This is a genomic window from uncultured Roseibium sp. (genome assembly GCF_963675095.2).
Classification (GTDB): Bacteria; Pseudomonadota; Alphaproteobacteria; order Rhizobiales; family Stappiaceae; genus Roseibium.
The window spans coordinates 1-230,686 of sequence record NZ_CAXXSJ010000055.1; the positions used below are offsets into that span (position 1 = coordinate 1).

Sequence of the window (230,686 nt, forward strand, 5' to 3'; positions counted from 1 at the left end):
CTCAAAGGTCCCGGTGCTCGGCTCCGGCAAGATCGACTTCGCCGGTGTGAAAACGCTGGTGGAGAAGGCGAGCCCGCCCGGGCGGCGTAATCCCGAACCGCAAAGCAAGCCTGCAGAACCCCGGCCTCGGCCGGGGTTTTCTGCATTGTCTTTGCCCTAGGAACCGGCGACCTCATAGGTAGCGGGAAGGTTTTCCGACGTCTTGAAGGATCGGCCTCAAACCGATCGAAGACGGATTTGTGGATCCAGGCCCATCCGGAATGGTCCTTTTCCGGCCAAGAGGTATGTACCAGCCGGCCTTCTCGTCTTCGGAAAGCAAGGAATACTTGCTGCGCTTGCGTGGGATGATTTCCAGAACGGACCAGCCCGCATTCATGGATTCATTCCGCTCTGCCTTGGCGTCCGGCGCCACGTACTTGCTTTTCTCTTTCTTCCCCAACACGATCTCGTTGACGGTGCGCGTCTTGTAGTGCAACCCGAGCGGCTTCGTCTCGTCGATCATCCAGCTGAGGGTGATCTTGGCCAGTTGACTGCCCTCCTCCGGATAGCCGCCGCCGATATCTCCATGAACGCCTGCGAACCAGACTTCCTTGACGTCCTGGGGAACGGCTCCTTTCTTCTGGAACCGGTTCGGCCGGAAGTCCTTTCCGGCCGGCCAAAGCTGCGGCTGAAACATGGTTCGGCGTTCGTGAATCGCCAACGCGTGGCGCACATGCTCCACAGATGAATTGGTGCGGCTGAAGGTGTGGGTTCGCAGGCGCGGCCCGTAGCGGCCCGATTCAATGACCGAACCGACCGTGTCAAACAGGCCGAGCAACCTGATCGATATATATTTCGGCTGAAGGATCCGCTCGTACAGCCTGATTTCGGCAAAGGCGGCACCGGGATCTCCGTCCTCCCCCTCCTCGTTGTCCCGATTCTGCCCGATGTCCTTGTAGGCCCGGTAGGCGTAGTCGAGAAGGTTCAGGTTTTCTTTCGGGATCAGGCCGACAGCCCGGATGAACCCAGCCAACACGCGCGCCGTATAGGCCCCCCGACTGAAACCGAACAGATACAGCCGGTCCCCATCCTCGCCTTTCTTGTCCGGATCATAATGGGAGGCGATGAAGCGATAGGCTTCCTTCACATTGACGTCGAGCCCCCAGCCGGTCGCAAGCCCCCAGATCTCGACTGCCTTGCGATAGTAATAGGAGACCGAATTCCCGGCGCCGAACGTTCCGACGCCCGGGTCGTAGTACACGACCTGGCGATCACTCTTTTCCAGCGTTCCGAACAGGCGCAGGATGTTGGTCCGATCTTTGGAAACCTCGTTTGAGGTTCCGTCGCACAGGATGACGATGTTCTTTCCCATGACGCCTCCGCCATCGCAGCTTGAGCAATTCCTGATTGCAACCTCGTCAGTTAAAGCCGCGCACGCCATCACTTCAAGGGCATTGCCCCGCCTCAACGCTTATTGGAAACGTGTCGTGCCTATTTCTTTTGCTTCCAGAGACCTTGTCACGCCTTCGCAAACGCGGCATAGCACGGGTTAACTGCCTCATCCGGGACGCTTCCCCTTGCTCAATGTCTTGACCATCAGCGGCACGATCTTCGCCCTGATCGCCGCCGGTTATTTCGCCGTCTGGAAAAAAGTTTTCGCCGCCCCGGAATTGCGGGTGCTCGGCAAATACGTGATCTATTTCGCCGTGCCCGCGCTGATTTTCCGCGCCGTTTCCAGCCGGTCTCCGGGTGAGGTTCTGAACGTCGGCTACCTGACCGCCTTCCTGATCACCTCGGTCGTCCTGTTTTTCTTCGGCTATCACCTTGCCAAGCGCGGTTTCCGTATGTCGCGGGCGGCGAGCACATTTCACGGTATGGGCATGTCCTGCTCCAACAGCGGGCTGATCGGCTATCCGATCGTGCTGATGGCGCTTCCCTCGATCGCCGGCACCGCGCTTGCGCTCAACATGATCATCGAGACCCTGGTCATGATCCCCCTGGTCCTGATCATGGCGGAACGCGCCAGCGGCGATGGGCATATTGGACGGGAAATGGCCCGCCAGATCGCGGTCAAGGTGCTCCTTAATCCGTTCATCATCGCCATTATCCTCGGCATGGTGGTATCCCTTTCCGGGTGGCAGTTGCCGGAGATCATTTCCAAGCCCGTCGGGCTGCTTGCCTCCTCCAGTGTCGCGGTGTCGCTGATCGTCATCGGCGGAACCCTGGCCGGGTTGCCGCTCGGCGCCATGAACCTGAAGATCGTGGCCGTGGTCCTCGGAAAGCTGATCCTCATGCCGGCTGTTCTTGCAGCCTCCCTTGCGGTTCTGGCCATGCTGGGCCTCGGCACCGGCAATCCCATGCTGGAAACCGCAGGCCTTTTGATGGTCGCCACGCCTGCCATGGCGACCTATCCGATCCTGGCGCAAAGCTACGGGCAGGAAAACACCGCAGCCCTTGCCATGTTCGCCATGACGATCCTGTCGTTCTTCACGCTCAGCGCGCTGATGTGGTTCCTGCAGATCGGGGCCAACTAGGACCGGCCACTGTCAGCGAGCGCTATTTCAGCGGCAGGAACACCTCTGCGACCGCCTGATGTTCCGGAACTTCCGGAAAGAATTTCAACCTCTGGCAATAAATCGGAAAGTCACGCACTTCCTCGCCACTGACCGGAAGCCAATCGCGATAGAGATAAAGTGCGGCCGGTTCCAGATTGTCGGTGTTGCCGACGACACGCAGCACCGCGCAGCGTCCGCCGGGGATCTCGCCCGACTCGATTTCCTCGCCACAGCTTTCGATCGGCCGGTCGGTCCCCGCACACAGGTCAACACTGTAATCGGCCGGCGATACAGGTCTCCGCTCCGAGCGCCACACATTGAAGGTCGGGCTTGTCCTGGGATGAAGGCCAACGGCCTTGCGCCAGGCGATAAAGCGCTGGATCGTGGCGCCGAGGGTTACCGGGTCACCCCGATGTTCGACGATCGCAACCGGCGTCGGCGGAACTTCACGGATTTCCACGTCTCCAAGGGTGAAGGTCTTCTGCATGAGCATGCTCCTGGCTGTGTCGAGAGGCCCGAAGGCCGCAAGCCACGGCTCCCAATCGGGAGACTTCCGAAACGACGACGGCGATTGCCCGAACCGTTGCCTGAAGGCGCGGGCGAAGGCCTCCGGTGCGTCGTAGCCGGCATCCATCGCTATTTCCGTGACGCGTTCGTCGTCCCTGTAGGCCAGCCTGTACGAAGCGCGCTTCATGCGGGCCAACTGGATATAGCGATGCACGGACAGCCCGAAGGTCGCCGTGAACTGCCGGTGGAAATGGAACTTCGAGAAGGCAGCGATGGCGCTCAGACCATCCAGATCCAGATCATCTTCCAGGTGCCGGTCTATGTGCTCCAGCACCCTTTGCATCCGGGCATGATAGGTTTGCAATGCTGCCTTCAAGTTTCCGTCCTCCGTGGCAGCAGTAAATAAGCGCACAATGGAGATGGTGCGCTCGACCGATCTTGCGGTTCTAGGGCAAAGCCTTAGTCGAAGCTTGCAACGACGTCGTACATCACCGGCTCGAAACTCTTGCACAACGCGCTGAGCCGGCGATTGCGGGCACGCATTTCGTCGGACCTGAGCATGGCCAGGAAATCTTCCCGCTTTTTCCACTGGGAGTAGTTCGCGATGCGCGTCTGGGCGTCATTGACATGGAGGCCCGCACCGATGAACCCCGGCTGATGGCGGATGAAGCTCTCGTAGGCGTCCTTCAGCTCTTCCAAGAGATCGTAACAGGTGCCCGGCGTCATCTCGAAGGTCGTGATCACGGTCTGGCAATCTGATTTCGCGGATATCTCCGGCATGGCTTCCTCCGTTGGTGGCTTTGCCCCTAGGGTCCGTACCCTGGCCCTCAGGAGATCACATCCGGAAGTGCTTGACCACCGGGTGCAGATACCTACAAAGGCTTTGTAAGTTTCTCTCCCCACCCATGCCAGGCGCACCCAAGGATAATGCAGATGGACAGTTCTAATCAGTCAGGCCCCTATTATGCGCCGACCGGGGGACATCCGCCGCAGACCCAGCTTCTGACCGATCGCGCGGTCTTCACCGAAGCCTATGCGGTGATCCCAAAGGGAACCATGCGCGACATCGTCACCAGCAACCTGCCCTTCTGGGACAAGACTCGGGCCTGGGTGATCTCGCGTCCTCTGTCCGGCTTCGCGGAAACCTTTTCCCAGTACATCATGGAAGTGCAGCCGGGCGGCGGCAGCACTCGTCCGGAAACCGACCCGGAAGCCGAGGCCGTCCTCTTCGTGGTCGACGGCATGCTGACACTGACGCTGTTCGGCAAGGTGTTCTCGATGGAGCCGGGCGGCTACGCCTATATTCCGCCGGCATCCGACTGGCAGGTCACCAACAACGGTGAGACCCCGGCCCGGTTCCACTGGGTCCGCAAAGCCTATGAAAAGGTCGAGGGCATCGACACACCGTCCGCCTTCGTCACCAACGAAAAGGACGTGACGCCGAACCCGATGCCGGGAACGGACGGCAAGTGGGCGACCTCGCGCTTCGTCGATCCCAACGACATGCGCCACGACATGCATGTCACCATCGTCACCTTCGAACCGGGCGCGGTCATCCCCTTTGCCGAAACCCACGTGATGGAACACGGGCTTTATGTGCTCGAAGGCAAGGCGGTCTACCGGCTGAACCAGGACTGGGTGGAAGTGGAAGCCGGCGACTACATGTGGCTGCGCGCCTTCTGCCCCCAGGCCTGCTATGCGGGCGGACCGGGCAAGTTCCGCTACCTGCTCTACAAGGACGTCAACCGGCACATGAAGCTGCGTTGAGGCCCCTCATGACCCAGACCATCAAAACCGAGCCATTGACAGCGGAAGCCTTCGCACCCTTCGGTGAAATCCTCGAAGCGGCCGGCGAACCGGACAAGCTTATCAACCAGGGTCTGTGCGGTCGTTACCACGACCTCGCGACGCTCGATTTCGCCGGCGACGATGCCCGTGCCGGCGTGAGCCTGTTCCTGTCGCAGAAACGCACCCTGCCCTACATGCTCGACATGGTGGAAAGGCATCCGCTGGGCAGCCAGGCCTTCGTGCCGATGACGCAGGAGCCGTTTCTTGTCATTGTCTGCCCGGACGAGAATGGCCGGCCCGGACAGCCCAGGGCCTTCATCACCCGACCCGGTCAGGGGATCAATTTCTTCCGCAACACCTGGCATGGCGTCCTGACACCCCTGTCGGACCCCGGCCTGTTCTGCGTCATCGACCGGATCGGCAGTGGCGAAAACCTGGAGGAAATCTGGTTCGAAACGCCTTACCGGATCGAACCCGCCTAAAGTTTCGATTCAGATTCAGAAAAACCTGTCAAGCAGCTGAATAGTTTATTGTATTCGAACGTTTGATAGCAGTTCTTTCGAGAATGTGGCTTGGTCTCCGGGCGCCGATCAAGCGGCGTCCATTGCCCCTTCCTCGGCGGATTTTTCCGCGGCATCAGCTTCCGCCTGGAGACGGGCCCGCTCGCGTTCTTCCTCTTCGATGCGCTCCGCGTAGGCGATGTATTCGGATGCCGGCATGGGGGCCGCGTAAAAATACCCCTGCGCTGCGGTCACGCCGAGTTCCAGAAGCCGTTCGATCTGCTCTTCGGTTTCCACCCCTTCGGCGATGATGCCCATGCCGAGATTATCCGCGAGCTCCACCATGGAATCGACGATGGTGGTGGAGTTGTCATCCAGGCCGATGGTGTCGATGAACATCTTGTCGATCTTGATGATGTCCACGCCAAGTTTCTGCAGATAGGCCATGCCGCCGTGACCGGTTCCCACGTCGTCGAGCGCGACGCGGACACCCAGAGCCTGCAACTCCGCAATGATCTTGCGTGCCCGGTCCATGTCGTCGAGCGGATGGCGCTCGGTGACCTCGACCACGATTTGCTGGTAGGCGATTTTGGATTTCTCGTAAATCTGCTGGATATCGGAGACGATCTGACGGTCCAGGAAGTGGCCTGCGAACAGGTTGATCGACAGTTTCAGGTCCGGGTTTTCGCTGTAGAGCTCGCCCACCTCTTCTGTCGTCTGCGCCATGATGTGGCGGGTCATGTCGAAGATATGGCCGGTGCTTTCGGCATAGGCCATGAATTGGCCGGGAGAGACGATCATGCCGTTCGGCCGCCGCCAGCGCATCAGCACCTCGCAGCCGCGCAGCTTTCCGGTCTCGATATCCATGACCGGCTGATAGTAGGGAATGAACTCGCCGTTGCGTATTGCCGCGATGAACTCGTCGTTGGCTTCGCTTTCCGGCCGCCAGGAAATCCAGACACCGATCGCCACAAGAAGCAAAGCAAGCCCAGCACAGGCTACGGCCGCCACGACCTTGAGCGGCTGGACGGCATGGATGGCCGCAGAGATGGGCGCGACAATTGTTGCATGCAACGGGTACTGCTTCGAAGCCACATTGACGACCAGCGTATCTTTCGGATCCGATCCTTCCGAATTATAGCCGCCGACGGAGAACCAGAGCAGATCGTTGCCGAGGCGGATTTCCGCCCGGCGGTAGGCACGCAGGAATTCGGGTCCCGGGTCGATCGCGATGGCGGCCGGGGTCACTTCGGCGAACAGACGATAGGAATTCTGAAGATCCCAGCTGATGACAGCCGCGCGCGCGCCCTGGAAGCTGCGATCCAGCATGCCGATACCGACAAGCGGGCCATCCTGGCGCAGGATCGGCAGGATCGCCTCTCCGGTCAGTTCCATATCGGGTACGACGCACATCCGCTTGCCGGACGCATCGACCAGACCGACGGCATCGATCACCCCTTCCGTCGAAACCACCTTCTGATAAAGCAGGCGGTCAGCCGCATCGCAAGTCTGGATATCATCCCGGTCCAGACGCTGCAGGGCGGTCACCGTGGAACTGATGGAAATCTCGGCCCGCTGCAGATAACGTGTTCCCATCGCCTCCATTTCGGAGCGCGCCTGACTTTCCGCGTACTGATTGAGGATCACGTTCGCAGCAAAAAGCGGCGCGGTCGCAATCACCAGCGCTATAACAACCGTTCGTACGAAATTTATATAGCGATGCGACAAAGACTGCGTCTGCTCCTTAACAAGTCCTTAGTACCTTGAAAGAGACTCGTAAACATCCACTGAATGGAAATCAGAATTCGCCGGAATTCAAGGCTTTACGGCATTTTCAGGCGCAGTGAACACTGAATTCTGAACCACCCGCGCAATCATGGAGTATTTCATGCAGGCATTGTTCATCGGCCAGGCCTATATCGACATCACGTTTTTGACCGACAGACTGCCGACGGGAGATGAGAAGACGCTCGCCAAGGACTACGCGGTGAGCTTTGGCGGCAATGCAGTGACGGCGGCCTTTTGCTGCGCCAAGCTCGGCGCTGAGGCGGAACTTGTCTGTTCCCTTGCCAACGACTGGCTGGCACGCATGTTCCTCGATATGGCCGCGAAGTACGGAATTTACGTCCACGGACGCAAGGTCCGGGAATCGTCCCTGTCGTTCATCATGCCGAATGACGGAAAGCGCGCGATTGTCCGCTGCCGCGACAATGATTTCCTGCATCCGTTCCCGACGCTGAACCTGGACGGGATGAAGGCGCTGCATCTGGACGGCCATATGCCGGACGCGGCTCTCCATTACGCAAAGGCCTGCCGGGAACGCAACATCCTGACATCCCTGGACGGTGGCGCCGTGCGCGAAAACACCGACGAAGTGCTCGAACATATCGATGCGGCGGTCATGTCCCTCAGGTTCTGCGAACAGATGGGCCTGACACCGGGTCAAACCCTGGACTACCTGCGCAAGAAAGGCTGCCCGCTCGGTGCGATCACGCTGGGCGAACACGGCACCGTCTGGTACGAGGCCGGCGGCCCCGACCGATTCCTGCCCGCCCTCGACGTGCCGAAAAAGAAAGTCATCGACACCAACGGCGCCGGTGACGTGTTCCATGGTGCCTATATCGCCTCCTATCTGCACGCGCCCTACCGGAGCTGGGAAGAGCACCTGCATTTTGCCCGCGGCGCTTCGGCACACGCGATCCAGTGCCTGGGCAACGAGGCGAGCCTTCCATCCCTTGAAGACATTACCGAGGCGATCCAGACCTTTCGGGAAAAGCAGGAAACCATGCCCGGACCGGAGGACCTCACCTGAACTTATTCCCCTTGCGTGAACCTGCCACTTATCCCAGTGTTGCCACGGGCAGGAGCGATAGAAGCTGAATTGTATTCGAGGAGCCCTCTATGAAAGACTTTTTCCGTTCCACCGCATGCCGGCTGGTGTTCGTGCTTTGCGCCAGCGCGCCGTTCGCGCCGCTTCCGGCAGCGGCGTTCACGCCGACCGGGAACGAGGTCGCCGATGCTTTCATGGCCGTTCTGGAAACCGATGACGGAATCGTCGACAGCTACGGCTCCGTCAGCGAAGGCGGAGAAACGGTTATCATCAAGGATCTGCATTTGAAGCGGAAGGACGATGACACGAAATCCGCAACGATCGCCACCACCACTTTGCGTGACGGCATGGTGCAATCCAACGGGCGCCTGAAACTCGGAAGCCTGTCGCTGTCGGACCTTTCGGCCAAGGCCGACGACGGTGGCCTGGATATCGGAAGCTTCAACGCGACAAACGTCGTCCTTCCCACGCCTGAGGAGCTGAACGCGAACGATGGCGATACCGTCGTCGGGCCGTCCTACGACACGCTGGAGGTCCTTGATGCGGCCGTCTCGGACGGCGACGGCAACAAGTTCGAGATCGGCCGGCTGTTCACCGCCATCGACGAAATGGATGGAGACCTGCCGACGGCCTTCCGCTTCGCGATCGATGACCTGAAAATCGAGGCTTCCAACCTCGACGGCGAGGCCCAGAAAACCCTGAGCGATCTCGGCTACGAAAAACTGACGCTCAGTGCGGAAGGCCAGGGCCGGTGGGATCCGGAAAAGGAAACGCTTGAGGTCAAGAACCTCAAACTGTCCGGTGCGGAGGCCGGTTCCTTTGCCCTCAATCTCAGCCTTGGCGGCGTCAGCCGCGACGTGATCACCAAACTCAGCGCGACGGAAGGCGATCCGGAGAGTGCCATGGGCCTTGTCCAGGGTATCAGCATTCAGAACATTTCCATCAGGCTGGACAACAGCTCGCTGGTCGAGCGGGTGCTGGACATGCAGGCGCGCGAAGCAGGTATGGATCGGGCAACCTTGGTCCAGCAATTGAGCGCCGGCCTGCCGATGATGGTCTCCATCCTTCAAAATCCGTCGTTCCAGGAGAAGGTCGTGACGGCTGCCACCACCTTCCTCAACGATCCGGTATCGCTGGAAGTGACCGTCGCCCCGGCCAATCCGGTGCCCTTCGCCCAGATCATGGGTCAGGCAATGATGGCGCCGCAGACCCTGCCCGAAGTCCTGGCGGTCGACGTAATCGCCAACAGCGCCAACTAGTCACCCGAAGCTGAAGTTCGTCTCTTTTCTCAGCGCATTCGGAACGAACTTCAGTTTCAAAGGGGTGACTAGCAAATATATGTTTCTAGTGTGGTTTTCGGATTTGAAATACGCTCCGGCATTTGTTGCGGAAATGAGGCGTCTTTCAAATCCACCACACTAGGCGGATACCCGGTGCCGGCGCAAAAGCCGGCACCGGACATAATAAAAGCGAAGCTCGGGAGGATCCGAAGTGGCACTGGTTTTTGCAGAGAAGTTCCGTTCAGGCGCAAAACTCCTGGCCCTGGGAATAGGCCTGTCGGGTTTTGCAGTTGCCTTGGGGCCGGCTCAGGCACAGCAAACCGTATCGACGGCCACAGCCATTGTCGAGGACTGGCTCGATACGCTGGACAGCTACGACACGGTCAGCACGAGCTACGGCGCCATCGAGCCGGGCGACAGCCCGCGGAGCACGACGGTGAAGGATGGCGTCATCACCATCGAGCTTCCCTCTGAGCAAACCTTTGAAGCGGGAGATGTGACGCTCCGGATCAGCTTCGACGCAATAGCCTTCACCGGGTTGACCCAGTCCGGGGACCAAATCAACGCGGACAGGATCGAAATTCCGGGTTCCATCGACATCAGCACGACGCTCTCGACCGAGGACGGAGCGGCTTCCAACTCCCTGGAACCAAAGCCCGACGACAGTGCATCGGCGATGCAGGAAACACCGGACAGCGCGAAAACTGTCGGCTCGCAATTCCACGCCAGCTACCAGGATATCCTGATCGAGGGGGTATCGGCCCCTCTTGAATTGCCCGGGCTGGACCTGGCCAAGACCGATCCGATGGCCTTCGCCCGCGCGATTTTCAACACCCTCCGCAAGGTGACGATCAAGCGCGCGTTCATCGCCACGGGGACCGCGACCAGCACCACTCCGGACGTCGGCTCCAGCGCGGCAACATACGAAGACCTGTCCCTGTTCGGTATGGCCGACGGGCGCATTGCCGAAGAATATGTCGCGGAAATCCATTCCACGGAAACGACGACGATCACCAACCCCGACGGCACTCCGCAGAAAATCGACGTCAAGATGGGTCCGATCGTCGCCCGCGGCGTGGACCTCGTCCCGCTTGCGCCGCTGTTCGGCGCACCGGCGGAAGCCGACCGAACCGTGCTTCTGGACCGGGAGGAAATCCTGAACCTGGAAATCTCCGGGGCCGGCGCCCAGGGCAAGATCGGCGGGATCATGCTGGAAAATATCTCCGTGCCAAAGCAGGAACCTCTGCGGCTGTTCGCGTTGCTCGAGATACAGAGCAAGGGAGAGACCGTTTCAGAGGAAGACCTCGGCATCGCCGCCATTGAGGCACTCGGCGCCTTTTCGCTTGGACGCATGGAGTTCAATGACCTTGAAGTAACCGCAGACCAGGGCAAGGCCAGCCTGCGCCGTTTCCTCCTGCGTGACCTGAGCGGCCAGGGATTGGGCGAATTTGCCCTCGACGATTTTTCCGCCTCCATGGCGGATCAGGGAGAAGCGGAATTCGATCATGCCGGTATTTCCGGGATCGACTTCCCGCCAATTGCCGCGCTGACCGCCCTTGAAGGCGTCGACAATCCGAGCCCGCAGCAGCTCCGGGACGCACTCCCGATCATCCGGAAGGTTATCGTGAGTTCGCTGGGCATAGCGATCCCCGCAGAAAACGTCAGTCTCGGGCTGGATCTGTTCGAAATGAGCCAGAGCGCTCATGTGGGCAAGATCCCGACGCGGACGTCCCTCATCGTTGACGGCCTCATCCTGCCCACCGATCAGATCACGGACGAAAACGTCAAGTCGCTGCTCCAGAGCCTGGATATCGAGGAATTCGCGATCAACCAGTCCCTGTCCGTCGCCTGGGACCCGAACACCAAGGACCTCAGCATCCGCGACCTGACCTGGGAAATGGTCGACGGTGGAACGGCCACCTTGACCCTGACGCTCGGCAATGTGCCCGAAACGCTGTTCACAAATCCGGAAATGGCGCAAGTCGCGCTCGCATCGGCGACTTTCAAGAAGGCGGACCTGCGCGTGAAAGGCGCCCAGATCGTCAACGCGTTTCTGGATCAGGAATCGGCCAAGAACCAGATACCGAAGGACATGCTGGCCGAAGGCCTGGTCGAAACCCTTCGGGGCGAACTCGGTCCCCTTGCCGGAACCAGCTTCAGCGAAGAGTTGCTCGGCGCTCTGCGCACCTTCCTCGACAATCCGGACGAGCTGGCTGTCACATTCGATCCTGTCACGCCGGTGCCGATGGCGGAAATCCTCGGCCTGGTGATGACAGGCCCGCAGGCCCTTCCCGAGCGCCTGGGGGCAAGAGCGGCTGCAAACGGACAATAGTTCCGTCTGCAATGCATGAGAGAACAGCAGCGAAGACCTGGCATCCGTGTCCGGTCTTCCGGAAGCCGGTCAGATCGGAACGGTTTGGGTCGCTCAACCGTCTGACCAAGCGGTTTGCCTGTTCAGTCTGCATCTCCTTCTGCAGAAGACAGAAACCGAATGCCGGCTCGTGTTCCGCTCACCCAGACAATTTCGCCCAGCTGTGTCCCCTTTTCCCCAAAGATCCGGATCGTTTTCCCTTCATCTTCAGGCTTCGCCCCGCTAATCCCCAATCCGCCGGATGAAACATCGACAACCGTCACGCCCCGGATCTCGTCGTCGATCTCAATCTGAATTCGGTCATTCACCAAGGTCCGAACGAAATTGCGCTTTTCGGCACCGGCCAGCTCGTTCTTGAACGCGTTCGACAGCGCATTGAGCTGCGCCAGGACCTCTTCACTTGCCTGGTCCAGCTCGATCAGGGCTTCGAACGCGCTTTCTCTTTGAGAGCCGCCCGCTTCTATCGCCCTGAGTGCGCGTTCTGCAGCTTCGTGTACTCTTCTGTGCGGTTCAGCAAGGGCAGCGAATGCCGGGTGGTCGCGAATGGGTTCGATTTCAATCTTGTCGTACCACTTCCCAAGCCTGCAGTTGTGATGATCCGGGATGTCGCTGGACTTCACCTCCGTATGCCCGGTGACCGCATCGACGATCTGTTTCTTGAACATGATGTGGTCGATCTTCGCCATTTCACACAGGGAGATCGGCGATTCAGGCGCAAACCAGTCCTGGGCAGACGTCGTGAATTCGTCGTTGCAGTTCTGCAGAATTTCACTGACATGAGTGAGCCGACTGTCGTTTTCGCTCGTCAGATGGGCCACATCACCAACCCGGACGGCTATCTCCTGGCTTGCTTCCATCTGCTGATTCAATATTTCGGAAATCTGTTGCATCCGGTCGGTGACCGCCGAGATTTGTCCGTCCATCTGTTCGATCAGGTCATTCGCCTTGCCGATCGATTCTTCCCCTTCGAGGACGGATTGGCGGGATTCATTCATCGTCGACTGGATCGCCGCAACACCGGATTTAAGCAGGGAAATCCTGTTTGAAATATCTTCAGTCGCGCGCGCCGATTGTTGGGCAAGACTCTTCACCTCGGATGCAACGACTGCAAACCCCTTACCAGCCTCACCTGCGCGGGCCGCTTCGATGGTGGCGTTGAGGGCCAGGAGGTTTGTCTGATCCGCAATGTTCTGGATCACCGACAGGAAATCGCCGATTTGCTCGGAGGCTTCGTTCAATTCACTCAGACTTCCGGCCGCCCCCTCCGATGTCGTGGAAATCTTTGCAATTGCGTCTGCCACCTCACGCATTGCCTGGAGGCCTGCCGCCGCCGATCCGCTGGTCTCTTCCGCATCCACCGCAGCATTGGTGCTTTTTTCGGATATCTCCTTGACCGAGGAAGCCAGTTGATCGATCGAGGCTGAAATGGTCTGCGCGCCATCCGCAGCCTTGGTCGTGTTCCGGCTGAGATGGGCCATGCTCATGGTGATTGCGTTGATCTGGTGGGTCGTGGACGCCAGATTGCCGAGATTGTTCAGGCTCAGCTCTTCCGTTTGTTTTCGCCGCTCATTTTCAAGGGTGCCGCGCTCGAAGGCCTCATTGGCATGTATCATGTCGATGAAAATACGCGAGATCAGGGTCTGTATTAGGGCCGTCATCCGTTTGGCAGAGAGCCGGTTCTTGCCGATGAGAACCGGGATCGCCTCATTCAACAAGCGGCCATAGGACGCGATGTACCAGCGCATCGGCAAGCCTACGCGGATGTGCGCCTCGCCAACACGAATGGCCCTGCCCTGAAACGCGAGATCCAGTTCGTTTTGAAACAGGAACTCCCAGTGTTTTATCTGGGCCGACTTTAAATCGTCGGAACGGCTTCCCGTTCGATCGAGGATTTTCTGCAGTTCCGGAGTTGCCGTAACGGACTCGTAAAATCGGGTCAGGATGTCCGGCATTTCCGATTTCAAAGCTGCCCAGACATCGCGCGTTGGCACGTCGCTTTGCGCATCCGGATTCATGAAGTCAAAAACGCTGCTTTGACCGCTCGCCCTGCTATGCTGTTTTGCGGTAGATCGCACCACAACCCCCTGTAGGTAGAATTTACAATACATGAGGGGCGCGATGGATAATATTCAGTTAACGCGTTTAACTTGATAAGTATTTTATTTCAAAGTTTTACTGATCCGAGATCATAATATTATATTGTGTATAGAATATATTTTTACACTGACATCTCCCTCGCAAATATGTCAGTGTTTATACTTATAAATACGAGACATACATTTCCGGATGGATGTACTCCGGGACAGGCTTAGACAGCAGCCGTATTACCGACCGCAATCGATTCTTCCGCCTCATCCGCCTTGCTGCTCCCATCCTGGAATTGCAGCTCGCAAAGGCGTCGATAAATGCCGTCTTCGGCATAAAGGCTGTCGTGGGTACCGCTTTCCACCAACCGGCCGCGATCCAGCACATGAATCGCATCCGCATGACGGACGGTTGCCAGCCGGTGGGCGATCACCAACGTTGTCCGGCCTTTCATCAGACGCGCCAAAGCGGCCTGGACCTTGGTTTCGGATTCCGCATCCAGCGCCGAGGTTGCCTCGTCGAGCAGCAGGATCGGCGCATCGCGCAGCATGGCGCGCGCGATGGCGACCCGCTGGCGCTGGCCGCCGGAGAGCCGTCCACCGCCCTCGCCCGCAAGGGCATCGTAGCCGCCCGGAATGTCCATGATGAAGTCGTGGGCATTCGCGTCGCGGGCCGCCTGCTCGATCTCGGCATCGCTTGCGCCCGGCCGGCCCAGCGCGATGTTGTCGCGAATGCTCATGTCGAACAGGAACGTATCCTGGGTGACCACGGCAATGTGCCCGCGCAAGGACGCGATGGTGACGTCCTTCGTATTCTGGCCGTCAATGAGGATATCGCCATCGTCGGGTTCGTAGAACCGCTCGATCAGGCTGAAGACCGTCGATTTGCCTGCTCCCGACGCCCCGACCAGGGCGGTGGTCCTGCCCGGCTCGGCGACCATCGTCAGCCCGTTGAGCGCCGCGCTCTCCCCATAGGAAAACCGGACATCGTCAAAACGGATCTCGCCGCCCTTGACCACCAGTTCGGCGGCACCGGGCCTGTCGGTCAGTTCCGGCACATCGTCGATCAGCTCGTACATCAGCCGAACGCCGACAAGGTTGTTGTTCAGGTTCACATGAAGCCGGGCCAATCGCTTGGCCGGTTCGTAGGCAAGCAGAAGGGCGGTGATGAAGGAAAAGAACGCGCCCGGATCCTGGTCGAGATTCACGACGCTGTAACCGCCGTAGAGGATGACGATCGCAATTGCGAAGCCGCCTAGCGTCTCCATCAAAGGCGATGTCCGCGCCGTCAGCGAAGCGATCTTGTTGGCGCGATGCTCGACCGCAGAGATCGCCTCGTTCATGGCGGCGCGCACATGATCTTCCATTCCGAACGCCTTGACGACCCGGATGCCGATCGTGGTCTCCTGCAGAGTGCCCAGGATACGTGCCGTGGACACGAACTGAGACTTCGCATGCTTGCGGACCCGACGCACCAGGACGGAGACGCCGAGGACCGCCGGAGGCATGATCAGAAGCGCGAAAGCGCTCATGGTCGGGTTTTGTCCGATCATCACCCCCACGAGCCCGATGATCGTCAGAACGTCGCGACCGACGCTGACGACCAGCATTTCCAAAACGCTGCGGGCGGCCTTCGTATTGTGCTGAACGCGGGCTGTCAGTTCGCCGGCCGGGGTGCGGTCGAAGTAGGACAGGTCCTGTTCGGTGATGCGCTGAAACATGCGCCGCTGACAGCCGGCCACGATTGAATTGCCGATCCGGCTGAGGATCACCATTTGACCGTAGGTCGCCGCGCCCTTGATCGTGAAGATCACCATGACTAAGCCGGCGATCACATAGATCATGAACTCGTTGCGGTTGATGAAGACCTGGTTGATGATGTCCTTCATGATCCAGGCGCTTGCCGCCGTGGATGCGGCGACCAATGCCATGCACAAGAAGGCAAGGACGTAACGTGACACGAATTGGCGAGCGTTTTCCATAACCAGACGCCGAATGAGCTGCATGGAGCCCTCCGGGTCCTTGAAAACCTGCCAGTTTGCAGGGTTAAGCACCGTTCGCTTGCCTTTCATGCCGAAAGGGCCGGTCATCCCGGCCCTCGTCCTGACGACCCGTCAGAAACTCAAGCTTCCGGCAAATTGAGCCGAATGTTGAGTTCACGCAAGTGCTGCATCTCCGGTTCGGACGGAGCATTCATCATCAGATCTTCGGCACGCTGGTTCATCGGGAACATGATGACCTCGCGGATATTGATCTCGTTTGCCAGCAGCATGACGATGCGGTCGATCCCGGCCGCACAGCCGCCGTGCGGCGGTGCGCCGTACTGGAACGCGGTCGCCATGCCGCCGAAACGACGATCGACTTCAGCATTGCTGTAGCCGGCGATTTCGAACGCCTTGTACATGATCTCGAGGCGATGGTTCCGGATCGCACCCGACAGCAGTTCGTGCCCGTTACAGGTCAGATCGTACTGATAGCCTCGGACATCGAGCGGATCGCCCTGAAGCGCTTCCATACCGCCCTGGGGCATGGAGAATGGGTTGTGCTCGAAGTCGATCTCGCCGGTGTCCTCGTCGCGCGCAAAGATCGGGAAATCCACGATCCAGGCGAACTCGAACTTGTCGAGATCGGAAAGACCCAGTTCCTCGCCGATGATGTTGCGCGCCTTGGCGGCAACACGCTCGAAGCTTGCCGGCTTGCCGCCGAGGAAGAAGGCGGCATCACCGACTTCCAGGCCGAGCTGGACGCGGATCGCCTCGGTGCGCTCCGGACCGATGTTCTTGGCAAGCGGACCGGCCGCTTCCATGGAGCCGTCCTCGGCCTTGCGCCAGAAGATGTAGCCCATGCCCGGAAGACCTTCTTCCTGGGCGAACTTGTTCATGCGGTCGCAGAACTTGCGGCTGCCACCCTTGGGCGCCGGGATCGCGCGGATTTCCGTGCCCGGCTGTTCCAGGAGCTTGGCGAAGATGGCGAAACCGGAACCGGCGAAATGCTCGGACACGATCTGCATCTTGATCGGGTTGCGCAGGTCCGGCTTGTCGGAGCCGTACCAGAGCATGGAGTCCTTGTAGGCGATCTGCTGCCAGCCGCGGTTGACAGGGCGCCCGCCGCCGAATTTCTCGAAGCAGCCGGCCAGAACCGGTTCCATGGTGTCGAACACGTCCTGCTGGGTGACGAAGGACATTTCCACGTCGAGCTGGTAGAAGTCCGTCGGCGAGCGATCTGCGCGCGGATCTTCATCGCGGAAGCACGGCGCGATCTGGAAGTACTTGTCGAAGCCCGACACCATGATCAGCTGCTTGAACTGCTGCGGAGCCTGCGGCAGGGCGTAGAACTTGCCCGGATGCAGGCGCGACGGCACCAGGAAGTCACGTGCGCCTTCCGGCGAGGAAGCGGTGATGATCGGGGTCTGGAATTCGTTGAAACCGATGTCCCACATGCGCTGGCGCAGGTCTGCGACCACCTGTGAGCGCAGGATGATGTTGTTATGAAGCTTTTCCCGGCGCAGATCCAGGTAACGGTGCTTCAGGCGGACTTCTTCCGGATATTCCAGATCGCCGAAGACCGGCAGCGGCAGTTCCTTGGCAGCGCCCAGGATTTCCATGTCGCGGATGAAGATTTCGACTTCACCGGTCGGCAGTTCCGGGTTGACGGTTTCCGCAGTGCGCTGCTTCACATCGCCGTCGATGCGGATGCACCATTCGGAGCGCACGGTTTCGGCCAGATTGAAGGCGGAGGAATCCGGATCGACCACGCATTGGGTGATGCCGTAGTGATCGCGCAGATCGATGAACAGCAGGCCCCCGTGATCGCGGACACGGTGAACCCATCCGGACAGGCGCGTCGTTTCGCCGACATGGGTTGCGCGCAGATCGCCGCAGGTGTGACTACGGTAGGGGTGCATGTATTCCTCGACTGGTTCGAAAACAAACAGAATTCGTTCGCGCCCTCCACAGAGAGGGCCACGCCGGCTGGAAAAGCCACGTCAGAGGCATAAAGTCAAGGGACGGCCCGCCACAGTGCCCCGGTTTCGAGGTCTCAGTTTTGATAAACGACTACCACGGAAGAAGAATGTGTCAGCCGCTCAATCGCCACACAAAAGGCATAAGTGAATACGATGCATGACCAATCCATTTTGTAAGTGGCGCAAAATTCAATGAATACAAGAAACTATACCGGCATTCTTGTCAGCGCCTTCGTGGTTGTAAACCCAGCGCCTGGATTGTCAGAGACCTGTCCGGTGCAACAGGTAACCAAGCTGGTGAACGAAGCCGCAAGCAAGGCAGGTACACACGAGTACGCATACACATTCGGAGGCGTTCCCCATTACTTCGCCGAAGTGCTCGACACCTTGAACCGCAATTTGGACCCAAGAGTTTCAGGCAATTGCAGCTTTGACGTTCGGACTAAGATTCGTGTGAGAGAAATTTATACCCTGCTCAGTAGCAAGATCCTTCAGGCCCAGTATCATTTTAAGTTCGCATACGATGACGAACTTCGGGAGATTTGCGTCGAAAACAGGAATGGTATCGGTGCCAGCCAACCTCCCATGCCGCTCAGGCGAAGGATTTGCGTCTCATATGAGTACTGAACACGCTTGAAGCGGCCATTTTGGTCAATCCACCGCCTGCAACAGTGGATGCCACTGGCCGCGGATTTCGTGGGACCTGGCATCGTGATAGTCGAACACCCCTGCCCCGGCGGCTGCGTGCTTGGCGTAAAGCACCCGGTCCGATATGCGACAAAGCACCGGATAGCCCTCGTCCGCCAGTTTCCGTTCCAGTTCCGCGACCTGAGTGGAGCGGCGGGTGACCCGGTTGGCGACCAGATGAATGTCCGCCTTGCCCTTTCGCACCCGCTTGATTTCGGAAATCCCGTTCAGAAAACGGATGGTGGCGTCCCAGTCGAACACCGAAGGCAGGACCGGCACGACGATGTCGGAGGCTTCGGAAATCAGCGTCTTGGCGTGCTCGCTGCGCAAACCGCCGGGACCGTCGATCACCACCGCATCGAGGTCCTTGAGCTTCTGGCCGATGGCTTCGGCCTTGGTCCAGTTCAGCCCCTCGATCGCAGCCAGCTCTTTCGGACGCCGTTTGCTCCAGGCCAGGCTCGACTTCTGCCTGTCGGCATCGGCGAGCGCCACGTCCTCACCCCGGGCGGCAAGGGCGACGGCGAGATTCGTGGCGACGGTCGTCTTGCCGCATCCCCCCTTCGAATTGACTACGAGAATCTTCCGCATCCCTGCCTCCCTTTACGTAAGGCGCCTGCCGCCGCGCCGATTGTTTTGCTTATCACTCTAGATAGGCGCACATATTGCGCCTTTTCAAGGGTAAGCTTTTGCAAACGCACCATTTCGTGGCGACAAAGCGGCAGGACTGAGGTATACGTCGTCGTCACCATGGAAGATGTGATTACAACGACAAAAGACCTCGCCGCTGCCTGCCAGCGCCTTTCGTCTCATGACTATGTGACCGTCGACACCGAATTTCTTCGGGAGACGACGTTTTGGCCCAAACTGTGTGTCATCCAGATGGCAGGACCGGGCATGGCCTTCATCGTCGACGCGCTGGCGGAAGGGCTGGACCTTGCGCCGTTCTTCGACCTGATGCGCAATGAAGACGTTACCAAGGTCTTCCATGCTGCCCGACAGGATATCGAGATCGTCTACCATCTGGGCGGGCTGATCCCCGCGCCGCTGTTCGACAGCCAGGTGGCCGCCATGGTCTGCGGCTTCGGTGATTCCATTTCCTACGACCAGCTGATCTACAAGGTGACCGGCGCGCATATCGACAAGTCGTCACGGTTCACCGACTGGGCCCGGCGCCCGCTCACCAAGAAACAGCTCGACTACGCTCTGGCGGACGTCACCCATCTGCGCGACGCCTATCAGTTCCTGAAGGCCAATCTGGCCGAACAGGACCGCAGTCACTGGGTTCAGGACGAGATGAAGGTTCTGACCTCCGAAGGCACCTACCGGACCGAGCCGGCCAATGCCTGGCAGCGCCTGAAGATGCGCGTGCGCAAGCCGGTCGAGCTCGCGGTGATGAAGGAAGTCGCCTCGTGGCGGGAAACCGAAGCGCAGACCCGTAACGTGCCCCGCAGCCGGGTCCTGAAGGACGATGCGATCTACGAAATCGCCGCCCAGCAGCCGCAGTCGTCTGAGGCGCTCGGCAGGCTCCGGACCATTCCGCGCGGTTTTGAGCGCTCCAAGTCCGCCGACGACATCCTAAAGGCGGTTCGGGCCGCGCTGGCCATTCCCCGAGATCAGTTACCGAGACTGCCCAAGGGCCGGGCAGCTCCAGATGGTTCGGCTGCAGCCGTCGACCTGCTCAAGGTTCTGCTCAAGCTCGTCAGCGAAGCCCACGGGGTGGCCGCGAAGGTGATTGCCACGGTCGACGACCTGGAAAAGATCGCAGCCGACGATAATGCGGATGTGGCCGCGCTCAAGGGCTGGCGCAAGGAACTGTTCGGCGATGTGGCTCTGAAGCTGAAACGCGGTGAAGTTGCGCTGGCGTTCCAGAACCGGCAGATCGTTGCCCTGGAGCAGTCGGGTTCCGAACAACCGGTTTCCTCCTCATCGACGCAGGCCGCCGAATAAGGGTGATCCTCCGGTCAGCCGACGGTGATCGAACAATTGCTCTTGAAAAGCCGGGCAAACTGTCTGAACCGTTTCATCAGGCGTTCCCCGTCGAGGGCGGCAAGCTTCGGCGGCAATGTCATCACCAGGTCGTCCGATGCCTTCGTGACCGTCACGTGCGGCAACACCCCGTCCATTGAAGCAGTCAGCAAAGACGCCACCCGCATGGCCGCTCCCAGGATCCGCGCCCGATCCCGCAGACGGTCCGTGAAAAGCTTGCGGATGACCGGCGAAAGCGCGCCCTCCCCAAGCCCCTGATGCCTGTAGAAGACGGATGCGGCCAGAAAGGCCCGGCCGGCGTGGTCGAGCCCGACGAAGGCCGCGTTGGAAATGATGTTCAGGCTCTGCTCGCCGCGATAGTCGGGATGCGCCCGCCAGCCGATATCCGATAGAAGGCAGGCGGCATGGCGCAACCGGCGTTCGCTCTCGGTTTCATCGATGCCCAGTTCGGCGAAGATTGCGTCGGTCCAGCCGATCAGTTCCTCGGCGAACTCCGGTGAACGCGCCCGCAAGGTGGCAAGTTCGCGGGCGGCTTCGATCAACGGATCCTGTTGCTGCAGGTCGGGCGAAAGCGCCTCGTGCAGGAGGCCTTCACGAACCCCGGTCGCGGACATGACCACTTTTTCCGCATTCATGGCCTGGAGGGCACGTTCCATGACGACCGCGCCGAACGGCACCAGCGGCCGGCGCTGTTTGGACACCACTTCCGCACGCGAGACATCTTCGAGATTGCGTTTCGAGATAGAGCGGCAAAAGGCAATCGCCTCTTCCGCCGGGATCTCGTAATTGTGCATCACGTGCAGGGGATAGTTGTTCTGGATCAGATGGAGCCGCGCCAGCGAGCGCCAGGTCCCGCCAACCGCGTAGAAGGTCCGCTCGCCGGGCTCCATGCGCGGCCATGCATATCCCTTCAGGCACTCGTCGGTGATCTTGCGCGCCTTCGAGATATCGCCTTCCGACATTTCCTGAAGGACGCAACCCGCCCAGGGGAAAAGTGCTTCCCACGCCGGGTTTGGCGTCGGAAACCTCGACAAGTTCGAGACTGCCGCCGCCCAGGTCTCCGACTATGCCTCTGGGCCGCCAGAACCCCGCGATCACGCCGAGGGCGGAATAATACGCTTCCTCGTTGCCGTTCAGGATGCGCACCTTGGCGCCGAGGATGTCCTCGACCCTGGCAACGAACCTGGAGCCGTTTTCCGCGTCCCGGACGGCCGCCGTCGCAACGATGTGGGTTTCCTGCACGCCCACATGATCGCACAGGGCGCGCAACCGGGAGAGTTCCTTGAGCGCCAGATCGACGGACTCGTCGGCCAGCCTGCCCGTTGCCGCAACACCCCGGCCGAGACCGGCCAGGATCTTTTCGTTGAACAGCATGGTCGGTGTGCGGGCTTTTCGTTCGTAGACCACAAGGCGGACGGAGTTCGATCCGATATCGATAACCGCAACCGGTCCGGTTCCGTTCAGCCGTCCGCGGACGGATTTGCTGGCAGCCATGTCAACCCCGCTGCGGGCGTTCCAGGAAGGGGCGCGGCCGGTCGCTTTTCAGCGACTTGCCTCGCCCGGACAGAGACGGATTCGTCATGAAATACTGGTGCGCGTTGAACGGCTGTTCATTGGGCGCGGGCACAACGCGCTCATGGCCGCCATCGGGCAGAATCCGCCAGCTTTGTTGATTGTCTTTCAGGTTCGCGACCATGATCTGGTCGAGAACCTGTTCATGGACCGTCGGCGTCAGCAAAGGCACCAGAACCTCCACGCGCCGGTCGATGTTGCGCGGCATCAGGTCGGCGGAGCCGATATAGACATGCGCCTGCGGCGACGGCAGGCCGTGGCCATTGCCGAAACAGTAGATGCGAGAATGCTCCAGGAAGCGGCCGACGATCGACTTCACCCGGATGTTTTCCGACAGGCCTTCGATGCCCGGCCGCAGACAGCAGATGCCGCGGATGACCAGATCGACCTGCACCCCGGCCTGGCTGGCCCGGTAAAGCGCGTCGATGATTTGCGGATCGACCAGTGAGTTCATCTTCATCCAGATCTGTGCCGGACGACCGGCTTCCGCATGGGCGATCTCGGCCTCGGTCAGTTCCAGCATGCGCTTGCGCAGGTTCACCGGAGACACCGCAAGGTAATCGAGTTCCGCCGGCTGGGCATAGCCGGTGATGTAGTTAAACACGCGCGCCGCGTCCTGGGCGATCCCCGGGTCGTCGGTAAAGAACGACAGATCCTCATAGATGCGGGCCGTGATCGGGTGGTAGTTGCCGGTGCCGATGTGGCAGTAGGTCTTCAACTGTCCGTGCTCGCGTCGGACCACCATGGACAGCTTGGAGTGGGTCTTCAGCTCGATGAAGCCGAAGACGACCTGCACCCCGGCCCGCTCCAGATCGCGCGCCCAGCGGATATTCGCTTCCTCGTCGAACCGGGCCTTCAGCTCCACAAGCGCGGTCACCGACTTGCCGGCCTCCGCCGCTTCGGCCAGCGCCTTGACGATCGGGCTGTCGTTGGAGGTGCGGTAGAGCGTCTGCTTGATCGCCACCACATCCGGATCCTGGGCCGCCTGGCGCAGGTACTGCACCACCACATCGAACGACTCGTAAGGATGATGGACGATGATGTCCTTCTGGTGGATCGCCGCCAGGCAGTCACCGCCATGTTCGCGGATCCTTTCCGGGAACCGGGCCGTATAGGGCTCGAATTTCAGGTCCTTGCGCTCCAGATCGACGATCTGGGACAGGTTGTTGAGCGCCAGAAGGCCATCGGCCAGAAAAATCTCGGAGTCGGAAACGTTAAGTGCATCGGCCACGAATTCGCGCAGGGCCGGTGGCGTGGTGTCCTGGATCTCCAGCCGGATCACCGACCCGCGCCGGCGGCGTTTCAGCGCGCTTTCGAACAGCCGGACGAGGTCTTCTGCCTCTTCCTCGATTTCAAGGTCGGAATCGCGAATGACCCGGAAGGCGCCCTTGCCGCGGATCTCGTATCCGGGAAACAGTCTGCCGATGAAAAGGCCAACGACCCGTTCGATCGCAATGAACCGCGCCACGCCGTTTTCGCCGTCCTCGAGCCGGACGAAACGCTCCACCTGTCCCGGGATACGCAGAAGCGCGATCATGCCGCGTCCGCCCGATACCGGCACCAGTTCGAACACGATAGAAAAACCGAGGTTCGGAATGAAGGGGAACGGATGGGCCGGGTCGATCGCAAGCGGTGTCAGGACCGGGAAGATGTAGGACAGGAAATGATCCTCGAGCCAGCTCTTCTCCTGTGCCGTCAGGTGCTCGCCGTTCAGGATCTCGACGTCGTTTTCGGCAATCACGCTGCGCAATTCGCGCCAGAGCGCCTGCTGGGAATCCTGCAGGTCGCGCACCGCTTCGGAAATTTTCTGTAGCTGCTCCGTCGGCGTCAGACCGTCATCGGAGGTATTGGTCACCTCGGCGCGTTGCTGGCCGCGCAGGCCGGCGACGCGCACCATGAAGAACTCGTCCAGATTGTTTGCCGATATAGACAGGAAGCGGACCCGCTCCAGAAGCGGATGGTTCGGGTTCATGGATTCTTCCAGAACACGCCGGTTGAACTGCAGCCAGGACAATTCCCGGTTCATGAAACGGGCGGGCGAGCCTGCCAGTTCGCCAGTCCCGTTTCCCTCGCTCCCCGGCTCGGCACCGGCAACCGGAGCCTGCACGGTCTGGGAAAGATCGACGGTCTCGTTCATCTCGCTTCCTTGTCCTGCCAGTTACACCATCCGGGCTTATCACCCGCGCCGCGCTCGCGGTACGCGGCGATCCGGCGCAGCGCCTATCACGGACATATGACGTTTCTAACGCGTCCGGCAGCACTTTGCCGCCTCACAAGCTACCCAAGCCTTACTTATGCACGTTTTCCAGGACGCGTCCGGCCAGGGGCTTGGTGATTTTCGCACGACCTGCCAGCGATTCCCGGTCGATTGCATCGACCACCTTCATGGCGACCCCCAGGGACCGCTCCATGCGCACCACAAGATAATCGACGACACCGAGATCGATGGCAATCTGCCGGTCGGCGAACAGCTTGACCAGCACCCGGCGCAGAAGGTCGTCGTCGGGCTCTTCGATTTCTATAGGAGCTGCGGCGCGCAAACGCGACATCAGGTCCGGCAGGGTGATCCCCCAGGCGGTCGGCCATGTCCGGCTTGTGATCAGCACCGGCACCCCGGCCTGCCGCGCGGCATTCAACAGATGGAACAGAGCCGTTTCATCAAGGCCGCGATGGGCATCCTCGACGACCACCGCCTCTCCGGTGACGAGACCGGCAACGGTCTCGCTCGCCAGCTCGCTCGCCTTGACGACAGCGGCGCCGGTTTCGGCATGGAACGCCTCGACCAGATGGGTTTTGCCCGATCCGACCGGCCCGGCGAGGATGACGACCGGCGCCGGCCAGTCCGGCCAGGCGCCAAGCAATTCGAATGCGGCCCGGTTGGATTTCCCCACCAGATAATCGTCACGGCCGAGTGCAGCTTCATGCGGCAGGACCAAAGGCAACTGGCGAGGAGTTTCCGCCATGGAGTACGCGCCTATTCTGGGTCGGCAGGCTCCGGGCCGCCGACACCCTTGTAAATCGGGCTTGCTAGGTACTGCCTCAGGGCGAACCGCGCAAGTACACCGATCATGGCCGCAGCCGGAACGGCAATCAACATCCCCACGAAACCAAACAGATATCCAAAGGCAAACAGGGCGAACATGAGGGTCACGGGATGAAGCCCCGTCTTGTCGCCGATCAGATTCGGCTGGAGGATGTTGCCTTCCAGGAACTGCCCGACCGCAAAGACCGCCGCGACCATCAGGATCATCGTCCAGTCCGGCCAGAACTGGACCAGGGCGACACCGAGCGACACGATCAGTCCGAGACTTGCGCCGACGAACGGAATGAAGCTCACCAGCCCGGCGCCCATTCCGATCAGCAGGCCGAAATTCAGCCCGGTGAGAGCAAGGCCGAGTGCGTAAAACGTCCCCAGAATGACACAGACGGACACCTGGCCGCGGACGAAGCCGGAAACAACGTCATCCATTTCCCGCGCCAGATTGCGGATTTCCTCAAGATGATCCCGCGGCAGCCAGCCGTCGATGCGGGCGACCATGTGGTCCCAGTCCCGCAACAGGTAGAAGGCGACCACCGGCGTGATCACGAACAGCGACAGGATCGACAGAAGCGCCTGTCCGCCGCTCCAGACCTGCTTGGCGAGGCCACCGAGCCAGGAGGCGCCCTGCCCCATCAATTTGCCGAAGGACGACTGAAGATCTTCCGGGTTTATGCCTGTGAGGGCAACAAGCCGCTCGCCGAAATTCTGGGAAACCAGCTCATGCAACGATCGCACCAGATCCGGCAATTTCTCCAGAAAACCGGCGAGCTGGTTTCCAAGGACCGGCACGAGCAGGACGAAGAACAGGACAAGGACGAAGATGAAGGCGAGCAGAATGGTCAAGGTCGCCCAGAGGCGGCTGAAGCCCAGCGTTTCCAGCCGATCGCAGACCGGGTCGAGCAGATAGGCGACCGCCATTCCGGCAACGAAAGGCAGAAGGATCTGCGAGAAAACCGCCAGGAAGGCGATAAACACAATGAGGGAGACAGTCCAGAACCCCAATTGTCGGCGCAATGTCATCTTGGTTCCCCGCTTCCGGACGAAATGCAATCCCGGGTGATTGGGTTCAAAGGCATGAGTGCACTTAGCCTCAGTTAAATCGGCAAAACAAGGGCATGACCGCGCCATGATCGGCCCATACCATCGCGTAACCCTTGTTTTCGCCCGCGCCAGCCTGTATGCGCGGCACAAAGATTTTCAAGCGCCGCAGCACCGGAGTGCCGTCATGAGCCAGGAAGAACAGCCCCAAGCGACCAATGGTTTGACCTATGCCCAGGCGGGTGTCGATATCGATGCCGGCAATGAGCTGGTCCGCCGGATCAAGCCGCTGGTGAAAGCCACATCGCGGTCGGGTGCGGACAGCGACATCGGCGGCTTCGGCGGCCTGTTCGACCTGAAGGGCGCGGGCTTCAAGGATCCGATCCTGGTGGCGGCCAACGACGGGGTCGGAACCAAGCTGAAAATCGCCATCGACACCGGCCAGCACCGCACGGTCGGCATCGATCTGGTCGCCATGTGCGTCAACGATCTTGTCGTTCAGGGCGCCGAACCGCTGTTCTTCCTCGATTACTTCGCCTGCGGGGCGCTGGACGTGGACCAGGCGACCGATGTGGTGGCAGGCATCGCCGACGGCTGCAAGATGGCAGGCGCGGCGCTGATCGGTGGCGAGACCGCGGAAATGCCGGGCATGTATTCTGAAGGCGACTACGATCTTGCCGGCTTTTCCGTCGGTGCGGTGGAACGCGGCGCGATCCTGCCGCGCCGGGATGTCGGCGAAGGCGACGTGCTCCTGGGGCTTGCCTCTTCGGGTGTTCATTCCAACGGCTATTCCATGGTCCGCAAGATCGTCGAATTGTCCGGTATGACCTGGTCCGACTATGCCCCTTTTGACAAAGCGCAGACGCTGGGCGAAGCGCTGATGGCTCCGACGAAAATCTACGTGAAGCCGCTTCTGGCCGCGCTGAAGGCGTCGAACGGCATCAAGGCGCTCGCCCATATCACCGGCGGCGGCCTGCCGGAAAACCTGCCTCGTGTGCTGCCTGACGAAACCTCCGCGCGCATCGACCTGTCCGCGATTTCCGTTCCTCCGGTGTTTGACTGGCTGGCCAAGGCTGGCGGCGTTGCGGAGAAGGAAATGCTCAGGACGTTCAACTGCGGTGTCGGTATGGTCGTGGTCGTGTCGGCTGACGAGGCGGATACGGTGACCTCCGTGCTGGAGCAGGAAGGCGAGACCGTCTTCAGGATCGGCACCATCCAGGCCGCAGGCGCTCAGCCGGTTCTGTTCGATAACGCCCTAGGGCTTGGGAAATGACCGAACGGAAGAAAATCGCCGTTCTGATTTCCGGCCGGGGCAGCAACATGGCCTCGCTGATATCGGCGTGCATGGATCCCGCCTACCCGGCCGAAATCACTCTGGTAATTTCGAACAGGCCCGGAGCCGCCGGCCTCGAACGGGCTGCCGAATTCGGTATCGAAACGGCCACCGTCGACCACACGGAGTTTTCCCGGGACCGCGAAGCTTTCGAGCGGGTGCTCGATGAGAAGCTGAAGCAGCACGGCATCGAGTTCGTCGCGCTCGCCGGTTTCATGCGTCTGCTTTCCCCCTGGTTCGTCACCCAGTGGCGCGATCGGCTGATCAACATCCATCCGGCGCTGCTTCCGAGTTTCAAGGGCCTTCACACCCATGAGCGGGCGCTGGAGGAAGGGGTCAAGCTGCACGGCGCGACCGTCCATTTCGTTTCCGCGGAAATGGACGACGGTCCGATCATCATTCAGGGCGCCGTGCCGGTCCTGGACGGCGACACGCCGGACACCCTGGGAGCGCGCGTGCTCGCGGTGGAACACCAGATCTATCCAAAGGCGTTGGAGCTGGTTGCTTCGGGGCGGGCAAAGGTCAAGGATCAGCGCGTCGCAATTTCCGGGGAAGATGCCGATCTGGCCGACAGGACACTGATTGTCCCCTGACACCGCTCCTCCTCCTGTTCTAGGCTGTAGTGACAATTTAAGGAATTGGAGATTCCCAAAGGTCGACAAATCAGATTCAACACTGGCTTTTGGAGGCTGGTGTGGAAGGCGAGATACTTCGGGACGATCAATGGGAGCGGCTTCGGGAATTTGTTCCGGGTGGCCGGCAGGGGCGGCGCGGTCCGCGCAGTGACGGACGTCGTTTCTTTAATGCGATCTTATGGCTCGCTCGCTCAGGCGCCCGCTGGAAAGATTTGCCAGAGGACAGGTTCGGTCCCTATCAGACAGCCAAACGGCGTTACTATCGCTGGATTGAAGCTGGTGTCTTTGAGCGCATATTCGAGGCGATCGCCCGTGAGCCGGACATGGAGTGGCTGGCAATCGACGCGACCGTCATAAGAGCACATGCCCAAGCCGCGGGCGGAGCGCGCAAAAGGGGGGATCTGAAGCCCAGGCCCTTGGACGCTCCCGGGGCGGCTTTGGAACGAAGATCCACGCAGTAGTGGACGCACTGGGCTTACCGGTTCGCTTCGATATCGGGCCGGGACAACAAAATGACATGGCTCCCGCGTGCCGTCTCATGAGCGGTCTGCATGCACAGCAGGTTCTTGCGGATCGCGCCTATGACGCTGACAGTCTACATGATCTTATTCTTGAACAAGGCGGCGAGCCCATCATTCCGCCACGCCGCCATCGCAAGCATCAGCATCACTACGACCAAATCGCATACAAGAACCGGTGGGGAATAGAAGGCTACTTCGCCAAACTCAAGCAATGGCGCCGTATCGCTACGCGATACGATAAGCTCGCTGCAAATTTCATCGGCTTCATCAAGCTCGCAAGCATTATGCTCTGGCTTAAATAATTAAATTGTCACCACAGCCTAGGCTGTAGTGACAATTTAAGGAATTGGGGATTCCCAAAGGTCGACAAATCAGATTCAACACTGGCTTTTGGAGGCTGGTGTGGAAGGCGAGATACTTCGGGACGATCAATGGGAGCGGCTTCGGGAATTTGTTCCGGGTGGCCGGCAGGGGCGGCGCGGTCCGCGCAGTGACGGACGTCGTTTCTTTAATGCGATCTTATGGCTCGCTCGCTCAGGCGCCCGCTGGAAAGATTTGCCAGAGGACAGGTTCGGTCCCTATCAGACAGCCAAACGGCGTTACTATCGCTGGATTGAAGCTGGTGTCTTTGAGCGCATATTCGAGGCGATCGCCCGTGAGCCGGACATGGAGTGGCTGGCAATCGACGCGACCGTCATAAGAGCACATGCCCAAGCCGCGGGCGGAGCGCGCAAAAGGGGGGATCTGAAGCCCAGGCCCTTGGACGCTCCCGGGGCGGCTTTGGAACGAAGATCCACGCAGTAGTGGACGCACTGGGCTTACCGGTTCGCTTCGATATCGGGCCGGGACAACAAAATGACATGGCTCCCGCGTGCCGTCTCATGAGCGGTCTGCATGCACAGCAGGTTCTTGCGGATCGCGCCTATGACGCTGACAGTCTACATGATCTTATTCTTGAACAAGGCGGCGAGCCCGTCATTCCGCCACGCCGCCATCGCAAGCATCAGCATCACTACGACCAAATCGCATACAAGAACCGGTGGGGAATAGAAGGCTACTTCGCCAAACTCAAGCAATGGCGCCGTATCGCTACGCGATACGATAAGCTCGCTGCAAACTTCATCGGCTTCATCAAGCTCGCAAGCATTATGCTCTGGCTTAAATAATTAAATTGTCACCACAGCCTAAAGCTTTTTAGGCAATTTCCACCTCGTCAGGCGGTTCGCCATTTTGCGGGTTTCAAGTTATAGGTTTCCATTCCAGCACATCTGTTTCCGCCGCTTGTTCCAATCGCGACAACATGCCCACCAGTCACTTCCGAGCAGATATCCAGGGACTGCGGGCCATTTCAGCCCTGATGGTCGTGCTGTTTCATTTCGGCTTTCCTGGGCTGTCCGGCGGTTTCCTCGGCGTGGACATTTTCTTTGTCATTTCGGGATTTCTGATTACCCAGATCCTGCATCGCTCGGATCATTCCCTGACCGATTTACTCGTATTCCTGAGAAAACGTGTCTGGCGCCTGGCGCCTGCCCAGACCGCCGTCATCCTCGCCAGCCTCGTCTATGGCTATCTGTACCTGTTACCGGATGACTTCGATGAACTGGGCCAGGAAAACCTGTCGTCTCTGACCTTCTGGGCAAACATCTATTTCAACAACGATTCCGGCTACTTCGCCCGAGATGCCATCTACAGGCCGCTGCTGCATTTCTGGTCCCTCGGCGTCGAAGGGCAGTTCTACGTTCTCGCCGCGATTGCGTTCCTGTTCATCAACGTCATGTCGCAAAAGACGAAAAAAATCGGGTTCTGGGTCGTAGTTATTTTGAGTCTCGTGCTCGCGCAGGTATTGGCGTTCACCGATCCGAAAACGGCCTTCTACAATCCCCTGACCCGGCTTTGGGAATTCATGATCGGGGGATTTGCGGCCGCTTATCTTGCCCGGGAACGGATTGAAACCGAAAACGGGATTTTTTCGAGGCACAGAACAGTCCGGAGCGCCGGAAGCTTGTTCGACGTCCTGGCGTTGGCCACGATCCTGCTATTGCCTTTCGTCTATTCCGAGGGGCTGTCCTGGCCCATGCCTTTCGCCCTGGTTCCTTGTCTGGCCGCCGGCTGGCTGCTTCTCAACGCCAACCGCCCGGGTCTTACGCGCGCAGTGTTGTCTCATCCGGCGATGATCTTTCTGGGCAATCTATCCTACGCGCTCTATCTGGTTCACTGGCCGCTTATCGTGTTTGCCCGCTTTCACTACGGGCCGGAGATACCGCTCTCGGTCCAGGCTGCCCTTTTTCTGCTGACCATCGCGTTGTCGGCGGCGGTCTATTATTTGATCGAAAGCCCGTGCCGCGCCTTCGGTCGTCGCAGGTCAGCCTTCCCGCATCTGATTGGCGCCGGCGTTCTGGCGTGCATTCTCGGCCTGGGCCTGTACGTTCACATTCAGGACGGGCTTCCCGACCGGTTCCCGAAATCCATTTTGGCGGAATTGGAGAAACCCGGTTTGCCCCCTCCCTCCCTGCGTGATATCTGCGATGAACCGAAGCTGGCTTTTGCCTGTCCGGAGCGGGTTCCCAGTCTCGCCGGCACGACGGTCGCGATTTGGGGCGATTCCCATGCAATGGCGCTTGATGGACCTTTGGCGCAGTGGCTTGAGGCAAACGCGGCCTCATTCGCTTCTTTCACCCACGACAGCTGCCCGCCCATGGCCGACGTCTATTTGAAAAGCAGCCTGCTTTCCCCCCCGAAGCAAAAATGCCTCCCCTATGGCCGTCCCACTCTTGAAAGGCTCTTGGGAGACGAGAGCGTCCAAATCGTCGTTCTGACCGCGAGATGGGCCAACTACATCACCGGGCATGTCTTCGATAAGGACGCTGCCGGAACCATCTATCTGGCCTCTTCTCCCTGGGAAGTCCCATCCCTCGATCGCAATCAGGCCCTTTTTCAAAACAGCCTTGAGAATACGATTTCTCAGTTGCAGGCTGCCGACAAGCAAGTCGTGCTGATCGGCTCGGTGCCGGAGTTGAACTTCGACGGCATCAGATGCTTTAACCGCTCGCGCCTGCAGGAAGCTGATGTAAGTGCTTGCGCCATCAGCAAAGACCGGGTGGATGCACGCCTGCAGTCGACCCGGCAAATCTTCGCCGGGCTTCAGGCAGAGTTCCCCGATCTGCTTGTGATCGACCCGGCGCCGTTATTCTGCTCGGGCTCCGCGTGCCGATCGGTGCTTGAGGGGCGGAATGTCTATCGGGACGACAATCATCTCAACGATCTCGGAGCATTTGCGGTCGTAAAGGACCTGTCTCAGGCACTGAACACACGGCAAGGCCGCGACTAGGCCATCAAGCGAAGCCTGGACGACCACGGATCAAACCTTCTGCACCCAAACGGCCGTGTCGTGGAAGGCGGCGCCGCCATAGGGTGCCGCCGGATCGGCGCCGGTGAGCGTGTTGATCCCCTTGCCGTCGGGAAAGGCCTCGTTCGGCCAGATGCCTTCGGAGATCACAGTGCCCGGCGTCAGGCCTTCCACATAGCGCGCGTGGAGCGTGACGATCCCCCGGTTGTTGCCCATCTCCACCAGATCGCCGTCATCGATGCCATGGTCTTCCGCATCGGCCTGCAACATCCAGACCTCAGGCCGCTTTTCCTTCTTCTGGGAGCTCTCAGTCTCGTTGAAGGTGGAATTCAGGAAAGACCGCGCGGGTGCGGTCACAAGCCGGAACGGATGACGTTCGCTGGCGTGTTCCAGGTATTCCCAGTGGTCGGGCAGTTCGGGCATGGTCGTCCAGGGGCCGAGCGGGCCGATCGGTGACTTGTTCGGCGACGGGGACCGGCCCCAGTCGGGCCGGAAATGGAACTTGCCGTCCGCATGGGCGAAGCCGTTTAGGTAATGGGCGCTTTCGAAATCCGGCTGCAGATCGATCCAGCGGTTTTCCTCCAACTCTTCAAGCGTGCCGTAACCGGAGTTCCGCAGCATCCAGTCGATGTGCTCGCGCGCCGTCATGTGGAAGCCCGGATGCTGATCGGCGCCGAGGCGTTTTGCGAGCTCGTTCAGGACAAACAGGTTTTCGCGCGGACCTTCCGGCCCCTCCGTGACCTTGGGACCGAGCATCAGATACTGGTGCCCGCCACCCTTGTAGATGTCGTCGTGTTCAAGGAACTGGGTCGCCGGCAGAACCACGTCGGCCATCTTCGCCGTCTCTGTCATGAACTGCTCGTGGACGCAGACAAACAGATCCTCGCGCGCGAAGCCCTTCTTGACCAGTTCCTGTTCCGGCGCGACGGAGACCGGATTGGTGTTCTGGATCAGCATGGCAGTGACCGGTGGTCCGTCGTGCAAGGCGTCCTCGTCTCCGGTCAGCACCCGGCCGATCAGGGACTGGTCCAGAAACCGGGTCTCCGGACGGCGCAGTTCGGGCGCCTCGATCATGGACTTGTTGAGTTCGTAGATCGCGCCGTTGTTGTGAAAGACGCCACCGCCTTCATATTGCCAGCAGCCGGTTACCGCTCCGATGGACGCAGCCGCATGCATGGAAACGGCACCGTTGCGCGCGCGGGTAAAGCCGTAGCCGAGCCGGAAATAGGTGCGTTTCACCTCGCCGATCAGCCGGGCGACCTCTTCGATCTGGGTTGCCTGCAGCCCGGTGATCCTGGCGGCCCATTCCGGGGTCTTGGTCTGGAGATGCGCCTCGAGGTCCGCCGGACAATCCGTGTATTTTTCCAGGTAGGCCCGATCCGCATGTCCGTCGCGAAAGAGCACATGCATGATCGCGCAGGCCAGGGCAGCATCGGTACCGGGATTCAGAACCAGGCCGACATCTGCCTGTTTCATGGTTTCGGTGTTGTAGACGTCGATGACGATGATCCGGGCACCGCGTTTCTTGCGGGCCGTGATCGCATGGGTCATGACATTGACCTGGGTCGCGACCGGATTGGTGCCCCAGATGACAACCTGATCGGAGACGGCCATTTCCCGCGGATCCGGACCGGCCAGCTTGCCCGTTCCGGCTACGATACCGCTCCAGGCATTGTTGGTGCAGATGGTATCGAACTGGAGCGAGTAGCCCTTGGCGTGGCGGAAGCGATGGATGGAATCGCGCTGTACCTGCCCCATGGTACCGGCATAGTGATAGGGCCAGACGGTTTGCGGCCCGTATTCGGCTTCCGCTGCCAGGAACTTTTCGGCAACCAGATCGAGCGCTTCGTCCCAGGAGATTTCCTCAAACCGGCCTTCGCCCTTGGCACCGACCCGGCGCAGCGGCTTCAACAACCGGTCCGGGTGGTAGAGACGCTCGGAATAGCGGGCGACCTTGGCGCAGATAACGCCGGCCGTATACGCGTTTCCGGACGCGCCGCGCAGACGTCCGATCCTGCCGTCATTCAGGACCTCCACATCAAGGGCGCAGGTTGACGGACAATCGTGCGGGCAGGCGGAAAACGCACCAGAAGGCTGGTGTTTGGTCATATCGGGTCTTTCTCGCAATCGCCGGTTTACAAACCGGACCCGCGAGTCTGATCAACAAAGGGGCGCTGTCAAGCGCCCCTCGCCATTGAATGGTTCTGACAACAGTTCCGGTCCTCAGGTCCCGCTACAGGGACTATGCCCCCCCGGGCCGCCGGCACGTGGCCCGCGACCGGAGCCTTGGCCGGGGCCGAAACCCGGGCCTTGTCCAGCGCCGGGCCGTTGCCCGAACAGGCCACCGCCCTGTGGCGGCGGACCGCCGGCCTGGGGTCCGGGCCGACCTCCCGGACCTCCCCTGCCCTTGAGGCGCATGAAGGACCTGTCGGGGGTTCCCATCCAACAGCGCGGAATGAAGGGAAAGGTATCCGTCAGGACATACTGGTAGGTGCCCTTCGGATATTCGGGGGTGACGGCAAAGCGGCCGTTGCAATGGTCGAGATCGCCGCGGCCTTCCGCGTAGGTCCAGTCCTGGGTGAACTTGCCGTCGTAGCTTCCGCCCGGACCGTCGGGACGGGTTCCGCTCCTGATCACATAACTGCTTTTCAGCTTTGTCATCGCGGAAGGACGTTTCGGGTCGCTGTAGCCATAGGGGCCGTAGATGGGAAAGCCGTCGGCGGCATAGCCAAGGAGTGCCGGAACGCTCTTGCCGCCTTCGGATGCCAGAACACCGGTTGGAATACCGTGATAGTGATAGGTGCCGTCCGGTTGGACATGGGCGTTGAATTTGTCCAGGCCCAGCCGGCAGGCGCCGCCCATTGCCTCGTAGTTCCAACCGGACCGGCGGTCGTTCTGCCAGAATTCCGCCGTGCCGGGATCCATCACGACGCCGTTGACGGCAATACCGAATACGGCAGGACCGGTCGGTGTGGCCCGGCCTGTCTTCTTCGGGTTTACCGGCACACGCAGCTGATAGTTTTTCTTGGAAATCCGGTTCGGATTACCGGAATTGGGAAACTGGCCCGGCGCCTTGATCGGGTATCCGTTGGCGTGGATATAGCGATAGGCTCCCTCGACTGTGATTGTCGCGGCGGCATCAGCCGGCGGGATCATCAGATCCCAGACGGACTCCGAAAGGGACTTTTCCTCGACAGGATGTTCTCCGGCAAGCTTGTGACTTCCGTCATGGGCCTGGGCCGCTGTTGTCAGAACCGTTCCCAGGACGGCAAGTGTCTTGCGCATAGGGTCTTCTCCCAAAATTTCTCCGAGCCCCCGACGCCTGCAACCGTGCCTTCTAACCCCTTGTAATCCTATCGAAAAACTGTCCGAAAGTGTATCAGAACGTAACAGGGCCGACCCTTTCGGGCCGGCCCTGCCAAATCGAAAATGACGGATCGCCGGTTAGCCGACGATGTCGCAGCCGGCGAACCAGAAGGCGATTTCTTCCGCTGCGGTTTCCGGTGCGTCGGAACCGTGAACCGAGTTTTCGCCGATGGAAAGGGCGAATTCCTTGCGGATGGTGCCTTCGGCTGCATCGGCCGGATTGGTGGCGCCCATCACTTCACGGTTCTTGGCGATCGCGTCTTCACCTTCCAGAACCTGAACGACGGTCGGGCCGGACGACATGAACTCGGTCAGTTCGCCGAAGAACGGACGCTCTTTATGAACCGCGTAGAAAGCTTCGGCCTGGCGCAGGGACATCCATACGCGGCGGGAAGCGACGACGCGCAGGCCGGCTTCTTCCAGCTTGGCGGTAATGGCGCCCGTCAGGTTGCGCTTGGTGGCATCCGGCTTGATCATCGAAAAGGTGCGTTCAATCGCCATGGGTTCGGTCTTTCTCGTTTGTCTGCTGCCACTGGCAGCTCTATCCGGCCTGCGCGGGATGGCGCAATGCACCGGCTGTGAAAATCGCGCTTCTAATAGCTTTGCGCCGTTTTCCATGCAAGGGGGCCAAGCGATGACATTTTCATGTCAGGCGACCGCATATCGATTTCGCCCCTGTCAGATGATCACGAAGTGGCAGATACCCCGGCATTCTATCCGTCACGGTATACTGATTTTTACCGGTAATGTTACTTTTACCCGCCGACTTTCAACTAACAGTAGATTATGCAAGACACGCACTTGCAAAATACGGTTGAATCCTCGTAAATCACACCACTGCGAACAATGCATACATTTCGTGATGCATAAGGGAGTGTGTTCGTGAAAGCCGTATTGAACATGATGATGGAATACAATCGCTGGGCAAACGAACGCCTTTTTGCCGATTGTGAACGGGTCACAGAAGAGATCTACCACCGCGATCTGAAAACCGAATACGGTTCGATCCACAAGACGCTTGACCACATTCTGCTGGTCGATCTGTTGTGGCTGGACCGTTTCGCCGGTGCAGGCGACAAGTACCCTTCGTTTGACCAAACGATCACCGACACTTTCAAAGAGCTCAAGGACCGCCGGCAAACGACCGATGAAGACCTGAGCCGGTTCTGCCAGGAAAGCACCGAGGTCGGACTGACCCGGATGGTTCAATTCAAAACCGTCCTCGATCCGGCGACGATAGAACAGCCGGTGGGTGGTGCCATCATTCTGCTGTTCCACCATCAAAGTCACTACCGGGCGCAGGCTCAGGCTCTTCTCAGCATGCAGGGTTACGAGCCGCAGATGCTCAACCTCATGTATTTCCAGCGGCAGACCGGCCTTGGACTGATGGGGTGAGATCAACGCGACGCCAGGCTTAAGCTTTTGATGGATATCGGCTTCCGGGCAGGCTAATTTATGCCCGCCTACAGCCGTTTCGGTCTGCGGGAGAGTCAGTCGGAGAGTGTGTCATGGCGGGTCGGCTCTGTTGGAGTGTCCGTTCGTCCCCATCATCGGATGCAGCACCGCGGAAGGGCTTCGAACGCCTGTCGCGTGCCATTCCATCTGCCGCAATTGCCGTCTGCGCCCTGATCTCCTGTTGTCTGGTCGCGATTGGTCCCGCGCAGGCAGCCGGCAATCTGGATTCCCGACTGGAACGTCTGCAAACCGACGACCTGGAGGATCTGTTCGGCTTCGTCGCCGGCAATGTGCTGTTCGCGCTCTATCATGAAGGCGGCCACATGCTGGTGTCCGAACTTGGTCTCCCGGTGCCGGATCAGGAAGAAGACGCGATCGACGATCTGGCGACCGTGACCATGCTTTCCGTGAAGGACGCGGACATGGACCTGTGGCTTTCCAATGCCATGATCGGCTGGTTCCTGATTGCCGACGGAAAGGCTGCTACGCTTCCTTTTTACACTGAACACAATCTCGACCTGCAGCGGGGTTATCGGATGCTCTGCCTCATGGTCGGCACCGACGAGGGCTCCTTCGGCCAGCTTGCAACCGACCTGGGGCTGCCGGCAGAAAGCAGGACGGGATGCACGAACGCATCCCAGGAAGCCTGGCAATCCTGGCAGCAGGCGATCGGCAGCCGTTTGCGCGACAGCAACAAGCCAGCGGGCAAGATTTCGATCTATTACCGCAGGGTTCCTCCCGATCTTGCATCCATGGAAATCTTCCTGAAGGAAAGCGGGCTCCTGGAACTGGTCGCCCAGAATTTCGACACGCTTTACGCCCTGCCCGACAAGGTGACCTTTACCGCCAGGCCCTGCGGCGAGGGAAATGCCTATTGGGATCCGGGCAAGCGCGAGTTGACCCTCTGCTACGAACTGATGGCCGGATTTACGGAAATCTATCTGGATCAGGTGGCAAACGACAGATAACGCGTGTGAGGGCTTGAAAGCACGGCCAAGCTCCGCCAAACATCGCTCCCATGTTACAGATTTCCGACCTTACCTACCGGATCGGCGGCCGGCTCCTGATCGACCAGGCCAGCGTCACCCTCCCCGCCCGTTCCAAGACCGGGCTCGTGGGGCGCAACGGCGCGGGCAAGTCGACGCTGTTCAAGCTGATCACCGGCGATTTGTCCTCCGAATCCGGATCGATCCATATCCCGAAATCGGCCCGCATCGGTCAGGTGGCGCAGGAAGCCCCCGGCACCGAGGACAGCCTGCTCGACGTTGTGCTGGCCGCCGACACGGAACGTACGCGCCTGCTCGCGGAAGCCGAAACGGAAACCGATCCGGCACGCATTGCCGATATACACACACGGCTTGCCGATATCGGCAGCCATACGGCGGAAGCGCGCGCGGGCGCGATCCTCTCCGGCCTTGGCTTCGATGCGGAGGCGCAGAAGCGCCCCTGCTCCGCCTTTTCCGGCGGCTGGCGCATGCGTGTCGCGCTCGCCGCGGTTCTCTTTTCCGAGCCGGATCTCCTGCTTCTCGACGAGCCGACCAACTATCTCGACCTGGAAGGGACGCTCTGGCTGGAGAACTACGTTTCCCGTTATCCACACCAGGTGGTACTGATCTCCCACGACCGCGACCTGCTCAACAATGCGGTCGACAGTATCGCCCATCTGGACCGGGGCAAGCTGACCTTCTACCGGGGGGGCTATGACAGCTTCGACCGCCAGCGGCGGGAAAAGATGATCCTGCAGCAGAAGGCGAAGGAAAAGCAGGACGAGCAGCGCAAGCACATGCAGGCGTTCGTCGACCGGTTTCGTGCCAAGGCGACCAAGGCACGTCAGGCGCAGTCGCGGCTGAAGATGTTGGAGAAGATGGAGCCGATTGCCGCGCTCACCGAAGAAAGCAGCTTTCCGATCCACTTCCCCGATCCGGAGGGCCGCCTGGCGCCGCCGATCCTGAAACTTGAAAACGTCTCCACCGGCTATGCCGGCAAGGAGATCCTGAGGCGGCTCACGCTTAATATCGATACCGACGACAGGATTGCCCTGCTCGGCGCCAACGGCAACGGCAAGTCGACCTTCGCCAAGCTCATCTCCGGACGCCTTGATGCCATGGGCGGCGAGATCACCAAGGCGACGAAACTCAAGATTGCCTTCTTTGCCCAGCACCAGCTCGACGAATTGCGCCCGGCGGAGAACGCCGTCGAACACGTCCGCCGCCTGATGTCTCAGGCTCCGGAAGCCCAGGTGCGCGCCCGGGTCGCCCGTTTCGGTCTGCCGACCGACCGGATGGACACGCCGGCGAAAGACCTCTCGGGCGGTGAAAAGGCGCGGCTTCTGCTCGGCCTTGCCACCTTCGACGGACCGAACCTGCTCATCCTCGACGAGCCGACCAACCATCTCGACATCGACAGCCGCGAAGCGCTTATCCTCGCACTCAACGAGTTCCAGGGCGCCGTCGTTCTGATTTCCCACGACCGCCACCTGGTGGAAGCCTGCGCCGACCGGCTCTGGCTCGTCGCCGACGGAGGCGTGGCACCCTACGACGGGGATATGGAAGATTACCGCCGCCTGATCCTGCAGGGACCGGACGCGGCGAAAAAGGCCCGCAAGGAAGAGGAAGACGACAAGGGGTCCGCCCAGGAGCGCCGCCGGGAAGCTGCCGAAAAACGTCACCTTCTGAAACCGCTTCGCCAGAAAATCGACGCGGCGGAAAAGGAAATGTCACGTCTCCAGGACAAGATCGTCAAACTGGATGAAGCCCTCGCCGATCCCGAATTCTTTGTCCGCGAACCGGACCGGGCCACCAAATTCGCCAAGGAACGGGCCTATTGCGAAAAGAAGCTCGTCAAGACGGAAGAGGAGTGGCTGGAGCTTTCCGCCGAGTACGAAGAAGCGAGCTGAACGGAGGTCTTTATGAGCGTCGTTTCGACACTGGACACGATCGGTTTCGATGCCGACGACACACTCTGGCACAATGAAACCGTCTTCAAGCTGACGGAGGACCGCTTTGCTGGGCTGCTCGCCGACTACGCCGACAAGTCGCACCTGGCAGAACGCCTGCTTGACGCCGAGCGACGCAACGTCACGCACTATGGCTACGGCATCAAGGGGTTCATGCTCTCGATGATCGAGACGGCGCTTGAGGTCACAGACCAAAAAGTGCCGGCCTCCGTCATCAACGAAATTCTGGACGCCGGCAAGGAGATGCTGTCCCATCCGGTGGAACCCCTGCCCCATGTTCGCGAAACGCTCGAAGCGGTCGCGGGCGACTACCGCCTGGTGCTGATCACCAAGGGCGATTTGTTTGACCAGGAGCGCAAGATCGCGGCTTCCGGTCTTGCGGATTATTTCAACGCCATCGAGGTGGTTAGCGAGAAGTCCGCCGACACGTATCAAACGCTGTTCTCGCGCCATGGCACAGGCGCCCGGAATGCCCTGATGATCGGCAATTCCCTGAAATCCGATATCCTGCCCGCGCTTGAAGCCGGCAGCATCGGCGTGCACGTGCCTTATCAGATCACCTGGGGGCTTGAGCACGCGGAGGAGCCCGCGCAGCACGACCGGTTTCATCGGATCGATCACATCGGCAAGCTGCTCCAGTTGCTGGAAAGGCTGGGCTAGGCTGCCGCCATATTGGGAGGAAACATGTCCGGAGAAACTCCTGTTCGTGTCGAAAAGAACGGACCGGTCACGACCGTCATCCTGTCCCGGCCCCACGCCCGCAATGCGGTCGACGATGACACGGCCAACCGCCTGTACGAGGCGTTTCTGGCGTTCGACAACGACCCGCAAGCCTCCGTCGCCGTCTTTTGGGGAGAAGGAGGCGCCTTTTGCGCGGGCTACGACCTGAAGGCGGCAACCGCGCTGACACAGGAAAAGCCGTTCGGGGACCTGGATATTCCCCGAAACTGGTCCGGTGGCCGGGGCGACGATATCGCCAAGGGACCGATGGGGCCGAGCCGGCTCTCCCTCTACAAGCCGGTCATCGCAGCCATCTCCGGCCCGGCCGTTGCCGGCGGAATGGAACTGGCGTTGTGGTGCGACATGCGCGTCATGGAGGAAAGCGCCTATATGGGCGTCTACTGCCGCCGCTGGGGTGTGCCGCTGGTGGATGGCGGCACCATCCGCCTGCCGAGGCTGGTCGGCATGGGACGGGCCATGGACCTGATCCTGACCGGCCGCAAGGTCGAGGCGGACGAGGCCCAGCGCATCGGCCTGTGTGAGCGTGTCGTCGCGAACGGCACCGCCCGGCAATCCGCGGAGGAACTCGCCGCAGAGATCGCCCGTTTTCCGCAAGGCTGCCTGCGCGCCGACCGGGCCTCGGCACTGGACGGCTTCGACCTGCCGCTCAACGAGGCCCTGATCCGGGAATGGCAAAACCGTGAGATCTTCGAACAGGAAGGCCTGGCCGGCGCGAGCCGGTTCTCCGGTGGCGCCGGACGGGGCGGAAAGCTCGAGGACTGCTAGTCCTTCCTCTCGACCGGCCCGCCCTTCTCCTCCCAGGTGGAAAAGCCTTCCTTGATGTGGGAACAGTCGAAACCCATTTCCTTCAGGGCAACCGCCGTCAGGGCGGAGCGCCAGCCGGAACCGCAATAAAGCACGAAGGTCTTGTCCTGGCCGAAAACCTCCTTGTAATAGGGGCTTTCCGGATCGACCCAGAATTCGGCCATGCCGCGCGGGCAGTGAAAGCTGCCGGGAATGAACCCGGTGCGCTGGCGTTCGCGGACATCCCGCAGATCGACCATGACCACGTCCGGGTTGCCGACCATTTCGATGGCATCCGGCGTTTCGATTTCCTCGACCTGGGTCCTTGCCCGCGCCACCAGATCCGCCGACGAGATTTTCAATTTCGCCATGATCGTTTCCTCCCCTCCCTGACTGTCGTTCGTCCAGTTTCTCTACGCCGGTTTCCGGAACAATGCCAATACATGCGGGATGGTCCGGTCCGGGCGCTCCACGTTGTAATAATCCTCACCGATCAGCGTCAGCCCATGTTCGGTAAAGCGGAGCCACTCCGACGGCATCAAGGGCCAGGGCGGCCCTTTGGCATCGCTTCCCTCGTCCCGGCTTCTCGAGATCATCAAAAAGCGCCCGCCAGGGGCGATCAGGTCGGCCAGAACGCCGATGGCATCATGGCGCATGGGGTCCTTCAGGGCCTGCAGTGTGTAGCACTCGTGAACCAGATCGAATTTGGCTTTCCAGGCATCCGGAAGCGCAAAAAGGTCGGCCGCCTGATAATCCACCGTGCTTTCGGGAAAGCGCGTCTTTGCCCAATCGATCGCCTCAGGCGCAAGATCGAAAGCGGTTGTGCGGTAACCGGCACTTGCCAGCGCTTCCGCGTTGTCGCCCAGACCACAGGCGATATCGAGGGCGTTCTCCCCGTTTCCGGGATTGCGGGCAAGCCAGTCGACCAGCGCCTTCTTGGGAGCAAGATCCGCCCAGGGAACGGCCGCCGGATCGCCGCCGGCTTCCCGGTAGACCGCCCGGAACCAGATCTGGCGATCTTGCGCATCGCCGCCGTCGGCGCCCGTCAGCCTGTCGAGCCGCTCACGCGCGGCATCACGCCGTGCCAGAAACTCCGCAGACTTCAACTCCGCAGACTTCGGGTCACCGATCTCACTCATGCCTTGCGCTCCCATCCGCCGGATGCGGTCTGCTGCCAGTAAGTTACTTCGAACCCCTCCGCTTTCGCCTCCTTCCAGCGCAGACGCGCCTCGGCGATCGCTTCCTGATCCCGTCCGTCGAACATATAGACAGCCCGCCTGTAACCTCCAAGTGACGGCGGATCGGCGCGATCCACAAGAAAACGGACATCCGCCTCATTCGGGTTGTCCTGAGTGGGTGTCAGGAAGATCGGCTGATGTTCCGCATACCCATCGTCAGCGGTTCCATGCGGCAGAAAGCTGTCGTCGGCAAACGTCCACAGATGGGCATCGAGCGCCCGGCAACGTTCCAGGGACCCGGTCTGCACCACAACCTTCCAGTCTCTTTCGAGGCACTTCAGCAACAGCTTCGGCAAGGCCTGCTCGAGGGGTTGCTCGGTCAGATGGTAGAACAGGACTTCAACACTCATTAGAACAGCACTCGCACCGTTTTTGCGGCTGTGGCCGTCGACAGGCTGATGCACTCCGGCAACACCTTGCCGTTAGTGTCGAGGTCATCCTGTCACGACCATGGACTTCCATTTCGACTCGTATCATTAACGCTTCGAAAATGTCGATTGGCTACTAATGTGGCCGGGAAGCCTTGGCTCCACATGATTTGGGGTAGGGACAGACCGGCACGGGGGCCGGATCTGACGCAACGGGGGATTTGATGCTAGGACGCGTCGTTGTATTTTTCGCACTCGTTTTCGCCATTGCCGGCGCGACAGCCGGCATGGGTTTGATCGTGACTGAACAGGCTACCGCCTGCCAGGCCTACAAGACCTGCTGAAGACGGACGGTTTCATTATTCAGCCCGCGAGGGCATCGTAACAAAAACCCGCCGATCCGGCGGGTTTTTGCACGTCTAGGGCCTATCGACATTCAGGTTTCGTAGAAGGACGATACCAGCCGGTCGAGCAGACGCACACCGTAGCCGGAGGCCCAGCCCTGGTTGATCTCGTTTTTCGGCGAACCGAACGCAGTGCCGGCAATGTCGAGGTGCGCCCAAGGCATGTCGTTGGCGAAACGCTGCAGAAACTGGGCGGCCGTGATCGAACCGGCCCACCGACCGCCCGTGTTCTTCACATCCGCGTTGGGGGTGTCGATCAGCTTGTCATAATCGGGGCTCAGGGGCATGCGCCACACCGCTTCGCCGGTCGCATCCGCCGCGGACTTCAGTTTGTCCGCCAGATCGTCATTGTTGGAATAAAGGCCGGCGTTATGATTGCCGAGCGCAACGATGACCGCGCCGGTGAGCGTTGCCAGATCGATCATGAAAGACGGTTTGAACCGGTCCTGCGTGTACCACATGGCATCCGCAAGGACGAGCCGGCCTTCCGCATCCGTGTTGAGGATCTCGATCGTAGTACCGGACATGGCCTTGACGATGTCGCCAGGGCGCTGCGCGTTGCCGTCGGGCATGTTTTCCACCAGACCGATCACGCCGACCACATTCGCCTTGGCCTTCCGGGCGGCCAATGCGTGCATCAGGCCGGTTACGGCGGCCGCACCGCCCATGTCCCCCTTCATCTCTTCCATGCCGGCGGCCGGCTTGATGGAAATACCGCCGGTATCGAAAACGACGCCCTTGCCGACGAAGGCGAGTGGTGCCTCGTTCTTCTTGCCGCCGTTCCACCGCATGATGACGAGACGCGGCGGCCGGGTCGCACCCTGGGACACGCCCAGGAGGGCTGCCATTTTCAGCTTCTTCATTTCCTTTTCGCCGAGGATCTCGATCTCGACCCCGAGCTTCTTCAGCGCCGCGGCCTTGTCGGCAAACTCCACCGGTCCAAGCGCATTCGGCGGTTCGTTGACCAGGTCACGGGCCAGATACACACCGTCTGAAATACCCTCCGCGGCCGCCCACGCCTTTTTCACCGGTTTGGGGTCGGATACGGCGATCTGCAGCTTCAGCACGGACGGTTCGCTGTCGTCGTCCGCCTTCTTGGTCTTGTAGGTGTCGAACTTGTAGGCGCGCAGCTTTGTCCCCATGGCGAAAGCCGCCGCTGCGTCCGCGGAAAGATCGCCCTCACCGGCAAGCTCCGCGAGAACCGTGGCATCGGATGCCTTTGCGCTATCGAGGGCGCCCATGACCGTGCCGCCAAGTTTCAGCCAGTCCTGTTCGCCGAGCTCCTCAGGCTTGCCGAGACCGACCACGATCAGACGGTCCACATCGAGACCTGCAGGCGCGATCAGGTCGAGCGTGGAGGATTTCTTGCCGGTAAACTTGGCAACGCCTGCAGCACGTTCGAGACCGGCGGTCATATTATTGAGGAATTCTGCCGTCATGGCTCCCAGGCCGAGCCCCTCGGTGGCGAAAACGACGGCAACACCGTTCTTGGGCGCTGCCAGTTTGATGAAGGATATTTTTGTTTGCTTGGTCATATGCCTATTCCGGTCAGGATCCTGAGGTCCGCTTGCCCGGAGGATATTCTCCGGTCCGCGAGAGTTGTGCGAATGATGGCGCGCGGCATCCCGCTCGACAAGCGGTGTGAAAAATTATTCTTCGTTAACCATTCTTGTTTGTGGGCTGTTCACCAAAAATCGTGCTATTCGATAGGGTGACGATGGTTAAGGTACCACCTCCCTCACCGCACCTGCCGTCGCCTGGAAGGATACACACCGTAAGCGTATGAAAATACTGGAAAAATATATCATACGGCGTGCCTTCTATGCCTTTGCCATGACCCTTATCGCCATGACCGGCGTGGTCTGGGCAACCCAGGCCCTCAGACAGCTCGACCTTGTGACATCCAAGGGACAGACCATTATCCAGTTCATATCGATCACGATGCTGGCCATGCCGTTCCTGATCGTGATCGTCGCACCGTTCGCCCTGATGATCGCGCTGATCCTGGTCCTGAACGCCCTTTCCGGCGACAGCGAACTGATCGTGATCGATGCGACCGGAGGCTCGCGGTTTCTCGTGCTGAAACCGGTGCTGATCTTCGCCGCGGCCATCATGGCGCTGGTAGCGTTCAACTCGCTTTATCTCTCCCCTATGGGATTGGCAAAGCTGCGCAGCGAAATCACCCGCGTCAGAGCCGATCTCGTTGCCAATATCGTCAAGCCCGGGCGCTTCATCTCCGTGGAAGACGGCCTGACCTTCCATATCCGGAACCGGTCGGGCAACGGAACTCTCGACGGGTTGCTCCTGCATGATACGCGTGATGCGGATACGGCCTTTACCTATCAGGCCGAGACGGGCGAGATCGTGGAAGCCGCAAACAAGACGCTGCTCGTCATGCGCAACGGCACGATCCAGCGCCGGCCCAAGAACCAGGGCGACATTTCGATCGTGCGTTTCGAATCCTACGCATTCGATCTGTCCAATCTCATTCCCGAGGCTTCGCAGCCGGTCTACAAGGCGAGCGAACGATCCACCGCGAACCTGATGGCCCCGGCGCGCAACGACGCCTATGCACTGCAAAACCCGGAGAAGCTGCAAACCGAACTCTATGATCGTTTCAGCCAACCTCTCTACAGCCTCGCCTTCGGTGTGATTGTGTTCGCCTTCCTCGGCAAGGCTCGGACAACCAGGCAAAACCGGAGTGTTTCGGTCCTCGGTGCGATCGCCGCATGTGTCGGCCTAAGAACGGCCGGATTTGGAGTTACTTCCATGGCCGACGGCAATATCGGTGTGCTGGCGCTGCTTTTCCTCGTGCCGTTGATGGGGATTGCCATCGCATCCTGGTTCATCTTCAGGGAACAGGCCGGGCCAGCACCGAAATGGCTGACCCATCGGACGGAACAGCTGTCCGCTCTCATCGAGCGCATCGCCGAACGTCTCAGCGGCCGCAATATGCGTGGAGCATCCTGATCCATGCTTCTCGGCCGCACCCTTGCCCTCTATTTTTCCGGGCGCTTCCTGAAAGCCATCGTGGGTCTGTTCCTGCTTGCGGCGGTTCTGATCTTTCTGTTCGACGTCCTGGAACTCGTCCGCCGGGGAAGCGACCGGGAGGGCTTCTCCGTGCTTCGCGTAAGCCTGATTTCCCTGTTGCGTGTCCCCCTGCTCCTGGAACAGGTTATCCCCTTCGCGGTCCTGTTCGGGTCGATCGCGGCCTTTGTCAGCCTGAGCCGGGCGCTCGAACTGGTCGTGACCCGGGCATCGGGCATATCCGTCTGGCAGTTTTCGATGCCTGCCCTGGTCGTCGGCATCGGGATCGGCATCTTTTCCGTCACCGTCTACAATCCTGCCGCCGTATGGCTGCAGCGGAAATCGGACGAGGTCGCGACCGGCCTGTTCGGCTCCGAGCAGAATTTCCTGATGCAAACCACCAACCAGGTGTGGATCCGCCAGGACGGTCTGGACGGAGAATCCGTGCTTCTGGCCAAACAACTGCTGGATGGCGGCACCCGTCTCCTGGGAGTGACGATCTTCGCCTTCGACCATCAGGGCACTTTCCAGGAGCGCGTGGAGGCCGATGAGGCGGAACTCGGCAAGCAAATCTGGTATCTGAAGAACGCGACCGTCTACACGACCGAGCGCGACCCCCAGCAATATGCCACCTTCCAGATCAGCACCTTCCTGAGCGCTACCCAGGTACGTGAGAGCATCGGCTCACCCGAATCGATATCCTTCTGGAACCTGCCTCAGTTCATCGACCTGGCGCAAAACGCCGGTTTGCCTGCCTATCGATATGCCTTGCAATATCAAACCCTTCTAGCCCGTCCCCTACTTTTGGCGGCCATGATTCTCATTGCGGCGGCGGTTTCTTTGCGTGTTTCTCGATTTGGCGGGCTGGGCGGACTGATTCTGGGTGGAATCATTGCCGGCTTCGTGCTTTACGTTCTATCGGAGCTTTCGAAGGACTTCGGCGGTGCAGGAATCGTACCGCCGGTCGTTGCTGCGTGGGCGCCTGGAATATTTGGAGTACTCATGGGACTGACGATCCTGTTGCATCAGGAAGATGGATGAAGTGCGCGTGACAGGTTCTTCATTCCTCCTGAAAACAGACGAGCGGGGCAACGTGCGTGGATTTAATTCCGCAGCGCGCGGTCTTCTGTTCTCTGTTGTTGCAGCTGTATCTTGCACCAGCCTGACCCTGCCGGCCCTCGGCCAGCAAAGCCTGGATTCCGAGCTGCAGGCGCAGATCAATCCCGATGCGGAAATGCTTCTGGAATCCGACCAGATCACCTACGATTTCGACCGTGACGTGATCGTCGCTTCAGGCGGCGTCCAGATTTTTTATGACGGCTACACGGTCGATGCCCAGCAGATCGTTTTCGACCGGCGCAAAGGCGAGCTGAAGGCACGCGGCGACGTGGTCATGACCGAACCGACCGGTAATGTGGTGAGGACGAACGAACTCACCTTGTCGGAGGACTTCGCCAACGGTTTCGCGAATGCCCTGCAGCTCGACACGCCGCAACGGACCCGCTTTATCGCGGACAAGGCGACCCGTGCCGACGGCAATGTCACGACGTTCGAGAACGGCCTCTATACGGTCTATACCCGTCCGGCGAATCCGCCGAACAAGCCGCCGCTCTGGCGGATCCGCGCCGCGAAGATCATTCACGACCAGAAAGAGCGCGTCATCTACTATGAAAACGCCTCGCTGGAATTCTTCGGCGCTCCGGTCGCGTATCTGCCTTACATGTCGATGCCCGATCCGACGGTCAAACGCAAAAGCGGCTTTCTCATCCCCACGGGGGTGGTGAACGACCGTCTCGGCTTCGGCGCCTCGGTGCCCTACTACTGGGCGCTCGACCCCCATTACGACCTGACCACCACCTTGACCCCGCTGACCAAGCAGGGCGTCGTTGGAGATTTCAAGTTCCGCCATCAGCTGGCCAACGGCGCCTACACGTTCTCCGCGGCCGGCCTGTTTCAGGCGCAGCCAAGCGCGTTTTCCGGCTCAAGCGGCGACCGGCGCTGGCGCGGCGCCATCAACACCACGGGTCAATTCAACCTGAACGAAAACTGGAAAGCAGGCTGGAACCTGACCTACAAGAGCGACCGCGCCTTCCTGCAGGACTATTCCTTCGTCAGCTTCAACGACAACGAAACATCCGAGCTTTATCTGAGCGGCAACACGCTGCGGAACGGGTTCAGCGTCAAGGGATACGCGTTTTCGATCAATCAGGAAGATTATACCAACCCGACCTATGACGCGCCGGGCTTCTCGCCGATTGGACAATCGCTGCAGGACAAGCAACCGTTCGTGGCTCCGGTCGTCGACTATGATTATGTCTTCGATGATCCGATCGGGGGCGGAGAGCTATCCTTCAACGGCAACTTCACGTCCCTCACCCGGGCCAAGACGGACGCATTCCGCGTGAACAATGTCGACCGTTTCCGCGGCGTGGACGGTACCTTCTCGCGAATGAGCATGCAGACCAACTGGCGCCGGACCTTTATCGATCCGATCGGCCAGTCGTTCACCCCGTTTGCCTATGTGCGGGGCGATCTGTTCTTCAATGCATCCGCCGACCCGAATGTGAACGCGCTCACCGGAGATGCCGTTGCCGGCCGGGCCATGCCGGCGGCCGGTCTGGAATACCGTTATCCCTTCATCGCGACTTTCCAGGGCGGCAACCAGATCCTCGAACCCGTCGCACAGGTGATCGTCCGCCCGAACGAACAGCGTATCGGCGAGCTTCCGAACGAAGATGCGCAGAGCATCGTGTTCGACTCCACAACGCTGTTCGAGTGGGACAAGTTTTCCGGATTTGACCGTGCCGAAGGCGGTTCCCGCCTGAACGTCGGGCTGAATTACAAGCTTCAGCTGGACGAGGGCTACTACATGAGTGCCCTGTTCGGCCGGTCCTACCAGCTGAGCGGCAAGAACTCATACTCCACGCCGGATATCCTCGGCGCGACACTGGATTCCGGCCTGGCCTCCAGCCAGTCGGATTATGTGAGCAGTCTGTACCTGAATACCAATCACGGGATCCGCGTCGGCGCGCAGGCCCGCCTGGACGAAGACGACCTCTCGTTCCGCCGCTTCCAGGCTCAGGCAACGGCGCGTTATGGCCCCCTGTCGTCCTCGCTCGCCTATGCCTTTCTCAGCGCGCAGCCGAACCTCGGAATTCCGGATCCACGCGAAGAAGTCCTGAGTTCGGCGAGCCTTCGGCTCGAGGACAATTGGCGGGTGTTCGGCCTGTTGCGCTACGACCTTGAAAATTCGGATGTCGTCCAGGACGGGATCGGGGCCGGCTATGATGACGAGGGCTTCTCGCTTTCACTTTCTTATGCGGAAGACCGCAGCCGTAACGATGGCGATAAGGTGAATCGGACCTTCTACATGCGTATCGGCCTAAGAACGATCGGCAACACCCAGATCTCGAGTGGTCTTTCAGACTAGGCCATTCTCCCGCAAGATATTCGAAAACGGTCATTTTAAGCCATTTTACCGCCACAACTGACGGGTTTACTTAGCAAACATCTTTCAAAACCGGGCGGTTTGTGCAAACTCGGGGCAGAAGCGATATTGGCCCCTTGGCAGTTCGTGAACCGACAAACAAAAGCAAACCCTCGGCCTGGACAGGACTTCAATGCGCATTCCCGCTTTCTCACTTTGCCTGCTGATGATTGGCCTTCTCCTGGGCCCGGTGCCTGCGGCGGCGCAGACCTCGATCGAAGTTATCGTGAACGATCAGCCCATCACCACCTATGACATCAAGCAGCGCGCGCGGCTCATACAGCTGACATCACGTAAGAATTCATCCGTGGCCCGCCACATGGCGGAACAGGAACTGATTGACGATGTCCTGAAAATGGACGAGGCCAAACGCGTCGGCATCGTTCCGAGCAGCAAAGAAATCGACAATGCTTTCGCTTCCATCGCGCGAAACGTCAAGATGTCGCCGTCACAGCTGTCCACCGCCCTTCGCAAGAACGGCGTCAATCCGGATACGCTCAAGGACAGGCTCAAGGTGCAGATCGCCTGGCAGAAAGTGGTCGGCTCCCGCTTTCGCAGCCAGATCAAGATCGAAGAATCCGAGGTTATCGCGGCCTTGAAGAAATCGGACATCAAGGACAAGAACACCTCGGTCGAATATGACCTCAGCCAGATTATCGTGGTCGTTCCCAAAAAGGCATCTTCTTCGTTCAAGGCAAAGAGGCAACGGGAAAGCGCTCAGATCCGCAAGGAATTCAACGGTTGCGACGCCGCCGGCGCCCTTCTCGGCCAGTACAACGAAGTCGTGCTAAAGCCTGTCGGACGCCGGCTCGAGACCGAACTTCCGCCTGAGATGAAAGACGATATCACCGGGACTGAAGTCGGCCGCCTGACCAAACCGGAACAGACCGGACGCGGTTTTGAAATGATTGCGGTCTGCGGCAAGCGCGAGATGGCTTCCGACCTAGCCGCGCGGACCGAAGTGGAAAACCAGTTGCGCGAGAAAGAAGGCAATCAGTTGATGCGCAGGTATCTGCAGGAACTGAAACTGCGCGCGACGATCGTCCAACGGTAACACGGGCATGGCTTCGCATAAGGCGCCTCTGGCCGTCACATGTGGCGAGCCGGCCGGCATAGGTCCAGACATCACCCTTTTGGCCTGGTGCGCCCGCAAGGCTCTCGGCCTTCCGGCGTTCTATGTCCGATCCGATCCCGGCTTCCTGGCGCGCCGCGCCAAAAGGCTCGGTCTCGATGTCCCTGTCCAGGCGGTCGAACCGGAAGAAGCCGCCGGCTATTTCGGCAAATGCCTGCCGATTGTTCCGACAGGACAGGCGCTTGAAGATCATCCAGGCGAAGAGAAACCGGAAACGGCGGAAAGCGTGATTTCCTCGATCCGTGAAAGTGTCGAGGACGTCAAAGGCGGCCGGGCCGCGGGCATTGTTACCAATCCGATCAACAAGGCGGCCCTTTACGGCGCCGGCTTCCGGTTTCCCGGACATACCGAATATCTCGGCCACCTGGCGGAGGAAATGTGGCCGGAAGCCCCCAGCAGGCCGGTGATGATGATCGCAGGTCCCGAGCTGATGGTGGTGCCCGTGACCATCCACATCGCCTTGAAGGCGGTCCCCGGCACATTGACTGAAGAGCTGATTGTCGAAACCGCCCGGATCACGGCCAGAGACCTGGTCAGCCGCTTCGGCTTCGAGAAGCCCCGGCTTGCCCTTTGCGGGCTGAACCCGCATGCCGGCGAAGGCGGTGCCATGGGCACCGAGGAACAGACTGTCATCGAACCCGCGATTGCGGCCCTCCGCGCCGAGGGCATCGATGCCACCGGCCCGCACCCGGCCGATACGCTGTTCCATCCGGAGGCCCGCAAGAGCTACGATTGCGTGCTCGGCATGTATCACGACCAGGTTCTGGTGCCCGCCAAGACCATCGGCTTCGACGATTCCGTCAACGTGACGCTCGGCCTGCCGTTCGTCCGCACGTCGCCGGACCATGGCACCGCCTATGCCCTTGCGGGCACCGGTCAGGCGCGGGCAGACAGTTTCGCAGCAGCCGTCAGGATGGCGGCGGTTCTGGCCAATCCCGGAAGCGTTTGATGAGCCAGATCGACGATCTGCCCCCGTTGCGCGAGGTCATTGCCACGCACGGGCTCGATGCCCGCAAGTCGCTCGGCCAGAACTTTCTCCTGGACCTGAACCTGACGTCCCGTATCGCCAGGGCGGCCGCGCCGCTTGACGATGTCACCGTGCTGGAAATCGGCCCCGGCCCCGGCGGTCTGACACGCGCCCTGCTCGCCAGCGGTGCCAAACGCGTTGTGGCCGTCGAGAAGGATCGGCGTTGCCTGCCCGCTCTTGCGGAAATCTCGGATCACTACCCGGGCCGTCTGCAGGTTGTGGAAGGAGACGCGCTTGCCCTCGATCCCGTGGAAATCACCGGTGGCGGGCCTGTCAAGATCGTCGCCAACCTGCCCTATAACGTCGGCACCCAGCTTCTCCTTAACTGGATCACCACGCCCGAGTGGCCGCCGTTCTGGACGTCCCTAACCTTGATGTTCCAGAAGGAAGTCGGCGCACGCATCGTCGCCGAACCGGGTTCGAAGGCCTACGGACGCCTGGGCGTTCTCGTGGGATGGCGCACAACGGCACGCATGCTGTTCGACATCAGCCCGAAGGCCTTCACGCCCCCGCCCAAGGTGACCTCCGCCGTCGTTCAGCTGGTGCCGCGCGAGGCTCCCGAACCGTGCTCTCTGGCCATGCTGGAAAAAGTCACCGCGGCCGCCTTCGGCCAGCGCCGGAAAATGCTGCGCGCTAGCCTGAAGTCCCTCTCCTCGCCTGCCGATACATTGATCGAAGCCGCCGGGCTCTCACCAACTGCCCGGGCCGAGGAAATCGACGTTTCCGGCTTCGTACGCCTTGCCAATGTGTTTGAGGCACAGTTGAAGCGCGGCGGTTAGTTGCCTTCGCCCTTCAGCGCGGTCTCCAGATCCTGGACCATACCGTCGATCAGCGGGCCGATCGCGGGTGAGCGGCTCTGCTTCAGGCGCTCGGCGCGCAGGATCGCGCGGACGTTGCCCAGAGCGCGATCCAGGTCGTCATTGACGACGACATAGTCGTATTCCGCCCAGTGCTTCATCTCACCGACCGCCGTTTCCAGCCGCTTCATGATGACGTCTTCGGTGTCCTCGGCCCGGCGATGAAGGCGGGATTTCATTTCCGCGATAGACGGCGGCAGGATGAACACGGACACCACATCCGGCCGCATCTTCTGGTAAAGCTGGAAGGTGCCCTGGATATCGATGTCGAACAGGATATCCCGTCCGTTTTCAATGGCCTCTTCGACCGGTCCGCGCGGTGTCGCATAGTAATTGCCGTGCACCTCGGCCCACTCCAGCAACTCATCGTGATCCTTCATCTTCTCGAACTGCTTGGGCTCGAGAAAATGGTAATGAACACCATGGACCTCACTGCTGCGACGGGGCCTCGTGGTCACCGAGATCGACAGCTCCAGATTGTCTTCCTGTTCCAGCAACAGACGGGCGATGGTCGACTTGCCGGCGCCAGAAGGCGATGACAGCACCAGCATCAGCCCGCGGCGTTCCTGGTCCGCCTTGTCGGCGCTCACGGTCGTGCCGGTATTGGTTTCAGACATCCGCCTACTCCAGATTCTGGATCTGCTCACGCATCTGGTCGATCACCGACTTCAGATCAAGCCCGATGGATGTCAGTTCGACATCATTGGACTTGGAGCACAAAGTGTTCGTCTCACGGTTAAATTCCTGGGCAAGGAAATCGAGGCGGCGGCCGATCGCGCCTCCCGTTCCCAGCAACTCCCGGACAGCCTTTACATGGGCCTGCAGACGGTCCAGTTCTTCGCGGATATCCGCCTTGGTTGCCAGGATGGCCGCTTCCTGGTGCAGGCGCTGCGGATCGAGCTGTCCGGAAGAGGCATCCAGAAGCTCCGCAACCTGCGCCTCAAGACGCTGGCGGATAGCCTCGGGCTGACGCGCGGGATGGGCCTCGGCACGGCCGGTCAGCTCGGAGATCCGGTCGATATGCCCGGTCACGACCTGGCAGATCTCCTTGCCTTCCGTATGGCGCATGTCGACGAGATCCAGAAGCGCGGCGTCCAGGGTGGTCAGCAGGCTGCTGTGAAGGGCCTCGCGGGCCTCCTCGTCGTCTTCCGGCTCCTTGAGCTCAAAGACGCCTTTCTGTCCCAATATACCGTCCAGGCTCGGCGGCGGCACGTCCGGAAGACGGGCTTTCAGCAGGTCGATGGCCGCCAGCACGGCGTCGAGCGCATTCTGATTGATGGAGAGAACCGCTTCACCTTGATCACGCTGCATGGACAGGCCCGCGGTGACATTGCCGCGGCGGAGCAGCTTGGCGCAACGCTCCCTCACCTTCGGTTCCAGGACTTCCAGGCCGGCCGGCATGCGAATCCGGACATCCAGATTCTTGCCGTTGACCGACCTGAGCTCCCAGGTCCAGCGGACATTGCCGGATTCACCTTGGGTACGGGCGAAACCCGTCATGCTGGCAAGCGTCATATCGGTCTCCGATCGCCTATAGCGGCCTGGCCAGTATCGGAAACCGGCCCTGCCCCCAACTCAATTGCCGTCAGTTCGACTGCGCCGGCTGTTCAGCGGCAGCCGGTTGCTTACCCGCTTCCTCGGCCGCTTCCTGCTCCAGTTTCCGCTTCTCGCGTTCCACCTTGCGCCATTTCGCGACATTTGCCTGGTGCTGCTCGTAGGTTTCCGAGAACACATGGCCGCCATCGCCGTTTGCGACGAAAAAGAGGTCCTTGGTGCGGGACGGATTGGCGACCGCTTCCATGGAGGCGCGTCCCGGATTGCCGATCGGTCCCGGCGGCAATCCGTCGATCTGATAGGTGTTGTACTTGTTGTCTGCGGTCTTCTCGGACTGCTTGATGGCCGAGCGGTCCTTCAGCCAGGCCTCACCGCCGTAGAGTCCGTAGAGAATGGTCGGATCGGATTCCAGACGCATGCTCCGGTTCAGGCGATTGACGAAAACACCGGCGACGCGCGGCCGTTCATCCGCCTTTGCGGTTTCCTTTTCCACGATGGACGCCAGGATCACGAGTTCTTCCGGCGTCTTGACGGGAAGCCCTTCGGCACGGCGGGCCCAGATTTCGGCAAGCAGTTTCGTCTGCGCCTTTTTCATCTGGTTCAGGAGGTCCTGACGGCTCGTACCCCGGGTAAACGTATAGGTCTCGGGCAGAAGCGCGCCTTCTTCGGGCACCTCAGTGATTTCGCCCTTGAGGATCTTGTTTTCCTTCAGGCGCTCCAGAACCTGCGCCGTCGACCAGCCTTCGGGAATGGTCACGGCATGGGTGACCGCATTGCCCTCGACCAGATCGGTCATGACGTCATGCATGCTGACGCCGGCGGTGAAGGCATATTCACCGGCCTTCAGATTGGTCGCGTTCTTGTAAAACCGCACACCGAGATTGAAAACGATCTGGTCGATCCAGTCATCGTTGATAACGTTCTTCGCTGCCAGGCGGTCGATAATTCCGGAAAGACCGGCGCCAGAGGCGATGACCACCGTCTCATCGGTTTCCAGGGGACCGGCTGCCTCGAAGGCCTGCTTGCCGAAATAAAGAGCCGCACCGAACGCCACGACGCCCATGAAGGCGAAGAAGATGACCATATTGATCAGGATGACGATGGGATTGCGCACATGGCGCGAGCGCGGCGGCGGTCCCGGCGCCGGCTCCGGCTGAATTGCTTCGCGCGGGCTTCTCGGTTTTATGCCCATATGGATCGAACCTCCTGATACAAGCAGTGGCAGCTACAGGACGCAGCAGCCTCCGGCGGCGCGCGTTTTACGGTAAAGCCGGAGCACTCTCGTTGTCGCGGGCGGATTGTCCCGCGACAATAAGGCAATAGTCGGCCCGCTTACGCAGCAAGTTTCCGGAAGACGAGCGAAGCATTGGTGCCACCGAACCCGAAGGAGTTGGACAATGCAACGTTGATATCCATCTTCTTGGCGGTGTTCGCCACAAGGTCGATTTCGGTCTCGACCGACGGATTTTCAAGATTGATGGTCGGCGGAGCAACGCCGTCGTGGATGGCAAGAACCGAGAAGATCGCCTCGATCGCACCAGCCGCACCGAGCAGGTGGCCCGTGGACGATTTCGTCGAGGACATGGTAAGCCGGTTGGCGGCATTGCCGGCAAGCCGGGTGATTGCTCCCAGTTCGATTTCGTCGCCCATCGGCGTCGACGTGCCATGCGCATTCACGTAATCGACGTCGGACGCCGAAATGCCTGCGCGGCGGAGCGCGGCATCCATGCAACGGTAGGCTCCGTCACCGTCGGAGGACGGCGCGGTGATGTGATAGGCGTCGCCGGACATGCCGTAGCCGATGACCTCGGCGTAGATCCGGGCACCACGGCGGACCGCGTGTTCATATTCTTCTAGGACGACCACACCTGCGCCTTCGCCCATGACGAAGCCGTCCCGATCCTTGTCATAGGGACGGGAAGCTTTCTGAGGGGCATCGTTGAAACCGGTCGACAGAGCGCGGCAGGCGGCAAAACCGGCCAACGCCAGACGGCAGATCGGCGATTCCGTCCCGCCGGCGACCATGACGTCCGCATCGCCGAAAGCGATCAGGCGCGAGGCGTCGCCAATGGCGTGCGCACCAGTGGAGCAGGCCGTCACCACCGCCGAGTTCGGCCCTTTCAGGCCATGTCGGATGGACACGTAACCACCGGCCAGGTTGATCAGGCGACCGGGAATAAAGAACGGGCTAATGCGGCGCGGGCCCTTGTCGGCAAGCGTATGCGCTGCCTGTTCAATGCCCTGCAGACCGCCGATACCGGATCCGATCAGGACGCCGGCACGAATCTGGTCTTCGTAGGTTTCGGCCTTCCAGCCGCTGTCGGCCATGGCCTGATCGGCCGCGGCCATCGCATAGACGATGAAGTCATCGACCTTGCGCTGTTCCTTGACGTCCATCCAGTCGTCCGGATTGAACGCCCCTTCTTCCGAAGGATCACGCGGGATCTGGCAGGCGATCTGACACGCCAGATCGTCGACCGGAAAACTGGTCACCTTGTTGGCGCCGCTTTTTCCCTCGAGGATTTTTTTCCAGGAAACATCGACCCCTCCGCCAAGCGGAGACACCATGCCCAGACCTGTAACGACTACTCGCCTCATGCAACCCGCGCTTTTTTCGGGCAGACACCGGCCGCGGCCATGTCTGCCCGTTCATGTTTTTAGGTTCGGAGCGCCTTAGCCGGCGTTCTTTTCCAGGAACTTGACCGCATCGCCGACCGTCAGGATCGTTTCGGCCGCATCGTCCGGAATTTCAACGCCGAACTCTTCTTCAAAAGCCATGACGAGTTCAACGGTGTCGAGGCTATCGGCCCCCAGATCGTCGATGAAGCTTGCGCCTTCGACAACCTTGTCGGCGTCCACGCCGAGGTGTTCGACAACGATCTTTTTAACCCGATCCGCGATATCGCTCATTTCTCACTTCCTTGATTTTCAGTCTGTTTATTCTTCGCGGCCTGCCGAAATCCTTGAACTCAAGATCTATCCGGCGCGACATCGCGGTGCTGAATACGTCCTGCCCAAGGTCTGACGGAATACGCCAATTCTCAAGCTTGGGAACAATCGGCGGCTAGGTAACACACTTTATTGACCTTGACCAGCCAGTCCGGACCGCCCTGAGGCGGTCCGATTTCATTTTGGCCGCTTTCGCGATTTTACCTTTTAAATCATAGCCATGCCGCCATTTACATGCAGTGTCTGCCCTGTGACATAGGCGGCTTCGGTGCTGGCAAGGTATGCGGCGGCGGCCGCGATTTCGTCCGCCGTGCCCAAACGCCCGGCCGGCACGCTCGTCAAAATCGAATCTTTTTGCTTGTCATTGAGCGCATCCGTCATGGCCGTTTCAATGAAGCCCGGCGCAATCGTATTAACGGTGATATTACGGCTGGCGACTTCGCGGGCAAGCGACTTGTACATGCCGATCATCCCGGCTTTCGCGGCGGCATAGTTGGTCTGGCCCGGATTGCCGGTGACACCGACCACGGAGGTGATGCCGATGATCCGGCCGTAGCGCCGCTTCATCATGCCCTTGATGGCCGCCCTGCACAGGTGGAAACCGGATGTCAGGTTCACTTCGAGCACCTGATCCCATTCCTCATCCTTCATGCGCATGAAGATGTTGTCGCGCGTGATACCCGCATTGTTGACAAGAATGTCAACGGAGCCCATGGCCTCTTCGGCCGCAGGCAGAAGGGCCGCCACGGCGGCGCGATCGGAGAGGTTCGCCGGCGTGACAAAGGCCCGCTCTCCCAGGTCCGCCGCAAGCGCTTCGAGTTTTTCCGCTCGGGTGCCGGACAGAGCCACGACCGCGCCCTGGGAATGCAGGGCCCGGGCAATCGCCTCGCCGATCCCGCCGGTCGCACCGGTAACCAGGGCCGTTTTCCCTTCAAGGGTGAACATGATGGCTTCCTTCCTCAATCTCTGTTCTGCCAGAGGCCAATGCCGGAAACGGCGATCAGCCGTTCAGCTTTTCGATCAGCGCATCGATGTCCGCCGGTGTATTCACCGCGATACCGTTGGCGTCACGTGCAATGCGCTTGACCATACCCGTAAGAACCTTGCCGGTACCGACTTCGACGAATGTTTCCACGCCTTGTTCCACAAGCCAGCCAATGGACTCGCGCCAGCGCACAGTGCCGGTCACCTGCTCGACGAGACGCCGGCGGATTTCGGCCGGGTCTGAAATGGCGCTGGCCAGGACATTGGCGACCAGCGGCACGGCCGGGGAGCGGACATCGGCGTCGGCAAGCGCGGCCTCCATGGCGCTCGCGGCGGGTGCCATAAGCGAACAATGGAACGGTGCGCTGACCGGAAGCAGGATGGAGCGGCGGGCGCCCTTGGTCTTGGCGATCTCGATCGCCCGTTCGACGGCAGCAAGATCCCCGGACACGACCACCTGCCCAGGCGCATTGTCGTTCGCGGCCTGGCACACCTGCCCTTGGGCTGCCTCTTCGGCCACTTCCTGCGCCACGGCGAAATCGAGACCGAGCAAGGCGGCCATGGCGCCTGCGCCCACGGGCACCGCGGTCTGCATGGCATTCCCGCGTGTACGCAGCAGCTGCGCCGCGGTCGCGATGTCGAGGCTGCCTGCCGCGGCAAGCGCGGAATATTCGCCGAGCGAGTGACCGGCCACGAAGCTGACGCTGTTTTTAAGGTCGAACCCCTTCGCCTCCAGAACCTTCATCGTGGCAAGGCTGACCGCCATCAGGGCGGGCTGGGCATTGGCGGTGAGCGTCAGCTGGTCTTCAGGGCCTTCCCACATGATCGCGGAAAGCTTCTGCCCGAGAGCGTCGTCAACCTCTTCGAAGACGGCCCGCGCTTGCGGATAGGCATCGGCAAGTTCCTTGCCCATACCGACTGCCTGGCTGCCCTGGCCTGGAAAAGTGAATGCGATGCTCATATCGGAACGCCTTTTGCCGTCTTCTTCCTGATTATTGCTCAACGCCGGCCATATCGGGACAGCCACGAAGGCATCGGCCCTCCCGAGCCGCGCGCGTTGGCGGGAGCCTATGGTACGGACTGGTCGCCAGTGTCAAGGCCTTGAGAGCAAAACCGCGTTGAAACCACTTCAAACCTGCCATGCGCTGCCGGACCAAAACCGCCCCTCCCCCGCATCGCACGCGTTTATGCATTATAAGGAGCGACTGCGGGACATTTCTCCCTTTTAGGCAATGTTCGCGCTTGCTTTTGAACAGAAACCGGCTATACAGCGCCCTTCATCCGGGAACTTGGCCGGGGGCTGAACGGAAGGGCGCATGTCGCCAGGGTTCTTAAAACAACCCGTCTTCCCGTGTCTCCGCTCTCGTTATAGAATTCTCGTACCTTTCCGGGGTCACGAGGAGGCTTCGCGCCAGTTCCCGATTTGTAAACTGGAAAGGCGACTTCTAATGCCTCTTTATGAGCATGTGTTCCTGGCACGCCAGGACGTTTCGGCCCAGCAGGTCGAACAACTTGTCGAACAGTTCAAGGGTCTGATCGAAACCGGCGGCGGTTCCGTCGGCAAGATCGAAAACTGGGGCCTGCGTTCCCTCGCATACCGCATCAAGAAAAACCGCAAGGCGCATTACACGCTGATGAACATTACCGCTCCGCATGCCGCGGTTGCCGAAATGGAACGTCAGATGGGCCTGAACGAAGACGTCCTGCGCTTCATGACCTTCAAGGTTGACGAGCTGGACGAAGAGCCTTCTGCAATGATGCAGAAGCGCGACCGTGATGATCGTCGCGGCGGCGATCGTGGTGATCGCGGTGGACGTTTCGGCGGTGGCGATCGCGGTGGACGCGGTGGTGATCGTGGTGGCGATCGTGGTGGCGACCGGGGCGAACGCGCTCCCCGCCGTGAAGCGGAGTAAGAGATCATGGTTGATATTGCACAGCTTCCAAGCCGTCGTCCGTTTTTCCGTCGCCGGAAGACCTGCCCGTTCTCCGGTGCCAACGCGCCGAAGATCGACTACAAGGACATCCGTCTGCTGCAGCGGTACATCTCCGAACGCGGCAAGATCGTTCCGAGCCGTATCACCGCCGTTTCTGCAAAGAAGCAGCGTGAACTGGCCCGTGCCATCAAGCGCGCACGCCTCCTCGGCCTGCTGCCGTTTGTGATCAGCTAAGCTCTTAAACTAAGAGCTCAACGGCCCGGATCCGTCCGGGTCGCCCGAACTGGGGCCGCGGGACGCAAATGTGATCGGCCTCTAACCGCCAGCCAAAACGTGCCGGCGGGACAGTCAGGAGCAATTCCATGCAAGTCATTCTTCTGGAACGTATCGCCAAGCTTGGCCAGATGGGCGACACCGTCCGTGTGCGTGACGGCTATGCCCGTAACTTCCTTCTGCCCCAGGGCAAGGCTCTGCGCGCCAACAAGGCCAACATGCAGCGCTTCGAAAACGAGCGCGCCCAGCTTGAAGCCCGCAACCTGGAACGTCGTCAGGAAGCTGAAGCGGTTGCCGCCAAGCTCGACGGCGAATCCATGATCATGATCCGGTCCGCCGGCGAAACCGGCCAGCTCTACGGTTCTGTTTCCACCCGCGACATCGCCGACGGCCTGACCGCCGCTGGCTTCACCATTTCCCGCGGCCAGGTCGAGCTGCGCACTCCGATCAAGACGATCGGCCTGCACAACGTCCTGATCCAGCTGCACCCGGAAGTCGAAGTCGGCGTCACCGTGAACGTTGCCCGTTCCGAAGACGAAGCCGTCCGTCAGGCCGCAGGTGAAGACCTGACCGCGCCTGAGCAGGATATCTTCGAATTCGAGGAAGACGAAGAAGAAGGTGAAGGCGAAGTCGCTGAAGGCGGCGAAGCAGAAGCCACTGAAGAAGCGGTAGCCGAAGAAGAAGAAGCTTAATCGGCTTTTCGGCAGCTTTGAAGATTGAGGAAGCGGCGCTCAAAAAGCGCCGCTTTCTTTTTGTCTGAATGCCGGATCGTTGCTTCGCAACAAGATGCTTGTAGCGCAGAATGGCTCGAATTGCGGGTATGAACGCATTCATACACATGCGGTTTTTCTTTATCCTGGTAATTTTTACAATAAAAACAAAGTGCTCACTTTCAGCCTCTGCCGGAGTCTTTTTTGAAGCCTTCCGTCAAGGTCCAAGGGGGGATATCCCCGTTGATTTTGACCCTTCCCACATAATGGGACATGCCCATTTTTGAACCTTGAAGCTGCGCCGCGATTGCCTGTAGACCGGGTGGGCAAAGTCATCGGGGGACATCATGAAAGGCACACTGCAATCGGTCGAAACGGAAGCTGCCGTACAGCGCATGGCGCCGCATAATGCGGAAGCCGAACGACAGTTGCTGGGTGCCATTCTGGTCAATAACGAGACCTATTACCGGGTGTCGGACTTCCTGGAGCCGTATCATTTTTTCGTGCCCCCGCATCAGGACATCTACGAGAAGATCGGCCAGCTGATCCGCGCGGGAAAAACCGCTTCGCCGATCACGCTCAAGACCTTTTTTCCTGCCGACGCCAAGATCGCGGACTTGTCGGCGACCCAGTTCCTGCTGCGCCTTGCCGCCGACGCGGCCTCCATCATCAACGCGGAAGACTATGGCCGCACGATCTACGATCTGGCCCTGCGCCGGAACCTGATCCGGATCGGCGAGGACATGGTCAATATCGCCTTCGACGCACCGATCGACGTGCCGCCCTCCCAGCAGATCGACGACGCGGAACGCCGCCTGTTCGAACTGGCGGAAACCGGTCGCAATGAAGGTGGCTTCGTCAGCTTTTCCGACGCGCTGACCGAAACCATCGAGATGGCCCACGCGGCCTATAACCGGGAAGGTGCGCTTTCCGGCATCTCGACCGGCCTGATCGATCTGGACCGGCTGATGGGCGGATTGCAGCCCTCGGACCTGATCGTTCTGGCCGGCCGGCCTGCCATGGGGAAAACGTCGCTTGCGACGAACATCGCCTACAACATCGCCCAGGCCTATCAGGCTGAGGAAAAGCCCGACGGCTCTATCAAGACGGTCAACGGCGGCGTCGTCGGCTTCTTCTCGCTGGAAATGTCCGCGGAACAGCTCGCCACCCGTATCATTTCCGAGCAGACGGAAATTTCCTCCTCGAAAATCCGCCGTGGTGACATTTCCGAAGCGGATTTCGAGAAGCTTGCAGCCGCCGCCCAACACATGCAGACCGTACCGCTGCACGTGGACCAGACCGGTGGTATTTCGATTGCCTCGCTGGTCGCCCGTGCCCGCCGTTTGAAGCGGCAGCGCGGCCTCGACATGATCGTGGTCGACTATATCCAGCTGCTCTCCGGTTCCCAGAAGAACTCCGGCAACCGCGTTCAGGAAATTACCGAGATCACCACCGGCCTGAAGGCACTTGCCAAGGAGCTGCACGTACCGATCATCGCGCTTTCACAGCTTTCCCGTCAGGTGGAGTCGCGCGACGACAAACGGCCACAGCTTTCCGACCTTCGTGAATCCGGCTCCATCGAGCAGGACGCGGACGTGGTCATGTTCGTGTATCGTGACGAATATTACCTGTCGAAGACCGAGCCGGAAGAAGGCTCTCCGGAACACGAGGTCTGGCGGGACAAGCTGGAACGGGTAAAGGGTAAGGCGGAAGTCATCATCGCCAAACAGCGTCACGGCCCGACTGGGACCGCCAACCTGCACTTCCAGGGCGAGTTCACCCGCTTCTCGGATCTGGCCGAGGACGAATACCTGCCGGAACGCCACTAGTGGAGCGAATTTGACATTTGAACCCAGCTAGCGGTCGGGCTCATGCTCAAATGTCAAATTCAAAGGCTCTACTAGAATCAAATATTTATCTAGTGGTTCTTATGATTATGACATTTGCTCCAGAGCCTGCAGCAAAGGGGCTGCAAATGTCAGAATCGAACCACGATTAGAACGCTTTACGGCGCTTGTGTACTATAGTGATCGGGTCGCACGTTCCCGCGTGCGATTCGCCCCGTTTGGAACAAAGCCCAGGTCTTTTTCTTGCCTCAGCAGGACACTTATTCCCCTCTTTCGCCTCCTTCCGAGGCCTTGGCCGGAGGGCGGCTGACCGTCGATCTCGATGCCATCGCCGCGAACTGGAGGACTCTGTCCAGCCATCTTCGCGACGGCACCGAATGTGCAGCCACGGTCAAGGCCAATGCCTATGGCACAGGGCTCGCCGAGACCGCCGACCGGCTTCACCAGGAAGGCTGCAGGTCATTCTTCGTCGCCCTGCCCGAGGAAGCGCTGCATCTGCGCGAGACGCTGCCCGACGTCACCATCTACGTTCTGGACGGCCTCTTTCCGGGGACCGCGGAGACTTATGCGGCGGCGAACCTCAGACCTGTCCTGAATTCCGTCCCGGAGATCGAGGAGTGGTCCGCCTATTGTCGCGCGGCCAAGACCGCCCTGCCGGCGGCCATCCATATCGACACAGGCATGAACCGGCTTGGGCTGTTGCCGGACATGTTCGCGCAGGTCATGGCCGACGACTATCTTGCCGGTGCGTTCACTCCGTGCCTTCTCGTCAGCCATCTGGCCTGCGGATCGACGCCCGACCATCCGCTCAATCAGATGCAGCTGGACACCTTTCGCGCGGCGACGGCGGACTTCCCGCATATCCCGAAGTCGCTTGCCAATTCCGCGGGCGTGTTTCTCGGGCCTGACTATCACTTCGACATCGCCCGTCCAGGCATTTCCCTTTACGGCGGCAAGGCGCTCGACCCGGGCGCCAATCCGATGGTCCCGGTGGTCAAGGTCGAGGCTCGTATCCTGATGGTGCGTGACGTGGCCGAGAACAAGACGATCGGCTATGGCGGGGCGGTAACCGCGACCAGACCCATGCGGCTTGCTGTTGTGGCCGCCGGTTATGCCGACGGCTTCCTGCGCCGGGCGGGGTCGTCGGACAAGCATTCCGGCGGCTTCGGCTGGCTGGAGGGTCATCGCGTACCGATCGTCGGCCGGATTTCGATGGACATGATGGCGCTGGACGTGACCGACGTTCCCGAAACGGTGGCGCGTCACGGCGTCTTCGTGGAACTGCTCGGCCCCAACGTCGCGGCCTCGGACCTGGCGATTTACGCCGAAACCATCGACTACGAATATCTGACCGGGCTCGGACGCCGCTTTCATCGGCGCTACGGCTCCCTCGGCAACCGGCAAGACGGCACCTGATGGCCCGGCGCGGATCCAGCTTCGTCTGCCAGTCCTGCGGCGCAGTGACGGCCAAATGGACAGGCCGCTGCGAATCCTGCGGCGAATGGAATTCCATCGTCGAGGAACAGACCGGCGGCGGCATCGGCGGAGGTCCCGGCAAGGTGAAACGGTCGAAGGGCCGGGTCGTCCCTCTGGTCGGACTGTCGGGCGACACGAAAGAAGCTCCCCGGATCCTGAGCGGCATCGCCGAACTCGACCGGGTTACGGGCGGCGGCTTCGTTCGTGGCTCCGCACTTCTTGTCGGTGGCGATCCGGGGATCGGCAAGTCCACGCTTCTGATCCAGGCGGCCGCGGCTCTTGCCCGCCTCGGCCAGCGCGCCGTCTATATTTCCGGTGAAGAGGCGATCGGACAGGTGCGGCTGCGCGCGGAACGGCTGGGCCTTTCCGATGCGCCGGTCGCCCTGGCCGCGGAGACCAGCGTCGAAGATATCCTGGCAACACTCGAGGCGGATACGCCCCCTGCCCTGCTCATCCTGGATTCCATCCAGACCCTGTGGACCGATCAGGCGGACTCTCCTCCGGGCACCGTGACCCAGGTCCGCGCCTCGGCCCAGGCAATGGTCCGCTATGCCAAGAAACACGGCACGACTCTGGTGCTCGTCGGCCATGTCACCAAGGACGGCCAGATCGCCGGTCCCCGCGTGGTCGAGCACATGGTCGACGCGGTGCTTTATTTCGAAGGCGACGGCGCGCATCAGTACCGCATCCTCAGGTCGGTTAAGAACCGCTTCGGCGCCACCGACGAGATCGGTGTCTTCGAGATGACCGGTGCCGGACTGTCGGAAGTCGCCAACCCGTCGGCTTTGTTTCTGGGGGACCGGACATCCAATGCGCCGGGCTCCGCCGTCTTTGCCGGGCTGGAGGGGTCGCGCCCGCTTCTGATCGAGGTTCAGGCGCTTGTCGCCCCCCTCGCCTCTCGGCACGCCTCGGCGCGCCGTGATCGGCTGGGACTCCGCCCGGCTTTCGATGATCCTGGCGGTGCTCGAAGCACGATGCGGGGTCCGGTTTTCGCAGCATGACGTTTACCTGAACGTGGCCGGAGGACTTAAAATCAACGAACCCGGAGCGGATCTGGCGGTCGCCGCTGCACTGGTCTCTTCACTCAGCGGACTTGCCCTTCCGGCGAATTGCGTCTATTTCGGCGAAGTCAGCCTGTCAGGAGCGATCCGGCCGGTCGCCCAGGCTCAGTCCAGGCTGAAGGAAGCGCAGAAACTCGGGTTCGATCAGGCCTATTGCCCGGAAGGCAACCTGAAGGACGGCGCGACACGGAATTTTGCGGTAACGGGACTCCCGGAACTTGGGGATTTCATTGCCAAAATCTCGGCCAAGGCTGGTGCCGGCAGCAACGTTTGAGGCATCAATCGGACTGATCAAGCGGGCGATGGCGCCCGATGGCTCAAGACACAAGGATCTTTCAGACAGATGCCGATCACCATGCTCGACGGAATCCTTCTCGTCATCATGCTCATCTCGGCGGTTCTGGCGATGATCCGCGGTTTCGTCCGCGAGGTTCTGTCCATCGCTTCGTGGATCGCGGCGGCTGTCGCAGCCTTCCTGCTTTACGGGAAGGTCCTTCCCTATGCCAAGCAATATATCAGCCACGATCTGGTCGCCCTGGGCGTTTCCGCCGCAGCGGTGTTTATCGTCACGCTGCTCATTGTGTCCTATATAACCATGCGCATATCCGATTTCGTGCTCGACAGCCGCATCGGCGCGCTCGACCGCACCCTCGGGTTCGTGTTCGGTGCAATCCGCGGATTGCTTCTGGTCGTCGTGGCGATGATGTTCTTCAACTGGTTCGTCCAGCCGGAACAGCAGCCGAACTGGGTCCTGCAGGCGAAATCCCGCCCGATCCTGATATCGATCGGGGAGCGCCTTGTCGCCGTGCTCCCGGAAGATCCGGAAAAGGCCATTCTGGACAAGCTGAAGAAACAGTCGGCCACGCAGGCCGATGGCGAAGGCGGTAACGAGAATACAGGCTACAGCGCTTCCGAGCGGCAGGGCCTCGAACAGCTTACGACCGGTGGAAACAACTGACGCTCTGCTGTCAGGAGCGGGTTCCCCGGGCTCGTAAAGTGAGCCGGGCAGGCTGTGACCTGCCGGTATCTTGAACTTAAGGAGCTCCGCCATGCACGGCGAGACCGATCACACCGAGCCGTTTGATCTCAATGCAGACCGGCTTCAGGAAGAGTGCGGCGTATTCGGCATATTCGGCCATGAAGATGCAAGCGCCCTGACCGCCCTTGGCCTGCACGCGCTCCAGCACCGCGGTCAGGAAGCTGCGGGCATCGTAACTCTCGACGATGAACAGTTCCGGGCGGAACGCCATCTCGGCCTGGTCGGAGACCACTTCTCCAACGCGGATACCATCAACCGCCTATCCGGCCGGGCGGCGATCGGCCATGTCCGGTATTCGACCACCGGCGAAACGATCCTGCGCAACGTGCAGCCGCTGTTTGCCGAACTGGAGGGCGGCGGCATCGCCATCTGCCACAACGGCAATTTCACAAACGCCATGACCCTGCGCCAGCAGCTGATCCGTGACGGTGCGATCTGCCAGTCGACGTCCGATTCCGAAGTGGTCCTGCAGCTCATCGCCAAGTCGCGCGAACGCAAGATCGTCGACCGCTTCATCGACGCCATCTCGCAGATGGAAGGCGCCTACTCCCTGGTGGCGCTGACGTCGAAGAAGCTGATCGGCGCGCGCGATCCGCTGGGCATCCGGCCCCTGGTCCTGGGCGACCTCAACGGCGCGCCGATCCTGGCCTCGGAAACCTGCGCGCTGGATATCATCGGTGCGACCTTCATCCGCGAGGTGGAAAACGGCGAGGTTATCGTCTGCAGCCCCAGCGGCATCGAATCCTATTTCCCCTTCGGCAAATGCCGGGCGCGCCCGGACATTTTCGAGTTCATCTATTTCGCCCGCCCAGATTCCATTATCGGCGGCCGCAGCGTCTATGAAGTCCGTCGGGCCATGGGCGGGGAACTGGCGCGCGAATCCCATGTGGAGAGCGACGTCATCGTTCCGGTGCCGGACAGCGGTGTGCCGGCGGCGATCGGCTACAGCCAGGAAAGCGGCGTGCCCTTCGAACTCGGCATCATCCGCAACCACTATGTCGGACGGACCTTCATCGAGCCGTCCCAGTCGATCCGCGCGCTTGGCGTGAAGATGAAGCACTCCGCCAACAAAATGCAGATCCAGGGCAAGCGCGTCATCCTGATCGACGACAGCCTGGTCCGCGGCACGACATCGGTCAAGATCGTCCAGATGATCCGCGAAGCCGGAGCTCGCGAAGTCCACTTCCGGCTTGCAAGCCCGCCGATCCGCTATTCCGATTATTATGGCATCGACACGCCGGTACGCGAAAAGCTGCTGGCGGCCAAATACAATCTGGAAGAAATGCGCAACTATATCGGCGCTGATACCCTCGCTTTCCTCTCCGTCGACGGCATCTACAAGGCCATGGGCTACGAAGGCCGCGACGACGAGAACCCGCAGTTCACCGATCACTGCTTCACCGGCGATTATCCGACGCCCCTGACAGACCTGTCCGAAGACCGGGATTTTGTCCGTCCCCCGCGTCTCGTCGAAGTCCAGTAACCAAGAGGCAGGCATGACGCAGGAATTCGAAGGCCGGGTCGCGGTCGTCACCGGGGCCTCGCGCGGTATCGGCTATCAGCTTGCCAAAGCACTCGGCGCTCGCGGAGCCCATGTGATTGCGGTCGCGCGTACCGTTGGCGGACTGGAGGATCTCGACGACGAGATCAAGGCGGCAGGCGGTCAGGCAACCCTGGTTCCGGTCGACATCACCGATTTCGATGCGCTCGACCGTCTGGGGGCAGCAATCTTTGAGCGCTGGAAGAAGCTCGACATCCTGGTCGGCAACGCCGGCAGCTTCAGCCTGCTGTCGCCGGTCGGGCATATCGCCATCAAGGATTTCGACACTCTGATGGCGACCAACGTCACCGCCAACTGGCGGCTGATTCCGCTCGCTCGATCCGCTGCTGCGCCAGTCGGACGCCGGACGGGCCTTGTTCCTGACCGACTCCCATGCCCACAGCTGCACGGCCTTCTGGGGCCAGCAGGCGGTCTCCAAGGCGGCTCTGGAAGCGCTGGTGCGCACATATGCCAACGAAAGCCTGAAGACCAACCTGAAGATCAACCTGGCCGATCCGGGACCGGTCCGGACCGGGCTACGGGCCAAGGCAATGCCCGGTGAAGACGTAGACACCCTGCCGAAGCCGGAAGATGTCGCGCCCGCGCTTCTGAAACTGCTCGGTACCGATGTCACCGCAACGGGCAAGCTCTATCATCACCCCAGTGGCGAGATGCGGGATTTTCCAACGGGGATCTGATCGCGACGGATCGCAGAGACATTAAAGGCGCCGATAACCGGCGCCTTTTTTCTGCCCGCAGGAGCTTCACTTCACCGCGGAGCAAATGACGTTTCGGCGATCATGGTCAGATCGTCATAAACTCCCGGAGCCCCGACGACGATCCGAGCGCCGTTCTCAAGCGCGTGGTCGACATCGAACAGGGCAACCTCGTTGCCGGCTTCCTTCGCGATCAGAAGCCCAGCCAGACAGTCCCAGGCGTTCATATGCGCTTCCACATAGCCGATCAGCCGCCCGGAGGCCGCATAGGCCAGCATCAGGCCGCCGGAGGCATTGCGGAAAAACACGCCGCCCTTGTCGATCAGAGCGCTGATGCAGTTGATCGCATCGCTTGCCGCCGTGCGTCCGTTGAAACCGACGCCGACGGAGCCCACCGAGAGGCTTGTCGTTGCAGAGGCAGCGATCCGGCCGGTCGTTGACGAAGGCCCCGCCGCCCAAGGACGCCTTGAAGGTTTCGCCGGAACAGGGGTCGTGGATGACGCCGACAACGGTTTTGCCATCATGGACGCAGGCGATGATCACGCACCATTGCGGGATGGAGGTCACGAAATTGGCGGTGCCGTCGATCGGATCGATGACCCATGTGTAACCGGAGGTGCCTTCGATCCGGCCATGTTCCTCGCCGAGGATCCCGTCTGCAGGATAGGCCTTGGCGATCTCGTCCCGCACCAGGGTTTCCACGTCCCGATCCGCTTCCGACACCATATCCTGATGGCCCTTGGCCGTAATCGTGAGCGTGTCGAGGCGGCGGAAGTAATCCAGGCCCAGAAGACCGGCTTTTTCGGCAAGCGCACAGGCAAAATCAAGACGTTCGGAAACCATCAAATGTCTCTTTCGAAAGGGGAAAGACGGGAAAGAAGCGAGAGCCGTTTCCGGAATCGGAAACGACTCCCGTCTAAATGATTTTTACGACGGAAAATTGACTACTGGATCTTGCGCTTTTTCTTCTTCGCCACGTAAGGGTTCTCGCCCTTGCGGTAGGAAAAGCGGATCGGGGTTCCCTGGATATCAAAAGTCTGACGCAGGGAATTCACCAGATAGCGGGTATAGCTTTCCGGCAACTGTTCGGGCCGCGAGCAGAAGGCCACGAAATGCGGCGGGCGTGTCTTCGCCTGGGTCAGGTAGCGCAGGCGGATACGGCGGCCTGAGACGGCAGGAGGCGGATGGTTCGCCACCACCTTGTCGAGCCAGCGGTTGAGCTTGGCCGTCGAAACGCGGGAATTCCAGGCTTCATAGGCATCGAACACGGCCTCGACCAGACGGTCGATCCCCTGCCCCTGAATGCCGGACAAGGTCACGATCTTCACGCCGCGGATCTGGTTGAAATAGCGCTCGTTGGCGTCACGGATCTTTTTCCAGGCCTCTTCCCGATCCTCGATCAGGTCCCATTTGTTGATCGCGACCACCAGCGCCCGCCCCTCGCGGGCGACCAGATCGATGATCTGCAGGTCCTGCTTTTCGAAGGACATGGTCGCATCGAGGGTGATCACCACGACCTCGGCAAACTTGATGGCCCGAAGCGCGTCGGCGACCGACAGCTTCTCCAGCTTCTCCTGTACCCGCGCCTTGCGGCGGATACCGGCGGTATCAAACAGCTTGATGTGATGGTCGTGCCATTGCCAGTCGACGGAGATGGAATCGCGGGTGATGCCGGCTTCCGGACCGGTCAGCATGCGGTCCTCGCCGAGCATCTTGTTGATCAGTGTCGACTTCCCGGCATTCGGCCGGCCGACGATGGCAACACGCAAAGGGCGTTCCAGGGTGCCGACGGGATCTTCGTCCTCGACGATTTCACCGTCCTCGTCGACGTCGACGCTGTGGACGGCTTCCTCCTCGCGGGCGGCTTCCTCTTCCTCGTTGATGCGATCCACATAGGGTTTCAGCGCATCGTAGAGGTCGGCCAGGCCTTCGCCGTGCTCGGCGGAAATCGCGATCGGTTCTCCGAGACCCAGGGCATAGGATTCGTAAAGCCCGCTCTCCCCTGCCCGGCCTTCCGCCTTGTTGGCGAGCAGGATCACCGGCGTCGTCGTCTTGCGGGCGACTTCGGCAAAATGGGCATCGAGCGGCGTGACGCCGGCACGGGCATCGATCACGAACAGCACCGCATCGGCGGTGGCGATGGCCTCTTCCGTCTGCCGGCGCATGCGGCCTTCAAGGCTGGCGCTATCGGCATCCTCAAGTCCCGCCGTATCGACGATGGTAAAGCGCAGATCGCCCAGCCGGGCCTCCCCCGGCCGGCGGTCGCGGGTCACACCAGGCGTGTCGTCGACCAGCGCCAGGCGCTTGCCGACCAGGCGATTGAACAAGGTGGACTTGCCGACATTCGGCCGTCCGATAATGGCGACTGTAGCGCCCACGGGTTTTCTCCTGACTTGCCGCCCGATGCTGACCGGATCGCCCCCTCTACAAGAGGACGACCTGGCAGCACATCAGTTGAATGCGGCGACGGACCTGTCGCCGTCCAAAACGATAACGCGGCCGCCGGCGACGATCGGGGTCACGTAGACCTTGGTGTTCACATCCTTGGTCAGAATGATCTGGCCGGATGCCGCATCGACGGCAGCAAAACGCCCGTCGCTGGAAAAGGCCACCAGCGCTCCGCTGGCAAGGATCGGCCCGGCCCAGTTGCGGCGGCGCTTCTTCTTCTCCGGACGCGGCAGGACCGTCGACCACAGCGTTTCGCCGGTCTTGCGGTCAAAAGCGACCATCCGGTCTTCCAGGTCCACCATGAACAACGCATTGCCCGACACGACCGGTGTGTGCACGCTGCCCAGATCCGTGCCCCAGATCCGGCCCCCGGTCTTCAGGGAGGCGGCGACCGTCCGGCCAGCGACACCGGTCGCATAGACCGTATCACCGGAAATAACCGGGCTTGCCGACACATCCGCCAGACCGGAAAGAGCCTGTGTCCGGAAACCTCGAGTCACACCGTCTGCCCATTGGGGCTCGCCGGTCTTGATATCAAGCGACATGATTTCGCCGGAAGAAAACGGCACGACGACCTGATTGCCGGCAATCGCGGGATCGGCCGCGGACAGAATGCCACCCATTTCCTCAATGCCCTGGTAGCTCCAGGCCTGCGAACCATCTTCCAGTTTCAGCGCGATCACCTCGTTGGACTGGGTCACGACGAAAAGATGTCCTTGTCCAACGGCCGGCGCTCCACGCGCGGGCGTGCTCAGATCCGCCGTCCAGAGAACCTGACCGGAACCGGCATCCAGTGCCGCAACCTGCCGATAGGCGGTTGCCGCATAGACGCGGCCACCTGATACGGCGACACCGCCGCCTGGCGCAACATCGCGCTCGCCTTCCGGCCGCAGGTTCTTGACCCACTGGCGCCCACCATTGGTGGACAGCGCGACCACATCGCCGTTGGGCTTGTAAATATAGATCCGTCCGCCCGCACTGACCGGCCTTGCGGAGGCGCGCAGGGCATCCGTGGTCAGACCACCGCCCGTCGCCCCGATATTGGATCTCCACACGCGTGCTCCGGTTACGGAGATCGCCTGATTGCCCGGATCGTTGGCGAGGCCGCCACCCGCGGAGGGCCATTCCTGACCACCGGACGCAGGGCCAACGGAAGCCGGCCTGGCGGTGGCAACAGTTGCTGGATCCGCGCCGTCAAAAACGGGCTGGCGTTCACCGGAAAGCTTCTTTTCCCTAGAGAACGGGTTGATCGACCCAGCCATTTCTGAAACGCCGCCACACCCTGCAAGCAGAACGGACAGGGCCAACGCGCCGCAAAAGCCGCGCATTCCAGCATCAATACGGAGTGACCTCACTGTGCCGCCTCGCCTTTCTCGGAAGGTGCATCGCCATACTCGGCGCGAATAACATCATTGAGCAGGCCGACCCGACGCGACACGTCGGCAGGCGTCTCCTGGTCCGCGTCCAGATCGGCGATCCAGCGGCGGGCGGTTTCGATGTCGCCGCTCTTCCAGGCGCTGAGTGCCAGGATTTCACGCGCGCCGGCCCGGAACGGGTTTTCGTCAGCAGACAATCCCTCCACACGGTCCGCGATGGCCGAATACTCTTCCGTGTCGACGGCCAGATAGGCCGCCCGGAGCGCTGCGATGTCACGGAGCGGTTCGGGCACAGCGCTGTCGCGGCTCAAGGCATCGAACGCGGCCACGGCCTCGGTGATGTTTCCGGCATTGCCCAGATCGGTCGCCGAACGCATGCGTGCAAGCGCGGGATAACCGCCGGTCGCATCATTGAGTTCCGCGAACAGCTTTTCGGCTTCGGCATAGTTTCCGGCTTCAGACAGGCTTACGGCCTCAAGAAAGGTATCCCCGGCCTGTTGCGCATTTTGCTCATGCCAGTACAGCCAGCCGCGATAGCCCCCGGTGCCGACGACGATAAGGACAGCAACCCCGATGACCCAGGGACCAAAGCGATCCCAAAGCCGACGGTATTTCTCGTGGCGGATGTCTTCATCGACTTCGCGAAAAATGTCGGACATGCGTGTCTTATTCCTGCGCTTGCTGCAACCATCTCACCCTGACGGGCGCGCGTCACACTATCTTTTTCGTTCCGTCCGGGCAAACCGGTACGGCGTTTCTTTTTAACGGTTTAATGGCGCAAGTGAGGCAAAGGCCGCCTGCTCCGCCGGAAAACGACCAAACCGTCGAATTTCCCGTGATTATGTCAATGGAACGCCGATGACAAGATCATGGCCTTGCCAAACAAACAGCCCGTAGACCACCAGCCCAGCCACGACGGCGAAAATGTCCGCCCCGCGGCCCTTCCCGGCGATCTCCACGGAGAACGGAGTACCGGGATCCCCGCGCCGTTTGACCGAAATCCGGTCGGCGACCGCCCAGACCAGAAAGCCACCGAAGAGCAAAACCGACGCCACATCGCCGTTGGAAAGGAGGTGGGCAAAGGCCCACAGCTTGACCGCAACCAGCATCGGATGGCGGGAGATCTTCCGGATCCGGCCTGGAACATAGGTGGCGATCAAAAGCACGAATACGGGAAGCATGAGCAGCATGGTCACATGGCGGGTCCATGTGGGCGGGTCATAGACGACGGGACTGCCATCCATGCGCGCCTGTCCGTAGCCGATGACGATCAGCGCCAGCCCGACAGCGGAGACCACGGGAAAACAGCCCGCGATAAGGCTTTGCGCCCAAACGGGCCACCAGGGCGTTTCGGACGCCTGAAAAGATCGGCAGGGCATGCGCCCCCAAAAAGACAAGCAATCCGAGAACAAGCAATGACATGCCCTTACCCCTCTGGTGTTCTCACCAACATTCCCGACAGATCCGATGCGGAGCATCCTACAGCGTCGGGAGGCAACGCAAACTCTGAATAATTACTCCCGAACGCATTCAATTACCGCAATACAACATCGCGCATGCGCTCGCAACATTTCAATAACAATACTTCCAAACCTAATTCCATATATTCACTATTTTTATTCTTTAACAATACTTATTTCTCCGATGATTTTTAAGATTTCAATTTTCAAAATGTTCTGAAAACCCTTTTTTCAGAAATTCAGAGGATTGTAATCCTGACAAAAGCCGGGACAGGCAATGGAACAGGACAGCCGAAAAGACACACGTATGCGAACCTTGAAGGCGGGACGGATTGTCTACGATCGCCTGTCACGTGTGTTCGACTGCACCATTCGCAACGCAAGCGAAACCGGAGCATTGCTGCTCGTGCCAAGCACCACGGGTATACCGTCGGAATTTCTGCTTTATATGGATTCCGATCACAAAAGACGGCCGGCCGAAGTGATCTGGCGCCAGGATGACCGGATCGGCATCCGCTTTACCGGTCCGGCGGAGACCATCGTCTAACGCCAACGGTCCTTGAGATCTGATCCGCCAGCCAGACGAACCGGGCTTTCCATCTTCAGAAATCCGGGATGCTCAGCCTGCGCGCACAGGTGTCATCCTGTCCTGCCGGGCAACAAGCACGATTGCCAGCGCCAAGCTTGCGCAGATGGTTGCGTAGACAAACACCGAATATGCGGTGGCATAGGCAGGATAGATGTTGAAAAACAGCATCGCCAAGGCCGGCTGCATCCAGACCAGGCCTGCGATGGCCTGCATCGACACCGGCCAGCGCGGCACTGCCAGCAGCATGAATAAGAGCCCCGCGCAGACCAGCGACCAACTGTAATAGAGAAACGAGGAGGCCACGGCCGCGGAGGCCAAGAGCATCACGCCGATCCGGGCTTCCCGGCTCCAGCGCCTGGGCAGGAACAGGACCAGCCCGGCACTTGCCGCCATGGCGATCACCTGGACCGTGCTGCGCAGACCGTCCGACCCGCCAAGTTTGCCGACCGTTGCCTGAAGGCTCAGACTGCCGGGGGTGACGCCAAGGGCGTATTTCTTGAAGTCCGGATCGGAGAATATCCCAAGAAAGGCCGGCCAGCTGTCCCAACCGAAGGCCAGAACCGATGCGGCCACCAAAAAGACCGTGCCGATTGCCGCCACCGCAAAACACCGATAGGCCCCGGAATTCAGCAGGAAAAACGGAACCAGCCAGCCGTATTGCGGCTTGATGGTCGCAACCGCCAGAGCGAGGCCTGCGAGGACCGGCCTGCGTTCCGCGTATTGGAGCGCGAAGACGATGAGGGCCACCATCACGACGGATATGTTCATCCGAAGCAAGGTATAGTGCAGGCCCGCGGACAAGGCGAAGAGGATCACCATTTCCGCAGGCTGTCGGGCGAATAACGGGATCAATAGGAGGGACGCCAGAATCAGAATCCCGCTCGCCGCCTTGACCTCCCCATAGCTGAAGGACGCCATCGGATAGGCAAACAGCAGGAAATGCGGGGGATTGACGAAGATCAGGTGATTCTGGGTTTCCGACAGGCCGGGACGGAAAATCTCCGGATCATAGGCTTCGACCGCCCTGCCCTCCTGGGCAAGCTCGGAAGCACGATAGAAGGCATCGAGATCTTCCCGCTCCGACTGGGTGACGGACTGGGGAAATGTCCAGAGCTGATCCCATTGCTTGGCTACGAAGTAGATATTGCAGAAGGCCGCCAGGATCACTGCGCACAGGAAAAGCGGACCGCCAAGAGACGCCTGGCGCGATGAGGAACACGGTCGGGTCCGGTAAGTGAAGACGGAAGTCTGATCCTGAGACAAGTGATTGCCGCACAATTGAAAAACAATGCGGTATTTATTCGCGATAATAATTTCGAAACTCTAAAAAACGCGCAAGAAGGGCGGCGCGCCCTATGTGTACGCGCCGCTCACGGCCGATTTCCACTATGCGTTAGCGGTGCAATCCTTACAGGTGCCGCGTAGCTCAATCGTGGTTCTCGTCGGGACAAAGCCCGTACTGTCGGCCCATGCCTGGAGACAGTCGACCGCCTTTTCGGGGGTGAATTCATCCACCCCACCGCATGTCTCGCAAATGGGCGAAGGCGGCGGTCTCATTTTTTCCGCATCCCGGATGACTGCAGGCCACAAAGGCGTTGAGGCTTTCCAGGCGGTGAACGATCCCGAACTCGACCAGCTTGTCCAGTGCCCGGTAGACCTGAAGCGGTGCCTTGAACCCCTCCGAACGCAAGGCATCCAGAATCGCATAGGCTGTCATCGGACCCGCCTCAGCGGACAGGGTATCGAATACAAGACCCTGATTTCGCGTCAGTTTGGGAAGATCGTGTGCGGTATGCGAACCGACATGCGTGCTGCTCATGAGCGTCCTCCTGGGATCTTGCTTTGCCGCCTGGAGCCCAAATAGCGGACCGGCAACAGGCTCAGCATGAAAAGAACCATCGCCGCAACCACGATCGACGGGCCGGACGGCGTGTCCCATTGCAGCGACCCGTACAGCCCGGCGACGACGGCAACGGAGCCGATGAAGGCCGCCAGCGCCGCCATTTGCTCCGGTCCGGACGCCAGCTGACGCGCTGCGGCCGGTGGAATGATCAGAAGCGCGGTGATCAGAAGCACACCCACGATCTTCATGGCGATCGCGATGACGGCGGCAAGAAGCAATGTGAAAACAAGGTTCGCCCGTTCCGCCCGGATGCCTTCTGCTGCCGCGAGTTCGGGACTTACAGTCGCCGCAAAAAGGGCATTCCAGATGATACACAGGCCGGCGAACACAACCGCACCGCCAAGATAAATGACCGCGATATCCGACCTTGAAACCGCCAGAATATCGCCGAAGAGCAAGCCGATCAGATCCATGCGCACCCAGGTCATGAAGGCCAGGCAGACGAGCCCGATCGCCAGCGAGGAATGCGCCAGAAGTCCGAGGAGCGCATCTGACGACAAGCCTTCGCGCCGGCGCAGGACCATCAGCAACAGGGACAGGGCCACGCAGACCGCGAAAACGGCAAGCATGGTGTTGATCTCAAGCAGCAGGGACAGCGCCACGCCCAGAAGGGCCGCATGCGACAGCGTATCGCCAAAATAAGCCATACGCCGCCAGACGATGAAACAGCCGAGGGGCCCGGCAACCAGGGCAACACCGATGCCGGCGACAAGCGCGCGAGTGAAGAAGTCGTCAAGCATCGTGTACACCCAGCTCCTTCTTGTCCGCCGCCTGCGGGGCATGGGAATGGTCGTGCGCGTGTCCGTCATGACCGGGGCAATGATCGCACAGGGTGCCGTCCTCGTGCCGGACGCGGCCATCGGGGAGATGCACGTGGTCGTGGTGATGTTCGTAGACGGCAAGCGGGCTGTCCGCCCGATGACCGAAGAGTTCGAGGTAAGCCTCGCTCCTGGAGACATCGCTCGGCGTGCCTCTGCAGCAGACGTGGCCGTTCAGGCAAATCACCTGATCGGTTGCCGCCATCACGACGTGAAGATCGTGGGAAATCATCAGAATGCCGCATCCGAGCCGGTCGCGGATTTCCGATATCAGGTCGTAGATCGCGATTTCACCGGAGTAGTCGACCCCCTGGACCGGCTCGTCCAGCACGAGAAGATCGGGCTTGCGGGCGATGGCGCGTGCCAGAAGCACCCGCTGCATTTCGCCCCCCGGACAAATGGCGCACCTCCTGATCCATCAAATGGGTGGTGGAGGTCTCTTCGAGCGCTTCCGCGATTTCCCCGACGGATAGCTTGCTCGTCAACCGCATGAACCGCTTGACCGTCAAGGGCAGTGTCCAGTCGATCATCAGCTTCTGAGGCACATAGCCGACCCGCAGGCCGGGCCGTTGCCTGGCGCTGCCCTCGGTGGGTTTCAGAATGCCAAGCGCCATCTTGGCCGACGTCGACTTGCCGGATCCATTCGGTCCGATCAGGGTTACGATTTCCCGGGGCGCCACCGACAGATCGACGCCACGAACCAGCCAGTCGCCATTGCGCTGAATGCCGGCCTGTTCGAGCCTGACAAGAGGCGGCATGTGTGCGGTTGCATCCATGAAATCTTTCCGATGCTGACGGGCAGAATCGCCCGCGCGAATGTTATATTATTACACATATAGGCATTCGTGACGCTATTGGCAATTGCACTGACAAAAGGTTCATCAGCCGTGATTTCACCTTTGAGACCGAAGAGAAAGCCATCGAAAGCCTGACCCCGGTTGGATCACTGCCCGATCTCCTGTTAGGAATTCAAGGTGGTTGGCGGCAACATCGAAAACCGATCCCGGATCTTATCTGCGAGGCCTGATGTCATGGATGGAAAGTCCCCAAGACCTCTGCTGATCGTTGCTGTGGCGATCAGTGCAGCAATCGCCGTTTGGGGTATCGTCGATCCACAGCAACTGGGCAGCCTTGCCTCTTCGGCAGTGACAACCCAGTTCGACAGTCGCGGCTGGTTTATCATGCTGGAAGCGAGCGGGTTGCTCTTTGTCGCCCTTTTCCTGGCTTTCTCACGCTTCGGTAAAATCAGACTGAGCCCGGAGGGCGCAGAACCCGAATTCTCGACACCCGCCTGGATCGCCATGCTGTTTGCGGCGGGAATGGGCGTCGGCTTGCTGTTTTACGGAACCGCGGAGCCACTGACACACTTCGATGAGCTCAAGCAGTTTTCCCCCGCACCTCAGGCTGCCGCGCATGCGCTCTTCGTCACCTATCTGAACTGGGGCTTTCATGCATGGGCGATCTACGCGATGGTCGGTCTCATCATCGCCTATTTCGCATTCCGCCGCCAACGCACGCTTCTGCTTAGCGCTCCCTTGACGGATGCTCTGGGCGAGACCCGCTGGACCCGGGCAGCCGGGTGGCTGTTCGATCTGCTGTCGATCGTCGCGATTGCCGTGGGGCTCGCCGGTTCCCTCGCAATGGGCGTTTTCCAGGTTCAGACCGGCCTGGCCGGATTGCTCGGCATCGCGGACCCCGGCACATTGACCCTGCCTGTCTTCGTCGCGATGTGTATCGCCTTCCTGATCCCGCTCCGACGCGATCTCGGCGAGGGAATGGCCAAACTCTCCAACACGGCCATGCTGATCGCGATCGGCCTGATGGTCTATCTTCTGATCCTCGGGCCAACCTCCTATCTCATGAACGGCATCGTCTCCGGGTTCGGCCGCTACCTGTTCGGAGCGCTGCCGGCCGGCTTCTCGACTGCCGAGTTTTTTGACCAGGGCGTTGTCAACTGGTTCCAGAGCTGGACGCTCAACTACATGATCTGGTGGCTCGCCTGGTCGCCCTTTGTCGGCATTTTCATCGCCCGGATCTCCCGCGGACGGACCATCCGCGAATTCCTCGCAGGCGTCATCATCGCACCGACGCTGTTTTCGATCCTGTGGTTCGGGGTGTTCGGCGGACTGGGGTTCTTTGATGCGCTTCGCCAGGATGGCGCGCTGTCCATCGTGAACCGCGAAAACCTGGATGCCACGACCTTCGCGCTGCTGGAGCGCTTCCCTCTCGATGGTCTGACCCGCGCGGCAACCGTAGTCGCCGCGTTCCTTTTCGTGGTCACCAGTGTCGTCAGTGCCGGGTTTACGCTCGCCGTGATCGGGACGGGCGGCAACGAAGACCCCTCCCCGCGAATTCGCACGATCTGGGGCGCCATTCTCGGTGCGCTGGGGCTGGCCATGGTTTTTGTGGGCGACATCGCGCTGGTGCGCTCGATCATCGCGCTTTCGGCCACTGCCTTCGTGTTTATCGTGCCCGTTCTCGTTCTTTGCCTGCTCCGGCGGTTGCGGCAGGAGACTTACATATGAGCCACGAGCTGATCGACACCTTCATGAATGTCACCGTGTTTGGCTATATCGGCCTTCTCATCTGGCTCGCCCTTCGGCCGGACCCGTGATCGGCAACAAAGCCTGGAAAAGAACATCCGGCGGCTAGAGAAGCAGCACGCGAAGCCAAAAAGAAAGGGGCCGCAACATCATTGCGGCCCCTTCCGTCTTTTCACAGGCGGCTGCGGTGCCTACCCCAATAGCCTGGGCAGGAACATTACGATCCCCGGCACCGCCATCAGCAGGATCACCCGGATGATTTCCACGCCGAAGAACGGCAGCACGCCGCGGAAGGTCTCCATCATCGGCACGTTCTTGGCGAGCGCGTTGATGATGAACACGTTCAGACCCACCGGTGGCGTGATCAGCCCTAACTCGACCACTATGAGTGTCAGGATGCCGAACCAGATCTTCAGGTCTTCAGCACCCATGCCGAAGGTCGCGGAGGCCGCGGTTGCGTAGTCGCCTCCGTTGAGGTCGACCATCACCGGCCAGAAGAACGGCACCACCACGAGGATCATGGCGAGCGAATCCATGAAGCAGCCGAGGATCACGAAGATGATCAGCATGATCGCAAGCACCATGTAGGGATCAAGCCCGCTGTTTCCGGCCCACGCCGACATGGTCGAGGGCAGGTTTGCTCGGGTGAAGAACCCTTTCAGCACCTCGGCGCCGAACAGGATGAAGTAGATCATGCCGCTGGTCTTGGCCGTTTCCATCAACGCCGTGCCGACGCCGTTGAAGCTCAGGCCTTCCTTGCCGAACAGGCGCAGACCGAAACCGTAGACCAGGATCGCGAACACACCGACACCGGCGGCCGGGGTCGGCGTGAACAGACCGATCCCCAGTCCCAGAATGATCGAACCGAAGATAATGATCACCGGGATCAGACGTAGCAGCGCTTCGTGCTTTTCCTCCCGGGTCATGGTCTGCGTCGTCGGTGCCAGGCTCGGATTTATGCGAACCAGGATGGCAATGACCGCGATGAAGAAAATGACCGCGATAAGCCCGGGAATGATGGCTGCCCGGAACATATCGATGATCGAGCCTTCAACGATGACGGCGTAGATCACAAGCGCTACGGACGGCGGGATGAGAATGCCGAGCGTCCCGCCTGCGGCCAACGCGCCTGTCGACAGACGGGGCGAATAGTTCAGCTTGTCAAGCTCCGGCAGGGCGACGCGGCCCATGGTCGACGCGGTTGCCAACGACGAGCCGCACACAGCGCCGAAGCCGGCGCACGCACCGATCGCCGACATGGCGAGCCCGCCCCGAAAGCGTCCCATCAGGGCTGCCATTCCTCTGAACAGGTCCCGGCTGAGATTGGCCTGGCTTGCCAGGAACCCCATCAGGACGAACAACGGTATGACCGACAGGTCATAATTGGCCATATTGCCCCAAAGCAGCGACTTGAACTGCTTCATGTAGGGGCCGAAACGAATGAAGGAGGCTTCCAGCGACAGGATATACGTGCCGCCGATCCCGACGACGAGCATCGCCAGACCAACAGGCATGCGCAGGGCCAGCAGCACAAACAGGACGGCCAGGCCGGCAATACCGATAAGTTCCAATTCACCCATGGGATTTGCCTCCGAGGACCTGACCCAAAGCAACCAGCGACCAAAGGGCCATGGAGACAACGCCGGGGAAATACCACGGCCATTCCTGCCAGCCGAGCACGGCGGTCATGGTGTTGTCGCCGCGTGTTTCGAGCATCCCCTGCCACATGTAATAGGCGAGCGCGGCGGCCACCACGGCGGTGAGCACCTGCCAGAGATGATCCAGGATTTTCTGCAGCCAGTTCGGAAACGCCTGTACGAACAGGTCAACCGCCACATGGCCTTTTTTCAATTGGGTGTAGGGGAAGAAGCTCAGGGCAGCGGCACTGATCGCCAACCTAACGAAATCCTCATAACCGGGAAGAGCCGGCACATAGATACCGAGCGGTTTCAAGGCGAAATCCAGCGTGAACGCCCCGACGTTCACGGCGGTAACGAGTACGATGATGACCGCGAGCAATCCCCCCAGGAGTGCCCACAGCGTCACGACCCGCTGCAACAATGAGTACATTTCCTTGCCCTTTTAAAAAAGCGAACGGCGCTGACTGCGCCGTTCGCCATCTTGCTTGTTCTTTTTGGACCCTTAGTCCTTGACGTCCATCACAGCGGCACGCGCGGCTTCGACCATGGCGGCGCCGTCCATGCCATTGCCGTTGGCTTCGGCGATCCACTTGTCGACGACCGGCTGCATCTTGTCGGTGAAGGCCTTGTACTCGTCGTCGCTCAGGGTGATCAGCTCGCTGTTTGCTTCGATGAGCTTCTTACCACCGGCTTCGGAGTCATCCCAGACCTGGCCGTAGATGGCAGCGATATTCCCCATGGAATGATCGTCGATGACCTTCTTGAGATCGTCCGGAAGACTGTTGTAGCGATCCAGGTTCATGCCGATCATGAAGGTGGACGTCCCGAAACGCAGGCTGTTCGGACCCTCGGTCGTGTGATGGGTCAGTTCCTGCAGCTTCAGCGGAGCGACGATTTCGAACGGGACCAGAGCACCGGCAACCACGCCCTTGGACAGGGCCTGCGGCAGATCCGGAACCGGCATACCGACCGGCTCGGCGCCAAGTGCTTCGATGATCCAGCCACCGGTACGGGACGGCGTGCGGATCTTCAGACCTTCCAGGTCGGCCGGGGACTTCACAGCCTTATCGACCATGTGGAAGACCTGACCACCATGAACGTGAAGCAGGATCGGCTTGATGTCCTTGAAATCGTCCTTGACCAGATCCCAGGAATTGGCCATCGCGATCGTGGTCTGCTTGGCGGAACCGCGGTGAATCGTCGGAAGTTCGAAGACTTCGGTCCGCGGGAATACGCCCGGGGTGTAGCCCAGAACGGTCCACACGATATCGACGACGCCGTCACGCGCCTGACGGTAGAGCTCCGGCGGCTTGCCGCCCAGCGACATGGCCGGGTAGATCTCGACCTTGATGCGACCGTTGGATGCGTCCTCGACGCTCTTTGCCCACGGCTCCAGCATCTTGGTCTGCGCCGGCGCCTTGGGGCCAAGCAGGTGGTGCAGGGTCAGGGTGACTTCCGGCTCCTGCGCGCTGACGGATCCCGCCAGCATCGTCGCGGCGACAAAACCTACGGCCGCTGATAGTAAACGTTTCATACTAATCCTCCCAGTAGTGTGCACAGTATGATTCAGTCCTAATCGTGACTTGCATCGTCAAGATTACTCAGACCGTTATCACATGTCACCAATGGCTATTCCATATCCTTAATCTTGTAAAATGAGCTTTTCTTAATCCGGCATAAGCTGTGGTTATAGGATCATATAAAAAGCAATCCGAAACCGATCGGTACCCGAGCATTAAAAATCGACCGTCATAGCCGCATGGATTTCTCTTCAGCCGAGGCTCTCAAAGCGCTTTGGAACATCAGCAATGCGGGTGTGGGCGCAGCGTTTGCCCGCGTCGTCAGGCCCACCGGCCCCGTTGCTTCAATCGTCTCGACCGGCAATTCCACGAGATCCCCTGCGGCAATATCACGCGAGATAACGCCACTGGATATAACCCAGATCGCATCGGTCTCGAGCGTATAGGTCCGTCCAAAGATATTGGAAATGGTCTCGACGCGTCGCGGCAGGTGGGTCACGCCATGGGCAAGCAGCAGCCGTTCAACATAAGGGCGTATAACCGCTTCTTTTGTCGGGTAAAGAACCGGATAGTCCGCGATCCGACGGAGGTCCGGTTTTTCTTGCCCAAGAAGCGGATGTTCTTTGCGCACGGCGAAGGAAACACTTTCCGAATAAAGATGAGCGAATGCGAGGCCTGCCATCTGGGCCGGGTCGGCAAGACGGCCGACCACCAGATCGAGCTCCCCTGCCCGCAGCCGGCTTAAAAGAAATGTGTTCGGTGCGGTGATCAGGGACAGGGTGGTTTCCATGTTCTCGGCCTGAAAGGTGCGCACAGCATCCGGCACGATCCGCGCGGCCACGCTCGGGAGCACTCCGACATTCAGATAGGATTCGCCCGACATGCGCGCCTGGGCGACACTGTCCAGACCCTGCTTAAGCGCCGCCAGGCTGGCGCCGGCATAGTGGAAAAACACTTCGCCGAACTGAGTCAGGGTCACGCCCCGTCGGCTGCGCTCGAACAAACGCACCTTCAGGATGTCTTCCAGTTCCTTCAAGGTCTTGGAAACGGCCGGTTGCGTGATCGCCAGGGCGTCCGCCGCCTTCACCAGGCTGCGCTGGCGGGCGACTTCCATAAAGCACTGGACATGCCGGTATTTCACACGAGGGTCGATCACATCATATTCCCGCTGGTTATTCTAATTGCTCGATTTCTCATTTTACATAACCTAATCGACAGATAAATATGCAGCCAAAATTCCATGCGGCCCGGTCACCGGAAGGGTACCGGCGCGAAAACAAGCCGGGAGAAACAATGGCAAAATTCCAGTCTTTGGCAGAAGCCGTTACCGACAACATCAGCGACGGCGACAGCATCGCCTTCGAAGGCTTCACCCACCTGATCCCTCATGCCGTCGCCCACGAAGTCATCCGGCAAGGCCGCAAGGACCTGACCGTCATGCGCATGACGCCGGACATCATCTACGACCAGCTGATCGGCATGGGCTGTGTGAAGAAGATGATCTTCTCCTTTGCCGGCAATCCGGGCGTCGGCCTGCTGCGCCGCTTCCGGGATTCTCTGGAAAACGGCTGGCCGCTACAGGTCGAAATCGAGGAACACAGCCATGCGGCCATGGCCAACGCCTACGAGGCCGGTGCCGCCGGCCTGCCCTGCGCCATCTTTCGCGGCTACCGCGGCGCGGAGCTGACCCGGGTCAATCCGAACATCAAGTTCATCACCTGCCCCTTCACCGGCGAGGAGCTCGCCGCGGTTCCCTCGCTTCGGCCCGATGTCGCCGTCATCCACGCGCAAAAGGCGAATGCCAAGGGCGACGTGTTCATGGAGGGCATCACCGGCGTGCAGAAGGAAGCAGTCCTTGCGGCGAAGCGGTCCATCGTAACCGTGGAGGAAATCGTCGACGACCTCGGCGCCATCTCGCCGAACGCGACCGTCCTGCCGTCCTGGACGGTCACCTCTGTCGTCGCCGTTCCAGGTGGCGCGCATCCGTCCTACACCCAGACCTATTATGGCCGTGACAACGCCGCCTATATCGAGTGGGACAAGGTCTCTGCCGATCGCGACAGCTTTACGGCCTGGATGGAAGAACATGTCCTGAAACAGGGGCCGGAGGTCTTTGCGACCCGTGTCGCCCACCTGAAAAACGCGGGCTGAGGAGAGCGGACATGAGCGACTTTACCCCTAGCGAGATGATGACCGTTGCCGCGGCCCGCGCCCTTAAGAACGACGACGTGTGTTTCGTCGGTATCGGCGCCCCGTCGGCGGCCTGCAACCTGGCCCGACTGACCCATGCGCCGGACATCACCCTCATCTACGAGAGCGGCACTCTCGGGACTGCGCCGAACGTTCTGCCGCTGTCCATCGGCGACGGCGAACTCTGCAGGACGGCCCTGACCACGGTCTCCGTGCCGGAGATGTTCCGCTACTGGCTCCAGGGCGGGCGGATCACCGTCGGGTTTCTCGGTGGCGCGCAGCTCGACCGGTTCGGCAATATCAACACCACGGTGGTCGGCGACTACGACAAGCCGAAAGTCCGCCTACCCGGCGGCGGCGGCGCGCCGGAGATCGCCATTTCCTGCGGTGAAATCTTCATAACCATGAAACAGTCGCTGCGCGGCTTCGTTGAAAAGCTTGACTTTGTCACCTCCCTCGGCCACGGCAAGGGCGGCAACGACCGCGCGGCTCATGGTGTTACCACCAAGGGCCCAACCCGTCTGATTACGGATCTGGCAATGTGGGAGCCGGATCCGGAAACGAAGGAGTTCACGGTCACGTCCCTTCATCCGGGCGTGACACGGGACCAGATTCGGGAAACCGTCGGTTGGAAAGCCAAATTCGCCGAAGACGTCGGAGAAACCCCGGCGCCTGAGGCTCATGAACTGGAGGTTCTTCGGGACCTCCATGCCCGTACCAAGGCAGCCCACGAAGGAAAATAGAATGCAACGCGCCTTTATCTGCGATTATGTCCGCACCCCGATCGGCCGCTATGGTGGCACCCTGTCCGGCGTTCGCGCCGACGACCTCGGAGCCATCCCGATCGAAGCCCTGATGGAACGCAATGCCGATGTGGACTGGGCCGCAGTCGACGACGTCTACTACGGCTGCGCCAACCAGGCCGGCGAAGACAACCGCAACGTCGCCCGCATGTCCGCCCTGCTCGCAGGTCTTCCCGAAAGCGTGCCCGGATCGACCATCAACCGCCTGTGCGGTTCCGGCATGGATGCGATCATCACCGCGGCCCGCGCCATTGCCGCCGGCCAGGCGGATCTCATGATCGCCGGCGGCGTGGAGAGCATGTCCCGCGCGCCCTTCGTCATGCCGAAAGCGGACACCGCCTTCAGCCGGTCCAACGCGGTCTATGACACGACCATCGGCTGGCGCTTCGTCAATCCGCTGATGAAGAAGCAGTACGGCATCGATTCCATGCCGGAAACGGCGGAAAACGTCGCCGCGGACTTCAATATCTCGCGCGAAGACCAGGATGCATTTGCCCTGCGCAGCCAGCAGCGCGCAGCACGCGCCCAGGCAGATGGCCGTTTCGCCAAGGAAATCGTGCCGGTCACGATCCCCCAGCGGAAAGGCGACCCGATCATCGTCGATCAGGACGAACACATCCGTGGAGACACCACGATCGAGGCACTTGCCAAGCTGCGCGCACCATTCCGCGAAGGCGGCTCGGTGACGGCCGGCAACGCATCGGGCGTCAACGACGGCTCGGCCGCGCTCATCATCGCCTCCGAGGCGGCCATTGAGAAATACGGCCTCAACCCGATTGCCCGTGTCATCGGTGGCGCGACCGCTGGTGTGGCCCCGCGCATCATGGGCATGGGCCCCGCTCCGGCGACCCGCAAGCTGTGCGCCCGCCTCGGCATCGCGCCGAAGGATTTCGACGTCATCGAACTCAACGAAGCCTTCGCTGCCCAGGGTCTTGCGGTGCTGCGGGATCTCGGTCTCGATGACGACGGCGAGCACATCAACCCGAACGGCGGCGCGATCGCGCTCGGCCATCCGCTCGGCGCATCGGGCGCCCGGATCGCCGGGACCGCGGCCATGGAGATGAAGATGCGTGGCGGCAAGCTGGCGCTTGCAACCATGTGCATCGGCGTCGGCCAGGGCATTGCGATCGCTCTGGAAGCCGTCTGACCGATAGTCATAGACTCTTTCGACGGCGGGGCTGACCCCGCCGTCGATCCTGCCCCGGCCTCGGCAGATAGAACTACCCGTCCGCGCCAGCACTTGCCGGGCCGGCAATTAGAGCCCAAGCTGCGCTCTTTCAAGCAGAAGCAGCGGACCCTCCCCATGACCAGTGAACCTCTCAACCAGCCGCCCGAGATCCCGCCGGAGCTGGACCGGTGGAATTGGGGCGCCTTTCTGCTCAACTGGATCTGGGGCATCGGCAACAGCGTCTTCATTGCGTTGCTGATGTTCGTTCCGCTGGTCAACCTTGTGATGTTCTTCGTCCTCGGCGCCCGCGGCAGCCGATGGGCCTGGCGAAACCGAGCCTGGCGGGATGCGGAGCATTTCCGCAGCACCCAGAGAAAATGGGCGATCGCCGGCGTGATCGTGTGGATCGTCACGATCGGGCTTGGCGTCGGTATAGTCGCAGGTCTTCCCGCGATCATGAAAAGCAGCGACGCCTATGCAATGACCATGGCGGCCGTCCGCAACGATGCTGCGGTCGAAGACGCGCTTGGCGGCAATATCGAATCCGGGTTCTGGATCAACGGCAGCATCAATGTTGAAGCCGGCGGAACCGGCACGGCCTACCTCAACTTTTCGATTACGGGCAGCAAAGGGTCCGGCCGGGCCATCACGCACGCGGTGCGCACCAACGGCATCTGGGAGCTGCGCGTGCTCGTGGTCTATCCGGAAGGAACGACCGTGCCTATTGTTCTGGAAAACAAGGCCAATGTCTCGATACCCGGCGCGCCACAGGATCTGTAATTTCCTGGCCGAAAAACAGGAGTCAGAACAAAGGTCTGAATCGCTTTGCTGAGTTTCTGATTCCGGTGCTTCAGAAAGTGATTCAAGGCGTGTCGGGCGGTTGCAGAAACCTCGCATGCCTCACCTGAGATCCGGGCGGCGATGAAAATGTCCAAGCATTCGTCTGGATCGTCCATTTCGTTGCCCTGCGTGTTGGATAAAATCCGCGGCAATCAAAATAGGCTGTTGATGTGCTTTAAGGAGGGAACATCATGCGCACCCAGGTTGCCATTATCGGAGCCGGCCCGTCCGGCCTGCTTCTGTCCCAGCTTCTCCACCGTGCCGGCGTCGATTGCGTCGTCCTCGAACAGCGTTCGGCGGACTATGTCCTGTCGCGGATTCGCGCGGGCGTGCTGGAACAGGGCATGGTCGACATGCTGGAAATGGCCGGCGTTTCAGAACGCATGTACAAGGAAGGCCTGCCCCACGACGGCTTCAACATGTCGGTCGGCGACACCCGCCTGCGCATCGACCTGAAAGGCCTGACCGGCGGCAAGACCGTAATGGTCTACGGCCAGACGGAAGTCACCCGGGACCTGATGGACGCCCATACCGCCCGCGATGCCAAGCTGATCTACGAGGCGGAAGACGTCACCCCGCTCGACTTCGACACCGACAACCCGCGCGTCACCTACAAGAAGGACGGCGTCACCCACGAGATCGCCTGCGATTTCATCTGCGGCTGTGACGGCTATCACGGCGTCTCCCGTGCCTCCGTGCCCCAGGATGCCATCACAGAATTTGAAAAGGTCTATCCGATCGGCTGGCTTGGCATCCTGTCCTACGTCAAGCCGGCGAACCACGAGCTGATCTATTCCAACCATGCCAACGGCTTCGCACTCGCCTCCATGCGTTCGCACAGCCTGAGCCGTTATTACATCCAGGTGCCCGTCGACACCGATATCAACGCCTGGTCCGACGATGCCATCTGGGACGAGTTGAAGATCCGGCTCGGCGAAGAGGCCGCCGCCAACATGGAGACCGGGCCGTCGATCGAAAAGAGCATCGCGCCCCTGCGCAGTTTCGTCGCCGAGCCGTTGCGCTTCGGCCGACTGATGCTTGCGGGCGATGCGGGCCACATCGTACCGCCGACCGGCGCGAAGGGCCTCAACCTGGCAGCCTCGGACATCTACTACCTCTCGAATGCGCTGATCGAATATTACGACGAGAAATCGTCGGCCGGCGTGGACGACTACTCGCAAAAGGCACTGGCACGTATCTGGAAGGCGGAACGCTTCTCCTGGTGGATGACCATGCTCCTGCACAAGTTCCCGGACCTGGGCGCCTTCAATGCGAAGATGCAGCAAACCGACATGGACTACCTGGCAAGCTCCCATGCCGCCCAGGTCAGCCTGGCGGAAAATTACGTCGGCCTGCCCTTTTAAAGATAATGGACAAGTAGACCGGTCGCCGAAAATTAGGCGGCCGGCCTAGTCGCCCAGTTCCGGACGGCCGGCCAGTCCGCAATAGCCGTGGTGCTCGAAGGCTTCATCGCCACCCTTGACATGAGAATACATGAACGGCCGCCAGCCCATGCATTTCGATCCGATGCAGTGCTGGTAGAGATGTTCCGCATCGAAACCGGATGTTTTCGTGTTGAACACGCGGTTGCTGCCTTCGACCCGAACGAACGGGCACCACATCTTCTTTGCTTCTTGTTCCGTAACCCGCATTTCCGCTCCTTGCGCCGCAGACCTTTCGCAGGCATGCGTTTGTCGTTCAGACTTGGAGCGAAATGTTTGGCGGAAATTATATAATTTTTCTTTGATTCACACCCGCACGGCTCGAGTTCGGAAGTTATCTGAAGATCCCATTGGCATAATTACCAATAATCACTGCCGAACCTGCGTGTTCTATCCGGCTTTATCTGTCAGTTTCCGGCTGGAGATTTCTACCGGCCTCAAGCGCGTGACGTTTCCGCTGGGCTCTCATGATCCGGTATGGAAGGTTCTTCCTCATAACGGACAGGTCTTGCTGCTTCCTTTCGGGCCTTTTCCAGTGCGTCGGAGACTTTTTCCAGCAGTGTCGTCGGCAAACGGAGCGTCTTTGCGAACAGGTCTGACGTTTCCTCCGCCATTGCGCCGATCTTGGAGTTGTAGACGTAATCCTCTACCTCTTCGAACACCGCTGCAACTTCTCGCACCGTCGGCCGAACCTTTCCTTCAAAAGCGACAGGATCGTTAGCGACCGCCAAGCCAAAACCTATAAAAAACACTGCAAATACATAGACATGAAAGTAAGAACCAGGAAACCGCATTGCCCTTTGCCCCAAAACTTAACAAGAAGTTAATACACTTCCGGTTGTATTTTGGCAGGCGGTCAGGTTCAACCATAAATAGTCAATTCAACTAAATTCCTTCATAGTAACGTTAATTGCGCGTCCCGCTCAAAATACGGCTTCAAGGCTTCTGCCGGCTCCGGAACTCCTGGGGGCTTTCGCCGGTTTCCTTGCGAAACACCCGCGAGAAATAGGCCGGGTCGTCAAAGCCCAGGTCATAGGCGACCTCGGAAACCGGGATGGATGAGAAGGCAAGCTGGCGCTTGGCCTCAAGGACAATCCGGTCCCTGATCGACTGGGTTGCCGTACGGTCGGTGAACAGGCGGCAGTACCGGTTCAGACGGGCCACGGGCATGCCCATTTCCGCCGCATAGAATTCCGGTGTCCGCTCGCTGCGAAAATGCGTGTCGACCAGCGCTCGGAAACGGAACAGAGAAAAGCCGGGGGCCGCATCGACATCGCCGCCCTCCCCGCTACCGGCGAACATGCGCGCCAGCATCAGGGTCATCAGCGGCCGGAACACCAGACGCCGGCGCTTGCCGCTGTCAAACTCTTCCGCCAATTCCTGCAGATAGCGACAGATCTTCAGGCGGTCATCGCCGAACGGAGTGATCAGGTGATTGCTTTCGCCCTGGCCGGACAGAAGCCGGGCCAGGTCTCGACCGTCATCGGAGCCGGTCAGATAATCGTGGGTGAAGGACACCACGTGGCCCTGGGTGTCCGGCGTGAATTCCCAGCCATGCACCACGCCGGGCGGCGTGAAGACGACCGTGTCCGGCGCGATGCGGCGCTCTCCCGTGTCGTCGGTCAAACGGCCTTCGCCGGCGGTGATCATCAGGCACTGGAACAGGTGAATGTGACTATGGGCATCAAGCGACCAGCCGAGCGGCGCCGATCGAGCCCGGATCGTCTCGATGTGAAAGAAATCGAAATCGTCGGCCTGATCGTTTTCACCGTAGAGATGATAACGTGGAACGGGTGCTGTCTGCATAGGTCATTGTGGCAAACAGTCCCCTCTCAAGGCAACTGTCTGCCGCTCTGTTCGGGCCGAATTTGCTGGGCTCAGCAAGCCGGATTTAGGTATCCCTCTCACCCGCGCGCGTGATGGGCGTGCCAGTGCCAGGCGATGTCGATCCGTCGGGGGAGCCACACCTTGTCATGGGAGGAGACATAGTCGAGGAAGCGTGCCAACGCAGCCGCCCTGCCCGGCCGGCCGACCAGACGGCAATGCAGACCGATGTTGAGCATCTTCGGCGCCCCGGCCTCGCCTTCCGCGTAGAGCACGTCGAAGGCATCTTTCAGATAGGCGAAGAACTGGTCGCCGGAATTGAAGCCTTGCGCCGCGGCAAAGCGCATGTCGTTGGAATCAAGCGTGTAAGGAATGACCAGATGATCACCGTCCGGCCCGTCGACCCAGTAAGGCAGATCGTCGGCGTAGCTGTCGGAATCATAGAGGAAACCGCCCTCTTCCATGACCAGCTTCTGGGTCTGCATCGAGCAGCGGCCTGTGTACCAGCCGAGCGGGCGCGACCCGGTCACTTCCTCATGGATGCGAATCGCTTCGCGCATGTGTTCGCGTTCGACCTCTTCCGGCAAATCCGCATATTCGATCCACTTCAGACCGTGAGAAGCGATTTCCCAGTCCGCTTCCTTCATCGCTGCCACGGCTTCCGGATTACGAGCGAGCGCGGTCGCAACCCCGTAGACCGTGACCGGGATGGAGCGGCCGGTGAACATGCGCCAAAGGCGCCAGAAACCGGCACGGGAGCCGTATTCGTAGATGGATTCCATGTTCCAGTGGCGCTTGCCCGGCCAGGGCTGGGCGCCGACGATTTCCGACAGGAAAGCTTCTGAAGCAGCGTCGCCGTGGAGAATGTTGTTCTCGCCGCCCTCTTCGTAGTTGATGACGAACTGAACCGCGACATTCGCGCCCCCCGGCCATTTCGGGTCCGGCGTATTGCGTCCGTAGCCGATCATGTCGCGCGGATAGGATGAGGAGGAGGTCATATCCTTGAAATCCCTATTGAAACCTTCTGCGCACCAAACCCCAAGCGACACGCCCGTGCAAGAGGGAGATTTCAAATCCTCGTAATTCCTGCCTATAGCTCAAATTTTAAACGTCCGGTTTGCCTCGGTTTAGAACCTTGGCTGGTAACTCGGCGACCGAAATACAGATATCGAGGAATTTACCCATGCAGCTCGCTTCCGCCGGTTTTCTCTGCCTCTTCGCGGCAGCGGCCATGACGCTGTTGATCAATGAGGAAGTCATCAACGCGGAGGCCGCCGAAGGGCCCTTCGCAAAACCTGTCGTGGAATCTCCTGTCCAGCCCGAAAGGCTGGACTGACCGCCCCTCCTAGCCGCGGGATCAGCGGTTCGGACGCACCGGCACGGGAACAGGCGCCAGGTTCTCCCGCGGAGCCATCAACGCGCTGACGGCCTTGAATTTCGGCCCCTTCCGGTTGCGGTCGTCATCATGCGATTTCAGCATCATGACCGCCGAACCCATGACCACCGAACACAGCGTAATGATTAGCCCGCAGGCCAGCATGACGACCGGAAGCACCGGATTGTCCGAGGCCATGACCAGGGTTCGCAGATTTCCGACGTTCGACCAGAACAGGCCCGCCAGAACCAGGGCGGAGATGCCCAGCCCGATCATCCCGTTGATCGCAAGCAGGCGAAACAGCGGATTTTTCGGCAGGTAGCCGGACAGGATCGACCCCCGGGTTTTCTTACTGGCCATCGGCGCACCTCTTTGACAGACCCTGCCGCGCATTTTCCGGCAGGATTTCGCACTATTTGAATATGGAAAACAAGTTTCCCTCCCCTGTAAAGCGGACAAGTTTTCGCAGCGGGCACATTTTTCCGGTCAAGAGCTTGCCATATATCCGTCCAATATATAGATCCGATATATATCGGGCTTGAATAAGGGGATTTGCGTCCCATGTTCAGGCAATCGGCATTTTTCGCGAGCAAGACCGGTGCGTTTCAACCGGTATCTTCGGAAAACAGGAAGGACTACCCCACCATGAGCGTTCGCAGCCTTTGCCTGGCGATCCTCAGTTTCGGCGATGCCACCGGCTATGAAATCCGCAAGGAAGCCACCGAAGGCCGGTTCTGTTATTTCGACGATGCCAGTTTCGGTTCCATCTACCCGGCTCTGGCCAAGCTGACCAGCGACGGCATGGTGACCGTGCAGGAAGAGGCCCATCCGGGCAAACCGGCCCGCAAGGTCTATTCGATCACCGATGCCGGCCGCGAGGAATTCATCACCACTTTGTGCGAACCCCAGGCCGCGGACACGTTCAAGTCCCCCTTCCTGCTGGTGGCTCTTTATGCTGAACAGGTCGGACCGGACGTTATCCGCCGGGCGATCGAACGGCGCAAGGAACAGGTTCGCGCAGAGCTCAAGCATCTGACCGATCACAACGCGACCTGCCCGCATAAGGGGTCCAACTGGGCACAGTCCTACGGCATCGCTTGCATGAGCTTCACCCTCAACTATCTCGAGACCCACGGCGACGAGCTGATCAGAATTGCAGAAGGCGGAGCCGCATTGCCCCCCTCCCGGGCCGCGGCCGAATAGACATCGTTTTTGGAGCATTCCTATGCGTTTAAAATTTTCATATGTGCTCGCCGCCGGTCTTGCTGCCGGAATTGGCCTGTGGATGTATTCCGGCACCTACGTCATCGGCGGACGCGAAGACAGTGCGGACGCCACACCCCCGCCGTCTGAACGGCAGGAGAAAACCGCAGACGCCCTGTTCCGAGTGCAGGTTTCCACGTTGAGCGCCACGGAACGTCAGCCGGTTCTGGAAATCCGCGGGCGGACAGAAGCCGAAGCCAAGGTGGAGGTCCGCGCCGAGACTGCAGCGCGTGTCGTCGAACGCCCGGCCGTCGAAGGCAACCAAGTCTCGAAGGGCGATGTCCTGTGCATTCTGGACAAGGGAACACGGGAAGCCAATGTGCTTGAGGCCAAGGCAGGCCTCGCCCAGGCAAAGCTCGATCATTCGGCTGCCACTCAGCTCAGTTCCAAGGGCTTCACGGCGGAAACCCGGGTCGCAGCCCTGCAGGCCGCACTCGACGCCGCTCAGGCCCGCGTGGAAGAAGCGAGCATGGAACTTGACCGCACGGTCATTCATTCGCCGATCGACGGCATCATCCAGAGCCCGATGGCGAATGTCGGCGCGCGCCTCAATGTCGGCGACGTCTGCGCCACCGTCGTCGAAACCGACCCGATGATTGCCATCGGCCAGGTGTCGGAAACGGATATCGGCCTGATCTCGAAGGGTATGGACGCGGAAGTGCGGCTTATATCCGGTCAATCGATGTCCGGTACCGTGCGCTACATTGCGCCTGCGGCCGACCCGGAAACACGAACTTTCCGGATCGAGGTCGAACTTCCGAACAAGGAAGGCATCGCCCGTGACGGGACCACGGCGCTGACCCGGCTCAAACTGCCGACCCAAAGAGCCCACAAGATCTCGCCTGCCATCCTGACATTGAACGATGCCGGCGAGCTTGGCCTGCGTGGCGTGAACGACGATCAGGTCACCGTCTTCTACCCCGTCAAGGTTCTGGGGGGCGGCGATGACGGCATCTGGGTCGGCGGACTTCCGGATACCGTGCGCATCATCACCGTCGGCCAGGACTACGTGACCGATGGCCAGAAGGTGGAACCTGTCCTCAAAACGGCCGAGGTCGCCCAATGATCGATGCCCTTGAAGCCATCCTGAGACGGCCCAAAACCGTTTTCGTCCTCATGCTGGCGCTGATCGTTGCCGGCACATACACCTATCTGACGATCCCCAAGGAAGACAGCCCGGATATTGATGTTCCGGTCTTCTACGTGTCCATCATGCAGCAGGGCATCTCTCCGGAAGACGCGGAACGGTTGCTGGTCCGGCCGATGGAGACGGAACTGCGCGGTCTCGACGGGCTAAAGGAGATCACCGCGATCGCGGCGGAGGGTCACGCGTCCATCATCCTGGAATTCGATATTTCCTTCGACAAGGACGAAGCGCTCGCGGATGTGCGCGACAAGGTCGACCAGGCAAAAGGCGAGCTCCCGGAAGATGCCGAGGAGCCGACTATTCACGAGACCAATTTCGCGCTCCTGCCGACCATAACCGTCGCCCTGTCCGGCAACGTTCCAGAGCGGACGCTCTATAACCTGGCCCGGCGGCTGAAGGACCAGATCGAGGCGATCGACACGGTTCGCTCGGCGGATCTCACCGGGCACCGGGAAGAGCTGCTGGAAATCGTGATCGACAGCCAGAAACTGGAAGCCTATTCGGTCACCCAGCAGGAACTGCTCAACACGCTGACACTGAACAACCAGCTCGTCCCGGCCGGATTCATCGACGGCGGCAACGGCCGGTTCAACGTCAAGGTTCCCGGACTGATCGAAACGGCGGATGATGTCTATTCGCTGCCGATCAAGCAGAATGGAGAAGCGGTCGTCACGCTCGCTGACGTTGCCGATATCCGACGAACCTTCAAGGACGCCACCTCCTACACCAGAGTGAACGGCAAACCTGCGATCGCCCTTGAGGTCACCAAGCGGATCGGCACCAACCTGATCGAAAACAACGCCGCGGTCCGGCAGGTCGTGGAACAGGCTTCGAAGGATTGGCCGGAAACGGTCAAGGTGAACCTGCTGCTCGATCAGTCCTCGAAGACCTTCGAGGTTCTGGGCTCGCTGCAGTCTTCGATCCTGACGGCGATTTTCCTGGTGATGATCCTGGTTGTCGCGGCACTCGGCCTCAGGTCCGCGCTGCTCGTCGGCCTGGCGATCCCGACCTCCTTCATGATCGGCTTCCTGATCCTGGGCGGCATGGGCTACACCGTGTCCAACATGGTGATGTTCGGCCTCGTGCTGACGGTCGGCATGCTGGTCGACGGCGCCATCGTCATGACCGAATATGCCGACCGCAAGATCTCCGAGGGCATGGAGGACAAGGAAGCCTATATCCGCGCCGCGCGGCTGATGTTCTGGCCGATCGTGTCGTCCACGGCAACCACGCTTGCCGCCTTCCTGCCCATGCTGATGTGGCCGGGCGTCGCCGGTGAGTTCATGAGCTACCTGCCGATCATGGTGATCATCGTTCTGTCGGCATCCCTGCTGACAGCCATGGTGTTCATTCCCGTGACCGGCGCCATCTTTGCGCAAATCTCCCATTTCATGGGCCGGTACGCGAACGGGCTTTTGGCCTTCCTCTTCGCGTCGGTTGCAGGGACCCTCGTCCTGACGGCGCCGGGGCTCGCCGGACTGTTGCCTGCATTTGTGCCCGCAGCATTTGCCGGCCTGATCCTGTTTGCCCTTGCCGGCCTCCGCGTTCGCCAGTGTCGGCTTCGCCTCCTATTTCGTCCTGCGTCCGTTCGTTCGCTGGTCCAAGGCCCGGGCAGAACGGATCCATGCGGCGGAACGCGCTGAAGCGGAAGCGGTTTCCGGCTCCACCTCCTTCGACGTCAACAAGATCGGTGGCATGGCCGGTGTCTATGTCCGCTTCCTGAAGCTTCTGGCGGGCAATCCGATCGGAAATATCGTCACGCTGGTCGTGATGATCGGCGGCAGCGTCATGATCTTCGGCGCCTTTGCCGGCAATCCCACTGGTGTGGAATTCTTCGTCGACGAAGAGCCCGACCAGGCGGTCGTCCTCGTTTCAGGGCGCGGCAACCTGTCTGCCCGGGAATCGCTCCAACTGGTCCAGGCGGTCGAGCGCGAAGTGCTTCAGATACCGGGCATCGAGAATGTCGTGACCTCGGCCAAGGCGCCTGGAGGAGCCAGCGGAGGTCAGGTCCTCGGCGGCGTCCAGGACAAGCCGGCCGACGTGATCGGCGAACTCCAGCTTGAACTGGCCGACTTCTGCTGCCGCCGGGAGGCGAAGCAGATCTTCGCCGAGATCCGTGACCGGACGGCCTCTCTTCCGGGCATCAAGGTGGAAACCCGCAAGATCGAAGGCGGCCCGCCAACGGGCAAGGACCTGCAGCTTGAGATCAAGTCCACCGACTACGACACGCTGGTGGAAAACGTCGCCAGGGTCCGTGCCTATGTGGACCAGATGGAGGGCCTGCTCGACCAGGAAGACGACCGGCCGCTGCCGGGCATCGAATGGGAAATGTCGATCGACCGGGAACAGGCGGGCCGTTACAAGGCCGACATCGCCTCGGTGGGCTCGATGGTGCAGCTGGTTACCAACGGTGTTCTGGTCGGCAAATACCGCCCGTCCGACAGCGAGGACGAGGTGGATATCCGCGTCCGCCTGCCGCAAGACCAGCGCACGCTCGACCGGTTCGATCAGCTGCGCCTTCAAACGCCGCTCGGACTGGTGCCGCTCTCGAACTTCGTGACCCGCTCTGCCTCGCCCAAGGTATCCGACATCACCCGGCGGGACGGGCTCTATTCGATGATGGTGAAAGCCACCGTCGATCCGGCGTCGGGCGCGCTGCCCGACGACAAGGTGCGCGAACTCGATCAGTGGCTGAAGACCCAGACATGGCCGGACAACATCTATCTGAAGTTCCGCGGCGCGGACGAGGATCAGAAGGAATCGGGCGAGTTCCTGATGAAGGCGATGGTGGCATCGCTGTTCCTGATGTTCATCATCCTGCTCACCCAGTTCAACTCGTTCTACCAGACGGCCCTCACCCTCTCCACGGTGATCATGTCGGTGGTTGGCGTGCTTCTGGGGCTGATCGTCACGGGTCAGAAGTTCTCGATCATCATGACCGGGACCGGCGTCGTGGCGCTGGCCGGGATCGTGGTCAACAACGCCATCGTGCTGATCGATACCTATAACCGCTTCCGCGAAGACGGGATGGAGCCGCTCGATGCGATCCTGAAGACCTCGGTGCAGCGGATCAGACCGATCCTGCTGACCACGATCACCACGATCGCCGGACTGATCCCGATGGCAACCGCAATCAATCTGGACTTCTTAAACCAGGTGACCGCCTATGGCGGCATCACCGCCGTGTGGTGGGTGCAATTGTCGACCGCGGTTATTTCCGGGCTCGCCTTTTCCACCTTGCTGACGCTGATCATGATCCCCGTGATGATCGCGTTGCCGAGCGTGTGGATGCAGTCCGGACGGCGCGCCGTCACCTGGTGGCGGGGCGCTCCCGCGACAGCAGCCGGGCCGGAAACATCCGACGCGCCGGAGGAGCCGTCCAAACAAGACGCCCCAGCCCGGGTGATCAAAATGGAAAAACCGAAACCGCCGAAGGTCCCGCCACAGGACCTGCCCAACGCGGCCGAATAGACGCTCCACCGAACCGAAACCGCCGGGACCATTTCCCGGCGGTTTTTGTTTGTCCGGAGGCTTGCCAAAATTATTGCGCAAGCGCATGATAGTTGCATCATACAACTATGCAGTTGAAGGCGATGCAGACGATCTCACCTGAAGTCATCTCCACCATCCGGGGCGCAGCCCGTGTTCTGGTCCGCGAGCACGGCTATATGGAACGCACGCTGGCGGGCACCGACCTGTCGCCCTCCGCCGTCCACACTATCATCGAACTTGGCGAGAGCAGCAGCCTGACATCGAAAGAGCTCTCAGACCGCCTGAACCTGGAGAAATCCACCATCAGCCGGCTGGTGCAGGCGCTCGAAAAGCGCGGCGAGATTACCAGCGAAAAGCTGGAAACGGACGGCCGGTCCTTCTGCATCACCCTGACCGATCAGGGGCGCAAGACCCTGGCCATCCTGGCCGCCTATGGCGAGAACAAGGTGTCCGGCGCCCTTCCCCATCTGAGCGGACCGTCGACACCGGAAGATATCGCCCGCGCGCTCGATGCCTTTGCGACCGCCTTGAAGGTTTCCAGGACCGGCAGCAGCACCGAGGCTGCGGCCACTGCCCCAGAAATTGTCGAAGGCTATCAGACCGGCATGATCGGCGATATTTCGGCCTTGCATGGGCGTACGCACGGGCCGATCGTCGGCTTCGGCCCCGCCTTTGAGAGCGTGGTCTCGGCAGCCATGGCGGAATTCATGCCCCGTCTTTCCAATCCGGTGAACAATTCCTGGAGCGTGGTCGAAAACGGTCGGGTGGTCGCCTCCATCACCATCGACGGCGAGGATCTGGGTAACAACATTGCCCACCTGCGCTGGTTCATTCTGGAGGCGCATCTCAGAGGTCTCGGCCTCGGCCGCAGGCTTCTGGACAAGGCCCTCCATCACTGCGAACGCCACGGCTTCGACGAAATTCACCTGTGGACCCTGAAGGGCCTCGACGCCGCCCGCGCACTCTACGAACGTAACGGGTTTGAACTGGTCGACGAATATCGGGGCGACCAATGGGGCAAAATGGTCATGGAACAGAAGTTCGTGCGCAAACAGACGCGTGGCTGACGCCCATCACAGCCTCCGTCATGCCATGTCGCTTCACGGAACCGCTTTGCCGTTTGGCGAGGCAACGGCATCGTTGCCCGGATCAAGTCCCGCCAAGACGGCAGTGAGTGAGGCTAGCTCGCGTCGCCCTTGTGCTTGTCGCCGAGGTGGTCGAGGTCGGTGTCCTCGCAATCGCCGTCGTCATCGCTGGCAAGGTTCCTGTCGGCCAGCAGCAGTTTGCGATGGGACTGCCAGGCAAACGGAATGGAGACCAGGTAGAGGGCGGAGACCAGCGCCACGACCTGGAACGGATAGCTGACCGTCAGGGCGACAAGCAGCACCGCGACCACGAACAGCGGCAGCACATAGTCCCGGCGGATGCGCGTGCCGACGGTCTTGCCGGAATAGGTCGGCAGGCGGCTGATCATCAGGAAGGCGATGCCGATGGTGAAAAGGGCGACGCCGGGCGCAAATTCCGGCCATTGCGGCAGAACGCCGAGAAAACCCCAATAGATCGGGATCAGCACCGTCAATGCGCCTGCAGGCGCGGGAACGCCGGTAAAGAACTGCACTGCCCAGGCGGGCTTGTCCGGATCGTCGAGGGCCACATTGAACCGGGCAAGGCGCAGTGCGGCGGAGATGGCGAAGGCAAGGGCTGCGATCCAGCCGATGGAGCCGGCTTCCTTGAGAATCCAGAGATAGAGCATCAAGGCCGGTGTAACGCCGAAATTGACGAAATCGGCCAGTGAATCCAGCTCTGCGCCGAATCTGGACGTTCCCTTCAAAAGTCGAGCGACCCGGCCGTCGAGCGCATCCAGAACGGCGGCGACCAGCACCGCACCGACCGCGAATTCCCAACGCCCTTCGTAAGCCATGCGGACCGCCGTCAGGCCGGAGCACAGGGCCAGCAGGGTCACCATGTTGGGCAGGATCAGTCGCAGCGGCACCCGGCGGAACCTGGGCTGGCGTCCCTCCCGGGCCTGCTGCCTGGAGGCGGGTTTATCGTGTTCGGTCGTCACTGTTTGGTCCCTAGCTGACCCGGGTCAGCGGCTGTGCGGTTGGATTGGTCTCGCGCAGATCCGCCAGGACGGTCTCGCCGGCAATCATGGTCTGGCCGAGAGCGACCTTCGGCACCGTGCCTTCAGGAAAATAGACATCGAGCCGCGAACCGAAGCGGATCAGGCCGAACCGCTCGCCGCCAGAAAGCGTCTCGCCTTCGCGCACGAAGCAGACGATGCGCCGTGCAACCAGGCCGGCGATCTGGACAACACCGATACGGGTCTCGCCGTTCTCGATCACAAGACCGTTGCGTTCATTGTCCTCGCTCGCCTTGTCCAGTTCCGCATTCAGGAACTTGCCGGCACGATAGGCAACACGGGTGACCTTGCCGCTCATGGGTGCGCGATTCACATGGCAGTTGAACACGTTCATGAAGATGGAGACGCGCAGGAGCGGTTCGCCGCTGAGTTCCAGTTCCGCGGGCGGACGTGCCGGGCCGACATGGCTGACGACGCCGTCGGCCGGCGATATTATGAGCCCCTCGGTGACCGGGGTGACCCGCGGCGGATCCCGGAAAAAGTAGCAGACCCAGGCGGTCACGATCAGACCGATCCAGAACAGCGGATCCGCGAACCAGCCGATGACCAGCGTCGCTACCAGGCTGATGGCGATAAACGGCCACCCTTCCCGGTGAATGGGGACAAAGGCCTTGGTTACGGAGTCGACAAGTGACATGCGGGATCCTGCCCTTCGGGACTTTCTGCCGGCCGGCGCGGCGGAGCATTTCCTCGCAGCGGCCTCGCAGAATTCTTGTGTATCGCACGACCGGACATCCTGTTCCGGCAGCACATGGAATTGGGGCTCTCTTCTAAACCCATTCGATCCGCAATTGAACCGGGAAAACCACTTCGGAACAAGCCGGGTTTTCAGGCGTCGCGGTAGTCGGTTTCCCAGTAGGGAGGCCGGCCGTATTTCGAAAGCAGGAAATCGACAAAGACGGACACTTTCGGCGGCGTGAACTTGCCGGGCGGATAGACGGCCCAGATGGCCCCTTCCCGCACAACCGGATAGTCCTGCATCACTTCCACGAGCCGGCCGTCCCGCAAATCTTCCCAGATATGGGCGATGGACTTGAGACTGATGCCGAGACCGCACATGGCCGCGTCATAGGAAAAGTCACTGGTATCGCCGGTGATAAAGGCGGAAACCTGTTGGGCGATCTCTCCGTCAGGACCCTCGAAATACCAGATCGGCATGGAGGAAATCCCAATGCAGTCGTGGTTGACGAGTTCGGCCGGACAGCTCGGCGCGCCGTTGCGGGCAATATAGTCGGGTGTCGCGCACAGAACCCGCTTGTTGCTGCCCAGCCGACGCGCCCTGAGCGTGGAGTCGGCCAGAGGTGCGCCCCGGATGGCCATGTCGTAGCCTTCCGCGACGATGTCGACGAGCCGATCGGTGAAATCCATATCGATGCGGATGTCCGGATAGAGTTCCCGGAATTCCACCAGATAGGGCAACACGTGCTTGCGGCCGAAATACATGTTGGTGGAGATTTTCAGCGTGCCGCGCGGCGCTTCGGTGCTGGCTTCCAGATGATCCAGCGCCGCGTCCATTTCCCGTAAGGCTGCCGCGGCATGGTTGAGCAGGACCTGGCCTGCTTCCGTCAGGGCCGCACGCCGGGTGGTGCGGGCAAACAATTGCGCCCCCACCTCTCGCTCCAGTGCCGTCAGACGGCTGCTTGCCGCAGAAGGTGACAGGCCGAATTCCCGGCCGGCGGCGGAGAGGTTTCCCAGAGCGGCAACGCGGGAAAAGAAACGCAGATCATCCAGGCGCATTATTCGAAAACTTCGAAAAGTGTTACCAAAACGAGCCCGATTATATCACTGCATCGATAATGAGACAGTCCCTTCAGCAGAAAGGAGACTGCCATGATACATACCGGTGATCATTACGAACATCTCGCACGCACCCACCGCGCCAGTGAAATCCGGCGGATCTTCCGGGGCCTGTTCCAGCTCCCCGCCCGTCTTGTTGATGCGCCCAAAGCCGCAGATCGCCTCTCGCCGTTCGATAAAGGTTTCCAGACCGCCTAAGCGGGCAGTTCGAACGACCCGCTATTCGACGGTTTCGCCTGCGCGCGGCCCCCGGAGGATGATGCCCAAATCGTCTTCTTCCCGGGCTGCCCGCAGGCGTTCCTCCGCCTCGCTCGCTTCGCGCTGACGCGCCCACATCGAAGCATAGAGCCCGTTTTCCGCCAGAAGGTCCGCGTGGGTGCCGCGCTCGACGATCCGGCCGGCTTCCAGCACGATGATCTGGTCGGCGCCGACCACCGTCGACAGCCTGTGGGCGATCACGAGCGTGGTGCGGTTCTTCGACACCTGATCGAGGGCCGCCTGGATTTCCCGTTCCGTATGGGTATCGAGCGCAGAGGTCGCCTCGTCGAGGATCAGGATCGGCGGTGACTTCAGGATCGTGCGGGCAATGGCCACGCGCTGCTTTTCACCGCCGGACAGCTTCAGTCCGCGCTCGCCCACCTCGGAAGCATAGCCCTGCGGCAATCGTTCGATGAAATCGTGGATCTGCGCCATGCGGGCGGCCTCTCGGACTTCCTCGTCCGTGGCATCCGGCCGGCCGTAACGGATATTGTAGGCGATGGTGTCGTTGAAGAGCACCGTGTCCTGCGGAACCATGCCGATGGCATGGCGCACGCTTTCCTGGGTGACGTCGCGCACGTCCTGGCCGTCGATCAGGATCCGCCCGCCGGTCACGTCGTAGAACCGGAACAGAAGACGGGAGATGGTCGACTTGCCAGCCCCGGACGGCCCGACGATGGCGACCGTCTTGCCGGCGGGCACGTTGAAATCGATTCCCTTCAGGATCGGCCGGTCCGGATCGTAGTGGAACCGCACATCCTCAAAGGCGATGGTTCCCGCAACCGCCTTCAGCGGTTCGGCCCCCGTCTTGTCGGTGATTTCCGCCGGCACGCCGAGCAGGTCGAACATGGATTCGATATCCGCAAGGCCCTGGCGGATTTCCCGATAGATGAAGCCGATGAAGTTGAGCGGGATGGAAATCTGCATCAGAAGCGCGTTGATCAGCACGAAATCGCCGATCGTCTGCTCCCCGGCCATGACAGCCCTTGCGGACAGCACCATGCAGGCGGCCATGCCGATGCCGAGAATGACCGTCTGGCCGAGGTTGAGCCAGGCCAGCGACGTCCAGGTTTTCGTCGCCGCCTTCTCGTACTTGGCCATGGAAACGTCGAAGCGCGCCGCTTCCATCTTTTCGTTGCCGAAATACTTGACGGTCTCGAAATTCAGCAGGCTGTCGATCGCCTTCGAATTGGCGTCGGTGTCGCTGTCGTTCATTTCGCGCCGGATGGAGATCCGCCAGTTCGACGCCTTGATGGTGAACCAGACGTAGGCGACGATCATCACCGCGACGATGGCGAGATAACTCAGGCCGAACTGGTAGGAAATCACCGCCGCCATGATGGCGAATTCCAGGATCGTCGGAATGCCGTTAAGGATGGTGAAGCGGACGATCGCCTCGATGCCCTTCACGCCGCGCTCGATCACCCGGCTGAGGCCACCGGTGCGCCGCGCCAGATGGAAGCGCAGGGACAGTTCATGCAGGTGGCGGAACGTCAGATTGGCGAGCTGGCGCACCGCGTGCTGACCGACCCGGGCGAACAGCGCATCGCGCAGCTGGTTGAAGGCAACGGCCAGCACGCGAGCCGCATTGTAGGCAAGCACCAGCATAACCGGCGCGATCAGAAACGCAGGGAGATTGCTCGTCTCACCCGTCAAGGCATCGGATGCCCAGGCAAAGAAATAGGGCGAGAGGACGGTCACGCCTTTCGCCACCACCAGGGCGACGACGGCCAGCAACACCCGTGTCTTCAGGTCCGGCCGATGCGCGGGCCAGATGTAGGGCCAGAGATTGATCAGGGTATTAAGGGTCGAACCTTCATCCGCACTGACTGCTGTCTGCTTGCTCGTGCTTGTGTCACCGGCAGTCCCCTTGTCGGCCGCATTCTGTACAGCCTGATTACTCAACGGTTTTCTCCCTGGGGTCATTCTCGTTTTCTTTGTTGTTGAGGGCTTCACCGGGACAGCCGCCCGCCTTGAGGCAGGCACTGTGTTGCTCGGAGACCCGATTGAAGAAAGCCTCGGATGCTACGGCGGCCTTGGCCAGCATATCCGTGTTCAAGTAATAACGGCAGTTCCGGCCCATCGTCTCACAGGTCAGAAGACCGGTTTCCTTGAGCACCTGCAGATGCTGGGAGACCGTGGATTGCGCCAAGGGCATACGGTCGACGATCTCGCCGCAGCAGGCCGCGTTCCGGTTTGCCAGCGTTTCAATGATTGCCAGACGTGCGGGGTGGCCGAGGGCCCGATAAACCTTCGCAAGTTCGCAATGCGCGGTGGGCGCGCAAGCAGTTTCCGATCCGCTGTCCGGCCGGAAGCCTGCAGATTTCTCCGCCATGTGACTGGCTCTCCCTCACGATTGTTCAAACCGGCGGCCGGATTGCGATCCTGCGCCGACCTTTCATCGTAGATATGCGATGAATCGCCGAAATAACAAGTCGTGCGCGTCCGCGCCGCACCATTTCAGGCGCTCAAACCTTCCGCACTCGTTATTTTCCACGATGATAACAGGCAAACGGCGCGGCTGGTTCAGCGCGCCGTCGCTCTTCTGCCGGTGAGGCTGACGCGATCAGTTCGATTCGGTCTTCCAGTTCAAATCGCCTTCGGGCGTCAGGAAGACCTGTCCGGGATAGATCAGATCCGGATTGCGGATCTGTCCCTTGTTGGCCTGATAGATCGTCGTGTACCGCGTGCCTTCGCCATAGAGGCGCCGGGAGATGGTCCACAGGTTATCGCCCTTGCGGATGATCACATTCGGCAACGGTTTGGTCACAGCGGCCCCTGACCCGCCGGCATCGGTTGCGGTTTCACCGGAAGCGATCACCTTGGTCAGGACGATCTGTTCAGCCGCCTTTTCGAATTCCACAGCAGCGCGAGCGACGACCGTGCCCTTGGCATCGCCGATCATGTCGGCGCGGACTTCCACGGTTCCAGGTTGCAGGGTCTTGCTCCCCTGCAGCAGCCAGCGCCCGTTGGCGCCAACCCCGGCTTCGCCGATGAATTCGCCGCCAACATAAACGTGCACTTTCAGGCCCGGCTCGCCGGTCCCGGCCACGTAAAGCTTGCCGCCTTCCGCTTCAACGGCCTCGACCGTCGTCTTCAAGGAGCTTCCGGCAACCGGTTCTCCAGCCGGAGCGGAGACGGTGCGGGTCGTTGGTGCCGTATCGGCCTGATCGGTCGGGCTCCCGCCGGTTGCCACCGCCGTGACTTCGACCGCCGGAGCGGTTCCGTTGGCTTCAGGCGCGTCTGCGGTTGCAGCCAGCGCCTCAGTAGAAGCGGAGGTCTCGGGCTCGGCCGTTGCGACTTCCGTTTCCTTTTCAGGCTTTGCCGTTGCCGGAGTCCCGGCCGTTTCCGGCTTTTGCGTCTCGTCGGCCGTCGTTTCAGACCCCGCCACCGACGGCTCGCCGGACGACGTTGTTTCAGGTTCCGGCTTGGTTTCCACGACCGGTTCGGCCGTTTCTTCACCCTCTGCGGACGCAACCACGGTTTCCTTGGCCGGCTCGTCCTGCCCTGCGGTTTCAACCGGCTCGGGCTTCTGCAGAATATCGGACGGACCTTCCGGCTTGTTCAGCACCACCAGCGGCTGGCTCTTGCGGTCTTCGGGAACTGACACCGCAAGGCGTTCGGTCGATTCATGAGTGACATTGCCGGCATCATCCGTGATCTGCAGGCCGACGTCGTAGTCGCCCGCTTCGAGCGGCTTTTCCAGAATGATCGTCCATTCGCCCTTGTTGTTGGCAACGCCCTTGCCGACGACTTTTCCATTCGCGGTCAGTGCGACGATGGAGCCTGGATCCGAGCGGCCCGCAACGACGGTTTCTCCCGTCGGCTCCACACCGACCGCGTCAAACGTGAGCTTGTCCGCCTTGGCGCTGACATCCGGGCCGTTTTCCTTTTGCGCCCCCGCATCGGCGGCTTCCGGCTGCGATGCGCTCGGCTCCGCCGTCCCGGTATTGGATGCAACCTCTGTGGTCACTTCTGTAGAGGAAGCGGGTGCTTCGGCGCTTTTCTCCTGCCGGTCCATATAGATGATACCGGTCGTCAGCGCTGCACCGCCCACGACGACGGCGGCTATCAGGCTCCAGATCACGCTCAGCTTTGTCATTGCCATCCCATCCGGGTTCTTTCCGGGCTTTTACCCGGCTTAGATCCGTCAATCTTCCGACCACTCAATTGTTCCGCCAGAGGACTGCCTGCGGCAGATCCTGCAAGGCTCACATTCTGTCGGCCAACCCCTGTCTAACGCCATGAATATACGTCTTTTTAGGTGTCGGCAAGAAAACCGCCCAAATCTCCGCTGCCATGCACCATCGAATGCTTGACCGGTCCGGCCGGTAATGCCACACATTCCTCATGACAATATTTTCCAGCGTTTGCGTCTATTGTGGCTCCAGCTTCGGTACCGATCCGGTCTATGAAGCGGCGGCCACGCGTACCGGTCAGTTGATCGCCGAAAACGGCCTGCGCCTCGTCTATGGCGGCGGCTCGGTCGGCCTCATGGGCACAACCGCCAAGGCGGCCCTCGATGCGGGCGGCCTGGTCACCGGCATTATCCCTCATTTCCTGGAAAAACGCGAGGCCATGCTCACGTCCCTCGACGAGTTGATCGTGACGAAGGACATGCATGAGCGCAAACAGCTCATGTTCCAGAAATCCGACGCGTTCATCGCGCTTCCGGGCGGTATCGGAACCCTCGAGGAAGCGGTTGAAATGATGACCTGGGCACAACTCGGTCAGCACAGGAAGCCGGTCGTGCTGGTCGACATCAACGGTTTCTGGTCGCCCCTGCTCAAGCTTCTCGACCATATGCGGCATCAGGGGTTCATCCGGCCGGATACGGAAGTCCCTTACCTGGTGGCCCGGAGCGCGGACGATGCGTTGCCGATGATCCAGGATGTTCTTTCCGGCAAGGACATCGAGAGCGAACCCTCCGGCTACGCGCCGATCGAAAACCTCTAAGAACCGGCTTAACGGCGGCGGCGGCGCTTACACACTCTTTGCCGCATTCCGGGAGTTCGCCTTCCAGCGCCGCCAGGAATCGAAGCTGAACACGCCGAGCGCCAGCCAGATAAACCCGAAGGTCATCAGGGTCGCGGGATGGAGCGGTTCGTGCCAGATGAACACGGCCGCGACGAAATGCAGAGATGGCGCGATGTATTGCATCAGGCCGATCAGCACCATCGGCAATCGCCGCGCCGCGGCTGAAAACAGGATCAGCGGCAGAGCGGTCACGATACCGAGCCCCGCGAGGGCCAGAAACACTGTCGGCGTGCCGAACTTCAGAACGTCGACACCCGACATGCCCTGCAGCAGCAGATAGCCTCCCGCGAGCGGTAGCAACAGCACCGTTTCCATCCACAATCCCGGCGTGGCCCGGACCGGCGTGATCTTGCGGATATAGCCGTATCCGGCAAAGCTGAAGGCCAGTAAGAGCGACACCCAGGGCAACCCGCCAAGCAATACCGCCTGTAGCGCAACGCCGACAGTCGCAAGACCGACCGCAACGCCTTGCAGGGGCGACAGCCTCTCGCGCAGGACAACGAGCCCGACCAGGATACTGACCAACGGATTGATGAAATAACCCAGGCTGACGTCGAGCACCATTTCATGCTCGACGGCCCAGACAAAGACCAGCCAGTTCACCGCGATCAAGCCGGCGGAAATGCAAAGAAGGCCGACAAGACGCGGTTCGCGGGCAATTTCGCCGATCTCCCGGGTCCGGCGCATCACCATCAGGAACACACCGACGAAGAGCACGGACCAGACGATGCGCTGGGCGACCACGATTTCAGGCGCCACCGTATCGACCAGCTTGAAATAGCCGGGCAGAATGCCCCATAGCCCGTAGGCACCGAGCGCAAAAAATAAGCCGGTGCGGGTTTCGTCAGGCGCCGATTGGGCCGGTGCCGCCTGTGTCATGGACTTGTACCAATCGTGGTTGATTGCGCTCCGGCAAACGGGCCGGCCTGTTCGCCCTTCAGGTGCGTCAGGCCGCCTCGGCTTTCAGAAGCGCATAGGTGATGGAATCGACCAGAGCCTGGAACGATGCATCTACAATATTGCTGGACACGCCGATTGTGAACCAGCGCCGGTGACGTTCGGTATCATGGCTTTCGATAAGCACGCGCGTGACCGCCCCGGTACCGCCGTTCAGGATGCGGACCTTGTAGTCGACCAGCTCCAGTCCCTCTATCGCAGACTGGTATTTGCCCAGGTCCTTGCGCAGGGCCTTGTCGAGCGCGTTGACCGGGCCGTTGCCTTCGGCGACCGACATGCGGGCCTCGCCATCGATGTCGAGCTTGACCACGGCTTCCGATACGGAGACCAGATCGCCGATCGCGTTGTGGCGCCGCTCCACCATGACCCGGAAGGAATTGACGTCGAAGAACCGCGGAACCTCGCCAAGGGCCTTGCGGGCGAGCAATTCGAAGGAGGCATCGGCGGCTTCATAAGCATAGCCGTCCGCTTCCTTCTGCTTCACTTCCGCAAGCAGCCGGTCGAGGCGCGGATCGGACTTGGCGACCTTGATGCCGAGCCGCTCCAGTTCGCCGAGCAGATTGCTCTTGCCGGCCTGGTCGGAGACCAGCACACGGCGCCGGTTGCCGACAGCCTCCGGTGGGATGTGTTCGTAGGTTTGCGGGTCCTTCAGGATCGCCGAGGCGTGGATGCCGGCCTTGGTGGCAAAGGCGGTTTCGCCGACGTAAGGCGCATGGCGGTCCGGCGACCGGTTCAGCATCTCGTCGAAGGCATGGGAGATGGAGGTGATCTCGGCAAGCTGGTCGTTGGTCACGCCGAGTTCGTACTTCTCCGCGTAGGCCTGCTTCAGTTTCAGCGTCGGGATCAGGGTGATCAGATTGGCATTGCCGCAGCGCTCGCCGATACCGTTGAGGGTGCCCTGGATCTGGCGCACGCCGGCATCGACGGCAGTCAGGGTGTTGGCAACCGCATGGCCGGTATCGTCATGAGTGTGGATACCCAGATGGTCTCCGGGCACAACCGCCCTCACCTTGCCGATGATCTCCTTGACCTCGTCCGGCAGCGTGCCGCCGTTGGTGTCGCACAGCACCACCCAGCGTGCGCCGGCCTCGTAGGCGGTCTTCGCACAGGCGAGCGCGTAGTCCGGATTGGCCTTGTAACCGTCGAAGAAATGCTCACAGTCGATCATCGCTTCCCGGCCGGATGCGACCGCTGCCTTCACCGTATCGGCGATGGATTCCAGATTTTCCTCGTTGGTGCAGCCCAGCGCCACGTCGACATGGTAATCCCAGCTCTTGGCGACAAAGCAGCAGGCATCGGCCTTAGCCGCCAGGATTTCCTGCAGGCCTGCGTCGTTGGAAACAGAACGGCCGGCGCGCTTGGTCATGCCGAAGGCGGTGAACGTTGCCCGGTTCGTCCTCTTTTCGGAAAAGAACTCGCTATCGGTCGGATTGGCGCCCGGATAGCCGCCCTCCACGTAGTCCACGCCCAGCCGGTCCAGCAGCTCGGCAATCGCGATCTTTTCGGTCACGGAAAAATCGATGCCGCTGGTCTGCGCGCCGTCGCGGAGCGTGGTGTCGAAAAGGTAGAGGCGTTCCCTGGTCATTTTTCTAGTTTCCGTGGTCATTCTCTTGGACCGGCCAGTTTTCCGTGTCGTGGTCCGGGTGTTGATTGGAGACGAGCTCCTTGAAAAGTGTTTCGGCCTTGGCCGCTTCCTCCGGTGCACGGGTCGGCAAAGCATCCAACCCCTCGCACCATGGGATGCGGCTTTCCAGTCCGACCTGCAGCACCGGCGCGGCGATCGAAGGATCGTCCAGGGTGCAGATGGCTATCTCGGTTCCGAAGCCCTCGAATTCGTAGGTCAGCGGCGTGCCGCACGACCCGCAAAACCCACGGCGGGCCTTGCTCGAACTCTGGAAGTGTTTCGGGGTTCCGCGCGTGAAGGTGATGCTCTTTGCGGTCACCAGTGGGGCGAAGGCATTGCCGAACGCCTTCTGACACATGCGGCAATGGCAGATGGAGGCACGTCCGAACGCGCCGACCTCGTAGCGCACGGCGCCGCACTGGCAGCCGCCGGTAGCGGATCCCGCGGTCGTCATCGTTGTTCCTCCGGCGGCCAGGTGTCCGTGTCTTCATCCGGGTGCTGATGGCTCACCAAGGTTGCCAGGAACGGCAGCGCGATCTCGTCCTCTTCGGTCCGGGTTCCCCGGAGGCCCGGCAACCGATCCGCATAAGGCAGCTTGCCCTCCAGTCCATACTGAACCGTCGGTACGATCTCTTCGGGATGATCGAAGGCACCGATCGCCAGTCCAAGGCCGTCGGGCGCCTCATAGGTCAAGGGCGTGCCGCAATCCCGGCAAAAGCCCCGACGGACGTGGTTGGAGCTCTGGAAATAGGCGGGTTTGCCCCGGGTCCAGGTGAGTTCCGATCCCTTTTCAAGGCCGACCAACGGCGCATAGAAAGCGCCGAAGGCCTTCTGACACATGCGGCAATGGCAAATGGACGCCGTTCCGAGCTCGCCATCGACCCGAAACCGCATCGCCCCGCACTGGCAACCGCCGGAATGGGAATTCTGACCGGTCATGCTCTGTCCTCCAGACCGCAGGCCTCCATGATTTTCCGGCATACGCCATCAAGGTCTTCAGTGACCTCCGCATTCCAGATTCTCAGGACTTTCCAGCCAAGTTCTACAAGGACACGGTCGCGCGATCGATCTGCAATCAGCTCCCGTTTTTGACCATGCTGAGAGCCATCAAGTTCGATAATCAGCTTATGGCTCGGCGATGCGAAATCGGCGACATAGCCGGCAATCGGCATCTGACGCCGGAAAGAAATGTTCTCAAGCCTATGGCCACGGAGCACGCGCCAGAGTTTCTTCTCCGTCTCGGTCATGTTCCTGCGCAGTGCCTTTGCATTCCCACGCAAGGACTTGGACACGTCCCGATGAGGCAAATTGAATACTCCTCCAATCGGCTCGCTGGATAGGGCCTTCACATCGAAATGAAGCCGTAGATGCCCCGCCAACCCTCGAATGAGAGAAGAGCGTTGCAGCAAACGCCCCTCTCCCCCCTTGAGGGGGAGATGTCGGCGCTGCCGACAGAGGGGGGTGTCGGACCGAAGCCGCAAATGCCGTGCCTGCCGGAAGGCAGTATACCCCCCTCTGTCCGCCAAGGCGGACATCTCCCCCTCAAGGGGGGAGACGGGAGGACGCGGCACCTTTTTGCAATAAAGCGGCGACATTGCCTCAGGCTGGCTAGGCACGACATGCACAGATGAAGGACGCCCGCGATTTCCGATGTCATCTCGAGTGAGAGCATTCCCTCGCCGCACGCACCCCTCTCCCCCCTTGAGGGGGAGATGTCGGCGCCGCCGACAGAGGGGGGTGAACGGCCTAAACCGCAAATACCGTGCCTGCCGGAAGGCAGCATACCCCCCTCTGTCCGCCAAGGCGGACATCTCCCCCTCAAGGGGGGAGACGGGAGCAAGGTGCAGGGTCACCGCTTGACCTCCCAGGTGGTGATGCGCTGGCCGGTTTCGGAGTCTTTTGAATCCTTTAGCAGAATCCCTTCAGATGCCAGTTCATCGCGGACCCGGTCGGCATCCGCCCAGTTTTTCGCCTCGATGAAGGCAAGGCGCTCGGCGACGCGGGCGTCGATGGCGGCATTGTCGAGGTCCACGGCTTCGGCCTTGACCGGCGCGAGACCCAGCAATGCAGCAGATGCGGAATACTCCGCCAACCTTGCGGGATCCTTTTGCGCCTCGGACGCTAGTGCATGCAGAGCCTGAATAGCTGCGACGGTATTCATGTCGTCACCAAGCGCATCGAGGACTTCTGCCGCCGGCTGGGCCGCATCCGTAACAGGGTCCGGCCACTTGGACAGAAGCCGTTCAGCCTCCTCCAGCTTGCGGACGGAGAAATCGATCGGTTCGCGATAGTGGGTCATCATCATGGCGAGGCGCAGAACCTCGCCCGGCCACTTACGGCCGCCGAAGGTCTCCGTGTGCAGGAGATCATGGATGGTGATGAAGTTGCCCTCCGACTTGGACATCTTCTTGCCTTCCACCTGCACGAAGCCGTTGTGGAGCCAGTAGTTGGCCATGCGGTCATTGCCGTGGGCGCAGCAGGACTGGGCGATCTCGTTTTCGTGGTGCGGGAAGATCAGATCGAGCCCGCCGCCGTGGATGTCGAACACCTCGCCCAGATGCGCCTCGCTCATGACCGAGCATTCGATATGCCAGCCGGGCCGTCCACGGCCCCAGGGGCTGTCCCAACCCGGTTCCTCGGCGGAGGACTGCTTCCAGAGCACGAAATCGCCCGGGTTCTTCTTGTGACCTTCGACCGCGATCCGCGCGCCGGCTTTCTGTTCTTCCAGATTGCGCTTCGACAGGCTGCCGTAGGCCGGCATGGAAGCGGTGTCGAACAGCACCTCCCCGTCCGCCTCATAGGCATGGCCCCGGGTGATCAGGGTCTCGATCATTTTGATCATGCCGGGAATATGTTCGGTTGCCCGCGGTTCCACGGTCGGATCGAGGCAGCCCAGCGCCCGGACGTCGGCGTGATACTGACCGGCGGTCTTCTCGGTCACCTGGCGGATCGCGTCGTTGAGGCTCATCCGGCCGGCTTCGATCTCGGAGCCAAAGTCCCGCAGAGCGCGCGCGTTGATCTTGTCGTCGACGTCGGTGATGTTGCGCACATAAGTGACGTGGTCCGCGCCGTAGAGGTAGCGCAGCAGACGAAACAGAACGTCGAAGACAATCACCGGTCGCGCATTGCCGATATGGGCGAAGTCATAGACGGTCGGGCCGCAGACATACATGCGCACGTTTTTCGGATCGATCGGGACGAAGTCCTCTTTCGATCTGGTCAACGTGTTGGTGAGCTTCAGTCCTTTGGCATTGGACATTGCTTCGCTCATGGCAATCGGTCTCCTGGCCGGCTGGCCGGGCGATCCGTCTTAAGGTGCAATTTGCCAAGAGGGAACGGCCACAGCCAGCGGTGTCGCTAGCTGCAAATAATGGTGATCGAAATGATGTTCCGTGCGGCCGTCATCATGGGCGCTGTTATGGCCCGCTTTCCGTCCGCCGGTCAAGGCGCAATTCAACCTGCAGATTTGGCGACCGTTTTACCCTCCTTATGCAGGACCCCGGCGCGCGCCTGAAGGGCCTGGGCAAGCCGACGGCTTTCTTTAGCTGGACTGTCCAGGGAACTGCGCTACGCTTGGGTTGGTCGTGGCGAATCAAGACGAGACTTTTCCCAATGCGCATGACGTTTTTTAACTCGATACTTTGTGCCGGGCTTGTTCTGGCAGCACCGCACTTTTTCAGCCTTGAGCTTGCCGGTTCCGCCCAGGCCCAGTCGGCAGCGCCGGAAGTGGCGGTCACCGCCCCCGAAACCTATCCGGAACCGGATACGCCGCTTGCGGAGGGCATCCGCGACGCCATCATCGAACTGGATAACACCGAGGTTACCGAGTTTTACGCCAAGCGCGGATTTACGACGATCTGGCTGAACAAGAACGGCTTCAACGAGCGCGCCCATCTGACGATCGCCGCCTTTGCTGACGCCAATGCCCATGCGCTCAATCCGGAGAATTACGGTCCGCTGAAATTCATCACCAGAAGCGAGAACGCGCATTCGCTTCAGGACTGGGCCTCCATCGAGCGTGATCTCACCCACCAGTTCCTGCGCTACGCTACGCACATGTCCTCCGGCCGGGTGCAGCCCAATGAAGTCAACAAGGCGCTGAACATCTTCCCGCACCGGCCGAAACCGTTGGTCCTTTTGGAAAATGTGATGGGCGCCAGCGATTACGCCGCGTTCCTGGAAACACTCGCCCCAGACACACCTCAATATGCCCGGCTTCAACTGCGTCTGGCGGAATATCGTCAAAAGGCCGCCGAAGGCGGTTTCGTAGTTGTTCCCGAAGGAGAAGTCCTGAAACCGGGAATGACCGACGGCCGACTTGCCGTCCTGCGCCAACGCCTGATCGAAGAAGACTATCTGAATCCGACCATTCCGACCGGCGACATCTATGAAGGGGCGCTCGTCGACGGGGTCAAGGAATTCCAGTCCTATCACGGTCTGGAAGTCGACGGTGTCATCGGCGCCGATACGTTAGCGGAAATGAATGTGCCGATCGAACAACGGCTGATCCAGATGGAACTCAACATGGAGCGCCGTCGCTGGATGCCGAATGACCTGGGCAAGACCTATGTCTTCGTCAATCTCGCCGACCAGGTTCTGAAGGTGGTCAAGGACGAGAAGACCTGGCTGGCGACCAAGGTCGTGGTCGGCAAGCCCTATCACGCCACCCCGGTCTTTTCCGACAACATGACCTACGTGGAAATAAACCCCTACTGGAACGTACCCTATTCGATCGCAACCAAGGAATATCTGCCGAAGCTGCGCAAGAATCCGAGCGTCCTGTCCTCCCAGAACATTCGTCTCTTCGAAGGCGGGACCGAGGTATCGCCGTCGCAGATCGCCTGGAGTTCCTATTCCCCGGCAAACTTCCCCTTCAAGCTGCGGCAGGATCCGGGCAACAAGAACGCCCTTGGCCGCATCAAGTTCATGTTCCCGAACAAATTCAATATCTACATCCACGACACGCCGGCCAAGGCGCTGTTCAACAGGGCGCAGCGCTCTTTCAGCCATGGCTGCATCCGCGTATCGGAGCCGTTCACGCTCGGCGACACGTTGCTGGCCGATCAGGGTTACGACAAGGCACGCCTGGAGGCTATCCGGGACAGCGGCGAACGCACGATCGTCAAACTGAAGCAGCCGATCCCGGTTCATATCACCTATCTGACGGCGTGGATGAACAAGGACGGGTCGACCCACTTCCGCAAGGATATCTACGATCGCGACGCAATCTTGTTGAAAGCACTGGCGCGCGCGATGACGGAAAACCTTTAATAACGACAAATCAAAGGCTTGCATCTCGTTAAGCTATTTGAACGCTAGCTGAACGCAGCACTCAGCACCCGTTCAATAGCGAACTCCTATGGTTCGGCCGTCTTCCAGGGGTCGGAACCAGTTCAGGAGTATCAAGATGTTCGCCCGTTTGTTCGCGTTTGCCTTTTTGGCCGTTTTGCTGATTGGTCCTTTGGCCGCACTTGCAAGTTTTGCCGGCTACCCTCACACTTCCAATGCTGCAACACAGCAGAAAAGCATCTGCCTGACGACAGGAATCGGCTGCGGCTCGGGCCACATCCTGCTCCCTGCAATCGGGCGCATGTAATCATTCGTAACCGTAAAGCCTGACTTTGCTTGCAGGTTTTCGCATTTTTTGGCATTGTCCGACCCATGGATTACACAGCACTTGAAAACAAAGCGGAAGATGCCGCAGGCTTTCTGAAGATGCTCGCATCCGGCCCTCGGCTGCTGCTGATGTGTCAGATGTGGGACAAGGAATGCAGCGTCGGCGATCTCGCTGAAAAGACGGGCATGCGTATGCCGACCGTCTCGCAGCAGCTCTCATTGCTGCGCGCGCAGGGACTTGTCGAGACCCGCCGCGATGGCACGACCATCTATTACAAGCTGGTGAGCAAGGCCGCCCAGGAAATCATGGGCATCCTCTATACGCATTTCTGCCAGCCGAACCTCCCGGGTGCGGTATCGCATATGCTCGAGGCAGAGCACGCCGATTAAGCAACGCCTCGACAGGATACAAAAACAAAAAGGCTGCCCGACCGGGGCAGCCTTTTTTCATTTCCGCCGCGATATCCCGGCATCATCCTTTCATGTAGTCGCCGCAACGCGGCATCATCCTTTCAGATATTCGCCGCAGCGCGGCGCAGGGGCATCGCCCCACGGCATGATCGGCACGGTCGATGTGGAGTTCTTGGGGCTGCCCTCGATCAGCTTGTCGGAATAGACCAGATAGACCAGGACATTCCGCTTGGCATCGCAACCACGAACGATGCGCATCTTCTTGAAAAGAAACGACCGCCGTTGGCGGAACATCTCCTCCCCCTGCTCGAATTTCTCTTTGAACGCGACAGGCCCGACCTGACGGCAGGCCAGAGAAACGTCGGACACTTCCTCGGCCACGCCAATCCATCCGGAAATGCCCCCCTTCTCGGGAACCGTGAAATGGCAGGCGACCCCGTCGATAATGGGATCATCGATGGCGTAGGTTGCGAGCTTGTGGTCCGGCGTCAGGAACTTCCAGACCGTGGACTTCTTGAAAATGAGATCGGGTTCATCGGCTGCAAAGACCGAGCTTACGCTCAGAATAAATGCAAGAGCCGCTGCCGCTAGAGCGCGTTGCATGGAACAGTCCTTCGGAGACAGTGTCAGATAACCCCGATGTGGGAACGCCTCGGCTTCATGTCCAGTCCGACGGTCTGCGGCGGATTCGGCGGCCGGACCATCCACTCACGCGCCGGCCGGTTCGAGGTTTCGTTCAAGTTTTTTTTTCCCGTTTGCCCCGTCCGTCGCCTTTTCGGCCGCCTCGGCATCGCCCGCGACATCTTCCAGCGAGAGATCGAGAACATCGGGATCGACAACAGCATCGTCGCCGGAGCTGTCTTCATCGGCCATTTCGGGCTGCGCTTGTCCCGTCACACCGCGCAAAGCATCTGCCAGATCCTGATCCCTTTCTGCGGTCCAGATCTGGGGAATATCGAGCCCCTGCGCTTCGTCATAGGCACGGGCGACATTGAACGGCAGGTTGCGCTCATAGTCCGCGTAGGCGCTGAAGGCCGGGTCCATGGCGGCCTTTGCCGCTGTGTATGTGCCCTTCAGCCCCTTGCCTTCCTGAACACTGGAAAAAACCGTGTCGCGCAAAAGGACCAGAAATCCGGCAGTTGCCGAAACGGCCTGATCGATCCGATCCGCACCGACCAGAGCCTTGCCGCGGCCGGGCATCAGCGCGTTGGGCCGGAAAGCCACAATACGATTCAGGGCCCTGGGCCAGTCGGTCAGATGGGCATCGCCGCAATAGGAAGCGACCTGATTGGCGACAAGATCGCCGGCGAACAGCACACCGGCGTCCGGAACCCAGACGACCACGTCGCCCATGGTGTGGCCGCGCCCCAGGTGCATGAGCCGCACGTCCCTGCGTCCAAGGCTGATCGACATGGAGGACGCGAAGCTCATCGTCGGGCGAATTTGGGCCGGCAGCCGCTTCGCGCCGCCGAAGAGCTCCGGCAAGCGGGACAGGGACGTCGCGCGATCCGCCTGCCCGCGTTCGTCGATCATGCGTTTCGTCAGGTCGGAGGTGATGATCTCGCCAGGCTCGAAGGCGGCAGCGCCAAGGCTGGAATCCGCATGATAGTGGGTCAGGACCACATGCTTGACGGGCTTGTCTGTCACTTTCGCGATTTCCGCCAGAACGGCTTCCGAACCGTTCGCCGTTGGCTGGGCATCCACGACCAGAACCGAGTTCTCGCCGACCACGACGCCGGTGTTCGAGCCTCCATCCACGCAAAAGGCATAACAGTCCCTGCCGATTTCCCGGAAGGAAACCTTCTTGTCCAGCTTGCCAGTATCGTTCTTGGCTGCGTCGTTCTTGGCAGTAACGTTCTTGTTCATGGCCGTCTCTCGTTTTTATCTGCGCGGTCGGCGTGTGCCGTCGAGCGAACCAATCCCTGTGCAAAGGCTCCCAATACCTCTGGCCTGAAACACGGTCTCAGGATAACCGACCGATTCGCAAATACTTGCCGTCTAATCATTCCAAAAGCACCGCCTTTTCAACAGATAGATCGCTTTTTACGGACATCCACTAGATATAGAAGAGCTTCTACTGCCAGCACCAACCCGTTTCCTTGCCTCGGTGACCTAATCACTTATGCGGAGCCCTGGCCCCGTATGTGCTTTGCTAACCGGGAACAATGGCAGTATCTGGACAAGCGAAATCGTATTACCAATCATGGTTGACTGCGACCTGACCGGGAAACCGGTCTGTTCGCAGCGCACCCCTTGTCGGCCGATCCCTGCAGAAGCGGGATCAGGCAGGCTACAAACGGTCACGATTGATATACAGACTGAGCCTTGCGTGAGGTTGGATAGGCGGGAAATGGATGACGTAAAGAGATCTTCTCCGGCCACGGGTCAGGAAGCCGAGACGGATGAAGTCCTGGCGCTGGAGGAATTCCTGCCCTATCGCCTGGTGGTCCTGGCCGAGGAAGTCAGCCGTTCCTTTTCGCAGATCTATGCCTCGGAATTCGGCATCGGCGTTCCCGAATGGAGGGTCGTCGCCCTCATAGGGCAATGCCACAAGGTCACGGCCAAGGTCGTCGGCGAACGCAGCACCATGCACAAGACGAAGGTCAGCCGCGCTGTCGCCAATCTGGAGAAATGCGGCCTCGTGACCCGCGCCCCCAATCCGGACGACATGCGCGAGAACTTCCTGACCCTGACGCCGAAGGGCCAGAAAATGTACGCGGACCTGGTTCCCAAGGCGCTTGCCTTTTCCAAGATGCTGATGGACGCCCTGGATCCGCAGCAACGCAAGGCCCTGGAAGAAATCATCGCGCAGTTGACCCGCGCGTCGAGCGCTTTCCGGACCCCTGGCAAATAGAATTTCCTACCGACACAGATGCCAACCCCACCCGCATTAACTTCAATGCAGAGCTTTGGTTGCTATCCTTGCCGTTCCTGCCAATAGTGACGACAGGGAAGGCGCAGGGGTTAGGCGCCTCAAGGGTCTGGGAATAGGTATGACGGTATCTCGACCGGCAGCGTTCGGCTTTTGGGTCAGGGTCTTTGCCCTGGCCGTTGCCTTGACGGCCGGAGTCCCGCCATCGTCCGCATTGGCGGCAAGCTGCAACAGTCTCAAGGCCGAGCTCAACCGCCTGGAAAGGCAGGGCGGAGCCACTCCGGCAGTCGCCAAGTGGCAGGGACAGGCGCGGCTCCAGCAAAAAGCAATCACGGCGGCCGAGCGGGACGCGCGTTACTTTCAATGCGCCACTTTGACCACGGTCCCGAAATGCCGCCAGCTCAACGCGAAAATCGCCAAAATGCAGGCCAATCTCAGAGCTATCGAGAAGCAGGCCGCGCGCGCCGAGCGCAAATCACCCAACAGCGCCAGCCGGATCCGGCAGGTCCGGGCATCGCTGGAACGGCAGAACTGCCTGGCACCGGCACAGGCTTCCTATCCCGGACGGAGCGCAGAAATCACTGCCAGAAGCGGCGGGAACACGTCTGGTGGCAATCTTCTCCAGCGCCTCTTCGGGCGGTCTCAACATGTTGCAGTCAGCGAAAGCGATGGCGACATGGAAGTGCTGACATCGCGCAGACGCCTGGTGTCCTCAAACAGCTCGGACGGCGTTCGTTTTCCGGCCGGCGGCACCTACCGGACCATGTGCGTGCGCACCTGCGACGGCTATTACTTCCCCGTCAGTTTCGCGACCGGCCGCGACCAGTTCGTCAATGATGCGGCCCGCTGCGGCGAGATCTGCCCGGCAGCGGAGACCGAACTGTTCGTGTACCGGAACCCGGGCGAGACCCAGGAAAACATGACCTCGCTGACCGGCATTGCCTACGGGGACCTGGAAAACGCCAACCGGTTCAAGAGCGAATACGTGACCGGCTGCAGTTGCCGCAATCCCGCCCGCCAGGACACCGCCGGCAAGCTGGCCCCAATCAGCCAGAGCGACGGCGACCTGTTCACCGTAAACGGGGCGAAGGTTTCCGTCCTGGTCCGGGGACAGGCGAACGGAATTCGTTCGACGCTGGCCGTCGACGGCAGTGAACCCGGCTCCAACGCCTTCAACCTGTCCCGCGAACCGCTTCAACCGGACCATCTGCCGGCCTATCTGGACCCGGATACCAGGCACAATCTCGAAGAAGGCTTCAATCTTTTAGCGTCGCTCAAAACCACCTTGCCCGGCGACAGGGACAACGGTTCAGCAACATCCCAGGGAAAAAAGCCTCGTGGCCTGCCGGTGCTCGCCACGGAAAAACCCGCGCCGAAGACCGACGTTCCTTCGATCGCGCCGGTCTTTTCGGAAAACACCTCCGCCTCGGCGCAAGCTGAAGCGAACGCTGCCCCCAAGACCCCTGTCAGGGTAGTCGGTCCAGAATATTTTGTCGCCCAATAAGGGGCAGCAGATCCTTCATGTCCGGACCGTGATCAAGACCGGTCAAAACCCGGCGCAGCGGCATGAACAGCCCCCGCCCCTTGCGCCCGGTTTCCGCTTTCAGAGCTTGCGTCCAGGCACCCCAGGTCTCGGCGGTCACATCGCCATCGGGCAGAAGATCGCGGGCCTTTGAGACATAGTCCCGGTCTTCGTCCTCGATCCGGCCTTCCACCGGCCCATCGATGATCTGCCAGTAGAGCTTTGCGTCCTCGACCTTCTCGCAGTTGCCGCGAACCGCCATCCAGAAGGCTTCACCGCCGGTGATGCCGAGCGCCGTCAGACGGTCTGAAGCAGCCGCATAGGGCATGTCGTGGACCAGCCGGGCATTCAGGACGAGAAGTTCTGCCGGATCGAATTTGGCGGCGGACCGGGACACGCTCGCCAGGTCGAATTTTTCCACCAGGGCGTCCATGTCGGGAACCGCCTCGACCGCCTGGCTGGTGCCGGTAAGCACCGCCAGGGACGTCACCGCCATGGGTTCGATACCATCTTCGCGCAAGGAACCGATGGAAAGCGCGCCCTTGCGCTTGGAAAGCCCCTCTCCGTCGACCGTCGTCAGCAGGTTGTGGTGGGCAAAAATCGGCGCCTCGGCACCGAGCGCGCGGAAGATGGCGAACTGGACGGCGGTGTTGGCGACGTGATCCTCGCCACGGATGATATGCGTGACGCCCATGTCGATGTCATCAACGATGGAACACAAGGTGTAGAGATAGGTGCCGTCTTCGCGGATCAGGACCGGGTCCGACATGGACGCAAGGTCGATCGACTGGTCGCCGCGGCACAGATCGTTCCAGGAGATGTCCGTTCTGTGGGTCTGGAAAGGATCGCCGTCATGGTTCGGCAGGAGGAAACGCCAATGGGGTTTGCGCCCCTCGGCTTCCAGTTTCGCCTTTTCCTCATCCGTCAGTTTCAGACCGGCGCGGTCGTAGACCGGCGGCCGGCCGAGTGCGCGGGCGCGCGAGCGGCGGCGTTCCAGCTCGTCCGGCGTTTCATAGCAGGCATAAAGCAGCCCGGCCGCCCTCAGCTTGTCGGCGGCCGCATCGTAGCTGGCGAACCGGTCCGACTGGCGTTCGATCCGGTCGGGGTCGATGCCTAACCAGCGCAGGTCCCGCTCGATGGAGTCTGCATATTCGGCCTTGGAGCGCTCCAGATCAGTATCGTCGAAGCGCAGGATGAAGCTCCCGCCGTTCTTCCTGGCGAAGAGCCAGTTGAAGAGTGCCGGCCGGCTGTTGCCGATATGGATGTGGCCCGTCGGGGACGGGGCGAAGCGTGTGATGACTGTCATGGGTTTCAGGTAGCGGGAGGAATGCGAAGACGCAAGCGGGATATTGCCGTTATCCGGCAGCCTGCATCTCCATGCGTTGGTGTACCCGCCGGGCAATGAAGGTCAGACACCCTGTCATGGCCAGGCAGTAAACCGCCATGCCGACCATCTGGTAGTCGAAGGAAACCTTGAGGTCGATCAACCAGCCGACCAGACCGGGCCCAATGGCCGACGACAGCACCATCAGGGCAAAGACAACGGAACGGACCGCCCCGAGATAGCGCGTTCCATAGACTTCCGGCCAGAGGGCTCCGATAAGTGTGGCCATGAACCCGTTGCTGATCCCCATCAGCCCCATGAACACGAAGGCGGCGTAATTTTCATGGATTAGTCCTAAGACCAGGCAGGCCACGGTCAACGGCAGCAGCATGAACGGTAGCAGCGCGCGGGCCGAGTAGCGGTCGATCAGCGTGCCCAGGATCAACGAGGAAACCACCGCGAACATGGACATGACGGCAAAGGCGCTGGCGAAGAGTTCCAGCGTCCAGCCGCGCAGTTCGACCAGATAGACCTGATGAAACAAAACGGAGGTGACGATGAACGGTGGCGCGAGCACGCCGGCGGACATGATCCAGAATGCCGGATCGCGCAGCACTTCCGCGCGGGTCCAGTGGCGGATCGGTTTGGGCGTCTCCCCTTCGGCCATATTTTGCGGTGTCCTTTCCTTGCGCAGCAAAGTCAGGATGACCGGCAGGGCGACAAGCACCAGAGCGGCCGCGGCCATCAGCCAGGTCATGCGCCAGCCGAAGGCGGCACTCAGAACCACGAAACTGATCGGCAGGGTCGCTTCAGCGGCCGGAAAGCCGAGGCCGGCGATGGAGACCGCCCTGCCCCGCTGCGCATCGAACCAGCGGCCGACGGCGGTCATGGACGTGTTGGACATCATCCCCTGACCGAACAGGCGCAGGCCGTAGATGACGAAGAAGAGCATGATGACGGAAGACACGCCCGCCATGGCGACGCAAAAACCCGCCAGAAGCACCATGACCACGGCGGCCACACGCGGGATCGAGTAGCGGTCCAGGCTGCGTCCGACCCAGGGCAGGCTCATCGCGCTTGCAAGCGTCGCGGCCATGTAGAGCGTCCCGAACTCGCCGTTGGACAGATCGAATTCCTGGCGCACGTGCCCGGCGGACAGGCCGATGAAGAAGGTCTGTCCGAAGCCGGAAAAGGCCGTCATCAGAAACCCGGCCAGCAGCCAGCGCATATTGGCGCGCAGGAATGCAAAGAATGCCACAGCGAAACCCCGCATGCCGCCCCTCCCGCTGGCGCCTCAGGCGGGCGTAATGCAGGTGACGCGTTTGACGTTTTCAGGAGGTTCCGCTGCCTGTGTCAGCTGCGGTCGCGGAACCGGTTGGTAATCGGATAGCGGCGGTCGCGGCCGAAATTGCGGGCCGTGATCTTCACGCCGGGAGGCGCCTGCCGCCGCTTGTACTCGGCAATGTAGAGCAGATGCTCGATCCTATGAATGAGATCGCGGTCGTGGCCCCGCTTTTCGATATCCCGGACCGCCATCTCGTGTTCGACCAGGCAGGACAGGATGTCATCCAGCTGATCATAGGGCGGCAGGGAATCCTGGTCCGTCTGGTTTTCCCGAAGCTCCGCGGAGGGGACCTTGGTGATGATGTTGTTCGGCACCACCTCGCCTTCGGGACCCTTCAGGCAATCGGAACGGTTCTTGTTGCGCCATTCCGCCAGATCGTAGACCTGGGTCTTGTAGAGATCCTTGATCGGATTGTAGCCGCCGTTCATGTCGCCGTAGAGCGTGGCGTAACCGACCGACATTTCCGATTTGTTGCCGGTGGTGACGACCATGTAGCCGAACTTGTTGGAGATCGCCATCAGGATCACACCGCGGGAGCGCGCCTGCAGGTTTTCCTCCGTCGTATCCGGGGAACGCTCGGAAAAGATCGGCGCCAAAACCTTCGTGAAGCCTTCGACCGGGTCGGCGATCGGAATGGTATCGTAGCGGATGCCAAGCGCGGCGGCACAGTCGGCGGCGTCCTTGAGGCTCTCGTCGGAGGTATAGCGGTACGGCATCATGATGGCATGAACCTTGTCGGCGCCCAGCGCATCGACGGCCATGGCCGCGACCACCGCGGAGTCGATCCCGCCGGACAGTCCGAGCATCACACCGGGAAAGCCGTTCTTCAGCACATAGTCGCGCAGACCGACGACACAGGCATTCCAGTTGGCCTCATCCAGATCGGGCAGGACTGTCACCGGACCGCATTCGCAAACCCAGGTTTCGTCGTTCAACACCCAGTCGGTATAGGCGAGACCGGCTTCAAACTGGGGCATCTGGAACGCAAGTGTCCGGTCCGCCTGAAGCCCGAAGGAGCCGCCGTCGAAGACGAGTTCGTCCTGGCCGCCTAACTGGTTGCAGAAGACAAGCGGCAGGCCGCTTTCCACGACCCGAGCGACCGCCACCTGCAACCGTTCCTCAGCCTTGTTCTCCCAATAGGGTGAGCCGTTCGGCACCAGGAGAATTTCGGCGCCGGTTTCAGCCAGGCACTCGCAGACCTCGTCGTTCCAGATGTCCTCGCAGATCGGCACGCCGATGCGGACGCCCCGGAAGTCGACCGGGCCCGGCAGCGGCCCAGCGGCGAACACCCGTTTTTCGTCGAAAACACCGTAATTGGGCAGATCGGTCTTGTAGCGAACCGCCTGAACCTTCCCGCCGTCGATCAGAATGGCCGCATTGTAGAGCTTGCCGTCGAACAGCCAGGGGGCGCCGATGATCATGCCCGGCCCACCGTCAGCCGTCTCTTTGGCCAACGCCTCGACCGCTTCCATGCACCGTTCCACGAAAGCCGGCTTGAGCACCAGATCTTCCGGCGGATAACCGGCAACGACCAGTTCCGGGCACAGCACCAGATGGGCGCCGTTCTGTGCCGCTTCCGACCGGACCTGACGGATCAGATCCGAGTTGCCTGCGATATCTCCAACGACCGGATTGAGCTGTGCAATCCCGAGGCGAAGTTGACCATGAAGGGCAGAAGGTTTCGAAGCGCTTGTCATTCCTCGTGATTAGCGTGACGACGAACGAGTTGCAATCGCCGCGAAAGCTTAAATCAGCGCCATGTCGATTACTGTCGCTGTGTCACTTGCGGGAGGAACGGCGACCGCAGACTGATCGTCCCCCCTGTTGCGGCTGCGCCGGTCCGTGCTCGTCGAATTGAACAGGATACCTTTGTTGCGCCCATAGACAGCCTGCTTGTGCAGGGTGTCGGTGATATGCCGGTAAAGCACGGCCGGCGAGACCGGCTTGGCGATGAAACCATGAATGCCGAGGCTGACCGCCTCGATAACCGTCGATTTATGAGAATGAGCGCTGACGACCACCACAGGTAGGGTGCTCAAAAGCCTGTCCTTCTCGGCCCGCAGGGTGCGGATGAACTCCGAACCGCTCAACGGTTTCATGACCCAGTCGCACAGAATGAAATCCGGGCTGCGGTCCAGAACGACCTCAAGCCCGTCCGCCCCGTCAGATGCCTCAAAAACATGGCGCGCGCCAAACCCGCCCAGAACGGACCTCAGGATGCTGCGCATATGCATATTGTCGTCAATAACAAGAAACGAGACCGCGGACAGGTCCCAATGCATCGTCATTTTTGTAAAAATCCCCTACCTCAAATCCCGCCCGATATATGAGCGCCTTACCTTAAGTAATCATTGCGAAAATTATCGATAATCGGGTTTGCCATTCCCTAAATGAAAAGAGCGGCAAAATGCCGCTCTTTTATCCGTAATTTTTACGAGGCCTTGTCAGCCGTTGACAGCCAGCGGCTCCGCCCGGCGGCCATCCTTTTCCTTCTTGAGATTTTCCGCAATCAGGAAGGCGAGCTCAAGCGCCTGGTCCGCATTCAGACGCGGATCGCAATGGGTGTGGTAGCGGTCGCCAAGCTGATCCGCGGTCAGCGCGTGGGCGCCTCCGGTACACTCGGTCACGTTGCGGCCGGTCATTTCCACATGAACGCCCCCGGCATGGGTGCCTTCTGCCCGGTGCACGGCGAAGAAGGCTTCCACTTCCTTCAGGATCCGATCGAACGGACGGGTCTTGTAGCCGCCGGCGGTGACCGTGTTGCCATGCATCGGATCGCAGGACCAGACCACGACCTTGCCTTCCCGTTCCACGGCGCGAACAAGCTGCGGCAGGTGATCGAAGACCTTGTCAGCCCCGAAGCGCGCGATCAGGGTCAACCGGCCCGGTTCGTTTTCCGGGTTGAGGATATCGATCAGTTCCAGCAGTCCGTCCGGCGACAGCGACGGGCCGCACTTCAGGCCGATCGGGTTCTTGATGCCCCGGAAGAACTCCACATGGGCATGATCGGGCTGGCGGGTCCGGTCACCGATCCACAGCATGTGGCCGGAGGTGGCGTACCAGTCGCCCGAGGTGCTGTCGACACGTGTCAACGCCTGTTCATAGCCCAGAAGCAGGGCCTCATGGCTGGTGAAGAAATCGGTCGAGCGCAGCTGCGGAACACTCGAGGAATCGATCCCGCAGGCGCGCATGAAGGCAAGCGACTCGGTGATCCGGTCGGCCAGTTCCTTGTAGCGGTGTCCCTGGGGGCTGTCGGTGATGAAGCCGAGCATCCACTGGTGCACCTGATCCAGGTTGGCGAACCCGCCCTGGGCAAACGCGCGCAGCAGGTTCAGCGTGGCGGCCGACTGCCGATAAGCCATGCTCAACCGGTTCGGGTCTGGAATCCGGCTTTCCGGGGTGAACGCGATGTCGTTGATGATGTCGCCCCGATAGCTCGGCAGCTCGACATCGCCCTTCTTCTCGATATTGGAAGAGCGCGGCTTCGCGAACTGGCCGGCGATGCGGCCGACCTTCACCACCGGCTGGCTGCCGGCATAGGTCAGCACGACGGCCATCTGCAGGAAGACGCGGAAAAAGTCGCGGATGTGGTCCGGGTGATGCTCGGCGAAGCTCTCCGCGCAGTCCCCCCCTTGAAGCAGGAACCCCTTTCCGGCCGCGACATTGGCAAGCTGGCGCTTCAGATCCCGCGCCTCACCTGCAAAAACCAGCGGCGGATAGGTCGACAGACGGCCTTCAACCTCTGCCAGGGCCTCTTTGTCGGGATAATCCGGCACCTGAACGATCGGCTTCGATCTCCAGCTGTCCGGTGTCCACTTCTCCGCCATTGTTTCAACTCCTGCACTCGGGCCGGACGCACCCAAAATCTTTTTGATTTGTTCTGCCCGGAATAATTCAGTTGATCAGTCGCGCTGCACCTCATGAGCAAACGTGCGCGGGTTATACACGGGTCTTTTCTCCAAGACCACAGGTAGTAGAGTGAATTTGCCAGCCAACGCCAGCAAGACAAGCAAGGATACCGCAGATGAGCCTTGAACACAGCCATACGCCGGATGACATAGCCGACCGGCTGCACGACGGGCCGACGATCAGCTATCTGCGGGACTGGGTCTATGGCGGGATCGATGGCGCGGTGACGACATTTGCCGTCGTTGCCGGTGCGGTCGGCGCAAACCTGTCGACCCCGATCATCCTGATCCTCGGGCTGGCCAATCTTCTTGCCGACGGGTTTTCCATGGCGGCCGCGAACTACTCGGGCACCAAGACGGAAGAAGACGACTACCGGCGCCTCAAGCTGGTGGAAGAAAAGCATATCCACCTGGAGCCGGAGGGAGAACGGGAGGAAATCCGCCAGATCTACAAGGCCAAGGGCTATCACGGCGCGGAACTGGAAACCCTGGTCGGTATCATCACGTCGCGGCGCCAGACCTGGATCGAGACCATGATGCAGGAAGAATACGGCCTGTCCGCCGCCCAGCGCTCTCCCTTTAAGGCAGCCCTGACGACCTTTGCCGCCTTCGTGGTTTGCGGCAGCCTGCCGTTGGTCCCGTTCGTTTTCGGCCTTCCCGCCTCCGCCGAGATAACGACCTTTCTGACGGCAACCGCGTTTTTCGGCATCGGTTCGATCAAGTCCCGCTGGTCGACCCAGCACTGGTTCTGGTCCGGGCTGGAAACCACAGTGATCGGAATGGCAGCGGCCGCGATCGCCTGGATTGTCGGCTACCTGCTGCAGGGGCTGATGGGCTAGAGCGGGGAACTTGGCAGGATCCGTCAACAAACGGACTTGACCGGACTTGGCCGTAAAGTCGAAGCTCTCGAAATGATCGAGCCTCAATTCACTCTCGGCATCGAAGAGGAATATCTTCTTGTCGACCGCACGACCCGCGATCTCGCCAGCGCTCCGCCTCCGGAACTTTTCTCCGATTGCGAGGCCGCGCTGGAAGGCCGGGTCAGTCCCGAGTTCCTCAAATGCCAGATCGAAGTCGGCACCCCGGTCTGTACCTCGCTGGACGACGCCCGGCAGGAACTAAGGTTCCTCAGACGGACCATAGCGGAGAAAGCCCTGCCCTACGGATTGGCACCGATCGCCGCCTCCACGCACCCGTTCGCGGAATGGATGCGCCAGCCGCATACGGACAAGGAACGCTACAACGATATCGCCAAGGCGATGCAGGTCGTCGCCGACCGGCTGCTGATCTGCGGCATGCATGTCCATATCGGCATCGAGGACGAGGAGCTGCGGATCGACCTGTTCAACCAGCTCGCCTATTTCCTGCCCCATCTTCTGGCGCTGAGCACGTCGTCGCCGTTCTGGCGAGGGCGCAACACCGGGTTGAAATCCTACCGGATGGCGGTTTTCAACGAACTGCCGCGAACCGGGCTGCCGGAATCCTTCGAGAGCTATTCCGACTACCAGCGTACCATCAATGTTCTGATCAAGGCCGGCGTGATCGAGGACGGTACCAAGATCTGGTGGGACTTGCGTCCGTCCGCCCGCTTTCCCACGCTGGAAATGCGGATCACCGACCTGTGCACGAGGCTGGAAGACGCGATCGCCATCGCCGCCCTGTTCCGCTGTCTCTGCCGCATGCTTTACCGCCTCCGGCTGTCCAACATGCGCTGGCGGACGTATTCCCGGTTTCTCATTGCCGAAAACCGGTGGCTGGCCGAACGTCACGGCACCGGGGCAAACCTTATCGACTACGGCCGCGGCTCGCTGATGCCCTATTGCGATCTGATCGAGGAAATGATCGACCTCGTTCAGGAAGACATTGCCTTCTTCGGCTGCGAAGCGGAAATCGGCCGGATCCGCAAGATCGTCGCGGAAGGCACCTCCGCCGACCGTCAGATCAGCCTGTATGAGACATCGGTCGCCAACGGCACATCCACGGATGAGGCGTTGAAAGCAGTTGTCGATCAGCTGATCGCGGAAACGGTGGAGGATTGCTGAGCGTCAGGCCGGCGCCAGATAGCGGACCTTCTGACCCGCGAGGTGATCGTCGATCATTTCCGCCATGGCCGCTTCCATGCGGATCGCACGGGGATAAATCGGCGCGTCCCGGTCCGCCAGGATCGGCACATGCCAGCCCCTGGTCGTCTCCAGGAAGTGGAGGATCCCCTCCTCTCCCCAGAACGCATGGAAGCCGGTCAGCACGCAGTCCAGATAACTTTGCAGGATGGGGTGATCCTCATCGCCCCAATCGCTGTGTTCCGGTTTCGAGCGAAACAGGAACATGCTGTCCGGCCCCGGCAGGTTTTCCGGGTCGCAACGAAACGCCCCTCCGACCCCGTCGATGCGGTCATACTTCCATTCCCGCTGTTCCAGCTTTGCCAGGCCGCCCTTCGGCTCAGTCGCGAGCACACCCCGAATGCGCACGTCTTCTTCCGGAGCGACGCTCAGGGAGCAGACGCCCCGGCCGGTCTGGTTAGAGCCCCGGATCCGCCATTCGCGCACCCAGCCGTCCATCCGCCCAGGCGTTACCTGGGCAGTTTCGGGCAAAGTCGCAGAATTGACGAGGGAGCCGTAGCCGAAATAACTAATGGTCATAGTCTGGATGTAGGGATGAAGCCCTGTTTCGTAAAGACGTCATCATGATCGGGAGCGGGAAATTTCAAATGAGCAACGGCCTCAACGAACAGGACATCTCTCTTCTGCGCCGCGATACGCCTGGCTGCGAAAACGTCATACATTTCAATAACGCCGGGACAGGTCTCGCTCCAAAACCCGTCCTCGACGCTGTCAAGGATCATCTCGACCTGGAAGCCAGGATCGGCGGTTACGAGGCGGCTGCGAAGCAAGCCGAAGCAGCCGACGCGTTTTACGCCAACATGGCGGCCCTCCTGAACGCGGACAGTTCAGAAATCGCCTTCATCGAGAACGCCACCCGCGCCTGGGACATGGCCTTTTATGGCATCGATTTCCGGCCCGGAGACCGAGTGATCACCGGCCGGTCGGAATATGTTTCGAATTTCGTTGCGCTTTTGCAGATGAAGCGAAAAGCCGGGATCGAGATCGACCTGATCGAGGACGACGAAAACGGCCAGATCGACCTCAAGGCGCTGGAAGCCGCCATCACGCCGAAAACACGTTTGATCGCGCTGACCCACATCTCCACATTCGGCGGGTTGATCAATCCGGCTGCGGAAGTCGGCCGAATCGCGAATAAGTACAAGCTTCTCTACCTGCTTGATGCCTGCCAGTCCGCCGGTCAGGTGCCGCTGGACGTGCGCGAGATCGGCTGCCACCTTTTATCGGGAACCGGGCGGAAATACCTGCGCGGCCCCCGTGGAACTGGCTTCCTCTATGTCAGCGACACCGTCCTCGACCAGATCGAGCCGCCTTTCGTGGATCTGGAGGCGACGACCTGGACCGGGCCGGACAGCTATGTGCTGAAACCGAATGCCCGGCGTTTCGAAAACTGGGAACGTTACGTTGCTGGACAGATCGGCCTTGGCGTGGCCGCAGGCTATGCGCTTCGTTTCGGAATGGACGGCCTTTCCAGGCGCATCATCGAGCTCGGCGCGTTGCTCCGCAGCGAATTGTCCGGATGTGACGGCATCGGCCTTCACGACAAGGGGCTGCGCAAGGGCGGCATCGTCACCTTCATCAAGGATGGGGAAGACCCGGCGATGACGAAGGCCCGGCTTGCCGGGCAGCAGATCAACGTCTCCGTCTCAAAAGCCACATCGGCCCAGATCGACCTGCCCGCGCGCGGACTTAATTCCCTGGTGCGGGCATCGGTTCATGCCTTTAACACGGAGGCTGAGATCGAGGCTCTCGTGAAGGCGGTCCAAGGCGCCTGAAACGCTTGGGCTCGTAAAGGATTTGTTTGCCACGGTTGGCCATCAGGTTTTAACGGTTCTCCGCTATTCTGACAATGAAGTCAGCGGCATTGATCCGCGCCTGGGGCCTTGGTCGCCCCTGCGCTAACACCTGCCTCTGATTGTTCGGGGTGGGCAGACAGCAAGTGAAATCGAAACTTTTTTCGAGGGCCGCCGGCAACGGGAAGCCGGCAGGGAGGATCGCGGTCCGTGTTTATGGACTGGCGGCGATGCTGATCCTGCTTGCCAGCCTGTCATTGCTGCTGGTCGGATATGTTGCCTCCAGGTCCGCGGACCAGCAGGCGCTGGAAAACGAAACCCTGATCTTTGAAAATGCACTTCACGACCGGCAGCTACTGATTGCCCGAGACCAGCTCAGCCTGGCCCGCTGGGACCGGTCGGTTGAGAACATCGCGCAAGACTTCGACGCGGACTTCGTCCGCGACGAGTTCATCGATTCTCTCTGGTACGACTTCAATCTGCGCCGGTCCTACCTGATCGGCCCCGACGACCGGGTTCTTGCCCGGTCCGAGGAGCACCAGGTAGACTTTACACCATTGACGCTGAAACCCGACGATCCGCTCAAGATCCTCGCCGACCGGGCTCGTGCGAAATTCGAGCGCAACCGGGTCGACATGGGCACCGGATACGGCCAGAAGTCGATTTCATCGACACAGGTTGCCGACGTCACGGAATTCGCCTTTACCCGGATCGACGGTCAGGCGGTACTGCTCAGCGCGATGGCGATCGTCCCGGACGACGGTACCGTGACCCTGGGCAAGGAAACGCCGGTCATTCTAATTTCGGCCAGGCCCATCGATAACGCCTTCGTCAACGAGCTCAATGCCCCGCTGTCCCTGCAGGACATCTCCTTTCTGGACAATGTAGCCCCGGAAGGAAAAACCGCGCGCCGGGCCCTGGTCGGCCTGCAAGGCGAAAAGCTGGGTCATTTCGTCTGGACACACGACACACCGGGGCAGGAAATCTGGGCGCTTGTCGTGCCGGTGACCCTGGCTCTCGCGGCCCTGCTCTCTCTGGCCGCCCTGATCGTCTCCCGGAAGATCGGAAAGCTATCGGCATCGCTGGAGCAGAGCGAATTGCGCAATCGCTATTTCGCCCAGCATGACCCGCTGACGGGTCTTGCCAACCGGGTGCGGTTTTCCGATCTGCTGTCCCATTCCATCGACCGCCTGCCGGACCAGGTCTTTGCACTGGCCGCCTGCGACCTCGACCGTTTCAAGGCCGTCAACGACAGTTTCGGCCACTCCGCCGGCGATGCCGTGCTCCTGGCCGTCGCCAGTAGGTTAGAGGCGGTGGTCGGCAATGACGGGACTGTTGGGCGGATCGGCGGCGATGAATTTGTCATTCTGATCGACGGATGTTCGGACCGCCAAAGCCTCACGTCTCTTGCCGACCAAATTCTGGAAAGCGTCTGCCGGCCGATCCAGCTCGATGAACGCGTTGAAACCAGCGTGGGCATCAGTCTCGGCATAGCGATTGCCCCCCACTGCGGTTCGCAGGAAACGGAAATCTTTGCAGCCGCCGACGGCGCGCTTTACCGGGCAAAGGAGGCCGGCCGTAACCGGGCTGTCTTTTGCATGGAAGCACCCGCCTCCCCGACCGCGCGGCAAGAGCGCAAATTGCCGGCCCCGTTCGATGCGGCGTAAGATCTCGCGCAGACGCCTGCTCAAGACCGTCGGTCTGGCAACGCTTTCATCCTGCCTGCCGGCACCGCTTGTGGCGAAGGCCCCTCCGAAAAAAGCCATCGTCATTGGCGCCGGAATTTCCGGCCTCGCGGCAGCAAAAACCCTGAAGGACGCCGGCTGGGATGTGCTCGTTCTGGAGGCGCGCGACCGAATTGGCGGTCGAATCGATACCGATCGATCCCTTGGCGAGGTCCTGGAGCGGGGAGCCAACTGGATACACGGGGTGGACGGAAATCCGCTGATGCCTCTGGCCCGCGAGGCAGGTGCAGTTCCAGTGGAGACGGATTATAGCGACGTTCTCGCCTTCGGTCCCGACGGCACCTTGATTTCCGACGCCGTTCTGGAAAAGGCAGAAGCCAAATACGACACACTTCTGAAACGGATCGACGCACGTCTGGACAAGGACGACGACCGTCCCTTGCTGTCAGCTCTTCGTTTCGAAATGCCGCGTTTTCTCGACGACCCGTTGCTATCTGCCCTGGGTGCCGACACGGAATCCGATACCGGCGGGCGGCTTGAAGAGATTTCCGCCTATTATTTCGACGAGGATGACGTCTTTGCTGGCCCCGATGTGATCCTTGCCGGTGGCCATGACCGGATCTGCGATTTTCTGGCACGTAATCTCACGATCACGTTCGGCGAAACCATCGTCACGGTCCGTCACGGTTACGGCCAAGCAACCGTTGAGACGACCACTGGAAACTACCAGGCTGACCACGTCATTTGCACCGTCCCGCTCGGCGTGTTGAAAACCGGCGCGATCCGGTTCGATCCGCCCCTGCCCGCCCGCCAGGCGAAGGCAATCGGCCGGATCGGTTTCGGGCAGGTGGCAAAGCTTGCCCTCACCTTCGATGCGCCCGCATGGCCCGAAGATCCGCAATTCTTTTTCCATGCAAGCGCGACACGCGGCCAATGGCCGAGCGTCCTCAACCTGAGACCCCTGACCGGTCAGAACACGCTCATGTTGATTTGTGCCGGCGAGGCCGCACTCAAGGCGGACGAAATGTCCGACGACGCGGTCGTTGCCGATGCGATGACGACGCTGCGCCGGCTTTTCGGCCCCCGGCTTGCCGAGCCGACCGGCGTCATGCGTTCGGCATGGTCAAAGGACCCGTTCGCCCGCGGCGCATATTCCTTCGCCGCCTTCGGGAGCACACCGTCGGATTTCGATGCCCTTGCCCGGCCGTCAGGCCCGGCACTCCGGCTCGCCGGGGAGCACACGACGGCGCGTTATCGGGGCACGGTTCACGGCGCTTATCTGAGCGGCTTGCAGGCCGCAGGCGGGCTGATGAAATAGCAACATCCGGCAATACAACGGCAGGAGCGCTAACCGGCATCTGACTGGCGTTCAAGAACCGGGATGCAGGCGTCCTCCCAAGAACCAATGATAGGAAACTATCCGTAATATTAACTAGTTAACGGATTTTCTTCATTCAATTCCACTCCGTATTAACTCATCGATGGTAACGCTGGGGCAGATGATTTCAGGTATCCGGATCAATCATGACTTTTCTGACGTCGATCTTTGTTTCTAAGCGAGGTTCCAACGCGTGACGAAGATGGACCGGCGATATAGCGACCGGGAGGGTTCGCCCCCCCGGCAACATATCTCCAAGCTGGCATTCCTGTTGGCTGGGATCCTGATCGCCGTGACATCCGCATCGCTTCTGTTCGTGGGCTATGTGGCCTCGCAGGCTTCTGACCGGCAGGCGATCTCCAACGAAAAACGCCTGTTTCAACATACGCTTGAAAACCAGAAACATCAGATGATCCAGGAGCAATTGAAGGTATCGCACTCGGATCAGTCGGTGCGCAACATCGTCCGGACCTTCGATTATGATTTCGTCCGCGACCAAATTCGGGGCCTGTGGAAAGACTACAGCTACAACAAGGTTCTGATCATCGCCTCCGGGAACCAGGTCTTCGCCGAGTCTTTCGAGGATTATACCCACATCATCAACCGGCCCTTGAAGGAGACGCCCGGCTATCTGCCGCTTGTGGACAAGGCCCGCGCGCTCTTCATGTCAAACCGGGTTCGGATTCCGGGAGGCTACAGCCATCGCTCGCTTCAAGGACTGGAACCGCCCCAATACGCGGCGATCGGCTTTATCGAAATCGATGACAAGCCGGCGCTCGCGACCGCCATGCCGATCGTTCCGGATCAGGACACCGTGACGCTACCGGCCGGGCAACCGGTCATCCTGGTCGCGGCCAAATTCATCGATGACGACATGCTGGCCGGTTTGAATGCCCAACTTTCCTTCATCGATCTCACCTTCCTGAGAGATGTGATTGCGGCACCTGAGAGCCCGTCTCACTTTGTCCGCGACGCCAATGGCAAACCCCTTGGCAGTTTCTCATGGGAAAGCCGGGCATTGGGCAGCTCGATCTGGCCGACCGTTATCCCGATTGTGCTGGCGCTCAGCCTTCTGCTCGCGGTTCTGGCTTTCGGGATCGCCTGGCGTATCGGCCGGCTGACGAGTTCGCTGCAGGCAAGCGAACGTCAGAACCATCATCTTGCGATGCACGACACGCTATCCGGCCTGGCCAACCGGCTGCAGTTCAATCGCGTTCTCAAAAGCGCTACCGCTAACCTGCCCGCGTCCCCATTCGCCATCATTCACTGCGATCTGGACAAGTTCAAATCCGTCAACGACACCTATGGCCATGCGGCCGGCGACACGGTTATCAAGGCGGTCGCCCAGCGCATGGCGGAGATTGTCGGCAAAGGCGGGCTGGTGGCACGCCTTGGCGGAGACGAGTTCGTCATCCTGCACCGTTCATTCACGGACCACGGACGCCTGACGCTACTCTCCGGTCAGTTGATCGGTGCCGTCGAAGCGCCGATCCCACTCGATAACGGCGAGACTGCGGAAATCGGGCTGAGCATCGGCATCGTGACCGCGCCAGATTGCGGCTCTACCCCGGAAGGGCTGATGGCCGCCGCCGACGACGCGCTTTATTATTCCAAGGAAAACGGCAGAGGACAGGCCGCTTTCGCTCGTGATATCAAACACTTGTTTGCCATGTCGGTTAACGGCACCGAGGAAGATCACACCAGCGATGCGGCCTGAGCAGCCCGAGCGAGTGCCGGGTTGCCCAATCCAGTTCAAACCTCTTAGGCGCGCAAGCGCTCTGTCGGTTCGCGCATGGTGACGAGTTCTTCGGCTGCTGTCGGATGCACGGCAATCGTCCGGTCGAAATCGGCCTTCGTGGCCCCCATGACCAGGGTAATGCCGAGAACCTGAGCCAGTTCGCCCGCATCGGGTCCGAGAATATGGACGCCCAGCACCTTGTCGGTATCCGCGTCGACGATCAGCTTCATCAGCATTTTCTCGTCTCGGCCGGAAAGCGTGTGCTTCATCGGCCGGAAGCTCGACTTGTAGATATCGAGGTTCGGCGTTTTCTTGAGCGCTTCTTCCTCGGTGAGGCCGGCAGTCCCCATCTCCGGCTGAGAGAAGACAGCCGTCGGGATCAGGCTGTGGTCCACCGTCCAGGGCTTGTTGCCGAACACCGTATCGGCAAAGGCGTGGCCTTCGCGAATGGCGACCGGGGTAAGGTTGGCCCGGTTTGTGACATCGCCGACCGCATAGATGGACGGAACGGAGGTCTGCGACTGAGCATTGACCTTGATCGCGCCGATCCGATCGAGTTCGACACCGGCCTTTTCCAGGCCCAGATCGGTGGTATGGGGCATGCGCCCGATGGCATACATGATCTGGCCGGCCGTGAGGGTCTCACCGTTTTTGGTCTTCCCCGTCAGCAGACCCGATGCATCCTTCTCGATAGAGGTGAAGACATCGCCGCAAATGACGCGGATGCCTTTTTTCTCCATCTCTTCATGGACGCTCTTGCGCATGTCCATATCGAAACCGCGCAGGATTTCCTCGCCGCGGTAAAGCAGCGTCGTCTCGACCCCGAGACCGTTGAAAATGCCGGCGAATTCAACCGCGATGTAACCACCGCCCACGACCACGATCTTTTCCGGAAGGTCGGTCAGGTGAAAGGCCTCGTTGGAGGTAATGACATGCTCGCCACCCGGCAGGTCCGCGTCCACATTCGGCGAGGCCCCGACAGCGATCAGGATGTATTTGGCCGTCACCGTCTGTCCGGTCGCAAGCAGGCGCACCGAATTGGGCCCTTCCAGGACGGCACGGCTGTCATGCAGCTCGACATCGCTGCGTTCCAGGTTGCGCCGGTAGATGCCTTCGAGCCGGGTGATTTCCTGATCTTTTGCCGTCACCAGCTTTTCCCAGGAGAAGGATCTTTCCCCGACGGTCCAGCCGAAACCTTCGGCATCTTCGAATTCCTCGGAAAATTTCGAGGCATAGACAAAAAGCTTCTTTGGCACGCAACCCCGGATCACGCAGGTGCCTCCATAGCGATATTCCTCGGCGATCCCGACTTTGGCACCATGGGTCGCGGCAATCCTTGCGGCGCGTACACCGCCCGATCCACCGCCGATCACAAACAGGTCGTAGTCAAAATCGCTCATCATCGCCTCGTCATCTCGCCAATTCCGTGTTCGGCGCGTCTACATTTTCCCGGCGGCAAGACCGCCGGAACGTTTTCGCAATGTCGGTTTTCGCACCGCAAAAAACAAGGCCGCATATGCGGCCTTGTTGAAATCACATCAGGATTTGTCGGCGGCCTACTGGGCCGGCTTTGCGTCCGGGTTTGCCGGTGCGTCGGCCTTTGCCTGGTCCCTTTTCTGCAATTCATCGCGCACGAGGCCGACCATCTCGGTGGAGATCTGGTCCTGCCACTGGCGTGCTGCGCCGATCGACAGGGCGGTGATGCTCGGCGTTTCCGTGGCAAGTTTCTGTCCCAGCGGTGAATTATAGAATTCCGCCAGTTGCTGAAGCTCTTCCACGGTAAAGCGGCGCGCCCAGATGTTGTAGATCATCTCGTTCAGATCTTTGCGCTTGGGCGCCAATTGCAGCGCCACTTCGTTCGTAAGCGCCGAAACCTCTTCAGACCTGATCGGGTCGGCCTGAATGAAGATCGTCCGGGTCTGTTCGGCCATAAGCGGCAGGATTTCATCGAAAGCGTTCAACGCCTTGTTCGCGACGACAACGCTGCGCGCCGCTTCGAGTTGGGCTTCGGAAATCTGCTCGTCCTGGGCATTCACCGTGACTGGAAACAGGGCAGCGGCCACAAGAGTTGCGGCGGCGAAGCGGGTTCCGGCCTTGAGGCAGTTTTTAAGAACCATAATCAAACTCCAACATCGGCCTCGGGTGTATCGTCTTCCGAAGGCCTCAATTCACATTTTCTAGCGGCTAGCGACAATGGTCCGCACACCGTCTGCTCCAGCGACATAGGCTTTGACAGCAAGGCCAATGAACAAACCATGCTCGACGACCCCGGGAATCGCAACCAGCTTCTCGGCCAAAGCGTCAGCGTCCGGTATCCGTCCAAGTTCAGCGTCCAGGATGAAATGCCCGCCATCTGTGACGAAAGGATGTTCGTCCCCGCCCCTGACGGTCAAGGATCCGGACAATCCCAAGCCGGAAAGGCATTCTCTCACGGCAAGAGTGGTCGCGCCCAAGCCGAAGGGCACCACCTCGATCGGCAGCGGAAAGCGGCCGAGCACATCGACGAGCTTGCTGTCGTCGGCAATGACGATCATTTCCTTGGAGGCTGCTGCAACGATCTTCTCGCGCAGCAAGGCGCCCCCGCCCCCCTTGATCAGTCTCATTTGCGGGTCGATCTCATCGGCGCCATCGACGGTCAGATCGAGTTCCGGCATCTCGTCCAGCGTCGAAAGGCGAATCCCCTCTTCCGTCGCCAGCTGATGCGTTCTTTCCGACGTGGGCACGCCGACGACGTCCAGGCCTTCCCGGACACGCGCGCCGAGCGCCCTGACAAAATGCTCCGCCGTGGACCCGGTTCCGATGCCGAGCTTCATGCCCGACCGGACGTCTTCCACCGCCTTTTCGGCTGCCAGGCGTTTCCAAGCGTCACTCATCGCCTCTCCAAGACATTCCAAGATTTCGCGCTCAGTAGCATGGCAGGCGATACAGGGTCTAGGTCATAGAGTCACAAATGAGATCGAATGTCGCTGTCGGTGCGAAGCGAAACCGAAAAAACGCTCTCTTCGGAGGTCTGCGGACAACCATATTTAATTAACTATAATTTTAGCGAATACAAATACGTTGGCAAGTTATAGGGGAATTCAGAACAACTTGCCCGAAATAACCTGGGAGGACGGCAATGTTCTTTAAAAGAAAAAACCACAATAACAACAATACGCTTACTGCCCAAATTCGCTCTGACGAAATCGATGAATCGCCTGACGCTACGGCCGCGCCCGATTCCGACGACATGGACAACATGCTTGCCTATGCGCTGGATGCGATCGAGGACGATCTCCAGGTGTCCGCGAAATCGATCAGTGGCTCGATGCAGAAGGTGCAGAGCAGGATCACCGAACAGCTCGGGCTGCTGGATTCGATCCGAACCGACAGCAAGGCCCTGCGTGAGCAAAGTGGCCTGGCACACAAGAACGCCACCGATCTTGCAGATTCCATCAGCGAGCTGGCCACCTCCAGCAACGAGATCGGCCAGCAAGTCGTCAAGTCTAACGAGCTGGCCGAACAGGCCCGCGAGGTTGCCGATGAAGCCAATTCGGGGGTCATGGAGCTGAATTCTGCCATCGAGGACATTACCAATGTCGTCCGGCTGATTTCAGACGTGGCCAAGCAGACCAACCTTCTGGCGCTCAATGCGACCATCGAGGCGGCGCGGGCGGGCGAAGCCGGCAAGGGATTCGCGGTCGTCGCGATGGAAGTGAAGTCGCTTTCAGTGGAAACCCAAAACGCCACGGACGAAATCGTCTCCAATATCGAACGACTCCAGGCATCGGCGGAAGCCAGCATCGCCTCGGTCAATCGTATCATCGACGTAATTGGCCAGATCCGGCCGAGTTTCGCGGCGGTGGAAAATGCCGTCCATGAACAGGTCAGCACGACGACGGCGATCCGCGAACATGCCGGTGATACGGCGAACTTCGTGGAGGAAGTCGCCCGGCGGGTCGACACCATCGACGCTTCCGCGGCACGGGCTGAGGAAGGCGGCCAGGCGGCCAACATGGCCGGAACCGAAATGAGCGCTGCCATTCAGGCTCTGGGCAGCCGGTTCACCATGATGATCCGGCAGAACGAACTGGGCGACCGGCGCAAGTTCGACCGGCTGCCGATCAAGCTGAACGGGCATGTGACCGCGAACGGCCGAAAGGCCTCTGTCCAGACACTCGACATCTCCTTCGGCGGCGCCCTCCTGAAATGCGACGAAGACGGCATCCTCGTCCCCGATCAAAGTGCGGACCTCATGCTCGACGGCATCGGGACCGTGGCGATCCGGATCGTCGGCCACTCGGCGAACGGCTATCATTGCACCTTTGGCGAAATGGACGATGCCTTCAGACAGGCGCTCGACCGGCAGATCTCCGCCTTCCAGGCAGAGCATGCGTCCTATGTGGAACTGGCCCAGTCCGGCGCGTCGCGCATAACGGAGGCCCTCAGCCGCCTTGTCGGGGATGGCAAGCTCACCTTGAGCGATCTGTTCGACACCAATTACCAGCCGATCCCGGGAAGCAATCCGCCCCAGGTCCGCACCCGCTCCCTCGAAAGGCTTGAAGACGTGCTGCCGCCGATCCAGGAAGAGATCCTTGCAGGCGCAAAGTCCATGGCGTTCTGCGCCGCCGTCGACCGCAACGGCTACCTGCCGGTCCACAACAAGATCTATTCCAAGCCGCAGCGGCCGGACGATCCGGAGTGGAACGCGGCCAACAGCCGCAACAAGCGGATGTTCGATGACCGGGCCGGCCTGTGTGCGGCCAGAAACACTCGTCCTATCCTGATCCAGACCTACGCCCGCGACATGGGCAACGGCAATATCGTGTGGATGAAGGAGGTGGACGCCCCCATCTTCATCGACGGACGGCACTGGGGCGGCTTCCGCACCGCCTACAAGCTATAGGCCCTCTTCACCGGCGCTTGAGGATTTCGGACGGACTAGCTAGGTTGCCGGTCCGGCCACACCTCCCCGCCCGAAAGGAAGCCCGCATGTCCGTTCTCGTCTTCGATCTCGACGGCACCTTGGTCTCGTCGATGGAAGACCTCGCCGCTACACTGAACGTGGTGCTGACGGCGGCCGGTCATGAGGCGGTTCCGCCGGAAAACTTCCGCAGCATCGTTGGCCATGGCGCCAAATACATGCTGCAGCGGGGCCTGGAGACAAACGGGATCGCCTGGGACGAGGACATGATCGAGCCGCTGTTCCGGCAGTTCCTGGCCCATTACGAAAAGAACCTCGCGGTCCACACCCGCCCCTTTCCGGGCGTTATCGACGCCCTGGAACGGTTCCGCGCCGAGGGCTGGCGGCTTGCCGTGTGCACCAACAAGATGGAACGGCTGACCCTGCCCTTGCTCGACCAGCTCGACATGACACGGCATTTCGACGCTATCGTTGGCGGCGACACCTTTGCCGTCGCCAAACCACAGGCGGAACCGGTATTCGGGGCGATCGAACGTGCCGGGGGTCAGAAACCCGGCTCCGTCATGATCGGCGACTCTGCCACCGACATCAACGCCGCACGCGCGGCCGGCATCCCGGTGGTTGCCGTCGATTTCGGCTATACTCAAGTTCCGGTGACCGAACTCGGCCCGGACCGGGTGATCTCCCATTTCAACGAGCTGCATGAGGCTATTCAGGCGCTGAAGGCTGTGGCCTAGATCAGCCTTGCAACGATCAGGCAAGAAATGCGCGCTTTGCTCTTGCCTGAAACCGCGTTTTGAATTACCTAGCGCCCACCAGCCACCAAGGCTGCCCTTCGAAAGTCGGGGCGATTAGCTCAGCGGGAGAGCGTTCCGTTCACACCGGAAAGGTCACTGGTTCAATCCCAGTATCGCCCACCATTTTCTCATGAACACAGACTATCAATCGCAGCGGCCAGCTTTTGGAGGTCCGCGGCGTAAAACCCTGCAGCATTGATGCAGTTGGTTTCAAGGAGCTTCAGCCCCTCCCCCGTCCGACACACGTCGATGACATAGGCTAGCGAATAGCCTGGGTTTGCGTCCACCATGGATTGCGCAAAATCCAGTGCATCGGCGTCGATCTCGTGCCGGTAGGCCACGCGCTGCCCTTCTTTGTAGAGCGACCACGTGACGACATGCTCATCGACGACCCACAACCTCCATTCCTTGAGGATATTCACCGGTTTGGTGAGCATCAGCTTTGTGTCGTGCCGCAGAGAGCCATTGGGAATTTCGGCTTCGTTCAGCGAGAGCACCTGTTCGGCAAGACGAATGATCTCTCCGCTTGTCTTGACGTTGCCCGGTTCTTCCTTGCTGTCATCCACGGGACGGATGAACCACTGCCGCCCATCGTCCGTGAGCTTGCCGGGTACATCCTGCAAGGTCAGGAACAGCGCATCGGCCCCATTGAGAAGGTAGGGATGCCACGGCTCTTCATGGACGAAGGGTCGGAGCTTGAACACCCCGGGCCGAAGCCCCTTGGTGTCGGCATAACGCCACAGGGAATAAGACCCGAACAGGACGACCCTATCCGGATTGGCAACCACCGGCTCGGGAACCAGGTCACCAACAAAAGGCACCACCTTGTGCCATGTGTACGCAATGCCGAGCCGATCAAGCGCCTCGGCGAGCTTGCCGGTGTCTTCGAACCTCTGGAGTATCCACTGCATCGCGCGACGAACCTGGTCAGTCAGATATGATGATGCCCCGCTGCTATCACCGGTTGATTGGAATTGCCAACCCGGGAAGAGGTAAGCGACCGTTACAAACCAGTCTCAAGACATTTGCCCCCGGGAGAGACGAAAACCGCCAGTTTTCCCAGCCGATCCCCAGCAAATTTCCGCCTCCCCCTTAGATCGGGGCTCCTCCTGTAGAATAATCGCCGGTGATTCCTTCAGGCCTGCCGAACCGGAGACATCATGGCGACCAAAGCCGAGCCGAAGCCAAATCTCCTGCTTGAGAAAATGAAGAAGGCTCTTGCCCTGCAGCAGGCCGGCGAGGTGGAAAAGGCGCAGAGGATCTACAAGCTGGTGGTGAAGAAGGCGCCGCATTCGCCGGACGCCAATCATCTGCTCGGTGTCAGTTACCGCCAGCTCGGCGACCCCAGGCAGGCGTTCGAATACATCCGGAAGGCCATCGAACTCGCGCCGGACCGGGCGCCCTATTACGCCAATCTGGCGCGCACCATGTCCGACATGCCCGGCACTGAACCGGAGAGTATTCTGGCGGTCGCGGAAAAGGCCCTGTCTCTCGATCCGAACCTGGTGGAAGCCCTCAACCTCAAGGCGATTTCGCTCAGCCGGATGGACCGGAAGCTGGAGGCGGAGGAGATTTTTCAGTTCCTGATCGTCAAGTGCCCCGATTTTGCCGAGCCCTACCGGAACTACGGCATTCTGCTCCGGAACGAAAAGGTCTTCGACAAGGCCATCGCCTTCTTCAACAAGGCGGCCCTGCTCGATCCGGGCAACCCGGAGAACTACGTCGAACGGGCACGCGCCCGGCTGGCGTGCGAGGACTACAAGAACGCCGAGCCGGAGATGGCAGACGCACTGGAACGCTTTCCGGACAACGGCAATATCAAGCACGAGGCCGCGCGGCTCCTGTTCAAGATGGGCGAGACCGCCGAGGGATTGAAATATGCGATTGCGGCGGCCGAAGACGCGCCGCGGGACTACCACCGCCTCGTCACATTGGGCGTCCACTATCTGATGCTCGACCAACCCGAGCCCGCCTACAAGCAATTCAAGAAAGCACGCGAACTGGCGCCGGAAAGCTACGTCGGCCTGGACTGGAACCTGTCTCTTGCCGCGCTGGCGCTGGGCGACCTGGAAACCGGCTGGCGCCTGCACCCCGCCCGTTTCGACGACCCGGCATCGCAGGTCATCCGACGGACATTCGAAGTGCCTGCCTGGGAAGGCGAGGACATTTCCGACAAGACCGTGCTGGTCTGGGCCGATCAGGGTCTCGGCGACGCCCTCAAGGCCGGCACCATGCTACCCGACCTGCTAGAGCGGGCCGGCAATGTCATCATCGAACTATCGGCGAAGGCAACGCCATGGTATCAAAAGAGTTTTCCGGAAGCGCTTTGCCGTCCAGCGGCTTTCGACCGTGAATTCAAAGCCCTCAAGTCGGACTACGACGTCCATGCCAATATCTCCGATCTGGCCCGGTTCTTCCGCAACAGTTTCGAGGATTTCGAGAATGCCAAGCGCCCGGCTTATGCGTTCGACCGGGACCAGGCCCGAGGCTATCTGGAGCGCCTGAAGGAACGCGGCCCCCACAAGCCGATCATCGGGGTCGGCTGGCGGTCCATGAATCTGGCTGTCTCCCGTGCCCGGCTCTATCTGTCGGCACCGCAATTCGCCCCGATCATGGATTTCGAGGATGTCACCTTCGTCAATCTTCAATATGCGGCGGTGAAGCGGGAACTCGAATACCTCAAGGCAAAGACCAACGGAGCCTTCGTCAATCTCGACGACGTGGATCTGTTTGACGACCTGTTGGCTGCCGCCGCGCTGACAGCATGCTGCGACCTCGTCGTTACGGCCAACACCAGCGTTGCCGAAGTCGCCGGCGTGCTCGACGTGCCCAGCTTCCGCTTCGGCCAAAACGAACCGCCGCTGCTGCTTGGACAGGAAAACCCGCCGTGGCACCCGTCGCAGAAGTACTTCCTGCTGACCAGTGAGAAGCCTGCGACCGCGGTCGTGCCGGATCTCCAGGCAGCCATCGCAGACTGGCTAAAAACCTTCTCGCCGGACCAGCGGAACGCGCGACTGGGGCTCGCATAAAGAAACCGACTACTTGCGGGCGATCGCGATCAGCGTGTCCGTGGCGTCAATCTTCGCCAATGCGGCTTCATAGGCGGCTGTCAGTTCGGGCGTGTCGATGGCCGCGAATTTCGACTTGTGCCCGCCCGGACGGCCGCTGGTCATCCAGAGCATGTGGTTGGACAGCGGATAGCGCTGTACGCCGGCGACGACGACATCGCGGTAGCCCGCATGTTCCAGCATGCGCTTCAGGCTGTCACGCGTGTGCAGGACCAGGTGCTGGCTCCACAGGGTGAATTTGCGGAACGGCTCGCTGTCGACGTAGTCGAGCAGGAAATCGCGCGCGTGGGGCACTTCGAAGATCGCATGCCCGCCCTCCTTCAGTTTCGGCTTCAGAAGCGCCAGGATTTCCAGTGGGTCCGGCAAGTGCTCCAGCACATGGAAGCTGAACAGCGCATCCAGGGAACCATCCTCCAGCGCATCGATGGAGGTCTCACAAGGCACCCCCACCTCTCTCAAGGCGTCGACGGCATCCTGCTGAAGCTCTATTCCGATGCAAGAGGCGGTCTCCGGTTGCACCAGGCGCAGAAAGTCGCCCAACCCGCAGCCGAAATCTGCGATCGTCTTGTCCTTGTAGTAGCAGCGGAAGGCATTGGCGCGCCGGGTCGCATCCGCCTGCTGTTCGTAGCTCGGTTCCCCCGCGCGCTGAACGGTTTCCTGGCGGTAGTCGCCTTTCTTGTAGGTGTCGTCGCCGGTGTAATAGCCATCGATGTAGATGACGCCGGAAGCGCTGTCCCGGCAGACCCGGAGCGGTTTCACGTCGCGGGTTTCCGACGCGTAGTCCTCCCGGGTGTCCAGACTGGCGACCCCGAGGCGTTCGAGGGTCTCAAAGATGCTTTTTGTCATTCTTGTCTCTGACGGCCGCTGGTGCAGACCGGCTCCCGCCGATTCGGCTCTTATCGGCACTATCCGCCGAGCGCGCGACCATGCGCAACAGAAAACCCCGAAACCGGGTCGGCTTCGGGGTTTTCAAAGTCAAGGTTTGATGCGCGTCGGCAGACGTCAGCCGACGAAAGCGCGTTCGACCACGAATTCGGCGGGCTTGTTGTTCGCGCCCTCGGTCAGGCCGGCTTTTTCCAGCAGGTCCTTGGTATCCTTGATCATGTCCATGGAGCCGCAGATCATGCCGCGGTCGATGGCCGGGTCGAGCGGCGGCACACCGAGATCGGTGAACAGCTTGCCGCTTTCGATCAGATCGGTGATCCGGCCGGTGCGCGGGAAATCCTCGCGGGTGACGGAGGTGTAGTGCACCAGCTTGTCCTTGGCGTATTCGCCGATCAGCGGATCGTTGATGGTCTCGTTGACCAGGTCCTCACCGTATTTCAACTCCGCCACTTCGCGGCAGGTATGGGTCAGGATCACCTGATCGAACTTCTCATACGTGTCCGGATCCCGGATCAGGCTGGCGAACGGCGCGATGCCGGTACCGGTGGAGAACATGTAAACCCGCTTGCCGGGCAGAAGCGCGTCATTGACCAGCGTCCCGGTCGGCTTCTTCTTCATCAGGACGGCGTCGCCGGGCTGAATCTTCTGCAGGACGGAGGTCAGCGGACCGTCCGGCACCTTGATGGAGAAGAATTCCAGTTCCTCGTCCATGCGGGGCTGGCAATGGAATAGGCGCGGTAGAGCGGCTTGCCATCGATCATCAGGCCGATCATGACGAATTCGCCGGAGCGGAAACGGAAACTTGCCGGGCGGGTCATGCGGAACCGGAACAGCCGGTCCGTGTAGTGCTGGACCGTGGTGACTTCCTGAACAAAGACGCCGGCCGGGGCCGCAGCTTCCAGTTCGGCGGGTTTGGCAAGAACATTCATGTGTCGTGCATCTTCCGTAAGTGATGTTTGATCGGTGGCGATTGGGTCCGTTTAGCACCGGTCGTGCATTGACTTGAAGCAATCTGCAACCACGAAACCGCAAAATAGCAAAAAATTCGTTCTTATCGTCCAACTGCGCCGGTTACCGGATGTTCGCCCGCGCGCAACCGGATTTCAGGCCGCGGTCCAGCGCCGTTAATTCACGTTTTATGACATTTCAACGAATACACGGTTTCAGCCGGTTTCTATTTGACAGGCCTACAAAAAAAACCGACCTTACTACAAAACTACAACGCTTCCTCCAGAGGCTTCATATAGGGCAAAGTAAATGTCCGATACGGTTAGAGAAGAAAACGGCCAGACCGTAGCATTGGTTATCCTTGACCGGTTTTCCATGAACGCATTCTCATCGGTCGTGGAACCGTTGAGACTGGCCAACCGCGTGCTCGGCCGCGACTATTATCAATGGAAAACTTATTCACTGGACGGAAATTCGGTCGCGGCGAGCAACGGCTGTGAAATCAAGGCCGATTGTTCTGTCAAAGATCTGCAGGACGCGGACATTACACTTTTATGCACCGGCCTCGATGTGGAACGCCTCCCGCTCGATGCGGACCTGGGCAACCGCCTGCGCCGGCTGAACGCCATGGGCCGGACCTTCGGCGCCATCTGCACCGGTTCGTATCTTCTGGCCCGCTATCACCTCCTGGACGGTCGCCGCTGTACGATTCACTGGGAAAACCTGCGGTCGCTGCGCGAAGAATATCCGCATCTGGACGTCACCGGCGACATCTTCACCATTGACCGCAACTGCATGACCTGTGCGGGCGGTATGGCGGCGCTCGACATGATGCTGCGCCTGATCGCGATCCAGCATGGCGCCTATATCGCCCACGAGGTCGCCGAGGTCGCGCTTTATCAGAATACGCGCGCCGGCGAATCCGCCCAGCGCCATGACATCGAAGCCCGGACCGGCATTTCGAACGAAAAGATCCTCGACTCCATCCGGATCATGGATCTTCACATCGAAGACCCGTTGAGCTGCCAGCAGCTTGCCATGACGGTCAACCTGTCACCGCGCCAGCTGGAGCGCCTGTTCCGCCGCCATTTCAACTGCACGCCGGGCCAATATTACCTGCGCCTGCGCCTGGAAACCGCGCGGGATCTCCTGCGCCGGACCAGCCGGCCCGTTCTCGATGTGGCGCTAGCCTGCGGCTTTGCCTCCACATCGCATTTCACCAAGTGCTACCGGGAACGGTTCCTGTGCACGCCCACGGAAGAGCGTCAGGCCTACCAGTGGGCCAACCGGCCGGCAGGCGGCAAGGCCTCGGGCTCCAAATCCGTGAGACTGGTTTCGAAATAGGCTGCCCTAGAAGAGCAGCGCCTTGACGGCGATGAAGGCGCCCAGAACCAGCAACGCCACATAGAACAGCGTCCGGAACAATCCTTCCGACAGCTGCTTGCGGATGTGCTGTCCCGCATAGAAGCCGATAATGGCCGGTACGACGGCCAGCACGGAAGCGATGCCCATATCCATGGTCATCAGGTTCGTGCCCGACAGGGTCACAACCAGCGCGATCGTGGTGCATAGGAACAGCATCCCCATGGCCTGCACGAACTGGTCGCGTGGCAGTTCCAGGCTTTGCAGGTACATCACGCCGGGAACGGCATAGGACCCGACCATTCCGCTGAGAACGCCGTTCACCGCCCCCGTCACCACGCCGATGCCACGTTCCCGCTCGGGCCGGGTGGTCATGCGCAGACCGAAAAATCCGGTCAGTGCATAGGCCACCAGCACTACGCCCAGAAAAGCGGCCATGAGGGACAGGTCCGCTTCCTTGAGAACCAGCCCGCCCGGCCAGACCAATACGGTGGCGAAAAAGAGAAACGGCCAGATCCGGCGTAAGAGCACCATTGTGTAGCCGCCGGTTGTCGCCTGAAGCACATTGGTGATGAAGGTCGGCGCCAGCATGAGCGTCATGGCCGTCGGCAGGTCCATGATGGCCGTCATCAGGCCAAGACTGACCGTGGGCAGGCCAAGGCCGATAACACCCTTCACCGCTCCAGCCAGAAAAAACACCAATGTCGTTGCCAGAACGATGATCGGATCCGTCATGCGCGGAGCCTAGACGGATTCCCGGAGCAGAGAAAGCCATTCCCCTTCGTCCGTCATCATGCTTTGGTTGCGGTTCGACTCGTCTTTCGGATTGCCTGACCGCCAATTTCCATAAAGGTTGTTTTTCATCATGCCCGCACCCGCCCTCCCCCTTCTGACCAACAGCGATGCCAGGAGCCTTTTCCTGGAGCGCCACGGGCTTGGGGAAACCCCGAAGGGGCCGGCGAAGGGCGACGATCTGAACGCCGTCATCGACAAGCTCGGCTTCGTTCAGGTCGACAGCATCAACACGGTTGCCCGCGCCCATCACATGATCCTGGCGGCGCGGCGACCGGCCTACCGGGAAAAGAACCTGAAGCCGCTCTTGGAAAAACAGCGCTCGCTGTTCGAGCACTGGACCCATGACGCCGCGATCATTCCAACGGAGTTCTTTCCCCATTGGCAGCTCCGGTTCCAACGGGACCGGGAGCGGCTGATTTCCCGCTGGCGCAACTGGCGCCGGGACGGCTTTGAGGAGAAGTTCGAAGCGGTCCTGAAACAGATCAGCGATCATGGCCCGGTCACCTCCGGCGATGTCGGCGGGGACGAGGAACGCAAGAGCGGCGGCTGGTGGGACTGGCACCCGTCCAAGACGGCCCTGGAATTCCTGTGGCGCTCGGGCGCGCTGTCCGTGTGCCGGCGCAACGGGTTTCAGAAGGTCTACGACCTGACCGAGCGTGTCATCCCCGAACCCCACCGCCTGCAGCGGCGCGACGAAGACGAAACCATCGACTGGGCCTGCCGGTCGGCACTGGCACGCCTGGGCTTCGGCACGTCCGGTGAGATTGCGGCCTTCTGGGACCTGATCACCCCGGAAGAAGCAAAACAGTGGTGCAACCGGGCGCAGGCCTCCGGAGACATCCAGGAGGTGGAAGTGACCTGTGCCGACGGTAGAACCGTGCGCAAGGTCTTTGTCTTTCCCGAGACGCTGGCGGAGCTCGAAAACCTGCCAATTCCCCCCGCCCGCGTCCGCATCCTGTCGCCGTTCGATCCGATGCTGCGCGACCGCAAACGTGCCGAACGCCTGTTCGGATTCCACTACCGCATCGAGGTCTTCGTGCCCGAGCCCAAGCGGCAGTACGGCTACTATGTCTTCCCGGTTCTCGAGGGCGACCGGATGATCGGCCGCATCGACATGAAGGCAATGCGCGACGAAGGCAGACTGCATGTGCGCGCCTTCTGGCCGGAACAGGACGTCAGGCCAGCGAAAGGCCGCTTGCAGAAACTCGCTTCTGAACTCGACCGGATCACACGGTTTTCCGGGTGCTCGGCTGTTACCTACGAGCAGGACTGGTTGCGGGAACCTGCGGCAAAGGCCCCTTAACCGATCCGAAATATTCGTATTGAATTCCGCGCTCCATATACTTATTTTCATATTAGTGAATATAAAGGACGGACGAACCCTATGGCCCTGGAACGCATTTTTACCCTGATTGTCGGCTGCATGATCCTGGCAAGCCTTGCGCTTGCCATCTATCACAACATCAACTGGCTCTGGTTCACCGCCTTCATCGGCGCAAACCTGATCCAGTTCTCCTTTACCGGCTTCTGCCCGCTGACGATCATCCTGAAGAAAGTCGGCTTCAAGACCCGCGGCTCGATCGCCTGATCGACCGCAAATGACGGAATTGCCGCTGAAGAGCCCCTGCTCCCCCCCCTCAGGAGTTTGCCCTTGGTCATGGGCCGGCTTTTCGGCGGCAACTGTCCCGCTTACGCCTCAGGCTTCGTCATCGGCTCGGAGATCCGGTGTGCCTGGAACGTGTCCGGCAGCGGCGTGATCTCGATCTGCGAAACGATGCCGGCGTGGGCATAGGGATCGCCTTCGGCAAAGGCCCGGGCCGATGCCTCGTCTTTTGCTTCCAGCACCCCGAAATTACCGTTCGCCTTGCCGTCCGCGCCAAGCGTGGCGGAGCCGATCAGGGACACTTGCCACGCCCTCGCCGCCAGACACCACCCATTCCTTGTGCTCGCCGCGAACAGCTTCGCGTTTTTCGTCCATGCCGTCGTGATGACGGCAGACCATCAGAAAATACATATCAATCCCGCTCAGGCCGCGTTTTCCAGAAGCACCATGCCCGCGCCGGTCATGGATGCAGGCGCATAATAGTGCTTGTGCAGCAAATTGACATGGGGGTTCATCGCCGCGCGCATGACCAGCCACATGATCAGCTCCGCGCCTTCCGAGCCGAACTGCTCGACATAGTCCTCGCGGGTCATGTTGCGATAGGTTTCCGGATCGCTGGCGATGCCGTCGAGCCAGGCCAGATCAGCTTCCCGGTTGATGAAGCCTGCACGCGTACCCTGAAGCTGATGGGACAGGCCGCCGGTGCCCAGGATCACGACCCGCTCGTCGCCCGGCCAGCTTTCGATGGCCTCCCGCAGCACCTTGCCCATTTCCCAGCAGCGCTGCGGGGTCGGGATCGGGTACTGGACGGTATTGACCCAGATCGGCACGATCTTGACCGGCCAATGCTCCGGACGGCCGAACATCAGTTCCATCGGCACCTGCAGACCGTGGTCGACATCGATCTCGCGGCAGACCAGCGGATCGAAATGGCGTTCGACCAGCTTGTCGACGAAATGCCAGGAGAAATCGACGGCGCCTTCGAAGTCGGGAATATCGCGGCGCCCCCAACCTTCGTCGACCGGCTTGTAGGTTTCCGCGACGCCGACGGCGAAGGTCGGCACCCGGTCCAGGAAGAAGCTGTTGCCGTGATCGTTGAAGATCACCACGGCCACATCGGGCTTTGCGTCCCGCATCCAGGCCTTGGCGGCGTCATAGCCGTCGAAGAACGGTTTCCAGTCGGGCGTTTCGGTCAGACCGCGGTCAAGAGCGACGCCGATCGAGGGCACGTGGGACGTGCCGATACCACCAATGATCTCAGCCATTGTTCACCTTCTTTCCAAGCCGTTCGGTCAGGAACTGTTCGTGGGGCATGCCGGCCTGATCCGCACCGATCTGGGTGATCGGCACCGGGTCGACCGCGGAGATTTTCAAAATGAAGAACAGATTGCCGCCGAGACGCACCATCTCGTGCCAGTCGCGCGCCTTGACCGCGGCCTTTTCCTCGTCAGACAGGCCGAACCGCTCGAGATAAGCGTCTTCGTCGGCCTTGAAGGCTTCGCGGTTGGCCGGGTCGCCGAGCGCATTGGCCATCTTGTTGAGCTTGTAGCCCTTGAGCGAGCGCGCCCGATCAAAGAGCGGCGTTTCGGGAATGTTATCTGGTTGTTCAGCCATTGCTCTCTTCTCCAAAAGTCCTGCCGAGCCAGTCCGTGACGGCTTTCACCACGTCATCGGGGCGCTCAACCGGTGCGAAATGGCCGGCATCCTCAATGATGGCCAGTTCGGAATTCTTCGTGGCTGCCTCGATTTCCTCGTGCTGGGCAATCGGGCTCCAGCGATCCTGGCTCGCGGCCACCAGCAAGATCGGACAGTTGAGGTCTTTCAGGTAAGCCGTCGCATTCGGCCGCCCGACAAGGGCCCGTATATGGCTTTCATGGATCTTCGCGTCGGCGCGCAGAACCATGGAGCGCAGCTTGTCCATCAGGTCCGCGTCACCGACACGCCGTTCGTCGATCATCGGCGGCAGCCACTGGTCGGCGAGCTTTTCCATGCTCTCGTCGCCGAGATCGATCATGGCCTGGCGCTTGACTTCCTCGCCCTCGCGTTTGGGACCATGGCCGGTGTTGGCCAGAACCAGCCCCTTCACCCGCTTCGGCGCGAGATGGGCCATTTCCATGGCAACCCGCCCTCCCATGGAATGACCGACGACGATCAGGTCGCCTCGCACCTTTTCCAGGAGGCCACGCGCCATGCCGGAGATCGAGTCGCCCCCGCTCAAATCCGCCTGATACACGGGCATCCGGCCCGCGACCGCATCCGCAAGCGGCTGCCATACGATGTCATCCGAGAGCAGCCCCGGAACGAGTACCAGCGTTGTCATCGGCACGCCCTGTCGAGTGTCAGTTCAATGCGGCACCTGGGGAAAACCTGCACTTTCCATCCTCCTTGAGGCGTGACGTGCATACATTTTTCCACCCAATCAGCCCTCATACAATCAATATGAGCGATTTTGTATACATGCAATCTTGAGGAGTCAAGCAATTGGCGTTGTCGTCAGGACCGCGACAAGCGCGAAATCCGGGAAAGACCCGGGGAATGCGCCGAATTCCGGCCGCGTCGCATCCGTTTAGCCTCGGGTCGCAATTGCGCTTTATGTATACACGCTTTCTCACCTAGCCTGTCAAAAACAAATATGCCAGACCGGATTCTCCCACAGGAAGGTCCGAACGAGCTGAAAAACAGAGGGAGCGTCGGGAAATGACCAGCGATATCGAGATTGCGCGCAAGGCGAAGATGAAGCCGATTTCCGAGATCGGCGCACGGCTGGATATCCCTGAGGACGCGCTGATCCCCTTCGGCAGAACCAAGGCCAAGATTGCCGGAGACTATCTCGCAGGGCTCGACGGCCGCCCCAACGGCAAGCTGATCCTGGTGACCGCCATCAATCCGACACCGGCCGGCGAAGGCAAGACGACCACCACCGTCGGGCTCGGCGACGGTCTGAACCGGATCGGCAAGAAGGCCATGATCTGCCTGCGCGAACCTTCGCTTGGCCCCTGCTTCGGCATGAAGGGGGGTGCTGCCGGCGGCGGCTATGCCCAGGTCGTGCCCATGGAAGACATCAACCTCCACTTCACCGGCGACTTCCACGCCATCACCTCGGCCAACAATCTGCTCGCCGCCCTGATCGACAATCACATCTACTGGGGCAACAAGCTCGAATTCGATCCCCGCCGGATCACCTGGAAACGGGTGATGGACATGAACGACCGGGCGCTGAGGGAAATCGTCTGCTCGCTCGGCGGGGTCGCCAACGGCTTCCCGCGCGAGGGCGGGTTCGATATCACGGTCGCCTCGGAAATCATGGCGATCCTCTGCCTGGCGACGAGCCTTGAGGATCTGCAGCACCGGCTCGGCAATATCATCGTCGGCTACCGGCGCGACCGCACCGCCATCACCGCCCGCGATCTCGAAGCCGACGGCGCCATGACCGTGCTCCTGAAGGAAGCGATCCAGCCGAACCTGGTGCAGACGCTTGAAAACAATCCGGCCTTCATCCACGGCGGCCCCTTCGCCAACATTGCCCATGGCTGCAATTCGGTCGTGGCCACGAAAGCGGCCTTGAAGCTGGCCGACTATGTGGTCACCGAGGCCGGCTTCGGCGCGGATCTGGGCGCGGAAAAGTTCTTCGACATCAAATGCCGCAAGGCGGGTCTCTCCCCGGACGCGGTCGTTATCGTCGCCACCATCAAGGCACTGAAGATGAACGGCGGGGTCTCCAAGGAAGACCTGGGCGCGGAAAACGTCGCCGCCGTCACCAGGGGCTGCGCCAACCTCGGACGCCATATCGAGAACATCAAACAGTTCGGCGTGCCGGCAGTCGTCGCCATCAACCATTTCACGGCGGATACGGATGCCGAAGTCGAGGCGGTCAAGACCTATTGCCGGGATCTTGGCGTCGAAGCGGTTCTGGCCTCCCACTGGGCGAACGGCTCGGCCGGCACGGAAGAGCTTGCCACCCACGTCGCCCGGATCGCCGACAGCGGCACGGCGCAGTTCGCGCCACTGTATGACGACGACCTGTCCCTATTCGAGAAGATCGAGGCCGTGGCCCGGCGGATCTACCGGGCCGAGGAGGTCGTGGCCGACAAGAGCATCCGCGATCAGTTGACGCTCTGGGAAGAGAGCGGCTTCGGCAACCTGCCGGTCTGTATGGCAAAGACGCAATATTCCTTCACTACGGACCCGACCCGGCGCGGCGCCCCGACGGGACACAACATCCCGATCCGTGAAGTCCGCCTGTCGGCGGGTGCCGGATTCATCGTGGCGATCTGCGGGGAAATCATGACCATGCCCGGCCTGCCGAGCGTCCCGGCGGCCAATCACATCGGACTGGATGCAAACGGGCAGATCGAGGGGCTGTTCTAGGGGCACACCGGAATATGCGCTGAGGCAGATCAAAAATCCGCCCTGGCCTTTTTCAGCCGGCCTGCATCAAGTTCGGCAATTCTTCCGTATGGCTCGGAGCTGCTTTGAAAAGCCAAGCGCCGAAAAGCTCGCAATGACGTCGTTGCCAAACACGGTTCGATACTTAACTTCGAACCCGTTGCTTTTCATCAGCCCCTCCAGGAATTGGGTATAGACGATGCCTATCGATTTCAATTTCGAGCCATCCCGCCTGGTGAAGTTGTACCCCGCACCGTCCCAGGTCATATAATAATTCCGCCCGCCTATCCGGGTCATCAACACTGTATCGAGGTCCCAGTTTACAAGCCTCATTTGAATACTAAGCGTATTCAGGGACCACTCCGCCTCACGCAAAAAGTGAACTGATGGGACGCGTGCGCTTCCAAAAAGCCTTCCACCTCGATGGCCGCCGTTCCGATTTCACAGATTCTCCCCTCGTCGGCTTCCCAACGATGCCAGTCCCGATCGGAGGCCAGTGCTCGCGGCTGCAGAATGGCCAACGCAGGACTCACGATTCCGAGGTCCGGTTTCAAAGAAATAGCTTTGGAACGTTCAATCAATTCTTCTGATACGTAGCCGGTCGTCTGAATGGATAATTTCCGCTGTAATAGGGTCACTTGAACCTCGAAACTGGTATCAGCTTCGAATTCCTGGTCGGTCAGTTGAGAAATGTAAGCCACGACGGAGCTTTTGCCGTATTTCTCAAAAACCTTTTCCTGTTGTTCAAATGGCGTAAAGGGCGCATCCCGCTTCAGAAGTTCAGTTACCTGCTCCTTGGTCAGGAACCCGGTTGCCGGATATCCGTGTTCGGTCTGAAAGGCTTCCACAGCCATAATAGCTTCCATCCGATACGAGAAATCCGTTATCGGTTCAGGCGATTTGACAAATCCGGCGTCATACAAGGCCCTATAGAGCGCTGTTTTGGTTTCTATCGACAGCGCAAGCGTTTGCCAGTCTCCCCGTCCCCGGAAACTGCCGTCCGGGTTCGATTTTATGCCAAGCACTCTTTCCCTCTGGATCCTGCTTCGCTCCCATGGCGTCGGCTCACCCGGGTCGGCCAGTAAATCCTTAACCTGCTCCTTCGACAAATAACCCGTTTGAGGAGCCCCTCGTGAAGCCTGATATCGGCTGACGGCCGCGCGAACGCGACTGCTGGAAAAATCGGTCGAAATAACGCTTTTTCTTATCAAGCCGCGATTGTAGAGCGCGCGAAAAAGCATCCCCTTTTGCGCCTGAGTGTAGCCGGCCTTTTGCCAGATACTGAACGGGTGAGGCTTTGCGGACTTGCCATTTCCTGCCGACGAGGATTTTGGGACCACTTCCCATGGGAAAGGCGGCCCGGCGACCTGTCGCAAGACTGCCATTTGCCCTTCACTTAAATAACCGGTTGCAGCAGCGCCGATCGATGACTGGTAGCTTTTGACCGCGCGTATCGTGTTCAGGCGAAGCAGAAAGTCCGGTATCGGGATCTCTTCATTGGCGTATCCCAGTCTGATCAATCCCCGGTAGGCCTCCTGCTTCTCCAGAAGGCTGAGGCCCAGACCAGCAAAGGCCTTCCGGGCGTTATCGACCTCTTCCCTGGTTGCCGCGGTCGCTCCGCTTTTGGCCAAAGGCGCTGGTTGATCGACTGCTGCCCCGTCCGCCGAAGCTGCAAGACAGGTTCCTGTGAGAAGACAGGCAAGGAGGGTAAACGTCGCTTTGGAAAGATTGCTCTGGACCGTCTTCATGCCTGGCACCCACTCAATCAGAAACTGCAAATGCGAATATAAACCACTCCCACAGATACTTTGCAGCGACAACCCCACCGCCCTGTCGCTGCCACGACTTGGCATGCGGATCGTCGGGTCCGGGTTCGCCTATCCCGGCACCGCCGGCACGTCCCGGCGCAGGTCGGGTTCGTCATGGATGAAGGTCACGTTCAGGGTCAGGCGGACTTCCTCGTCTTCGCTGCGCCCATTCTTGCCCAGATCGTCCAGTTTCGTGGCGCTGTCGTCATCGAGCGCAATGCCGGTGTCCCGGACGGACTCCCGGAACAAGCCCAGGGCCGAAGCCGGCAGAACCAGCCGGAACGTGGTCGCGATGTTCGAGAACAGGGAATGGCCCTCGACCCAGCCACCGGCCTTCAGGATCGCATCGTTGAGTTCGCTCATGACCACATGTCGGTTTTGCCGGGTGACGCCGGACAGCATGACAATGCGAGGCCTCATGATTCCGGCTCCTTTTCGGGTAAGCGCTAGCGCTTGCGTCACTCGCTAACGCCACAAAACCTATACCTGATTTCAGACCCTGTCGCAGGTGCGACTTGAGATGTCGTTTTAAAGATATTGGAAATAGCCGCTCGAATTCATTGTCGATCAAATACATTGCCGCAGCCGTAGTGGAGTTGCCATGTCTGACGATGATATCGACCTTGCCAGCCTTTCCGACGACGAACTCGTCGAGCAGATGCATGACGACCTGTACGACGGCCTCAAGGAGGAGATCCAGGACGCGGTCAACATTTTGCTGGAGCGCGGCTGGGCACCCTACGACATCCTGACCAAGGCGCTTGTCGAAGGCATGCGCATCGTCGGCGTCGACTTCCGGGACGGCATCCTGTTCGTGCCCGAAGTGCTGCTGTCGGCCAACGCCATGAAAGCCGGCATGGGCATCCTGCGGCCGCTGCTGGCGGAGACCGGCGCCCCCAAGGTCGGCAAGATGGTGATCGGCACCGTCAAGGGCGACATCCACGACATCGGCAAGAACCTCGTCTCCATGATGATGGAAGGCGCCGGCTTCGAGGTGATCGACCTCGGCATCAACAACCCGGTCGAGAACTATCTCGCGGCCATCGAGGAACACCAGCCGGACATCGTCGGCATGTCTGCACTGCTGACCACCACCATGCCCTACATGAAGGTCGTGATCGACACCATGAAGGAACAGGGCCTGCGCGACGATTATATCGTCCTCGTCGGCGGCGCGCCGCTCAACGAGGAATTCGCGGACGCCATCGGCGCCGATGGCTATTGCCGGGATGCGGCCGTGGCGGTGGAAATGGCCAAGGATCTGATCGCCCGCAGGCACAACATGCTTGCCGGAAAAGCCTGACACGAACCCAGGAGGCGACCGAATGGCCTCCAGCGTACCGCTTTTTCCTTTTGAGCCGGAGCCGGCACCGCTCCGGAAGATCGGACGCGTCCTGGTGATCGCCTGCGGCGCCCTTGCCCGCGAGATCAAGGCGATCCGTGAACTGAACGGGTTCGATCATATCGACCTGACCTGCCTGCCTGCCCAGCTGCACAACACGCCGGAGAAGATTCCGGAGGCCGTACGCGCGGCCATCCTGCAGAAACGGGACATCTACGACGAGATCCTGGTGGCCTATGCCGATTGCGGCACCGGCGGACTGCTGGACAAGGTTTTGGAAGAAACCGGCGCAAAGCGGATCGGCGGCGCCCATTGCTACGCCTTCTTCACCGGGCTTGAGGCCTTCGACGCCCTGGAAGAAGACCAGCTCGGCACCTTCTACCTGACCGACTTCCTGGCCCGGCATTTCGAGACCATGGTGATCGCCCCGCTCGGCCTGAACTGGCACCCCCACCTGCGCGATATCTACTTCGCCCACTATACCCGCGTGCTTTACCTCGCCCAGACCGACGATCCGAAACTCGAGGACGCCGCGCGCACGGCTGCCGAGCGTCTGGGGCTGGCGTTTGAAATGCAGAAGACGGGATACGGGATGCTGGAGACGTTTCTGCGCGAGAGGACGGCGGGATAGACCGAAAAATCCCGCGTCGCATTTCCACCTAGCCGTGCCGGTTTCCCGCGTCTTGAAACCTGCTCTTCTGGCAATCATGAGCATCGAAAGGACGCTCTCCCATGGCGCAGAAGATCATCGTTTACTGGCGGGATATCCCGTCGCAGGTGCTGGTAAAGCAGGGCCGAAAGGCCGCGCGGCGCGAGTTGCCGGCCGTCTTCATGGAAACGGTCGACGCCTGCGCAATGCGGGTCGGGGCGAAGGATACGGACGCCTATCTGGCGGAGTGGCGGCGGAGCGATCCCGTCGATGTCTCCGACGACCTGGAAAGCGAAGCGGATGCGGCGGCCGAAGCGCTTATTGCCGCCTATCCGAAAGACAGATTGAAAGACCTCATGGCACGGGAAGGCTTTGAGCCTTCCTCTGCCGATATTTCCTCCTGAGCCCCAAGGGACAGCCATGACACGCACCGTCGTTGCCTCTGCCACCAGAGAAATCATCATCGGCTTCGACCAGCCGTTTTGTGTCATCGGAGAACGGATCAATCCGACCGGGCGCAAGAAGCTGGCCGCGGAAATGATCGCCGGAAACTTCGACACGGTCGAAGCCGATGCCCTTGCCCAGGTCGCGGCCGGCGCCACCATGCTCGACGTCAACGCGGGCGTGACGGCGGTCAATCCGAACGAGACAGAGCCGCCGCTGCTCGTTAAAACTCTTGAGATCGTTCAAGGACTTGTGGACGTTCCCTTGTCCATCGATTCATCCGTGACGGCCGCCATCGAAGCGGGCCTCAAGGTCGCCAAGGGCCGTCCGCTGGTGAACTCGGTCACCGGCGAAGAGGAAAAGCTGGAAGCGATCCTGCCGCTCTGCAAGAAGTACGACGTGCCGGTGGTCGCCATCTCCAACGACGAGACCGGCATTTCCGAAGATCCGGACGTGCGCTTTGCGGTTGCCAAGAAGATCGTGGAACGGGCCGCAGACTACGGCATTCCGGCCCATGACATCGTGGTCGATCCGCTGGTGATGCCGATCGGCGCCATGGGCACAGCCGGCCAACAGGTGTTCGCCCTGCTCCGCCGCCTGCGCGAGGAGCTGAAGGTCAACACCACCTGCGGCTTGTCCAACATCTCCTTCGGCCTGCCCCACCGCCACGGCATCAACGCCGCCTTCATCCCAATGGTGGTTGCCTCGGGCATGACCAGCGCGATCATGAACCCCTGCCGCCCGCAGGAAATGGAAGCGGTGCGCGCGGCCAACGTGCTTGCCGGTCACGACCCCAATTGCGGCGAATGGATCATGAAGTATCGTGACTATACCCCTGCAGCAGCGGGCGCCCCGGCACCGGCGGAAGCTCCCTCGGCCGGCGGCCGGCGGCGCGGCGGACGCGAAGGCCGTCGCCGGAGCGCGGGCGTCTGAACGATTTGAACAGTCGAGAACGAGCAAAGCTCAGATGACCGAGACGAAAAATCTGGCGAAGGTCGTCTTCCAGCCGAGCGGCCGGCGGGGCACGTTTCCCGTCGGTACGCCGCTGCTCGATGCTGCCCGCTCCCTCGGGGTTTATGTGGAATCGGTCTGTGGCGGGCGCGGCATTTGCGGCCGCTGCCAGATCTCCGTGTCTGAGGGCACGTTCGCCAAGGAAGGCCTGACCAGTGCGGCGGACCACCTTGCCGGCGAGACCGAGGCGGAAACACGCTACCGGGGCCTGCGCAACCTTGCTTCCGACCGGCGTCTGTCGTGCCAGGCGAAGATCACCGGAGATCTTATCGTCGATATTCCGACAGACGCCCAGACCAACCGGCAGGTGGTGCGCAAGCGCGCCGAGGTCCGGGCGATCGAGCCGAAGTCGTCGATTTCGCTTACCACGGTCACCCTAGCCGAACCTGACATGGAGACCCCGCGCGGCGATGCCGACCGGCTGCGGGACGCGCTGATTGAAAAGACGGGCCTGTCCGGCTTGACCCTGGATACGGCCCTGCTCGCCTCGGTTCAGGCGACCTTGCGCGCCGGTCACTGGACGGTGACGGCGGCGATCCATCAGGACAACACCTCAGGCCCGATGGTCACCGCGCTCTGGCCGGGAGAAAAGACCACCGTTTACGGCCTTGCCGTCGATATCGGGTCGACGACCATCGCGGCCCATCTCTGCGATCTTCAGACCGGCCGCACGGTTTCCTCTGCCGGCACCTCCAATCCTCAGATACGGTTCGGCGAAGACCTGATGTCGCGGGTCTCCTATATCCAGATGAACCCGGAAAAACTGCCGGACCTCACCAAGGTGGTGCGAGAGGCGATCAACGCGCTGGTCGGCAAGCTCGTCGGCGATGTGGGCGCGGAGCGCTCGGACGTGCTCGACGCGACCTTCGTCGGCAATCCGGTGATGCATCACCTGTTTCTCGGCATCAGCCCGGTGGAACTCGGCGGGGCGCCGTTCGCGCTCGCGGTCTCCGACGCCTTCACCCTGCCCGCTCGAGATCTCGACCTGGACCTCAATCGCGGCGCGCGGGTCTACATGCTGCCCTGCATTGCCGGTCATGTCGGCGCCGATGCCGCGGCGGCCACCCTGTCCGAAGCGCCTTACAAACGGGACGACATCACCCTGTTGGTGGATGTAGGCACCAACGCGGAAATCGTGCTCGGCAACAAGGATCGGCTACTCGCGGCCAGTTCCCCGACCGGACCCGCGTTCGAAGGGGCTGAAATCTCCTCCGGCCAGCGGGCCGCGCCCGGCGCCATCGAGCGTCTGCGGATCGATCGGGACACCCTGGAGCCGCGCTTCAAGGTGATCGGCCTCGACGAATGGTCCGACGAGCCGGGTTTTGCGGAAAAGATCGACCAGGTGGGCGTCACCGGCATCTGCGGTTCCGGCATCATCGAGGCGGTGGCCGAAATGTACCTCTCCGGCCTGATCACCGAGGACGGTGTCATCGACGGCGCCATGGCGGAACGCACCGCTCGTATCGTGCCCAGGGGCCGGACGTTTTCCTATGTGATCGCAACGGATGGCATCGAGATTTCCATTCTTCAGACCGACATTCGCGCGATCCAGCTTGCCAAGGCCGCTCTTTATGCCGGGGTGAAGCTGTTGCAGGACAAGCTCGGCACCAGCCGGATCGACCGGATCCGTCTTGCAGGCGCCTTCGGCAGTTACATCGACCCGACCTATGCCATGGTGCTGGGCCTTATTCCGGATTGCCCGATCGACGGCGTCGCCGGGGTCGGCAACGCGGCCGGGACCGGCGCGCGCATGGCGCTCATGAACACCGATTACCGGCGCGAGATCGAGCAGACCGTGCGGGAGATCGAAAAGATCGAGACCGCGCTGGAACCGAAATTCCAGGAGCATTTCGTCAATGCAATGGCCCTACCGAACAAGGTCGACCCGTTTCCGAACCTGCGCGAAGCCGTGGCCCTACCGAAACGTAAGCTCCAGGCCGGTGGCGATGCGAGCGGCGGGCGCAGGCGGCGGCGCCGGGGCTAACGCCCCTCCCCGTCAATGCCCGCCCAGCGCGCCGGTAACGATCTGGAAGCCGGCGATACCGGTACAAATCAAAGCACCCACAAAACCCCACCAGCGGAAGCGGTGAAGCGTCCTGTCGTCAAGTCGGCTACCGAGGCGAAACAGCGACAGGTTGACCAGGGCAAAGACGGCAAGCGTCACCAGGCTGGTTGCTTCGGCCAGCCGCACCAGGGGGAAGGCAAGCCCAAGCACGAGGATGACGATCGTCACCACCAGTGTCGCCCGTCCGGGCGTTTGCCGGGCCGCGCCGACCTTGGCAAACCACTTCGGCGCGATCCCGTCGCTGGCCATGCCGTAGAGCACCCGGCTGACCATGACGATCTGCACCAGGATGCCGTTGATCATGGCAATGGCCGCGGCGGCTGCGACGGGTTTGCCGGAAAAGCCGGTGATCTGCTGGAAAAGCTCCGCCATCGGTGCGGCAGAGCCTGCGACCGCGTCCCTGTCCGGCGCCATGACGGCAACCACGGACAGGAGCAGATAGAGCACGACCGTGATGCCGAGCGTCCAGAAGATGGCGCGTGGTGTGGTCCGCTCCGGATTGACGGTCTCCTCGGCCATATTTTCGATGTCCTCGAAGCCGACGAAGGCGAAAAATGCCAGAACGCCGCCTGACAGGATGCCGGCGAGCAGGGTTCCCTCCAACGGGGGAACGAACGAAGGCGCCCAGTTCGGAACGGCCGCAATCAAAGGTGCGCCGAAGATGATGACAACGGCGAGCGTTCCCACTTCCAGAAACGTGATCAGCCCGGCGAAGAGCACGCTCTCGCGCACGCCGAGCCAGGCGACCGCCGCCAGTCCGCACACGACCGCAGCAAGCAGAATATCCTGCGGCAAGGGCACCAGGGTCTGCATGTAGCCGGCGAAGGCAAGGGCGATCACGGCGCTGGAAATCGTGCCGGTCGCGCAGACGCCATAGCCGACAAGCTTTCCGGGGAACGTGCCGAGCCCGCGATGAACGAACACAGCCTCCCCTCCGGCCTTGGGGAACCGGCTGACCAGAAGCGCATAGGAAACCCCGGTAACACCGGCGATCAGGCCGGCCAGCAGGAAGGACAGCGGCGCATAGCTGCCGGCCAGCGTCAGGATCTCGCCGATCAGCGCAAAAATACCCGCGCCGACGGTCACGCCGACACCGTAGAAGACCAGCCACGGCAGGGTCAGGGCCCGCCTCAGGGTCGCCGGTTTTGATTCCGCCTCGTTCATGCGGCTATTTATGCAGACGCGCCCGGCGGAAGTCGATAAGTCCCATTGCTAACGGTCGAAATCGTCGAACTGCCACATCCGCTGCTGCCAGATCTTTTCGCCGATCAGGCAGTCGTAGGGCTCTTCCTTGAAGAGCTGCGCCGGGATCACCCGCGGCTGCGGCTGCTCCACACCGCCGATCTCCAGCACCAGCTTGCGCCGCACGGCCTCGGGAAATTCCTCCCATTCGGTCACCGGAATGACGAAACTGCCCGGTCCTCCGGTCACGCAGCGATGATAGTAGACATCCAGATCCGGAATGTTGAAGGCCGACCCCATGCCGCTCGAGGTCATCAGCGGCAGGCCATTGATGATGATGCCCTTGGCCACGGCCTTGTCCCGTTCCTCGGTGACCGGGATCCCCTGATTGTTCGGGCCGTCGCCGGAGATATCGATCACCCGCCGGTCCGCTGAAAAAGGCACTGTCTCAAGCCGCCTTACGCCCTCCCGTATCGCGCCCGACAGGGAGGTCCGGCGCGCGCCCATGCTGTTTTCCGACAGAAGCAGAGCCGCGATCGCCTCCGCGTCCGCCTGGTTTTCGATCAGCGTCCAGCCGACGATCTCATGGACGTAACTGTCGGCGGCCCCATTCGTAGAGGGTGACGGCGATCCGGCCGTAGACGCCGTCCCGGATCGCCCGGACGACTTCGGGACTGGCAATGGCTGCTGCATAGCCTTTTCGCTGGATCCGCAGCTCCTCGTAGGACATGGAACGGGAGACATCGACCGCGATCACCAGCGCGACATCGACGCGCTCCTGCGCCCGCGCGGACGGCAGGAAGCAGAGGAAAAGCAGCAAGGCGCCGGCAAGCGGCCCGACATATCCCGAAATACGCATGGTTTAGCGTAAATCAGGCAGGCCTGTTCCGCCTAGAGGCAATCGTTCAGATACCCGATAACGCCTTCGTTATCAGGCGTCCCGGCGGCGCCGGCGCCGGGCGTTTCTGTCGTCTCCACCGGAAGGATTTGCGGGCGGCGACACGAGCGGCCCGATCCTGTCGAGGATCTGCTCCAGGGACGGTCTTGCCCCTCCCGGGTGACTGTCCATCGCCTGCCGCATGGCGGCGATATGACCGGCGGAGGTGCCGCAGCAGCCGCCGATGATCCGTGCACCGGCATCGATCGCCATGCGGGTGTAGTCGGCCATCAGATCCGGCGTTCCGGTATAGACGACTTCATCGCCCCGGATCTGGGGAATGCCGCAGTTTCCCTTGGCAACGACGATGGCTTCCGGATCGGCTTCGGTGATTTCCAGGATCGCGGCCAGGAGGTCGGAGGCCCCGACCCCGCAATTGGAGCCGATGGCGACCGGTGTGCAGGCAAATTCGGATTTCAGCGTGCCGAGCCCCTTCGGCGGCAGACCCATCATGGTCCGGCCGGCGGTGTCGAAGCTGGCGGTGATGACCAATGGCAGCCCGCAGTCCTGCGCGGCCTCGGCCGCCGCCTTCATTTCTTCCGCGGCCGACATGGTCTCAACCCAGAGAATATCCGCGCCGCCTTCGACCAACCCTTCGATCTGTTCGCGAAAGGCTTCGACCGCGTCTTCGTGGCTCAGGGCGCCGAGCGGCTGAAACAGTTCGCCCGTCGGTCCGATGGAGCCCGCGATCAGGATCTCACGGTCCGCTTCTTCGGCCACCTCACGCGCAAGACGGACGGCAGCCGCGTTCAGTTCCTTCACCCGACCTTCCGCGCCATGCAGCTTCAGCCGGTGCCGGTTGGCGCCGAAGGTGTTGGTCAGGATGATATCGGACCCGGCCTCGACGAAACCGCGATGCAGCGTCTTGATCTTGTCCGGTTCCTCGACGTTCCAAAGCTCGGGCGCATCGCCGGAAACGAGCCCCATTTCAAACAGGGTCGTCCCCGTCGCACCATCGGCCAGAAGCGTGCCTTTTTCGGCCAGCAGTTTTTCGAATTTGGACATAGAGGCTGTCTTTCCCGACTTGCCGGTTATGTAGAGTTTTCCGCTTGCTCCCCTCTCCCCCCTTGAGGGGGAGATGTCGGCGAACGCCGACAGACGGGGGTGAACCGGTACCGCATATTCCGAAACCCCGAGTTTGCCGAGAGGCTGATACCCCCCTCTGTCTCCTGAAGGAGACATCTCCTCCTCAAGGGGGGAGACGGGAGTTCGTCGAAAAACAGTATACCCTTGAACTTTCCGATCAGGAGCGCGGTTTCAGGTTTTCCGGGTCATAGAGCGGCGTATAGCCGACGGCGACCACTTCGACCGGATAGGTTTCGGAGAAATATTCTACGTTCAGTTTGCGGCCGACCTGGCAATAGGCCTGCGGCAGGTAGGCAAGCGCGATGTTCTTGCCAATGGTCGGGCCATAGGCGACCGAGGTCGTGTAGGACAGGCGGCCGAGTTCATCGACCAGCGTCTTGCCGGTGTCCGGATCCATGACCGGCATGGCACCGACCGGATACCGCTTCACGCCGCTGGCGTCGGTGTTTTCCGTCATCACCAGGGTGCAGAGCATGGCGGACTGCTTATCGCGCGCCTTGTACTCGACGTGCTTCGCCTTGCCGCGGAAGTCGGCTTCCTTGACCTTGGGACGGGCCAGATCGCTTTCGATCAGATTGTACTGGGTCAGGAGATCGGCATTCTGGAGGCGCAAGCTCTTCTCCATGCGGCGCGAGTTGGCATAGGTCTCCACGCCGACGGCCATGACGCCGATTTCCCGAAGGGCATCCCAGACGGCCAGGCCGTCCTCATATTTCATGTGCAGTTCCCAGCCCTGCTCGCCCACGTAGGACAGGCGGAACGCGGAGACTTTCTTGCCTGCGATTTCGATCTCCTTGATCGCGGCGAAGGGGAAGTTTTCCGGATCGAGGCCGGCCGGATCGGCCACCACCTTCTTCAGGTTTTCCCGGGCGTTCGGGCCCCAGATGCCGATGGTCGTGTATTGCTCGCTCACATCGGTGACGGTGACATCGAAGCCCTTATCCTCGGCGATGCGCTTGACGTAATGGTAATCACGCGGACCGGCATCGGCGCCGTCGACGACCCGGCAGCGGTCGGCCATGCGGATCACCGTCAGGTCGGCGCGCACCATGCCCTCGTCGTCGAGGAAGTGGGTGTAGATGCCCTTGCCGATGTTGTTGTCGCCGCCGATTTTGGCCGCGCACAGCCATTCCATCAGCGCGACATGATCCGGGCCTTCCACGTCGAACATATAGAAGTGCGACAGGTTGATGATGCCGCAGTCCTCGCTCAGCGCCAAATGCTCGGCGTTGGAGACGCGCCAGAAATGACGGCTGTCCCACTCGTTTTCGCGCACCGGAACCTTGTCGCCGTATTTCTCAAGCAAATGCTCGTTGGCCGCGTATCCATGGGCCCGCTCCCAGCCGCCGAGCTCCATGAAGTGGCCGCCAAGTTCGACTTCCCGCTCATAGAACGGCGAGCGCTTGACGTTCCGGCCCGTTGCATAGGGCTCGCGCGGGTGGATTGCCGGGAAGTAGATCTTCTGGGCAGCCTCATAGCAGCGGCCCTCGATGAATTTCTCTTCCAGCTGGTGCTGGTAGAAGCGCGCGTAGTCGATCGACGCGTGGTCGATTTCCGTGCGACCGTCAGTGATCCAGTCTGCGATCAGCTTACCGTAACCCGGGCCGTCCTTGACCCAGATGGCCACGCAGTACCACAGACCGCGCACCTTCTGGCTTTCGCCGCAGGACGGGCCGCCGCCGGCCGAGACCTGTAAAAGGCCGTTGAAGGAATGGCCTTCGTTGTAGCCGAGTTCGCCCAGGATCGGCGTCAGTTCCATGGCGCGCTCGAGCGGCTCGATGACCTGTTCCATCTCCAGATCGCGCTGGGACGGCGACAGACGCGCCACATCCTTCTCCAGAAGATCGCGCGGGTGGCACATGCGCGGATTGTCGGTTTCGTAATAGCCCCATTCGATCTGACCGCCTTCGGTCGTCTTCGGATCGCCGGTGTCGCGCATGTAGGCGGAGTTGCCCTGGTCCCGCATGAGCGGAAAGCCGATTTCCTTGCCCGTGCCGGCGAACTCGTTGTACGGACCGAAGAAGGTGAGCGGGTGGTCGACCGGCATGACCGGCAGGTCCTCGCCGACCATCTCGGCGATCAGACGGCCCCAGAGCCCGGCGCAGACGATGACATGGTCGGCCATGATCGTGCCGCGATGGGTGACGACCCCCTTGATGCGGCCGTCCTCTACCAGGAGCGACTTTGCGGGCGTATTGGCAAAGACCTTCAGCCTGCCGCTCGCCTCACCGGCGTCGACCAGCTTGCCGGCAACTGTCTGCGAGCGCGGGACGACGAGGCCGGCATCAGGGTCGAACATGCCGCCCTGGACCATGTCTTCCTCGATCAGCGGGAATTTCTCCTTGATCTCGGCCGGATCGACGAGACGGACATTGGTGCCGAAGGCCTTGCCGGAGGTCACTTTGCGCTTGATTTCCTCCATCCAGGCGTCGTCGCCGGTGCGCGCGACCTCAAGGCCGCCGATCCGGGCGTAGTGGCCCATCTTCTCGAAGAATTCGATGGAATACTGGGTGGTCCAGACGGAGAGATAGTCGTGGCTGGTCGTGTAGCAGAAATCGGAGGCGTGCGCCGTCGACCCGATGTCGGTCGGAATGCCGGACTTGTCGATGCCGACGATATCGGTCCAGCCGCGTTCGATGAGGTGATGCGCCACGGAAGCCCCGACGATGCCGCCCAGACCGACGATGACGACTTGTGCCTTGTCAGGAAATGCTGACATCTTTCATTCCTTTTCCAAAGACCGGACGCGAAGCGCCGGAAGCTCACCATCGATTACCAACGATACGCGCAGCAGAATGCTACTCCAAGGCATTGCGCATCCATGCGGCACCGTCTGCCAACCGTTCCCGTTTTGACGGCAGCCTAGGTTGGGACGCGACAACCCAAATGCGGCAAGCCGACATGCTCTGTCGTCAAGGCGCCATCGGCCCAAATGCGCGCTGGCCAGGGCACCGCCCCAGGTGACGTTTTTAGGAAAGGCTGAGACGGATACGGACAGAGGTGATAAACCCGTCTCGCGCACACTCGCAGTCCCTCATTCGAGTAGCCAAAGGGAGGCTCAATCATGTCCGATGCCGCAGTATCCGCGGGACGCCGCGGGAGATCAGCCCGCCGAGAACGCCGGATGTCCGGATCAGGCGGTGTCGGCGCTCCCTACATCACGCGAAACATCCCGTTCTACGATGTCCTGAGCGACGAAGGCGCGGAGAAGATCGAGGCCAACACCGACCGTATTCTGGCGGAAATCGGTCTGGAATTCCGTGAAGACCCGGAGGTTCTGGGTATCTGGAAGGCGGCCGGTGCAGAGGTTGACGGCGAGCGGGTCCGCTTCCCCAAAGGCATGCTGCAGGAACTGGTCAAGACGGCGCCGGCCCAATTCACCCAGCACGCGCGCAATCCGGCCCGGAGCGTGGAAATCGGCGGCAACAATCTGGTGTTCGCGCCGGTCTACGGCCCTCCCTTTGTCACGGATCTCGACAACGGCCGGCGCTACGGCACGATCGAGGATTTCCGCAATTTCGTGAAGCTGGCCTACATGTCGCCGTGGATGCACCACTCGGGCGGCACCGTTTGCGAACCGGTCGACCTGCCGGTGAACAAGCGCCATTTCGACATGGTCTATTCCCACATCAAATATTCCGACAAGCCGTTCATGGGCTCCGTCACGGCACCGGAACGAGCCGAAGATTCGGTGAAGATGGCGCAGATCGTGTTCGGCGAGGAGTTCGTCGACCAGAACTGCGTGATGATCCAGCTGATCAACGCCAATTCCCCGCTTGTGTTCGACGCCACCATGCTCGGCGCTCTCAAGGTCTATGCGCGCGCCAACCAGGCCTGCATCGTGTCGCCCTTCATTCTGGCCGGCGCCATGAGCCCGGTCACCGTCGCCGGCACCCTGTCGCAGGTCCTCGCCGAGGCGCTGGCCGGTTGTGCCCTGACCCAGCTTCTGCGGCCCGGCGCACCGGTCGTCTTTGGTGCCTTCGTCAGTTCCATTTCGATGCAATCGGGTGCGCCGACCTTCGGCAGCCCGGAAGGCACGCTGCTTCTGAACGGCGCGTCCAAGCTGGCCCGGAGGCTCAATCTGCCGTTCCGGTCCGGGGGCTCCTTCACGGCTTCCAAGGTGCCGGATGCCCAGTCTGCCCAGGAATCGGCCCAAACGATTACCGCCACCGTCCAGTCCGGGGTGAATTTTGCGCTTCATGCGGCCGGTTGGCTCGAAGGCGGCCTGTGCTCGTCTTACGAGAAGTTCATCCTCGACGCCGACCAGCTCGGCATGATGCATGTCCTGGCGAGGGGAATCGACCTTTCCGACGAGGCCATGGCCATGGATGCGCTTCAGGAAGTCGGGCCGGGCGGCCACTTCCTCGGAGCCGCGCATACCCAGCGCAACTTCGAAAGCGCGTTCTACCGCTCGTCGATCGCCGACAACAATTCCTACGAACAATGGCTGGCAGACGGCGAACTGGATGCGGCCCGGCGCGCCAATCGAATCTGGAAGGAACAACTGGCGGCCTACGGCGGTCCGGAGCTCGACCCGGCCATCGATGAGGCCCTTCAGGATTTCATGGCCAATCGAAAAGCATCTTTTCCGGACAGCAACGTTTAATCGCCCTTCCAGCGCATTTCAGAGCGGTTGCCTGGACACCCGATGGTTCCAGACAACGCCAGTCCTCCACAATGGCGCCTTCTAGGCAGTGGAAACTCTTGCAAGTCTCCGCTAGGCTTATTAAACACCGCCGGTATGCCTGCGGTGCAGCATTGGCCGTGAGCCATTAATCGAGAGGCGAGTGCCCTAAGGGCAACTCATGGAGGGTGGTTAATAAAAATGCATAGCGCGCGCTGCGTTCCACTCACCTTATTCGTATTCCCATCGATCGCTGGTTACGGCGAAATACGCTGAAGGTTGCTCAGTGGCTTCTTTACATTCAAATATTGATATCGTCGGTTATGCGAGCAGGTTGCCGGGCGCAAACACTTCGGAAGATTTCTGGACGCTGCTGCGCGACGGAAAATGCGCCGTCACATCGGTTTCAAACGACAGATGGCCGCTGGCCCGCTTCGGACACCCTGACAAGTCCTCCTCCGGCAAGAGCTATACCTGGGCGGCCGGCCAGCTCGATGACGTCTGGGGTTTCGATCCCTCTTTTTTCGGTATTTCTCCGCGCGAAGCGCTCCAGATAGACCCGCAGCAGCGCCTGTTGCTGCAACTGGTCTGGGAAGCGCTCGAACACGCCAATATTCCGCCTAGCGACCTGGCAGGGACCACGACCGGCGTTTATGTCGGCGCCTCATCGCTCGACTATCACCACAGGTTCATCGGCGACCCGGCGACCGCCGACATGCAATTCATGACCGGCAACACGCTGTCGATCGTGTCGAACCGCATTTCCTACATCTATGACCTGCGCGGCCCGAGTTTCACGGTCGATACCGCCTGCTCCTCTTCCCTGGTCGCGCTGCATGAAGCGATTTCCGCCATCGAGAGCGGCCAGATCGATACCGCCATCGTTTGCGGCGTCAGCCTGCTGTTGAGCCCCTTCGCCTTCATCGGCTTCTCGCGTGCGACGATGTTGTCTCCGACAGGTCTCTGCCAGGCGTTCGATGCCAACGGCGACGGCTATGTGCGCTCCGAAGGCGGCGTTGCCATCGTGCTGCGTTCCAAACCGGGCCAAAGCGCTCAATGGCGCACGAAGCCATGCGAAGATCCTGGCGTCCGGCATCAATGCCGACGGCCGTACAGTCGGCCTGTCCCTGCCCTCGCCCTATGCGCAAGCGGATCTGCTGCGTGAAATGTACGACGGCCTGGGGATCGACCCGAATGCGCTCGCCTTTGTGGAAGCGCACGGCACCGGAACCCGCGTCGGCGATCCCGCGGAAGCCGACGCCCTGGGCAAGGTCATCGGCCAGAAACGCTCCGACGTCCTGCCGATCGGGTCTGTCAAGACCAACGTCGGCCACCTGGAGCCGGTGTCAGGCCTCGTCGGACTGGTCAAATCGCTTCTGGCGCTGAAGCATGACACACCTGCCGAAATCGCTGCATTTCAACACGCCCAATCCAGACATCCCCTTCGAGGAGCTGAACCTCAAGGTCGCAAGCGAACAGATCGCGCTTGCCCGCTCCGACAAGCCGCGCCTTGCCGGGATCAACTCGTTCGGTTTCGGCGGCACCAATGCACATACGGTGATCGCGGACGGCGATCCGGAACCGGTGGCGGACGACGCGGTTTCACCTTCCGCTCCGCTGGTCCTGTCCGCCCGGTCCAAGGATGCTCTGAAGGAGTTGGCCGTACGATATCGCGATCGGCTGAAGGATGCGGGACGTCGGAGACGCCGCACGCGTGACGGTTTCCGCCGCCCATGCGCGTGAGCTCCTGGCGCAGCGTCTTGTCGTTTCCGGCGACACGCCGGACAGCCGGCTGGCGTCCCTTGAGGCGTTTCTTGCCGAAGTGGATGCACCCGAGGCGATCGCCGGCGAGGCGCTCAAGCCGAAGGAGAAGATCGGCTTCGTCTTTTTCCGGCAACGGTTCCCAGTGGGCCGGCATGGGCCAGGAAGCCTACCAGAAAGACGAAACCTTCCGTCTCGCGTTCGAGCGGGGTCGACAAGATCTTCATGGGCATCGGCGGCTGGTCGCTTCTGACCACCCTGTTCGCCGAAGACCTGGAAAACGACATCGAACGCGCGGAAATCTCGCAGCCCGCTGCTGTTTGCCATCCAGGTTGCCCTGGTCGAGGCGTTGAGAAGCCGCGGCATTGAAGCGGAAGGCGCCTGCGGCCACAGCGTCGGCGAAGTCGCCGCCGCATGGTGTTGCGGAGCTCTGAGCCTGGAACAGGCGGTCAAGGTCATTCACGCCCGGTCCAGCGAACAGGAAGTGGTCCGAGACCTCGGCTCCATGGCCGCCCTTCTGCTGCCGGCCGAAGGCCGCATTGGCCGCGATGGAAGAAAGCGGCCTGCCGCGGCTTGAACTGGCCGCGATCAACAGCCCGCGCAGTGTCACCATTTCCCGGCGACACCGATAGCTTGGACGCCTTCGCGAAATTTGCGCGCAAGAAGAAGTGGGCTCTGCGCCGGTTGAACCTCGCCTACCCGTTCCACAGCGCGCTGGTGGATCCGATCCGCGAACCACTCCTGACTGCCCTGACCGGGATTACGCCGCAAGCGCCGACCCTGCCGTTCTACTCCGACCGTCGAGCCGGAGGCACAGGACCTGGCGCTTGATAGCGATTACTGGTGGCGCAATGTCCGTCAGCCGGTGAAATTCGCCGACGCCATTTCAAGGATGAGCGAAGACGGCTTCGGCGTTCTGGTCGAGATCGGCCCGAAGGCTGTGCTCGGCACCTATATGAACGACGTTCTTCGCAGCGACGGGAAGAAGGCAACGGTGCTTCCCAGCCTGGAACAGCCGGGCAAGAACACCGCGCCGGTGCAGAATCCGATCGCCAAGGTGGCGGGTGGCGTCGTTGCCCATGGCGGCAAGGTGGATCTCTCCCGCTTCGTCGCCCCGCGGCCGACTGCATTGGTCAAGCTTCCCAGGATACCCCTGGCAGAATTCGCCCTACATGCCCGACCCGACGTCGGAACGGGTGGACTTCATGTTCGGCCGGACATGGCCCCTGCTCGGCTATCGCCTGCGTCAGGACGTGGCGGAGTGGTTCAACCATGTGGACGCCGTCGCCATTCCGTGGCTGGCGGACCACAAGGTGGAGGAATCGGTCGTTTTCCCCCGCCGCCGGCTACACGGAAATGGTGCTCAGGGCCGCCCTGAACTGGACCAAGAGCGATACGGTCGAGATCCGCGATCTGGACATTCTACGCCCGCTGGTCATCGACAGCGGCGAAACCTGGGAAACGGAAGTCCGGATCTCGCCGGACGACCGGGTCGTGGAAATCTATTCAAGGCCGCGCCTTCAGGACAGCGACTGGTCGCTGAACGCCCCGCGGCCATTTCGTGACGCCGTCGGAAACCGACCATACGCCCTGGCTGCCCCGCCGGCGAACAGGAAACCTCCCGGCTGGATCACGACGCGCTTTACACGATCACCCGTTCCTTCGGGCTGGAATATGGTCCTGTGTTCCGGCGGGCGGACCATGTGATTACGCATGACGAACGGTCGGCGACGGTCTACCTGCGCCCGCAGGACGAAAGCCTCGCGAAGGCCGAACTGTCCCTTTGCCCGACCCTGGTGGATTCCGGCTTCCACGGTCTGTTCGCCCTGCTGCAGTCGGTTCCGGGCGTCCCGGAAAAGACGAGCTTCCTGCCGATCCGGATCGGAAGCCTCCGGCTGTTGCAGCCGGAAGCGATGCCCGAGGCGGTCCGCATCAAGGTGACCAAGGCCTCGCCGCGCTCGATCGAGGCGACCTTCGAATATATCGACACCAACGGAGCGGTGATCGCCCGCCTGGCGCGGACCCGGTTCCGGGCCGTCAAGCTTGGACGGGAAACCCGTCCGAACGAGCTCATTTACAAGCAGCCTGGCCACGCTCTTGCCAGACGCCGACCGCAAAGCTCCGGCCGAAGCGGTTTCTGCCGAATGGATTTGCAGCCTTTGCCGGACAGATCGGCGTTGCGGCTGACGAAGCGCCGGAACTTGAAGATTCCGTACTTCTCATCGAGGCTCTGGGACGGACGATTGCCCACGAAACGCTCTGGCAATTCTGCGAGAATGGCAGGTTCGACCTGACCGCCCTGATCGGCACCGACAAGATTCATGAGACGGCGCGTCCGCTCGTCCACTCCCTCCTGGATGGCTTGAGGAGAGCGAGCTTGCCGGTGAGGCCGAGGGAGGTTGGCAGTTGTCCGACCCCGCAGATGGGCCGGACACGGCCCTGCTGATGCAGACCATCGCTCTGGAAGGCGCGCGCCATATCGCCGAAGCCTCGCTTCTTGCGCGTCTCTACACCGGGCTCGCCGATGTTCTGCGGGACGGTTTGCCCTCCTCTGCCGGAGATCTCTTTGCGAGCGGACTTTACGACGCCTATCTGACCGCTTCCCCTGCGGCGACAGCCATTTCCGGCGCCCTTAAGGCCGCAGTTCTGGGACTGGTGGACAATTGGCCGGAAGATCGGGCCCTGCGCTGCCTCGTTGTCGGCGCGTCCGCACACGACGTCATTCAGTCGCTCGATCGCCTGCTCGATCCGCGTCGCATGTCCGTAGCGGTCACCGATCCGTCGGACAGCCAGCTCGGCCGCGCGGCCCGCCTTTGGACCGGCAGCACCGCGACGCAGTTCCACGAGTTCGAGGACGAAACGCTCGCGAAGCACGCCCCATTCGACCTCATTGTCTTCGGAGACTCGATCGCCGAACTGAAGGAAGGCCAGCTTTCGAAGATCGCCGACATGGCGGTGGAAGACGCTCTGCTTGTGGCTGCCGAACACCTCGCCGCACCGCTCGCGGATATGATCCGAGGCATCGGTCAGGATTGGTGGCAGGACGGGGACAGCGATGTCGCTCTGTCGAGATTGAACGAAGACTGGAGCGAGATCCTTTCCCTGGCCGGTTTTGGACACATCGAAACCGCGACGCTGAACAGCACAGTCGCCGAAGGCGATCTGATTGCAGCCCGCGCCGGAGCCAAGACGGAAGAGACGGCCAAAGAAGCGGAAGACGAAACCGCACAAGAAGCTGCCGTTGCCCGGCATTTCCTTCTGTTCACGGATGAAGAAGGCCCCGCGCGCAAACTGGCAGATGGCCTCTCGGCTTGTCTCAATCGGGAGGATGTTGCGACAACGCTCCTGATCGCCGGTCCGGAAACGAAAGAGGTTTCCGAAGGCGTCTGGATGATTGATGTCGACGGCGAGAGCGATATCCTGAAGCAGCAGCTCGGTAAAGCGAGCGGGCATCTTGTTCATCTTCAGGGTGGCTATGCCGACAAGGCAGATGCCCTCAGCGTGGTCGATAAGCGCACATGGTCACTGACGCGGATCCTCAACACGCTCGGCGCCGATGACGGCGAGATCGTCATCGTAGCTCCCGGAGGCGCACAGGATCTTGCAGGCGGGATCGCCCATTGCCCGGACCAAGCCGGAACCTGGGCCTACGGCCGCGTGGCGATGAACGAATTTCCCCAGGCGAACATTCGCCTGATCGACCTTTCCCCGACACTGGAACCGGGTATTGCCGCATCGCGGCTTGCCGAGGAACTGCTTCGCGACAGCGATGAGCGGGAAGTCATTCTGGACGGCAGCAATCGGTCCGGCCTCAGAATCCTGCAGGGCGGGGTCTTGCCGGAACGGACGGTCTCCGGCGGCGCCCGTCCCGGAATGCGTCTGGAAATCCTGCGCCAGGGAGCGCTGGACCAGTTGTCGTGGCAGGCGGTCGACCGGGCCGAGCCTCAGGGGTCGGTCGTCGGGATCGCCGTCGAGGCCAGTGGCCTCAATTTCCGCGATGTCATGTGGGCGCTCGGCCTTTTACCTGAAGAGGCGCTGGAAGACGGTTTTGCCGGCCCCACGCTCGGCATGGAGTGCTGCGGCACCGTCGTCGCCTGCGGTCCCGACGTGACGCGCTTCCGCCCCGGAGACCGGGTCATCACCTTTGCGCCGGCGTGCTTCGCAAGCCATGTCACCGTGGACGAGAGCGGCTGTGCGCCGATGCCCTCCACGGTTTCTCCGGAGGAAGCGGCAACCATCCCGGTGACCTTCCTCACCGCCTATTACGCCCTGGTGCATCTCGCCCGGCTTTCAAAGGGTGAAACGGTCCTGATCCACGGCGGCGCCGGCGGCGTCGGCCTTGCCGCTCTCCAGATCGCCAAGTGGCGCGGCGCGAGGATTATCACCACTGCCGGGTCTCCGGAAAAGCGCAACGTGCTGAAGCTGCTGGGTGCCGATGTCGTCCTCGACTCGCGCAGCCTTTCCTTCGTCGACGCGGTCATGAAGGAAACCGACGATGAAGGCGTCGATGTGGTCCTGAACTCGCTGTTCGGCGAGGCCATGGAGCGCAGTATCGACGTGCTGAAGCCCTTCGGCAGGTTCCTGGAACTGGGCAAGCGCGACTACTACGGCAACACGCGGATCGGGCTTCGGCCGTTCCGCCAGAACCTGACCTATTTCGGTATTGACGCCGATCAGCTTCTGACCCGCCAGCCGGAACTCGCTGTCGAGTTGTTCACCAAACTGGTGGACCTGTTCGAGAGCCGGACGTTGTCACCCCTGCCCTACCGGGTGTTCGAGGCGGACCAGGTGGTTGACGCTTTCCGTCTGATGCAGCAGGCCGGCCATATCGGCAAGATCGTGCTGCGCCCGCCGGAAGTACCTGAAAACCTGCCGGAAACGCCGCACTTGTCCTTCAAGGACGACGCGGTTTACGTGATCGCGGGCGGCTTCGGCGGATTCGGGGTTGAACTTCTCAACCGGCTTGCCGACAAGGGCGCGAAACACCTGGCGGTGCTGAGCCGCCGCGGCGGCGACACCGACGATGCGCGCCAGGCCATCGAAGGTCTTGAAAAGCGCGGAGTTTCGGTGTCCGCCCATGCCTGCGACATCACCGATGAAGCAGCCGTCAAATCGGCGCTGGAAGAGATCCGCTCCGCCGGACACCCGATCTGCGGCGTGTTCCACACGGCCATGGTCCTGAATGACGTCCTGATCGCCAATCTGGAGCATGACGGGCTGACCCGCGTGCTGGCGCCGAAGGTGCGTGGAGCAGAACTGCTTGATCTTTTCACGCAAGACGATCCGCTCGATCACTTCGTGCTTTATTCGTCTGCGACTACCCTGGTCGGCAACCCGGGCCAGGCCAACTATGTGGCCGCCAACGGTTACCTGGAAGCGCTTGCGCGCAAGCGTCGCGCGGAAGGCCGCCCTGCCCTTACGGTTGCCTGGGGTGCCATTTCCGATGCCGGCTACCTTGCCCGCAACGAGGACGTCAACGAGATGCTGTCGCGCAAGCTCGGACGTCATGCCCTGACCGCCAAAGAAGCCCTCGACGGCCTGATGTCGCTGATGGCCCTGCCCCAGCAGGATCTGGAAACAGCGGCTGTCGGTTATGCCCGCATCGACTGGCAGTCGGCCCGCAAGGATCTGGCTTTGCTGGGCACGCCGCTGATCGGTCTTCTCGGGCTTGGCGAGGGCGATGACGGCAGCGGCGCGGAAGGTGCCATCGATCTGCATGCGCTGCTCGATGGAATGGACAAGGCCTCCGCGGCACAGACCGTCGCCAAGCTGCTTGCCGCGGAAATCGGCAAGATCCTGCGGATCTCGCCGGACGAGATCGATCCGCACAAGCCGCTTTCGGAGATCGGCATGGATTCGCTGATGGCGCTGGAATTGCGCATGAGCGCGGAACGCCAGCTCGGGATCGACATTCCGCTGATGTCGCTTGCGAATGGCGCCACATTGATTGACCTGTCGAGCCGTGTGGCAAATCGCGTTCTGGGCGAAGACGGTGAGGACCGCTATTCTGCGGAATCTCAAACACTTGCCAGCCAGCACGTGTCCGATAACGAGCGAACGGAAACGGAAGACCTCACGGACGTCGCGGCGCAACTGGAAAGCAAGAGCCGCGAACTGGGATCGTTCCTATGACGGATACCAAGGGCCTAGGCGCCGACGAACGCGCCAAACTGATGGACAGCGTCCGTGCAGGGCGCCGCTCAGCACGTGACAAGCGCCCCGCATCGGCTTCGGCAAAAGCCGAAGCGCCGAAGAGGAAAGCGTTCGACTTCAAATCCCTGCCGCAGATCAAGCAATTGCAGATGCAGCGCGCGGCGGCCGACATGATGGGAATCGAAAACCCCTTCTTCCGGCCGCATGACGGACTGGCGACCGGGACCACGGAAATCGGCGGCAAGATCCACGACAATTTCGCCTCCTATAACTATCTGGGTCTCAACGGACATCCGGAAATCAACCAGGCCGCAAAGGAAGCGATCGACACATTCGGAACCAGCGTGTCCGCCAGCCGGATCGTTGCCGGAGAACGGCCGTTGCATGGCGAGCTTGAGCAAGCGCTCGCGAGGGTGCACGGGGTCGAGTCCTCCATCGTCATGGTGAGCGGCCATGCGACCAATGTGACCACCATCGGCCACCTGATGCACAAGGGCGATCTCATCCTGACGGATTCCCTGGTGCATAATTCCATTGCCGAAGGGGCAAGGCTGTCCGGGGCGACCCGGATCAACTTCCCCCATGACGATCTGAATGCACTGGAAAAGCTGCTCGCCGAAAGCCGGCACAAATTCGACAATGTGCTGATCATCGTCGAAGGCCTCTATTCCATGGATGGGGACTTCCCGGATCTGAAGCGGCTCGTGGCCCTCAAGCAGTCCTATGACGCCTGGCTGATGGTCGATGAAGCCCATTCCATCGGCGTCCTCGGCAAGACCGGTCATGGCATCGCCGAACATTTCGGCATCGACCCGAGAGAGGTCGAAATGTGGATGGGAACGCTGTCAAAGACGTTCTCCTCCTGCGGCGGCTATATCGCCGGCTCCAAGGCGCTGTGCGATTACCTGAAAGTGTCCGCGCCGGGCTTCGTTTTCTCCGTCGGCCTCTCGCCTGCTCTGACCGCCTCGGCGATCGCCTCTATCCAGGTCATGGAACGAGAACCGGAACGCGTTGGAAAGCTTCAGGAAAACGGCCAATATTTCCTGAAGAAGGCAAAAGAAGCAGGCCTCGATACCGGACCGAGCGCCGGTTACTCGGTTGTGCCGGTCATCGTCGGCGATTCCGTCGGTGCCGCGATCCTGTCGAACCGGCTTCTGGAGCGCGGTGTCAATGCGCTTCCGATCATCTTTCCGGCCGTTCCGGAAAAATCGGCGCGTATTCGCTTCTTCATTACCAGCGAGCACACAAAAGAACAGATCGACCGTGCAATCGAAACCACCGTCGAGGAGCTCGCCAAGCTGAAGAGCGACGGTTCGGCGGTCGACCGGTTGATAAAGGCGACGCGATAAGGCGTCGCCCCGTCAGTCAGCCGCGATCTTCGTGGCCGCCGGAATATCTCGGATCTTCCTCGATGTCAGCGGCAAAGCCCCCCATGAACAGGTCGGAAATCCGGGCCGGCAGCAAGTTCTGAAGCCGGATGCCCGTCGCCAGGATGAAGGGAAAAGCGTAAAAGGCTTTTCTCTTTTCGATCGCCCGACGCATTTTTACCGCAGCCTTTGCCGCCGGCATCTCGAACGGTTTGGAGCCTTTGTGCCGGGCCGACATGGGCGAGGTCACGAACCCCGGGCAGATGATGGTCACGTCGACACCAAAGGGGGCAAGCCAGCCCCGCAGGGAATGGCCGTAGGCGATGACAGCGGCTTTCGTCGCACTGTAGCTCGGCATGTCGGGCAAGGCGCGCATACCGGCGAGCGAGGCGACAAGGACGATCTGACCTCGCCCGCGCAAGCGCATCGGTTCCACCACACCCGTCACCGTATTGACCGCGCCACGGTAGTTGATATCGATCTGCCGGTCGGCCTCATGGTCGGCTTCCCGGCTGCGTCCCGGTCCCAGTCCCGCCGTCACGCCGGCGTTCGCAATGACAAGATCGACCGGATGACGCGCATCCAGGTCGGCCAGAAACGCATGAAGGGCATCCCGGTCGCGAATATCGAGCGCAGCGGTTTCCACCTCTGCCCCCTGCCCCCGAACCACGTCCGCAAGCGCATCGAGCTTTTCCTGGTCCCGCGCGATCAGCGCAAGCCGACGGCCCGGCCGCGCCAGTTCGCTGGCAAGTGCGGTTCCGATGCCTCCGCTCGCGCCGGTCAGGACAATCACTTCGGGGTCTCGCGCAACCATGGTGGTCTTTTCTTTCTCAGATCGGGCCGGTCTTCCGGATAAAACACCGGATGGCGGGAACTACAAGCCCAGTTTGCGGCTGAGCCAGGCCAATGGGTTCAGGCCAGGCGATCCTGCCCGCTGACGCATTTCCGGCTGCCGGGCTATAGCCCTGTCGATCAGGATCTCCGGCGGACAAGGCAACAGGCTCACCGGATCGGTGCAACGGGCATAGACAGCCAGCGTCAGGTAGACGAGTTCGCCAAGGGTTCTAAGCGCCGTTCGGCGTGTACAGGCGGCCAGGTCTTCGGTCAGCCCCCATCCTGCATAAAACGGCAAGTCATGGACCGTCACGGGCACGCCCCGCAAAAGCGCGGCAAAGCCCGCTGGGGACGATAATGTCTCCACAGCATCGCACAGCCCGATCAGATCGGACCAATCAACTTTGGTTGCCACCAGATCCGCATACCGCCGCATATCCCTGCTCAAGCTTCGATCCGCATTCATGTCCGGATGCGGCTTGAAGATGACGAATGCGTCCGGATTTCTTTTGCGGACTTGCCGCAACAGTTGCAGATGGCGTTCCGACGTGTCCGAAGCAGGGCTTTCGGCAGATCCCGGTTCTCCAGGGACCAGAACGATCTTCCGGCCCTTGGCGGCGGCAGTCGTCCGAGACATGTCCGGTCCGTCCATGGACGCATAGGCCTGATTGAGCTTGTCAAGGAGAGCGGTCCCACGGTTCACTTCCTCTGTATTCAGTTCATAAGTCTGAAGCAGTGTCTCCAGCCGGCTCGGGCGGGAGGCATCGTCATGGGATCCGAGATCGTCGACGGCAAGCATGGCTGCCGGCGGAAGAAATGGCTCGAGACCGGCGGCACAAGCGAAGTTGCCGTCGGTGCGCAACAGTCCGATGTTCTTCTCGCGGCAGGTCTGCTCAAGTGTGTCAGAGACCTTTCCGCCCACAGACAGAAGAACACCCGCGTCCCGAACTGCATGGGACACCGCTTCGGCTTCAGTGTCATGACCCGAGACAGGCCCGCCCCTGCCCGCAAAAGCCGCGGAAACAAGCGGGCTACTTTCCTCCTCGATCCCGAAACAATGGATCGGACGGTCGTTTGCCGCCCAGCGCTTTTCGAGGAGACGCAAACTATCCAATGCGCGCAAACCGTCCGTCACCCGTTGATGGTAGGGATCGAACCAGGCGGTGTTTTTCTGCAGAAGCGGTCCGATGACACGGTCAAGTTCCAGTTGCGACCCTGCGCAGGCATCCGCCAGTATGCGCCAGAAGCCATCCGGTTCCTCATCAGGAAGCCCGCCGTTTTCCATGAGGATCTGCAGCGCCCGGCTTTCCAGGTCGCACCCCAGTCGTCTCGGGCTGCCCTCCTCCGCGGGCGGCAAGGCCCGCCACAGGTCGAGGATCGATGTGTCGACTTTTCGCCCGGCCTGAAGGGCACCGGCAAGCAATGCCCGGATCGCCGCTTCGCCGGGATGTCCGTATCGCGTCAGGATCGTCGACTTGAGCAGGACATAGGAAAACGAGGATGGCGTCGTCTTGGAATGGATCGGCAACGGCCCCGGAATGACCAGACAAAGCGGTTTGCCGATGGCCAGTGCCTCGCGTCGCGCCGTGTCGAAGGCCTCCTGCCCCAGATCGCAGATCACGATATCGGCCTGCCCGGATGCTTGTTCCGGCTGCAATCCCAGCCCTTCGGATATCCGCCTTTCGAAATCCTGACGCCCGTCGGAGACGATCAGACCACGCATGGTCGGTTCCGCCGGTGCCGGCGCGTTCAAAGCGGCACCCCCAGCGCCCTTGCGCGTTCAAGGCGCGGCGGCGGATCGACGAAGGCGCCGGGCTCGTTGAGGCTTCGCTCCAGGATCCGCCGGGCGATGTTTTCAGCCGCAACCGGCACGCCGTCGCGATTGTGAATCGAACCTCGGACCTGGATTGTGCCGGCGATCGCGCGCAGGAAGGCTTCAAGCAACGCCGGGTCCGGTTTTTCCGGCGCCGTCCAGAAGGTTTCCAGCGGTACACGGGAGGTCAGACCGGCGATATCGTAATGAGCGGGAACCAGTGTTTTGACCGGCAACCCCGCCTGCAGTGCCTCGAGGCCAGCCGTGGAATTCAGGGTTACCATCCCGCATGCGTGTTTGAACAGGGCGCCCAGGTTGCCGCCATCAAAGAAATGGACCCTGCCCTCCAGTCCATAGCGCGTAACAGCCTTGCCGATCACCTCCGGCCAGTTTTCATAACCCACGTCCAGGGGATGGCTCTTCAGAACAAGATGCGCGGCCACCGGTGCCGCCTCCGCGAAAGACCCCAGCACCAGATCAATGACGTCTGCGAAGCTTTCATAGGGCGAATGGCGGCGCAGCTGGAAATCGCCCTCCAACTGGAGCGGAAGGACGAAGAACGGTGTGCCGTCTTCCATCATTCTGGCCAGGGCGGAGTCTACGTCGCGGTTGCGCCGTTTCTCGCCCAGCAGCCTGACCGCTCCTCGCAGATATTCCGGGACCGGATGGTAAATCGTGTGGCGTTCGTAATGCGGGTAAAGCGGCTTCAGAATGACATTCGCCAGATTGTAGGTCACGTCGGGAACGGTCTGCAGATAAAAGGATCCCGGAAACATCGGCGAGAAATCGACATCGCCGACCTCATCCGCGATCCGCCGGACATGGACCGGATCGTCCGGGAAATGGCTCAGCGTCGACAATCCGTTCTTCTCCAGGGTCATCCAGCCGGGGCGCAGGTAACCGAGTTCGGTCACGGCGATCTGAATGCCCTCTTTTTTGGCGCAGTTTATGGCGAGACGATGGTAGAGGCGCTGATCACCGTGGAGAACCAGGTCGGTGATGCGGTTGTCCGCCAGAAAGCGGCTGATGAAGTCCGGCCAGTCCGATGGCTGTCCGCGAAAGGATGTGCATTCCAGGCCATGCCAGTGCAGCCAGTCGCCGGCACACAGATTGATGCGGAAGACTTCATGACCGGCTTCACGGATGCGGTCTCCGATCAGGCGGAAGAGCGGCGATAGGGGGCCTTGCAGGAACAGAACCCTGCTGCGGTCCGGCGCTTTCAGGTCATTCCCGCCAGGCATAGGACCACAATTCGGTCTTCGAACGGTTGGACATCTGCTCGGCGAAGGTGGTGGCGATCCCCATCTGCCGGGCCTTTTCAAGACGCGGCGGGGCCTCGCAGAGAGCACCGGGCAGATTGACGGATCCTTCCGCCAGCTTGCGCGCCATATTCCTCGCCCCGGCCCGGCGTCCCTGATCGGTATAAAAGCAGCCCTTGACCTGAATGGTTCGGGCCAGCAGACGCTCCAGATCCTCAACCAGGTTCCTGTCGGGCCGTGTCCCGTCCTTCCAGAATTCATCCAACGGCTTCTGACAGGTAAGCCCGGCAATGTCATAGAGCGCGATGCCCAGAACCTTGGTCGGACACTTTGTGCGCAGCGCGTGAATGCCGGTGGTGCTGTTGATCGTCAGCGCGCCGGCGGCATTGCGCAACAGGCGATCAAGATTACCGCCGTCGATGACATAGACACGCTTCTTGACGCCGTATTTCCTTGCGAGCTTGCGCAGGATCTTCCGCCATGGCTCGATCCCGTTGTCGAGGGGATGCAGCTTGAACACCAGATGGGCGGCGACGGGCGCCACCTTGGCAAAGGATTGGATCACCTCCTCCGCGGCATCGGCGATGTGATCGTACGGAGAATTGTAGCGCAGCTGATAATCGCTCTGCAGCTGGAGCGGAAACACGAAATAAGGGCAGCCGGCCGCAATCACATCGTCGATCAGGTGAGCCGCATTCCTGTTGCGCCGCTTTGCCAGCAGAAGTCTTGGAATGTTGCTGAGATAATCGGGCAGCGGGTGGTAAAGCTTGTCGCGGACGAACTTCGGATAAAACAGCTTGAACAGGACGTTCGACATATTGAACGTCACTTCGTTCACCGCTTCGGCGTAAAACGGATAGGTGTAGAGCCTGTTGCGGTCGGGCTCCGGAAGACCTGCCGCTGCTTCCCTGATCCGGTCGGGATCGTTTGGAAACAGCGAGTGCGCGGACATGCCGTTGCGCTCAAGCGTAATCCAGTCCGGCCGCAGATAGCCGAATTCATAGGCGGTACAAGTCAGCCCAAGCTCTGCCCCGACCTCGGCCGCGGCCACGTGATAGGGCATCCGGTCCGCATAGTAGACGATGTCGGTGACGCCGTTTTCGAGGCAGAAGGTCTTCAGCCAGCCCTGCCAGTCCTCCAGCGTCCCGCGGTAGGACGTGCAGCGGTGATCATGCCAGAAAAGCCAGTCGCCGGGGCACAGGTTGATCCGCAGCGTCCGGCAGCCGAGAAGGTCCAGTTCGTCTGCAACGGTCCGGGCGAAGATTCCAGGCGGCCCCTGAAGGAACAGGAATACCCTTGAAGCCGGCTGTCCGTTCGCTACCACCTTGCACCTGTTACCTGACCTGCCGTCCCCTCTCTTGTCGAAGCGTTCGCGGCTCTGCCTTAAAAGTCGTTACTGAAAGTTGTTGCTGATGCCCTGGACGCTCGAGACGTTGCTGATGAGCGGCGCGATGATCTGCAGGAACTTGCCGAACTCAGCAGTCGGATGGTTCGCGACATACAGAATATCCTTGTCCCGCATCTCAAAGAAACGCGCCAGGAAGAAGCCTTTCGCATCCAGCAGGCTCAGCCTGTAGACAACCGGCACACTTTTCTCGCTGCCAAGCTTACCCACGATTTCAGGGCGCAGTTCGCGCACGAGATCGGTATCTTCAAACCGGAACAGGAAGATGCCCGCTGCATCTGCACGATAGTCGTTCAGACCACCGACGGTTGCAAGCGCTTCGGCAAGGGTCACACTCTGGGTCTTGAACGGAACGAGCTGATTGGTCTTCACCGCGCCGAACGCGGAGAAGGTCCGCGGCCGGTGCGACAACAGGATTGTGTCGTTCGGCGCGATCAGGACGTTGTTTTCCGGATAGTCGATCAGATGTTCCAGCCGGGTCGTGCCCGCCCGATTGCCCCGTTTCAGGGTGACAACGGTTTCATAGGTCGCCTCGCGGGAGCCGCCGGCCGTGGCCACGAGATCCAGAAGGTGGGTGTTTTGCAGCGGCAGCGGATAGACGCCGGGCGAGCCGACATCGCCGACGACGACGGCGGTGGCACTGAGTTTATCCTTGAGCGTGACCAGAACCTGGGGTTCGACCGCCTTGCCGACCAGGTTTTTCTGGATCGACTGGCGCAATCCCTCGACGCTCAGGCCGGCAGCCCGAACCCGTCCCGCATAGGGGATGAAGATATAGCCGGATTCATCGATAACGGCGGGAATGCTGCTGCTGCCGCCCTCGCCCGCTGCGAACAGGCCGTCCTTGGAGGCTTCCCAGATTGCGACCTCGAGAGTGTCGCCGACGCCGAGCAGGTAGCTCTTGTTGCCCTGACCGACGCCATGAAATTCATTGGCAAAAGCCAGTGGGCGGTAACGCTTGATAATATCAATATTCGAGGGGCCGATCGGAATGATCGAATAGGAACCTTCTTGCGAATTGGCCTCGATATCCTGCGACGAGATATTCATCGCCCCAGGACCTTCAGACGGAAGTGCCCCACACCCCGCTAGAGCCGCTCCCAAAATCAATACTGCGGAAAATCTCATACTTATTCCGTTCCACCCGATCCGTTAGCGGTGTCGTAGCATGTGGAGTGTTTGCCTGTCCAAGATTGAGCGCCCAAAGCCCCCTGAGCAATCCCAGCTGTTGTTCTTGGGCAACAGTGAACCCGGTATTCCTTAATGTTTTGAGTCGCTTTTGTTTTTTTGATTGCCGCTCAATCCGTTCCACAACGACATTTCGCTTATTCTACGATAAGAATCACTGATTTTTCACATTAGAATTCGCAACCGCAGCAATTTGAATTCCGGAGTCATAGAATCATGTCGCCGAACGACCAATCACTTGAGAAAGATATTTCCGATGCCTCGAAACGGCTTTCCAGCTGGCTGGTCGATTCGGCTTTCCCGAGATGGCATGAGAATGGCTACGATTCGAAAAGCGGCGCATTTTTCGAAACCATCGATATCGATACCGGAGAAGCAACCGACGCGCCCATCCGCACCCGCGTGCCGGCACGCCAGATCTATTGTTTCGCGCAAGCAGGCGCCCTCGGCTGGCAAGGGCCGCGGGAAGAGATCATCTCGCACGGGCTGAACTGGTACCTGGAGCATTGCAGAAACGCCGATACGAGCTTTGCAGGAGTGGTCGCCACCGACGGCACTCACCTAGATTCCGATTTTGATCTTTACAATCAGGCGTTCGCCCTTCTGGCCTTTGCCCAGGCGGGCGATGTCCTTGCCGAACGGCGGATCGACCTGCATGCGGATGCCGCCGGACTATTGACACTTCTGCGCGAAAACTACGGGCATCCGGACGCCGGCTTCCGCGAAGCCAACCCTGACCGCCTCCCGCTATGCTCTAATCCGCACATGCACCTGTTCGAGGCCGCCCTTGCCTTGGAGGAGGCTGGCGCAGGCATCATCTGGCGCGAACTCGCCGACGAGATCGCCCACCTGGCAATGGACAAGTTCATCGATCCCGTCTCGGGCGGATTGCGGGAGTTCTTCAAATCGGACTGGACGCCCTTCGACGGTGAGCAGGGCCGTATCATGGAGCCCGGCCACCAGTTCGAATGGAGCTGGCTGCTCGCTCGCTGGGGAAAGTCACGCAATAGTTTCGAAGCTCTGATCAAAGCGCGCCGACTTTATCAGATCGGCAGAACCTATGGCGTTGACCCGAAACGTCAGGTCGCAATCATGACACTTCATGATGACTTTTCCGTCTTTAATCCCCTGGCCCGCCTGTGGGGACAGACGGAGTGGCTCAAGGCAGCCATCTCTCTGGCTGAAGTCTCCCTCGGCTGCGAGCGGGATGCCTATCTGTCCGACATCCTTCGCGCCACGAAAGCTCTTGAGGGCTACTTCGAGGACGTCCCCACCGGACTTTGGAAGGACAAGCTTGATGATATGTATACATTCAAGAAAGAACCCGCGCCGGCGAGCTCCTTTTATCATATCGTCTGCGCCATTCTCGAATTGTCTCACTTCAGAGAAAATATCTGACTTTTCCGGACATCCTATTCCTCCTCATACCGAGATCGCATCGAGAGACGATTCCTAAAAATCAATAAATCATGTATACACTCTTCCGCGAACGCCAAATTCTTTCTATAGAGTTGGTCCCGTGGTTCACGAAATGACCGCTGAGGTCCCCTGGGAGGAAAAGCATGTCTCCGGCACGCATTATCGACGGCAAGGCCGTTGCCGAATCCGTACGCGAGGAAATCACACGCCGCGCCGCAAACCTTGTGGAAACCAAGGGCATTCGCCCCGGCCTCGCGGTTGTCCTCGTCGGCGAAGACCCTGCCAGCCAGGTCTATGTCCGCAACAAGGACCGGACGGCCGAGGCCTGCGGCTTCCATTCCGTGAAGCATACGCTTGACGCCGACACGCCGGAGGCAGACGTTCTCGCCCTTGTCGAGACACTGAACGACGACCCGGCAATCCACGGCATTCTGGTTCAGCTTCCGCTTCCCGGGCATATCGACGAGAGCAAGGTATTGCGTCTGATCAAGCCGGAAAAGGACGTCGATGGTTTCCACCCCATCAACGTGGGCCTACTGACGACAGGCGAGCGAGAGCATGCCCTGGTGCCGTGCACGCCGGCAGGGTGTCTGGTGCTGCTGAAGCGCACGTTGGGCAGCAACCTGTCCGGCCTGTCCGCCGTTGTGATCGGCCGGTCGAACATCGTCGGCAAACCGATGGCCAATCTTCTGCTGCAGGAAAGCTGCACCGTAACGATCGCGCACAGCAGGACAAAGGATCTGCCGGCCGTCGTCAGGGCTGCGGATATCGTCGTGGCCGCCGTCGGCCGCCCGGAGATGGTGCGCGGCGACTGGATCAAGGAAGGTGCTGCGGTCATCGACGTCGGGATCAATCGCATTCCCGCCCCGGAACGTGGAGAAGGCAAGACCCGGCTTGTCGGTGACGTTGCCTTTGACGAAGCCCTCCCCCATGCGGGAGCGATCACCCCGGTTCCGGGCGGCGTCGGGCCTATGACCATTGCCATGCTGATGGCCAACACGCTTACCGCGGCCCGTCGACAACTCGGCCTCCCCGAGGAAGAACCGCTGTTCTAAGCAACAGAACCGTCGCATTCCCATCGGCAGCTATCGACAATTGAGCCGATAGCGGATCGGGAAACACGCGCTCCGGCATCCGACGCAGGGCGCGCGACCTATCCACATCTGCGATGCAGATACGCCCCCCCTGCGCCAGCGCGACAATGATCGCACTGGCCGGCGGTGAAATTTCAAACTCTGCAGCTCCAAGTAAAAAAATAAGTATTACCCCCAATCACACCGTTGAGTTCGTTTAAAATTTGGCATGTTTTTTGGCGCACTTTGCCAATTATCGATAATTCCAAATTTATCGAGAATCCCCCGGAAGCAATCTTGAAATTCCTAATTTTTCAAATAATTCAATTTCTTAATAAGAGTACGCAGTTCTCCTATCCGCGATATTTGCTAGGTAAATATTTTTAGTCATCCCCCATTATTAAATAGTCCGTACATTCTGACATCTACGGAATGAGGCTGATTTTCTTTTGAATACCAAATCGTCGCCAGGGCCGACGAGTTGAAGATCAGTCTAAATGAAAACGACGCGATGACAGCATCGATTGGGGGAACAACATGAACGAAGATCGGCAAGCGGCAGTCGATTTCCTGAACAGCGCGCTTTCTCGTGAAACAAATTTGGAGAAGCTGCGGACGATTATCGGTCGGGCGCTGCCAAACATGTTGGACGAGTTCTATTCGGAAATCTCCAAGTCTCCAGTCGGCACGCTTTTTTCCGATCCCGCCCGCGTCGAACCGACCAAGGCCAAACAAGCCCAGCACTGGGAAGACCTGTTTGAAGACCGGATCTCGGAGGAGACATTCGCCCGTTCCAACTTTATCGGCGAAGTCCATCTGAAAAAGGGACTTTCACCGGATTGGTACATCACTGCCTACGGCTGGGTCCTGCTCAGGATCATTCCCGAAATCACCAGCAAATACCGCCTGAGCCGATCCGAGCTGAACGCGGCGCTTTCCACCCTCGTGGTCCGTTTCTTTTCCGACATGGCCGCCTCGCTGTCCGGATATCAAAATGCGGCCGTCCGCGAAGCTGTCGTGCAGGCGAAAGAAAAGAACATCGAAGCGCTCGGAAACCTGTCCAATTCCATCACCGACCTGAACAGCGTCACCCTGCAGCTCGCCTTCCTGCAGCGCAACTCCAATGACGTCGCGAGAAACGGCCAGGCAATCTCTTCTGCGGCGACGGAACTGGTTTCCTCGGTCGGGGAAATTTCCACGAACAGTGAATACGCAGCTCACGAAGCTCAGGAAAGCAACGATTCCGCAGCAGAAGGCAGAACAACCGTTCAACGTCTGTCACAAGTCATTACCGACATCTCCTCAGCTGTCGCGGAGACCTCCAACAGCGTGGATGAGCTTTCCGAGGCGTCCAACCAGATCGGGCAGATGCTGACGGTGATCGAAGGCATCGCCGAGCAGACCAACCTGCTGGCCCTCAACGCCACGATCGAGGCTGCGCGTGCGGGCGAAGCCGGCAAAGGCTTTGCCGTGGTCGCATCCGAAGTTAAGCAGCTTGCCAATCAGACGGCCAAGTCGACCGAGGATATAGCCGGACGTATTGCCGCTCTGCGTGAGGGGATGGCTCTGATCCAGCAGAACATGCAGACATCGACAAGTGCGGTTGCACAAAGCGAGGAAGCGATCGCCCAGACATCAGGGCAAATCGACCAGTTCGCCGAAAAGGCAGGCGGGGTCTCAACCCGCATGACCGAAATTTCCGGCATTCTTCTGCAACAAAAGACAGCCAGCGGAGAGATTGCCGAAAACATCGACAACGTGGCCCAGCTCGCCTCCGAGAGCGACCGTTTCGTTCACAGGATTTCGGAAGGCATGCAAAAGGCAACCGCCAGTTTCTTTGAAAACGCCCAGGAGCTGTTCGATGCTACGTCCCCGATCTCTCTGTGCTATATGGCGCGGATCGATCACGTGATGTTCAAGAAACGGGTGCTGGATGCCTGCATGGGATACGGGAACTGGCAAAGTGAGGAAGTTCCGGGTCACCATGATTGCCGGCTCGGAAAATGGTACGACAAGATCGACAACCCCGCGATCCGGAACATGCCTTCTTTCAGAGCTCTCGTGGAGCCTCACAAGATCGTTCATGCATCCGCCAAAGAGGCCCTCGAAGCTGCAGCCGTTGGCGACAAGGCCGGTTCCAGTGAAGCCTTGAAGAAAATGGACGATGCAAGCGCTGAAGTTCTGGATCTGCTCGATGAGCTGGCCACAGCGATTCGCACCCATGAAACCCAAAACAACAAAGCGGTCCAGCGGGGCGCGGTCGCTTGAAGCCAGAGGCGACCGATAGGCATCAGGGGGGCCATCAACGCTGATGGCCGCCGGCGGACGAGACTTCCGGCAGCCTATCGGCCCGCCCCCGGCACAAACCCGTCGGGATCCATAACAGGTGCGACATTGATCCGGCGGCGGTTGCGGAAGACCTGCCGGTCATGTCAGGTTTAGGCTCTCATCCAAGGACAAAATAAACCTCAGGGAGCCGGAGATGGCATTCGGATCAATTTCACAGCCAGGCACAGACGGGTCGGATCCCAGCACCGACTACACACTGGGTGAACGGATCTGCAAGGCACGCGATGCCGTCGGTCTGTCGACTGCGCAGCTTGCCAGGCGCCTCGGCATCAAGACATCCACCCTGCAGGGGTGGGAAAGCGACCGCTCCGAACCACGCTCCAACAAACTCGTCTTGCTTGCGGGCATCCTGAACGTCAGTCCGACATGGCTCCTGGTCGGTCGGGGCGCAGCCCCGATCCATGAAGACGAGGACGGCGCCAATCTGGAAACCGTACGGATCGCCCTCGACCGGATCCACAATCAGGCTCAGGCACTGGTGGAAGAGATCGAACGGCTGAGGCAACGGATCGACGGGGACGTCAGCTAGCCGATATCCCAGCGAGCTTACGCACCTCGTCGAGAATGAGGCGCGGGATCTCCATACCGTCGCGCTCCGCTTTCAGGCGGGCCTCGATGCGTCGGCTGCCGGGAAGGCGAGCGCCCTCCGCACCGGCCATGGCGGTCATCAGCGCCGCGATGCGCTCGCCATAGGCCCCGCCCGAAGACAGGCCGGGATCGATTGCAATGATCGTCTGGCCCAGATTGGGCGGCTCCCCTTCCCCCGAAAAAAGACCCGAGGCTTCGAAGGCGAAACTTGAACCGACGAGGGCCGCCGCCAATACCTCCACCATCATGGCAAGGGCTGCGCCCTTGGCGTCACCGATCGGCAGCATGGTCCCCTCCATGGCCGCGGACGCATCGGTGGTCGGATTGCCCTCCTTGTCGAGCGCCCAGCCCTCGGGGATTGCCCTACCCGCCTTTTCCGCCGCCATGATCTTGCCCTTGGCGACCCGGGAGACTGCCAGATCGATCACCAGAGACGGCTCTCCCGGCACAGGGGCGGCGAAGGCGATCGGGTTGGTGCCGAAAAGCGGCTCCTTTGCCCCCCAGGGAGCGATCGATTTCGGCGCATTGCCGAAAACGAGCGCGACAAGTCCCTGGTCCGCCAGGCGCTCGCAATGCAGCCCGCCCTGGCCGAAATGATGGGAACGCCGGACCGCGGCCATGGCGATACCGTTGGTCCGTGCCATATCCGGCAGGGCGTCGAGGGCAAGATCCAACGCCGGATAGGCAAAGCCGAAGGCGCCGTCGACCCGGATCAGGCTTGCGGTTACCTGTTCGTGCGATGGCTTGGCAAAACCGTCCACCTTTCCCGACCGCGCCTGCGCCGCGTAGGAGGGTACGCGGGACAGGCCATGGCCCGGCTGGCCGGCGGCTTCGGATGCAACCAGCGCGCCGGCGACCCGCGCGGCGATATCCGGCCCGGTCTTGTTGGCGATCAGAGCCGCCGTTGCAAGTTCCTGCGCAGCAGGAAGCGAAATCAGTTCTGTTTCGGCCATGGGTTTCCGGAACGTGCAGACAGATCAGGTGAAAGGACCTTCGCTCTATCACGACTTGCCCCTGCCTGCGACGGCTTTGATCCATCAGTGCCCGCGAATCCGACTTGCATGTCGCAGGCTGGTCCCTCTATCAAGTGACAACCCGTCATGCGGCCGCATGACCGTTCATCCGCAAACAAGTGCATTCGCGCCGAAGGGAGCAACAGATGAGTTTTGATCCGGCCTTGAAAAAGGAAGCCGTGTATGTCGCAGGCCAATGGATTGGTGCCGATAGCGGCGAAACCATCGAGGTTACCAATCCTGCGACCGGAGAGACCATCGGTACCGTCCCGAATTGCGGCCGCGCTGAGACTGCGCGCGCCATCGAAGCCGCACACCAGGCCTTCGGCTCCTGGAAAAAGATGACAGCGGAAGCCCGGTCGGGGCTGATGCAGAAGCTCTGCGACGAGATCATGGCCAATATCGACGATCTGGCCGAACTGCTGACGATCGAAATGGGCAAGCCGCTGGCCGAAGCCAAGGGCGAGATTGCCGGCGGTGTCAAATACATCCGCTTCTTCGCCGAGGAAGCCAAGCGCGTCTACGGCGATGTCGTCCCCTCTCCCTGGGGCGACCGGCGGATCCTGGTGACCAAGGAGCCGGTCGGAGTCGCAGGCGCGATCACTCCGTGGAACTTCCCGAACTCCATGATCGCGCGCAAGCTGGGCGCGGCTCTTGCCGCCGGCTGCACCATCGTGATCAAGCCGTCGGAATTCACTCCCTATTCCGCACTGATTTACGGCATCATGGCCGAAAAGGCGGGCATTCCGGCCGGCGTGATCAATATCCTGACCGGCGACGCCGCTGAAATCGGCGCGGAGATGTGCGAAAATCCGCACCTGCGCAAGATCACCTTCACCGGCTCCACCCGCGTCGGCAAGCTTCTGGCTTCCAACGCGGGCAAGCACATGAAGAAGATCTCCATGGAACTCGGCGGCAATGCGCCGTTCATCGTTTTCGACGACGCCGATCTCGACCGGGCGGTCGAAGGCGCTATCGCCTGCAAGTTCCGCAACTCCGGCCAGACCTGTGTCTGCGCCAACCGCCTCTATGTCCAGGCCGGCGTCTATGACGCCTTCGCCGCCAAGCTGAAGGCAGCCATCGAAGCGCAACTCAAGCCCGGCAATGGTCTGGAAGCAGGTATCACCCAGGGCCCGCTCATCAACGAAGCCGCTCTTGCCAAGGTCGATGCTCATGTGAGCGACGCGGTCGCCAAGGGCGGCACGGTCGCCACCGGCGGCAAGCGCTTCGGCAATGTGGGCACGTTCTTCGAACCGACGATGGTGACCGGCGCGACGGCCGACATGAAGGTCGCCCGTGAGGAAACCTTCGGTCCGCTTGCGGTCCTGTTCAAGTTCGACACGGAAGAAGAAGCGATCGAGCGGGCCAACGACACCGAATACGGGCTTGCCTGTTATTTCTACAGCCAGGATCTCGGCCGCGTCTTCCGGGTCATGGAAGGGCTCGAATACGGCCTTGTCGGCGTCAATGAGGGCGTGATCACCACCGAGGTCGCTCCCTTCGGCGGCGTAAAGGAAAGCGGCATCGGCAACGAAGGCTCCAAATACGGCCTCGATGACTACCTGAACGTCAAATATTCCTGTATCGGCGGTCTCGGTCTCTGAGGCGCAGCCCAATCAACTGAAAAGGCCGGGCAAATTGCCCGGCCTTTTTTGAAAGATCTACTGATTTCATACTAACCTGCTAAGCGGCCATCTTCAGCAGGCTTTCGATCTCCGAAGCGGGCACGGGCCGGCTATAGTAGTAGCCCTGACCGATCGTGCACCCGAGATCGAGCAGCATTTTCTGGTGTTCGGCCGTTTCAATGCCTTCTGCGACCACTGTCATTCCGAACGCCTCCGCCATATCGACCACCGCCTTGACGATCGCGATATTTGCCGGGTCCTTTTCCACATTCGCGACGAAACAACGGTCGATCTTGATCTTGGCAAAGGGGAATCTCAGGATGTAGCCGAGGCCGGAATAGCCGGTCCCGAAGTCATCCATCGCCAGCGAACAGCCAAGCTTGCGCAGTTTGGCAATCGGACTTGTCAGATCGATGCTTTCATCGATGAAGAGCGACTCGGTGACTTCCAGGTCCAGCCGCTCCGCGGCAAATCCGGTTTTCGCAAGTGCAGCTTTCACGGTGGTGGGCAGATCGCTGCGGGTCAATTGGACCGCGGAGACATTGACGGCCAGCCGAAGCGGCCGCGTCCACATGGCCGCATCGCGCATCGCCTGTTCCAGGACCCAGGCGCCAAGTTCGATAATGCGGCCGCTTTCCTCGGCAATACTGATGAATTCTACCGGCGAAATCATGCCAAGTTCGCTGTGCTTCCAGCGGATCAGCGCCTCGACGCCGACCAATTCTCCGGTCGCAAGGTCGACCTGCGGCTGATAAAGCATCCGCATTTCGTCGCGTTCCAGCGCCCTTGAGAGTTCGACTTCCAGCCTCTGACGGCGATGAACGCCGTCTTCCATGGTCTTGTCGAACCCCACGATCTCGGTCGCCAGGCCGGTCTGCGCCCTCGACAGGGCATTTCGCGCCTGACGCAGCAATGTGTCGGGATCCTCGATTTCGCCGAAAGCAATCGTGTAACCGACGTTGACGGTAACCGGGACCCGGTTTCCACCGATATCGTATTCCGTCGCGACGGCATCGCGCAGGCGGAGCGCAAAGTCGCCCGGCGCGGCGGACGTGTCATCGATCCACGCCAGGCACGCGAAGCTGTCATCCCCGATCGATGCCGCAAGATCGTTTGTTTCCAGGAACCCGGTCAACTCGCGGGCGATTTTTTTCCGCAGCCTGTCCGTATAGGAGAACCCGAGGGACGCGGTGATCCTGTCCAGGTCCCTCACGGAGAAAATCGCAAGGATACAGGGCTTTTGCTGCAAGTTCATCGGCAGAAGGTGTTCCGCAATGCCGTCGACGAAACTGTTTCTGTTCAACAGCCCTGTCAGAGGCTCGTATTTTGCCAGATAAGCAAGTTTTTCGTTTGCCAACCGTTCTTCCGTGACATCCCGGCAAGTCAGAGAGGCCAGCGACACCGCCCCGTGCTCGTTGACCCCCTCGTCCGAGATATCGAGGTGCGAAGACCCCGTCGCGATGAATTCGATTATCCTCGGTTCGCCGGACTTGTCGTTCAGCTTCACGGTTTTCATTTCCGGTTTAGCCGCTGGGCCTTGATGATCGAAAACGTCCGAGGCTCCGGCAACCATTTCGGCAGGCAGATAATCGGACGCCATCACTCCGGGTTTCAATCCGGGCGGAAACATGCTGATCGCGGTCCGGCTTGCCGCAACGATTTTGCGATCGGAATTGATTACGACGATGGCATCGAAACTGTCGTCAAAGACCTGCCCGAGCATGCGCCGGGTGTTCTGGGTCTGGGCGCGTGCGATCCGCAACAGAAACTGGTGAAAACCGATCTGCTTCAGCACCAGATGCAACCCTGCGAGCAGGAGCGCCAGCTGGGCCGGGCCGGTCTGCAGAATGAGGGGATAGCGGGATTGGATCACCAGACCGGTCAGTTCCAGGCCGACGGAGATGGCTGCCAGAGCCGCGAGGCGCTTTTTCCAACTGGTGCCGATCGCAAGGATCAGGGGAAATGCAAGAACAAGCGCAAGAGCGAGAAGCCGGTCGCCATTCGTCAGGGAAAGCGCCCTGTTCTGGAGGATGGATTCACCGGCAATGGCCTGGATGACACTTCCCGGAAGCATGCCGTAGACGGGAACCGGGAAAATGTCCCTCAGTTCCTGTGCGCTCGCACCGACGACGACCTTCTTTCCCTGGAACGTACCTTCGGGAACACTGCCCTTCAGGACGTCCGTAAAAGAAACCGTCGTCAGCCTAGACGGGTTGATACTGTAGTCGATCCAGAACATGTCACCCGACGCGTCAGGTGCATCTCCAAGCAAGGCAGAGAGGGAAAGCTCCGGAACTCCGTCGACCGCCTGTCCCCTATAGCTGCGCCAGACCCGGCTGTCGGTCTCGATCGGAACGCTGACAACGACCGGCCATGACACGTCCAGGAAACGGTCTATCGGCCGATTGACCATCATGTCGACGCCATCGGAATGGGTTTGATGTGACTTTTGAGAGAACATCGCCAGGCTGACGATCCCGTTGGCCCGTTCCATTGCGGATGCAAAAGCCGCATCATCTTCGGCATTGCTGTCAGCGCTGAAGTCAATATCGAAGGCGATCTGTTCTGCCCCGTCGCCGACGAGCCTGTCCACCATGTCGCCATACAGGCGGCGAGGCCATGGCCAGACCCCGACGTCGGACAGGCTTTGCGCATCGATATCGACGATAACAATTTTGCCCGTCGGTTCCCGTTCCAGCAATTCAAAGCGAAGCCCGGTCAGAAACCGGGTCATACCCGCAGTAATACCAGTGGCGTTACACAGAAGGACTGTCAGTGCGATGCCGCACAGAACGGCAACGGCCGGCACCAGGGAGCCACGGTGACGACCGGACGCAAGGGATGAAACGGACGAGAAAAAGGACCTCACCCCCGATCATCTCCCATTGCCATTGCCATTGCCGTTGCCGTTACCGTTGCTATTCCCGAAGGCATTGCCGTTGCTGTTACTGCTGCTGCCGTTGCTATTTCCGTTGGCGTTGCCGTTGCTACCGCTATTTCCGTTGCTGTTCCCGTTGGCGTTGCCGCTGTTCCCGTTGCTGTTGCCGTTTCCGTTCCCGTTGCTATTTCCGTTTCCGTTTCCGTTGCCGTTCCCGTTGCTATTTCCGTTTCCGTTTCCGTTTCCGTTGCCGTTTCCGTTGCCGTTCCCGTTGCTATTACCGTTTCCGTTGCCGTTTCCGTTGCCGTTCCCGTTTCCGTTGCCGTTCCCGTTGCTATTTCCGTTTCCGTTGCTGTTGCCGTTCGCGTTTCCGCTGTTGCTGCTGGCGTTTCCACGGCTGGCGGCATTCGCCGCGGCGGCCGCGGCCGCATTTGCGGGCACATTTTTCATTGCCGGGGTGGCGAATGCCGGAGCCCGTGCCGGCCCTGTGCGCACGGACGGCGCGGGACTGCCGGAGACCGACAGGCCGACCTTGTTTCCGGGCGCAGTCGAAGCGGCCTGGCCGGGGCCAACCTGGGCAACATCACCGCTCGCAAAGTCGCCAACCTCGACCAATCCCCGTTCGACATCGACGCTCGCGGAATTGGACGTGACGTTCACGCCGAACTTGGTCCCCTTGACCACTGCGGCAAGAAAAGGCGTTTCGACCGAAAAATGCGGATGCGCTCTCTTGTCGACATCGATCACCAGGTTGCCGGTCTTCTGCAGCAAGGTCGTCCAGCCGGCATTGCTGCGATATTTGGAAAGGGCAAAGGTGGTTTTGGGCCCGACCTGGATGGTTTCCCGGCCACGCGAGAGCATCGCCCGTGAACCGCTCTTCGTGGCGATGGTGTAACCAGGATTGAGCACCATGCCCTTCTGGGCACGCGTCGCCTTAACCCCTGGAGCGACGACATAAACGGTGCCGGAGACCCGCGCCAAAACCCAATCGGCGGCAAAAGCCGGAGCAGAAACCGACAAGAGCAAAGTCAGCGAAATTATGGCCGCCAGCAGATGGCGACACCGCTCAACAACGGCACCACAGAGTTTGCACCCCTCGGGCAGTTCCGCATTTTTTACTATGGAGAAAGCGAATATGAACACAGCAGCCACACCTTTTACAGGCATTAATTGGCAAAAACTCTAAGGTTCACCGCTTAACATGAGATGAAAATATTTCGCTAAAATTTTCCGGAACCCCGTATTTGCATCGCGAAACCCTAAGGGAGTGCGCGCTATAGTTTTATCAATCAAAAACACGCGCAACCAAATTCTCCAAAGAATTTGCTCAGGAAGAACAAAGCGTGTGGCACGCCAACCTATACTACCGAATGCGATGTATTTCTCTGACCAGTGGTTATGCGACGGCCGATCTCAGTTCCGTTTCGATTTCTCGAAACAGTTCCACTTCGTTGATGTTCATCTGTTCAATGCCACAGTGGACCGCATTGATAAAAACAGCGTGTTCCCTGCCATCATAGAAAAACTGAGTCCGAATCCCGGCAGCCTTGGCTGCGGCGACCCGTTCGGCGGTCAGGTTGTCGACGTGGAATTCCAGAATATGCGCGTCGAGCGCGATCGCTCTTTCAACCGAACCGACATGGGAAAACAGGACCATCCTGCGGAAGTCGGGAACCTTGGCGCGGGTCTCCGCCCGGATGGATTGTTCGAATGAAAAAGTCCAGGCGGTCTGCAGCATGCCGCGAGCGGCGAGCATGTCCCGCACCCGTGCCGGATCCGCCATCTTGATCTCCGCATAGGCGGCAATCCGTCCGGCGCAGGCATCCAAGAAATCCGTCAGTCGCGGAACCTTCTGGCCTGCGAATTCCGGCGAAAACCAAGTCCCCGCATCCAGTTGGTCGATCTGAAAGGACGTCAGGTCTGCAATCCGCCCCGTTCCGTTGGTGGTGCGGTCGACCGTTTCGTCGTGGATCACATAAAGCACATCGTCCTTGCTGGTGCGGATGTCGAATTCGACCACATCCGCCCCCATGTCTATCGCCCCGATCAGGGCAGCGATGGTGTTTTCCGGTGCCTTCAGACAGGCGCCTCTGTGGCAAACGATGACGGCTTTTTTCACGTTGTGATCTCCTGTCCCCGCACCGGTCGCACAAGGCTTGATTGATGGGACTGTTCTTGGCACAGCATCCGGAGCTTGCTGATTGAATCGCTGAAAAGAAGATAGATTTGAGTGCCCGATTTTCTTGATGAATTCATGACAGGCGAAGGCAAGACGCGGGAATTTGCCGAAATTTTGAGCGATTTCCAGAACCCGGCCCTCGCTGCGGCGCCTCCCTGGGCGCAGGTTTCTGCGCCCTCATCTTCACGCCCACGACACGTTCTCGACTGTTTCCAATCAGTGAACAGACAGTAAAATTGTTTCTTTCATTGGACGTATTAATTAGCGACTGAGCGCCCCTTCCGGGACGTTACGTCATCTAAACCAGAGGTTTGAACATGATCCGCCCTGCAAGCATTTTTGTGGCCCTCGTCGCTCTGACGGGTGCCGCGGTCGCCGAGCCGACCGAATACGCATTCGACAAGTCCCACGCCAACCTGTCGTTTTCCTACAATCATCTTGGCTTTTCCACGACCGACGGCCGTTTCGGCGAATGGGAAGGAAAGCTGATCATCGACCAGGAAAATCCGTCGAACTCCTCCGTCGAATTCGTGATCGACGTCGCCAGCATGGACACGTTCTTCCCGGACCGTAACAAGCACTTCCTCAGCGCGGATTTCTTCGACGCCGAGAAATTCCCACAAGCCACCTTCAAGAGCACCAAGGTGGAAAAGACCGGCGACAACACGCTGAAAGTCACCGGCGACCTGACCATCAAGGACATCACCAAGCCGGTGACCCTCGATGTCAACGTCACCACGCTGGGCGAACACCCGATGGCGAAGAAGCCGGCTGCCGGCTTTGCCGTGACCGGGATCGTGAAGCGCTCCGACTACGGCATGGACATGTACGTGCCTTACGTGGGTGACGACGTCACCGTGGTCTTCCACGGCGAAACCCTGCAGGCGGCGACAACCAACTAAGCCCTTTGCGGACCGGCCCCGCCTCCCTCGGGGCCGGTCTTTTCAACAAAGGCCAGTCTTTTCACTCAAGGAGTGTGCAATGATCCGCAATACGCCTGGCGGGTACGGTCGTGTGGCCATCGCCTTTCACTGGTCCATGGCCGTCCTGATCATTTTCATGCTGGCGCTCGGGCTTTACATGCACGAACTGCCGCAAACGGATCCGGCGACTTTCCGCCTTTACCAGTTGCACAAGTCCGTCGGTTTCGTCGTTCTGGCGCTTGCCGTTCTTCGCCTTCTATGGCGGCTCATGAACCCGGCACCGAAGCTTCCCGACACGATGAAGCCCTGGGAACGTCTCGCTGCCCATGCAGGACACATCGGACTTTACGTCCTGATGTTCGCTTTACCGTTGTCCGGCTGGCTGATGGTATCCGCATCTCCGTGGAACATTCCCACGATCCTGTTCGATGTCCTGCCGATTCCGCACCTGCCTGTGCCGGAAGCACTCGGCCCGAAGGCAGAGGCCGAAGCCACGCTCAAGACCGTTCATGCGCTTGGCGCCTACGCTTTGATCGGCCTGCTCGTCGCCCATATCGGGGCCGCCCTGAAACACCACTTCATTGAACGCGATGAAACCCTCCGCCGGATGGTTTCGACCGCCCCGGCGAAAAGCGCCTCGTGACCTCATCCAAGGATAATTCCGATGCATCTGAAACATCATGCGATCGCGGCGCTTGCCCTCTTCGCAACGGCCTTCGCGCACCCCGCTTTCGCCGACAGCTGGACCGTCGACAAGGACAAGAGCAGTCTTTCCTTTGAAGTGGCCCAGGGAGAAGAAACCGTCACCGGTTCCTTCTCCACGTGGGACGCTGCGATCGACTTCGACCCGGCAGCCCCGGAACAGGCCAAAATCAAGGCCACCATCGAAACCGGCAGTGCCGCTACCGGCAGCGCCCAGTTCGACGGCATGCTGCCGGGCCCGGACTTTTTCGATGCCGCCGGTTTTCCGCAGGCCGTGTTCCAGACAGACAAGGTCACGGCCCTCGGCGGCGACGCCTATCAGGCCGAAGGCACGCTGACCATCCGCGACATCAGCCAACCGGTCACGCTGGATTTCACCCTGACAATCACCGGCGACACGGCGGTCGCGGACGGAACGGCGACGATCAGTCGGACCGCCCACAAGGTCGGCTCCAGCGTGGCGACCAGCACACTTGCCGATGCGGTCAAGGTGAAGCTGGATCTGACGGCCACGCGCTGACATTTTCCGAAGTTTCGACCAAGGTTGACGACCGGAGCGCTTGGCGTTTCCGGTCGTTTTGCGTAAAAGACCTCCAGACTGATCCAGCCCCGGTCGACGCTTCCCTGCGCCGGACGCCAGAGCCAGAAAGACCTTGAGACCCATGAACGCTCCCCTGACACCGCCCGACTACAAGCACAGCAGCCTGTTTCCGCTTTCGAAGGACACCACGCCCTACCGCAAGCTGACTTCGGATTACGTGAAGACGGCCGAGTTCAACGGTGAGGAGGTGCTGGTGGTGGAGCGTGAAGGCATGCGGCTTCTGGCCGAGGAAGCCTTCAAGGACATCAACCACTATCTGCGCCCCGGCCACCTGGAACAGCTCAAGAAGATCCTGGACGATCCGGAAGCGACTGAGAACGACAAGTTCGTCGCCTTCGACCTTCTGAAGAACGCCAGCATTTCCTCTGCCGGCGTGCTGCCCATGTGCCAGGACACCGGCACGGCCATCGTCATGGGCAAGAAGGGCCGCCGGGTCTGGACCGACGGCTCCGATGAAGCCGCCCTCGGCGAAGGGTCGCGCGATGCCTATTTCAAGAAGAACCTGCGCTACTCGCAGCTCGCGCCGCTGTCGATGTTTGAGGAAAAGAACACCGCCAACAACATGCCGGCGCAGATCGAGCTCTACTCGGAGGGCGAAGACGCCTACAAGTTCCTGTTCATGGCCAAGGGCGGCGGCTCGGCCAACAAGACCTTCCTGTTCCAGGGCACGCCTTCCCTTCTGACCCACGACCGGCTGATCGAGTTCCTGAAGGAAAAGATCCTGACGCTCGGAACGGCCGCGTGCCCGCCCTATCACCTGGCGATCGTCATCGGCGGCACCTCGGCGGAGATGAACCTGAAGACGGTCAAGCTCGCGTCCGCGCGCTATCTCGACAACCTGCCGACGGCGGGCTCCGAGTTGGGCCATGCCTTCCGCGACCTCGCCATGGAAGAGGAAATCCACAAGCTGACCCAGGCGACCGGCGTCGGCGCCCAGTTCGGCGGCAAGTATTTCTGCCACGACGTTCGCGTCATCCGCCTTCCGCGCCACGGCGCTTCGCTGCCGATCGGGATCGGCGTGTCCTGTTCCGCCGACCGCCAGGCGGTAGGCAAGATCACCAAGGACGGTATTTTCCTGGAGCAGCTCGAGATGCATCCGGAAAAATATATGCCGGAAGTGACCGACGAGCATCTGTCCGACCAGGTCGTCAAGATCGACCTGACCAAGCCGATGCCGGAAATCCTTGCAGAACTGACCAAACATCCGATCAAGACCCGCCTGTCGCTGACCGGCCCGCTGATCGTGGCGCGCGACCTTGCCCACTCCAAGCTGCGCGAACGGCTTGAAGCCGGCGAGCCCCTGCCCGATTACGTCAAGAACCACCCGATCTATTACGCCGGCCCTGCCAAGACCCCGGAAGGCATGCCGTCCGGATCGTTCGGCCCGACCACGGCCGGCCGCATGGACGCCTATGTGGACCAGTTCCAGGCCGCAGGCGGCTCCATGGTGATGCTGGCCAAGGGCAACCGGTCGCCGCAGGTGCGCCGTGCCTGCCAGGCCCATGGCGGCTTCTATCTCGGCTCGATCGGCGGCCCGGCCGCGCGCCTTGCCCAGGACTGCATCAAATCGGTGGAATGCGTCGAATATCCGGAGCTCGGCATGGAAGCGATCTGGAAGATCGAGGTCGAGGACTTCCCCGCCTTCATCGTCGTCGACGACAAGGGCAACGACTTCTTCAAGGAACTGAACCTGGGCTGAGGTTCACCCGGGATCGCTCTGAAAATGAAACACCCGCCGACTGGAGAGCCGGCGGGTGTTCGATATTTGCCTGAACTCTCGCCTTCTCCGGCAGCCCTGAATTTCTTGAGACGCTCCGCCTACCGGGGCGCCAGACCAAACAGGCGGGCTTTGGAATCTCGTTGCAACTGTTTATGGTCGAGAGACGCCTTGACACTCATCAGGCGAGTTTTCGGGGAAGGTGCAGATGCATATCAAATTGTTACCCTATTCTCTGGCAACAGCTTTGGCTTTGTTCGTTGCAACGATGTTTCCCGGGCATGTCTTGGCCGAAGATTCCGGTTGGATCGAAAAAGGCGATCTTTATCGCTACGGGAAGTTCATGTTCCGCGAGGAACTTGTCCCGATCAAAATCGAATGCCGTTTCACAAAAGGAAAAGTGCCCAAATACCAGATCCGAATTTGGACCAAGCATGTCACCGGTTTGGATCCCCGCTCGCTGGCAATCTTTACCCAGATCGGGCTTTCAGGCCCCAAACCGAGAAACCCGAGGAAACCAAGGCTTTCGCCTTCCGTTTTTTCCGTTCAGCATCCAGTCGCCGGTTATTGGACCGGATGCACAATTCCGACACCTTATTTGGTCTATGGCAAACGCACTGCCAGATGAGATGCTCTTTCTATCGCGAATAGGACAAACGATATTCCCGCGGACCGCCATCCTTGATGCCGTCATATAGGACCAGGACGTCATAGCTGTCGTCTTGCTGCCCCAGCACCAGAAGCGTCTCCGCCTTGACCTCGGGATCGGGCATCACCAGGTCCTTCAGCTTTTGCGGCGGATTTTTCAGGTCCCATCGGAATATCGAATAGAGGCCCTCCTCCTGCACCGGTCCGGCGAGGATCAAAAGGCCGCCGGAAACGGCCGCCAGATCCCGGATGCCGATGTTCTTGCCGAGTTCCAACGTGAAAATCACCGGCGCGAGGTCGCCGTCGCCGAACAGGCGATCCACGTCGACCGACAGGATGTAGGCACGCCCTTTGGATGAAGGCCCTCGGAAACCGACATACATGCGTTTGCCGATGACCGCGAGGCCTTCCAGATTGGCCCCGCCCGCCTTTTTGCCAAGCGGCTTTTCGGCATAGTCGCCGATCACTCCGGGGGATTTCCTGATCACCTGGCGAAGCCTGTCCGAACGGGTGATTTCGGGAGCGACCGTATCAGCAGAGATGTCGAAGGCCGGCTTGCCTGTGCTCTTGTCCACCGGAAAGCGGAACATAAGGAAGCTCGACGGATGAAACTTGCCCTTCTTGCGGCTGAGCCCATGTGACCCGAGCAAATAGAAGAAACCGTCGGCATAGGCGGCCCCTTCCGTATCGGGATCGCCATTCCCATTGTCTTCGACAATTGCCATGACCGGACCGGGTTTCAGCGTCCGATCAGCGATGGTGAAGAATTGGGTCCGGTTTTTCTCATCCAGAGCCGCGATACACACCGGCGGCAAGACCGGCGCGCAGGCCGCGCCACTGATGCTCTTGCGCACCTTTTTCTTGCCGGCAAAATGCGGCCCGGCTTTCCAGGCGATTCCGAGGCCCGAATCCTGGGCCGCTGCGCCGGGAACCGCCGCCCCCATCAGCAAGGCACATGGGACAATGGAAAAAAGGAATCGCCAGTGTCGTTGAAATAGTCGCATGGCCACCTCCCTGTTCAGCTCCCCCCGTTCGAACTCATCGAAAATTTGGCGAATACCGGCCTAATTGTTACGTAGCGTAAAAAACAAACTCAACCATGGGCTGAATTTCGTTGCCCTGTGGCAACACATCGCTTCGATGAAACCCTTGGAATGGTCCTCGAGCCTTGATTTTGTTATACTCCGGCCATCATTGTTAATAACCCGGCAAGGATAGATTTGTAGCTTTGCCTAGAGTTTTCAGAGTGATTCCTCATCTTCGGGATTTCGGGGGTTATTTATGCGCAAGCTGGTACTGGCAGTCCTCGGACTGTGTTTCGCAATTGCAAGCGGTCAGGCGCTCGCCTTTGGTGGCGGCACCTATTTCGACCTGCAGAAAAGAGAATGGGTCACCTACGGCCCGGGCGGGTATGGCGGCAAGTCGCCGGTTAACCGCAAGCGTGTCCGTTACAACGGCCCTGAAAAGCCGGGCACGATCATCATCGACACCAAAGAACGCCGCCTCTATCACGTGATGGATAACGGCCGGGCCATGAAATACGGCATCGGCGTCGGCCGTGACGGTTTCCAGTGGTCGGGCACTCACCGCATCACCCGCAAGGCGGAGTGGCCGGGCTGGACCCCGCCGCCGGAAATGCGTGTCCGCGAACGCCGCCAGGGCCGTATCCTGCCGGCTCACATGCCCGGCGGCCCGCAAAACCCGCTCGGTGCACGCGCCCTTTACATCGGAAACACGCTTTACCGCATCCACGGCACCAACCAGCCCTGGACCATCGGTAGTGCCGTTTCCTCAGGCTGCATCCGTCTGGCCAATGAAGATGTGATCCATCTCTACAAGACGGTCGATGTCGGCGCGAAGGTCATCGTCAAGCGCTGACACCCGTTTCCAGAAAAAGCAGGAAAGCCGGCCTTGCGCCGGCTTTTCTCTTTCCCCAACGTCACATGCTCTGGTCACATGCACTCCTTCTGTCTTAAGATGGCAAAAAACAAAAGGAGAGCCAGATGCCCACGAGGAGGACGTGGCGGCGTCAGCCATCCAGCCTGAGACCGGTTCTGGCGCTTGCATTTGCCGGCGCCATGGTCATCTGCTCGCCGCCTGCCGCTGCGGCAGAAAGCGTCCTTACGCAAAAGGGACTTGCACTTTCGCAACTGCATTGCGCCCGCTGTCATATCGTCAGCGACAAGGATCGTTTCAGCGGCATTTCCTCCACTCCGTCCTTCAAGATCATGATCGAGGTTCTGAAAGATTGGGAAGACCGCTTCCAGACTTTCATGGCGCGCAATCCGCACCCGGCCCATATCCGGTTGGAGACCGATGATCCCCGGCCGGAGAACCTGCCGGTCACGACCCATGAGGTCATTTTGAGCCTCGACGATATCGAGGCCATCCTCGCTTATGTCGAAGACATGGCAGCCCATATGGGCAAATCGGGTAACTAGCGTTCGCGGCGAAGGCCTTTTTCCGCCAGTTCCTTCATATAGCCGCCCCAGTGTTTTTCGCGGTCGTTGGCGAGGTCCAGGAAATAATCCCAGGTGAAGATGCCGGTGTTGTGCAGGTCGTCGAAATGGATGCGGACCGCATAGTTGCCGACCCGTTCGATCTTCATGATGCCGACATCGATCTTGCCCGGAACCGTCTTTTTCTGGGAAGGCCCATGGCCCTGCACTTCGGCGGAGGGCGAGCACACCCTGAGATATTCGGCGCTGTAGTCGTGGACCTCGCCGTTGTTGAAGGAAATCACCAGCGTCTTCTTGTCGTCCTTCAGCCTGATCTCGGTCGGCCAGGCCTTCGCTTCATCGCTCACGTCAATTCTCCCGCATTTGCCGCGGACACTAGGGTACGGGTACATAAAAGATCAAGCGTCGCTTCCGTTCGCCCGTTTGACTTCTTCGTACCCCTCAAGGGCCGCCTTGCGGGCAGCCGCATGGTCGACAATCGGCTTTGGATAGGTATGCCCAAGGGTCACGCCCGCCCTCGCCAAGGCCTCATCCGGCGCCAGGAAAGGCGCATGGAGATGGGCCGTTTCCAGCCCCTTCAGCTCCGGGCACCATTTGCGCACATAGGCGCCATCAGGATCGAACTTCGACCCCTGGGTCATGGGATTGAACACACGGAAGTATGGGGCCGCATCGGCGCCGCTGCCGGCGACCCACTGCCAGCCGGCCGAATTGTTGGCGAGATCCGCATCGACCAGCGTATCGCGGAACCAGGCCTCGCCGTGCAACCAGTGAAGGCGCAAATGCTTGACCAGGAAGCTCGCCGCGATCATGCGCACCCGGTTGTGCATATAGCCTGTGCGCCAGAGTTCGCGCATACCGGCATCGACGATGGGATAGCCGGTCCGGCCCCGTTGCCAGGCTTCGAGGTCCTCCGGGCTGTCCCGCCAGGGATAGGCGTCAAAGTCCGGTTTCCAGTTCTCCGAAGGCATGGCCGGAAAGTGATAGAGCAGATGGTAGGAAAACTCCCGCCAGGCGATCTCGCTCAGGAATTTTCCGGCATCGGAGAAATGCTCGTTCAATCGCTTGGTCTCGTGCCAGATCTGACGCGGCGAGATCTCGCCGAAGTGCAGGTGCGGCGACAGGCGCGAGACGTTGGCCAAGTCCGGCCGGTCCCGCAAAGACCCATAATTTTCTAGCCCTTCCTTGAGGAACTTCCGAAGACGATTCATCGCGGAGCGTTCACCCGGCTGCCAGATTTCCTCAAATCCTCCCGCCCAGTTCGGCCTGGACGGTAGCAGCCCCCAATCGGAGATATTTTCCCCCTTAGGGCCGTTCGCCAACTCCAGCCGTTCCGGCACGCCAAGCGGTTCGGAAACGGATTTTTCCTGCAGGGCTCGCCAGAAGGGGGAATAGACCTTGAACGGTCCACCGGCCTTGGTTTCGACTTCCCACGGTTCAAACAGGAGAGATGCCTTGAAACTGCGGACATCGACCCCGTCCGCCTTGAGATCGGCCTTGATCGTGCTGTCGCGTTCGATCGCATGGGGTTCGTAGCACCGGTTCCAGTAAACCGCCTTTGCCCCGGTTTCGCGAACCAGGGCTGGAAGAATCACCCGCGCGTCGCCACGCAGACACATCAGGTTGCCCAGATCGCCACGCAGGGCTTCGAGGCTGTGATAAAGCCACCAACGGCTGGCCCCACCCAAAGGATGGGTATCACCGACCCGGTCTGCATCCTCCAGGATGAAGACCGGGAGCACCTCCCCTTCGCGAGCGGCTTCATAGAGAGCGGGATTGTCGGCGATGCGAAGATCCTGGCGAAACCAGACGATTGTGGTCATTCGGATATCTGCGGGTTAGCGTGCACTTCGGTTTTCTTGGGTATTTTCTGGGACGAAAGCCAAGCGGATTCGAGTAAGTTCCCGCAACCGCACCGCTTTCAGCCAGCTTGGAGATATTTATAGGGCTCATTTTCGGGCCGGAAACGCTTCACGTAAATTTCCGAACCCAATTCTGCCAATCCATCAATATTCTTTGTCCTCACGGGATATTGCGTCGAACGTAAATTACACTAGGTTAGATGGAAAATATCCGGCCCAGCAGCCGGGCAAGTGAGGGAGACCTGAATGACGGGCGGAACGATGGACAAGCCGCTGTCCTCAAATACATCGCTCGAGACCGATATGACGTCGGGCCGCGGAACGGCTCCGATGATCGACCCGTTCGGCCGGGCGGTTTCCTATCTACGCGTCTCCGTGACTGACCGCTGCGACTTCCGCTGTGTCTATTGCATGGCGGAGAACATGACGTTCCTGCCCAAGCGCGAAGTCCTCACGCTGGAAGAACTCGACCGGCTCTGCTCTGCCTTCATCGGCAAGGGCGTGAAGAAACTGCGCCTGACCGGAGGCGAGCCGCTGGTGCGCAAGAACATCATGAGCCTGATCCGCTCTCTCTCCCGTCATCTGGAAACCGGCGCCCTTGAGGAGCTGACGGTGACCACCAACGGGTCCCAGCTGACCAAACTGTCCTCCGAACTCCATGACTGCGGCGTCCGCCGGCTCAACGTCTCTCTCGACACGCTCGATGCCGACCGCTTCAAGGCAATCACGCGCTGGGGCGAACTCGACAAGGTCATGGAAGGCATTCAGACGGCCACCGATGCCGGTCTAAAGGTCAAGATCAACATGGTCGCGCTCAAGGGCGTCAACGAGCACGAGATCATTCCGATGATGGAATGGGCTCATGCAAACGGTCACGACATGACCCTGATCGAGACCATGCCGCTAGGTGAGATCGACGGCGACCGCACCGATCAGTATCTGCCGCTATCGCTGGTCCGCAGCCGGATTGGCGAACAGTTCTCCATGGAGGACATTCCCTACAAGACCGGCGGGCCGGCACGCTATGTGGAAGTCAAGGAGACCGGCGGGCCGGCTCGGCTTCATCACGCCGATGACCCATAATTTCTGCGAGAGCTGCAACCGGGTCCGGATCACCTGCACCGGCCAGCTCTACATGTGCCTCGGCCAGGACGACATGGCGGACCTTAGGGCGCCGTTGCGCGCGTCGGAAGGCAACGACCTCTTGAATGCGGCGATTGACGAAAGCCCATCGGGCGCAAGCCGAAGGGCCACGATTTCGTGATCGACCGGCGCAACCCCGGCAGCCGGCCGTCCTCGCGCCACATGAGCGTGACCGGCGGATGAGGCCGTGAGCGGGGGCAGCCGGAATTCGTCTCTGGACGGCTGCGGCACACGGTTCGCTGCCCTCCTACTCGCCTTATGCGCCCTCGCCCTCATGATCTGGCTCGGCCGCAACGACGTGCCTGTCATTCGCAGCCTGATGGCCAATATTTTGGGAACGGAGGTTCAGCAGGAAAGCACCGGGACCCCGGAACTGGACGCCTGCCTGAAAGACCGGGGCGGCGCGGTCGACAAGATGCGTGAGGAAGGCGTCATAAGCGCCGTACAGTATAACGAGTTTCGCCAACGCGCCGTCGACTATTGCGAGGCGCAGTTTTCCAAGGGTTCGGTAGTCTCAGACTACCTGAGTCTCGCGCAGGCCATCAGTTCTCCACCTCGAATGCCATCCGGCGGCGGCGCGGCGCTTTTTTGACACCGTCCGTTTCATCGGTAGTAGCTTCGGTTTCCTGTTCCTCGGCCCCGGTTTCTGCCAGAGCAGCTTCGCCTTCTTGCAGATCAACGGGAGCGTCGTCTCCAATCACCGCATCGGGCTGCGCCTCTCCGGCGTCCTCCCTTGGACCGGCCTGTAACTCTTCAGCGATCCTGGCCTATCGGCTTTCCATTTCGGCGGCCACCTCTTCGGCCTTGTCGGCATAGCCGCGCCCGACCTTCCAGGCGGATTTGAAGCCGTCCATCGCTGTCTCGTCGGGGGGGCGGAAGTCGGTGTCGTAATCGTTCAGGCCATCGAGCACCGCCAGATCCGGATTGCTGCGCCAGAGTTTTCTGAGCGCGGCATTCTTCAGCGTTTCCGGAACGCCCCGCTTCATGAACACGGTGAAATCGGAGTCGTAGGTCATGGCTTTCCAGGTCGACCGCCTCGGCAGCCTCGCGATTGGCAACCAGCTCGGGATCCTCGGCAGGGCCGTCCTGCCCTTCAAGCCGGACGCCTTCCTGCCCTTCAATCGCCGCTGGCCGGGGCCAGAGCCGTGTCTTCGCCCTCTTTCATCCGCCGGATGGTTTTCCCGCTTGCGCCGGGACCAGCGGCTCAGGGAAGCCTTCGCCGTCCTGCGCTTTCCCGCTCATTGCCCCTGCCCCTCGGGCCGGTGGTGGCGGTCAAAGATCGGCTCCTTGCCGAATTGCGGTCTCTTCCACCGTGGCTGCGGTGCGCTTTGCGTTTCTTGAATTTCTCCGGTTCCGGCATCTGTCTCATGTAGTCGGCCATCCAAACGCACCAGCTCTGCCGGCATCGGCACCCGTTCGACGAGGCCTTCGCCGGAATCGAGCACGAGCCCATGGCTTCGTAAGGGTCGGCGGTCACCCCGCGAACCTTGTACGGCACGGGCTCGGTCTCCGCGTCATCAAGCAGGATCCACAAGGACGGCGTTTCGGTCTCCACATTGGCGTCATAGGCCTCGCCCAGCTTGCGATGAAGGGTCAACGGTACCGGCGCATAATGATATTGGACAATGCCGTCGCACCTGCTGCAGCAACTGCCAGCCGTCCGTCGGCGGCGCGTCGGGAACGACCGCCGGGGCCGTCCAGACATGGTCCACCCAACGGCTGGTGCTGTCGCGCCGCTCTACGATGATGCCGACCGATGCGGAGATCTCCCGTTCCACCTGCGTCCTCCTTGTTTTCTTTCCTTTATTCTAAGCCATCGTCCCTTTCAGGAAAACAGCAGAAAACGTTAGGGCGGCGCGGCCTCGGGACAACACCTTTGCCTTTCGCTGGCGCTTGAAAAGCGTCCCGCAAACGATAGACTTCCAATAATTATAATAACCGGGGACCTTTCCCCGCCCGGAGGAACTCGATGTCAGCCAGCCGCGTCCTGCTCTGCAATTGCTACAAGACCATGCAGCTTGAAAAGGCAGCGCAAGGGCTGTCCGACCGGCTTCAAGCGCCGGTTTGTACGGAGCTGTGCCGGGGAGAACTTTCCGTATTCGAAGACGCGGTCAATTCGGGCGAGCCGCTTCTGGTTGCCTGCACCCAGGAAGCTCCGCTGTTTCTGGAAATTGCCGAGGAAGCCGACGCGGCCGACCTGGTGAACTTCACCAATATCCGCGAGACGGCCGGCTGGACGAAGAAAGGCACGGCCGCTACGGCGAAGATCCTCGCCCTTCTGGAAGATGCCGGCCTTCAGGAACAGTCCCAGCCGACACCGGTCAAGCCGATCGAATCCGACGGAATGTGCCTCGTCTACGGTGCCGGTCAGGCGGCGCTCGATGCCGCCCTGCAGCTGGAGGAAACCCTGTCGGTGACCCTCGTCCTGAGTTCCGCCGAAGATGTGGTTCTTCCGTCCGTACTGCCGTTTCCGGTCTTTCAGGGCAAGCTGAAGACGCTGACAGGCTCGCTCGGCACCTTCCAGGTCACGCTCGACAATTACGCGCCGATGCTGCCGTCTTCCCGCGCCAAGCCTGAATTCCTCATGCCCCGGGATGGGGGCGCGGTCGACCTGCAGTCTGGTCGTCGATCTGAGCGGAGACACCCCGCCGCTGACCGCATCCGCACCGGCGTGACGGCTATTTCCGCGCGGAACCCTCCGATCCGGTCCGGATCGCGGCGGTGCTGCATGAAGCTTCCGAAATGGTCGGCGAATTCGAAAAGCCCGCTTTACGTTTCCTACCGGGAAGACATCTGCGCCCACAGCCATGCGGGCAAGACGGGCTGCTCAAAGTGCCTCGACGCCTGCCCGGCCGGCGCGATGACGTCCACCGGTGAAAAGGTGGCGATCGATGCGGGCATCTGCGGCGGCTGCGGCAGTTGTGCCGCCAATTGCCCGACCGGGGCGATCACCTACCAGTATCCCTACCGGGCCGACCTTCTGAACCGGATCCAGGCGCTGCTCGGCACCTATGGAGCTGCCGGCGGCAAGACACCGGTTCTGCTGGTGCAATTCGGCGGAACACGGCGGTGGCGGTGATCAATGCGCTTGCCCGCTTCCGGCGACGGCCTGCCCGCAAATGTCCTGCCGCTGTCGCTCCATGCGGTCACGGCCCTTGGGCACGATTGCCATGGTGACGGCCTTCAACGCGGGTGGCGCTGCGGATCGTCCTTCTTTGCGACCCGGAGCACGCGGACGAACTGGCGCCGCTCGAAGCGGAAGCGGAGCTCACCCACGCCCTGCTTGAAGGCATGGGCCACGCCAGCGACGGCCGGATCGAGATCCTCACCGACAGCGACCCGGATGCGCTAGCCGCCGCAGTCGGTGCCGCGACCGGCCCGCGGATCGTATCCGAAGTGCATCGCTTCTCGCCGGTAGGCGGTAAGCGCGACGTGGCGCGCATGGCGATATCCGCCCTCCATGCGGCCAGCCCCGAGGCGCCGGAGGTCTTCCCGCTTCCGGAAAACGCCCCCTACGGCCGGATTTCCGTCGCCAGCGACGGCTGTACCTTGTGCCTGTCGTGCGTGTCCGCCTGCCCGGCCGGTGCGCTCAGCGACAATCCGGACCGGCCGCAAGTCAGCTTCATCGAAACGGCCTGCGTCCAGTGCGGCCTGTGCCAGACCACCTGCCCGGAAAAGGTGATCACGCTGGAGCCGCGCTTCAACACGGCGGCCAGCGCCATGCAGGCGGTGATCCTGCACGAGGAGGAAACCGGCGAACTGCGGTCTCCTGCGGCAAGCCCCTTCGGCACCCGCTCGACCATCGAACGGATCAAGTCGAAGCTGGGCGGGCAGCACCACATGTTCCGCTCGGGAAGCCCAGATCCAGCTGATCGAAATGTGCGACGACTGTCGCATCAACGCCCAGTGGAACATGGATGACAGCCTGCTGAGAAGCGGCAGCCGCCCTCGCATTCGCACGACCGAAGACTACATCAACGCCGACAAGCAAGGGCTTTCGGTGGATGACTTCCTGAAGGAAGACTAGCGGTCTCGTTCAGGTGCTCTCGCTGCCGCGATCGAGCACCTTGATGGCGACGACGCTCACCAGGGACGCGATAACGCAGACGATCATGGTGCCCACCATCGGCCAGGCGGTCGTGGGCCACATGGTGTCGGAAAGCATCCAGGCAACGACCGCACTGGCGACGGCGCCGGAACCGATCTGTATCGATCCGGCAAGACCGGATGCCGCACCCGCCAGTTCCGCCTTCGCGCTGACCGCGCCTGCGACGGCGCTCGGAAGACAGATGCCGTTGCCGAGCCCGACGAAGAACATCGGCACGAACAGCGCAAGCGCGTGGCCGATATCCAGGATCAGGACCCCTGCTACGACGGCGACCGCAATGGCCGGCAGGATGGAGCCGAAAACAATCATCGGCAGGACGCCGACCCGTTCCGCGATCCGCCCGGATATGAAGTTGCCGATGATGTAGCCCGCGGCAATAAACATGAAAAAGAAGCCCATTTCGCCGGGCGGCATGCCGAGAATGTTGCCGGCGATAAAGGGGGCGCCTCCGAGGAAGGCGAAGTAGACGCAAGAGGTAAAGCCCACAACCATGGAAAAGGCCCAGAACAGCGGCTCGCGCATCACCGCGCACATGTTTTGCCACAGAACACCGAGCCCGCCGCCCGCGGAGCGTTTGAAATTGGTTTCATGCAGATTGAACCAGGCGGCCCCGAGTACGGCGACACCGAGAATCGGCATGGTGTAGAAACCACCGCGCCAACCGTAGAACTGGTCCAGCAGACCGCCGATGACAGGGGCCAGCATCGGTCCGATCGCCAGGCCCATGGTGACGTAGCCGATCATGCTGGCCGCCTTGTCGCGCTCATACAGGTCGCGCACGATCGCGCGGCTCAAAACGATGCCGGTACAGCCTCCCAGCGCCTGGAGGATACGGGCGGCGATCAGGGTCTCGATGGTCGGCGCCAACAGGCACAGGACGCTGGAGACTATATAGAGCGCCAGGCCCCACAGAACCACCGGACGGCGGCCAAGGCGGTCGGAGAGCGGACCGAGAAGGATCGTCGACACGGCGATCGACACCAGAAACAGCGACATGGTGAGCTGAACCATACCGGCCGTGGTGTCGAAGGCGGTGACCATACCCGCCATGGACGGCAGGTAAATGTTCATGGACAGGGGGCTGATCGTGGAAATGGCGATCAGAATCCACAAGGACGGTACCTTTGCGGGGCCCGGACGTGCGGAGGAAGAAGCCTCGGTTTCAAATTCAGCAGTCATTAAAACTCAAATGGTCCGTTTCGTGTTCAGTTTCCGGAGGCCGGCGGAGTATACTGCCCGGACAACCGTAAATCGAAAATTATTCAATTGCGCGTCGCAGGCATGCGGCTCAACCGCTGTTCCCGGAAGAACGTGTAGATGCCCGTCGAGATGATGATCACAATCCCGATCACTGTCAGAAGGTCGGGCAGATCGCCCCAGATCAGGTAACCCAGCAGCAACGCCCACAAGACCGCCGCATAGCGGAACGGCGCCACGACGGAAATCTCGCCGATGCGCATGGACATGATCAGGGACACATAGCCGACCACGATCAGTGTCGCGGCACCGGCCAGGTAAACGTAAACCTTCGGCTCCATCGGATGCCAGCCTTCGCTGACATTGAACCCGATCCCAAGGATCGTAACCGCCGCGATCGACGCCAGGGCGACCCCGAAGGTGGAGACCTCCCTTGGCATCCGCTGGGTCGCAAGATCCCGGATGGCCATGCAGATGACGCCGGCAAGGGCGCTCAGCGACCAGATGTTGAACCCGGCCAGTCCGGGCTTGACGATCAGCAGCACACCGATGAAGCCGATGCCGATGGCCGTCCAGCGGCGCCAGCCGACCGGCGCCTTGAAGAAGATCGCCGCACCGGCGGTGACCAGCAGCGGCATGGCCTGAAGGATCGCGGTCGAGTTGCCGATGGGCATGTGGAACAGGGCGGTCAGGTAAAACAGCGTCGCCATGGTCTCGGCAAGCGTGCGGATGGCGACGGCCGGATGAAGCAGGCTGCGGATATGCCGGTGCCCGCCGGTCGCAATGAACGCCGCGAGCATCAGGACAATGCTGAATCCGCCCCGCACGATCAGGATCTGGCCGAACGGTAGATCATCCGCGGACAGTTTGACCAGCGAGTCGTTCAAAATGAAACCGGCCGTAGACAGCGTCATTGCTGCGATCGCGCGGCCATTGTCGCGAAAGTCCAAGCTCATCTCCAGGGGAAGCGGTCGCCGAGATTTAATTAGTTCGCTTTCCTTATCATATGAAGCGTTCCGCGTGAAAGGCCGGATTGTGATGCGGTGCGATGGCGTTGCGCACCGTTGCCAAATCCGGACTGAATACCCAAGTTGTATCTCTCGTTTAGCCGCTACCGCGGAGAGCAACAGTCACGCCATGCGTAGGGGAGATCTGCCTTGTCGAGAACTGAGTATGTCTTCCGGCTGCGAAAGACGGTCCCCCTGCTTTCCGAGGCAGAATGGGCGGACATCGGTCCCCTGCTCTACAAAAGGATCGAGAACATCAAGGCTTACAGGGGCGAAACTCAATGTTCCATCAGAGAAGCCCAGCAGAACGAGCCATGCGGGCAAAAGGCGCTTGACCTTTACGAAGCCATGACGGGCTGCCGGCTGGATCACCCGGATGAACTCTGGGCGGTTCGCATGTCGGACTACGGCTCGCATTGTCCAAACTGCCAGAAGCCGTTCAGAACGCCGCGCGCAAAAATGTGTGCCGAGTGCGGCTATACCTTGCCGGAAGGGACGCTTGCCGGGCCGCTTCTTGAACGGGAGGATTGAACAACTCGCCCAAGTGACCGATCATCTTCCCATGTCCGGTAGATTCGCCCGGGTGCAGCGCCCGGTTTCCGGATCTCTCGGAAGTCTCATGGGAGCGCGGCATGAAGCACGTTACCAGATACGCCGAAGACACTCTGTGCCGGATGTTTTCCCTCCCCGCGACCGGCGAGGAGCAGGATTGGGAAGTCGAGCTTGCAGACGACGGCCGGGTCGAGGAATTTCTCGCCCGCTATCCGGAGATCAAGGACGATGACGAACTGGCCTTCGGCCTGACGTGGCTGATCGTTGCCTCGTTCGATTTCAGAATTTGGGACCGGATGTCGGATATCGAACTCGATTTCTACGACATCATGGAAAACTGCGGCTTTGACGTCGCGAAGGCCTATACCAGCGAAGAGCTGGGCCTGTGGGTGGAGGTTTCAACCATCCTCCTCGACAGAAAGGTCTTTTTCAAAGAGATCATCGAGTATTTTTCGATCAACCACATCGAAAGAACGGCCTTCCCGAGCGGCCTGCTGTTCGGCAATACGTTTCATTGGCAACTGGACGATCAATTCTGACATCCTCCGGCGGCAACCGTCAGGCAATGGAGCGTGAAGCTTCCCGTACCTTGTCCGTCGCGGCATCGATCTGGGTCGTCGCCGTGGAAATGAACTGGATGTTGTTGGTTACGACCTCCACCCCTTGCGAAGCGCTTTGCATGTTGGAGGAGATCTCCCGGGTGACGACCGATTGCTCTTCGACGGCCGAGGAGATGCTCGTCGAAATGTCGCTGATCTGATTGATGACGTCCAGAATAGCCGAAATGGCGGTGACGGCACTTTCCGTCGTCCCCTGCATATTTTCAATCTGACTGGAGATCTCTTCGGTCGCCTTGCTGGTCTGAGAGGCCAGTTCCTTCACTTCCGAGGCAACAACGGCAAATCCCTTTCCGGCTTCACCGGCTCTTGCCGCCTCGATCGTAGCATTCAGGGCCAGAAGGTTGGTCTGATTGGCGATATTGTCGATCAGTTCGACCACATGGCCGATTGTCTTGGCATCGTCAGACAATCCAACCATGATTTCATTGGACTGGGTCGCCTCTCCGACCGCCTTCTGGGCGACCTCCGATGCGGTTTGCACCTGCCGGCCGATTTCATGAATGGAAGCCACCAGTTCCTCGGCGGCCGCGGCGACGGTCTGAACACTGGATGCGGTCTGGGTCGACGCCGTCGCGGATTCCGTCGCCTGACCCATCACATTCGAGATCGCCTGCGCGATTTCGCCCAACTGGACGTCGATGTCCTTTTGCACATTTTCACGGCGCTGACGTTCCAGGATCTGATCGGTGATGTCAGTCGCAAACTTGACCACCTTGTAAGGACGTCCGGAGGAATCGAAGATGGGATTATAGGTTGCCTGGATCCAGACTTCCTTGCCATCCTTGCCTATCCGTTTGAATTCGTCCGACTGGAATTTCCCTTCGGCGAGTTGGTCCCAGAAGCGGCGATAGGCGTCGCTTTCGCGGTAACTCTGCTCGACAAACATGCTGTGATGCTTGCCGGCGATCTCGTCGAGGCGATAGCCCAACGCATCGAGGAAATTGTCGTTCGCGTCCAGGATCGTGCCGTCCAACTTGAACTCGATGATAGCCTGGGATCTGCCGAGGGCTTCCAGCTTTGCGCGAAATTCCAGATTATCAAGTCGCTCCGCCGCATCGGCCCACTCGACGACGGTTCCGATACGCTTGCCGCCCTTCCGGAGATGATTTGCGATCAGATCGAAGGAACGCTGCCCGATCGAGATGGTCGCGCGATGGGTGGATGTGAGGCTGTCCAACAGACCTCTTTGGTGCGCCGGATTCTTATGAAAGATGTCGATCGACTTTCCCAGGAGCTGATCCGCACGGAAATCCGGAAACATCTCCCGGATGTCGTCTTCGGCCTCCTTTAGCAGCCCCAGAACCGCGTCATTCATATAGGCGATTTTGTAATCCGCATCCGCTATCATCACATTTGCGGACAAATGATCCGCAGCCAATGAGACCAGTTGCGTATTAGAGAATCCAAACATCACGCCCTCTTTCGCCAATCGGGATAAGCATTAAGGTAGACGTACAATATCGTCCCTTAAATTTGGGTAACGCAAAGGAAGTTTCCGGTTGGTGGTAATACATATAAATATATAGTTGTACTATACGCTTTTGCACCAAATATCAGATTGCCTTTTTACTAGCTTCCATCCTTGACTTGCCAGCTGGTTTCCTCTTGTCCCGGCAATCCGTTTTCGACATTGGATCGCCCGAGTTGGCGACCGCATTGCGCCGTCCGACAACCGCGTTTTCGGTTGGATTCACCCCAATCCTTCCGCATGTCCCTGATCCGGTATGTTTCGGTCTCGTGCAAACTCGACTGGGTTATCTTCCGAATTAGGCACGCCCGCTTATCAGCGCGTCTTGATCCCCGGCCCCGACAGTTGATCAACTCTCCGAAGCCAGCGGCAGATTGACCAGGAGGTTCTGCGGTTTCATGCGGATCTTGTAGTCGGGCGTCATGGCAAGGCCGAGCCAGACCGGTTTGCCGCGCAGGTCGGCGCGCATGTCGGAGCGGTTTTCGAAATCGAGGCGGAACAGGCCGAGGATGCGCAGGTTGTCGGCCTCCGACAGCGGTTCCTCGTTGAAGAGCGCGTTCAGGATCGCGGTCGCATCGGCATCGAGGCCGATGTGCCAGGACCAGTGCTCGTCGCGGATATTGCGGACCGGCTGGATGCGGACCTGAACCTGATGGAAGTGACGGATCCAGGCCTCCAGCACCCGGGCAAAGGCGTCCGGGCCGGGCTGGGTGAAACGAAAATCGAGCGCCGTGTCGAAGCGGTCGGAGCGGTCCCAGTAAATGTCCGCGTTTTCCTCGCCGAGCACATCGAGTGCGACTTCGCGCATGGGCGTGCCGGATTCCATCAACAGCGCGCCAAGACCGCCAAGGCCGCCGGTTTCCGACATCATCTCGACGATCTCCGCGTCGGCGATGGTGACGGTTCCCTCGTTCAAGGTGACCACCTGCTCGCGGAAGAACAGTTCGGCGGCACGCAGGCGCAGCGGGTCCTGGCAGTTGCGCAGAATGTTGCGCAGGATCAGGTGCACCAGCTGGTCGAGAAACACCGGAGGAACCGAGATGGTGCCTTCGCGAAACAGCGCCGAATAGGCCCCCTCCACCGTCTTGTTTTTCACCAGGTGATCGCGGAAGGCCAGCACGACGCTGTAATTGTCCGCCGTGTCCTTGTCCTGGATCTCCTGCAGCTCGGCCGCGCTGACGGCGGCGAAGGGATCGTTCATCAGGCGTTCGAACAGGCGGTGCTCTGCGGGGCAGGATTCCTCGACCGGGTGGATTTCGGGCCGGGTGAGATAGGCGCGCAGAAGGTCCGGTGTCACGAGGAGCCAGCCGTTCTTTTCGCGTTCGACCAGATGATAACCGGCGGATTTCCAGAATGGGCGCATCAAGGCTCCTCTACCACATCCCAGATCCGCGCATGCGGCTTTTCTCCAGGCGGCGTCACGATATGAAAACTTTCGCGGATCTGGCCGTCCTCACCGATCTCGCGTTTCAGGGCAAGCAATGTATTCAACTCAAGCCCATCCGCCAACTCGCGACCGAAGGCGATTTCCGCTTCCGCCGCCTCGCGGGCGGTCGCCTCGGACGGAGCGCCGTAATGATCCAGGAGGTGGCCGGTCAGCAGGGCGGTGCAGGCGTCGATGTTTTGCTGGCCAGCATCGGCCACGCTGACGAGTGTTGAAAAGCCGAAGGAGCCAAGCGCCAGAAAGCCGCTGACGAAGGCCTGTCGCTCCTTGCCGGTGAGCTCCGCCGGATCGCCGAACTGGCCATGGGCGAAGACGAAACTGCCTGGAATGGCCCAGTCGTTCTCAGACGCGGCCCGGGGAAAGACATGGGCGTCCGACTGGTCGAAACGGATGGCTCTCAAAAAACGCGGCACGTCAGATCTCCGTGACCGAGACGAGCGGTTTTGCGGTCCGATCCTCGCCGAGGTGATCTGCGACGTTCAGGATCCGGACAGATGCTCCCTCCCCGCCTTGCTTGAGGAGCAGGTTGCCGCTTTCGTCCAGGCCGGTGAAGGTTCCCTGCAGGACGCCCTCGTCCGTCACAACAGCGACCTCCTCCCGGTAGCCGTCGCAGCGGAACAGCCAGGCCTCGTGCACCGGCTTGAAACCGTCCACTTCCCAGCGATGGACCCAGGTCAGGAAATGCCGGGAGAGCGACTCCAGCCCCGGAATGGCTTCAAGCTCCACAGCGCCCTCATCCCACAGGGTCGTGCGGTCCGGCGTACGGCCCGGCTCATTCGTATCGGTCGGCGTCAGTGCCAGCTTGAGCGCCACTGCCATCCACAAGGGTGAACCGGCCTCGTCGTCCTCGTCACTGACGGCCATGCGGGCTTCGCCCAAACGGGCACCGTTGGCATAGACGGCATGGGGCCAGCGCCAGGTGATCGCCAGCTCTGGCGGGCACAGTGCGCCGATGGCATCGGCCATGGCGGTCATGGCGACGAAGAGCATCTCCTGTGCCCGTTCGCGCGGCACGTCCGGCTCCAGGAGCACCGCACAGGAGATCTCCGTGGTGTCGCAGGACCAGAACAGGTCACCGGCTTCCGCCTTTCCGTTCTGCGCTGCTTCCACGGCGGCGTTCAACGGATCGAGCGGCGGCACCACCGGACGGCTCGTCAGCAGCGGCGGAAAGGATGGATCGAAACTCAGGGCGACTGTCATCTAGGGTCTAATCCAGTTCGATGCGTCCCTTGACCTCGTGGACGACGCCGGCGCCCTCGATGGTCAGGGTCATCTTCGCATCGAGATGACCGCCCTCAAGGCCCGACTTGCGCACATGCTCCTCGATGGCCTGCTGCGATGTCACGCCAACCTGCTTGAGAAACTTGCGCATGGACATGTTGAAATTGTCGTTGTTCATTTTTCCGATTCCCTCTCGAATCCAACCCGCCCTTTCTGACAAAGTGATTCAGGTTGTTGAGAGACTGATTCAACCACCTTCGGAACTGATTCACAAAGGGGCTGCAAGTGATTGATTGTGAGTCGTTTTTTCCGGTTCACTCGTGCTCGCCAGGCCGTTCGCCCATGCCGGGATCGAGGCGGACCGAGTCGTTGCCGGTCGTGTAGACGGTCCTAGAGGAATAATCGAGTTCCCTCGTCAAAACGAACCAGGCGCCCACGCCGATCACGGCCATGGCACAGATCCCTGAGATGAAGGCTTTCATTGGGTGGTCCCTCCGGATTGGGTTTGCGGGCCGTTCGGATCGGTGGCCCGTTTCAGGAAAGCGACGAGCGCGTCGCGATCCTCGACAGTCTTCAGCCGCTGGATCGGCATTTTCGATCCGGGTGTCACCACATCCGGACCGTGATCGAAAAGATCGGAAATCGTTTTTTCGTTCCAGACGAAGTCGGCGTCCAGAAGCGCTTGCGAATAGGGGTAGCCCGGAAGCGTGCCCACCTTGCGTCCGAAGACGCCGTAGAGCGTCGGCCCGGCCCGGTTGCCGCCGTCCGGTGTCAGGGTGTGGCAGACGGAACATTTGCGCGCGAACTGAAGCTCGCCCGGATCGTCCGTATTGGTGACCTGGAAGCGGCGGGGAAAATCCACATCGACTGGCTCGAACGGCTTGCGCGGGGAGATCTGCCAGACGTGGATCTGATCGTCGAGGCCGACGTAGAACAGCTGCTTAGCATCAGCGGTGAAATCCAGGCCCCAGACCGGGCCGTAAGGATTTTCGAATTCCTCAAGCAGTTCGAAGCTCGGCAGATCGAACACGCGGATCACGCCATCCCCGCCGCCGCTCGCTGCCCGCTTGCCATCCCGGGACACCGCCAGGGACAGAACGGGTCGCAGGTGCGGCGGCAGCACCTTGACCTCTTCACCGGTCTCGATGTCGAGCACCCCGACCTTGCCGTCGGTGACGCCAAACAAAAGCGCCTTGCCGTCAGGCAGCGCCTTCAGCGTGTTCACGCCCCAGCCGAAATTGACGAGTTCGCGCTCAAGCTCCCCCGTCCTCAGATCGAACTGACGAATGCCGCCGTCGTAGGAGGCGGTGAAGATCTTAGCCCCGTACAGCGAAAAGGCGACGGCGTTGACGTTGCCGCGATGACCGGGCAGGGAAAACGCCTGACGCGGCGGATCGGCGGCAATGTCGTAGATCCGCGCCTCGTTCTCCCAGGAGGCGACGGCGACATAGCGCTCGTCCGGAGATACATCGAGGCTCAGGACCTTCTCGCCCTTGCCCGAAAAGCGGGCAACGACCGCCTTGGTCGTCAGATCCCAGAGGATCAGGTCGCTATCGTCGGAAACGGTCACGGCCCGATCGCCTCCCAGGAAACGGCCGTCGTTGACCGCCGCATTGTGGCCAATCAGCCGTTCAGGCGTCGGTTCCCCCTCCCCGTCAGGCAGGGTCCACACGAGCGCCGAATAATCGAACGAGGTCGACAGCAGGCGTTTGCCCGACGGGTCCAGGCTGACGGATTTAACCGGACCTCCATGACCTGCCAGCCGTTCCGGCCAGCCGGCGAATGCTTCGAAGGGAAGCATCACCGGCGCGGCCAGGGCCGCCATGATCACCGCAGCAGGCCAAAGCCGTCGCGCCTTTGCCATGACACCGTCCTATTCGGCCGGTTGCGGGGTGCCCCCGGAACCGGAGGTCTTGTGGACGTCGGCAAGGTGTTCCTCCACCCAGATCGAGTGATGTTCCTTCGCCCAGTTGAGGTCGACCTCGCCGGTACCCATGGCGTCGAACGCGCCTTCCATGCCGATGGAGCCGATGTAGATGTGCGCCAGGATCACACAGATCATGAACACCGCCATGATCGAATGCCACAGCGCGTTGAGCTGCTGCTCCTGCAGCGCCGTCAGAGCTGTCGGCAGCTCCGTACCGAAAATCAGGTTCACCTTCTCAAACGTGTCGGCAAAGAAATGGGTGGTGAACGGAAACAAGAGCGCCCAGCCCGAGAGGGACAGGGACAGACCGCCGATGATCACCGACCAGAAGATCACCTTCTGGCCGGCGTTGAACTTCTTCGCCGGCGGATGCAGCTTTCTGGAAAAGATGCCGCCACCCTGGAGGAGCCACTTGATGTCGGTCCGGTCCGGCAGATTGTGGCGCACCCACATGACGAAGATCATCGCCAGCCCCGCCATGAAGGCGAAGGCGAGATAGTTGTGCAGGTACTTCCCCATCTGGGTGAGAAAGCCGAAGGCACCGTCGCCGATCACGGGCTTGAGCACATAGCGGCCGTAGAGGATGTTCAGCCCGGTCAGGCCGAGGATGATGAAGGAAACGCCGAGCATCCAGTGGCCGAAGCGCTCCACCGCCTTGAACCGGGTGATGGTCTTGTCCGACCTGCCATGCTCAATGCGGATACGGCCGCGGATGGCGTAGAACAGGCCGAGGAGGACGATGGTGCCGAGCAGCGCCCAGCTGGCGTAAAGCGTCAGCGGTCCGTTGCGGAACGAGCGCCAGGCCTCGCCTTCCGACTGGACCAGGGTTCCGGCCTTCTTGTCGGGAATGGAGACATTGCCCTGCAGGCCGTGGCGCACCGCACGCCAGTAGTCGGAATCGGACGTCGTGCCCAGCGTGTCGCCCGGAACCATGCCACCGGACGGACTTGCCTGCGGAGCCGCATCCGGCGCGAGCGAAGTTTGCGCCACGGCCGGATTGCCGGCGAGCGCCAAGACGATCAGGCTCAAGGCCAGAAGCGGCATCAGACCGCGCGAGCCGAACATTTTTATGGTTTTCCGGTTACAGATCATCTGGTCCTCCTGATGCCTCTTCCGCGCCCGGGTTTCCGTCCCCCGGTTGCGCATGGGGCTTGCAAGCCTGTTCGCCGATCAGAACTTCTGCTGTTCACCGCGCAAGCGTAATTCGCGCCGCTGCGCCTCCGTCAGGCCGGGATCCGTCTTGCCTTCATATTGGCCTTTTTCCAGCTTGATCGGCCTATTTTCTTCCTGTTCGCGGCATCCGGCAAGTCCGGTCAGAGCGAACAGCACGCCGACCAGGACCAAATGCCCCGCCGTTTTGATGGATTTGGAGATCATCGATCCGACTTCCCGACTACAGTCCGCGGTTCCGTTGCTATCAAGGCAGAGAACGGAGACGACTGGTCAGCCGCCTCCGTCCTTTTATCGTTCAAGCGATCCGCCAAGGGACGCTTTTAGAAGTTGCCGGCCTTCTGGCTGTAGGCGGTGCCCCAGCCCCAGGCGCCGGAGCCGAAGCCACGGGCAACCACACGCTCGCGATAGATCGCGGAGACCACATCGCCGTCACCGGCGAGCAGGGCCTTGGTGGAGCACATTTCCGCGCAGAGCGGCAGCTTGCCTTCCGCCAGACGGTTGCGGCCGTATTTCTGGAATTCGGCCGCGGAGTTGTCCTCTTCCGGACCGCCGGAGCAGAAGGTGCACTTGTCCATCTTGCCGCGGGAGCCGAAGTTACCGGCCTGCGGATACTGCGGCGCGCCGAAGGGGCACGCGTAGAAGCAGTAGCCGCAGCCGATGCACAGGTCCTTGGAGTGGAGCACCACACCCTCGTCGCTCTGGTAGAAGCAGTCCACCGGACAAACCGCCGTGCACGGTGCGTCGGAGCAGTGCATGCAGGCCACCGAGATGGACCGCTCGCCCGGCTTGCCGTCGTTGATGGTGACAACGCGGCGGCGGTTGATGCCCCAGGGCACCTCGTTTTCGTTCTTACAGGCAGTGACACAGGCGTTGCACTCGATGCAGCGTTCGGCGTCACAGAGGAATTTCATTCGTGCCATGAGTACTCCCTCCCTTAAGCCGCGCGCTCAATGCGGCACAATGTTGCTTTTGTTTCCTGCATCTGGGTGACGCTGTCGTATCCGTAGGTCTGAGCCGTGTTGGATGCTTCACCCAGGACATAGGGGTCGGCTCCGGCCGGGTACTTGCTCCGCAAGTCCTCGCCCTGGTAGTGACCGCCGAAGTGGAACGGCATGAAGGCCACGCCCCGGCCGACCCGTTCTGTCACCAAGGCCATTACCTTGACCTTGCCGCCTTCCGGACCGTGGACCCAGACCATCTCGCCGTCGCGGACACCAAGATCGTTGGCATCGGCGGTGTTGATTTCCACGAACATGTCCTGTTGCAGCTCGGCCAGCCATGGGTTGGACCGGGTTTCGTCACCGCCACCTTCGTACTCGACGAGGCGCCCTGAGGTCAGGATGGTCGGGAAGTCCTTCGAGAAGTCGTTCTCCTGGATCGACTTGTAGGCCGTTGGCACGCGCCAGAAGGACTTGTCCTCATAGGTCGCGTATTTGTCCAGAAGATCCCGGCGGTTGGTGTAGAGCGGCTCGCGGTGCAGCGGCACCGGATCCGGGAAGGTCCAGACCACCGCGCGGGCCTTGGCGTTGCCGAACGGCGCACAGCCGTGCTTGATCGCGACCCGCTGAATACCGCCGGACAGGTCGGTCTTCCAGTTGGTCTTGTCACCGGCAACCGCTTCGATCGCGGCAAGCTCCTCGGCGGTCAGGTCGCCATCCCAGCCCAGGCTCTTCAGCATGGCCATGGTGAATTCCGGATAACCGTCCTTGATTTCCGAGCCCTCCGGCCAGGAATCCTCGGCCAGGAGATTGTCGCCGTCGCGCTCCACCCCGAAGCGGGCGCGGAAGCACAGGCCGCCTTCGGCAACCGGGATCGACGGATCGTAGAGGTTCGCCGTTCCCGGATGGCCCATCTCCGCCGTTCCCCAGCACGGCCAGGGCATGCCGTAGAAATCGCCGTCGCACGGACCGCCATTTGCACGGAGGCTGGTGCGGTCGAAGGTGTGCTGGTTCTCCATGTGCAGCTTCATCCGCTCCGGCGACTGGCCGGTATAGCCGATGGTCCACATGCCCCGGTTGAATTCGCGGGTTATGTCCTCGACCAGCGGCTCCTCGCCATTGACCTCGATGTTCTTGAACATCTCGTCCGCGAAGCCGAGCTTCTTGGCGAGTTTGTACATGATCACGTGATCCGGCAGGGATTCAAACAGAGGCTCGACCACCTTTTCCCGCCACTGGAGGGAACGGTTGGATGCCGTGATCGACCCGTAGGTTTCGAACTGAGTCGCGGCCGGCAGCAGATAGACGCCGTCCTTGCGGTCGGACAGGACCGCGGACATGGTAGGATAGGGATCGATCACGACGAGCGTGTCGAGCTTTTCCATCGCCACCTTCATGTCCGGCAGGCGGGTCTGCGAGTTCGGCGCATGACCCCAGAACACCATCACCTTGGTGTTGTGCGGCTGTTGCAGCTTGTCCTCGTCTTCAAGCACGCCGTCGATCCAGCGGGACACCGGAATGCCCTTCTCGTTGATCATGGCGACGTCCTTGCCGTCCGTCCCCTTCATGGTGGCGAAGCGGCCGCGGATGTAGTTTACATCCACGTCCCAGACGCGGGCCCAATGGGCCCAAGAGCCGTCGGCAAGGCCGTAGTAACCCGGCAGGGTATCGGCCAGAACACCAAGGTCGGTCGCGCCCTGAACGTTGTCGTGGCCGCGGAAGATGTTGGTGCCGCCGCCGGACTTGCCCATGTTGCCCAGCGCAAGCTGCAGGACGCAGTAGGCACGGGTGTTGTTGTTGCCGTTGGTGTGCTGGGTGCCGCCCATGCACCAGATCACGGTGCCCGGCCGGTTGTTGGCCAGCGTCCGGGCAACGCGCTTGAGCTGCGAACCGGGCACGCCGGTGACGCGCTCGGTTTCTTCCGGCGTCCAGTTGGCGACTTCGGCCTTGATCTGATCCATGCCCCAGACGCGCTGGCGGATGAATTCCTTGTCTTCCCAGCCGTTATCGAAGATGTGCCACAGAATGCCCCAGACGAGGGCAACGTCCGTTCCGGGACGGAAGCGAACATATTCGGAGGCGTGGGCCGCCGTGCGCGTGAAACGCGGATCGCAGACGATCAGCGGCGCATTATTTTCTTCCTTCGCCTTCAGAACATGCAGCAGGGACACCGGGTGCGCCTCGGCCGGATTGCCGCCGATGATGAAGATGGCGCGCGAATTGTGAATATCGTTGTAGGAGTTGGTCATCGCGCCGTAGCCCCAGGTGTTGGCAACACCTGCGACCGTGGTCGAGTGACAGATACGCGCCTGGTGATCGACGTTGTTCGTGCCGAAGAAGGCCGCGAACTTGCGGATCAGATAGGCCTGCTCATTGCTGTGCTTGGCCGACCCTAGCCAGTAGACGCTGTCCGGACCGTCCTTTTCGCGCACGTCGAGGATCTTGTCGCCGAGTTCCTCGATGGCCTGATCCCAGGAAATGCGCTCCCACTTGCCGTTGACCAGTTTGGTCGGATACTTCAGCCGGCGCTCGCCATGGGCGTGTTCGCGTACCGCAGCGCCCTTGGCGCAATGAGACCCGAGGTTGAACGGGCTGTCGAAACCGGGCTCCTGACCGATCCAGACGCCGTCCTTGACTTCGGCCAGAACCGTGCAGCCGACGGAGCAATGGGTGCAGATCGACTTCTTGATATCGACCTTGCCGGCGGTCGCCGCCTGGGCCTGAGCCTTCTGTACCATGCCGCCGGATGCGGCCGAAATTGCGGCCAGACTGCCGGCTGCAACACCGGACCGGCGGAGGAACGTCCGGCGATCCATGGTGGTCGCGCCAAAGTCGGCCAGGGCAGATGAAAGCCGGCCACGCCGCGCCACACCGCTTGTCTTCTTTCTGAGCATTCTTGTCTCTCCCTCGATCGGAACCGTGAAGGACAGCCGTCCAGCCAATTCCCCGAACCGATCCGCCGCGTCGCAGACCGGTTAATTGTTCAGAACCGTGCGGTTTCGTAAGCTTTCTTCACGTGATCGGTTTCCCGATATCCGCTTCCGCCCTGCTCGACCGCCTCGGCGGCCTCAGCGGAACCGGCTACGACCGTCGCACCGCTTGCCAGAGCGCCAAGACTGGCGAGTTTCAAAAAGTTCCGCCGTCCGCCGACGTCCTGCTCTTTCCTGTCCTTCATTCTTTCTCTCCAGCTCTCATCTTTTGGATGCCGCATCAGCCCTCTCCGGCCAATCGTGCGGCGGTTTCTTGTCCTACCGTTCAGCGTCCGCCTATTGGGCCATGCCGAAAGCCTCGTCCTCGACAGAAATCAAAACGCCGCCGAGCGCACCCACGGCGGCGTAAAACGCATTTGTCTGTGTGGCGGCGAGATCCTTGAAGAAATGCCCTGCCCACGAACCGACATGCTTCTGGAAAAACGCCTTTTGCTCGGAAAGCGTCGCCGGCTCACCGAACTCGCCGACGATCATGCCTTCCATCATCTGCATCAAGGCGGCAATGTGGTCCTCCGGCTCGCTCACGCCCTCGGCACGTTCAATGCCGAGCCCGGCCATACTCGCCCTGAGGTCGGCAAGCGGCTTCTCATGGAGGAAACCGGTGAGATAGTAGGATGCATAGGGAACGAACTCGCCGCGTCCGAGACCGATGAAGAGGTCCTGATAGGCGCGTTTCAGACTACCGGCGTCTTCGGCCCGGGCAGCAGCGGCCAATCTGCCAATCGCCTCACCGACCGGCGTGTCATCGACAGTCAGCCCACGAATAGCCACGACTTCCTCTTCGGAAGGCGCGGCCTGTAGCAGGCGACCCACGAATCCATACAAGACAGCCCGGTCGCTGTCTTCCGGCGCGATCGAAATTTCCTGCGACGTCATTTGCGACATCAATGCATTCTCCCTCAGGCTGAAATCATCGCTCTGAACCTGACGAGCCGCAAATGAAATCCTTACTGCGTCGCAATATTAGGCACTTTTAATTTGCTCCTACTTCTATTTTCTTCTTTTCTGGAAAATAATACATATAAACAACGCAAAACAACAATTACCATTGCAGCGCAAAATCGCGCGCCACGAAGCGGGTCTCGCCTCGAAACGGCGCTTCAGCCGAGACTCGGAGCAGAATCTTCGGTTCGAAGGTCACTGGATTCAGTTTTGCTCAGCTTTAACATATTCATTTTTTTGAATTTATAGATGTGCAAATCTGCATAAATTTTATATTTTTCAATGAATTAGGAAATACTTTATGCCGAATTTCGATTTTCGTTGGAAGTTGACGAAAACTACACAACGAACCCTTGCCCTGCACCCCGACCGGTGATCAGAGCGGTATATGTTGCACCGCAAAACAACAAATTGAAAAAGACCTTTTCGCCCAGAAAAAAATTGCCTCCGAGCCTCAACTTAAAAGAGCCGCCTCAGAGTAAGGCGGCTCTTTACGCAGAGACAGTTCGCTCCGGCAGATAACCGGGCCGGATTATTCGATGACGATCTTCGGAGCGGCCCGCTGTTCATCCCCCGCGTAACGGGCGATTTCGGCCATCACCTTTGCCGCAATCTCCCGGTAGATCTTCGCATGGGGACCGTCGGGATCGGAAACAACGACCGGCGTGCCGGCATCCGACGTTTCGCGGATCTGCATGTCGAGCGGCACTTCACCCAGGAACGGCACGCCGAGCTTTTCCGCTTCCGCCCGTGCGCCGCCGTGACCGAAGATGTCATGCCTGCCGCCGCAGTCGGGGCAAAGGAAATAACTCATGTTTTCAATGATACCGAGCACGGGGACATCGACGCGTCGGAACATGTTGAGCCCCTTGCGCGCGTCGATCAGCGCCAGATCCTGGGGCGTGGAGACGACGACGGCGCCGGCCAGTGGCACCTGCTGGGCCATGGTGAGCTGTGCATCGCCTGTTCCAGGCGGCATATCGACCACGAGCACATCGAGCTCGCCCCAGGCGACTTCGCGCAACATCTGGGTCAGCGCGGAAATGACCATCGGGCCGCGCCAGATCATCGGCGTGTCTTCCTCGACCATGAAGCCCATGGACATGACCTTCACGCCATAGCCTTCCAACGGCTTGAGGATGCGTCCCGAAACCGGTTCCGGCCGTCCGGTGACCCGGAAAAGGCGGGGAACGGACGGGCCGTAGATATCCGCATCGAGCACCCCGACCTTGAGGCCGTTGGCCTGCAGCGCCAGGGCGAGATTGGCCGTGGTGGTCGACTTGCCGACACCGCCCTTGCCCGAGGCGACGGCGATGATGTGCTTGACGCCGGGAACACCCGGCTTTTGAACCGGTTGCTCCGGGGCCTGTGCCTTCGCGCGCGCCTGCATCGGCGGTGGCACACTACCGACCTGCGCCTTTGACGGCGCCGGGCGCACAGGTGCCGAGCCGGAACTGCCCGCGGCTTTTTCAGCGGTCAGCGCGACCATGGCGTTCTCGACGCCCGGGATTTCCTTGACCACCTTTTCCGCGGCCTGGCGCAGGGGTTCGAGCGCCTGGGCACGATCGGCCGGCACGGTTATGGAGAAGGCAACGCGGCCATCGGATACGAAGATTTCCGACAGAAGGCCCAATGAGACCAAGTCCCCTTCCAGATCCGGTCCCTTGACCTTCGACAGCCGCTCCAGCACCGCCTTCTTTATGTCTTCGCTCATTCCGTTGCCCCGGTTCGCGTCTCAATTCCGACGGCCGCTGCTCGGCCTTCACATGTGCGCATAACGTAGTCACGCATTGTGGGGCGTCAATGGAAACCGGAAAGGCATTGCTCCTGCGGCGGCAAATCACCTTGTCACGGCTAGCCTCTTTCGGAGAATCGCCGCATGACTTCCCAGGCACCGCCTTCCCTTCCCGACCGAGAGACTCACCATGACCACGAT

The 230,686-nt window shown here is 60.6% G+C and carries 208 protein-coding genes, 1 tRNA gene and 9 pseudogenes (1 of these 218 cut by a window edge); 102 read left to right on the plus strand and 116 right to left on the minus strand.

The window, feature by feature from the left end; all coding sequences use genetic code 11:
• Positions 1–172: 172 nt before the first annotated feature.
• Positions 173–1,351 carry a DUF2235 domain-containing protein gene (locus ABIN98_RS20070; protein ID WP_346912446.1) on the minus strand — a complete coding sequence of 393 codons (1,179 nt, stop codon included), beginning with the start codon at positions 1,349–1,351 and terminating at the stop codon, positions 173–175.
• Between the two features lie 205 nt (positions 1,352–1,556).
• Here ABIN98_RS20070 and ABIN98_RS20075 point away from each other — a divergent pair, with 205 nt between their 5' ends.
• Positions 1,557–2,513 (plus strand): AEC family transporter, encoded by a 957-nt coding sequence (locus tag ABIN98_RS20075; RefSeq protein ID WP_346912448.1) that lies wholly within the window; start codon positions 1,557–1,559, stop codon positions 2,511–2,513.
• Between the two features lie 22 nt (positions 2,514–2,535).
• Here the strand turns inward: ABIN98_RS20075 and ABIN98_RS20080 are convergent, their stop codons facing one another.
• Together ABIN98_RS20080 and ABIN98_RS20085 are read right to left on the minus strand one after the other, a co-directional pair.
• On the minus strand, positions 2,536–3,417 hold the full coding sequence (locus ABIN98_RS20080) for an AraC family transcriptional regulator (RefSeq protein WP_346912450.1): 882 nt from the start codon (positions 3,415–3,417) through the stop codon (positions 2,536–2,538).
• A gap of 83 nt (positions 3,418–3,500) precedes the next feature.
• Positions 3,501–3,821 carry an antibiotic biosynthesis monooxygenase family protein gene (locus ABIN98_RS20085; protein WP_346912452.1) on the minus strand — a complete coding sequence of 107 codons (321 nt, stop codon included), beginning with the start codon at positions 3,819–3,821 and terminating at the stop codon, positions 3,501–3,503.
• Positions 3,822–3,974: 153 nt separating this feature from the next.
• On the opposite strand from ABIN98_RS20085, the gene ABIN98_RS20090 reads away from it, so the two are divergent.
• Together ABIN98_RS20090 and ABIN98_RS20095 are read left to right on the plus strand one after the other, a co-directional pair.
• The gene (locus ABIN98_RS20090; protein ID WP_394701570.1) at positions 3,975–4,808 is read left to right on the plus strand and encodes a bifunctional allantoicase/(S)-ureidoglycine aminohydrolase; all 834 of its coding nucleotides are present in this window, start codon (positions 3,975–3,977) and stop codon (positions 4,806–4,808) included.
• Positions 4,809–4,816: 8 nt separating this feature from the next.
• Complete coding sequence (locus tag ABIN98_RS20095; RefSeq protein WP_346912456.1) at positions 4,817–5,311, plus strand: ureidoglycolate lyase; 495 nt, start codon at positions 4,817–4,819, stop codon at positions 5,309–5,311.
• 108 nt (positions 5,312–5,419) lie between these two features.
• Here ABIN98_RS20095 and ABIN98_RS20100 read toward each other — a convergent pair whose 3' ends face one another.
• Positions 5,420–6,925 (minus strand): EAL domain-containing protein, encoded by a 1,506-nt coding sequence (locus tag ABIN98_RS20100; RefSeq protein WP_346912458.1) that lies wholly within the window; start codon positions 6,923–6,925, stop codon positions 5,420–5,422.
• A 292-nt stretch (positions 6,926–7,217) separates the two neighbouring features.
• Between ABIN98_RS20100 and ABIN98_RS20105 the strand changes: the two genes are divergently transcribed.
• The 3 genes from ABIN98_RS20105 (at position 7,218) to ABIN98_RS20115 (ending at position 11,771) form a co-directional block, all read left to right on the plus strand.
• Positions 7,218–8,141, plus strand: coding sequence for a sugar kinase (locus ABIN98_RS20105; RefSeq protein WP_346912460.1), 924 nt, complete (start codon positions 7,218–7,220; stop codon positions 8,139–8,141).
• Between the two features lie 89 nt (positions 8,142–8,230).
• On the plus strand, positions 8,231–9,418 hold the full coding sequence (locus ABIN98_RS20110; RefSeq protein WP_346912462.1) for a hypothetical protein: 1,188 nt from the start codon (positions 8,231–8,233) through the stop codon (positions 9,416–9,418).
• A 232-nt stretch (positions 9,419–9,650) separates the two neighbouring features.
• The gene (locus ABIN98_RS20115; protein WP_346912464.1) at positions 9,651–11,771 is read left to right on the plus strand and encodes a hypothetical protein; all 2,121 of its coding nucleotides are present in this window, start codon (positions 9,651–9,653) and stop codon (positions 11,769–11,771) included.
• Positions 11,772–11,893: 122 nt separating this feature from the next.
• Here the strand turns inward: ABIN98_RS20115 and ABIN98_RS20120 are convergent, their stop codons facing one another.
• From ABIN98_RS20120 to ABIN98_RS20135, 4 genes are all read right to left on the minus strand, one after another.
• A complete protein-coding gene (locus ABIN98_RS20120) occupies positions 11,894–13,918 on the minus strand; it encodes a methyl-accepting chemotaxis protein (protein ID WP_346912466.1) in 2,025 nt (674 codons plus the stop codon).
• A 200-nt stretch (positions 13,919–14,118) separates the two neighbouring features.
• Positions 14,119–15,984, minus strand: a complete 1,866-nt coding sequence (locus tag ABIN98_RS20125) for an ABC transporter ATP-binding protein (protein ID WP_346912468.1) — start codon at positions 15,982–15,984, stop codon at positions 14,119–14,121.
• A 32-nt stretch (positions 15,985–16,016) separates the two neighbouring features.
• Positions 16,017–17,798 (minus strand): aspartate--tRNA ligase, encoded by a 1,782-nt coding sequence (gene aspS, locus ABIN98_RS20130; protein WP_346912470.1) that lies wholly within the window; start codon positions 17,796–17,798, stop codon positions 16,017–16,019.
• A gap of 711 nt (positions 17,799–18,509) precedes the next feature.
• Entirely contained in the window at positions 18,510–19,133 is a 624-nt protein-coding gene (locus tag ABIN98_RS20135; protein ID WP_346912472.1) for a ParA family protein, read from the minus strand.
• Between the two features lie 168 nt (positions 19,134–19,301).
• On the opposite strand from ABIN98_RS20135, the gene rnd reads away from it, so the two are divergent.
• On the plus strand, positions 19,302–20,492 hold the full coding sequence (gene rnd, locus ABIN98_RS20140; protein WP_346912474.1) for a ribonuclease D: 1,191 nt from the start codon (positions 19,302–19,304) through the stop codon (positions 20,490–20,492).
• 14 nt (positions 20,493–20,506) lie between these two features.
• Here rnd and ABIN98_RS20145 read toward each other — a convergent pair.
• From ABIN98_RS20145 to ABIN98_RS20160, 4 genes and pseudogenes are all read right to left on the minus strand, one after another.
• A pseudogene (locus ABIN98_RS20145) lies at positions 20,507–22,025 on the minus strand (exopolyphosphatase).
• 1 nt (position 22,026) lies between these two features.
• Positions 22,027–24,240, minus strand: coding sequence for an RNA degradosome polyphosphate kinase (locus tag ABIN98_RS20150; protein ID WP_346912478.1), 2,214 nt, complete (start codon positions 24,238–24,240; stop codon positions 22,027–22,029).
• Between the two features lie 151 nt (positions 24,241–24,391).
• The gene (locus ABIN98_RS20155) at positions 24,392–25,066 is read right to left on the minus strand and encodes a hypothetical protein (RefSeq protein WP_346912480.1); all 675 of its coding nucleotides are present in this window, start codon (positions 25,064–25,066) and stop codon (positions 24,392–24,394) included.
• Positions 25,067–25,077: 11 nt separating this feature from the next.
• Positions 25,078–26,163, minus strand: coding sequence for an AI-2E family transporter (locus ABIN98_RS20160; RefSeq protein ID WP_346912482.1), 1,086 nt, complete (start codon positions 26,161–26,163; stop codon positions 25,078–25,080).
• A 205-nt stretch (positions 26,164–26,368) separates the two neighbouring features.
• Here ABIN98_RS20160 and purM point away from each other — a divergent pair, with 205 nt between their 5' ends.
• From purM to ABIN98_RS20185, 5 genes are all read left to right on the plus strand, one after another.
• Complete coding sequence (purM, locus tag ABIN98_RS20165) at positions 26,369–27,454, plus strand: phosphoribosylformylglycinamidine cyclo-ligase (RefSeq protein ID WP_346912484.1); 1,086 nt, start codon at positions 26,369–26,371, stop codon at positions 27,452–27,454.
• Positions 27,451–28,107 (plus strand): phosphoribosylglycinamide formyltransferase, encoded by a 657-nt coding sequence (gene purN, locus ABIN98_RS20170; protein WP_346912486.1) that lies wholly within the window; start codon positions 27,451–27,453, stop codon positions 28,105–28,107. The genes purM and purN overlap by 4 nt, the downstream gene beginning before the upstream one ends.
• Before the next feature lie 101 nt (positions 28,108–28,208).
• A protein-coding gene (locus ABIN98_RS20175; RefSeq protein WP_346907107.1) for an IS5 family transposase occupies positions 28,209–28,972 on the plus strand; the annotation gives its coding sequence in 2 pieces (ribosomal slippage) (positions 28,209–28,539 and positions 28,539–28,972; 765 coding nt in all).
• 100 nt (positions 28,973–29,072) lie between these two features.
• Positions 29,073–29,836 (plus strand): IS5 family transposase gene (locus tag ABIN98_RS20180; RefSeq protein WP_346909186.1). Its coding sequence is split into 2 segments (ribosomal slippage): positions 29,073–29,403 and positions 29,403–29,836, totalling 765 coding nucleotides; the frame shifts between segments, so codons are not numbered across the junction.
• A gap of 134 nt (positions 29,837–29,970) precedes the next feature.
• A complete protein-coding gene (locus tag ABIN98_RS20185; protein ID WP_346912488.1) occupies positions 29,971–31,998 on the plus strand; it encodes an acyltransferase family protein in 2,028 nt (675 codons plus the stop codon).
• A 30-nt stretch (positions 31,999–32,028) separates the two neighbouring features.
• Here ABIN98_RS20185 and ABIN98_RS20190 read toward each other — a convergent pair whose 3' ends face one another.
• The 3 genes from ABIN98_RS20190 to ndk form a co-directional block, all read right to left on the minus strand.
• Positions 32,029–34,125 (minus strand): molybdopterin oxidoreductase family protein, encoded by a 2,097-nt coding sequence (locus ABIN98_RS20190; RefSeq protein ID WP_346912490.1) that lies wholly within the window; start codon positions 34,123–34,125, stop codon positions 32,029–32,031.
• A gap of 114 nt (positions 34,126–34,239) precedes the next feature.
• Positions 34,240–35,301, minus strand: a complete 1,062-nt coding sequence (locus tag ABIN98_RS20195; RefSeq protein ID WP_346912492.1) for a YHYH protein — start codon at positions 35,299–35,301, stop codon at positions 34,240–34,242.
• Positions 35,302–35,460: 159 nt separating this feature from the next.
• Positions 35,461–35,883 (minus strand): nucleoside-diphosphate kinase, encoded by a 423-nt coding sequence (ndk, locus tag ABIN98_RS20200; protein WP_346912494.1) that lies wholly within the window; start codon positions 35,881–35,883, stop codon positions 35,461–35,463.
• Between the two features lie 381 nt (positions 35,884–36,264).
• On the opposite strand from ndk, the gene ABIN98_RS20205 reads away from it, so the two are divergent.
• From ABIN98_RS20205 to ABIN98_RS20225, 5 genes are all read left to right on the plus strand, one after another.
• Positions 36,265–36,777 (plus strand): DinB family protein, encoded by a 513-nt coding sequence (locus ABIN98_RS20205; protein WP_346912496.1) that lies wholly within the window; start codon positions 36,265–36,267, stop codon positions 36,775–36,777.
• A 113-nt stretch (positions 36,778–36,890) separates the two neighbouring features.
• Positions 36,891–37,805: a DUF4344 domain-containing metallopeptidase gene (locus ABIN98_RS20210; protein ID WP_346912498.1), complete on the plus strand. Its 915-nt coding sequence runs from the start codon at positions 36,891–36,893 to the stop codon at positions 37,803–37,805.
• A gap of 50 nt (positions 37,806–37,855) precedes the next feature.
• Entirely contained in the window at positions 37,856–39,733 is a 1,878-nt protein-coding gene (locus ABIN98_RS20215; protein ID WP_346912500.1) for an ABC-F family ATP-binding cassette domain-containing protein, read from the plus strand.
• A gap of 12 nt (positions 39,734–39,745) precedes the next feature.
• Positions 39,746–40,453, plus strand: coding sequence for an HAD family hydrolase (locus tag ABIN98_RS20220; RefSeq protein WP_346912502.1), 708 nt, complete (start codon positions 39,746–39,748; stop codon positions 40,451–40,453).
• Positions 40,454–40,477: 24 nt separating this feature from the next.
• Positions 40,478–41,299 (plus strand): crotonase/enoyl-CoA hydratase family protein, encoded by an 822-nt coding sequence (locus ABIN98_RS20225; protein ID WP_346912504.1) that lies wholly within the window; start codon positions 40,478–40,480, stop codon positions 41,297–41,299.
• On the opposite strand, the gene ABIN98_RS20230 is transcribed toward ABIN98_RS20225, so the two are convergent.
• The 4 genes from ABIN98_RS20230 to ABIN98_RS20245 form a co-directional block, all read right to left on the minus strand.
• A complete protein-coding gene (locus ABIN98_RS20230) occupies positions 41,296–41,688 on the minus strand; it encodes a rhodanese-like domain-containing protein (protein WP_346912506.1) in 393 nt (130 codons plus the stop codon). The genes ABIN98_RS20225 and ABIN98_RS20230 overlap by 4 nt on opposite strands.
• A gap of 42 nt (positions 41,689–41,730) precedes the next feature.
• The gene (locus ABIN98_RS20235) at positions 41,731–42,456 is read right to left on the minus strand and encodes a class I SAM-dependent methyltransferase (protein WP_346912508.1); all 726 of its coding nucleotides are present in this window, start codon (positions 42,454–42,456) and stop codon (positions 41,731–41,733) included.
• Positions 42,453–42,905 carry a DNA polymerase III subunit chi gene (locus ABIN98_RS20240; protein WP_346912510.1) on the minus strand — a complete coding sequence of 151 codons (453 nt, stop codon included), beginning with the start codon at positions 42,903–42,905 and terminating at the stop codon, positions 42,453–42,455. The genes ABIN98_RS20235 and ABIN98_RS20240 overlap by 4 nt, the downstream gene beginning before the upstream one ends.
• 454 nt (positions 42,906–43,359) lie before the next feature.
• Positions 43,360–44,862: a leucyl aminopeptidase gene (locus tag ABIN98_RS20245; protein ID WP_346912512.1), complete on the minus strand. Its 1,503-nt coding sequence runs from the start codon at positions 44,860–44,862 to the stop codon at positions 43,360–43,362.
• 247 nt (positions 44,863–45,109) lie between these two features.
• On the opposite strand from ABIN98_RS20245, the gene lptF reads away from it, so the two are divergent.
• From lptF to rsmA, 6 genes are all read left to right on the plus strand, one after another.
• Positions 45,110–46,297, plus strand: coding sequence for an LPS export ABC transporter permease LptF (gene lptF / locus ABIN98_RS20250; RefSeq protein ID WP_346912514.1), 1,188 nt, complete (start codon positions 45,110–45,112; stop codon positions 46,295–46,297).
• A gap of 3 nt (positions 46,298–46,300) precedes the next feature.
• Positions 46,301–47,395 carry an LPS export ABC transporter permease LptG gene (gene lptG / locus ABIN98_RS20255; protein WP_346912516.1) on the plus strand — a complete coding sequence of 365 codons (1,095 nt, stop codon included), beginning with the start codon at positions 46,301–46,303 and terminating at the stop codon, positions 47,393–47,395.
• A gap of 7 nt (positions 47,396–47,402) precedes the next feature.
• Complete coding sequence (locus tag ABIN98_RS20260) at positions 47,403–49,784, plus strand: LPS-assembly protein LptD (RefSeq protein ID WP_346912518.1); 2,382 nt, start codon at positions 47,403–47,405, stop codon at positions 49,782–49,784.
• A 190-nt stretch (positions 49,785–49,974) separates the two neighbouring features.
• Positions 49,975–50,895: a peptidylprolyl isomerase gene (locus ABIN98_RS20265; RefSeq protein ID WP_346912520.1), complete on the plus strand. Its 921-nt coding sequence runs from the start codon at positions 49,975–49,977 to the stop codon at positions 50,893–50,895.
• Positions 50,896–50,902: 7 nt separating this feature from the next.
• On the plus strand, positions 50,903–51,922 hold the full coding sequence (pdxA, locus tag ABIN98_RS20270) for a 4-hydroxythreonine-4-phosphate dehydrogenase PdxA (protein ID WP_346912522.1): 1,020 nt from the start codon (positions 50,903–50,905) through the stop codon (positions 51,920–51,922).
• Complete coding sequence (gene rsmA, locus ABIN98_RS20275; RefSeq protein ID WP_346912524.1) at positions 51,922–52,779, plus strand: 16S rRNA (adenine(1518)-N(6)/adenine(1519)-N(6))-dimethyltransferase RsmA; 858 nt, start codon at positions 51,922–51,924, stop codon at positions 52,777–52,779. Before pdxA ends, rsmA begins: the two co-directional genes overlap by 1 nt.
• Here the strand turns inward: rsmA and gmk are convergent.
• The 7 genes from gmk to fabD all read right to left on the minus strand — a co-directional run bounded on the left by gmk (position 52,776) and on the right by fabD (position 59,305).
• Complete coding sequence (gmk, locus tag ABIN98_RS20280; protein ID WP_346912526.1) at positions 52,776–53,474, minus strand: guanylate kinase; 699 nt, start codon at positions 53,472–53,474, stop codon at positions 52,776–52,778. The genes rsmA and gmk overlap by 4 nt on opposite strands.
• 4 nt (positions 53,475–53,478) lie before the next feature.
• Positions 53,479–54,372 (minus strand): YicC/YloC family endoribonuclease, encoded by an 894-nt coding sequence (locus tag ABIN98_RS20285; RefSeq protein ID WP_346912528.1) that lies wholly within the window; start codon positions 54,370–54,372, stop codon positions 53,479–53,481.
• Positions 54,373–54,442: 70 nt separating this feature from the next.
• Complete coding sequence (mltG, locus tag ABIN98_RS20290) at positions 54,443–55,603, minus strand: endolytic transglycosylase MltG (protein WP_346912530.1); 1,161 nt, start codon at positions 55,601–55,603, stop codon at positions 54,443–54,445.
• Positions 55,604–55,743: 140 nt separating this feature from the next.
• Positions 55,744–57,009, minus strand: a complete 1,266-nt coding sequence (gene fabF, locus ABIN98_RS20295; RefSeq protein ID WP_346912532.1) for a beta-ketoacyl-ACP synthase II — start codon at positions 57,007–57,009, stop codon at positions 55,744–55,746.
• Between the two features lie 75 nt (positions 57,010–57,084).
• On the minus strand, positions 57,085–57,321 hold the full coding sequence (locus tag ABIN98_RS20300; RefSeq protein ID WP_013653143.1) for an acyl carrier protein: 237 nt from the start codon (positions 57,319–57,321) through the stop codon (positions 57,085–57,087).
• Between the two features lie 246 nt (positions 57,322–57,567).
• On the minus strand, positions 57,568–58,305 hold the full coding sequence (gene fabG / locus ABIN98_RS20305; protein ID WP_346912534.1) for a 3-oxoacyl-[acyl-carrier-protein] reductase: 738 nt from the start codon (positions 58,303–58,305) through the stop codon (positions 57,568–57,570).
• Positions 58,306–58,360: 55 nt separating this feature from the next.
• Complete coding sequence (gene fabD, locus ABIN98_RS20310; RefSeq protein ID WP_346912536.1) at positions 58,361–59,305, minus strand: ACP S-malonyltransferase; 945 nt, start codon at positions 59,303–59,305, stop codon at positions 58,361–58,363.
• Positions 59,306–59,792: 487 nt separating this feature from the next.
• On the opposite strand from fabD, the gene rpsF reads away from it, so the two are divergent.
• The 9 genes and pseudogenes from rpsF (at position 59,793) to ABIN98_RS20355 (ending at position 68,922) form a co-directional block, all read left to right on the plus strand.
• Positions 59,793–60,257 carry a 30S ribosomal protein S6 gene (gene rpsF / locus ABIN98_RS20315; protein WP_346912538.1) on the plus strand — a complete coding sequence of 155 codons (465 nt, stop codon included), beginning with the start codon at positions 59,793–59,795 and terminating at the stop codon, positions 60,255–60,257.
• Positions 60,258–60,263: 6 nt separating this feature from the next.
• On the plus strand, positions 60,264–60,512 hold the full coding sequence (rpsR, locus tag ABIN98_RS20320; protein WP_145340733.1) for a 30S ribosomal protein S18: 249 nt from the start codon (positions 60,264–60,266) through the stop codon (positions 60,510–60,512).
• 128 nt (positions 60,513–60,640) lie between these two features.
• Positions 60,641–61,243 carry a 50S ribosomal protein L9 gene (gene rplI, locus ABIN98_RS20325; RefSeq protein WP_346912540.1) on the plus strand — a complete coding sequence of 201 codons (603 nt, stop codon included), beginning with the start codon at positions 60,641–60,643 and terminating at the stop codon, positions 61,241–61,243.
• A gap of 365 nt (positions 61,244–61,608) precedes the next feature.
• On the plus strand, positions 61,609–63,090 hold the full coding sequence (locus ABIN98_RS20330; RefSeq protein ID WP_346912542.1) for a replicative DNA helicase: 1,482 nt from the start codon (positions 61,609–61,611) through the stop codon (positions 63,088–63,090).
• Between the two features lie 309 nt (positions 63,091–63,399).
• Positions 63,400–64,524: an alanine racemase gene (alr, locus tag ABIN98_RS20335; RefSeq protein WP_346912544.1), complete on the plus strand. Its 1,125-nt coding sequence runs from the start codon at positions 63,400–63,402 to the stop codon at positions 64,522–64,524.
• Positions 64,524–65,919 (plus strand): annotated as a pseudogene (gene radA, locus ABIN98_RS20340) (DNA repair protein RadA). Before alr ends, radA begins: the two are co-directional and overlap by 1 nt.
• A 69-nt stretch (positions 65,920–65,988) precedes the next feature.
• Complete coding sequence (locus tag ABIN98_RS20345) at positions 65,989–66,603, plus strand: CvpA family protein (protein ID WP_346912546.1); 615 nt, start codon at positions 65,989–65,991, stop codon at positions 66,601–66,603.
• 91 nt (positions 66,604–66,694) lie between these two features.
• Positions 66,695–68,167, plus strand: a complete 1,473-nt coding sequence (gene purF, locus ABIN98_RS20350) for an amidophosphoribosyltransferase (RefSeq protein WP_346912548.1) — start codon at positions 66,695–66,697, stop codon at positions 68,165–68,167.
• 13 nt (positions 68,168–68,180) lie between these two features.
• A pseudogene (locus ABIN98_RS20355) lies at positions 68,181–68,922 on the plus strand (SDR family NAD(P)-dependent oxidoreductase).
• Between the two features lie 71 nt (positions 68,923–68,993).
• On the opposite strand, the gene ABIN98_RS20360 reads toward ABIN98_RS20355, so the two are convergent.
• The 7 genes and pseudogenes from ABIN98_RS20360 to ABIN98_RS20390 all read right to left on the minus strand — a co-directional run bounded on the left by ABIN98_RS20360 (position 68,994) and on the right by ABIN98_RS20390 (position 74,186).
• Positions 68,994–69,335 (minus strand): inositol monophosphatase family protein, encoded by a 342-nt coding sequence (locus ABIN98_RS20360; protein WP_346912550.1) that lies wholly within the window; start codon positions 69,333–69,335, stop codon positions 68,994–68,996.
• A gap of 91 nt (positions 69,336–69,426) precedes the next feature.
• Positions 69,427–69,783 (minus strand): annotated as a pseudogene (locus ABIN98_RS20365) (inositol monophosphatase family protein); the annotation flags it as partial.
• 101 nt (positions 69,784–69,884) lie between these two features.
• Positions 69,885–71,318, minus strand: coding sequence for a ribosome biogenesis GTPase Der (der, locus tag ABIN98_RS20370; RefSeq protein ID WP_346912552.1), 1,434 nt, complete (start codon positions 71,316–71,318; stop codon positions 69,885–69,887).
• A gap of 72 nt (positions 71,319–71,390) precedes the next feature.
• Positions 71,391–72,650, minus strand: a complete 1,260-nt coding sequence (locus ABIN98_RS20375) for a PQQ-binding-like beta-propeller repeat protein (RefSeq protein WP_346912554.1) — start codon at positions 72,648–72,650, stop codon at positions 71,391–71,393.
• An 89-nt stretch (positions 72,651–72,739) separates the two neighbouring features.
• Positions 72,740–73,423, minus strand: coding sequence for a tetratricopeptide repeat protein (locus ABIN98_RS20380; protein WP_346912556.1), 684 nt, complete (start codon positions 73,421–73,423; stop codon positions 72,740–72,742).
• A gap of 180 nt (positions 73,424–73,603) precedes the next feature.
• Positions 73,604–74,062 (minus strand): NnrU family protein, encoded by a 459-nt coding sequence (locus ABIN98_RS20385; protein WP_346912558.1) that lies wholly within the window; start codon positions 74,060–74,062, stop codon positions 73,604–73,606.
• Complete coding sequence (locus tag ABIN98_RS20390) at positions 73,983–74,186, minus strand: NnrU family protein (RefSeq protein WP_394701571.1); 204 nt, start codon at positions 74,184–74,186, stop codon at positions 73,983–73,985. Before ABIN98_RS20390 ends, ABIN98_RS20385 begins: the two co-directional genes overlap by 80 nt.
• A gap of 315 nt (positions 74,187–74,501) precedes the next feature.
• Here ABIN98_RS20390 and ABIN98_RS20395 point away from each other — a divergent pair, with 315 nt between their 5' ends.
• Entirely contained in the window at positions 74,502–74,771 is a 270-nt protein-coding gene (locus tag ABIN98_RS20395; protein ID WP_346912560.1) for a PilZ domain-containing protein, read from the plus strand.
• Positions 74,772–74,843: 72 nt separating this feature from the next.
• On the opposite strand, the gene ABIN98_RS20400 is transcribed toward ABIN98_RS20395, so the two are convergent.
• The 4 genes and pseudogenes from ABIN98_RS20400 to ABIN98_RS20415 all read right to left on the minus strand — a co-directional run bounded on the left by ABIN98_RS20400 (position 74,844) and on the right by ABIN98_RS20415 (position 78,310).
• Positions 74,844–76,076: a glycosyltransferase family 87 protein gene (locus ABIN98_RS20400; RefSeq protein WP_346912562.1), complete on the minus strand. Its 1,233-nt coding sequence runs from the start codon at positions 76,074–76,076 to the stop codon at positions 74,844–74,846.
• A gap of 123 nt (positions 76,077–76,199) precedes the next feature.
• Positions 76,200–76,632 (minus strand): annotated as a pseudogene (locus ABIN98_RS20405) (Fur family transcriptional regulator).
• Positions 76,629–77,456, minus strand: a complete 828-nt coding sequence (locus ABIN98_RS20410; RefSeq protein WP_346912904.1) for a metal ABC transporter permease — start codon at positions 77,454–77,456, stop codon at positions 76,629–76,631. Before ABIN98_RS20410 ends, ABIN98_RS20405 begins: the two are co-directional and overlap by 4 nt.
• Positions 77,449–78,310 (minus strand): annotated as a pseudogene (locus ABIN98_RS20415) (ATP-binding cassette domain-containing protein). Before ABIN98_RS20415 ends, ABIN98_RS20410 begins: the two are co-directional and overlap by 8 nt.
• A 255-nt stretch (positions 78,311–78,565) precedes the next feature.
• On the opposite strand from ABIN98_RS20415, the gene ABIN98_RS20420 reads away from it, so the two are divergent.
• Positions 78,566–80,059 (plus strand): BCCT family transporter, encoded by a 1,494-nt coding sequence (locus ABIN98_RS20420; protein ID WP_346912564.1) that lies wholly within the window; start codon positions 78,566–78,568, stop codon positions 80,057–80,059.
• A 209-nt stretch (positions 80,060–80,268) separates the two neighbouring features.
• Here ABIN98_RS20420 and ABIN98_RS20425 read toward each other — a convergent pair whose 3' ends face one another.
• From ABIN98_RS20425 to pcaQ, 4 genes are all read right to left on the minus strand, one after another.
• Positions 80,269–81,657 carry a TRAP transporter large permease gene (locus tag ABIN98_RS20425; protein ID WP_346912566.1) on the minus strand — a complete coding sequence of 463 codons (1,389 nt, stop codon included), beginning with the start codon at positions 81,655–81,657 and terminating at the stop codon, positions 80,269–80,271.
• On the minus strand, positions 81,650–82,147 hold the full coding sequence (locus tag ABIN98_RS20430) for a TRAP transporter small permease (RefSeq protein WP_346912568.1): 498 nt from the start codon (positions 82,145–82,147) through the stop codon (positions 81,650–81,652). The genes ABIN98_RS20425 and ABIN98_RS20430 overlap by 8 nt, the downstream gene beginning before the upstream one ends.
• 72 nt (positions 82,148–82,219) lie before the next feature.
• Positions 82,220–83,251, minus strand: a complete 1,032-nt coding sequence (locus ABIN98_RS20435) for a TRAP transporter substrate-binding protein (protein WP_346912570.1) — start codon at positions 83,249–83,251, stop codon at positions 82,220–82,222.
• A 215-nt stretch (positions 83,252–83,466) separates the two neighbouring features.
• Positions 83,467–84,393, minus strand: a complete 927-nt coding sequence (pcaQ, locus tag ABIN98_RS20440) for a pca operon transcription factor PcaQ (RefSeq protein WP_346912572.1) — start codon at positions 84,391–84,393, stop codon at positions 83,467–83,469.
• A gap of 137 nt (positions 84,394–84,530) precedes the next feature.
• Between pcaQ and ABIN98_RS20445 the strand changes: the two genes are divergently transcribed.
• From ABIN98_RS20445 to pobA, 5 genes are all read left to right on the plus strand, one after another.
• Positions 84,531–85,388: a CoA transferase subunit A gene (locus ABIN98_RS20445; RefSeq protein WP_346912574.1), complete on the plus strand. Its 858-nt coding sequence runs from the start codon at positions 84,531–84,533 to the stop codon at positions 85,386–85,388.
• Positions 85,389–85,399: 11 nt separating this feature from the next.
• Positions 85,400–86,170, plus strand: a complete 771-nt coding sequence (locus ABIN98_RS20450; protein ID WP_346912576.1) for a CoA-transferase subunit beta — start codon at positions 85,400–85,402, stop codon at positions 86,168–86,170.
• A 1-nt stretch (position 86,171) separates the two neighbouring features.
• Positions 86,172–87,377, plus strand: a complete 1,206-nt coding sequence (gene pcaF, locus ABIN98_RS20455; RefSeq protein WP_346912578.1) for a 3-oxoadipyl-CoA thiolase — start codon at positions 86,172–86,174, stop codon at positions 87,375–87,377.
• 156 nt (positions 87,378–87,533) lie between these two features.
• Positions 87,534–88,178, plus strand: coding sequence for a cytochrome c oxidase assembly factor Coa1 family protein (locus tag ABIN98_RS20460; protein WP_346912580.1), 645 nt, complete (start codon positions 87,534–87,536; stop codon positions 88,176–88,178).
• A gap of 251 nt (positions 88,179–88,429) precedes the next feature.
• Positions 88,430–89,602: a 4-hydroxybenzoate 3-monooxygenase gene (pobA, locus tag ABIN98_RS20465; protein ID WP_346912582.1), complete on the plus strand. Its 1,173-nt coding sequence runs from the start codon at positions 88,430–88,432 to the stop codon at positions 89,600–89,602.
• Between the two features lie 45 nt (positions 89,603–89,647).
• Here pobA and ABIN98_RS20470 read toward each other — a convergent pair whose 3' ends face one another.
• From ABIN98_RS20470 to puuE, 4 genes are all read right to left on the minus strand, one after another.
• Positions 89,648–89,890 (minus strand): hypothetical protein, encoded by a 243-nt coding sequence (locus tag ABIN98_RS20470; RefSeq protein WP_346912584.1) that lies wholly within the window; start codon positions 89,888–89,890, stop codon positions 89,648–89,650.
• Between the two features lie 227 nt (positions 89,891–90,117).
• Positions 90,118–90,474 carry a hypothetical protein gene (locus ABIN98_RS20475; protein WP_346912586.1) on the minus strand — a complete coding sequence of 119 codons (357 nt, stop codon included), beginning with the start codon at positions 90,472–90,474 and terminating at the stop codon, positions 90,118–90,120.
• Between the two features lie 142 nt (positions 90,475–90,616).
• Positions 90,617–91,486: a helix-turn-helix domain-containing protein gene (locus tag ABIN98_RS20480; protein WP_346912588.1), complete on the minus strand. Its 870-nt coding sequence runs from the start codon at positions 91,484–91,486 to the stop codon at positions 90,617–90,619.
• 98 nt (positions 91,487–91,584) lie between these two features.
• A complete protein-coding gene (puuE, locus tag ABIN98_RS20485; protein ID WP_346912590.1) occupies positions 91,585–92,502 on the minus strand; it encodes an allantoinase PuuE in 918 nt (305 codons plus the stop codon).
• A 185-nt stretch (positions 92,503–92,687) separates the two neighbouring features.
• On the opposite strand from puuE, the gene ABIN98_RS20490 reads away from it, so the two are divergent.
• Positions 92,688–92,840, plus strand: a complete 153-nt coding sequence (locus ABIN98_RS20490; RefSeq protein ID WP_346912592.1) for a hypothetical protein — start codon at positions 92,688–92,690, stop codon at positions 92,838–92,840.
• Between the two features lie 21 nt (positions 92,841–92,861).
• On the opposite strand, the gene ABIN98_RS20495 is transcribed toward ABIN98_RS20490, so the two are convergent.
• Positions 92,862–93,239, minus strand: coding sequence for a hypothetical protein (locus tag ABIN98_RS20495; RefSeq protein WP_346912594.1), 378 nt, complete (start codon positions 93,237–93,239; stop codon positions 92,862–92,864).
• Between the two features lie 285 nt (positions 93,240–93,524).
• Between ABIN98_RS20495 and ABIN98_RS20500 the strand changes: the two genes are divergently transcribed.
• The 5 genes from ABIN98_RS20500 (at position 93,525) to ABIN98_RS20520 (ending at position 99,848) form a co-directional block, all read left to right on the plus strand.
• Positions 93,525–94,082 (plus strand): PadR family transcriptional regulator, encoded by a 558-nt coding sequence (locus tag ABIN98_RS20500; protein WP_346912596.1) that lies wholly within the window; start codon positions 93,525–93,527, stop codon positions 94,080–94,082.
• A 22-nt stretch (positions 94,083–94,104) separates the two neighbouring features.
• Positions 94,105–95,208, plus strand: a complete 1,104-nt coding sequence (locus ABIN98_RS20505) for an efflux RND transporter periplasmic adaptor subunit (protein WP_346912598.1) — start codon at positions 94,105–94,107, stop codon at positions 95,206–95,208.
• Positions 95,205–96,932: an efflux RND transporter permease subunit gene (locus tag ABIN98_RS20510; protein WP_346912600.1), complete on the plus strand. Its 1,728-nt coding sequence runs from the start codon at positions 95,205–95,207 to the stop codon at positions 96,930–96,932. Before ABIN98_RS20505 ends, ABIN98_RS20510 begins: the two co-directional genes overlap by 4 nt.
• Positions 96,820–98,760, plus strand: coding sequence for an efflux RND transporter permease subunit (locus ABIN98_RS20515; RefSeq protein WP_346912602.1), 1,941 nt, complete (start codon positions 96,820–96,822; stop codon positions 98,758–98,760). Before ABIN98_RS20510 ends, ABIN98_RS20515 begins: the two co-directional genes overlap by 113 nt.
• Positions 98,761–98,882: 122 nt before the next feature.
• Positions 98,883–99,848: a helix-turn-helix domain-containing GNAT family N-acetyltransferase gene (locus ABIN98_RS20520; RefSeq protein ID WP_346912604.1), complete on the plus strand. Its 966-nt coding sequence runs from the start codon at positions 98,883–98,885 to the stop codon at positions 99,846–99,848.
• Positions 99,849–99,961: 113 nt separating this feature from the next.
• Here the strand turns inward: ABIN98_RS20520 and ABIN98_RS20525 are convergent, their stop codons facing one another.
• The 3 genes from ABIN98_RS20525 to ABIN98_RS20535 all read right to left on the minus strand — a co-directional run bounded on the left by ABIN98_RS20525 (position 99,962) and on the right by ABIN98_RS20535 (position 102,661).
• On the minus strand, positions 99,962–100,774 hold the full coding sequence (locus tag ABIN98_RS20525; protein ID WP_394701579.1) for a CDP-alcohol phosphatidyltransferase family protein: 813 nt from the start codon (positions 100,772–100,774) through the stop codon (positions 99,962–99,964).
• 82 nt (positions 100,775–100,856) lie between these two features.
• Complete coding sequence (locus ABIN98_RS20530; protein WP_346912608.1) at positions 100,857–101,561, minus strand: phosphatidylserine decarboxylase; 705 nt, start codon at positions 101,559–101,561, stop codon at positions 100,857–100,859.
• A gap of 191 nt (positions 101,562–101,752) precedes the next feature.
• Positions 101,753–102,661: a LysR family transcriptional regulator gene (locus ABIN98_RS20535; RefSeq protein WP_346912610.1), complete on the minus strand. Its 909-nt coding sequence runs from the start codon at positions 102,659–102,661 to the stop codon at positions 101,753–101,755.
• A 93-nt stretch (positions 102,662–102,754) separates the two neighbouring features.
• Between ABIN98_RS20535 and ABIN98_RS20540 the strand changes: the two genes are divergently transcribed.
• The gene (locus ABIN98_RS20540; protein WP_346912612.1) at positions 102,755–102,919 is read left to right on the plus strand and encodes a hypothetical protein; all 165 of its coding nucleotides are present in this window, start codon (positions 102,755–102,757) and stop codon (positions 102,917–102,919) included.
• Positions 102,920–102,940: 21 nt separating this feature from the next.
• On the opposite strand, the gene ABIN98_RS20545 is transcribed toward ABIN98_RS20540, so the two are convergent.
• From ABIN98_RS20545 to ABIN98_RS20555, 3 genes are all read right to left on the minus strand, one after another.
• Positions 102,941–104,776: an ABCB family ABC transporter ATP-binding protein/permease gene (locus ABIN98_RS20545; RefSeq protein ID WP_394701580.1), complete on the minus strand. Its 1,836-nt coding sequence runs from the start codon at positions 104,774–104,776 to the stop codon at positions 102,941–102,943.
• 100 nt (positions 104,777–104,876) lie between these two features.
• Positions 104,877–105,314 (minus strand): metalloregulator ArsR/SmtB family transcription factor, encoded by a 438-nt coding sequence (locus ABIN98_RS20550; RefSeq protein WP_346912615.1) that lies wholly within the window; start codon positions 105,312–105,314, stop codon positions 104,877–104,879.
• A gap of 231 nt (positions 105,315–105,545) precedes the next feature.
• Complete coding sequence (locus tag ABIN98_RS20555; protein WP_346912616.1) at positions 105,546–107,081, minus strand: Ig-like domain-containing protein; 1,536 nt, start codon at positions 107,079–107,081, stop codon at positions 105,546–105,548.
• A 248-nt stretch (positions 107,082–107,329) separates the two neighbouring features.
• Here ABIN98_RS20555 and ABIN98_RS20560 point away from each other — a divergent pair, with 248 nt between their 5' ends.
• Entirely contained in the window at positions 107,330–107,935 is a 606-nt protein-coding gene (locus tag ABIN98_RS20560) for a TIGR00730 family Rossman fold protein (RefSeq protein WP_346912618.1), read from the plus strand.
• Between the two features lie 27 nt (positions 107,936–107,962).
• Here ABIN98_RS20560 and rarD read toward each other — a convergent pair whose 3' ends face one another.
• The 6 genes from rarD to cysS all read right to left on the minus strand — a co-directional run bounded on the left by rarD (position 107,963) and on the right by cysS (position 113,856).
• On the minus strand, positions 107,963–108,895 hold the full coding sequence (gene rarD / locus ABIN98_RS20565; protein WP_346912620.1) for an EamA family transporter RarD: 933 nt from the start codon (positions 108,893–108,895) through the stop codon (positions 107,963–107,965).
• A gap of 67 nt (positions 108,896–108,962) precedes the next feature.
• Positions 108,963–110,558 carry a citramalate synthase gene (cimA, locus tag ABIN98_RS20570; RefSeq protein ID WP_346912622.1) on the minus strand — a complete coding sequence of 532 codons (1,596 nt, stop codon included), beginning with the start codon at positions 110,556–110,558 and terminating at the stop codon, positions 108,963–108,965.
• 4 nt (positions 110,559–110,562) lie between these two features.
• Complete coding sequence (locus ABIN98_RS20575; protein ID WP_346912624.1) at positions 110,563–111,051, minus strand: GFA family protein; 489 nt, start codon at positions 111,049–111,051, stop codon at positions 110,563–110,565.
• Entirely contained in the window at positions 111,048–111,536 is a 489-nt protein-coding gene (locus ABIN98_RS20580; RefSeq protein ID WP_346912626.1) for a GFA family protein, read from the minus strand. The genes ABIN98_RS20575 and ABIN98_RS20580 overlap by 4 nt, the downstream gene beginning before the upstream one ends.
• On the minus strand, positions 111,533–111,946 hold the full coding sequence (locus ABIN98_RS20585; RefSeq protein ID WP_346912906.1) for a DUF559 domain-containing protein: 414 nt from the start codon (positions 111,944–111,946) through the stop codon (positions 111,533–111,535). The genes ABIN98_RS20580 and ABIN98_RS20585 overlap by 4 nt, the downstream gene beginning before the upstream one ends.
• Positions 111,947–112,446: 500 nt before the next feature.
• On the minus strand, positions 112,447–113,856 hold the full coding sequence (gene cysS, locus ABIN98_RS20590) for a cysteine--tRNA ligase (protein ID WP_394701581.1): 1,410 nt from the start codon (positions 113,854–113,856) through the stop codon (positions 112,447–112,449).
• A 353-nt stretch (positions 113,857–114,209) separates the two neighbouring features.
• Between cysS and ABIN98_RS20595 the strand changes: the two genes are divergently transcribed.
• The 3 genes from ABIN98_RS20595 to ABIN98_RS20605 all read left to right on the plus strand — a co-directional run bounded on the left by ABIN98_RS20595 (position 114,210) and on the right by ABIN98_RS20605 (position 116,603).
• Positions 114,210–115,868, plus strand: coding sequence for a L,D-transpeptidase family protein (locus ABIN98_RS20595; RefSeq protein WP_346912630.1), 1,659 nt, complete (start codon positions 114,210–114,212; stop codon positions 115,866–115,868).
• A 136-nt stretch (positions 115,869–116,004) separates the two neighbouring features.
• Entirely contained in the window at positions 116,005–116,193 is a 189-nt protein-coding gene (locus ABIN98_RS20600; RefSeq protein ID WP_346912632.1) for a sugar transporter, read from the plus strand.
• 65 nt (positions 116,194–116,258) lie between these two features.
• Complete coding sequence (locus ABIN98_RS20605; protein ID WP_346912634.1) at positions 116,259–116,603, plus strand: metalloregulator ArsR/SmtB family transcription factor; 345 nt, start codon at positions 116,259–116,261, stop codon at positions 116,601–116,603.
• Positions 116,604–116,717: 114 nt separating this feature from the next.
• Here ABIN98_RS20605 and ABIN98_RS20610 read toward each other — a convergent pair whose 3' ends face one another.
• The gene (locus ABIN98_RS20610; RefSeq protein WP_346912636.1) at positions 116,718–117,227 is read right to left on the minus strand and encodes a CreA family protein; all 510 of its coding nucleotides are present in this window, start codon (positions 117,225–117,227) and stop codon (positions 116,718–116,720) included.
• Between the two features lie 105 nt (positions 117,228–117,332).
• Positions 117,333–118,490: an MBL fold metallo-hydrolase gene (locus tag ABIN98_RS20615; RefSeq protein ID WP_346912638.1), complete on the minus strand. Its 1,158-nt coding sequence runs from the start codon at positions 118,488–118,490 to the stop codon at positions 117,333–117,335.
• A 484-nt stretch (positions 118,491–118,974) separates the two neighbouring features.
• Between ABIN98_RS20615 and ABIN98_RS20620 the strand changes: the two genes are divergently transcribed.
• Both ABIN98_RS20620 and ABIN98_RS20625 read left to right on the plus strand, forming a co-directional pair.
• A complete protein-coding gene (locus ABIN98_RS20620; protein ID WP_346912640.1) occupies positions 118,975–119,478 on the plus strand; it encodes a MarR family winged helix-turn-helix transcriptional regulator in 504 nt (167 codons plus the stop codon).
• A gap of 139 nt (positions 119,479–119,617) precedes the next feature.
• On the plus strand, positions 119,618–121,000 hold the full coding sequence (locus ABIN98_RS20625; RefSeq protein ID WP_346912642.1) for a DUF2865 domain-containing protein: 1,383 nt from the start codon (positions 119,618–119,620) through the stop codon (positions 120,998–121,000).
• Here the strand turns inward: ABIN98_RS20625 and gltX are convergent.
• The 5 genes from gltX to ABIN98_RS20650 form a co-directional block, all read right to left on the minus strand.
• Positions 120,963–122,324, minus strand: coding sequence for a glutamate--tRNA ligase (gene gltX, locus ABIN98_RS20630; protein WP_346912644.1), 1,362 nt, complete (start codon positions 122,322–122,324; stop codon positions 120,963–120,965). The genes ABIN98_RS20625 and gltX overlap by 38 nt on opposite strands.
• A 49-nt stretch (positions 122,325–122,373) precedes the next feature.
• Positions 122,374–123,615, minus strand: coding sequence for an MFS transporter (locus ABIN98_RS20635; RefSeq protein ID WP_346912646.1), 1,242 nt, complete (start codon positions 123,613–123,615; stop codon positions 122,374–122,376).
• Positions 123,616–123,695: 80 nt separating this feature from the next.
• Positions 123,696–125,384, minus strand: coding sequence for an NAD+ synthase (locus ABIN98_RS20640; RefSeq protein WP_346912648.1), 1,689 nt, complete (start codon positions 125,382–125,384; stop codon positions 123,696–123,698).
• A gap of 48 nt (positions 125,385–125,432) precedes the next feature.
• Positions 125,433–125,975: a response regulator gene (locus tag ABIN98_RS20645; RefSeq protein WP_346912650.1), complete on the minus strand. Its 543-nt coding sequence runs from the start codon at positions 125,973–125,975 to the stop codon at positions 125,433–125,435.
• 156 nt (positions 125,976–126,131) lie between these two features.
• Complete coding sequence (locus ABIN98_RS20650; RefSeq protein ID WP_346912652.1) at positions 126,132–127,514, minus strand: class II 3-deoxy-7-phosphoheptulonate synthase; 1,383 nt, start codon at positions 127,512–127,514, stop codon at positions 126,132–126,134.
• A 197-nt stretch (positions 127,515–127,711) separates the two neighbouring features.
• Between ABIN98_RS20650 and ABIN98_RS20655 the strand changes: the two genes are divergently transcribed.
• Both ABIN98_RS20655 and ABIN98_RS20660 read left to right on the plus strand, forming a co-directional pair.
• Positions 127,712–128,434 carry a VIT1/CCC1 transporter family protein gene (locus tag ABIN98_RS20655; protein WP_346912654.1) on the plus strand — a complete coding sequence of 241 codons (723 nt, stop codon included), beginning with the start codon at positions 127,712–127,714 and terminating at the stop codon, positions 128,432–128,434.
• A 72-nt stretch (positions 128,435–128,506) separates the two neighbouring features.
• Positions 128,507–129,637: a carboxylate-amine ligase gene (locus ABIN98_RS20660; RefSeq protein ID WP_346912656.1), complete on the plus strand. Its 1,131-nt coding sequence runs from the start codon at positions 128,507–128,509 to the stop codon at positions 129,635–129,637.
• A 3-nt stretch (positions 129,638–129,640) separates the two neighbouring features.
• On the opposite strand, the gene ABIN98_RS20665 is transcribed toward ABIN98_RS20660, so the two are convergent.
• A complete protein-coding gene (locus tag ABIN98_RS20665; protein ID WP_346912658.1) occupies positions 129,641–130,234 on the minus strand; it encodes a gamma-glutamylcyclotransferase family protein in 594 nt (197 codons plus the stop codon).
• Between the two features lie 68 nt (positions 130,235–130,302).
• Here ABIN98_RS20665 and ABIN98_RS20670 point away from each other — a divergent pair, with 68 nt between their 5' ends.
• The 4 genes from ABIN98_RS20670 (at position 130,303) to ABIN98_RS20685 (ending at position 136,288) form a co-directional block, all read left to right on the plus strand.
• Positions 130,303–131,490, plus strand: a complete 1,188-nt coding sequence (locus ABIN98_RS20670; RefSeq protein WP_346912660.1) for an aminotransferase class V-fold PLP-dependent enzyme — start codon at positions 130,303–130,305, stop codon at positions 131,488–131,490.
• A gap of 164 nt (positions 131,491–131,654) precedes the next feature.
• Positions 131,655–133,175: a diguanylate cyclase domain-containing protein gene (locus ABIN98_RS20675; RefSeq protein ID WP_346912662.1), complete on the plus strand. Its 1,521-nt coding sequence runs from the start codon at positions 131,655–131,657 to the stop codon at positions 133,173–133,175.
• Entirely contained in the window at positions 133,165–134,511 is a 1,347-nt protein-coding gene (locus tag ABIN98_RS20680) for an FAD-dependent oxidoreductase (protein WP_346912664.1), read from the plus strand. Before ABIN98_RS20675 ends, ABIN98_RS20680 begins: the two co-directional genes overlap by 11 nt.
• Positions 134,512–134,773: 262 nt before the next feature.
• On the plus strand, positions 134,774–136,288 hold the full coding sequence (locus ABIN98_RS20685; protein ID WP_346912908.1) for a diguanylate cyclase domain-containing protein: 1,515 nt from the start codon (positions 134,774–134,776) through the stop codon (positions 136,286–136,288).
• Between the two features lie 44 nt (positions 136,289–136,332).
• Here ABIN98_RS20685 and gor read toward each other — a convergent pair whose 3' ends face one another.
• From gor to rpiA, 3 genes are all read right to left on the minus strand, one after another.
• On the minus strand, positions 136,333–137,709 hold the full coding sequence (gene gor / locus ABIN98_RS20690) for a glutathione-disulfide reductase (RefSeq protein ID WP_346912910.1): 1,377 nt from the start codon (positions 137,707–137,709) through the stop codon (positions 136,333–136,335).
• A 156-nt stretch (positions 137,710–137,865) separates the two neighbouring features.
• Positions 137,866–138,426, minus strand: a complete 561-nt coding sequence (locus ABIN98_RS20695) for a DUF2059 domain-containing protein (protein WP_346912666.1) — start codon at positions 138,424–138,426, stop codon at positions 137,866–137,868.
• Positions 138,427–138,486: 60 nt separating this feature from the next.
• On the minus strand, positions 138,487–139,182 hold the full coding sequence (gene rpiA / locus ABIN98_RS20700) for a ribose-5-phosphate isomerase RpiA (protein ID WP_346912668.1): 696 nt from the start codon (positions 139,180–139,182) through the stop codon (positions 138,487–138,489).
• A 245-nt stretch (positions 139,183–139,427) separates the two neighbouring features.
• Between rpiA and ABIN98_RS20705 the strand changes: the two genes are divergently transcribed.
• From ABIN98_RS20705 to ABIN98_RS20715, 3 genes are all read left to right on the plus strand, one after another.
• Entirely contained in the window at positions 139,428–141,194 is a 1,767-nt protein-coding gene (locus tag ABIN98_RS20705; RefSeq protein WP_346912670.1) for a methyl-accepting chemotaxis protein, read from the plus strand.
• An 86-nt stretch (positions 141,195–141,280) separates the two neighbouring features.
• Complete coding sequence (gene gph / locus ABIN98_RS20710; protein WP_346912672.1) at positions 141,281–141,949, plus strand: phosphoglycolate phosphatase; 669 nt, start codon at positions 141,281–141,283, stop codon at positions 141,947–141,949.
• 108 nt (positions 141,950–142,057) lie between these two features.
• A tRNA-Val gene (locus ABIN98_RS20715) sits at positions 142,058–142,132 on the plus strand.
• Between the two features lie 5 nt (positions 142,133–142,137).
• Here the strand turns inward: ABIN98_RS20715 and ABIN98_RS20720 are convergent.
• A complete protein-coding gene (locus ABIN98_RS20720) occupies positions 142,138–142,920 on the minus strand; it encodes an ATP-grasp domain-containing protein (protein ID WP_346912674.1) in 783 nt (260 codons plus the stop codon).
• A gap of 249 nt (positions 142,921–143,169) precedes the next feature.
• Here ABIN98_RS20720 and ABIN98_RS20725 point away from each other — a divergent pair, with 249 nt between their 5' ends.
• Positions 143,170–145,038, plus strand: a complete 1,869-nt coding sequence (locus ABIN98_RS20725; protein WP_346912676.1) for a tetratricopeptide repeat protein — start codon at positions 143,170–143,172, stop codon at positions 145,036–145,038.
• Positions 145,039–145,047: 9 nt separating this feature from the next.
• On the opposite strand, the gene ABIN98_RS20730 is transcribed toward ABIN98_RS20725, so the two are convergent.
• The gene (locus ABIN98_RS20730) at positions 145,048–145,923 is read right to left on the minus strand and encodes a class I SAM-dependent methyltransferase (protein ID WP_346912678.1); all 876 of its coding nucleotides are present in this window, start codon (positions 145,921–145,923) and stop codon (positions 145,048–145,050) included.
• A 156-nt stretch (positions 145,924–146,079) separates the two neighbouring features.
• Positions 146,080–146,891, minus strand: a pseudogene (locus ABIN98_RS20735) (ferredoxin--NADP reductase).
• A 328-nt stretch (positions 146,892–147,219) separates the two neighbouring features.
• Here ABIN98_RS20735 and ABIN98_RS20740 point away from each other — a divergent pair.
• Entirely contained in the window at positions 147,220–148,254 is a 1,035-nt protein-coding gene (locus ABIN98_RS20740) for a GlxA family transcriptional regulator (RefSeq protein ID WP_346912680.1), read from the plus strand.
• A gap of 6 nt (positions 148,255–148,260) precedes the next feature.
• Here ABIN98_RS20740 and ABIN98_RS20745 read toward each other — a convergent pair whose 3' ends face one another.
• Positions 148,261–149,007, minus strand: a complete 747-nt coding sequence (locus ABIN98_RS20745; RefSeq protein ID WP_346912682.1) for a sulfite exporter TauE/SafE family protein — start codon at positions 149,005–149,007, stop codon at positions 148,261–148,263.
• A gap of 130 nt (positions 149,008–149,137) precedes the next feature.
• On the opposite strand from ABIN98_RS20745, the gene ABIN98_RS20750 reads away from it, so the two are divergent.
• Entirely contained in the window at positions 149,138–150,370 is a 1,233-nt protein-coding gene (locus tag ABIN98_RS20750) for a DNA glycosylase AlkZ-like family protein (protein ID WP_346912684.1), read from the plus strand.
• A gap of 81 nt (positions 150,371–150,451) precedes the next feature.
• Positions 150,452–150,655 (plus strand): DUF2892 domain-containing protein, encoded by a 204-nt coding sequence (locus tag ABIN98_RS20755; protein ID WP_346912686.1) that lies wholly within the window; start codon positions 150,452–150,454, stop codon positions 150,653–150,655.
• A 101-nt stretch (positions 150,656–150,756) separates the two neighbouring features.
• Here the strand turns inward: ABIN98_RS20755 and ABIN98_RS20760 are convergent, their stop codons facing one another.
• From ABIN98_RS20760 to ABIN98_RS20775, 4 genes are all read right to left on the minus strand, one after another.
• Positions 150,757–150,972 (minus strand): YciI family protein, encoded by a 216-nt coding sequence (locus tag ABIN98_RS20760; protein WP_346912688.1) that lies wholly within the window; start codon positions 150,970–150,972, stop codon positions 150,757–150,759.
• Between the two features lie 120 nt (positions 150,973–151,092).
• A complete protein-coding gene (locus ABIN98_RS20765) occupies positions 151,093–151,935 on the minus strand; it encodes a class III extradiol dioxygenase family protein (RefSeq protein ID WP_346912690.1) in 843 nt (280 codons plus the stop codon).
• The gene (locus ABIN98_RS20770) at positions 151,928–152,284 is read right to left on the minus strand and encodes an extradiol ring-cleavage dioxygenase (protein WP_346912692.1); all 357 of its coding nucleotides are present in this window, start codon (positions 152,282–152,284) and stop codon (positions 151,928–151,930) included. Before ABIN98_RS20770 ends, ABIN98_RS20765 begins: the two co-directional genes overlap by 8 nt.
• Positions 152,277–152,990: an alpha/beta hydrolase gene (locus ABIN98_RS20775; protein ID WP_346912694.1), complete on the minus strand. Its 714-nt coding sequence runs from the start codon at positions 152,988–152,990 to the stop codon at positions 152,277–152,279. Before ABIN98_RS20775 ends, ABIN98_RS20770 begins: the two co-directional genes overlap by 8 nt.
• A gap of 377 nt (positions 152,991–153,367) precedes the next feature.
• Between ABIN98_RS20775 and ABIN98_RS20780 the strand changes: the two genes are divergently transcribed.
• Positions 153,368–155,038: a formate--tetrahydrofolate ligase gene (locus ABIN98_RS20780; protein ID WP_346912696.1), complete on the plus strand. Its 1,671-nt coding sequence runs from the start codon at positions 153,368–153,370 to the stop codon at positions 155,036–155,038.
• A 66-nt stretch (positions 155,039–155,104) separates the two neighbouring features.
• On the opposite strand, the gene ABIN98_RS20785 is transcribed toward ABIN98_RS20780, so the two are convergent.
• From ABIN98_RS20785 to ABIN98_RS20795, 3 genes are all read right to left on the minus strand, one after another.
• A complete protein-coding gene (locus ABIN98_RS20785; RefSeq protein ID WP_346912698.1) occupies positions 155,105–155,323 on the minus strand; it encodes a hypothetical protein in 219 nt (72 codons plus the stop codon).
• 83 nt (positions 155,324–155,406) lie between these two features.
• Positions 155,407–156,804: a hypothetical protein gene (locus ABIN98_RS20790; protein WP_346912700.1), complete on the minus strand. Its 1,398-nt coding sequence runs from the start codon at positions 156,802–156,804 to the stop codon at positions 155,407–155,409.
• A 129-nt stretch (positions 156,805–156,933) separates the two neighbouring features.
• On the minus strand, positions 156,934–157,284 hold the full coding sequence (locus ABIN98_RS20795; protein WP_346912702.1) for a hypothetical protein: 351 nt from the start codon (positions 157,282–157,284) through the stop codon (positions 156,934–156,936).
• A gap of 181 nt (positions 157,285–157,465) precedes the next feature.
• Here ABIN98_RS20795 and ABIN98_RS20800 point away from each other — a divergent pair, with 181 nt between their 5' ends.
• From ABIN98_RS20800 to ABIN98_RS20820, 5 genes are all read left to right on the plus strand, one after another.
• Complete coding sequence (locus ABIN98_RS20800) at positions 157,466–158,167, plus strand: B12-binding domain-containing protein (protein WP_346912704.1); 702 nt, start codon at positions 157,466–157,468, stop codon at positions 158,165–158,167.
• A 22-nt stretch (positions 158,168–158,189) separates the two neighbouring features.
• Positions 158,190–158,837, plus strand: a complete 648-nt coding sequence (locus ABIN98_RS20805; RefSeq protein WP_346912706.1) for a DUF1638 domain-containing protein — start codon at positions 158,190–158,192, stop codon at positions 158,835–158,837.
• Positions 158,838–158,938: 101 nt separating this feature from the next.
• The gene (locus ABIN98_RS20810) at positions 158,939–159,259 is read left to right on the plus strand and encodes a virulence factor (RefSeq protein ID WP_346912708.1); all 321 of its coding nucleotides are present in this window, start codon (positions 158,939–158,941) and stop codon (positions 159,257–159,259) included.
• A 16-nt stretch (positions 159,260–159,275) separates the two neighbouring features.
• Entirely contained in the window at positions 159,276–160,232 is a 957-nt protein-coding gene (locus ABIN98_RS20815; protein WP_346912710.1) for a methyltetrahydrofolate cobalamin methyltransferase, read from the plus strand.
• 34 nt (positions 160,233–160,266) lie between these two features.
• A complete protein-coding gene (locus ABIN98_RS20820; RefSeq protein ID WP_346912712.1) occupies positions 160,267–162,294 on the plus strand; it encodes an ASKHA domain-containing protein in 2,028 nt (675 codons plus the stop codon).
• Positions 162,295–162,306: 12 nt separating this feature from the next.
• On the opposite strand, the gene ABIN98_RS20825 is transcribed toward ABIN98_RS20820, so the two are convergent.
• The 5 genes from ABIN98_RS20825 to ABIN98_RS20845 all read right to left on the minus strand — a co-directional run bounded on the left by ABIN98_RS20825 (position 162,307) and on the right by ABIN98_RS20845 (position 168,299).
• Positions 162,307–163,539: an APC family permease gene (locus ABIN98_RS20825; RefSeq protein ID WP_346912714.1), complete on the minus strand. Its 1,233-nt coding sequence runs from the start codon at positions 163,537–163,539 to the stop codon at positions 162,307–162,309.
• A 48-nt stretch (positions 163,540–163,587) separates the two neighbouring features.
• Complete coding sequence (locus ABIN98_RS20830) at positions 163,588–164,238, minus strand: DUF1194 domain-containing protein (RefSeq protein ID WP_346912716.1); 651 nt, start codon at positions 164,236–164,238, stop codon at positions 163,588–163,590.
• Positions 164,141–164,416: a DUF1194 domain-containing protein gene (locus tag ABIN98_RS20835; RefSeq protein WP_346912718.1), complete on the minus strand. Its 276-nt coding sequence runs from the start codon at positions 164,414–164,416 to the stop codon at positions 164,141–164,143. Before ABIN98_RS20835 ends, ABIN98_RS20830 begins: the two co-directional genes overlap by 98 nt.
• Positions 164,417–164,488: 72 nt before the next feature.
• A complete protein-coding gene (bmt, locus tag ABIN98_RS20840; RefSeq protein ID WP_346912720.1) occupies positions 164,489–165,499 on the minus strand; it encodes a betaine--homocysteine S-methyltransferase in 1,011 nt (336 codons plus the stop codon).
• Between the two features lie 238 nt (positions 165,500–165,737).
• On the minus strand, positions 165,738–168,299 hold the full coding sequence (locus ABIN98_RS20845; RefSeq protein ID WP_346912722.1) for an FAD-dependent oxidoreductase: 2,562 nt from the start codon (positions 168,297–168,299) through the stop codon (positions 165,738–165,740).
• Positions 168,300–168,644: 345 nt separating this feature from the next.
• Here ABIN98_RS20845 and ABIN98_RS20850 point away from each other — a divergent pair, with 345 nt between their 5' ends.
• The 12 genes and pseudogenes from ABIN98_RS20850 to ABIN98_RS20905 all read left to right on the plus strand — a co-directional run bounded on the left by ABIN98_RS20850 (position 168,645) and on the right by ABIN98_RS20905 (position 179,467).
• Positions 168,645–170,186, plus strand: coding sequence for a trimethylamine methyltransferase family protein (locus ABIN98_RS20850; protein ID WP_346912724.1), 1,542 nt, complete (start codon positions 168,645–168,647; stop codon positions 170,184–170,186).
• Positions 170,187–170,538: 352 nt separating this feature from the next.
• Positions 170,539–171,369, plus strand: a complete 831-nt coding sequence (locus ABIN98_RS20855; protein ID WP_346912726.1) for a polyketide synthase — start codon at positions 170,539–170,541, stop codon at positions 171,367–171,369.
• Positions 171,332–171,547, plus strand: a pseudogene (locus tag ABIN98_RS20860) (hypothetical protein); the annotation flags it as partial. The gene ABIN98_RS20855 and the pseudogene ABIN98_RS20860, both read left to right, overlap by 38 nt.
• A 46-nt stretch (positions 171,548–171,593) precedes the next feature.
• Positions 171,594–171,947, plus strand: a complete 354-nt coding sequence (locus ABIN98_RS20865; RefSeq protein ID WP_346912728.1) for a ketoacyl-synthetase C-terminal extension domain-containing protein — start codon at positions 171,594–171,596, stop codon at positions 171,945–171,947.
• Positions 171,919–172,218, plus strand: a complete 300-nt coding sequence (locus tag ABIN98_RS20870; RefSeq protein ID WP_346912730.1) for a hypothetical protein — start codon at positions 171,919–171,921, stop codon at positions 172,216–172,218. The genes ABIN98_RS20865 and ABIN98_RS20870 overlap by 29 nt, the downstream gene beginning before the upstream one ends.
• A gap of 96 nt (positions 172,219–172,314) precedes the next feature.
• A complete protein-coding gene (locus ABIN98_RS20875; RefSeq protein ID WP_346912732.1) occupies positions 172,315–172,542 on the plus strand; it encodes an acyltransferase domain-containing protein in 228 nt (75 codons plus the stop codon).
• Positions 172,543–172,598: 56 nt separating this feature from the next.
• The gene (locus tag ABIN98_RS20880; RefSeq protein ID WP_346912734.1) at positions 172,599–172,796 is read left to right on the plus strand and encodes a hypothetical protein; all 198 of its coding nucleotides are present in this window, start codon (positions 172,599–172,601) and stop codon (positions 172,794–172,796) included.
• Positions 172,786–173,343, plus strand: coding sequence for an acyltransferase domain-containing protein (locus ABIN98_RS20885; protein ID WP_346912912.1), 558 nt, complete (start codon positions 172,786–172,788; stop codon positions 173,341–173,343). The genes ABIN98_RS20880 and ABIN98_RS20885 overlap by 11 nt, the downstream gene beginning before the upstream one ends.
• Positions 173,322–173,672: a hypothetical protein gene (locus tag ABIN98_RS20890; RefSeq protein ID WP_346912736.1), complete on the plus strand. Its 351-nt coding sequence runs from the start codon at positions 173,322–173,324 to the stop codon at positions 173,670–173,672. Before ABIN98_RS20885 ends, ABIN98_RS20890 begins: the two co-directional genes overlap by 22 nt.
• A complete protein-coding gene (locus tag ABIN98_RS20895) occupies positions 173,633–174,259 on the plus strand; it encodes a polyketide synthase dehydratase domain-containing protein (RefSeq protein ID WP_346912914.1) in 627 nt (208 codons plus the stop codon). Before ABIN98_RS20890 ends, ABIN98_RS20895 begins: the two co-directional genes overlap by 40 nt.
• A gap of 112 nt (positions 174,260–174,371) precedes the next feature.
• Positions 174,372–178,097 carry an SDR family NAD(P)-dependent oxidoreductase gene (locus tag ABIN98_RS20900; protein WP_346912738.1) on the plus strand — a complete coding sequence of 1,242 codons (3,726 nt, stop codon included), beginning with the start codon at positions 174,372–174,374 and terminating at the stop codon, positions 178,095–178,097.
• Positions 178,094–179,467 carry an aminotransferase class I/II-fold pyridoxal phosphate-dependent enzyme gene (locus ABIN98_RS20905; protein WP_346912740.1) on the plus strand — a complete coding sequence of 458 codons (1,374 nt, stop codon included), beginning with the start codon at positions 178,094–178,096 and terminating at the stop codon, positions 179,465–179,467. The genes ABIN98_RS20900 and ABIN98_RS20905 overlap by 4 nt, the downstream gene beginning before the upstream one ends.
• A gap of 16 nt (positions 179,468–179,483) precedes the next feature.
• Here the strand turns inward: ABIN98_RS20905 and ABIN98_RS20910 are convergent, their stop codons facing one another.
• From ABIN98_RS20910 to ABIN98_RS20930, 5 genes are all read right to left on the minus strand, one after another.
• Entirely contained in the window at positions 179,484–180,299 is an 816-nt protein-coding gene (locus ABIN98_RS20910; protein ID WP_346912742.1) for an SDR family NAD(P)-dependent oxidoreductase, read from the minus strand.
• A gap of 60 nt (positions 180,300–180,359) precedes the next feature.
• Positions 180,360–182,042: a hypothetical protein gene (locus ABIN98_RS20915; RefSeq protein WP_346912744.1), complete on the minus strand. Its 1,683-nt coding sequence runs from the start codon at positions 182,040–182,042 to the stop codon at positions 180,360–180,362.
• 26 nt (positions 182,043–182,068) lie between these two features.
• Positions 182,069–183,373 carry a capsular biosynthesis protein gene (locus ABIN98_RS20920; protein WP_346912746.1) on the minus strand — a complete coding sequence of 435 codons (1,305 nt, stop codon included), beginning with the start codon at positions 183,371–183,373 and terminating at the stop codon, positions 182,069–182,071.
• Positions 183,357–184,715: a capsular biosynthesis protein gene (locus ABIN98_RS20925; protein ID WP_346912748.1), complete on the minus strand. Its 1,359-nt coding sequence runs from the start codon at positions 184,713–184,715 to the stop codon at positions 183,357–183,359. Before ABIN98_RS20925 ends, ABIN98_RS20920 begins: the two co-directional genes overlap by 17 nt.
• Before the next feature lie 69 nt (positions 184,716–184,784).
• The gene (locus tag ABIN98_RS20930) at positions 184,785–185,846 is read right to left on the minus strand and encodes a polysaccharide biosynthesis/export family protein (RefSeq protein WP_346912750.1); all 1,062 of its coding nucleotides are present in this window, start codon (positions 185,844–185,846) and stop codon (positions 184,785–184,787) included.
• Positions 185,847–186,200: 354 nt separating this feature from the next.
• On the opposite strand from ABIN98_RS20930, the gene ABIN98_RS20935 reads away from it, so the two are divergent.
• The 4 genes from ABIN98_RS20935 (at position 186,201) to ABIN98_RS20950 (ending at position 191,354) form a co-directional block, all read left to right on the plus strand.
• On the plus strand, positions 186,201–187,382 hold the full coding sequence (locus tag ABIN98_RS20935; RefSeq protein WP_346912752.1) for an AGE family epimerase/isomerase: 1,182 nt from the start codon (positions 186,201–186,203) through the stop codon (positions 187,380–187,382).
• A gap of 164 nt (positions 187,383–187,546) precedes the next feature.
• Positions 187,547–188,458: a bifunctional methylenetetrahydrofolate dehydrogenase/methenyltetrahydrofolate cyclohydrolase FolD gene (folD, locus tag ABIN98_RS20940; RefSeq protein ID WP_346912754.1), complete on the plus strand. Its 912-nt coding sequence runs from the start codon at positions 187,547–187,549 to the stop codon at positions 188,456–188,458.
• Positions 188,459–189,013: 555 nt separating this feature from the next.
• Positions 189,014–190,744: a methyl-accepting chemotaxis protein gene (locus ABIN98_RS20945; protein ID WP_346912756.1), complete on the plus strand. Its 1,731-nt coding sequence runs from the start codon at positions 189,014–189,016 to the stop codon at positions 190,742–190,744.
• Positions 190,745–190,958: 214 nt separating this feature from the next.
• Complete coding sequence (locus tag ABIN98_RS20950) at positions 190,959–191,354, plus strand: helix-turn-helix domain-containing protein (RefSeq protein ID WP_346912758.1); 396 nt, start codon at positions 190,959–190,961, stop codon at positions 191,352–191,354.
• Here ABIN98_RS20950 and ABIN98_RS20955 read toward each other — a convergent pair.
• Entirely contained in the window at positions 191,347–192,366 is a 1,020-nt protein-coding gene (locus tag ABIN98_RS20955; protein ID WP_346912760.1) for an Ldh family oxidoreductase, read from the minus strand. The two genes, ABIN98_RS20950 and ABIN98_RS20955, sit on opposite strands and share 8 nt — an antisense overlap.
• 206 nt (positions 192,367–192,572) lie before the next feature.
• Here ABIN98_RS20955 and ABIN98_RS20960 point away from each other — a divergent pair, with 206 nt between their 5' ends.
• A complete protein-coding gene (locus tag ABIN98_RS20960; protein WP_346912762.1) occupies positions 192,573–194,030 on the plus strand; it encodes an NAD-dependent succinate-semialdehyde dehydrogenase in 1,458 nt (485 codons plus the stop codon).
• Between the two features lie 79 nt (positions 194,031–194,109).
• On the opposite strand, the gene ABIN98_RS20965 is transcribed toward ABIN98_RS20960, so the two are convergent.
• From ABIN98_RS20965 to ABIN98_RS20975, 3 genes are all read right to left on the minus strand, one after another.
• Complete coding sequence (locus ABIN98_RS20965) at positions 194,110–196,920, minus strand: EAL domain-containing protein (protein ID WP_346912764.1); 2,811 nt, start codon at positions 196,918–196,920, stop codon at positions 194,110–194,112.
• 6 nt (positions 196,921–196,926) lie between these two features.
• Positions 196,927–198,096, minus strand: coding sequence for a FecR family protein (locus tag ABIN98_RS20970; RefSeq protein WP_346912766.1), 1,170 nt, complete (start codon positions 198,094–198,096; stop codon positions 196,927–196,929).
• Positions 198,097–198,325: 229 nt separating this feature from the next.
• The gene (locus tag ABIN98_RS20975; protein WP_346912768.1) at positions 198,326–199,048 is read right to left on the minus strand and encodes a glycerophosphodiester phosphodiesterase family protein; all 723 of its coding nucleotides are present in this window, start codon (positions 199,046–199,048) and stop codon (positions 198,326–198,328) included.
• Positions 199,049–199,425: 377 nt separating this feature from the next.
• Between ABIN98_RS20975 and ABIN98_RS20980 the strand changes: the two genes are divergently transcribed.
• The 5 genes from ABIN98_RS20980 (at position 199,426) to ABIN98_RS21000 (ending at position 203,679) form a co-directional block, all read left to right on the plus strand.
• Positions 199,426–200,010, plus strand: a complete 585-nt coding sequence (locus ABIN98_RS20980; protein WP_346912770.1) for a YceI family protein — start codon at positions 199,426–199,428, stop codon at positions 200,008–200,010.
• Positions 200,011–200,089: 79 nt separating this feature from the next.
• Positions 200,090–200,674, plus strand: coding sequence for a cytochrome b (locus tag ABIN98_RS20985; RefSeq protein WP_346912771.1), 585 nt, complete (start codon positions 200,090–200,092; stop codon positions 200,672–200,674).
• 21 nt (positions 200,675–200,695) lie between these two features.
• Positions 200,696–201,253: a YceI family protein gene (locus tag ABIN98_RS20990; RefSeq protein WP_346912773.1), complete on the plus strand. Its 558-nt coding sequence runs from the start codon at positions 200,696–200,698 to the stop codon at positions 201,251–201,253.
• Positions 201,254–201,395: 142 nt separating this feature from the next.
• Entirely contained in the window at positions 201,396–203,033 is a 1,638-nt protein-coding gene (locus ABIN98_RS20995) for a fumarate hydratase (protein WP_346912775.1), read from the plus strand.
• 226 nt (positions 203,034–203,259) lie between these two features.
• The gene (locus ABIN98_RS21000; protein WP_346912777.1) at positions 203,260–203,679 is read left to right on the plus strand and encodes a hypothetical protein; all 420 of its coding nucleotides are present in this window, start codon (positions 203,260–203,262) and stop codon (positions 203,677–203,679) included.
• Between the two features lie 10 nt (positions 203,680–203,689).
• Here ABIN98_RS21000 and ABIN98_RS21005 read toward each other — a convergent pair whose 3' ends face one another.
• Positions 203,690–204,703 carry a DUF3616 domain-containing protein gene (locus ABIN98_RS21005; protein ID WP_346912779.1) on the minus strand — a complete coding sequence of 338 codons (1,014 nt, stop codon included), beginning with the start codon at positions 204,701–204,703 and terminating at the stop codon, positions 203,690–203,692.
• A gap of 277 nt (positions 204,704–204,980) precedes the next feature.
• On the opposite strand from ABIN98_RS21005, the gene ABIN98_RS21010 reads away from it, so the two are divergent.
• Positions 204,981–205,577, plus strand: coding sequence for a L,D-transpeptidase (locus tag ABIN98_RS21010; protein ID WP_346912781.1), 597 nt, complete (start codon positions 204,981–204,983; stop codon positions 205,575–205,577).
• Between the two features lie 125 nt (positions 205,578–205,702).
• Complete coding sequence (locus tag ABIN98_RS21015; protein WP_346912783.1) at positions 205,703–206,140, plus strand: hypothetical protein; 438 nt, start codon at positions 205,703–205,705, stop codon at positions 206,138–206,140.
• Here the strand turns inward: ABIN98_RS21015 and ABIN98_RS21020 are convergent.
• Positions 206,137–206,505, minus strand: coding sequence for a DUF971 domain-containing protein (locus ABIN98_RS21020; RefSeq protein WP_346912785.1), 369 nt, complete (start codon positions 206,503–206,505; stop codon positions 206,137–206,139). The two genes, ABIN98_RS21015 and ABIN98_RS21020, sit on opposite strands and share 4 nt — an antisense overlap.
• Positions 206,506–206,556: 51 nt before the next feature.
• Positions 206,557–207,981: a deoxyribodipyrimidine photo-lyase gene (locus ABIN98_RS21025; protein WP_346912787.1), complete on the minus strand. Its 1,425-nt coding sequence runs from the start codon at positions 207,979–207,981 to the stop codon at positions 206,557–206,559.
• 342 nt (positions 207,982–208,323) lie between these two features.
• Between ABIN98_RS21025 and moaA the strand changes: the two are divergent.
• Positions 208,324–209,346 (plus strand): annotated as a pseudogene (gene moaA, locus ABIN98_RS21030) (GTP 3',8-cyclase MoaA).
• Positions 209,347–209,350: 4 nt separating this feature from the next.
• Complete coding sequence (locus ABIN98_RS21035; RefSeq protein ID WP_346912789.1) at positions 209,351–209,755, plus strand: hypothetical protein; 405 nt, start codon at positions 209,351–209,353, stop codon at positions 209,753–209,755.
• A 175-nt stretch (positions 209,756–209,930) separates the two neighbouring features.
• Here the strand turns inward: ABIN98_RS21035 and ABIN98_RS21040 are convergent, their stop codons facing one another.
• From ABIN98_RS21040 to ABIN98_RS21050, 3 genes are read right to left on the minus strand one after another with little or no spacing between them, the layout of a single operon-like run.
• Positions 209,931–210,371: a DUF3306 domain-containing protein gene (locus tag ABIN98_RS21040; RefSeq protein WP_346912915.1), complete on the minus strand. Its 441-nt coding sequence runs from the start codon at positions 210,369–210,371 to the stop codon at positions 209,931–209,933.
• Positions 210,368–210,790 carry a DUF3305 domain-containing protein gene (locus ABIN98_RS21045; protein ID WP_394701582.1) on the minus strand — a complete coding sequence of 141 codons (423 nt, stop codon included), beginning with the start codon at positions 210,788–210,790 and terminating at the stop codon, positions 210,368–210,370. Before ABIN98_RS21045 ends, ABIN98_RS21040 begins: the two co-directional genes overlap by 4 nt.
• Positions 210,726–210,941, minus strand: a complete 216-nt coding sequence (locus tag ABIN98_RS21050) for a DUF3305 domain-containing protein (RefSeq protein WP_394701573.1) — start codon at positions 210,939–210,941, stop codon at positions 210,726–210,728. Before ABIN98_RS21050 ends, ABIN98_RS21045 begins: the two co-directional genes overlap by 65 nt.
• A gap of 191 nt (positions 210,942–211,132) precedes the next feature.
• Between ABIN98_RS21050 and ABIN98_RS21055 the strand changes: the two genes are divergently transcribed.
• Both ABIN98_RS21055 and ABIN98_RS21060 read left to right on the plus strand, forming a co-directional pair.
• Positions 211,133–212,242, plus strand: coding sequence for a 4Fe-4S binding protein (locus ABIN98_RS21055; RefSeq protein WP_346912793.1), 1,110 nt, complete (start codon positions 211,133–211,135; stop codon positions 212,240–212,242).
• Between the two features lie 113 nt (positions 212,243–212,355).
• Positions 212,356–213,084 (plus strand): 4Fe-4S binding protein, encoded by a 729-nt coding sequence (locus ABIN98_RS21060; protein WP_346912795.1) that lies wholly within the window; start codon positions 212,356–212,358, stop codon positions 213,082–213,084.
• Positions 213,085–213,199: 115 nt separating this feature from the next.
• Here the strand turns inward: ABIN98_RS21060 and ABIN98_RS21065 are convergent, their stop codons facing one another.
• Positions 213,200–214,450 carry a multidrug effflux MFS transporter gene (locus tag ABIN98_RS21065; RefSeq protein ID WP_346912797.1) on the minus strand — a complete coding sequence of 417 codons (1,251 nt, stop codon included), beginning with the start codon at positions 214,448–214,450 and terminating at the stop codon, positions 213,200–213,202.
• Positions 214,451–214,533: 83 nt separating this feature from the next.
• Complete coding sequence (locus tag ABIN98_RS21070) at positions 214,534–215,418, minus strand: DMT family transporter (protein ID WP_346912799.1); 885 nt, start codon at positions 215,416–215,418, stop codon at positions 214,534–214,536.
• A 207-nt stretch (positions 215,419–215,625) separates the two neighbouring features.
• Here ABIN98_RS21070 and ABIN98_RS21075 point away from each other — a divergent pair, with 207 nt between their 5' ends.
• Positions 215,626–216,006, plus strand: a complete 381-nt coding sequence (locus tag ABIN98_RS21075; RefSeq protein WP_346912801.1) for a hypothetical protein — start codon at positions 215,626–215,628, stop codon at positions 216,004–216,006.
• A gap of 101 nt (positions 216,007–216,107) precedes the next feature.
• Complete coding sequence (locus tag ABIN98_RS21080) at positions 216,108–216,566, plus strand: hypothetical protein (protein WP_346912803.1); 459 nt, start codon at positions 216,108–216,110, stop codon at positions 216,564–216,566.
• Positions 216,567–216,585: 19 nt separating this feature from the next.
• Here the strand turns inward: ABIN98_RS21080 and ABIN98_RS21085 are convergent, their stop codons facing one another.
• The 14 genes from ABIN98_RS21085 to apbC form a co-directional block, all read right to left on the minus strand.
• Complete coding sequence (locus ABIN98_RS21085; RefSeq protein ID WP_394701576.1) at positions 216,586–217,995, minus strand: methyl-accepting chemotaxis protein; 1,410 nt, start codon at positions 217,993–217,995, stop codon at positions 216,586–216,588.
• Between the two features lie 469 nt (positions 217,996–218,464).
• Complete coding sequence (locus ABIN98_RS21090; RefSeq protein WP_346912807.1) at positions 218,465–219,478, minus strand: DUF6352 family protein; 1,014 nt, start codon at positions 219,476–219,478, stop codon at positions 218,465–218,467.
• The gene (locus tag ABIN98_RS21095; protein WP_346912809.1) at positions 219,478–219,972 is read right to left on the minus strand and encodes a DUF6505 family protein; all 495 of its coding nucleotides are present in this window, start codon (positions 219,970–219,972) and stop codon (positions 219,478–219,480) included. The genes ABIN98_RS21090 and ABIN98_RS21095 overlap by 1 nt, the downstream gene beginning before the upstream one ends.
• A 1-nt stretch (position 219,973) precedes the next feature.
• A complete protein-coding gene (locus tag ABIN98_RS21100) occupies positions 219,974–220,759 on the minus strand; it encodes a biotin/lipoate--protein ligase family protein (RefSeq protein ID WP_346912811.1) in 786 nt (261 codons plus the stop codon).
• Between the two features lie 7 nt (positions 220,760–220,766).
• Positions 220,767–220,958: a DUF6494 family protein gene (locus ABIN98_RS21105; RefSeq protein WP_346912813.1), complete on the minus strand. Its 192-nt coding sequence runs from the start codon at positions 220,956–220,958 to the stop codon at positions 220,767–220,769.
• A 136-nt stretch (positions 220,959–221,094) separates the two neighbouring features.
• Positions 221,095–221,262 carry a hypothetical protein gene (locus ABIN98_RS21110; RefSeq protein WP_346912815.1) on the minus strand — a complete coding sequence of 56 codons (168 nt, stop codon included), beginning with the start codon at positions 221,260–221,262 and terminating at the stop codon, positions 221,095–221,097.
• Positions 221,259–222,644, minus strand: coding sequence for a c-type cytochrome (locus ABIN98_RS21115; RefSeq protein ID WP_346912817.1), 1,386 nt, complete (start codon positions 222,642–222,644; stop codon positions 221,259–221,261). The genes ABIN98_RS21110 and ABIN98_RS21115 overlap by 4 nt, the downstream gene beginning before the upstream one ends.
• Positions 222,645–222,653: 9 nt before the next feature.
• A complete protein-coding gene (locus ABIN98_RS21120; RefSeq protein WP_346912819.1) occupies positions 222,654–223,772 on the minus strand; it encodes a formate dehydrogenase subunit gamma in 1,119 nt (372 codons plus the stop codon).
• A 105-nt stretch (positions 223,773–223,877) separates the two neighbouring features.
• Complete coding sequence (locus ABIN98_RS21125; protein ID WP_346912821.1) at positions 223,878–224,084, minus strand: hypothetical protein; 207 nt, start codon at positions 224,082–224,084, stop codon at positions 223,878–223,880.
• A 116-nt stretch (positions 224,085–224,200) separates the two neighbouring features.
• Positions 224,201–224,800 carry a formate dehydrogenase FDH3 subunit beta gene (fdh3B, locus tag ABIN98_RS21130; protein WP_346912823.1) on the minus strand — a complete coding sequence of 200 codons (600 nt, stop codon included), beginning with the start codon at positions 224,798–224,800 and terminating at the stop codon, positions 224,201–224,203.
• A gap of 14 nt (positions 224,801–224,814) precedes the next feature.
• Entirely contained in the window at positions 224,815–227,712 is a 2,898-nt protein-coding gene (locus tag ABIN98_RS21135) for a formate dehydrogenase subunit alpha (RefSeq protein WP_346912825.1), read from the minus strand.
• 89 nt (positions 227,713–227,801) lie between these two features.
• Complete coding sequence (locus tag ABIN98_RS21140) at positions 227,802–227,993, minus strand: twin-arginine translocation signal domain-containing protein (RefSeq protein WP_346912827.1); 192 nt, start codon at positions 227,991–227,993, stop codon at positions 227,802–227,804.
• A 91-nt stretch (positions 227,994–228,084) separates the two neighbouring features.
• Positions 228,085–228,693 (minus strand): molecular chaperone TorD family protein, encoded by a 609-nt coding sequence (locus tag ABIN98_RS21145; RefSeq protein ID WP_346912829.1) that lies wholly within the window; start codon positions 228,691–228,693, stop codon positions 228,085–228,087.
• 589 nt (positions 228,694–229,282) lie between these two features.
• A complete protein-coding gene (gene apbC / locus ABIN98_RS21150; protein WP_346912831.1) occupies positions 229,283–230,464 on the minus strand; it encodes an iron-sulfur cluster carrier protein ApbC in 1,182 nt (393 codons plus the stop codon).
• A 211-nt stretch (positions 230,465–230,675) separates the two neighbouring features.
• Here apbC and ABIN98_RS21155 point away from each other — a divergent pair, with 211 nt between their 5' ends.
• Positions 230,676–230,686 carry the 5' portion of an SDR family oxidoreductase gene (locus ABIN98_RS21155; protein ID WP_346912833.1) on the plus strand. Its footprint extends 670 nt past the window's final position, so the window shows 11 of its 681 coding nt (coding positions 1–11); it begins with the start codon at positions 230,676–230,678; its stop codon lies beyond the right edge, outside the window.

Bases quoted from the DNA above. Each gene is read 5' to 3' on its own strand.
- ABIN98_RS20195 (WP_346912492.1), bottom strand. From the start codon at position 35,301: ATGCGCAAGACACTTGCCGTCCTGGGAACGGTTCTGACAACAGCGGCC.
- ABIN98_RS20615 (WP_346912638.1), bottom strand. From the start codon at position 118,490: ATGAACAAGAACGTTACTGCCAAGAACGACGCAGCCAAGAACGATACT.
- rsmA (WP_346912524.1), top strand. From the start codon at position 51,922: ATGAGCCAGATCGACGATCTGCCCCCGTTGCGCGAGGTCATTGCCACG.
- ABIN98_RS20930 (WP_346912750.1), bottom strand. From the start codon at position 185,846: ATGAATATCTCGTCGCAGGATATCGAGGCCAATTCGCAAGAAGGTTCC.
- fabD (WP_346912536.1), bottom strand. From the start codon at position 59,305: ATGAGCATCGCATTCACTTTTCCAGGCCAGGGCAGCCAGGCAGTCGGT.
- ABIN98_RS20445 (WP_346912574.1), top strand. From the start codon at position 84,531: ATGGCAAAATTCCAGTCTTTGGCAGAAGCCGTTACCGACAACATCAGC.
- fabG (WP_346912534.1), bottom strand. From the start codon at position 58,305: ATGTTCACCCTTGAAGGGAAAACGGCCCTGGTTACCGGTGCGACCGGC.
- ABIN98_RS20770 (WP_346912692.1), bottom strand. From the start codon at position 152,284: ATGGCTGAACAACCAGATAACATTCCCGAAACGCCGCTCTTTGATCGG.
- ABIN98_RS21100 (WP_346912811.1), bottom strand. From the start codon at position 220,759: ATGACAGTCGCCCTGAGTTTCGATCCATCCTTTCCGCCGCTGCTGACG.
- ABIN98_RS20935 (WP_346912752.1), top strand. From the start codon at position 186,201: ATGTCGCCGAACGACCAATCACTTGAGAAAGATATTTCCGATGCCTCG.
- ABIN98_RS20660 (WP_346912656.1), top strand. From the start codon at position 128,507: ATGATCGAGCCTCAATTCACTCTCGGCATCGAAGAGGAATATCTTCTT.
- ABIN98_RS20765 (WP_346912690.1), bottom strand. From the start codon at position 151,935: ATGGCTGAGATCATTGGTGGTATCGGCACGTCCCACGTGCCCTCGATC.
- ABIN98_RS20420 (WP_346912564.1), top strand. From the start codon at position 78,566: ATGGATGGAAAGTCCCCAAGACCTCTGCTGATCGTTGCTGTGGCGATC.
- rplI (WP_346912540.1), top strand. From the start codon at position 60,641: ATGCAAGTCATTCTTCTGGAACGTATCGCCAAGCTTGGCCAGATGGGC.
- ABIN98_RS20475 (WP_346912586.1), bottom strand. From the start codon at position 90,474: ATGCGGTTTCCTGGTTCTTACTTTCATGTCTATGTATTTGCAGTGTTT.
- pobA (WP_346912582.1), top strand. From the start codon at position 88,430: ATGCGCACCCAGGTTGCCATTATCGGAGCCGGCCCGTCCGGCCTGCTT.
- ABIN98_RS20740 (WP_346912680.1), top strand. From the start codon at position 147,220: ATGTCCGATACGGTTAGAGAAGAAAACGGCCAGACCGTAGCATTGGTT.
- ABIN98_RS20665 (WP_346912658.1), bottom strand. From the start codon at position 130,234: ATGACCATTAGTTATTTCGGCTACGGCTCCCTCGTCAATTCTGCGACT.
- ABIN98_RS20650 (WP_346912652.1), bottom strand. From the start codon at position 127,514: ATGGCGGAGAAGTGGACACCGGACAGCTGGAGATCGAAGCCGATCGTT.
- ABIN98_RS20815 (WP_346912710.1), top strand. From the start codon at position 159,276: ATGACACGCACCGTCGTTGCCTCTGCCACCAGAGAAATCATCATCGGC.
- ABIN98_RS20805 (WP_346912706.1), top strand. From the start codon at position 158,190: ATGGCCTCCAGCGTACCGCTTTTTCCTTTTGAGCCGGAGCCGGCACCG.
- ABIN98_RS20390 (WP_394701571.1), bottom strand. From the start codon at position 74,186: ATGTCATTGCTTGTTCTCGGATTGCTTGTCTTTTTGGGGGCGCATGCC.
- ABIN98_RS20560 (WP_346912618.1), top strand. From the start codon at position 107,330: ATGACAATATTTTCCAGCGTTTGCGTCTATTGTGGCTCCAGCTTCGGT.
- apbC (WP_346912831.1), bottom strand. From the start codon at position 230,464: ATGAGCGAAGACATAAAGAAGGCGGTGCTGGAGCGGCTGTCGAAGGTC.
- ABIN98_RS20555 (WP_346912616.1), bottom strand. From the start codon at position 107,081: ATGACAAAGCTGAGCGTGATCTGGAGCCTGATAGCCGCCGTCGTCGTG.
- ABIN98_RS20775 (WP_346912694.1), bottom strand. From the start codon at position 152,990: ATGACAACGCTGGTACTCGTTCCGGGGCTGCTCTCGGATGACATCGTA.
- ABIN98_RS20210 (WP_346912498.1), top strand. From the start codon at position 36,891: ATGGCGGGTCGGCTCTGTTGGAGTGTCCGTTCGTCCCCATCATCGGAT.
- pdxA (WP_346912522.1), top strand. From the start codon at position 50,903: ATGGCTTCGCATAAGGCGCCTCTGGCCGTCACATGTGGCGAGCCGGCC.
- ABIN98_RS20490 (WP_346912592.1), top strand. From the start codon at position 92,688: ATGCAGCTCGCTTCCGCCGGTTTTCTCTGCCTCTTCGCGGCAGCGGCC.
- ABIN98_RS20155 (WP_346912480.1), bottom strand. From the start codon at position 25,066: ATGGCGGAAACTCCTCGCCAGTTGCCTTTGGTCCTGCCGCATGAAGCT.
- ABIN98_RS21015 (WP_346912783.1), top strand. From the start codon at position 205,703: ATGCCCACGAGGAGGACGTGGCGGCGTCAGCCATCCAGCCTGAGACCG.
- ndk (WP_346912494.1), bottom strand. From the start codon at position 35,883: ATGGCGATTGAACGCACCTTTTCGATGATCAAGCCGGATGCCACCAAG.
- gltX (WP_346912644.1), bottom strand. From the start codon at position 122,324: ATGACAGTCATCACACGCTTCGCCCCGTCCCCGACGGGCCACATCCAT.
- rpsF (WP_346912538.1), top strand. From the start codon at position 59,793: ATGCCTCTTTATGAGCATGTGTTCCTGGCACGCCAGGACGTTTCGGCC.
- ABIN98_RS21085 (WP_394701576.1), bottom strand. From the start codon at position 217,995: ATGATAGCGGATGCGGATTACAAAATCGCCTATATGAATGACGCGGTT.
- ABIN98_RS20215 (WP_346912500.1), top strand. From the start codon at position 37,856: ATGTTACAGATTTCCGACCTTACCTACCGGATCGGCGGCCGGCTCCTG.
- ABIN98_RS20150 (WP_346912478.1), bottom strand. From the start codon at position 24,240: ATGAACGAGACCGTCGATCTTTCCCAGACCGTGCAGGCTCCGGTTGCC.
- ABIN98_RS20225 (WP_346912504.1), top strand. From the start codon at position 40,478: ATGTCCGGAGAAACTCCTGTTCGTGTCGAAAAGAACGGACCGGTCACG.
- fdh3B (WP_346912823.1), bottom strand. From the start codon at position 224,800: ATGGCACGAATGAAATTCCTCTGTGACGCCGAACGCTGCATCGAGTGC.
- ABIN98_RS20995 (WP_346912775.1), top strand. From the start codon at position 201,396: ATGAACGCTCCCCTGACACCGCCCGACTACAAGCACAGCAGCCTGTTT.
- ABIN98_RS20125 (WP_346912468.1), bottom strand. From the start codon at position 15,984: ATGACCGGCCCTTTCGGCATGAAAGGCAAGCGAACGGTGCTTAACCCT.
- ABIN98_RS20605 (WP_346912634.1), top strand. From the start codon at position 116,259: ATGGATTACACAGCACTTGAAAACAAAGCGGAAGATGCCGCAGGCTTT.
- ABIN98_RS20550 (WP_346912615.1), bottom strand. From the start codon at position 105,314: ATGGCGGAGAAATCTGCAGGCTTCCGGCCGGACAGCGGATCGGAAACT.
- rpsR (WP_145340733.1), top strand. From the start codon at position 60,264: ATGGTTGATATTGCACAGCTTCCAAGCCGTCGTCCGTTTTTCCGTCGC.
- ABIN98_RS20705 (WP_346912670.1), top strand. From the start codon at position 139,428: ATGTTCTTTAAAAGAAAAAACCACAATAACAACAATACGCTTACTGCC.
- gor (WP_346912910.1), bottom strand. From the start codon at position 137,709: ATGAGCGATTTTGACTACGACCTGTTTGTGATCGGCGGTGGATCGGGC.
- ABIN98_RS20850 (WP_346912724.1), top strand. From the start codon at position 168,645: ATGTCCGATGCCGCAGTATCCGCGGGACGCCGCGGGAGATCAGCCCGC.
- lptG (WP_346912516.1), top strand. From the start codon at position 46,301: ATGCTTCTCGGCCGCACCCTTGCCCTCTATTTTTCCGGGCGCTTCCTG.
- ABIN98_RS21145 (WP_346912829.1), bottom strand. From the start codon at position 228,693: ATGTCGCAAATGACGTCGCAGGAAATTTCGATCGCGCCGGAAGACAGC.
- ABIN98_RS20670 (WP_346912660.1), top strand. From the start codon at position 130,303: ATGAGCAACGGCCTCAACGAACAGGACATCTCTCTTCTGCGCCGCGAT.
- ABIN98_RS20185 (WP_346912488.1), top strand. From the start codon at position 29,971: ATGCCCACCAGTCACTTCCGAGCAGATATCCAGGGACTGCGGGCCATT.
- purM (WP_346912484.1), top strand. From the start codon at position 26,369: ATGAGCCAGGAAGAACAGCCCCAAGCGACCAATGGTTTGACCTATGCC.
- ABIN98_RS20220 (WP_346912502.1), top strand. From the start codon at position 39,746: ATGAGCGTCGTTTCGACACTGGACACGATCGGTTTCGATGCCGACGAC.
- ABIN98_RS20070 (WP_346912446.1), bottom strand. From the start codon at position 1,351: ATGGGAAAGAACATCGTCATCCTGTGCGACGGAACCTCAAACGAGGTT.
- ABIN98_RS20160 (WP_346912482.1), bottom strand. From the start codon at position 26,163: ATGACATTGCGCCGACAATTGGGGTTCTGGACTGTCTCCCTCATTGTG.
- gmk (WP_346912526.1), bottom strand. From the start codon at position 53,474: ATGTCTGAAACCAATACCGGCACGACCGTGAGCGCCGACAAGGCGGAC.
- ABIN98_RS21000 (WP_346912777.1), top strand. From the start codon at position 203,260: ATGCATATCAAATTGTTACCCTATTCTCTGGCAACAGCTTTGGCTTTG.
- ABIN98_RS20300 (WP_013653143.1), bottom strand. From the start codon at position 57,321: ATGAGCGATATCGCGGATCGGGTTAAAAAGATCGTTGTCGAACACCTC.
- ABIN98_RS20625 (WP_346912642.1), top strand. From the start codon at position 119,618: ATGACGGTATCTCGACCGGCAGCGTTCGGCTTTTGGGTCAGGGTCTTT.
- ABIN98_RS20910 (WP_346912742.1), bottom strand. From the start codon at position 180,299: ATGGTTGCGCGAGACCCCGAAGTGATTGTCCTGACCGGCGCGAGCGGA.
- ABIN98_RS21005 (WP_346912779.1), bottom strand. From the start codon at position 204,703: ATGCGACTATTTCAACGACACTGGCGATTCCTTTTTTCCATTGTCCCA.
- ABIN98_RS21055 (WP_346912793.1), top strand. From the start codon at position 211,133: ATGTCAGCCAGCCGCGTCCTGCTCTGCAATTGCTACAAGACCATGCAG.
- ABIN98_RS20435 (WP_346912570.1), bottom strand. From the start codon at position 83,251: ATGAAACGTTTACTATCAGCGGCCGTAGGTTTTGTCGCCGCGACGATG.
- ABIN98_RS20345 (WP_346912546.1), top strand. From the start codon at position 65,989: ATGCCGATCACCATGCTCGACGGAATCCTTCTCGTCATCATGCTCATC.
- ABIN98_RS20330 (WP_346912542.1), top strand. From the start codon at position 61,609: ATGAAAGGCACACTGCAATCGGTCGAAACGGAAGCTGCCGTACAGCGC.
- ABIN98_RS20970 (WP_346912766.1), bottom strand. From the start codon at position 198,096: ATGCCTGTAAAAGGTGTGGCTGCTGTGTTCATATTCGCTTTCTCCATA.
- ABIN98_RS20680 (WP_346912664.1), top strand. From the start codon at position 133,165: ATGCGGCGTAAGATCTCGCGCAGACGCCTGCTCAAGACCGTCGGTCTG.
- ABIN98_RS20460 (WP_346912580.1), top strand. From the start codon at position 87,534: ATGACCAGTGAACCTCTCAACCAGCCGCCCGAGATCCCGCCGGAGCTG.
- ABIN98_RS21125 (WP_346912821.1), bottom strand. From the start codon at position 224,084: ATGATCTCCAAATCCATCAAAACGGCGGGGCATTTGGTCCTGGTCGGC.
- ABIN98_RS20960 (WP_346912762.1), top strand. From the start codon at position 192,573: ATGAGTTTTGATCCGGCCTTGAAAAAGGAAGCCGTGTATGTCGCAGGC.
- ABIN98_RS20640 (WP_346912648.1), bottom strand. From the start codon at position 125,384: ATGACAAGCGCTTCGAAACCTTCTGCCCTTCATGGTCAACTTCGCCTC.
- ABIN98_RS20750 (WP_346912684.1), top strand. From the start codon at position 149,138: ATGCCCGCACCCGCCCTCCCCCTTCTGACCAACAGCGATGCCAGGAGC.
- ABIN98_RS20245 (WP_346912512.1), bottom strand. From the start codon at position 44,862: ATGACCAAGCAAACAAAAATATCCTTCATCAAACTGGCAGCGCCCAAG.
- ABIN98_RS20905 (WP_346912740.1), top strand. From the start codon at position 178,094: ATGACGGATACCAAGGGCCTAGGCGCCGACGAACGCGCCAAACTGATG.
- mltG (WP_346912530.1), bottom strand. From the start codon at position 55,603: ATGGGCATAAAACCGAGAAGCCCGCGCGAAGCAATTCAGCCGGAGCCG.
- ABIN98_RS20645 (WP_346912650.1), bottom strand. From the start codon at position 125,975: ATGACGATGCATTGGGACCTGTCCGCGGTCTCGTTTCTTGTTATTGAC.
- ABIN98_RS20085 (WP_346912452.1), bottom strand. From the start codon at position 3,821: ATGCCGGAGATATCCGCGAAATCAGATTGCCAGACCGTGATCACGACC.
- purN (WP_346912486.1), top strand. From the start codon at position 27,451: ATGACCGAACGGAAGAAAATCGCCGTTCTGATTTCCGGCCGGGGCAGC.
- ABIN98_RS20725 (WP_346912676.1), top strand. From the start codon at position 143,170: ATGGCGACCAAAGCCGAGCCGAAGCCAAATCTCCTGCTTGAGAAAATG.
- ABIN98_RS20095 (WP_346912456.1), top strand. From the start codon at position 4,817: ATGACCCAGACCATCAAAACCGAGCCATTGACAGCGGAAGCCTTCGCA.
- ABIN98_RS20800 (WP_346912704.1), top strand. From the start codon at position 157,466: ATGTCTGACGATGATATCGACCTTGCCAGCCTTTCCGACGACGAACTC.
- ABIN98_RS21140 (WP_346912827.1), bottom strand. From the start codon at position 227,993: ATGAAGGACAGGAAAGAGCAGGACGTCGGCGGACGGCGGAACTTTTTG.
- gph (WP_346912672.1), top strand. From the start codon at position 141,281: ATGTCCGTTCTCGTCTTCGATCTCGACGGCACCTTGGTCTCGTCGATG.
- lptF (WP_346912514.1), top strand. From the start codon at position 45,110: ATGAAAATACTGGAAAAATATATCATACGGCGTGCCTTCTATGCCTTT.
- rarD (WP_346912620.1), bottom strand. From the start codon at position 108,895: ATGACACAGGCGGCACCGGCCCAATCGGCGCCTGACGAAACCCGCACC.
- ABIN98_RS20540 (WP_346912612.1), top strand. From the start codon at position 102,755: ATGATACATACCGGTGATCATTACGAACATCTCGCACGCACCCACCGC.
- ABIN98_RS20505 (WP_346912598.1), top strand. From the start codon at position 94,105: ATGCGTTTAAAATTTTCATATGTGCTCGCCGCCGGTCTTGCTGCCGGA.
- ABIN98_RS20090 (WP_394701570.1), top strand. From the start codon at position 3,975: ATGGACAGTTCTAATCAGTCAGGCCCCTATTATGCGCCGACCGGGGGA.
- ABIN98_RS21090 (WP_346912807.1), bottom strand. From the start codon at position 219,478: ATGCGCCCATTCTGGAAATCCGCCGGTTATCATCTGGTCGAACGCGAA.
- ABIN98_RS20920 (WP_346912746.1), bottom strand. From the start codon at position 183,373: ATGCCTGGCGGGAATGACCTGAAAGCGCCGGACCGCAGCAGGGTTCTG.
- ABIN98_RS20535 (WP_346912610.1), bottom strand. From the start codon at position 102,661: ATGCGCCTGGATGATCTGCGTTTCTTTTCCCGCGTTGCCGCTCTGGGA.
- ABIN98_RS20595 (WP_346912630.1), top strand. From the start codon at position 114,210: ATGCGCATGACGTTTTTTAACTCGATACTTTGTGCCGGGCTTGTTCTG.
- ABIN98_RS20100 (WP_346912458.1), bottom strand. From the start codon at position 6,925: ATGGGAACACGTTATCTGCAGCGGGCCGAGATTTCCATCAGTTCCACG.
- ABIN98_RS20720 (WP_346912674.1), bottom strand. From the start codon at position 142,920: ATGCAGTGGATACTCCAGAGGTTCGAAGACACCGGCAAGCTCGCCGAG.
- ABIN98_RS20890 (WP_346912736.1), top strand. From the start codon at position 173,322: ATGGTGCTCAGGGCCGCCCTGAACTGGACCAAGAGCGATACGGTCGAG.
- ABIN98_RS21105 (WP_346912813.1), bottom strand. From the start codon at position 220,958: ATGAACAACGACAATTTCAACATGTCCATGCGCAAGTTTCTCAAGCAG.
- ABIN98_RS20820 (WP_346912712.1), top strand. From the start codon at position 160,267: ATGACCGAGACGAAAAATCTGGCGAAGGTCGTCTTCCAGCCGAGCGGC.
- ABIN98_RS20480 (WP_346912588.1), bottom strand. From the start codon at position 91,486: ATGCAGACAGCACCCGTTCCACGTTATCATCTCTACGGTGAAAACGAT.
- ABIN98_RS20530 (WP_346912608.1), bottom strand. From the start codon at position 101,561: ATGTCACTTGTCGACTCCGTAACCAAGGCCTTTGTCCCCATTCACCGG.
- ABIN98_RS20755 (WP_346912686.1), top strand. From the start codon at position 150,452: ATGGCCCTGGAACGCATTTTTACCCTGATTGTCGGCTGCATGATCCTG.
- ABIN98_RS20495 (WP_346912594.1), bottom strand. From the start codon at position 93,239: ATGGCCAGTAAGAAAACCCGGGGGTCGATCCTGTCCGGCTACCTGCCG.
- ABIN98_RS20950 (WP_346912758.1), top strand. From the start codon at position 190,959: ATGGCATTCGGATCAATTTCACAGCCAGGCACAGACGGGTCGGATCCC.
- ABIN98_RS20825 (WP_346912714.1), bottom strand. From the start codon at position 163,539: ATGAACGAGGCGGAATCAAAACCGGCGACCCTGAGGCGGGCCCTGACC.
- bmt (WP_346912720.1), bottom strand. From the start codon at position 165,499: ATGTCCAAATTCGAAAAACTGCTGGCCGAAAAAGGCACGCTTCTGGCC.
- ABIN98_RS20620 (WP_346912640.1), top strand. From the start codon at position 118,975: ATGGATGACGTAAAGAGATCTTCTCCGGCCACGGGTCAGGAAGCCGAG.
- cimA (WP_346912622.1), bottom strand. From the start codon at position 110,558: ATGACCAGGGAACGCCTCTACCTTTTCGACACCACGCTCCGCGACGGC.
- ABIN98_RS20120 (WP_346912466.1), bottom strand. From the start codon at position 13,918: ATGTATTGTAAATTCTACCTACAGGGGGTTGTGGTGCGATCTACCGCA.
- ABIN98_RS21010 (WP_346912781.1), top strand. From the start codon at position 204,981: ATGCGCAAGCTGGTACTGGCAGTCCTCGGACTGTGTTTCGCAATTGCA.
- ABIN98_RS20430 (WP_346912568.1), bottom strand. From the start codon at position 82,147: ATGTACTCATTGTTGCAGCGGGTCGTGACGCTGTGGGCACTCCTGGGG.
- ABIN98_RS20610 (WP_346912636.1), bottom strand. From the start codon at position 117,227: ATGCAACGCGCTCTAGCGGCAGCGGCTCTTGCATTTATTCTGAGCGTA.
- ABIN98_RS20190 (WP_346912490.1), bottom strand. From the start codon at position 34,125: ATGACCAAACACCAGCCTTCTGGTGCGTTTTCCGCCTGCCCGCACGAT.
- rpiA (WP_346912668.1), bottom strand. From the start codon at position 139,182: ATGAGTGACGCTTGGAAACGCCTGGCAGCCGAAAAGGCGGTGGAAGAC.
- ABIN98_RS20945 (WP_346912756.1), top strand. From the start codon at position 189,014: ATGAACGAAGATCGGCAAGCGGCAGTCGATTTCCTGAACAGCGCGCTT.
- ABIN98_RS20510 (WP_346912600.1), top strand. From the start codon at position 95,205: ATGATCGATGCCCTTGAAGCCATCCTGAGACGGCCCAAAACCGTTTTC.
- ABIN98_RS20685 (WP_346912908.1), top strand. From the start codon at position 134,774: ATGGACCGGCGATATAGCGACCGGGAGGGTTCGCCCCCCCGGCAACAT.
- ABIN98_RS20470 (WP_346912584.1), bottom strand. From the start codon at position 89,890: ATGCGGGTTACGGAACAAGAAGCAAAGAAGATGTGGTGCCCGTTCGTT.
- ABIN98_RS20380 (WP_346912556.1), bottom strand. From the start codon at position 73,423: ATGTCCGACATTTTTCGCGAAGTCGATGAAGACATCCGCCACGAGAAA.
- ABIN98_RS20265 (WP_346912520.1), top strand. From the start codon at position 49,975: ATGCGCATTCCCGCTTTCTCACTTTGCCTGCTGATGATTGGCCTTCTC.
- fabF (WP_346912532.1), bottom strand. From the start codon at position 57,009: ATGAGGCGAGTAGTCGTTACAGGTCTGGGCATGGTGTCTCCGCTTGGC.
- folD (WP_346912754.1), top strand. From the start codon at position 187,547: ATGTCTCCGGCACGCATTATCGACGGCAAGGCCGTTGCCGAATCCGTA.
- ABIN98_RS20990 (WP_346912773.1), top strand. From the start codon at position 200,696: ATGCATCTGAAACATCATGCGATCGCGGCGCTTGCCCTCTTCGCAACG.
- ABIN98_RS20135 (WP_346912472.1), bottom strand. From the start codon at position 19,133: ATGCGGAAGATTCTCGTAGTCAATTCGAAGGGGGGATGCGGCAAGACG.
- ABIN98_RS20795 (WP_346912702.1), bottom strand. From the start codon at position 157,284: ATGAGGCCTCGCATTGTCATGCTGTCCGGCGTCACCCGGCAAAACCGA.
- ABIN98_RS20865 (WP_346912728.1), top strand. From the start codon at position 171,594: ATGACACACCTGCCGAAATCGCTGCATTTCAACACGCCCAATCCAGAC.
- ABIN98_RS20785 (WP_346912698.1), bottom strand. From the start codon at position 155,323: ATGACCTGGGACGGTGCGGGGTACAACTTCACCAGGCGGGATGGCTCG.
- ABIN98_RS21120 (WP_346912819.1), bottom strand. From the start codon at position 223,772: ATGTTCGGCTCGCGCGGTCTGATGCCGCTTCTGGCCTTGAGCCTGATC.
- puuE (WP_346912590.1), bottom strand. From the start codon at position 92,502: ATGACCTCCTCCTCATCCTATCCGCGCGACATGATCGGCTACGGACGC.
- ABIN98_RS20985 (WP_346912771.1), top strand. From the start codon at position 200,090: ATGATCCGCAATACGCCTGGCGGGTACGGTCGTGTGGCCATCGCCTTT.
- ABIN98_RS20450 (WP_346912576.1), top strand. From the start codon at position 85,400: ATGAGCGACTTTACCCCTAGCGAGATGATGACCGTTGCCGCGGCCCGC.
- ABIN98_RS21065 (WP_346912797.1), bottom strand. From the start codon at position 214,450: ATGACTGCTGAATTTGAAACCGAGGCTTCTTCCTCCGCACGTCCGGGC.
- ABIN98_RS20810 (WP_346912708.1), top strand. From the start codon at position 158,939: ATGGCGCAGAAGATCATCGTTTACTGGCGGGATATCCCGTCGCAGGTG.
- ABIN98_RS21115 (WP_346912817.1), bottom strand. From the start codon at position 222,644: ATGGCAAAGGCGCGACGGCTTTGGCCTGCTGCGGTGATCATGGCGGCC.
- ABIN98_RS21135 (WP_346912825.1), bottom strand. From the start codon at position 227,712: ATGCTCAGAAAGAAGACAAGCGGTGTGGCGCGGCGTGGCCGGCTTTCA.
- ABIN98_RS20780 (WP_346912696.1), top strand. From the start codon at position 153,368: ATGACCAGCGATATCGAGATTGCGCGCAAGGCGAAGATGAAGCCGATT.
- ABIN98_RS20375 (WP_346912554.1), bottom strand. From the start codon at position 72,650: ATGGCTGGGTCGATCAACCCGTTCTCTAGGGAAAAGAAGCTTTCCGGT.
- ABIN98_RS20110 (WP_346912462.1), top strand. From the start codon at position 8,231: ATGAAAGACTTTTTCCGTTCCACCGCATGCCGGCTGGTGTTCGTGCTT.
- ABIN98_RS21025 (WP_346912787.1), bottom strand. From the start codon at position 207,981: ATGACCACAATCGTCTGGTTTCGCCAGGATCTTCGCATCGCCGACAAT.
- ABIN98_RS20955 (WP_346912760.1), bottom strand. From the start codon at position 192,366: ATGGCCGAAACAGAACTGATTTCGCTTCCTGCTGCGCAGGAACTTGCA.
- ABIN98_RS20655 (WP_346912654.1), top strand. From the start codon at position 127,712: ATGAGCCTTGAACACAGCCATACGCCGGATGACATAGCCGACCGGCTG.
- ABIN98_RS20730 (WP_346912678.1), bottom strand. From the start codon at position 145,923: ATGACAAAAAGCATCTTTGAGACCCTCGAACGCCTCGGGGTCGCCAGT.
- ABIN98_RS20790 (WP_346912700.1), bottom strand. From the start codon at position 156,804: ATGAAGACGGTCCAGAGCAATCTTTCCAAAGCGACGTTTACCCTCCTT.
- ABIN98_RS20635 (WP_346912646.1), bottom strand. From the start codon at position 123,615: ATGCGGGGTTTCGCTGTGGCATTCTTTGCATTCCTGCGCGCCAATATG.
- ABIN98_RS20575 (WP_346912624.1), bottom strand. From the start codon at position 111,051: ATGACGACCGCGGGATCCGCTACCGGCGGCTGCCAGTGCGGCGCCGTG.
- ABIN98_RS20745 (WP_346912682.1), bottom strand. From the start codon at position 149,007: ATGACGGATCCGATCATCGTTCTGGCAACGACATTGGTGTTTTTTCTG.
- ABIN98_RS20395 (WP_346912560.1), top strand. From the start codon at position 74,502: ATGGAACAGGACAGCCGAAAAGACACACGTATGCGAACCTTGAAGGCG.
- ABIN98_RS20695 (WP_346912666.1), bottom strand. From the start codon at position 138,426: ATGGTTCTTAAAAACTGCCTCAAGGCCGGAACCCGCTTCGCCGCCGCA.
- ABIN98_RS20600 (WP_346912632.1), top strand. From the start codon at position 116,005: ATGTTCGCCCGTTTGTTCGCGTTTGCCTTTTTGGCCGTTTTGCTGATT.
- ABIN98_RS20285 (WP_346912528.1), bottom strand. From the start codon at position 54,372: ATGACGCTTGCCAGCATGACGGGTTTCGCCCGTACCCAAGGTGAATCC.
- ABIN98_RS20580 (WP_346912626.1), bottom strand. From the start codon at position 111,536: ATGACCGGTCAGAATTCCCATTCCGGCGGTTGCCAGTGCGGGGCGATG.
- cysS (WP_394701581.1), bottom strand. From the start codon at position 113,856: ATGTCCAATGCCAAAGGACTGAAGCTCACCAACACGTTGACCAGATCG.
- ABIN98_RS20845 (WP_346912722.1), bottom strand. From the start codon at position 168,299: ATGTCAGCATTTCCTGACAAGGCACAAGTCGTCATCGTCGGTCTGGGC.
- ABIN98_RS20520 (WP_346912604.1), top strand. From the start codon at position 98,883: ATGCAGACGATCTCACCTGAAGTCATCTCCACCATCCGGGGCGCAGCC.
- ABIN98_RS20980 (WP_346912770.1), top strand. From the start codon at position 199,426: ATGATCCGCCCTGCAAGCATTTTTGTGGCCCTCGTCGCTCTGACGGGT.
- pcaF (WP_346912578.1), top strand. From the start codon at position 86,172: ATGCAACGCGCCTTTATCTGCGATTATGTCCGCACCCCGATCGGCCGC.
- aspS (WP_346912470.1), bottom strand. From the start codon at position 17,798: ATGCACCCCTACCGTAGTCACACCTGCGGCGATCTGCGCGCAACCCAT.
- ABIN98_RS20240 (WP_346912510.1), bottom strand. From the start codon at position 42,905: ATGAGTGTTGAAGTCCTGTTCTACCATCTGACCGAGCAACCCCTCGAG.
- ABIN98_RS21110 (WP_346912815.1), bottom strand. From the start codon at position 221,262: ATGAAAGCCTTCATCTCAGGGATCTGTGCCATGGCCGTGATCGGCGTG.
- ABIN98_RS20235 (WP_346912508.1), bottom strand. From the start codon at position 42,456: ATGAGTGAGATCGGTGACCCGAAGTCTGCGGAGTTGAAGTCTGCGGAG.
- ABIN98_RS20410 (WP_346912904.1), bottom strand. From the start codon at position 77,456: ATGCTTGACGACTTCTTCACTCGCGCGCTTGTCGCCGGCATCGGTGTT.
- ABIN98_RS20915 (WP_346912744.1), bottom strand. From the start codon at position 182,042: ATGCGTGGTCTGATCGTCTCCGACGGGCGTCAGGATTTCGAAAGGCGG.
- purF (WP_346912548.1), top strand. From the start codon at position 66,695: ATGCACGGCGAGACCGATCACACCGAGCCGTTTGATCTCAATGCAGAC.
- ABIN98_RS20425 (WP_346912566.1), bottom strand. From the start codon at position 81,657: ATGGGTGAATTGGAACTTATCGGTATTGCCGGCCTGGCCGTCCTGTTT.
- ABIN98_RS21080 (WP_346912803.1), top strand. From the start codon at position 216,108: ATGAAGCACGTTACCAGATACGCCGAAGACACTCTGTGCCGGATGTTT.
- ABIN98_RS20230 (WP_346912506.1), bottom strand. From the start codon at position 41,688: ATGGCGAAATTGAAAATCTCGTCGGCGGATCTGGTGGCGCGGGCAAGG.
- ABIN98_RS20105 (WP_346912460.1), top strand. From the start codon at position 7,218: ATGCAGGCATTGTTCATCGGCCAGGCCTATATCGACATCACGTTTTTG.
- ABIN98_RS20500 (WP_346912596.1), top strand. From the start codon at position 93,525: ATGAGCGTTCGCAGCCTTTGCCTGGCGATCCTCAGTTTCGGCGATGCC.
- ABIN98_RS20835 (WP_346912718.1), bottom strand. From the start codon at position 164,416: ATGCGTATTTCGGGATATGTCGGGCCGCTTGCCGGCGCCTTGCTGCTT.